General features: G+C 52.0%; 180 protein-coding genes, 1 tRNA gene, 1 other RNA gene, 3 pseudogenes and 1 riboswitch (1 of these 186 only partly in view). Of the genes and pseudogenes, 91 read left to right on the top strand and 94 right to left on the bottom strand.

The features are described from left to right. The 14 genes from OGX91_RS06230 to OGX91_RS06165 form a co-directional block, all read right to left on the bottom strand. Positions 1–833 (bottom strand): T6SS effector BTH_I2691 family protein (locus OGX91_RS06230; RefSeq protein ID WP_286625728.1); only part of this gene is annotated, 833 nt, incomplete at its 3' end. 353 nt (positions 834–1,186) lie between these two features. Continuing rightward, positions 1,187–1,864 carry a DUF4123 domain-containing protein gene (locus OGX91_RS06225; RefSeq protein ID WP_286625727.1) on the bottom strand — a complete coding sequence of 226 codons (678 nt, stop codon included), beginning with the start codon at positions 1,862–1,864 and terminating at the stop codon, positions 1,187–1,189. A gap of 13 nt (positions 1,865–1,877) precedes the next feature. After that, the gene (locus OGX91_RS06220) at positions 1,878–4,271 is read right to left on the bottom strand and encodes a type VI secretion system Vgr family protein (protein WP_286625726.1); all 2,394 of its coding nucleotides are present in this window, start codon (positions 4,269–4,271) and stop codon (positions 1,878–1,880) included. A 54-nt stretch (positions 4,272–4,325) separates the two neighbouring features. Continuing rightward, positions 4,326–4,727, bottom strand: coding sequence for a hypothetical protein (locus OGX91_RS06215; protein ID WP_052463797.1), 402 nt, complete (start codon positions 4,725–4,727; stop codon positions 4,326–4,328). A gap of 6 nt (positions 4,728–4,733) precedes the next feature. Beyond that, positions 4,734–5,426 (bottom strand): hypothetical protein, encoded by a 693-nt coding sequence (locus OGX91_RS06210; RefSeq protein ID WP_286625739.1) that lies wholly within the window; start codon positions 5,424–5,426, stop codon positions 4,734–4,736. After that, positions 5,419–8,043, bottom strand: a complete 2,625-nt coding sequence (gene tssH, locus OGX91_RS06205) for a type VI secretion system ATPase TssH (protein WP_286625724.1) — start codon at positions 8,041–8,043, stop codon at positions 5,419–5,421. Before tssH ends, OGX91_RS06210 begins: the two co-directional genes overlap by 8 nt. Before the next feature lie 162 nt (positions 8,044–8,205). After that, a complete protein-coding gene (tssD, locus tag OGX91_RS06200; protein ID WP_040233996.1) occupies positions 8,206–8,697 on the bottom strand; it encodes a type VI secretion system tube protein TssD in 492 nt (163 codons plus the stop codon). A gap of 16 nt (positions 8,698–8,713) precedes the next feature. After that, positions 8,714–10,387, bottom strand: coding sequence for an OmpA family protein (locus tag OGX91_RS06195; protein WP_286625721.1), 1,674 nt, complete (start codon positions 10,385–10,387; stop codon positions 8,714–8,716). A gap of 3 nt (positions 10,388–10,390) precedes the next feature. Beyond that, entirely contained in the window at positions 10,391–11,032 is a 642-nt protein-coding gene (gene tssL / locus OGX91_RS06190) for a type VI secretion system protein TssL, short form (protein WP_040233993.1), read from the bottom strand. A gap of 1 nt (position 11,033) precedes the next feature. Further along, the gene (gene tssK, locus OGX91_RS06185; protein ID WP_286625719.1) at positions 11,034–12,371 is read right to left on the bottom strand and encodes a type VI secretion system baseplate subunit TssK; all 1,338 of its coding nucleotides are present in this window, start codon (positions 12,369–12,371) and stop codon (positions 11,034–11,036) included. Between the two features lie 23 nt (positions 12,372–12,394). Beyond that, positions 12,395–13,924, bottom strand: coding sequence for a type VI secretion system contractile sheath large subunit (gene tssC, locus OGX91_RS06180; protein ID WP_286625718.1), 1,530 nt, complete (start codon positions 13,922–13,924; stop codon positions 12,395–12,397). A gap of 65 nt (positions 13,925–13,989) precedes the next feature. Then, complete coding sequence (tssB, locus tag OGX91_RS06175) at positions 13,990–14,487, bottom strand: type VI secretion system contractile sheath small subunit (RefSeq protein ID WP_005123156.1); 498 nt, start codon at positions 14,485–14,487, stop codon at positions 13,990–13,992. Between the two features lie 466 nt (positions 14,488–14,953). Next, entirely contained in the window at positions 14,954–16,816 is a 1,863-nt protein-coding gene (gss, locus tag OGX91_RS06170; protein WP_005123155.1) for a bifunctional glutathionylspermidine amidase/synthase, read from the bottom strand. A gap of 153 nt (positions 16,817–16,969) precedes the next feature. Continuing rightward, positions 16,970–19,258 carry an FdhF/YdeP family oxidoreductase gene (locus OGX91_RS06165; protein WP_005123153.1) on the bottom strand — a complete coding sequence of 763 codons (2,289 nt, stop codon included), beginning with the start codon at positions 19,256–19,258 and terminating at the stop codon, positions 16,970–16,972. A 217-nt stretch (positions 19,259–19,475) separates the two neighbouring features. On the opposite strand from OGX91_RS06165, the gene yghU reads away from it, so the two are divergent. Further along, a complete protein-coding gene (gene yghU / locus OGX91_RS06160) occupies positions 19,476–20,342 on the top strand; it encodes a glutathione-dependent disulfide-bond oxidoreductase (protein ID WP_204583280.1) in 867 nt (288 codons plus the stop codon). A 95-nt stretch (positions 20,343–20,437) separates the two neighbouring features. On the opposite strand, the gene hybG is transcribed toward yghU, so the two are convergent. The 11 genes from hybG to yghX form a co-directional block, all read right to left on the bottom strand. Further along, on the bottom strand, positions 20,438–20,686 hold the full coding sequence (gene hybG / locus OGX91_RS06155) for a hydrogenase maturation factor HybG (RefSeq protein ID WP_005123149.1): 249 nt from the start codon (positions 20,684–20,686) through the stop codon (positions 20,438–20,440). A gap of 30 nt (positions 20,687–20,716) precedes the next feature. Beyond that, positions 20,717–21,058, bottom strand: coding sequence for a hydrogenase maturation nickel metallochaperone HypA (gene hypA / locus OGX91_RS06150; protein WP_003024462.1), 342 nt, complete (start codon positions 21,056–21,058; stop codon positions 20,717–20,719). After that, positions 21,051–21,539 carry a hydrogenase-2 assembly chaperone gene (gene hybE / locus OGX91_RS06145; protein WP_286625714.1) on the bottom strand — a complete coding sequence of 163 codons (489 nt, stop codon included), beginning with the start codon at positions 21,537–21,539 and terminating at the stop codon, positions 21,051–21,053. The genes hypA and hybE overlap by 8 nt, the downstream gene beginning before the upstream one ends. Beyond that, on the bottom strand, positions 21,532–22,026 hold the full coding sequence (locus OGX91_RS06140; RefSeq protein ID WP_286625712.1) for a HyaD/HybD family hydrogenase maturation endopeptidase: 495 nt from the start codon (positions 22,024–22,026) through the stop codon (positions 21,532–21,534). The genes hybE and OGX91_RS06140 overlap by 8 nt, the downstream gene beginning before the upstream one ends. Further along, positions 22,026–23,729 (bottom strand): hydrogenase 2 large subunit, encoded by a 1,704-nt coding sequence (hybC, locus tag OGX91_RS06135; protein WP_003024476.1) that lies wholly within the window; start codon positions 23,727–23,729, stop codon positions 22,026–22,028. Before hybC ends, OGX91_RS06140 begins: the two co-directional genes overlap by 1 nt. Further along, a complete protein-coding gene (gene hybB / locus OGX91_RS06130) occupies positions 23,726–24,904 on the bottom strand; it encodes a Ni/Fe-hydrogenase cytochrome b subunit (protein WP_005123144.1) in 1,179 nt (392 codons plus the stop codon). The genes hybC and hybB overlap by 4 nt, the downstream gene beginning before the upstream one ends. Further along, entirely contained in the window at positions 24,894–25,880 is a 987-nt protein-coding gene (gene hybA, locus OGX91_RS06125; RefSeq protein WP_005123143.1) for a hydrogenase 2 operon protein HybA, read from the bottom strand. Before hybA ends, hybB begins: the two co-directional genes overlap by 11 nt. A 2-nt stretch (positions 25,881–25,882) precedes the next feature. After that, on the bottom strand, positions 25,883–27,001 hold the full coding sequence (gene hybO / locus OGX91_RS06120; RefSeq protein WP_040233985.1) for a hydrogenase 2 small subunit: 1,119 nt from the start codon (positions 26,999–27,001) through the stop codon (positions 25,883–25,885). A gap of 188 nt (positions 27,002–27,189) precedes the next feature. Then, positions 27,190–27,477, bottom strand: a complete 288-nt coding sequence (locus OGX91_RS06115; protein ID WP_003024490.1) for a DUF2623 family protein — start codon at positions 27,475–27,477, stop codon at positions 27,190–27,192. Positions 27,478–27,562: 85 nt separating this feature from the next. Next, the gene (locus OGX91_RS06110; protein ID WP_005123140.1) at positions 27,563–29,203 is read right to left on the bottom strand and encodes a methyl-accepting chemotaxis protein; all 1,641 of its coding nucleotides are present in this window, start codon (positions 29,201–29,203) and stop codon (positions 27,563–27,565) included. A gap of 215 nt (positions 29,204–29,418) precedes the next feature. Beyond that, positions 29,419–30,306: a YghX family hydrolase gene (gene yghX, locus OGX91_RS06105; RefSeq protein WP_005123139.1), complete on the bottom strand. Its 888-nt coding sequence runs from the start codon at positions 30,304–30,306 to the stop codon at positions 29,419–29,421. Positions 30,307–30,461: 155 nt separating this feature from the next. Between yghX and OGX91_RS06100 the strand changes: the two genes are divergently transcribed. Further along, positions 30,462–31,502 (top strand): aldo/keto reductase, encoded by a 1,041-nt coding sequence (locus OGX91_RS06100; protein ID WP_005123138.1) that lies wholly within the window; start codon positions 30,462–30,464, stop codon positions 31,500–31,502. A gap of 77 nt (positions 31,503–31,579) precedes the next feature. On the opposite strand, the gene OGX91_RS06095 is transcribed toward OGX91_RS06100, so the two are convergent. Then, entirely contained in the window at positions 31,580–32,083 is a 504-nt protein-coding gene (locus OGX91_RS06095) for an ESA_00282 family adhesion-associated protein (RefSeq protein WP_005123136.1), read from the bottom strand. 103 nt (positions 32,084–32,186) lie between these two features. Between OGX91_RS06095 and OGX91_RS06090 the strand changes: the two genes are divergently transcribed. Both OGX91_RS06090 and OGX91_RS06085 read left to right on the top strand, forming a co-directional pair. Further along, positions 32,187–32,591 carry a hypothetical protein gene (locus OGX91_RS06090; RefSeq protein WP_040233982.1) on the top strand — a complete coding sequence of 135 codons (405 nt, stop codon included), beginning with the start codon at positions 32,187–32,189 and terminating at the stop codon, positions 32,589–32,591. Between the two features lies 1 nt (position 32,592). Beyond that, positions 32,593–33,000 (top strand): hypothetical protein, encoded by a 408-nt coding sequence (locus OGX91_RS06085; RefSeq protein WP_005123132.1) that lies wholly within the window; start codon positions 32,593–32,595, stop codon positions 32,998–33,000. Positions 33,001–33,075: 75 nt separating this feature from the next. On the opposite strand, the gene exbD is transcribed toward OGX91_RS06085, so the two are convergent. Both exbD and exbB read right to left on the bottom strand, forming a co-directional pair. Further along, positions 33,076–33,501 carry a TonB system transport protein ExbD gene (exbD, locus tag OGX91_RS06080; RefSeq protein WP_005123131.1) on the bottom strand — a complete coding sequence of 142 codons (426 nt, stop codon included), beginning with the start codon at positions 33,499–33,501 and terminating at the stop codon, positions 33,076–33,078. A 6-nt stretch (positions 33,502–33,507) separates the two neighbouring features. Next, positions 33,508–34,242, bottom strand: a complete 735-nt coding sequence (gene exbB, locus OGX91_RS06075) for a tol-pal system-associated acyl-CoA thioesterase (protein WP_149691766.1) — start codon at positions 34,240–34,242, stop codon at positions 33,508–33,510. Between the two features lie 251 nt (positions 34,243–34,493). Here exbB and metC point away from each other — a divergent pair, with 251 nt between their 5' ends. Then, positions 34,494–35,681, top strand: a complete 1,188-nt coding sequence (metC, locus tag OGX91_RS06070) for a cystathionine beta-lyase (RefSeq protein ID WP_005123128.1) — start codon at positions 34,494–34,496, stop codon at positions 35,679–35,681. Positions 35,682–35,812: 131 nt separating this feature from the next. Continuing rightward, positions 35,813–36,472, top strand: a complete 660-nt coding sequence (gene yghB / locus OGX91_RS06065; RefSeq protein ID WP_003024510.1) for a DedA family general envelope maintenance protein YghB — start codon at positions 35,813–35,815, stop codon at positions 36,470–36,472. 90 nt (positions 36,473–36,562) lie between these two features. Here the strand turns inward: yghB and OGX91_RS06060 are convergent, their stop codons facing one another. Next, positions 36,563–37,462: an AraC family transcriptional regulator gene (locus OGX91_RS06060; RefSeq protein WP_005123124.1), complete on the bottom strand. Its 900-nt coding sequence runs from the start codon at positions 37,460–37,462 to the stop codon at positions 36,563–36,565. Positions 37,463–37,655: 193 nt separating this feature from the next. Between OGX91_RS06060 and yqhD the strand changes: the two genes are divergently transcribed. The 4 genes from yqhD (at position 37,656) to OGX91_RS06040 (ending at position 42,014) form a co-directional block, all read left to right on the top strand. Beyond that, the gene (gene yqhD / locus OGX91_RS06055) at positions 37,656–38,819 is read left to right on the top strand and encodes an alcohol dehydrogenase (RefSeq protein WP_199947147.1); all 1,164 of its coding nucleotides are present in this window, start codon (positions 37,656–37,658) and stop codon (positions 38,817–38,819) included. A gap of 224 nt (positions 38,820–39,043) precedes the next feature. Next, entirely contained in the window at positions 39,044–39,871 is an 828-nt protein-coding gene (gene dkgA / locus OGX91_RS06050; RefSeq protein ID WP_199947148.1) for a 2,5-didehydrogluconate reductase DkgA, read from the top strand. Positions 39,872–40,059: 188 nt separating this feature from the next. Further along, entirely contained in the window at positions 40,060–41,514 is a 1,455-nt protein-coding gene (locus OGX91_RS06045; protein ID WP_199947149.1) for a DASS family sodium-coupled anion symporter, read from the top strand. A 44-nt stretch (positions 41,515–41,558) separates the two neighbouring features. After that, a complete protein-coding gene (locus OGX91_RS06040) occupies positions 41,559–42,014 on the top strand; it encodes an HIT family protein (protein WP_005123115.1) in 456 nt (151 codons plus the stop codon). Between the two features lie 94 nt (positions 42,015–42,108). On the opposite strand, the gene OGX91_RS06035 is transcribed toward OGX91_RS06040, so the two are convergent. The 5 genes from OGX91_RS06035 to OGX91_RS06015 all read right to left on the bottom strand — a co-directional run bounded on the left by OGX91_RS06035 (position 42,109) and on the right by OGX91_RS06015 (position 49,660). Next, positions 42,109–44,280 (bottom strand): YgiQ family radical SAM protein, encoded by a 2,172-nt coding sequence (locus OGX91_RS06035; RefSeq protein ID WP_040233974.1) that lies wholly within the window; start codon positions 44,278–44,280, stop codon positions 42,109–42,111. Positions 44,281–44,469: 189 nt separating this feature from the next. After that, on the bottom strand, positions 44,470–45,882 hold the full coding sequence (gene ftsP / locus OGX91_RS06030; protein WP_005123112.1) for a cell division protein FtsP: 1,413 nt from the start codon (positions 45,880–45,882) through the stop codon (positions 44,470–44,472). Positions 45,883–45,953: 71 nt separating this feature from the next. Beyond that, positions 45,954–46,691 (bottom strand): 1-acylglycerol-3-phosphate O-acyltransferase, encoded by a 738-nt coding sequence (plsC, locus tag OGX91_RS06025; RefSeq protein ID WP_040233973.1) that lies wholly within the window; start codon positions 46,689–46,691, stop codon positions 45,954–45,956. Positions 46,692–46,887: 196 nt separating this feature from the next. Further along, positions 46,888–49,146, bottom strand: a complete 2,259-nt coding sequence (parC, locus tag OGX91_RS06020; protein ID WP_199947151.1) for a DNA topoisomerase IV subunit A — start codon at positions 49,144–49,146, stop codon at positions 46,888–46,890. 118 nt (positions 49,147–49,264) lie between these two features. Beyond that, entirely contained in the window at positions 49,265–49,660 is a 396-nt protein-coding gene (locus OGX91_RS06015; RefSeq protein ID WP_005123105.1) for a YgiW/YdeI family stress tolerance OB fold protein, read from the bottom strand. A gap of 152 nt (positions 49,661–49,812) precedes the next feature. Here OGX91_RS06015 and qseB point away from each other — a divergent pair, with 152 nt between their 5' ends. The 4 genes from qseB to OGX91_RS05995 all read left to right on the top strand — a co-directional run bounded on the left by qseB (position 49,813) and on the right by OGX91_RS05995 (position 52,854). Beyond that, the gene (qseB, locus tag OGX91_RS06010) at positions 49,813–50,472 is read left to right on the top strand and encodes a quorum sensing response regulator transcription factor QseB (protein WP_005123103.1); all 660 of its coding nucleotides are present in this window, start codon (positions 49,813–49,815) and stop codon (positions 50,470–50,472) included. Then, positions 50,469–51,818 (top strand): quorum sensing histidine kinase QseC, encoded by a 1,350-nt coding sequence (gene qseC / locus OGX91_RS06005; RefSeq protein WP_005123101.1) that lies wholly within the window; start codon positions 50,469–50,471, stop codon positions 51,816–51,818. The genes qseB and qseC overlap by 4 nt, the downstream gene beginning before the upstream one ends. Positions 51,819–51,927: 109 nt before the next feature. After that, positions 51,928–52,509, top strand: coding sequence for an NAD(P)H-dependent oxidoreductase (locus OGX91_RS06000; protein WP_040233968.1), 582 nt, complete (start codon positions 51,928–51,930; stop codon positions 52,507–52,509). 30 nt (positions 52,510–52,539) lie between these two features. Continuing rightward, the gene (locus tag OGX91_RS05995; RefSeq protein WP_003024557.1) at positions 52,540–52,854 is read left to right on the top strand and encodes a putative quinol monooxygenase; all 315 of its coding nucleotides are present in this window, start codon (positions 52,540–52,542) and stop codon (positions 52,852–52,854) included. Positions 52,855–52,960: 106 nt separating this feature from the next. Here the strand turns inward: OGX91_RS05995 and parE are convergent, their stop codons facing one another. The 5 genes from parE to nudF are packed head-to-tail and all read right to left on the bottom strand — an operon-like array spanning position 52,961 to position 57,366. Then, entirely contained in the window at positions 52,961–54,853 is a 1,893-nt protein-coding gene (gene parE / locus OGX91_RS05990; protein ID WP_040233967.1) for a DNA topoisomerase IV subunit B, read from the bottom strand. Positions 54,854–54,881: 28 nt separating this feature from the next. Next, positions 54,882–55,463 carry an esterase YqiA gene (gene yqiA, locus OGX91_RS05985; protein WP_079934121.1) on the bottom strand — a complete coding sequence of 194 codons (582 nt, stop codon included), beginning with the start codon at positions 55,461–55,463 and terminating at the stop codon, positions 54,882–54,884. Next, entirely contained in the window at positions 55,463–56,290 is an 828-nt protein-coding gene (gene cpdA, locus OGX91_RS05980; protein ID WP_003838143.1) for a 3',5'-cyclic-AMP phosphodiesterase, read from the bottom strand. The genes yqiA and cpdA overlap by 1 nt, the downstream gene beginning before the upstream one ends. A 24-nt stretch (positions 56,291–56,314) precedes the next feature. Further along, positions 56,315–56,737 (bottom strand): DUF1249 family protein, encoded by a 423-nt coding sequence (locus tag OGX91_RS05975; RefSeq protein WP_005123087.1) that lies wholly within the window; start codon positions 56,735–56,737, stop codon positions 56,315–56,317. Next, positions 56,734–57,366: an ADP-ribose diphosphatase gene (nudF, locus tag OGX91_RS05970; RefSeq protein WP_040233966.1), complete on the bottom strand. Its 633-nt coding sequence runs from the start codon at positions 57,364–57,366 to the stop codon at positions 56,734–56,736. Before nudF ends, OGX91_RS05975 begins: the two co-directional genes overlap by 4 nt. A gap of 199 nt (positions 57,367–57,565) precedes the next feature. Between nudF and tolC the strand changes: the two genes are divergently transcribed. From tolC to OGX91_RS05955, 3 genes are all read left to right on the top strand, one after another. Further along, on the top strand, positions 57,566–59,047 hold the full coding sequence (gene tolC / locus OGX91_RS05965) for an outer membrane channel protein TolC (protein ID WP_155021825.1): 1,482 nt from the start codon (positions 57,566–57,568) through the stop codon (positions 59,045–59,047). A gap of 157 nt (positions 59,048–59,204) precedes the next feature. Further along, the gene (locus OGX91_RS05960; protein ID WP_016154521.1) at positions 59,205–59,882 is read left to right on the top strand and encodes a DUF1190 family protein; all 678 of its coding nucleotides are present in this window, start codon (positions 59,205–59,207) and stop codon (positions 59,880–59,882) included. A gap of 5 nt (positions 59,883–59,887) precedes the next feature. Beyond that, complete coding sequence (locus OGX91_RS05955; protein ID WP_286625702.1) at positions 59,888–61,048, top strand: glutathionylspermidine synthase family protein; 1,161 nt, start codon at positions 59,888–59,890, stop codon at positions 61,046–61,048. Between the two features lie 85 nt (positions 61,049–61,133). Here the strand turns inward: OGX91_RS05955 and ygiD are convergent, their stop codons facing one another. Further along, positions 61,134–61,922: a 4,5-DOPA-extradiol-dioxygenase gene (gene ygiD / locus OGX91_RS05950; protein ID WP_188231893.1), complete on the bottom strand. Its 789-nt coding sequence runs from the start codon at positions 61,920–61,922 to the stop codon at positions 61,134–61,136. Positions 61,923–62,069: 147 nt separating this feature from the next. On the opposite strand from ygiD, the gene zupT reads away from it, so the two are divergent. From zupT to dsbI, 4 genes are all read left to right on the top strand, one after another. Continuing rightward, positions 62,070–62,843: a zinc transporter ZupT gene (gene zupT, locus OGX91_RS05945; RefSeq protein WP_003024600.1), complete on the top strand. Its 774-nt coding sequence runs from the start codon at positions 62,070–62,072 to the stop codon at positions 62,841–62,843. 639 nt (positions 62,844–63,482) lie between these two features. Further along, positions 63,483–65,279, top strand: a complete 1,797-nt coding sequence (gene assT / locus OGX91_RS05935) for an arylsulfate sulfotransferase AssT (protein WP_286625699.1) — start codon at positions 63,483–63,485, stop codon at positions 65,277–65,279. A 23-nt stretch (positions 65,280–65,302) separates the two neighbouring features. After that, positions 65,303–65,971 carry a thiol:disulfide interchange protein DsbA/DsbL gene (locus tag OGX91_RS05930; RefSeq protein ID WP_286625697.1) on the top strand — a complete coding sequence of 223 codons (669 nt, stop codon included), beginning with the start codon at positions 65,303–65,305 and terminating at the stop codon, positions 65,969–65,971. 14 nt (positions 65,972–65,985) lie between these two features. Next, positions 65,986–66,663: a protein-disulfide oxidoreductase DsbI gene (gene dsbI / locus OGX91_RS05925; RefSeq protein ID WP_286625695.1), complete on the top strand. Its 678-nt coding sequence runs from the start codon at positions 65,986–65,988 to the stop codon at positions 66,661–66,663. Positions 66,664–66,747: 84 nt separating this feature from the next. On the opposite strand, the gene ribB is transcribed toward dsbI, so the two are convergent. Next, positions 66,748–67,401, bottom strand: a complete 654-nt coding sequence (ribB, locus tag OGX91_RS05920) for a 3,4-dihydroxy-2-butanone-4-phosphate synthase (protein WP_040233959.1) — start codon at positions 67,399–67,401, stop codon at positions 66,748–66,750. A gap of 106 nt (positions 67,402–67,507) precedes the next feature. Beyond that, a riboswitch (FMN riboswitch) is annotated at positions 67,508–67,657 on the bottom strand. A gap of 132 nt (positions 67,658–67,789) precedes the next feature. On the opposite strand from ribB, the gene ubiK reads away from it, so the two are divergent. Next, positions 67,790–68,086 carry a ubiquinone biosynthesis accessory factor UbiK gene (gene ubiK, locus OGX91_RS05915; protein WP_005120914.1) on the top strand — a complete coding sequence of 99 codons (297 nt, stop codon included), beginning with the start codon at positions 67,790–67,792 and terminating at the stop codon, positions 68,084–68,086. A gap of 33 nt (positions 68,087–68,119) precedes the next feature. On the opposite strand, the gene glgS is transcribed toward ubiK, so the two are convergent. Continuing rightward, complete coding sequence (gene glgS, locus OGX91_RS05910; RefSeq protein ID WP_137378484.1) at positions 68,120–68,326, bottom strand: cell surface composition regulator GlgS; 207 nt, start codon at positions 68,324–68,326, stop codon at positions 68,120–68,122. Between the two features lie 133 nt (positions 68,327–68,459). Here glgS and OGX91_RS24175 point away from each other — a divergent pair. Continuing rightward, positions 68,460–68,820: pseudogene (locus OGX91_RS24175) on the top strand (flotillin domain-containing protein). Positions 68,821–69,029: 209 nt separating this feature from the next. Then, entirely contained in the window at positions 69,030–69,089 is a 60-nt protein-coding gene (locus tag OGX91_RS05900; RefSeq protein WP_199947192.1) for a type I toxin-antitoxin system Ibs family toxin, read from the top strand. A 124-nt stretch (positions 69,090–69,213) separates the two neighbouring features. On the opposite strand, the gene hldE is transcribed toward OGX91_RS05900, so the two are convergent. The 3 genes from hldE to OGX91_RS05885 all read right to left on the bottom strand — a co-directional run bounded on the left by hldE (position 69,214) and on the right by OGX91_RS05885 (position 74,941). Further along, entirely contained in the window at positions 69,214–70,647 is a 1,434-nt protein-coding gene (hldE, locus tag OGX91_RS05895; RefSeq protein ID WP_149691754.1) for a bifunctional D-glycero-beta-D-manno-heptose-7-phosphate kinase/D-glycero-beta-D-manno-heptose 1-phosphate adenylyltransferase HldE, read from the bottom strand. 59 nt (positions 70,648–70,706) lie between these two features. Then, positions 70,707–73,547 carry a bifunctional [glutamate--ammonia ligase]-adenylyl-L-tyrosine phosphorylase/[glutamate--ammonia-ligase] adenylyltransferase gene (gene glnE / locus OGX91_RS05890; RefSeq protein WP_040233955.1) on the bottom strand — a complete coding sequence of 947 codons (2,841 nt, stop codon included), beginning with the start codon at positions 73,545–73,547 and terminating at the stop codon, positions 70,707–70,709. A gap of 92 nt (positions 73,548–73,639) precedes the next feature. After that, positions 73,640–74,941: a CYTH domain-containing protein gene (locus OGX91_RS05885; protein WP_286625692.1), complete on the bottom strand. Its 1,302-nt coding sequence runs from the start codon at positions 74,939–74,941 to the stop codon at positions 73,640–73,642. A gap of 241 nt (positions 74,942–75,182) precedes the next feature. Between OGX91_RS05885 and OGX91_RS05880 the strand changes: the two genes are divergently transcribed. Together OGX91_RS05880 and OGX91_RS05875 are read left to right on the top strand one after the other, a co-directional pair. Then, positions 75,183–75,803 (top strand): TIGR04211 family SH3 domain-containing protein, encoded by a 621-nt coding sequence (locus OGX91_RS05880; protein WP_005120905.1) that lies wholly within the window; start codon positions 75,183–75,185, stop codon positions 75,801–75,803. 62 nt (positions 75,804–75,865) lie between these two features. Beyond that, complete coding sequence (locus OGX91_RS05875) at positions 75,866–77,107, top strand: multifunctional CCA addition/repair protein (RefSeq protein ID WP_005120904.1); 1,242 nt, start codon at positions 75,866–75,868, stop codon at positions 77,105–77,107. A 96-nt stretch (positions 77,108–77,203) separates the two neighbouring features. Here OGX91_RS05875 and bacA read toward each other — a convergent pair whose 3' ends face one another. Together bacA and folB are read right to left on the bottom strand one after the other, a co-directional pair. After that, positions 77,204–78,022 (bottom strand): undecaprenyl-diphosphate phosphatase, encoded by an 819-nt coding sequence (gene bacA, locus OGX91_RS05870; RefSeq protein ID WP_286625690.1) that lies wholly within the window; start codon positions 78,020–78,022, stop codon positions 77,204–77,206. Positions 78,023–78,108: 86 nt separating this feature from the next. Continuing rightward, entirely contained in the window at positions 78,109–78,477 is a 369-nt protein-coding gene (gene folB / locus OGX91_RS05865) for a bifunctional dihydroneopterin aldolase/7,8-dihydroneopterin epimerase (RefSeq protein WP_005120902.1), read from the bottom strand. A 106-nt stretch (positions 78,478–78,583) separates the two neighbouring features. Here folB and plsY point away from each other — a divergent pair, with 106 nt between their 5' ends. Continuing rightward, positions 78,584–79,201 carry a glycerol-3-phosphate 1-O-acyltransferase PlsY gene (gene plsY, locus OGX91_RS05860; RefSeq protein ID WP_003828443.1) on the top strand — a complete coding sequence of 206 codons (618 nt, stop codon included), beginning with the start codon at positions 78,584–78,586 and terminating at the stop codon, positions 79,199–79,201. A 31-nt stretch (positions 79,202–79,232) separates the two neighbouring features. Here plsY and ttdR read toward each other — a convergent pair whose 3' ends face one another. Further along, positions 79,233–80,174: an L-tartrate utilization transcriptional activator TtdR gene (gene ttdR / locus OGX91_RS05855; protein WP_155021828.1), complete on the bottom strand. Its 942-nt coding sequence runs from the start codon at positions 80,172–80,174 to the stop codon at positions 79,233–79,235. A gap of 212 nt (positions 80,175–80,386) precedes the next feature. Here ttdR and ttdA point away from each other — a divergent pair, with 212 nt between their 5' ends. From ttdA to ureG, 10 genes are all read left to right on the top strand, one after another. Next, a complete protein-coding gene (gene ttdA / locus OGX91_RS05850) occupies positions 80,387–81,295 on the top strand; it encodes a L(+)-tartrate dehydratase subunit alpha (RefSeq protein WP_040233949.1) in 909 nt (302 codons plus the stop codon). Next, a complete protein-coding gene (gene ttdB, locus OGX91_RS05845) occupies positions 81,292–81,897 on the top strand; it encodes a L(+)-tartrate dehydratase subunit beta (protein ID WP_005120898.1) in 606 nt (201 codons plus the stop codon). Before ttdA ends, ttdB begins: the two co-directional genes overlap by 4 nt. 48 nt (positions 81,898–81,945) lie before the next feature. After that, the gene (locus OGX91_RS05840) at positions 81,946–83,409 is read left to right on the top strand and encodes an anion permease (protein ID WP_005120897.1); all 1,464 of its coding nucleotides are present in this window, start codon (positions 81,946–81,948) and stop codon (positions 83,407–83,409) included. Positions 83,410–83,531: 122 nt separating this feature from the next. Further along, on the top strand, positions 83,532–84,356 hold the full coding sequence (locus OGX91_RS05835; RefSeq protein WP_199947193.1) for an urease accessory protein UreD: 825 nt from the start codon (positions 83,532–83,534) through the stop codon (positions 84,354–84,356). Between the two features lie 10 nt (positions 84,357–84,366). After that, complete coding sequence (locus OGX91_RS05830) at positions 84,367–84,669, top strand: urease subunit gamma (RefSeq protein ID WP_003024678.1); 303 nt, start codon at positions 84,367–84,369, stop codon at positions 84,667–84,669. 9 nt (positions 84,670–84,678) lie between these two features. Further along, positions 84,679–84,999: an urease subunit beta gene (locus tag OGX91_RS05825; protein ID WP_188231884.1), complete on the top strand. Its 321-nt coding sequence runs from the start codon at positions 84,679–84,681 to the stop codon at positions 84,997–84,999. Beyond that, positions 84,992–86,695 (top strand): urease subunit alpha, encoded by a 1,704-nt coding sequence (ureC, locus tag OGX91_RS05820; protein ID WP_199947155.1) that lies wholly within the window; start codon positions 84,992–84,994, stop codon positions 86,693–86,695. The genes OGX91_RS05825 and ureC overlap by 8 nt, the downstream gene beginning before the upstream one ends. 9 nt (positions 86,696–86,704) lie before the next feature. Next, entirely contained in the window at positions 86,705–87,163 is a 459-nt protein-coding gene (gene ureE, locus OGX91_RS05815) for an urease accessory protein UreE (protein WP_199947156.1), read from the top strand. After that, positions 87,163–87,834 carry an urease accessory protein UreF gene (locus OGX91_RS05810; RefSeq protein ID WP_199947157.1) on the top strand — a complete coding sequence of 224 codons (672 nt, stop codon included), beginning with the start codon at positions 87,163–87,165 and terminating at the stop codon, positions 87,832–87,834. Before ureE ends, OGX91_RS05810 begins: the two co-directional genes overlap by 1 nt. Before the next feature lie 9 nt (positions 87,835–87,843). Further along, a complete protein-coding gene (gene ureG, locus OGX91_RS05805) occupies positions 87,844–88,461 on the top strand; it encodes an urease accessory protein UreG (protein ID WP_003838095.1) in 618 nt (205 codons plus the stop codon). A 37-nt stretch (positions 88,462–88,498) separates the two neighbouring features. Here ureG and tsaD read toward each other — a convergent pair whose 3' ends face one another. After that, positions 88,499–89,512: a tRNA (adenosine(37)-N6)-threonylcarbamoyltransferase complex transferase subunit TsaD gene (gene tsaD, locus OGX91_RS05800; protein WP_199947158.1), complete on the bottom strand. Its 1,014-nt coding sequence runs from the start codon at positions 89,510–89,512 to the stop codon at positions 88,499–88,501. 236 nt (positions 89,513–89,748) lie between these two features. Between tsaD and rpsU the strand changes: the two genes are divergently transcribed. The 5 genes from rpsU (at position 89,749) to OGX91_RS05775 (ending at position 97,366) form a co-directional block, all read left to right on the top strand. Further along, the gene (gene rpsU, locus OGX91_RS05795; protein ID WP_001144069.1) at positions 89,749–89,964 is read left to right on the top strand and encodes a 30S ribosomal protein S21; all 216 of its coding nucleotides are present in this window, start codon (positions 89,749–89,751) and stop codon (positions 89,962–89,964) included. A 234-nt stretch (positions 89,965–90,198) separates the two neighbouring features. Further along, a complete protein-coding gene (gene dnaG, locus OGX91_RS05790) occupies positions 90,199–91,944 on the top strand; it encodes a DNA primase (protein ID WP_199947159.1) in 1,746 nt (581 codons plus the stop codon). 359 nt (positions 91,945–92,303) lie between these two features. Beyond that, on the top strand, positions 92,304–94,148 hold the full coding sequence (gene rpoD / locus OGX91_RS05785; RefSeq protein ID WP_005131403.1) for an RNA polymerase sigma factor RpoD: 1,845 nt from the start codon (positions 92,304–92,306) through the stop codon (positions 94,146–94,148). Positions 94,149–94,308: 160 nt separating this feature from the next. Beyond that, complete coding sequence (gene yncE / locus OGX91_RS05780; RefSeq protein ID WP_199947160.1) at positions 94,309–95,358, top strand: 7-bladed beta-propeller protein YncE; 1,050 nt, start codon at positions 94,309–94,311, stop codon at positions 95,356–95,358. A gap of 10 nt (positions 95,359–95,368) precedes the next feature. Beyond that, positions 95,369–97,366 (top strand): TonB-dependent receptor domain-containing protein, encoded by a 1,998-nt coding sequence (locus OGX91_RS05775; protein WP_199947161.1) that lies wholly within the window; start codon positions 95,369–95,371, stop codon positions 97,364–97,366. Between the two features lie 30 nt (positions 97,367–97,396). Here OGX91_RS05775 and mug read toward each other — a convergent pair whose 3' ends face one another. Next, positions 97,397–97,903 (bottom strand): G/U mismatch-specific DNA glycosylase, encoded by a 507-nt coding sequence (gene mug / locus OGX91_RS05770; RefSeq protein WP_123267880.1) that lies wholly within the window; start codon positions 97,901–97,903, stop codon positions 97,397–97,399. Between the two features lie 124 nt (positions 97,904–98,027). Between mug and OGX91_RS05765 the strand changes: the two genes are divergently transcribed. Further along, positions 98,028–98,103: transfer RNA gene (locus OGX91_RS05765), tRNA-Ile, on the top strand. 228 nt (positions 98,104–98,331) lie between these two features. Here the strand turns inward: OGX91_RS05765 and OGX91_RS05760 are convergent. The 5 genes from OGX91_RS05760 to OGX91_RS05740 form a co-directional block, all read right to left on the bottom strand. Next, a complete protein-coding gene (locus OGX91_RS05760) occupies positions 98,332–98,655 on the bottom strand; it encodes a DUF1889 family protein (RefSeq protein ID WP_071887391.1) in 324 nt (107 codons plus the stop codon). Between the two features lie 113 nt (positions 98,656–98,768). Further along, on the bottom strand, positions 98,769–100,580 hold the full coding sequence (locus tag OGX91_RS05755) for a diol dehydratase reactivase subunit alpha (RefSeq protein WP_005131408.1): 1,812 nt from the start codon (positions 100,578–100,580) through the stop codon (positions 98,769–98,771). Positions 100,581–100,590: 10 nt separating this feature from the next. After that, entirely contained in the window at positions 100,591–101,019 is a 429-nt protein-coding gene (locus OGX91_RS05750) for a glycerol dehydratase small subunit DhaB3 (protein ID WP_005131409.1), read from the bottom strand. Between the two features lie 2 nt (positions 101,020–101,021). Beyond that, positions 101,022–101,606 carry a propanediol/glycerol family dehydratase medium subunit gene (locus OGX91_RS05745; RefSeq protein ID WP_005131410.1) on the bottom strand — a complete coding sequence of 195 codons (585 nt, stop codon included), beginning with the start codon at positions 101,604–101,606 and terminating at the stop codon, positions 101,022–101,024. Between the two features lie 11 nt (positions 101,607–101,617). Beyond that, positions 101,618–103,285 (bottom strand): propanediol/glycerol family dehydratase large subunit, encoded by a 1,668-nt coding sequence (locus OGX91_RS05740; RefSeq protein WP_199947162.1) that lies wholly within the window; start codon positions 103,283–103,285, stop codon positions 101,618–101,620. Between the two features lie 391 nt (positions 103,286–103,676). Between OGX91_RS05740 and OGX91_RS05735 the strand changes: the two genes are divergently transcribed. Genes OGX91_RS05735 through OGX91_RS05720 form a run of 4 tightly spaced genes read left to right on the top strand, consistent with a single transcriptional unit; the run spans position 103,677 to position 106,191 of the window. Next, on the top strand, positions 103,677–104,105 hold the full coding sequence (locus tag OGX91_RS05735; RefSeq protein WP_005131412.1) for a GlcG/HbpS family heme-binding protein: 429 nt from the start codon (positions 103,677–103,679) through the stop codon (positions 104,103–104,105). Between the two features lie 22 nt (positions 104,106–104,127). Then, the gene (gene dhaT / locus OGX91_RS05730; protein WP_005131413.1) at positions 104,128–105,291 is read left to right on the top strand and encodes a 1,3-propanediol dehydrogenase; all 1,164 of its coding nucleotides are present in this window, start codon (positions 104,128–104,130) and stop codon (positions 105,289–105,291) included. 15 nt (positions 105,292–105,306) lie between these two features. Next, entirely contained in the window at positions 105,307–105,660 is a 354-nt protein-coding gene (locus tag OGX91_RS05725) for a glycerol dehydratase reactivase beta/small subunit family protein (protein WP_005131414.1), read from the top strand. Next, positions 105,661–106,191 (top strand): cob(I)yrinic acid a,c-diamide adenosyltransferase, encoded by a 531-nt coding sequence (locus tag OGX91_RS05720; protein ID WP_286625680.1) that lies wholly within the window; start codon positions 105,661–105,663, stop codon positions 106,189–106,191. On the opposite strand, the gene dhaR is transcribed toward OGX91_RS05720, so the two are convergent. Continuing rightward, on the bottom strand, positions 106,169–108,094 hold the full coding sequence (dhaR, locus tag OGX91_RS05715) for a dihydroxyacetone kinase operon transcriptional regulator DhaR (RefSeq protein WP_286625679.1): 1,926 nt from the start codon (positions 108,092–108,094) through the stop codon (positions 106,169–106,171). The genes OGX91_RS05720 and dhaR overlap by 23 nt on opposite strands. A gap of 92 nt (positions 108,095–108,186) precedes the next feature. After that, complete coding sequence (locus tag OGX91_RS05710) at positions 108,187–109,284, bottom strand: glycerol dehydrogenase (protein WP_005131422.1); 1,098 nt, start codon at positions 109,282–109,284, stop codon at positions 108,187–108,189. A gap of 562 nt (positions 109,285–109,846) precedes the next feature. Between OGX91_RS05710 and OGX91_RS05705 the strand changes: the two genes are divergently transcribed. Beyond that, positions 109,847–111,505 (top strand): glycerone kinase, encoded by a 1,659-nt coding sequence (locus tag OGX91_RS05705; RefSeq protein ID WP_188231876.1) that lies wholly within the window; start codon positions 109,847–109,849, stop codon positions 111,503–111,505. Between the two features lie 179 nt (positions 111,506–111,684). On the opposite strand, the gene cfa is transcribed toward OGX91_RS05705, so the two are convergent. Beyond that, the gene (cfa, locus tag OGX91_RS05700) at positions 111,685–112,839 is read right to left on the bottom strand and encodes a cyclopropane fatty acyl phospholipid synthase (RefSeq protein ID WP_286625676.1); all 1,155 of its coding nucleotides are present in this window, start codon (positions 112,837–112,839) and stop codon (positions 111,685–111,687) included. Between the two features lie 67 nt (positions 112,840–112,906). On the opposite strand from cfa, the gene OGX91_RS05695 reads away from it, so the two are divergent. Then, positions 112,907–113,755 (top strand): helix-turn-helix domain-containing protein, encoded by an 849-nt coding sequence (locus tag OGX91_RS05695; RefSeq protein ID WP_040230561.1) that lies wholly within the window; start codon positions 112,907–112,909, stop codon positions 113,753–113,755. Here OGX91_RS05695 and OGX91_RS05690 read toward each other — a convergent pair. Next, positions 113,752–114,534 carry a siderophore-interacting protein gene (locus OGX91_RS05690; RefSeq protein WP_286625674.1) on the bottom strand — a complete coding sequence of 261 codons (783 nt, stop codon included), beginning with the start codon at positions 114,532–114,534 and terminating at the stop codon, positions 113,752–113,754. The genes OGX91_RS05695 and OGX91_RS05690 overlap by 4 nt on opposite strands. 239 nt (positions 114,535–114,773) lie before the next feature. On the opposite strand from OGX91_RS05690, the gene OGX91_RS05685 reads away from it, so the two are divergent. Further along, positions 114,774–115,451, top strand: coding sequence for a PadR family transcriptional regulator (locus OGX91_RS05685; RefSeq protein WP_005131432.1), 678 nt, complete (start codon positions 114,774–114,776; stop codon positions 115,449–115,451). Here the strand turns inward: OGX91_RS05685 and OGX91_RS05680 are convergent. After that, a complete protein-coding gene (locus tag OGX91_RS05680; protein WP_040230550.1) occupies positions 115,448–117,013 on the bottom strand; it encodes a methyl-accepting chemotaxis protein in 1,566 nt (521 codons plus the stop codon). The two genes, OGX91_RS05685 and OGX91_RS05680, sit on opposite strands and share 4 nt — an antisense overlap. 318 nt (positions 117,014–117,331) lie before the next feature. Then, a complete protein-coding gene (locus OGX91_RS05675) occupies positions 117,332–118,852 on the bottom strand; it encodes a methyl-accepting chemotaxis protein (protein WP_048213331.1) in 1,521 nt (506 codons plus the stop codon). A 430-nt stretch (positions 118,853–119,282) separates the two neighbouring features. On the opposite strand from OGX91_RS05675, the gene ygjG reads away from it, so the two are divergent. The 3 genes and pseudogenes from ygjG (at position 119,283) to OGX91_RS05660 (ending at position 123,270) form a co-directional block, all read left to right on the top strand. Next, entirely contained in the window at positions 119,283–120,662 is a 1,380-nt protein-coding gene (ygjG, locus tag OGX91_RS05670) for a putrescine aminotransferase (protein WP_167335587.1), read from the top strand. A gap of 58 nt (positions 120,663–120,720) precedes the next feature. Beyond that, positions 120,721–121,106: pseudogene (locus OGX91_RS05665) on the top strand (MGH1-like glycoside hydrolase domain-containing protein); the annotation flags it as partial. Between the two features lie 145 nt (positions 121,107–121,251). After that, positions 121,252–123,270 (top strand): NADPH-dependent 2,4-dienoyl-CoA reductase, encoded by a 2,019-nt coding sequence (locus OGX91_RS05660; RefSeq protein ID WP_286625672.1) that lies wholly within the window; start codon positions 121,252–121,254, stop codon positions 123,268–123,270. A 128-nt stretch (positions 123,271–123,398) separates the two neighbouring features. Here OGX91_RS05660 and rlmG read toward each other — a convergent pair whose 3' ends face one another. Then, positions 123,399–124,535, bottom strand: a complete 1,137-nt coding sequence (gene rlmG / locus OGX91_RS05655) for a 23S rRNA (guanine(1835)-N(2))-methyltransferase RlmG (RefSeq protein ID WP_005131439.1) — start codon at positions 124,533–124,535, stop codon at positions 123,399–123,401. Positions 124,536–124,619: 84 nt separating this feature from the next. Here rlmG and OGX91_RS05650 point away from each other — a divergent pair, with 84 nt between their 5' ends. The 4 genes and pseudogenes from OGX91_RS05650 to sstT all read left to right on the top strand — a co-directional run. Next, a complete protein-coding gene (locus OGX91_RS05650) occupies positions 124,620–125,120 on the top strand; it encodes a M48 metallopeptidase family protein (RefSeq protein ID WP_155021876.1) in 501 nt (166 codons plus the stop codon). A 72-nt stretch (positions 125,121–125,192) separates the two neighbouring features. Then, entirely contained in the window at positions 125,193–126,191 is a 999-nt protein-coding gene (locus OGX91_RS05645) for a Gfo/Idh/MocA family protein (protein WP_286625671.1), read from the top strand. A gap of 270 nt (positions 126,192–126,461) precedes the next feature. Continuing rightward, complete coding sequence (locus OGX91_RS05640) at positions 126,462–127,430, top strand: TerC family protein (RefSeq protein WP_005131442.1); 969 nt, start codon at positions 126,462–126,464, stop codon at positions 127,428–127,430. A 147-nt stretch (positions 127,431–127,577) separates the two neighbouring features. Continuing rightward, positions 127,578–128,167 (top strand): annotated as a pseudogene (gene sstT / locus OGX91_RS05635) (serine/threonine transporter SstT); the annotation flags it as partial. Between the two features lie 16 nt (positions 128,168–128,183). Here the strand turns inward: sstT and OGX91_RS05630 are convergent. The 3 genes from OGX91_RS05630 to uxaC form a co-directional block, all read right to left on the bottom strand. Next, positions 128,184–128,738 (bottom strand): YgjV family protein, encoded by a 555-nt coding sequence (locus tag OGX91_RS05630; protein WP_005131445.1) that lies wholly within the window; start codon positions 128,736–128,738, stop codon positions 128,184–128,186. 134 nt (positions 128,739–128,872) lie between these two features. Beyond that, entirely contained in the window at positions 128,873–130,360 is a 1,488-nt protein-coding gene (locus OGX91_RS05625) for a UxaA family hydrolase (RefSeq protein WP_005131449.1), read from the bottom strand. A 15-nt stretch (positions 130,361–130,375) separates the two neighbouring features. Continuing rightward, positions 130,376–131,788 (bottom strand): glucuronate isomerase, encoded by a 1,413-nt coding sequence (gene uxaC / locus OGX91_RS05620; RefSeq protein WP_005131452.1) that lies wholly within the window; start codon positions 131,786–131,788, stop codon positions 130,376–130,378. A 474-nt stretch (positions 131,789–132,262) separates the two neighbouring features. Here uxaC and exuT point away from each other — a divergent pair, with 474 nt between their 5' ends. From exuT to OGX91_RS05565, 11 genes are all read left to right on the top strand, one after another. Continuing rightward, positions 132,263–133,564, top strand: coding sequence for a hexuronate transporter ExuT (exuT, locus tag OGX91_RS05615; RefSeq protein WP_005131457.1), 1,302 nt, complete (start codon positions 132,263–132,265; stop codon positions 133,562–133,564). Between the two features lie 134 nt (positions 133,565–133,698). Then, positions 133,699–134,475, top strand: coding sequence for a transcriptional regulator ExuR (gene exuR / locus OGX91_RS05610; RefSeq protein WP_005131459.1), 777 nt, complete (start codon positions 133,699–133,701; stop codon positions 134,473–134,475). 349 nt (positions 134,476–134,824) lie between these two features. Further along, complete coding sequence (yqjA, locus tag OGX91_RS05605) at positions 134,825–135,487, top strand: DedA family general envelope maintenance protein YqjA (RefSeq protein ID WP_005131462.1); 663 nt, start codon at positions 134,825–134,827, stop codon at positions 135,485–135,487. Between the two features lie 3 nt (positions 135,488–135,490). Further along, positions 135,491–135,874 (top strand): EnvZ/OmpR regulon moderator MzrA, encoded by a 384-nt coding sequence (mzrA, locus tag OGX91_RS05600; protein ID WP_005131464.1) that lies wholly within the window; start codon positions 135,491–135,493, stop codon positions 135,872–135,874. Between the two features lie 148 nt (positions 135,875–136,022). After that, on the top strand, positions 136,023–136,391 hold the full coding sequence (locus OGX91_RS05595; RefSeq protein ID WP_040230539.1) for a DUF1090 domain-containing protein: 369 nt from the start codon (positions 136,023–136,025) through the stop codon (positions 136,389–136,391). 33 nt (positions 136,392–136,424) lie between these two features. Continuing rightward, on the top strand, positions 136,425–136,730 hold the full coding sequence (locus tag OGX91_RS05590; protein WP_003024832.1) for an ElaB/YgaM/YqjD family protein: 306 nt from the start codon (positions 136,425–136,427) through the stop codon (positions 136,728–136,730). 2 nt (positions 136,731–136,732) lie between these two features. Continuing rightward, positions 136,733–137,128, top strand: a complete 396-nt coding sequence (locus OGX91_RS05585; RefSeq protein ID WP_005131468.1) for a phage holin family protein — start codon at positions 136,733–136,735, stop codon at positions 137,126–137,128. Next, positions 137,128–137,427 carry a YqjK-like family protein gene (locus tag OGX91_RS05580; RefSeq protein WP_005131470.1) on the top strand — a complete coding sequence of 100 codons (300 nt, stop codon included), beginning with the start codon at positions 137,128–137,130 and terminating at the stop codon, positions 137,425–137,427. The genes OGX91_RS05585 and OGX91_RS05580 overlap by 1 nt, the downstream gene beginning before the upstream one ends. Before the next feature lie 174 nt (positions 137,428–137,601). Next, on the top strand, positions 137,602–137,994 hold the full coding sequence (locus OGX91_RS05575) for a DoxX family protein (protein WP_005131473.1): 393 nt from the start codon (positions 137,602–137,604) through the stop codon (positions 137,992–137,994). 72 nt (positions 137,995–138,066) lie between these two features. Then, positions 138,067–139,053, top strand: a complete 987-nt coding sequence (yqjG, locus tag OGX91_RS05570; protein ID WP_005131479.1) for a glutathionyl-hydroquinone reductase YqjG — start codon at positions 138,067–138,069, stop codon at positions 139,051–139,053. 124 nt (positions 139,054–139,177) lie between these two features. Then, positions 139,178–139,543 (top strand): DUF805 domain-containing protein, encoded by a 366-nt coding sequence (locus OGX91_RS05565; protein ID WP_005131480.1) that lies wholly within the window; start codon positions 139,178–139,180, stop codon positions 139,541–139,543. A 37-nt stretch (positions 139,544–139,580) separates the two neighbouring features. Here OGX91_RS05565 and yhaJ read toward each other — a convergent pair whose 3' ends face one another. Continuing rightward, a complete protein-coding gene (gene yhaJ, locus OGX91_RS05560) occupies positions 139,581–140,477 on the bottom strand; it encodes a DNA-binding transcriptional regulator YhaJ (RefSeq protein ID WP_003024855.1) in 897 nt (298 codons plus the stop codon). 104 nt (positions 140,478–140,581) lie between these two features. Here yhaJ and OGX91_RS05555 point away from each other — a divergent pair, with 104 nt between their 5' ends. Continuing rightward, entirely contained in the window at positions 140,582–141,283 is a 702-nt protein-coding gene (locus OGX91_RS05555) for a pirin family protein (protein WP_005131482.1), read from the top strand. Positions 141,284–141,309: 26 nt separating this feature from the next. Continuing rightward, on the top strand, positions 141,310–141,459 hold the full coding sequence (locus tag OGX91_RS05550) for a protein YhaL (RefSeq protein WP_005131483.1): 150 nt from the start codon (positions 141,310–141,312) through the stop codon (positions 141,457–141,459). Positions 141,460–141,578: 119 nt separating this feature from the next. Here OGX91_RS05550 and OGX91_RS05545 read toward each other — a convergent pair whose 3' ends face one another. From OGX91_RS05545 to garP, 19 genes are all read right to left on the bottom strand, one after another. Next, positions 141,579–142,889: an L-cysteine desulfidase family protein gene (locus tag OGX91_RS05545; RefSeq protein ID WP_005131484.1), complete on the bottom strand. Its 1,311-nt coding sequence runs from the start codon at positions 142,887–142,889 to the stop codon at positions 141,579–141,581. 24 nt (positions 142,890–142,913) lie between these two features. Then, entirely contained in the window at positions 142,914–144,245 is a 1,332-nt protein-coding gene (locus tag OGX91_RS05540; RefSeq protein ID WP_040230536.1) for an SLC5/6 family protein, read from the bottom strand. Between the two features lie 353 nt (positions 144,246–144,598). Next, positions 144,599–145,963, bottom strand: a complete 1,365-nt coding sequence (gene tdcG / locus OGX91_RS05535; RefSeq protein WP_199947168.1) for an L-serine ammonia-lyase — start codon at positions 145,961–145,963, stop codon at positions 144,599–144,601. Positions 145,964–146,051: 88 nt separating this feature from the next. Further along, positions 146,052–146,447, bottom strand: coding sequence for an enamine/imine deaminase (locus tag OGX91_RS05530; protein WP_040230535.1), 396 nt, complete (start codon positions 146,445–146,447; stop codon positions 146,052–146,054). Positions 146,448–146,460: 13 nt separating this feature from the next. Then, on the bottom strand, positions 146,461–148,755 hold the full coding sequence (gene pflB, locus OGX91_RS05525; protein ID WP_040230534.1) for a formate C-acetyltransferase: 2,295 nt from the start codon (positions 148,753–148,755) through the stop codon (positions 146,461–146,463). 28 nt (positions 148,756–148,783) lie between these two features. Beyond that, positions 148,784–149,992: a propionate kinase gene (gene tdcD / locus OGX91_RS05520; protein ID WP_005131695.1), complete on the bottom strand. Its 1,209-nt coding sequence runs from the start codon at positions 149,990–149,992 to the stop codon at positions 148,784–148,786. Between the two features lie 31 nt (positions 149,993–150,023). Next, positions 150,024–151,355, bottom strand: coding sequence for a threonine/serine transporter TdcC (gene tdcC, locus OGX91_RS05515; protein WP_005131699.1), 1,332 nt, complete (start codon positions 151,353–151,355; stop codon positions 150,024–150,026). Positions 151,356–151,377: 22 nt separating this feature from the next. Further along, entirely contained in the window at positions 151,378–152,367 is a 990-nt protein-coding gene (gene tdcB, locus OGX91_RS05510; protein WP_005131704.1) for a bifunctional threonine ammonia-lyase/L-serine ammonia-lyase TdcB, read from the bottom strand. 98 nt (positions 152,368–152,465) lie between these two features. Then, a complete protein-coding gene (gene tdcA, locus OGX91_RS05505; RefSeq protein WP_040230533.1) occupies positions 152,466–153,404 on the bottom strand; it encodes a transcriptional regulator TdcA in 939 nt (312 codons plus the stop codon). A gap of 674 nt (positions 153,405–154,078) precedes the next feature. Further along, the gene (locus OGX91_RS05500; RefSeq protein ID WP_286625661.1) at positions 154,079–156,064 is read right to left on the bottom strand and encodes an ATP phosphoribosyltransferase regulatory subunit; all 1,986 of its coding nucleotides are present in this window, start codon (positions 156,062–156,064) and stop codon (positions 154,079–154,081) included. Beyond that, the gene (hisS, locus tag OGX91_RS05495) at positions 156,065–157,333 is read right to left on the bottom strand and encodes a histidine--tRNA ligase (RefSeq protein ID WP_005131715.1); all 1,269 of its coding nucleotides are present in this window, start codon (positions 157,331–157,333) and stop codon (positions 156,065–156,067) included. After that, on the bottom strand, positions 157,330–158,712 hold the full coding sequence (locus OGX91_RS05490; RefSeq protein WP_286625660.1) for an amino acid permease: 1,383 nt from the start codon (positions 158,710–158,712) through the stop codon (positions 157,330–157,332). Before OGX91_RS05490 ends, hisS begins: the two co-directional genes overlap by 4 nt. Positions 158,713–158,924: 212 nt before the next feature. Then, entirely contained in the window at positions 158,925–160,061 is a 1,137-nt protein-coding gene (locus OGX91_RS05485) for a histidine decarboxylase (RefSeq protein ID WP_005131724.1), read from the bottom strand. Between the two features lie 40 nt (positions 160,062–160,101). Beyond that, positions 160,102–161,454: a histidine-histamine antiporter gene (gene hdcC / locus OGX91_RS05480; RefSeq protein WP_005131726.1), complete on the bottom strand. Its 1,353-nt coding sequence runs from the start codon at positions 161,452–161,454 to the stop codon at positions 160,102–160,104. Positions 161,455–161,932: 478 nt separating this feature from the next. Then, positions 161,933–162,309, bottom strand: an RNA gene (gene rnpB, locus OGX91_RS05475) — RNase P RNA component class A. Between the two features lie 32 nt (positions 162,310–162,341). After that, complete coding sequence (garK, locus tag OGX91_RS05470) at positions 162,342–163,487, bottom strand: glycerate 2-kinase (protein WP_149692152.1); 1,146 nt, start codon at positions 163,485–163,487, stop codon at positions 162,342–162,344. 65 nt (positions 163,488–163,552) lie between these two features. Continuing rightward, positions 163,553–164,443: a 2-hydroxy-3-oxopropionate reductase gene (garR, locus tag OGX91_RS05465; protein WP_040234084.1), complete on the bottom strand. Its 891-nt coding sequence runs from the start codon at positions 164,441–164,443 to the stop codon at positions 163,553–163,555. A gap of 30 nt (positions 164,444–164,473) precedes the next feature. After that, positions 164,474–165,244 carry a 2-dehydro-3-deoxyglucarate aldolase gene (gene garL, locus OGX91_RS05460; protein WP_005131731.1) on the bottom strand — a complete coding sequence of 257 codons (771 nt, stop codon included), beginning with the start codon at positions 165,242–165,244 and terminating at the stop codon, positions 164,474–164,476. Between the two features lie 15 nt (positions 165,245–165,259). Beyond that, positions 165,260–166,594, bottom strand: a complete 1,335-nt coding sequence (garP, locus tag OGX91_RS05455) for a galactarate/glucarate/glycerate transporter GarP (RefSeq protein ID WP_040234085.1) — start codon at positions 166,592–166,594, stop codon at positions 165,260–165,262. A 403-nt stretch (positions 166,595–166,997) separates the two neighbouring features. On the opposite strand from garP, the gene garD reads away from it, so the two are divergent. Next, a complete protein-coding gene (garD, locus tag OGX91_RS05450; RefSeq protein WP_149692150.1) occupies positions 166,998–168,569 on the top strand; it encodes a galactarate dehydratase in 1,572 nt (523 codons plus the stop codon). Positions 168,570–168,630: 61 nt separating this feature from the next. Here the strand turns inward: garD and OGX91_RS05445 are convergent, their stop codons facing one another. Beyond that, entirely contained in the window at positions 168,631–169,440 is an 810-nt protein-coding gene (locus OGX91_RS05445; RefSeq protein WP_005131736.1) for a DeoR family transcriptional regulator, read from the bottom strand. Positions 169,441–169,659: 219 nt separating this feature from the next. On the opposite strand from OGX91_RS05445, the gene kbaZ reads away from it, so the two are divergent. The 12 genes from kbaZ to OGX91_RS05385 all read left to right on the top strand — a co-directional run bounded on the left by kbaZ (position 169,660) and on the right by OGX91_RS05385 (position 180,143). Next, complete coding sequence (kbaZ, locus tag OGX91_RS05440) at positions 169,660–170,979, top strand: tagatose-bisphosphate aldolase subunit KbaZ (protein ID WP_199947169.1); 1,320 nt, start codon at positions 169,660–169,662, stop codon at positions 170,977–170,979. Between the two features lie 28 nt (positions 170,980–171,007). Further along, a complete protein-coding gene (gene agaV, locus OGX91_RS05435; protein WP_003024925.1) occupies positions 171,008–171,481 on the top strand; it encodes a PTS N-acetylgalactosamine transporter subunit IIB in 474 nt (157 codons plus the stop codon). A gap of 10 nt (positions 171,482–171,491) precedes the next feature. Then, positions 171,492–172,271 carry a PTS N-acetylgalactosamine transporter subunit IIC gene (agaW, locus tag OGX91_RS05430; RefSeq protein WP_199947170.1) on the top strand — a complete coding sequence of 260 codons (780 nt, stop codon included), beginning with the start codon at positions 171,492–171,494 and terminating at the stop codon, positions 172,269–172,271. Beyond that, a complete protein-coding gene (agaE, locus tag OGX91_RS05425; RefSeq protein WP_149692148.1) occupies positions 172,261–173,139 on the top strand; it encodes a PTS N-acetylgalactosamine transporter subunit IID in 879 nt (292 codons plus the stop codon). The genes agaW and agaE overlap by 11 nt, the downstream gene beginning before the upstream one ends. A gap of 16 nt (positions 173,140–173,155) precedes the next feature. After that, positions 173,156–173,590, top strand: coding sequence for a PTS galactosamine/N-acetylgalactosamine transporter subunit IIA (agaF, locus tag OGX91_RS05420; RefSeq protein ID WP_005131748.1), 435 nt, complete (start codon positions 173,156–173,158; stop codon positions 173,588–173,590). Then, positions 173,587–174,720: an N-acetylglucosamine-6-phosphate deacetylase gene (gene nagA / locus OGX91_RS05415; RefSeq protein ID WP_199947171.1), complete on the top strand. Its 1,134-nt coding sequence runs from the start codon at positions 173,587–173,589 to the stop codon at positions 174,718–174,720. The genes agaF and nagA overlap by 4 nt, the downstream gene beginning before the upstream one ends. 302 nt (positions 174,721–175,022) lie before the next feature. Beyond that, positions 175,023–176,177, top strand: a complete 1,155-nt coding sequence (locus OGX91_RS05410; RefSeq protein WP_199947172.1) for an AgaS family sugar isomerase — start codon at positions 175,023–175,025, stop codon at positions 176,175–176,177. A gap of 12 nt (positions 176,178–176,189) precedes the next feature. Then, positions 176,190–177,065: a tagatose-bisphosphate aldolase subunit KbaY gene (kbaY, locus tag OGX91_RS05405; protein WP_005131756.1), complete on the top strand. Its 876-nt coding sequence runs from the start codon at positions 176,190–176,192 to the stop codon at positions 177,063–177,065. A 186-nt stretch (positions 177,066–177,251) separates the two neighbouring features. After that, positions 177,252–177,728, top strand: coding sequence for a PTS galactosamine transporter subunit IIB (gene agaB, locus OGX91_RS05400; protein ID WP_286625654.1), 477 nt, complete (start codon positions 177,252–177,254; stop codon positions 177,726–177,728). Positions 177,729–177,782: 54 nt separating this feature from the next. Continuing rightward, positions 177,783–178,589, top strand: a complete 807-nt coding sequence (gene agaC, locus OGX91_RS05395; RefSeq protein WP_005131760.1) for a PTS galactosamine transporter subunit IIC — start codon at positions 177,783–177,785, stop codon at positions 178,587–178,589. Then, entirely contained in the window at positions 178,579–179,370 is a 792-nt protein-coding gene (gene agaD, locus OGX91_RS05390; protein ID WP_005131762.1) for a PTS galactosamine transporter subunit IID, read from the top strand. Before agaC ends, agaD begins: the two co-directional genes overlap by 11 nt. A gap of 53 nt (positions 179,371–179,423) precedes the next feature. Then, a complete protein-coding gene (locus OGX91_RS05385; RefSeq protein ID WP_286625653.1) occupies positions 179,424–180,143 on the top strand; it encodes a galactosamine-6-phosphate isomerase in 720 nt (239 codons plus the stop codon). Positions 180,144–180,146: 3 nt separating this feature from the next. Here the strand turns inward: OGX91_RS05385 and OGX91_RS05380 are convergent, their stop codons facing one another. Together OGX91_RS05380 and rsmI are read right to left on the bottom strand one after the other, a co-directional pair. Then, on the bottom strand, positions 180,147–181,172 hold the full coding sequence (locus OGX91_RS05380) for a Fic family protein (RefSeq protein ID WP_188231864.1): 1,026 nt from the start codon (positions 181,170–181,172) through the stop codon (positions 180,147–180,149). Positions 181,173–181,174: 2 nt separating this feature from the next. Continuing rightward, positions 181,175–182,038: a 16S rRNA (cytidine(1402)-2'-O)-methyltransferase gene (gene rsmI / locus OGX91_RS05375; protein WP_003024942.1), complete on the bottom strand. Its 864-nt coding sequence runs from the start codon at positions 182,036–182,038 to the stop codon at positions 181,175–181,177. A 63-nt stretch (positions 182,039–182,101) separates the two neighbouring features. On the opposite strand from rsmI, the gene OGX91_RS05370 reads away from it, so the two are divergent. Genes OGX91_RS05370 through dolP form a run of 4 tightly spaced genes read left to right on the top strand, consistent with a single transcriptional unit; the run spans position 182,102 to position 185,698 of the window. Continuing rightward, positions 182,102–184,135, top strand: coding sequence for a penicillin-binding protein activator (locus OGX91_RS05370; RefSeq protein ID WP_286625650.1), 2,034 nt, complete (start codon positions 182,102–182,104; stop codon positions 184,133–184,135). Then, positions 184,093–184,488, top strand: coding sequence for a YraN family protein (locus OGX91_RS05365; protein ID WP_040234114.1), 396 nt, complete (start codon positions 184,093–184,095; stop codon positions 184,486–184,488). The genes OGX91_RS05370 and OGX91_RS05365 overlap by 43 nt, the downstream gene beginning before the upstream one ends. 34 nt (positions 184,489–184,522) lie before the next feature. After that, the gene (gene diaA / locus OGX91_RS05360) at positions 184,523–185,113 is read left to right on the top strand and encodes a DnaA initiator-associating protein DiaA (protein ID WP_003024948.1); all 591 of its coding nucleotides are present in this window, start codon (positions 184,523–184,525) and stop codon (positions 185,111–185,113) included. A gap of 9 nt (positions 185,114–185,122) precedes the next feature. Continuing rightward, entirely contained in the window at positions 185,123–185,698 is a 576-nt protein-coding gene (gene dolP, locus OGX91_RS05355) for a division/outer membrane stress-associated lipid-binding lipoprotein (RefSeq protein WP_005131783.1), read from the top strand. A gap of 93 nt (positions 185,699–185,791) precedes the next feature. Here the strand turns inward: dolP and OGX91_RS05350 are convergent, their stop codons facing one another. Continuing rightward, positions 185,792–186,427, bottom strand: coding sequence for an NAD(P)H-binding protein (locus tag OGX91_RS05350; protein WP_286625644.1), 636 nt, complete (start codon positions 186,425–186,427; stop codon positions 185,792–185,794). A 37-nt stretch (positions 186,428–186,464) separates the two neighbouring features. Beyond that, entirely contained in the window at positions 186,465–186,893 is a 429-nt protein-coding gene (locus tag OGX91_RS05345) for a YhbP family protein (protein WP_005131790.1), read from the bottom strand. A gap of 52 nt (positions 186,894–186,945) precedes the next feature. Between OGX91_RS05345 and OGX91_RS05340 the strand changes: the two genes are divergently transcribed. Next, positions 186,946–187,245 (top strand): GIY-YIG nuclease family protein, encoded by a 300-nt coding sequence (locus tag OGX91_RS05340; protein ID WP_286625736.1) that lies wholly within the window; start codon positions 186,946–186,948, stop codon positions 187,243–187,245. Here OGX91_RS05340 and OGX91_RS05335 read toward each other — a convergent pair. Together OGX91_RS05335 and ubiT are read right to left on the bottom strand one after the other, a co-directional pair. Then, a complete protein-coding gene (locus OGX91_RS05335; RefSeq protein WP_003844854.1) occupies positions 187,232–187,735 on the bottom strand; it encodes a GNAT family N-acetyltransferase in 504 nt (167 codons plus the stop codon). The genes OGX91_RS05340 and OGX91_RS05335 overlap by 14 nt on opposite strands. Then, a complete protein-coding gene (gene ubiT / locus OGX91_RS05330; RefSeq protein WP_155021889.1) occupies positions 187,729–188,253 on the bottom strand; it encodes a ubiquinone anaerobic biosynthesis accessory factor UbiT in 525 nt (174 codons plus the stop codon). The genes OGX91_RS05335 and ubiT overlap by 7 nt, the downstream gene beginning before the upstream one ends. A gap of 220 nt (positions 188,254–188,473) precedes the next feature. On the opposite strand from ubiT, the gene ubiU reads away from it, so the two are divergent. The 3 genes from ubiU (at position 188,474) to OGX91_RS05315 (ending at position 191,540) form a co-directional block, all read left to right on the top strand. After that, a complete protein-coding gene (ubiU, locus tag OGX91_RS05325) occupies positions 188,474–189,469 on the top strand; it encodes a ubiquinone anaerobic biosynthesis protein UbiU (protein WP_286625640.1) in 996 nt (331 codons plus the stop codon). Positions 189,470–189,477: 8 nt separating this feature from the next. After that, complete coding sequence (locus OGX91_RS05320; protein WP_005131800.1) at positions 189,478–190,356, top strand: U32 family peptidase; 879 nt, start codon at positions 189,478–189,480, stop codon at positions 190,354–190,356. A gap of 176 nt (positions 190,357–190,532) precedes the next feature. Then, positions 190,533–191,540, top strand: coding sequence for a luciferase-like monooxygenase (locus OGX91_RS05315; RefSeq protein WP_286625637.1), 1,008 nt, complete (start codon positions 190,533–190,535; stop codon positions 191,538–191,540). 87 nt (positions 191,541–191,627) lie between these two features. Here the strand turns inward: OGX91_RS05315 and mtr are convergent, their stop codons facing one another. Both mtr and deaD read right to left on the bottom strand, forming a co-directional pair. Then, complete coding sequence (gene mtr / locus OGX91_RS05310; protein ID WP_115601403.1) at positions 191,628–192,872, bottom strand: tryptophan permease; 1,245 nt, start codon at positions 192,870–192,872, stop codon at positions 191,628–191,630. A gap of 137 nt (positions 192,873–193,009) precedes the next feature. Further along, positions 193,010–193,873 carry the end of an ATP-dependent RNA helicase DeaD gene (gene deaD / locus OGX91_RS05305; protein WP_005131809.1) on the bottom strand. 1,059 nt of this gene lie beyond the right edge of the window, so 864 of the gene's 1,923 nt are visible here — the last part of the coding sequence; its start codon lies beyond the right edge, outside the window; the stop codon is at positions 193,010–193,012.

The following is a 193,873-nucleotide window of genomic DNA, read 5'->3' as shown; positions in this document are numbered from 1 at the left end:
TCACCAAATATCTTCGCCATCGCCAGGACATCATTCGTCCATCCCGTCAGCTCATGCGTTATCCCTGCTGCATCATGCAACGCCATCAGCAACGGTGTCACGGGGGAACCGTCTGGCCTCACACCCCGTTCCTTCATCTGCCGGATTGTATTTCCGGCCACTCCGTTCTTCCACGGATACAATGTCTCCTGCGGCCCCGGCTCTTTGACTATGGCATAGCGTTCACTCACACACTGGCTGACGCGGATTTTAGTATGGGTGCCATACGGTAACAGCATTGCCGGACTCAGCTGGCTGCCCTGCGCCGGGATGTAATCCAGAACCCTGGCGAGATTTGCTGTGGTTGCCTCTGTTATTTGCTGTGAAGCCTGGGGCGCCGTCCAGTTCGGAGAACTCAGGCGCTGCATTCTGCGCTGCCGTTGACCGTCATCGCCCGCGTAACGCTCCATCGTTTTTTCCGTCCAGGGACACTGCGTGAATGCTATCCAGATATCATTATCCAGGACTTCATAAGGCAGCGTCAGAAAATCCTTTCCGCCATCACTGTACGTTCCCTGCCGACAGTCTGGCTCTGATTTCTCCAGAACATTTTTCGCCGACAGCTGTTTCCACAAACTGCCGTCATCACACACCGACCACGCTTCCCAGTCCGTCAGGTACGGATAGTAGATATAGATATAGCCCCTGCGCATCGCGCGTAGCGCATAGTGGTAGTTTTCGTTTTCCGCCGGGTAAGCTGATACTCCAGGTTTTGCCCACGCCGGCAATGGCTCTTTAATATATTCAGGAACCACCGCATAGCGTACAGGTAGTAATGCCGGTCCCTGTGACATACAGTCACATTTATGATTTATCATCCCTGTTCTCCCACATATTCGAACTGTAAATTGCTTAATTAATGTTTGCTCGAATTTCATTCCATTGTTGTTCTGTGATATGAGATATGATTTGAGTAAATTTCCCCCTCTCACTTAAGCTATTTATTTCAAGCAAGTTTTTAATAAATCCATGGTTATAAAACTCCGGAGCAACATTAATTGAACACTGGCCCCACTTGATAAGATCTTCTTGATCAGAAAAAGTATATAATACAGCTCTTTTAAGTGACTGCTGCAATAGCTTAAATACCGCGGGCTCTGAAAACCGTTCACGACTCAAATTAGCCAGACGATAATTACAGATAACTCTATTTTTTTATCCCTGCAAAATTTATATCACGCCAATTGTCAGCGCTCAGCGATAACGTATATGAAAGTCGCAGTTGATTCTCAGACTGATTTATTTTATTGATAAACTGACCATCGCCATCAATAAAACTCCACACTTCAATTGGCCCTAACAAACGTCGTTGTTGCCAGTCATCCAGAATAGATAAAAGAGAGATCATAATTGCCGGGTCATAATACCGAAGCAAAACATCTTTTCCATCATGCTGCTGGATTGCCACCTTTCCCAGATAATCTGCGAGATTTACAATGTTTTCTTCGCAAGAAAGCCAACCACATACCATCCTGCCCTTACCCAGCAGTATTTCATTAGGTTCGATCTCTTGCAGAGCTTTCATAATGCTTTCTTGTAGTAACTTACAATCCTCAGGCAAAGATAAATCCAGTGAAACCAAACAAGGCTCAAATTCAGATGATAGATAACGAGTAGCAACAGGTACCCTTACAACATATCTATTTGTTATTTCATTATAGAATGATGATTCTTTATTTCTCAACCTTATAATTGCAGTATCAATCATTAATATGCAATTTCTATTTAACGATCTAAAATGATTAAATATTTTCTCACCAATATAATCCCCCTGATTTTGCATTGCCTGTAAGGAGTAATCATAAGTTATTAATGATTCCTTCATTATTGGTCCTCCATCAACCCAGCGTCACTGTAGGGCTTTGCGTACCACCAGCAGCATCAATAGCTGTGGCGCAAGGATCCGGTAACTCGATACTGGCATTCAATGTCGCAGGAGCCATTTTCTGAATCCCAATGCTCTTTACGCGTACATTACCAGGCGCCCCTACTTCTATTTCACCATCTTTAAGCCTGATATACGCGCCACCACAACTGAGTACTAACTCTGTCGCTGCGGTAATGATCACCTGCTCATCCTTACTGGCTATACTCAACGTTTTCTTTGCCAGCAGATCCATTGCATCTCCCTGCGCCTGAATTTCCACTTTTCCTTTGCTGGCGAAAATTTTAATTCCCATCCACTGAGCGAAAAGACTTATTGTTTCTTTCACACCAAGGCGGAATTTTTTAGCGACACTCACATCCGTGTCCGCTCCGGAAGTTACAATGACATTCTCACCTGATGAGAGTTGGATGCTGGCAGGAGTCACCTGCGCAATGCCAGCAGGAGCAGAAAAAAGTAAAGTCTGTTTCTTGAGGTCTGTCACAGACTCCATTAACAATGCTTTTTGCCTCTCGATATCAGCCAGTTCTGCTTTCGCTTTTTCTGCTGCAGAGCGAATACCTTTCGCATCCTGAAGCGCAGCTTGTAAGTTAGCTACTGCTTCATGCATATCTAACTGCAAACCTCCAGCTAATTCCTGGCGATCGGCACTGATAAAGATCCCTTTCCCAGCCCGAATAGCTCCCCACTGGTCTGTACGCAGTTCAAATCCCTCGCCCCGCAGCGCACGCTGTGCATCCACGTTATGCCCCAGGTTCAGCTGCGTCTTGCCGCCGTACTCGGTGCTGAGCTTGACGTGCTCCTCGCCCCGTTTGTCTTCCATCCGCAGTTTGTTGTTGGCCGGAGTTCGAATGACGTTGCGGGTGTGGTTTGCCTGTGTCACGTGGTCCGGATGCCGGGAGTCGTGCAGCGCATGGGCGATATAGGGCCGGTCCGGGTCACCTTCATGGAACGCCACCGCCACTTCTGTACCCTGTATCAGCGGGAAGTGAATACCGTAGGTGTCGCCGCCGTAGGGTTTGGCCAGGCGTACTGGCATGCTCTCGTAACCCTGCTGTTTATCATCGCGATCCGCATCAAACTTAACCCAATAAAGCCCGCTCTGATTTAAATGAGCATATTCATCATTCTTTTTCGGGCTTGAAACACGCGCCATTAGCGTGCCGCTAATCACTGGCCGAGGTTTTAGCGGTGGTCTCCAGCAGCGGGTTTCACTGTAAACGGTCGCCATCAACACCACCTGTAGCGCTTCCTTTCGGCTTGCGCTGAATGAAACCGCCGTAACCAGCAAGTTGTTACGCACACTGGCAGGAAGCGTTGGGACAGGTGTGGATTCCGTAATATTCAGGACCTGAGCCGGGCTGAGGCTAACATCGGTCGATAATCCCGTGATTGTCGCTTGTGAGGAGAGGTAACGTTCATGTTCCAGACGCGCCCAAAAATTCCCTGTTTCAGGCGATGGTGAAATCTTATCACCCGTTTCAAGATGGCGTGGGCGATAGTGGTAAACATCCCCGTAAGTCACCCCGTCACCTTCACCGTAAGTCATATCGGCTTGTGCAGAAAATAATATTTTCTGAGCCTGGCGATGGTTATAATCCCCGGCAGTAACCGATGCCTGCACCGCAGACTGTTGGAACTGAATATCCCAGACTGAGTCGATGCCATTGTCATTCATTCCGGAAGGGCTATTCAGCGGTAATGTTTTGCCAAACTCCCATGCGCTTTGCTTGTCAGCAAAATAGATGACCTCAGTGCCAGCATCAGGCTGAAGCCTGAAGAAGAAGAAAATTCCAACTTCAGAAAGCAGACGTTCAATAAAAACCAGATCGCTCTCCTGATACTGATTAATTTGCTCTCTTTTGGGATATTCCATTACCAAATCAAAATTATACTCCCAGTCTTTTAAACCATGTTCCTGTAAAATCTTAGTAACAACTTCAGGAACTGACATATTAATAAAGAAGCGGTGTGTGCGAAATTGGTTTTTCAACAACGCGACAAAAGGTTCAATGATTATCTGATAGATTGCCTGGTCTTTTGAACCACTGATACGATGGAAAGATGTCACAATACCATGTACCATTTTGCGGGCAGTTAACTCACTTAACTTCCCCATTCCCATGGTCAATATCGTTGATTTTCCAAGTATCGATTCGGCCGCAATGTCTTTATCCTGGCTGGAAAAATGTACTACATATCGATACAGCGAACTCATTTCCTCTGTACCATTAAAGTTAATAACATCCAGCACTGACTTGCATGAAGGGATATACAATTGATAACGATTCAACGTATTTTCAGATATAAATGACATCCCACCGCCAAGTGATTCATCCATTCCCATATATTTAACCCCTGTAATTTTATAAAGAGTCACTTCCAGAACGAAAACTTACCCTCAACGCATTATCTTTATTAAACTGACTAAATCTTTTTTCTTGTTAGTGACAATGGAAAAAGTAAATCGACGATTATCATTTGATATCCAAAGTTCTTCTCTTCCATTATCACTATAATCATAAAGATGAAAGCCAAGACCTGTTAGATAATCACGAATAACTCCCACATCACCACCGTGAAAAACAATAAGATTTGTTTCCCGTGTACTGCCATCAGGAGAAATATATTCAAAGAGATAATTATTTGATATCCTTGGAGCCTGTTTGATATCAACATCAGTGTAGAAATAGTAGTTAAAAAGATCGCTTTCCCGATATTCTAATTTATCAGGCCAGGGTATTAACAGCGGTGACAAGAAAATCAAAAAAATCGTCACCAGTATTATTTTACAGTAGTTCATTACCATTCACCTCGACAAGAATGAATAATAACCGCCATCCCCGGTCATAATTTCTACCCGACCAGAAGTGAAATCACTCCACGGTTGCACCCATGTCATAAATGAAGGCAGGCTTCCTTTATAGGGTTTATGGACAGCACAGTTATCCAGGGGATCTGGAAACAGTAATGGTAAAAATCCTTTATTCTTATAATTACCTATCGGCCCATAAAAATCCCATCTACTCAGTGCCCGCTCTTTACTGACTAAGCTCAGTCTTGACGGGTAGTTTGAGGGAAGGATTGCCCGGTAGAAGCCTAAAAGATCGGATGTAAGATCCTCACCGCTAAAACCACTGTCGGTATACCAACTAAAACACAAATTAGATTGCAAACTTTCAAACAAGCGCGCCGTCATCATCATCATAGCTAACGCAACGCTACTTTTCTCACATGCAGATAAACCTTGTTTGATACGCCACTTAACAAATTTTCCTGTACCAAACTGGCGATGATATACAAACATCTTTTGGCTATAGGTGACTTCATAATAACCATCACGACTTGATTCACCTCGTTTTATATCTAACAGTAGGTTTTCAATATCGCTTCCCTGCGCATGGCCTATATCTATCCATCCCAATATTTCGCTATAAACGAGCCCCGTTTTACGATCCGACGTCCACTCGTAAGGTTCAATAATATCGTTACGTTTACTCATCATTAAATTCCAGCATCATTCCCTCTTCATCACGCCAACTTAAAGTAAGTTGCTGAGGTTTTTGCTGCCGGGAAAGATACGTTAACAACTGCTGACTAAGCACTGGCAAGATTTGTTGGTTCAGCAGACTATCAATATTCCTCGCCCCCGTATCCGGTAGCAGACAAGCGGCTGTCAGGGCATCAAAAAGGTTATCGGATATCGTCGTGGTGATGCCGTAGTGGCGCTGTAATCGCTGGCTAACCTGATCCAGTTTCATTTGTACAATCGTACGTAACGCTGTTTCACCGAGCGGGTGGTAGATAATCGTCTGGAAGCGGGCCAGTAGCGCTGGCTGAAAATGGTCGCGCAAAAGGGGGCGCAGCAGTTCGTGCAGATCGGGCTCTGTCGCTTCCGGCTGTTCTGCCAGCAGCTGCATCACGGAATCGCCGCCAAGATTGGAAGTCATCAAAATAACGGTATTGCGAAAATCAATTTCACGGCCTTCGCCGTCACGCATGAAGCCACGGTCAAATACCTGGTAAAACAGGTTCATGACGTCACGATGCGCTTTTTCTACTTCATCCAGCAGCACCACGCTATAGGGGCGTTTTCGCACGGCTTCGGTCAGGATCCCTCCCTGACCATAACCCACGTATCCCGGAGGCGAGCCCTTGAGCTGGCTCACGGTGTGCGGCTCCTGATACTCAGACAGATTAATGGTGATCAGCGATTTTTCACCGCCAAACAGAATGTCGGCCAGCGCCAGCGCCGTCTGCGTTTTGCCAGTTCCGCTTGGCCCGGTAAGCAGAAACACACCCTGCGGGCCGTTTTCCGGCGTAAGACCCGTTTTTGATGCCCGCAGTCGTTGCGCGATGGCATTAAGCGCATAATCCTGCCCGACAACGCGTTTTCCCATCTGGGTTTCAAGCGTCAGCAAGTCTGCCTGGGAGTCCTTCATCAATGAAGATAAGGGTACACCAGTCCAGTCGGCGATCACCGTAGCAACGGTGCGCGCGTCTACATCCGGAAACAGTAAAGGATGCCCCTGCTGAAGCACACTAAGCTGCTGCTGCAATTCAACCGTTTCCGCCTGACGAGAAATATCAAGACGACTGGCCAGCAGTTGCTCAGTGAGCGCTAATTCCTGACCGTACTGGGTTTCGCGTTCATCCAGCTCGACAAGCAGACGATTTTCATGCTGTTCAATGCTGGCCAGCCTTTCACCATGCTGACCATTTCCTAGCGCGAGGTCTGCAAGCAACGCCTGCTTTTCAATTTCAAGCGCGGTGATCTCCGACTTCAAACGCGTCAGTGGTTCCGGAACGGTATCAAGGCTCATCCGCACTCTTGCACCTGCGGTGTCCAGCAGATCGACGGCTTTGTCGGGTAATTGCCGCCCGGTAAGATAGCGGCGAGAGAGCGTAACAGCAGTTTTAACCGCGTCGTCGGTGATGTGAACGCCATGGTGTTCTGCATAGCGTGATTTCAGACCACGCAGCATTAAACAGGCTGTGTCATCATCGGGTTCGTCCACTTTCACCATCTGAAAACGCCGCTCCAGCGCAGCATCACGCTCAAAATACTGTTTATATTCGCTCCATGTGGTCGCCGCGATGGTTCGCAATTCACCTCGGGCCAGAGCGGGTTTTAGCAGGTTGGCTGCGTCAGCGCCCCCCGCCTGATTACCGGCCCCAATGATGGTGTGTGCTTCATCGATAAAAAGCAGAATCGGTATTGGCGATTGTTGAACGGCATCAATGATATTTTTCAACCGCTGCTCAAACTCACCTTTCACTCCAGCGCCGGCTTGAAGCAGCCCAAGATCCAGCGTGCGTAACGTCACCGCTTTCAGGCTATCCGGCACGTTACCTTCCGCAATACGCAGCGCCAGCCCCTCCACCAGAGCGGTCTTGCCGACGCCGGGTTCCCCGACCAGAATAGGATTATTTTTTCGCCGACGGGACAGCACATCCACCATTTGCCGGATTTCATTATCGCGACCAAATATCGGGTCGATATCGCCAGCACGCGCTTTCGCGGTCACGTCCAGCGTAAATTTATCGAGCACGCCTTGTAATGCTGGCGACAACGTCGATTGAGCCAGGCCAGGACGCACTTCGTCATCTGGAGAAATCTGCGCCAGAGCGGCTTCTTGCTGCCTTTCCGGACACTCATCCGACTGGACATTTAATAGCGGCAGAAGCCGTTCCAGTTGAGTATGTCCGGCGCTCAAAAGAGGCCACAGGCCGTCACACTTCAATAGTGAAGGCTTTCCTACCAGCGCCATCAGCAGATGTACACCACGTATCTGCGAATGTTCATCCGTTGCGGCACACAGCCACGCTTGTTGCATTAAAGAAAGGAGCGCATCAGACAACTGCGGGCGGCTTTTCACGGAATGAGGCTGAACATCCAGATGCGTCAGCAGCGACTGCCAGAGATTGTCAATATCCCATTCATAACGACGAGCAATGACAGTAATATCACCCTCCCCCTGCTCCAGCAGCTTGAGTAACCAATGTTCGGGCGTAATTTCTGCATGCGCACGCGTCTGGCATAACGATGCCGCCGCTTCAAGCGCCTGAGCACAATAGGGGTTGAGACGTCGTAATAACACTGCTGACTGGTGTTCCATTTGGTTCCTGACTCCCTGTATTCAGGCACGCTACCGCCCGTGGCCGTAATCCAATGCCCATAAGGTAATAAGTGACGTTGATACTCTCTGCTTAACCCCCACTCCGGACGCTCAGCAGAGGGCATAAAAAAACGGATGAGGAAATCCTCATCCGTTAGTGCATTACGCGGTGGTACGCTCGTTCCAGGCGTCAGAATGGATAATGTTGCCATCCTTATACGTCCAGACGATCTTCTCGTAGCGCAGTTCAATCCGTTCCAGGTGGTTATGCTTCTCTTTAGATTGTTCTTTGATGTCGTACATCACAGGGTTTACTTTCACCACTTTCACGTTGTGCAGAGTGGTATTGAAGTATTCCACTTCCTGACCAGCATCATTGATGCGGTACCATTTGAACTCTGCCTGGCGCAGGGTCTGACCGGTGGTTACAGCCTTGTACAGATACGGGCTGGAAGCATCGATTTCCTTCGTGAAAAGGAACGGGGTATGGATGCGCGTTCCGGTCAACTTACCGGTGTTGTTATCGGTAGGGATGTACAGGTTATGTTCCTGAGCCACTACTTCGATACTGCCCACACGGTCTTTCACATCAACAGAACCTTTAATATCCGCGCCGCCGTCGTCTTTCAGCCAAAGGTAGACTGGAATTGCCATAACTCTTTCTCCATTTTTACTTCGCTAATGCGTCACCGCCTTCCGGTGACGGTTCCTTCATGCCCGGCACCCGACAGGCATCAGCCTGCGGTACCAAACTGATCTCCACACGACGGTTGGCAGCCCGCCCCTCCGGCGTATCGTTGGTTTTGTAGGGACGTAATTCGCCATAGCCCTGAACGGCAAAACAGCTCTCCGCAACATCACCGGTATCGCGCATCCAGTCGCGAACAGATTCCGCACGTTTGAGAGAGAGCTGTTGATTAGATTTATCGTCACCCACATCATCGGTATGTCCGGTGATGACTATCAGCCAACCGGGCTTAGCTTTGATATTGACCAAAGCCGCAATGAGTACTTTTGTTGAGCCCGCTTTTAACGCCCATTTGCCCGTATCAAACAGCGACATACTGTCCAGACGTACGGTTTGCGGGGAGGTCACTTTCAGTTTTTCAGATGGTAGCCAGTCACTGAGGGCGACCAGCAGAGGCGGGATCAATCTCATCCCCTGATACAATCCCATTGAAAGGGAAAGGGGTTCACCACGCTGATACCAGCGATCTAGCCGCTGCGCATCCCGACGAAGTTGATCCTGAGCCTGAATCTTTGGCTCGACAGGATTACCGCTAAGATGACGGTATACCGTCAAATGATCGTTGGTGATCCTGATGAGGTGTTGGTTATTGATAAAACTGCACGTCATCGCCATTCCAACAAAAATGCCGCATAGCAGACCACTTATGCCCACCGTTCGTTGAAATGCTGTCAGCGCCCGACGGCGAGATAAAAAAGGCAGCGCTAAATCAGGAAAAGGCAGCAGCCCGGACACTGCTGACGCCGCAGAGGAAAGGGTTGTTTGCGCCGTGGCATACCGTTGCCACAGATTATTTTCGCAGACCGCTAATGAGGTGAAACACACTACCCGTAAAGCAGAGAAAACAGGCGGAGCATGGCGCTCGGTGTCGCCTTGTAACTTCTGCAGCCATTCCAGTAAATTATCTAACCACACTGCATGTGTAAGATGAGAATGGCGAGCCGGGCGCTCTTGCGAAGAGTAAGGCGCAAAGTCGTCTAATCCCGTAGCCGACTGCACTTCCGCATCCTGAGGCGTACGGATAAACCAACGTACAGTCTCATTGCATTGAGGAGAATTCAGCCAACAGCACAGCCAAAATGGCGGTATACCTGATAACCAACGCCGACTCTGGGCCACCACACGCCGCCAACTGAGCAGCATGTGCTTGAGCGCGTCTTCATCATTATGCCGTTCCGGGATCAATGCCAGCATCACGGAAACGCGCATAAGAAGTCCTGGACGTTGCACTGCTATCTGACGAACCAGAGCAATATAATGCTCCGGGGACTGGACAGATAAATACCAGCCCTGCGAACTTTCGCAAGAATCGCCGCGTCCGGCAAACAAGGGGGCATTATCGCCACACACCAGCACAACAGGCCCACTGAAACTCTCCGGAGGGAGCGGAACGTCATGAGCAGAATGAGCAGAATGAGCAGACTTCAACCGACCATATTGACGCCAGCCATAAACGATCCCTGGAATGGAAAACAGTAAAATAATGACGGTAAGGCCGCCCCGGACACCCGCACTTAACGGACTGAATCCCCAGACCAGCAACAAAGCCAGCACGGTTGCCAGCACATAGTTAACGATCCCTCGCAACTGTGCCATGTCTTAACCCTGCCCAATAAGCTGAGCGATCTGCCCTTGTAAGACATGAGAAAATGTTAACCACAAAGCACCCAACGCCACCGCGCCGACAATCCATGCCAGCCACCAGCGGCGCTTACCGCCAGAAAAGCCGGAAGCCTGCATGATGACTGGCGCATCGTGCATTAACTTAAAAGGCATCGCCTGAATCGCCAGCGCTTCAAGAACATCTTCACGACGCTCGTCACCTTGCTCACGATAGCGCCCAACAAAACCGAGCGTGATTGCACGATAAAAGCAGGTTAATACGGCGGTATCAGGAACGGGCTCGCGCAGAACGGTACGAATGCGTTCCCAGAGATCTTCCCCGGCATTGGTAGTGTTGAAAAAGCGGGCCTGTAAAGGTGTCGCAAGCCAGGTAATGTAACCGCTATCCTGCCGGTTGCGGTTCAACACGCTTTCGTCCAGTAACGCACATTGCGTATAGAGCATGTGTTCAACGCTGTGTTCGCTGTACCCCATGTCACGCAATGTCTCACGCGCAGAATCAACCCATTGGCAGGCCCGGCGATAGAAAGCTGCCCCATCTTCAACTTCCGCCCCGCCACGTAACTGGCTGACAGCAAGCCAGGTTGGCCAGAATACCTGATCAATATCCTTATTCATTTCAATCCCTTAATACTGCGAATAACTCAAGTTGAATCTCTCCAAGCGTTCCCGGCACATAGAAAGCGCAATTACCAGCGTCCAGCATGGCCTGGGCTGCTGGATGATTAATCTCCAGAGCAAAATATTGATTTTCCAGGCGTAGCGGGATGGCTGCGGGTACATGCGTCAGCGGTTTTAATGGGATGCCGCTAAGTGCCACATTGACGACATCTGACACATCTGCCCGACTCCCTGCTTTACAGAGCTGTGGAAATTGCGTCAGGAGAACATGCGCAGGGAGATCCGAACGAACGGACAGGTAAAAATCAGCGCCTTCACGCAGGCGGGCATCCGACAGAGCGCCATACCAGAACTGTCGCTCCTGCATCAGTTCAATAGCGACAACGCGAGATGGCAGGCTGGCTTCCAGCAGTTCCACCAGCAGCGCAAACAGGGGTGGGAATACCTGCTGCGGATTTGCATGCTGGTATGGAGGCACAACGCTGACATCGTTTTCTAATGAAAAGGTCAGCAGGCTGCCCGCTAACCGCGCCAGCTCACGCCACAAAAGTTCGGGGTGACGGCCTGGGTTTTGCAGCATTTCTTTCAGAACGGGCTCCGAGCTATTAAGCGCATTCAGCAGCCAAAACAACGAAACATCTGCTACCGCAAAATCTGCCATTCGTTCGTTACTTTCTCGGCGCAAGGCCATCAGGCGGCGACAACGAGCCTGGATACGATGCACCAAATCACTGAGCGAATTAATTAATAAGGGGCTGGCTGAGAGTGAAAGCGATGGCGGTAAAAAATCGCGTCCCAGCTCCCATTGCCCCTGAACATTACGAATAAGGCAAGCTACCGGACAAGTCAGGTAAGCGCTGTTATCGTCATGGGCATAGCGGAGGGTGATAGCATGCCGCAGCACCGCCATATCAGTCCGTTCCTGGCCTGCGAGATCCTGCACTGGCAGCCATTCCTGCTGCCAGCGACACGGACGGCTAATGCCGTTGCCTGATGAAAGATTGCCGCCATTAGCTGAAAGCAGCGGCAACGCCAGCACGATATCAACGCTGCTGTAACCAGTAAGATGCGATAAATCACACGCCGGAGGCAGGTTATCTGAAATACCTGTATCCACTAACGTACCGTCAGGAAAGCGCACAACCAGATTAACGGGATTCAAACGGGAAACCGTTAGCGCACTTTCATCAAACTCCGCGCTGATGACGCCCCACGGCGATGAAAGCGACATGTGAGCAACAACGTCAGCTACATAGGCATCCCAACGTGTCTGTTGCTGAAACTGCTGGGGAGCCAGAAAGGCCCCCTCGCTCCATAACGGACGATAGATCTTCATCGCACCTCCTGTGCGCTGCGTCGTTAAGATTTCGACTTAGGCATTTGTGAAACTAACGACAGACTGACGTCCATACCTTCAACCTGGAAATGCGGAATGGCGTACAGGCGCACGCGGAAGAAACCGGGGTTATCCTCAATGTCCTCCACCACGACACGCCCATCACGCAGCGGGTGTGATGCCTGCAAGTCATCGCCAGGATCGGTCATTTCGGTTACCAGACTGCGCAACCAGTTATTAAGTTCAAGCTCAAGCAAGCGGCGATCTTTGGTCGTACCAATATTTTCTCGCTGCAGGATTTTCAGGTAGTGAGCAATACGAGAAAGCAGGAAGATATACGGCAGACGTGAGTTAATCCGGCTGTTAGCCGTCGCTTCCGGAGTATCAAACTGCGCAGGTTTCTGAGCCGAGTTAGCAGAGAAGAAGCAGGCGTAATCACGATTCTTATAATAAGAAAGCGGAATAAAGCCAAGGTTGGCGAATTCAAACTCCCGGGTTTCCGGAATCATCACCTCAGACGGGATCTTCACCTGATTACCGGTACCCAGATCGTACAAATGGATAGGCAAATCTTTCACCGCGCCGCCCGCCTGCGGCCCACGGATCTGGACGCACCAGCCATTCTTGATAAAGCTTTTCACCATATTCACAGCGAAAGAGAAAGATGCGCTGGTCCACAGATATTTTTCGTGATCCGGCCCCTTAACTTCTTCAACATAGTTAAAACTGCGTACCGGCACGGTATCAGGACCATACGGCAGACGACCCAGCACACGCGGCATAGTCAGCCCGATATAGCGTGAATCGTCGCTATCACGAAATGCTTTCCACTTGATGTATTCAGCACGTTCAAAATAATCATTGATATCTTTTATGGCCGCGACTTCTTCCATATTTTCTTTCAGGAAAAATGTCGGCCCAACGGAACCAATGAACGGCATATGACAGGCTGCCGACACGCCAGAAATATTGCGCAGCAGTGAAATATCCTGCGGGCTGTTATCAAATTCGTACGCTGAAATCATTGCCGCAATGGGTTCACCGCCTGGCTGATCATATTCTTCAATATAACCATGGCGGTATAACCCGCTCTGGATAAGCTCCGGCGCGTCGTCAAAATCATCACGTAACGCATCCTTGCTGATATCCATCATTTCTACCCGGACATTTCGACGAAAATCGATGCCAGTGATCATCGAATGTAAACCGCGCCAGAGCGATTCTTGCTTCTGAAACTCCGCATGATGCATGACTTCATTTACCTGATCGCTAATCTGCTTATCAAGGCGAGCAATTTGTTCATCAAGCAGCGTTTTATCCAGGCGCTCTACTGGCTGTGCGGCGTCCGCCAGACATGAAACCAGAACCTGAATAGCGGCGGTCACGCGTTCAGCCGGAGCGGCATCAGATAGCGCTTCATCGCTCTGCCACGCATCGACATTTTTTAATATCGAAACCGGGGCAAGATTAATTTTATCAAAGAGGGATTGATAAACGCTACGTTCACTGGTCGTGGTGGTCGCGGCTGAAGAGGTATGTTCCTGAACAGACATCAACATATTCCTTTTATGATCCTTTACTATTCCTGCCGATTAAGCGGAGGAAACCCTGTATAGCTTTAAATCTCTTCCGGCATCATAGTTGCCAGCTCATCACGCAGTTCCTGACTCAGGGCTGGATCCTTAAGGATGGTTTCCAGCTCGCGACGAAAAGCCGCGTTATCGAGTAAGTTAGATTTCAGGTCACGAAGTAAGTTACGCATAGCCAACAGAACGCGTAATTGTGGGATATTCCTGGCTACCTGCTCGGGCTCAAAATCGCGGATATTTTTAAAGGTAAGATTAATATCGTCTTTTCTACCATCACCAGCTAACGTATTTTTAACATTCAGATTAACTACTGGCGAGAACTTAGCTAACACATCATTGAAGTTATTTTTATTAATATCAACCTTTTCGCGTTCCGATAGTGGTCGTTGTTCTCTACCATTACTGAAATCACCCACGGTCAAAAGTTTTAACGGCAATTCAACCTTTTTCTGAACGCCTCCGGTATGTAAATCTAACTTGATATTAACACGTGCCGTCGGCACTTCATTCTGAAAACTGTCACCCATACATCCCTCTCAGACCGGCGATTCCTGCCGATATTTTGCATTTCCTAACGGAGCATTTTCCAATCGCTCAACGAGTTTCATACAACGTCATTTCTGTGGGCAGTCAACAACGACTGTTAATGACAATTAATGATTATAATTAGTGTGGCGATGCAATCCGATATATTCTCTAATATAAAACATGATCAATATCATCGATTAACCAAATAATACATCAGTATTATTTATTTAAAAGAGAGATCAAGAAGCTCTTTGTCTAATACAAATAACAGGAATTAATTAATGTTAAATACATTCACTAAATAAATATATTTTTATTATGAAATATCACCAAGGGGAATATCCATCATTATACATATAGACCACGTCATTTATTAAAACATAATCGAAATCAATTTAACTATAAATAAAAAAGCCGAAGATATACTTCGGCTTTTCGCACCTCATTCCTGAGCACGCAGAAAGATTACGCTTCCTTCACCACAATCAACGGCTCAATATCGCTCTCTTTTTTAATCACCAGCGATTCGTCACCGCGCAGGCAAGTCCCGCCGTAGTTACCACCTACGGTGAACGTACAAACCTGAATATATTTACCGGCAACCTTCGGCAGACACCAAAGCTGCTGATAAATGTTCTTCTGCTCGGCAAACTTACCACTGGTTTTATCCAGCAGCTCTTCCTGATGACTCACCAGATCGATGTTGTTGCCACAACGTCCTGCAATAGGTTTCACCGCATAACCGGTTTGCGCCAGCTCTTCATTAACAGTGAAATCGGTATCAAGCAGATAGCGGTGGTGCGGGAAAAGCTGCCAGAGGATCGGCAAAATCGCTTTGTTGCCTGGGATCACCGTCCACAGAGGTTCGAACACCAGCACTTCCGGGCGCAGCAACACATCGATTAATCGCACTTCCTGCTGGGTATGCCCGGTACGAATCGGCACCGCGGCATATTCAGTTTCACTCACCTCACGCACCTGCTCAATCGCAGTTTCCCACGCCCAGGTTTTCCAGACGCAGTTCACCAGGCGACCGTCACCGTCAATCAGTTGACCGGCATCATCCCAACGTAGCTCATCGAGGCCACGCAGAATTTTGCTGTCAAACCCGGCCTGACGCAGCGCCTGCTGCATAAACTGCGCGTGATAGTTTTCTTCGATATCCTTATCCTGCATGATGTGGACAAACGGACGTGCGCGGCTGTGCTTCCAGGCACCCGCCAGTTCGTTGATCAACCCTTCAGCCGGGTTGTGTCCCTGCCCTGCGTAGCCCCGCTCAGCCCATCTTTCGAGGATCAAACCGGCTTCGGTATGGCACGATGCGGAATCGGCGTTGTACTCATACACCTTCAGTCCGCGTTCATCCATACAGAAATCCATACGACCCGTAATCATATGATGCCGACGCCGCTGCCAGGAAAGGCGCAGACGCGGCCAGAGGATTTTCGGGATATCGAACAGCGCCAGCAGATTATCGTCTTTCAGCACCTTGTCGGTCGCGTGCAGATACATCAGGTGCAGCTCGTTGGTCGCTTTAATCAGCTCCTGCTCGGCACTTTCGGTAATCGTGAAGTACTGATGCGGATCCTGATTAATGACGTGGCCGTTCGCCAGCACGTAGGCTTTTTGCAGCGGATCCTGCTCATCGAGCCACTTACCGTCAAACTGTCCGTTATCTTCCAGTCGCGCGCTGCCAATTTTCAGCGAGTCATTGGCGATCTCCGGCTGCGGCAGGCTGTAACGGGTATCCTCGGTCTGGATCATCCAGCCAAGGATGGTGGTGTCGTCAAAGGTATCCCGCAGGGTGTAGCAACCGTTTTCAACCACCATCTCCAGCTCGCGGGTCCACTGCTGCCCTGGCGGCAGCGGCGTATGGAGCACGTTCTGTTCGGCAATACGGATTTTGTTTTCCAGCAACTGGGTGACGACCGCCACATGACCGGTGTCTTTAAATTCGCCGCCTTTCTGCCAGATAAGCAGAGCACCTGCAACCGGCGCACGGGGCGAACCATTCGGAAATGCCTGTAACGGCAGGATATTGTCATTCACCACTTCACGCAGGAAGCGCAAGGAGAAGATCTCCCATGCCATGCCCACATCGGTGAAGACCATGCCATAGTTTAGGAAGAGAAAGCGGCGTGCAAATTCTACGCACTGCCATTTGTGGCCCATGTATTCGTCGTCGATATAGCTACGAAAAGCAGCATCATCGTCGTAGTCCCGTGGGTCGAGGGAGCTGTAATCTGAAGAGTAGATTGCTACGCCGCCTGGGGCGTAGCCCAATAATGTCCCGAATGGGGCATCCTGACTGGTCGTTCCTTTGCTCATGCACCTTACCTCAAAACAATACAGCCTGAGCAGGTTGGCGTGAATTTTTCGCTCTGATTGCCTGCTCTGCGACACTAACCGGACAGAGGTTGACATCATCATACACCTCAACGCAGCGGCTGGCGCTCAGAGGCGAAAAATTCACAGCAGGAACTACGCCTGGGTAAGGATGACCGGCACGCTTTTATACGCCGGAGTTAAGCTTTGTGTGTCCACCGCATCCAGCGACAGCAGGACATTCGCTTCCGGCAGATACGCCCCAATTGAACCCGCCGCCATGTTGTAAATCACCACCGTTAACCCGTACATCACGCGATCGGCACAGGGAAGCCCGTTATCGTCCAGCGCCTGAACGTTGACCACATCCCCCTGACTCAGCCCGCGAGCCGCTGCTTCCTGGGCACTCAAAAACACCACGTCGCGCCGACCGGTAATGCCACGATAGCGGTCGTTCATGCCATAGATAGTCGTATTATATTGATCGTGACTGCGCAACGTAGCCAGAACCAGCGCATCCGCAGGTTGGTTTTCCCGCACCACGGCCCGTTGGCGGCTGACGATAAAGTTGGCTTTGCCATTCTCCGTTCGCCATTCACGCCGCGAAGCAGGCGTATCCATACGAAATCCGCCTGGCTCGGCAATACGCGTGTTGTAGTTGTGGAATGCCGGAATCACAGCTTCAATGGCATCGCGGATCAGCGCGTAGTTCCCGGCTAACGTCTCCCAGTTGACCGGCGAGTGAGGCAGAGTGGCGCGTGCCATTGCCGCCACAATTGCCGGTTCAGACTTTAACCACCGCGAAGCGGGTTTCAGCCCACCACAGGAAGCGTGAACCATCGACATCGAATCTTCGACGGTGACTGACTGAATCCCCGTCGCCTGCATGTCGCGCTCGGTTCTGCCCAACGCGGGGAGCAGGTAGTTATGTTTTGCCAGCAGCAGGTGTGATCTGTTCAGTTTGGTCGCAACGTGAACCTGCAGATCCAGCTTTTTCATCGCCGCAAAGGTACGCTGCGGCTGCGGCATCGCCACCGCAAGGTTTCCCCCCATGCAGATAAGCGCTTTTGCCTCTCCCCGCTCGATGGCCCGAATACTCTCCACACTGGAACGGCCATGTTTGCGCGGAACACGGATAGAAAAATACGTCTCAAGGCGTTGCAGGAAATCTTCGGATGCCGCTTCGTTGATCCCTACCGAACGATCTCCCTGCACGTTAGAATGACCGCGCAACGGGCAAATCCCCGCCCCCAGCTTACCTATATTGCCTTTCAGCAGCAGCAGGTTTACCAGCTGCTGGACGTTCTCAGTGCCGTTTTTATGCTGGGTGATGCCCAGACCATAGCAAACAATCGTGGCGCGGGATTTACTGTAGCTGTGCGCCAGATCTTCCATCTGACTACGCATCAGTCCCGAGTCCTGTTCCAGCTCCGCCCAACTACGCTGGCGTAAGTCATCATACAGCGCGGCATATCCGGCGGTGTGCTCATCGATAAACGCATGATCGAGCGTCGGCTGCTGATCCAATAAGATCCGCGCTTCATCCATCTCGATCAGCGCCTTCATGATGCCTTTGAGCAGCGAGGCGTCACCGCCCATTTTGACCTGGTAGTAGTCGCTGCTCAGTTCCGTCGCCTGACCGGTAAACATCTCTTTCGGACTTTGCGGGAAGCTAAAGCGCTCAAGCCCCCTTTCGTTCAGCGGATTAATGGAGATAATTTTAGCCCCGCGTCTGGCAACGTCGCGTAAGGTAGTCAGCATGCGCGGATGGTTGGTGCCAGGGTTATGCCCGATACAAATCACCAGATCGCAGTGGTCAAAATCCTCAAGTTCAACGGTTCCTTTTCCAAGGCCAATGGCCGGCGTTAGCCCTGCACTGGTCGGCCCGTGGCACATGTTTGAGCAATCAGGGAAGTTGCTGCTGCCATATTCGCGGGCAAACAGCTGATACAAAAACGCAGCCTCATTTGACGTTCTGCCGGAGGTGTAAAACTCAACCTGCCGGGCTGAATCATAACTGCGCAGACGCTCACCGATCTCATGGAAGGCGGTATCCCAATCCACCGCCTGCCAGGTATCTGACGCTGCATCGTATTTCATCGGATGCGTTAAACGACCGATATTTTCCAGCTCATAATCGCTGTAGTGCCAGAGTGTGGAAACCGGGTGACGGCTGAAAAATTCCGGTGACGCTTTCTTGCGGGTTGTCTCCCAGGAGACCGCCTTAACGCCGTTTTCGCACAGCTCCATTGGCGCGCGATGACCCGGGTCCGGCCACGCACAGCCCGGACAATCGAACCCTTTCACCTGGTTCATTTTGAACATCGCGATAATGTCGCGTACAACAGCCTTTTGCGAAAACACCGAAGCAGTGACGGCTTTTACCGCGCCCCACCCACCCGCCGGGCCCTGATAACCGCTTACTCCTGGAACACCCTTTTTCATTATTACTGCTTATTCACCGCCAATTTTTGATGGTGAATACGGTAGCAATTTCCGTCCAACATTGATTTCCTCTTCATGGAGTACGGGCCAGGTACAATGAACGGGTTAGATTTATCTTCCCCTTTCAGCACAAAACGGCATAAAGTCCCAATCTGTTAAATTGAGTTCTACCTGGCTGCTACACTGCATCAAACAACCACTCAGAAGGCAGGTCACTATGTCAGACAATACCTATCAGCCCGCGAAAGTCTGGACGTGGGAAAAATCGAACGGCGGCGCATTCGCCAATATCAACCGCCCGGTTTCCGGCGCTACACACGAGAAAACGCTGCCGGTTGGCAAGCATCCGCTGCAGCTCTATTCTCTGGGTACGCCAAACGGGCAGAAAGTGACGATTATGCTGGAGGAGCTGCTGGCGCAGGGCGTGAAGGGCGCGGAATACGATGCCTGGATCATCCGTATTGGCGACGGCGATCAGTTTTCCAGCGGCTTTGTGGAGGTGAATCCGAACTCGAAGATCCCGGCGCTACGCGATCACTCGCAAAACCCACCGGTTCGCGTATTCGAATCTGGCGCAATCCTGCTCTATCTGGCAGAAAAATATGGTTATTTCCTGCCGCAGGATTTGGCTAAACGCACCGAAACGCTGAACTGGTTATTCTGGCTACAAGGCGCAGCCCCATTCCTCGGCGGTGGCTTTGGCCACTTCTACAACTATGCGCCAGTGAAGATTGAATACGCGATTAATCGCTTCACCATGGAAGCCAAGCGCTTACTCGACGTGTTGGATAAACAGTTAGCGCAGCATCAGTTTGTCGCCGGAGATGAATACACCATTGCCGATATGGCGGTCTGGCCGTGGTTTGGCAATGTGGTATTGGGCAACGTGTACGACGCGGCAGAGTTCCTTGACGCCGGAAGTTACAAGCACGTGCAGCGCTGGGCAAAAGAGATTGCGGCACGTCCGGCAGTTAAGCGGGGCCGTATTGTAAATCGCACTAACGGACCGCTGAACGAGCAGCTTCATGAACGCCATGACGCCAGCGACTTCGATACCCATACCGAAGATAAGCGCCAGGCTTAAAATGCCTGATGGCGACGCCGGGGTGTCTTATCAGGCCTACAAAGACGCCCTGGCGTAGGCCGGATAAGGCGTTTGCGCCGCCATCCGGCATAAAATCATGCGCTGGTGACGTCATACTCCATGCGGCGAAGTGCATCCAATGTGAATTTAGCTTCATCTTCATCAATGATGCTCATGGCGAACCCTACGTGCACCAGCACCCATTGCCCGACCAGTTCGGCAGGCTCGCCTTCACATATCAGGGCAATATTGACATCACGCTTGATGCCGCACACTTCAACCTGCGCAAGCTGGTGAATATCTTCACCAACGGCCAGAATCTGACCAGGGACTCCAATACACATATCTGACTCCGCCCCATAGCAACCTATGGGCTATTCGACTTCAATACTTTTCACTTTCAGTGAATCGCCCGCATCAACTCGCAGACGATCCCCCTGACAATGTGGACACTGCGCATCATGCTGGGTGATTTCCACAACCTGACTGCAATCCCAGCACCACGCCTGGGCAGGTTTGTAATCAATATGCAGCTCACATCCTTGCGCCAGCGTCCCCTGACAGACGATGTCGAAACTGAAACGGACGGCACTCTCCTCAACGCAGGAGAGCGCGCCAATTTCCAGCCAAACGCCGGTTACACGTTTGACACCGTGCTGCTCTGCCTGCTGTTGAACAATCTCAACCGCGCTCTGACACAGGGACAGCTCATGCATTTTCGCAGTTCCGCCGGCCCAGCAGCAGCGCGCGGCGGTTGAGCTGCGGCGTATTTGGATCGCTCACCGGCAGCGATAACAGCATTCGCGCACAATCGTCAGTCAGGCGCACACCTTCTTGCGCAGACATGCTGTGCGAAAGCGGCGACATCAGCGAGCAGGAGAGGTATTGCGATACACCCTCCAGTTCACCCACGGTAAAGGTCATTTCGCCATAAGGCAGACGCAACCCGATTTTTTCGCTGACTTTACGCACCGGCCAGACCTGATCCGGCCCAGGGAAAATCAGCGCGCTGAGCATCCAGGGTGTGATAACACACCCCGTCCACTGTCCTTCAAACAGCGTAAAATCAGAGACATACACCGGCATATTCGGATGCAGAAAAGAAAGATCGTGCATCGAACGCCGGGCAACCTCTTCAAACGCGGCCTGAATTTGCTGCTTCGGGGCTGTCTGAAAGCCTAAGAACTCCTCAGACATGTGCCTTCTCCCGTGGAATCGCTTCAACGCCAGACTCGCGCAGCACAGCAAGAACCTGCTCAAGCGCAGGTTCAATCATCGCTTCAACCGTTGGCGTTAGCCCGATATGCGGCTCCAGCGATTCCGGAATAACGCCGACTAAAGTCAGCTTTGTCGGGAACTCGCCGGTGAAACGCAGGGCCGACAAAACGTCGGCCAGGCCAAGCTGGTGCGGTGAGATTTTGTTGGTAAACAGCGCCGGGATCTCTTCATCCCGCAGGACCATCATCGTTCCTGGCGTGTTTTTCTTCGACACAATGGCGTCAGCAATGATCAGATGATCTCTGTTCGCCATATCGCCAAGAAGCTCCATCCCAGCCGTACCACCGTCCAGAACATCAACAAAGTCTGGCAGGATGTACCGTTGTTCTAATGCCTCAACGATACGTACCCCGATGGCTTCGTCGGTCAGCAAAATATTGCCGACCCCTAAGACTAATATCCGCATTACAGAACCTTAACTGAGACCACTTCGTTCCCGTCAACGTCCACCACATGCACCGCACATGACATACAAGGGTCGAAGGAGTGAATGGTACGAACCACTTCCAGCGGTTTGTTTGGATCGGCAATCGGCGTACCTACCAGCGAGCGCTCATACGGTCCCACTTCATCATTAAAGTTACGTGGGCCAGAGTTCCAGGTTGACGGTACAACCGCCTGGTAGTTGCTGATAATGCCATCTTTAATCACCATCCAGTGAGACAGCATACCGCGCGGTGCTTCGAGGAAACCAACACCTTTGAATTCGCCTGTTGCCGGAATATCCGGTTTCACGAAGGTGGTGTGGTCGCCTTTACCGATGTTCACGATCAGCGCGTTGTACTGATCCTGCAGAACGTTCTGCAGTTCACAGCAGTGAACGGTACGACCAATGATACGGCCCAGCGTAGAGTGCAGCTGCGACACTTCGATAGTTTTACCGGTCAGCTTGGTGTAAATCGCGATGATTTCATTCAGCTTGGCATGGGTAGACTCGCGTTTGGCCGCCAGTTTACACAGCATGTTAGCCAGCGGACCCACTTCAACCGTTTTACCGTAGAAGGTCGGCGCTTTAACCCAGGAGTACTTGCCGTCATCTGACCAACCGGTGTAATCAGGAACCGTTGTGCCTTCCCACGGAGCCTGCGGCGCTTCGTCTTTGTACCACGCGTGTTTCGCACTCTCCTGAATCCCTTTGATCAGGTACTCATCGGAGTGAGAAGTGATCGGACGATAGGTCGACAGATCTTCATTAGTGATGTAACCGCCCGGGAACAGGAAGCTGCCGTTTTTACCGTCAGTCGGGAATTCCGGCGCGCTCAGATAGTTAACCGCGCCCTGACCACGTTCCAGCCACTCCGGATAGAACGCAGCAATGACCGCGGTATCAACCTTGTAAACCTGCTCAACGAAGTCGCTCAGCTTATCAATGAAAGACTTGATGTACATCAGGCGTTCAAGGTTCAGCACACCAAGACCGTCGAGGTTAATCGGGTTAGCAACCCCACCTACCGCCAGGTTCTGGATGTGCGGCGTTTTACCGCCCAACAGCGCCACAACGCGGTTGGCATCACGCTGGCATTCCAGCGCCTGCAGATAGTGAGCGACCGCAATCAGGTTCACTTCCGGCGGCAGCTGCATTGCCGGGTGACCCCAGCAACCGTTAGCAAAAATGCCTAACTGACCGCTGGCAACAAGATCTTTGATCTTGTTCTGAACCTTGGTGAACTCTTCTGCGCTGTTCAGGTGCCAGGAGGACACGCCGTTCAGCATGGCAGACGCTTTCGCTGGGTCAGCTTTCAGGGCAGAGGTGATATCCACCCAGTCCAGCGCAGACAGCTGATAGAAGTGAACAATGTGGTCATGCGTGGTGTGCGCGGCCAGAATGATGTTACGGATGTACTGTGCGTTTACCGGAACATCAATATTCAGCGCGCTTTCAGCTGCACGAACAGAAGAGATAGCGTGAGTTGTGGTGCAAACACCACAAATACGCTGCACAATCATCCAGGCATCGCGCGGATCGCGATTTTTCACGATCTCTTCCATGCCGCGCCACATGGTACCGGAAGCCCATGCTTTAGATACCACGCCATTTTCGATTTCGCAGTCGATGCGTAAATGACCCTCAATACGGGTTACCGGATCAATAGTAATTCTCTGGCTCATGCTTTGCTCGCCTCATGACGATTTTGATCGTTTTGTTTTAAAGGAGGAAGTATCGGCAGTAGACGAATGAGTACGATGTATGCACAAATCTCAATAGCCACAAAACCAATAGAAATCAACAGTTCTTCCCAGGTCGGGAAGTAGTGGTAGCCACCACCAGGATTGAATGCCACCAGCGAATAGGACAGACGCCATGTTGCACAACCCAGCAATGCGCTCAACGCGGACAGATACAGCATACGCGAGTCATTGCGCAGCTTGGTGACACGCAGCACCACCAGCGGGAAGACCATCAGCACGACTTCAATCCAGAACATCACGGAGTAAAGATCGCCTGCAAACGCATACGACAGCTTGTCGCGGTAGATCAACTCGCCAAAGCGCAGAACCACGAAAATCGCCAGCAGCACGCTGATGGTGTTCGTCAGCTTGATGAACAAACTTTTCTCGTCCGGACCGTTACCTTTCAGACCCGCTTGTACCAGTGAGCCTTCAAAAATGACGATAGAGAAGCCCATAATAAAGGCGGTTAATACCGAGAAAAGTGGCAACATTTCATAAGCTTGCCATAGCGGATGTACTTTATAGCCCGCAGAAATCATCAATGAACCCATTGAAGACTGGTGCATGGTCGGCAGCAGCGCGCCGAGAGCGATAATAAAGAACATCACTTTATTCAAACGTTTGAGCGATACTTTCCAGCCCAGACGTTCAAACAAGGCCGGAGCAAATTCCAGCGCCATGATACCGATATAGATGGTCATACAGACCGCCGTTTCAAACAGTACCGAGTTCACGTTGAAGTGACCCGGAATGTAGAAATACGGCAGGTTCCAGTAACGACCGACGTCAATGGTGATCGACAAACCACCCAGCGAGTAACCAAACAGGCTGGCCAGCAGCGCCGGACGTACCAGTGGATGGTATTGTCCTCTGTTGAAAACATACACCGCCCACGCCAGCGCCCAACCACCACACGCGAAACCGGTACCGATCAACAGGTCAAACGCGATCCATACGCCCCACGGGAAACCGCCGTTCAGATCGGAGACTGAACCCAGTCCGAAGACCAGACGTTTTACGATCAGGAGCATACACAGGACGATTAACGGCCCAAAAATAATGACCGGTTTGCTGATTATTCTTCCGCCCAGCGGTTTAGGATCATGACTCATGATCGTCTCCTCCATCGTGATGGTCGTTTTTCGTATTACGACGAACCAGCACGGTTAAGCCCGCCAGCGCTGCCAGGGGTAAAATCATGCCCTTATACAGGGAATGTTGAACATGTTCGGAACGCGCACCGGTTGACAGGTCATCCAGTTTTGGCAGATCCAAATCCTCGTAAGGAACACCCGTCAGCACCATAACCTGCGTACCACCGCCTTCCTTTTCACCGTACAGGTGCGGGTAGTACTTCGGTACCGTATGCAGATAGGTATCACCAGCGTTCACTGTCTGACGCGGATAGTGGTATTCGCTGCCAGGCTTCAGTGCGAGACGTTTTTTCGCCTCAGCCATCAGCTCTTCACGCGTACCAAAAATCACTGCACCGGCAGGACACACTTCAACACACCCCGGTAAACCACCTTTGTCCAGACGTTCAACGCCTTTCTGGTTACACAGTTCACATTTATGCAGCGCACCAAACGGGTTGTTGTAGTCGTATTTAGGGACGTTGTACGGGCAGGCAACCATGCAATAACGGCAGCCGGTACAGACATCTTTGTCATAGTGGACGATGCCGGTTTTCGGGTCTTTCTTCAGCGCGGAAACCGGGCAAACGGAGACGCAGTTCGGATCGACACAGTGCATGCACTGTTTCTTAATGTATGCGTAGCCATTTTCTTCCTGGTCTTTGTTAACGCCAGTTCCGCTACGCCATACCTGGATGATGTTATTGGTATACGGAGACAACTTGTCGTTGTTCGACCAGGTCTGCTCGCCTTCCGGATTACGCGCCGGGAAGTTGATATCCTGACACTTGGTGACGCAGGCCTGGCAGCCTACGCACAGCGTCGAATCATAGAGCATCCCAAGAGAACCCGGGATCGGCGGACGGTTTTCTGCAGCCGCATGGCTGATGGACGGCGCGGCGCCCAACAGCAATGCCCCGCTGGAGGCTGCTTTAATAAAGTTACGTCTGTTCACGGTTATTCTCCCCGTGAGTCAGCGTTATCTTTCTTCTGCTGACGCCCCAGTTCACGAACCGCCATCACGCTGACACCGGCAACCAGTCCTACTACGCCACCAAGCAGCCCAATCGCTCCGGCAGAAACATTGCCGCCTTCTTTCATATTGACATCTGGCTTCTCGGAACGCGGCGTTTGGTTTTCCACATGAGCAAGCTGGTGAATACCTTTATGGAAACCGACGCCTTCTTCGTTACAGCCGTAGCAAGGGTGACCAATAGCCACCGGCCATACGCCGCCAACGTCGCAGAATTGCAGCGTTGAACAGTTGCCGTAGGTTTCGGGTCCTTTACAGCCCAGATGGTAGAGGCACCAACCTTCACGGTGGCCTTCATCGCCGAACTCTTTCGCAAAACGACCGGCATCAAAGTGCGGGCGACGTTCGCAGTGTTCATGAATCAAACGGCCATAGGCGAATGTCGGACGGTTTTTGGTATCCAGCTTCGGCGGCTTACCGTAAGTGATGATATGCGCGACAGTCGCGAGGAAGTTATGCGGGTTAGGCGGACAGCCTGGGATGTTGATGATGGTTTTGCCTGGCAGAACTTCTTGCAAGCCGACTGCCCCCGTTGGGTTCACGCCAGCGGCAGCTACACCACCCCATGCGGCACAAGAGCCGATAGCGATGATAGCTGCTGCACCTTCGGCCGCTCTGCGGATGTGATCCACAATTGGCTCACCGGCAACCATGCAGTAAATACCATTATCTTTTAGTGGTATAGAACCATCTACCACCAGAACATATTGCCCTTTGTACTTCTCCAGAGCGTTATGTTTGTTCTCTTCGACCTGGTGGCCAAAGGCGGCAGAGAGCACCTCATGATATTCAAGAGAGATCGTCTCCAGAACGAGGTTTTCCACTGTAGGGTGTGTCGCACGAAGCAGCGATTCAGTACAACCCGTACACTCCTGAGCACCAATCCAGATAACCGGTGGGCGCTGAGGACGAGAAACTGATTCGGCCATTTCTGCGGCGGCTTTGCTACTGAGCCCCATGGTAGCGGCCAGTGCTGCACAAAGCTTCATGAAATCACGGCGATTGATGCCGTTCGAATTGATGAGAGAATTATCTCCAGTCATTTTATTGTTATTCCGTTGCGAAGACCTGGCTTTTATTTTGCACCATTCGCATGTTGCTTATTGCGATCGGCGCGCCATTACCACACTTTTTATATGGTTATGTGCATTATAATACTTCGGCGGAGCAACAAAACGAAGGCGTAGGTCAATAGTGTAATTAATTAAAGCAAGATAATACCCCTTTTGGATCAAGCTTCGAGCCGATAGCCGGCCATGAAAAAACGAATTGTTGTACTCGACTGGTTCTCTTTGAAGAAATCCATCACCATCTCTTTATCCAGCCCGTAACGACGCGTCAGGATCCCCGCTTCCCACGCGCTGAGCTGTCGGTCACCCGTTTTTTCAAACATTCGATGTGAAAAACCCAGAACAAAACCGCGCTTATAATCTGCACAAAAATTCGCCACTGAACGAGCACTGTCCGCACTTGAGGCGTTCAATCCGGCCATCAGGCCCTTACCAAAATGGTTGTCCATGCATAACCTCCAATCGCTATATAATAAATTATATAGCGATTTTTTAAGCAAAGGCCAGAGGTATCACGCACTTTTTTGTGCCAGATTAAAAGGACACCCACTCGTCCGTTTTAGGCGCTGCAGCGGTTCTGTCTTCAGCGGAAGGGGAAGCAGTATTGGCAGCGGCGTATTGCACATCGTTGGCTGAAAGCCGGAATTGTTGTACAGAGCGTTGCAGCTCTTCCGTTTGCCGTTCCAGCGCCACTGCAGCAGCGGATACTTGTTCTACCAACGCGGCATTCTGTTGCGTCACGCTGTCCATCTGAGTGATCGCAACACTGACCTGCGAGATACCTTTATTTTGCTCTTCAGAAGCAGAGGCAATTTGTTTCATGATAACGGTCACTTCGGTCGCGCCGCGCAGAATTGCCTCCATCGTTAACCCGGTCTCTTTAACCAGACGAGCGCCCTGATCGACACGACGCGACGATTCACCAATCAGCGTCTCAATCTCTTTTGCCGCACCGGCGCTACGGCTGGCAAGGTTACGTACTTCACCAGCAACGACGGCAAAACCACGTCCCTGTTCACCAGCCCTGGCCGCTTCAACGGCGGCGTTGAGCGCCAGAATGTTGGTCTGGAAAGCAATGCTATTAATGACGGAGGTAATTTCTGCGATCTGTTTAGAACTGGCAGCAATACCGTCCATGGTGTCAACCACTTCAGAAACCAGGGTGCTGCCTTTACCCGCCGTCTCTGTCGCCGTATCGGCAAGCTGGCTGGCCTCACGCGCATTTTCGGCGTTAAGTTTTACCGTGGCGGTCAGTTGCTCCATGCTGGCAGCGGTCTCTTCCAGCGCCGCGGCCTGCTCCTCAGTACGGGAAGAGAGATCGTTATTACCGCTGGAAATCTCCGTTGCGCCTCGCCAGATATTGTCACTGCCTGAACGAATCGTACTTACGGCTTCACGCAGGCTGTCCTGCATTGCGCACAATAAAGGGACCAGTTGGCCCACGCAGTTACGCCCAAAATCTTCAATCGGATGGCTGAGATCGCCCTGGGCAATCTGGCGGAACTGCTGGCGAATGCGATCGAGAGGTTTCACCATCATGGTAACGAGGTAACGATCGGTGAAGAACAGGAGGGCGATCCCGAGGATAACGGCAGTAATAATCAGTGTCCGAATGATCGACGTTTTACCGTCTACCATAATACGCGTCGCATCAAGTCTCTTTCCGGCGGTGGCATCAAACCGTTCAGCGCTGGCACCAAATTCACGGCTCAGTGCGGGCGTAATCGTGCTGGCATGTTCCGAAAACGCCGTAAGCGAGCCCTGCTGCGCCAGTTGCATTTGCGGTATCACACCTTTATCCAGCAAAGCTTGCCACCTGGCCAGCACTGCTGCTGAAATTTCCGGGTCCATGGGGCCTGGAGACAATGTTTTCATCTCCTGGAGCTTTTGGCTCAGATTATCCAGCGATTGCTGGGCAGGTGTAAAATCAGGCGTTCCACCGCCAATTTTGACATCCACAGCACGGCTCAGGCGTGTCACAAAGCGAAAGTACTGATCGTTCCCCTGACTCAGCACCGTCATCTGTTTGACGAGATGGCGGTCAATATCATTCCCTTCTGATATTTTTGATAAAGCATGCAGACTGAATAAACCCACGCCCGACCAGAGCAGGCAAAAAAGTCCCAGTATTGCCAGCATGACAATACGAATAGTGAAGTTTTTCAGCAAATACATAATAATTTCCTTGCCATTGATGAGGAATTCGCCATCAGGCGATACTTCCCCTTGTTATCGGCAGGCAATGAAGAAGATATAATACGTTCTTTATTTTTTTACTTTTTTAAGTCTATCTATTATTCCTGCTGGTCATATCAATATGAATGTTAATGAAATTAGGTAGCATTATTATTCAGATAATTAACCTAAAGCTGTAAATAATGCGTTGTTTTTCATAACAAATATTTATCAAACCAGGCAAGAGTGCGTTCCCAGGCTAAATCAGCAGCTGCTTTATCATAACGGGGGGTCGAATCGTTATGAAAACCATGATTAACACCGGGATAGATATATGCTTGATAGATTTTCTTATTCGCTTTGAGTGCGGCTTCATAAGCGGGCCAGCCTTCATTAATTCGTGTGTCTAGTTCTGCATAGTGTAATAATAAAGGCGCATTAATTTTAGGGACATCAGAAGCAGGAACCTGACGACCATAAAAGGGCACCGCACATGCCAGTTCAGGGAAAGCAACAGCCGCTGCATTCGCCACACCACCACCGTAGCAAAATCCGGTGATCCCCACCTTTCCTGTCGCCATCGAATAACGCTGCATAAACTCAATAGCGGCAAAAAAATCATTCATCAGCTTAACGGGATCAACCTGCTGCTGTAATTCCCGGCCTTTATCATCATTGCCGGGATAACCGCCCAGTGAACTTAATCCATCGGGTGCCAGCGCAATATAACCCGCCTTCGCCACCCGCCGTGCTACATCCTCAATATACGGATTCAGCCCACGATTCTCATGTACCACTACCACCGCCGGAACCTTCCCCGTCACCTTCGCGGGTTTCACCAGATAACCTCGCACATCACCATGCCCATCAGGCGATGGATAGGTAATGTATTCTGCCAGAATATCGGGATCGGTAAATTCTACCTGCGTTGCCAGGGCATAGTTCGGTTTCAGCAAATTGAATAGCGCCAGTGCCGTCATGCCACCTACCGCATATTTCGCCGCCAGATTCAGAAACTCGCGTTTCGTAATTTTGCCATGGGCGTAATAGTCATAGTAAGCGAGTAACTCCTGCGGAAAGTCTTTAGCAGTCAGACGCGGCATGGTCGCACTCCTGAGTGATGTTTTTTTAAGCAAAGCACAGTGATCTGTTTTTGCCCAGTTTTTCATCCCAGTGTGACCTGGTGAACGGGATATTCAGTGGGAACTCGCTAGAATAGAAACGTTGTTTCGAAATTCACCTGCACTAAGGAGATCTCATGGCCTGGTTTGCCAATCCTGAACGTTATGAGCAAATGCTCTATCGCTACTGTGGGCGCAGCGGCTTGCGCTTGCCCGCGCTGTCGCTGGGCTTATGGCACAGTTTTGGACACGTTCACGCTCTGGATTCACAACGAGCACTGCTGCGAAAAGCATTTGATTTAGGGATAACACATTTTGATTTAGCCAATAACTACGGGCCGCCTCCGGGCAGTGCTGAAGAGAATTTTGGTCGATTGTTGCGCGAGGATTTTGCACAATATCGTGATGAATTGATCATCTCAACCAAAGCGGGTTACGACATGTGGCCGGGGCCGTACGGTTCTGGCGGCTCACGCAAGTATCTGCTGGCCAGCCTCGACCAGAGCCTCAAGCGCATGGGTCTCGACTACGTCGATATCTTCTATTCGCACCGCGTTGACGAAAATACACCGATGGAAGAGACTGCTTCCGCGCTGGCCCATGCCGTGCAAAGTGGCAAAGCACTGTATGTCGGCATCTCATCTTATTCGCCAGAGCGCACGCAGAAGATGGCCGAACTGCTGCGGGAATGGAAAATTCCGCTGCTTATCCACCAGCCATCCTACAACCTGCTTAACCGCTGGGTAGACAGCAGCGGCTTGCTGGATACGCTGGAATCCAACGGGATGGGCTGTATTGCCTTCACCCCGTTGGCGCAGGGGCTCCTGACAGGGAAATACCTCAACGGTATTCCTGATGGTTCCCGTATGCAGCGTGAAGGGAAAAAAGTCCGTGGACTGACGGAAAATATGCTAACGGAAGCAAATCTTAACAGTCTGCGTTTGCTCAATGAGATGGCCCAACAACGTGGGCAGTCGATGGCGCAAATGGCGTTAAGCTGGCTACTAAAAGATAACCGGGTCACATCGGTATTAATTGGCGCCAGCCGACCTGAGCAGTTGGAAGAGAACGTTCAGGCACTGGCAAACCTGACTTTCAGTGCCGAAGAACTGGCACAGATCGATAAACATGTCGCGGACGGTAAGCTCAATCTGTGGCAAGCCTCATCAGACAAGTAACGATCTGACCATTACGCCGGGTGTAGTCCTACCCGGCGTAATGGCCTGCTGATGAGAGTGGGCAAGTAAATCTCGCCTCACACCTCGTCCTCTTTAATCAACGGACGCTGGTATTCCGGCCATACCAGGGCGACAAGTGCAGGATAGGCTTCAAGGCTGAACTCCCTGAAGCACTGCCGCAAGTTAAGCACATCCAGATCGGCGTGCGGGACTTTCTCCCCGCTGAGGCAGCGCTTTTTAATATTGTCATAATACTTATAAACCGCAGAGTTAAGATCGCTACAGCGCCGCTGCGCGTCAAAGAGCCCCGGCGTTTCATTCAGCTCCACCATTGTCATCCGCTTGACTGTGGAGTGGATAAAATCAATATATTCGTGATTGACTCGCCAATACCATACCGGAGTAATCGAATTCATCAGGGCAGAAAAATGATCTTCTCCCTCTTCTTTACTTAGCATTTCTGGCTGGTACTGTGCGTTAACATCTTCTGTATAACGGTTTTTATTTGCACTACGCATTAGCAAAAGTACCCCGCAGGTCAGCAATAGCAGGGTAATAACAGAATAAAATATACTGTTCATAGCGGGCTCCATTTTTTTTGATTTTAAAATTACCCCATGCTATTGTCAACGCGGCCTACCTTATTAAAAACATCATATTATTGGCAGCAAAGGATATTTCAACATGCTTCCCGAGCATCTTGTTCCCTCTCGTTTTCATTTATCCGCAACCCCGAACAATACAAACACCACAGAAAATAGTGAAAATTTGACTCAGGGGAAGATAACGCTAAGTGATTACGAATCAGAAATTTTGATTAGTTCCGCAGCTACCGGACAGTCCCGGAATATGTTATTTGAAGAGTGCGATCGTCATTTAAAAGAGCGTCTTTTCCGCGCCGCAAAAATTGAGTCATTTACTCGTCTGCTCAATTCATTACAGGCGGAAGGCGACATTAACGCCCAGGAATTAAGTAAAATTTTGGCCAAAAAAACAGCCATGATAAATGAACAAGGCAACAAAATTTGGCTTAATTTAATTACTCGCGAAACCAACGATCCTATTTTTTATTCTCTGGAAGAGAAATAAAATGAAAGATGTTGAAGATAATAATGTTTATTTGGCTTTAGATAACCACAAAAGCGATGAGTTTGTCTTAAAACAAAATCTGTCTGTGTTGATAGCCAATAAAAACGCGACGCTGGAAAGCCTTGCTCAAGAGATGGTTTCTATACCCGCCGCGCTGGTGCGGATGAAATGGCAAAATCGTCATGAAATCTACGCACTGCAAGCCAAAGAAGAGATTTACGGTGCCACTATCGAGGCCATCATCGCTCAGCAACCAGAATTGCGGGACAAAATCATGGCCCGTCTGGAAAGCACATACCAGCATCTGCTTGCACGTGAAACTGCCACACTGCGCCTGACCCGTAAGCTATCCGAAGGGAATTACGAACCCACAAAAATCACTACGGTAGCGCTGGACGAGAACAGATAAGGCAAAAGACTTGCAGGGAAATGATATCAGGAGAAGCTTGCCGGGTAAGGTCAAACCTGTACCCGGCAACAAGGATTATTTGGCTTTCACGGTCTCTTCACCGACCAAACCAATCTTCAGGTAGCCCGCCTGATGCAGCGTATCCATAACCTTCATCATGGTTTCGTAGTCAACGGTTTTATCTGCCCGGAAGAAGACAGTGGTGTCTTTCTTGCCTTCAGTTAGCGCGTTTAGCTCGTTAATCATCGTCTCATCGGTGACCTGATCGTTACCAATAAACATGGTGTTATCGGCTTTTACTGACAGGTAAACCGGTTTTTCCGGACGCGGTTGCGGCGTACTGGTGGATGCAGGAAGATTGACCTTCACATCCACGGTTGCCAGTGGCGCTGCCACCATAAAGATGATCAATAATACCAACATGACGTCGATAAACGGTGTCACGTTGATATCATGCATTTCACCGTTATCGTCCAGGTTTTCATTAAAGCTCATTGCCATGGAACATTATCCTACACGTAATTTCTGCGCAGCACGTACCGGGTGTGCAGACGCGCTTGCACTCAGGTCCAGGTCACGACTTTGCAGCAACAGCACCTGCGCAGCGACATCGCCCAGCATCGCTTTATAGCTGCCAATCTGACGAGCAAAAATGTTGTAGATAACCACAGCAGGGATTGCCGCGACCAGACCGATCGCCGTCGCTAACAGAGCTTCTGCAATACCCGGCGCAACAACAGCCAGGTTGGTGGTTTGGGTTTGCGCGATACCGATGAAGCTATTCATGATGCCCCATACTGTACCAAACAACCCGACAAATGGAGAGATAGCCCCGATGGTTGCCAGGTATCCATTACCCCGCCCCATCTGACGTCCAACGGCGGCAACGCGACGTTCCAGACGGAAACCGGTACGCTCTTTGATCCCTTCGTTGTCATCACTGCCTGCTGACAGTTCCAGTTCATTCTGCGCTTCATTAATCAGCAGAGAACCCAGGCTTTTGGCATCGAATCCAGCGGCAATCTCACTTGCCTGATCTAAAGAGCGGGCATCAGCCAGCATGTGCTGTTCACGCTTAAGACGGCGCTTCTGCGTAAAGAACTCAAGGCTCTTACTAAAGAAGATAGCCCAGGTGACCACTGACGCCAAAATCAGCCCAATCATCACGCACTTAACCACGATATCGGCGTGCTGATACATACCCCAGACGGAAAGGTCCGTCTGCATCAAATTATTACCCACTCTGTATCTCCAGAACGCAAATCACAAAATCTGAGCGTAATCATATCAAAACGACGTCGAATTGATAGTCGTTCTCATTACTATTTACATAGTGCCGCACCTTTGGTTTCTTTTCCTTGCGCTCACGCAGTAAAAAAGTTACCAGAAATCGATTTGAGAATATTTTGTACTTTATGGCTATTCTGCAGGACGCGGCAGATGCGATTCATGCTAGTTTAGACATCCAGACGTATAAAAACAGGTCGAACAACATGGCAGATAAACAACTTGAAACCAAACTCGTGCACGCAGGACGCAGTAAAAAGTACACGCTGGGTTCGGTAAATAGCGTGATCCAGCGCGCTTCTTCGCTGGTTTTTGACTCCGTAGAGGCCAAAAAACAAGCCACCCATAACCGTGCTAACGGCGCGCTTTTCTACGGACGTCGCGGCACGCTGACGCATTTCTCCCTGCAGGAGGCGATGTGCGAACTGGAAGGCGGCGCGGGCTGCGCCCTGTTCCCCTGCGGTGCAGCAGCCGTTGCCAACACCATCCTTGCCTTTGTTGAACAAGGCGATCATGTGCTGATGACAAACACCGCCTATGAACCCAGCCAGGATTTCTGCACTAAGGTGCTGGGCAAGCTTGGCGTGACAACCGGCTGGTTCGATCCGCTGGTCGGCGCGGATATTGTGAAGCATATACAACCGAATACTAAAGTCGTTTTTCTTGAGTCTCCAGGTTCTGTCACCATGGAAGTTCATGATGTTCCAGCCATTGTTGCCGCAGTCAGAAGCGTAGTGCCTGACGCGATCATCATGATTGATAACACCTGGGCTGCCGGGGTGCTGTTCAAGGCGCTGGATTTTGGCATCGATATTTCTATTCAGGCAGGCACCAAATATCTGATTGGTCATTCTGACGGCATGGTTGGGACAGCGGTATCCAATGCCCGTTGCTGGGATCAACTGCGTGAAAACGCCTATCTGATGGGACAAATGCTGGATGCCGATACCGCCTATATGACCAGCCGCGGATTGCGGACGTTAAGCGTTCGCCTGCGCCAACACCATGAAAGCAGTTTAAAAGTCGCCGAGTGGTTGGCTGACCATCCGCAGGTTTCCCGCGTGAATCACCCGGCACTTCCCGGCAGCAAGGGACACGAGTTCTGGAAACGCGACTTTACCGGTAGCAGCGGTCTGTTCTCATTTGTTTTGAATAAGAAGCTAGATAGTGCAGAACTGTCTGCTTATCTGGATCACTTCAGCCTGTTCAGCATGGCCTATTCCTGGGGCGGTTTTGAATCACTGATTCTGGCTAACCAACCGGAACATATCGCGGCAATCCGTCCGCAAGGCAAAGTGGACTTCAGCGGAACGCTCATCCGTTTACACATCGGTTTAGAAAATGTTGACGATCTGATTGCTGATTTAGCCGCAGGATTTGCCCGCATCGAGTAAAATTGCCATAGATGGACATATATGCAGACACTTCTGGTGGAAAAGTCTGCAATTGTTGCGTCCGGGATCAAGGCATCCCGGACAATTCAGGAGTACAATCCACCCATAAACGCTGTTCCACAGGAAAGTCCATGGTAGTCATTCAAGATATTGTCTCCGCGCTCTGGCAACACGATTTTGCCGCGCTGGCGGATCCGCATGTTGTGAGCGTAGTGTACTTCGTTATGTTCGCCACACTGTTTTTAGAAAATGGCCTGCTGCCCGCCTCCTTCTTACCCGGAGACAGCCTGTTATTGCTGGCAGGGGCGCTGATCGCTCAGGACGTGATGAGTTTTTTACCTACCATAGCTATTCTGACTGCCGCCGCCAGTCTCGGTTGCTGGCTGAGCTACATTCAGGGACGCTGGCTGGGCAACACACGGACGGTAAAAGGCTGGCTGGCGCAATTACCTGAAAAGTATCATCAGCGCGCCACCTGTATGTTTGACCAACACGGGCTGATGGCGCTGCTGGCCGGACGTTTCCTGGCATTCGTTCGTACCTTGCTGCCAACCATGGCGGGGATTTCGGGGCTGCCTAACCGTCGCTTCCAGTTTTTTAACTGGCTGAGCGGTCTGCTGTGGGTCACTGTGGTCACCAGTTTCGGCTATGCGCTCAGTATGATCCCGTTTGTTAAACGCCACGAAGATCAGGTAATGACCTTTTTAATGATCCTGCCAATCGCCCTGTTAACCGCAGGTCTGTTGGGAACGCTGTTTGTGGTGATCAAAAAAAAATACTGTAGCGCCTGAACCGCATCCGTAGGCCGGATACTCTCCGGCATTTCTCCATATGGCGCGCAGCGTTTAGGCCTACGGGATACCTGTCAGGCCGACAAGAAATCAACTCCCCTGCATCATCCGAATTCTGGCTGCATCCTCTCCAGGCGTTACGCCAAAGTAACGTTTGAACTCCCGACTAAACTGCGATGCACTCTCATAACCCACGCGCATTGCCGCCGCACTGGCTTTCATCCCGTCATGAATCATCATCATCCGCGCTTTATGCAATCGATAGCTCTTCAGATACTGCAACGGTGAAGTACTGGTCACCGATTTAAAATTATGATGGAACGCCGACACGCTCATATTGGCTTCTGCCGCCAGCTGTTCTACATTGAGATTTTCGGTGTATTTGGTTTCAATCCGCTTCAGCACACGGCTTATCAAACTGAAATGTGTCTGGCGACTGACCAGCGCCAATAACGCCCCTCCACGCGGCCCGGTCAGCACATGGTAGAGGATCTCACGAATAATCTGTTTTCCCAGAATACGTGCATCCAATGGCCGTTCCATCACATCCAGCAGGCGTTCCGCTGCACAGAGAATTTCATCGGATAGCGTCGCGGAGTTGATCCCGCTTGCCGCCATTGCGGGCTGGAACAGTTCATCCTCCCCAATATCCATCAGCAATTCCTGCAATTGCAGGATATCGACGTTCAGGCGGATACCAGCCAACGGAACGTCCGGTGTCGCATAAGTTTCACATTCAAAGGGTAAAGGTACTGTGAGCAGTAAGTATTCGTTGGCATCATAGCGAAAGACACGCTCGTTGATATAACCAATTTTATATCCTGAAAAGAGAAATATAATGCCAGGCTGATACATCACTGGTGTGCGCCCCCCAGGTTCAGAGCCATACAGTAAGCGAATATCAGGCAGCAGATCATTTAATTTATTTTCATTATTTTTCAGCTGGTTAATTTTATCTGTCAGCAGGAGACAGATCTCATCACGGTTCATAGGGCACCATTTCATCATTGATTTGCAACCCTGATATAGTGCGCACTTTTATCCATTTTCTCCAGTAGTCTGTAGAAATGGGCAAGACATCGGCAGAAATGAGCATTGAGAGGAACGCTTCTGACGACCACAATGTTCACCATCAGGCAGGCACTCGCCTACCCTCTTTTTTACCCACACAAGGTAACGAGCAATGAACAACTTTAATCTCCATACCCCAACCCGCATTCTGTTTGGTAAAGGCGCGATTGCAGAACTGCGCGACCAAATCCCACAGAATGCTCGCGTACTGATTACCTACGGCGGTGGTAGCGTGAAAAAAACCGGCGTTCTGGCACAGGTTCAGGATGCACTGAAAGGCCTGGACGTGCTGGAATTTGGCGGTATTGAGCCGAACCCGTCTTATGAAACGCTGATGAACGCGGTAAAAATTGTCCATGATGAGAAGGTGACATTCCTGCTGGCGGTAGGCGGCGGTTCTGTTCTTGATGGCACAAAATTCATCGCCGCAGCGGCACATTATGCTGACGGTGTTGACCCGTGGCGCATTCTGGAAACCCACGGTAACGACGTACAAAGCGCCATCCCAATGGGCTCGGTACTGACCCTGCCGGCAACCGGCTCTGAATCTAACTCCGGCGCGGTAATTTCGCGCAAAACGACTGGCGACAAACTGGCCTTCATGACCCCGTTTGTCCAGCCCGTATTTGCTGTACTCGATCCGGTTTACACCTATACCCTGCCGCCGCGTCAGGTTGCCAACGGCGTGGTAGATGCTTTTGTTCATACTGTAGAACAATATGTGACTTATCCGGTAGACGGGAAAATTCAGGATCGCTTTGCCGAAGGCATTCTGCTGACGCTGATAGAAGACGGTCCAAAAGCGTTGCAGGAGCCGGAAAATTACAACGTACGTGCAAACGTCATGTGGGCGGCAACCCAGGCGCTGAACGGCCTGATCGGCGCAGGCGTACCGCAGGACTGGGCAACCCATATGCTGGGTCACGAGCTGACGGCGATGCACGGACTTGACCACGCTCAGACGCTGGCAATCGTCCTGCCTGCATTGTGGAATGAAAAACGCGATACCAAGCGTGCCAAACTGCTGCAATACGCAGAGCGCATCTGGAATATCACCGAAGGAAGCGATGACCAGCGCATCGACGCCGCCATTGCCGCAACCCGCGCTTTCTTCGAACAAATGGGTGTACCGACTCGCCTGTCTGACTACGGTCTGGATGGCAGCTCCATCCCGGCACTGCTGGAAAAACTGCAAGCGCATGGCGGCACGAAACTGGGTGAACATCAGGACATTACTCTGGACGTCAGCCGCCGGATTTACGAAGCTGCCCGCTAAGGTTTTTTAACCTCCGACTTTCGTTTTTGGCTATTTATACCAGGCTTAAGTCACACCTAACTCACCGGGGGCTGCTCCGGTGAACTCAATTTACACCCAATCATTCATGATGCATCGAGGCGGCAATTGAGTGAATCCCCGGGAGCGTACATAAGTACGTGACTGGGGTAAACGCAAGCAGCCAACAAAGAGGCAGCCTGAAGGATTAAGTGTAGGGGGGAATTATGACCGGTCCAACCATTATCAAGCTACAGGATGGTAACGTCATGCCGCAACTGGGCCTGGGGGTCTGGAAGGCAAGCAACGAAGAAGTCATCACCGCCATTCATAAAGCGCTGGAAGTAGGGTATCGCTCAATTGATACCGCTGCGGCGTACAAAAACGAAGAAGGTGTCGGCAAAGCAATACGCGATGCGGGCGTGCCACGCGAAGAGTTATTCATTACCACCAAGCTGTGGAATGATGACCAGAAACGCCCACGGGAAGCGTTGCTCGAAAGCATGGAGAAACTCCAGCTCGATTACCTCGATCTCTACCTGATGCACTGGCCTGTCCCGGCGATCGATCACTACGTTGAAGCGTGGGAAAACATGATCAACTTGCAAAAAGAGGGGCTGATTAAGAGCATCGGCGTGTGCAACTTTCAGATCAACCATCTCCAGCGGCTGATAGATGAAACAGGCGTCCCGCCGGTGATTAACCAGATAGAACTGCATCCACTGATGCAGCAACGCCAGCTGCACGCCTGGAACGCCACACATAAAATCCAGACCGAATCCTGGAGCCCGCTGGCGCAAGGCGGTAAAGATGTATTCGATCAAAAGATCATTCGCGACCTCGCTGAAAAATATGGTAAATCACCGGCGCAGATTGTCATCCGCTGGCATCTGGATAGCGGCCTGGTGGTGATCCCGAAATCCGTCACCCCTGCCCGTATTGCCGAGAACTTCAATGTCTGGGACTTCCGCCTGGACAAAGATGAACTCGGTGAAATCGCAAAACTCGATCAAGGGAAACGCCTGGGCCCTGACCCGGATCAGTTCGGCGGTTAATCTCTCCTCTCCAGCCCGGCATTCCCGTCGGGCTTTTCCCTTGCCGAAATATTAAGAAACAATAAACGCACAACTATAGATGTATTTATGGCACATCCACGTGCAGCATTACGCAATATAACTTACTAATTATTCAGTAATAATATTGTTTTCATGAATACATCACAAATGTCTATAGGTGCGTGACCATGGTGGAAAAAACACAGCAAGGCGTCAAATGGCTCCCATTGATTCTTATACTATTTATTTGTGCCGGGCTCTGGCAGCTTACCCCACCCAGTGGGTTAAGTGCGCCAGCCTGGCATTCAGCCATTATCTTCGTTGCTACCATTGCTTCTATCGTGGCAAAAGTTCTGCCTATTGGCGCAGTCGGCATTATCGGTATTACCGTTTTTGCCCTCGCTTATGCTGCCGGGGATAAAACCGCCAGCGGCGCTATTACCACCGCACTGAGCGAACTGAACAGTTCGCTGATCTGGCTGATTGTCGTCGCCTTTATGATTGCCCGCGGGTTTATCAAAACGGGACTCGGACGACGTATTGCGCTGCAGATGATTCGCCTGCTCGGCAAGCGCACGCTGGGACTCGCCTACGGGCTGGCGTTTGCGGACCTGATACTGTCCCCCGCAATGCCAAGCAATACGGCACGCTGCGGCGGCGTCATCTATCCAATTGCCGACTCCCTGGCGCGCAGTTTCCATTCGAACCCGGAAGATGAGTCCCGCAGTAAAATCGGTACCTTTCTTATCACCTGTATTGGCAACGTCAACGACGTCACCGCCGCGCTCTTTATGACTGGCTATACCGGCAACCTGTTGGCAGTGAAACTGGCGGCCAATGCGGGGGTCACACTCACCTGGGGCAGTTGGTTTATGGCGGCGCTGCTGCCTTGCCTGGTTTCCTTACTGCTGGTTCCATTACTGGTCTACTGGATTGTGCGTCCGGAAATTAAACACACGCCGGATGCCCCTAATCTGGCGCGTAAAGAACTGGCGGAAATGGGCCGTATGTCACGCGGTGAATGGCTGATGCTGGCTACCGTCGGCGTCCTGCTGGTGCTGTGGATTTTTGGTGATACCCTGGGCGTCGACGCCACCACCGCCTCATTTGTTGGTTTATCCATCTTGCTGCTCAGCGGCGTTCTAAGCTGGGAAGATGTCAAAAGCGAGAAAGGTGCGTGGGATACACTGATCTGGTTTGCCGCACTATTGATGATGGCAAATCAGTTGAAAAAACTGGGCTTTACCACCTGGTTTGGCAACCTGATTGGCGATAGCCTGAGCAGTACCATGCATGGGACCAGTTGGGTGGTTGTCCTGCTGCTGCTCAACGCCGCCTACTTTTATACCCACTACTTTTTTGCCAGCGGTAATGCGCAGATTGCGGCGCTGTACGCCGTTTTCCTTGGCGTCGGCCTGCATTTGAATATTCCTGCAGCCCCTACGGCGTTGATGCTGGCCTTCACCAGCAGTCTGTACTGTTCCCTCACTCAGTACACTCACGCTCGCGGGCCGATTCTGTTTGGTGCCGGGTACGTACCGATGGGAGTCTGGTGGCGAACAGGATTCATCATCAGCCTGTTTAATCAAGCCGTCTTTATCACTGTAGGGCTGATGTGGTGGAAGATACTGGGTCTGTACTAAACTCACTGCGTCCTGACGAAACGTCTTATCTACGGAGAAAAGGAATGACCTGTATTTTCTGTCAAATTGTTGAAGGTAAAGCGCCCTGCCATAAAGTCTGGGAAGACGAGCATCACCTGGCCTTTCTGTCGATTTTCCCGAACACCGAGGGGTTTACCGTGGTGATCCCGAAAAAGCACTACCCAAGCTATGCATTTGATATGCCGCCACAGGCGCTGGCAGACCTGATGCTGGCGACCCAAAAGGTGGCGAAAAAACTGGATAATGCTTTCCCGGATGTCAGTCGTACGGGGATGTTTTTCGAAGGGTTTGGCGTGGATCATGTGCACAGTAAGCTCAGCCCTATGCATGGCACAGGTGATTTGACGCGCTGGAAACCGATCGAGTCCCGGCAGACTAAATTTTTCGAGCAGTATGAAGGGTATCTGTCGTCACATGACCACGAACGGGCTGACGATGAAAAACTGGCCGCATTAGCGGCCAGAATTCGCGAAGCATAAATACTGAGCACGTCTGCCGGATAGCGGTGCAAGCACCTTATCCGGCCTACGGTCTGTCAGGCCCGGTAAGCATTCCACTCCCGGATCTGACAGATTAGCGCCCCGCGACTTTCCCGCGTTTTTTATTCGCCGCAGGCGTCTGACGCTGGTGCGCGACTGGCGTATGCTTGGTCAGTGCCGGACGGGTATGGCGGTTCTGACGACGTGCTTCACGCATCTCTTCCAGCGTCGGGGCCGGAACCAGACATTCGCGGCGACCGCCAATCAGATGCTTTTTCCCCATATCTTCCAGCGCCTGACGGATTAACGGCCAGTTAGCAGGATCATGGTAACGCAGCAGTGCTTTATGCAGACGGCGCTGTTTATCACCTCTTGGCACTACCACATCTTCACTCTTATAACCAATTTTGCCCAACGGGTTTTTCCCGGTGTAATACATGGTTGTAGAGTTTGCCAGCGGTGATGGGTAGAAGTTCTGCACTTGATCCAAACGGAAACGACGCTGTTTCAGCCACAGCGCCAGATTCACCATATCCTCATCACGCGTACCCGGGTGCGCGGAGATGAAGTACGGGATCAGGTACTGCTCTTTACCGGCCTGTTTAGAGTAGGTATCAAACAGCTCCTTAAAGCGGTCGTAGCTGCCCATACCCGGCTTCATCATCTTCGACAATGGGCCTTCTTCGGTATGCTCCGGCGCAATCTTCAGGTAGCCACCCACATGGTGAGTTGCCAACTCTTTAATATAGCGCGGGTCCTCAACGGCGATGTCATAACGCACCCCGGATGCGATAAGGATCTTTTTAATGCCTTTCAGATCACGCGCGCGGCGATAGAGATTAATCGTCGGTTCGTGGTTAGTATCCATATGCGGGCAGATATCCGGGTAAACGCAGGACAGACGACGACAGGTCTGTTCTGCACGCGGAGACTTACAGCGCAGCATATACATGTTTGCCGTTGGACCGCCGAGATCGGAAATCACGCCGGTAAAGCCCGGAACGGTATCGCGAATGGCTTCGATCTCATTGATGATCGAATCTTCAGAACGGCTCTGGATAATGCGCCCTTCGTGCTCGGTGATCGAACAGAACGAGCACCCACCAAAACAGCCTCGCATGATATTGATCGAGAAACGGATCATCTCATAGGCGGGAATACGGCTGTTACCGTACGCCGGATGTGGTACGCGCTTGTACGGCAGTGCAAAGACGCTGTCCATTTCTTCAGTCGACAACGGGATCGCTGGCGGGTTAACCCAAATATAGCGATCGCCATGCTTTTGCATCAGCGCACGCGCGCATCCTGGGTTGGTTTCGTGATGCAGAATACGTGACGCATGGGCGTACAGAACTTTGTCGCTCTTCACTTTCTCGAAAGACGGCAACAGTACGTAGGTTTTTTCCCACGGCTTCGGACGCGGCGGCTGTACGGTTACCGCTTTCGCTTCTTGTTTTTTCGGCGCCACGGGTTTGTTGTCAGCACACGGCAAATCTTCGCCGTACGGATGCGGAATAGGGTCAATTTTCCCAGGCATGTCCAGACGCGTGGAATCCACCCCGCTCCAGCCCGGCAGCGCTTCTTTGACCATAATCGCGGTATTACGCACGTCGCGGATCTGATCAATGGTTTCGCCCATCGCCAGACGGTGTGCGACTTCCACCAATGGGCGTTCGCCGTTGCCAAACATCAGCATGTCAGCTTTTGAATCCACCAGCACGGAACGACGCACGGTATCTGACCAGTAATCATAATGCGCAGTACGGCGCAGGCTGGCTTCAATACCGCCGAGAATAACCGGCACATCTTTCCAGGCTTCTTTACAGCGCTGGGTATAAACCAGCGTCGCGCGGTCCGGGCGTTTACCCGCCACGTTGTCCGGCGTATAGGCATCGTCATGGCGCAGTCGGCGATCGGCGGTATAACGGTTGATCATCGAGTCCATGTTGCCGGCGGTTACGCCGAAGAACAGGTTCGGTTTACCCAGACGCATAAAGTCATCTTTGCTGTTCCACTCCGGTTGGGCGATGATCCCCACGCGAAAGCCCTGTGCTTCCAGCATACGGCCGCAAATAGCCATGCCGAAGCTCGGGTGATCGACGTACGCATCGCCGGTAACCAGAATGATGTCGCAGCTATCCCAGCCAAGTTGATCCATTTCGTCGCGTGACATCGGCAAAAATGGTGCCGGCCCAAAGCAGGCGGCCCAGTACTGCGGCCAGGAGAAAAGGTCTCTGTCCGGTTGGATCAGGGATATTGCGCTCATAATGCTTCCAAAAAAATGGTAAAAAAATAATCAAAGGCCGGGGATTATACGCTGGATCAACAGGGGAAATGAAGGAGTATTGTAAGGATGTTAAATTTCATCTCTGCTGGTGCTACGCTGACCGTTCCTGTGCTTTCGCACGGCCCAGGCCGGGTTAGGCGAAGCCGCCACCCGGCACAGGAATATCCATTACGGTGCCGGGTTCACCAGCATCTGGCCAATAGAACCACGGTCTGCCATTTCCAGCGTCTGGCTGTTGAAGTAGAACGGAAAATGCGCCCAGGAAGGCTGCCCATAATAGACCAGCAACTCCACTTGCCCATCAACCCATACGGTATCTTTCCAGCCACGGTCTTCCGGGAACGGCATCGCGCCATTCACATTACGGATCAGGAAAGAGACGCCTTCAATATGGAACGACTGCGGCATATCGGCGCGCACCGTCCAGCGCTCCCAGGAGCCCTGCTGCGCCGTGATATCCATGCGATTAACATCCCACAGTTGGCCATTGATTCCAGGATCGTCATCAAGGCTAATATCACGGCTGCGAATCGGCGAGCCGCTCAAAATTTCGGTGGGTAACAGACGCATTGGCAGGCTATCCGTTACCAGCGGCAGAAGGCCGGTTGGACGCAGAGTCAGTACCAGCGTGGAGATCAGGATACTGGAAGGTTCAAAGAAACCACGGATCCTGTCAACAATACTGGCCGCCTCGCCGCAGGTAATCGAAACTTCATCACCGTTGGTCATATCGACCAGAATCTCACGACGCTCGCCTGGCGCCAGCGATAGCTGCTTCACCGAAACCGGCGCGGGTAAAAACCCCTGATCGCCAGAGATAACATGCAGCGCGCGACCATCGCTCATTTTCAGCAGATATCGACGCGAATTTGAGGCATTCAGCAAACGCAAACGCACCCAGCCGCGGGACACTTCGACATACGGACTTTGCGCCCCGTTGACCAGAAGAGTATCCCCCACAAAACCCCCACTGCCCGGTTCGCTATATTCTGGCGTACCGAAATTATCCAGCCGCTTATCCTGAATAATGACTGGAAAATCATCCACGCCATAGTGGTTAGGGATCGGCAGTGATTTACTCACTTCATCTTCAACCAGCCACATCCCGGCAAGGCCGTTATAGACCTGCTGGGCAGTGCGATTTGGCGTGTTGGCGTGATACCACAAGGTTGCAGCACTCTGGCGAATCGGCAGCACGGGCGCCCAGTCCGCATTAGGCGACATCATACGCGCCGGCCCCCCCATAAGAGGACCCGGGACCTGTAATCCGGCAACGGTCATTGAGACATTTTCTGTCAGACGGTTGCTGTAGATAAGCTTGACGTCATCACCTTTCCAGACGCGGATTGTCGGCCCCAGGTAGCGCCCGTTAACACCCCATACGGGTGCGCGCGTGCCCGGCGTAAACGACCAGTGCGCACGTTGCAGCGTCATAAATAGCGGCTGTCCCCGACGGGACTCCAGCAGGGGGGGAACAGGTAGCGGTTGTTGCTGACCGGCAGCATTAGCCTTCAGCGGAACAGCACCTGCACACAATGCGATCCCCGATGCCTGAATGAACTGACGCCGACTGAATGACATATAAGCTCCATGAAAAACTGGCGATTAACACGCAGGAAATCATTTCCTGTAACAAACCCGAAATGAGCGAATCAAACCTTACCGGCAGCTTCCCGCTCAGCAACTTCTTTATCGAGTTCTGCGATTTTTTGTTCCATCAGCGTGCGGCAATGCGCTGCCAGTTCACGAACCTGATCTTTACCAAAATGACTGATATCCACTGGCGGCAGCATCTCTACAATCGCCAGCCCATTATTGAGTCGGTTCAATTTGATCTTATTAGAGGTTGTTGAAACGCAAACAGGGATAACCGGGACACCCGCAGCAATTGCCGCATGGAACGCACCTGTTTTAAACGGCAGCAGACCACGGCCACGGCTACGCGTTCCTTCAGGGAACATCCAGATAGAGATACGACGCTTTTTAAAGTGGTTCACAACCGCCGCAATGGTGCTGTGCGCTTTGGCGCGGTTATTTCTGTCGATCAACAGATTACCGGTGAGCCAGTACAGTTGTCCGAAGAAAGGGATCCACAACAGGCTTTTTTTACCTACTGTAACCGTCGGTGGCTGAACGATATTCGCTGCGGTAACCATGTCATAGTTATTCTGATGGTTACAAATATAGATAGCATTACCATAGTTCTTCGCGTCAGGCGGCATGCGACACTCAACCTTCAGGCCATACAGGGGAGCCAGGCGACCAAACATATGGCCGAACGTCGCAACGTGTTTTGGATTTCGTGGGCTGAACAGACAGTATATGCAACCGAAAATACAGACCAAAATGCAGTAAATAACAGTAATAATTAAACGAAAAATATATAGCATAACAACCTCTAAAGGCCTAAGAGCCTGGCATTCTACGTCACCTGATTCCGAACACTGCATCAGGTTAGGGCATTGTTAAGAGTGGCTCTCTGGAAAAGCGTATTGTTAATCGCAACGCACGAATAAACAACGGTTTCACGGGAATTTTTAAAACAAGCTCTCCCTGTGCGAAAACAGGGAGAGCCAGACGCTGGCGTTATTCTTCGCTGTCGCCGTGACTGGCGCGTCGAGGCGAGTCAATATCAATACGATCGATACGCTGCAGGCCACGCATTAGCGTACCGCGACGACCACGCTCGCCGGTTACTTTCTGCAACTCTTCAGGACGCAGTTTAATTTTGCGCTTGCCGACGTGAATAGTCAGCGTGCTTTGTGGCGGCAGCACGTAGAGCAGCGCCAGGCCATCTTCACCTTTCGCTGCTTCCGCTGAAGGGATGTTGATAATCTTGTTCCCTTTACCTTTCGACAACTGCGGCAAATCGCTCACCGGGAACATCAACATGCGGCCCGCATGGGTAATCGCCAGCAGCATATCGGTTTCATCTTCAATCACCACCGGCGGCATAACATGTGCGTTTTCCGGCAGCGTAATCAATGCCTTGCCCGCACGGTTACGCGCAACGAGGTCATTGAAAGTGCAGACAAAACCGTAACCAGCATCAGATGCCATAAGCAGTTTCTGATCGTCGCCTTCCATCAGCATATGCTCAACCGTCGCGCCCGGTGGCAGCGTGAGCTTACCGGTCAACGGTTCCCCCTGACCCCGTGCAGACGGCAGCGTAATTGGGTCGATAGCATAGCTACGCCCGGTTGAGTCAACGAATACAACCGGTTGGTTACTCTTACCCTTCACAGCCGACTTAAAGCTGTCGCCCGCTTTATAGCTTAAGCCAGGCGCATCAATGTCGTGGCCTTTCGCACTTCGCACCCAACCACTCTGGGACAGCACAATGGTCACCGGCTCAGACGGCAACATGTCGTGCTCGCTCATCGCCTTCGCTTCTTCACGCTCCCGCAATGGAGAACGGCGATCGTCACCATAAGCATCCGCATCAGCCTGCAGTTCTTTCTTCAGCAGGTTACTCATTTTGCGCTCAGAGGCCAGAATGCCCTGCAGTTGATCGCGCTCTTTCGCCAGTTCGTCCTGCTCACCACGGATTTTCATCTCTTCCAGTTTGGCAAGGTGACGTAATTTCAGCTCAAGAATGGCTTCCGCCTGAGTTTCTGAAATACCAAACCGCGACATCAGCTCAGGCTTTGGTTCATCTTCATGACGAATAATTTCGATCACTTCATCAATGTTGAGGAACGCTATCAGCAAACCTTCAAGAATGTGCAGGCGTTTGAGTACTTTCTCCAGGCGATAGTTCAGGCGACGGCGCACGGTATCGCGACGGAACGTCAGCCATTCGGTGAGGATCTCCAGCAGGTTTTTCACCGCCGGACGACCGTCGAGGCCAATCATGTTCAGGTTAATGCGATAGCTTTTTTCCAGATCGGTAGTGGCAAACAGATGGTTCATCACCTGTTCCATATCCACGCGATTCGACCGCGGGACAATTACCAGACGAGTCGGGTTTTCGTGATCCGATTCATCGCGCAGGTCGTCTACCATTGGCAACTTTTTATTGCGCATTTGAGCCGCAATCTGCTCCAGTACTTTTGCGCCGGAGACCTGGTGCGGCAGCGCGGAAATCACCACCGCGCCATCTTCTTTCGTCCATACCGCACGCATGCGAACGGAGCCGCGACCGTTTTCGTAAATCTTACGAATCTCCGCACGCGAGGTAATGATCTCTGCTTCGGTCGGATAATCCGGCCCCTGTACAATATCCAGCAGTTGATCCAGCGTCGTTTTCGGCTGTTCAATCAGCGTAATTGCCGCTTTGGCCACTTCACGCAGGTTGTGCGGCGGAATGTCCGTCGCCATACCCACGGCAATCCCGGTCGTGCCGTTTAGCAGGATATTCGGCAGACGCGCAGGCAGCATTTTTGGCTCCTGCATGGTACCGTCGAAGTTTGGCACCCAATCCGACGTTCCCTGACCGAGTTCACCCAGCAGGACTTCCGCATATTTCGACAGGCGGGATTCCGTGTAACGCATCGCGGCGAAGGATTTCGGATCGTCTGGTGCCCCCCAGTTCCCCTGCCCGTCAACCAGCGGATAACGGTAAGAGAAGGGCTGGGCCATCAGCACCATCGCTTCATAGCAGGCGCTGTCGCCGTGCGGATGGTATTTACCCAATACGTCACCGACGGTACGGGCGGATTTTTTAAATTTGGCGCTGGCATTCAGCCCCAGTTCGGACATCGCATAAACGATGCGACGCTGAACAGGTTTCAGACCATCACCAATAAACGGTAACGCCCTGTCCATGATGACGTACATGGAGTAGTTCAGATAGGCGTTTTCCGTGAATTCATGCAGCGCCAGGCGCTCTGCCATATCGCTCATTAATCGTGGTTCCTCAACTTTGTACCCCTCTATTGAAGGGCAATATTGCCGCAGATACTACCCTATCTGGCGTGTTGAGTCACAAAGAAAAGGGCCGCGAATACGGCCCTGATGGGGATTATTTGGCAACTTTGGTAATCTGTTTCACGTCGATTTCAACGGAGTTCCAGTCTTTATCCACTTCACCCTGGATTTCAACCACATCCTGCGGCGTGACGGTTACGCCGTTCCAGCGCTTGTGGTCAATATCTACATTCACTGTGCCGGTCGCATCTTTAAACACATACAGGTCGTCGGAAATACGCTCAACGATGTTCCCGCGCAGGGTAACCCAGGTGTCATCACGCAGCGATTTGGCGCTTTCTACCGTCGTGCTGCTACCGTTTGGGCCAACAAAGCCGCCGTTTTGGCTTTGCGTTGTCGTCGTCGGTCCAGAGAAGCCGCCCTGCTGCGCTGCCAGAACAGGTGCGGAACACAGTGCCATTACAGCAACCATTGCAGCTAATTTTTTCATCGTCATGTCTCCCTTTCATGTTGGTTTACGACTATTAAATAAGGTAATCCTTAACAAGTTCTTAAGGCAAAAAAAGATACTTTTTTTACTGTACAGAGGCTGTAGCCACAGGTTTACTTGACGGTAATGAGAGCGACCGCAGGGAAGAACATATGCGTATTTTACTGGTAGAAGATGACACGCTGATTGGCGATGGCCTTAAAACAGGTCTGAGTAAAATGGGTTTCAGCATCGACTGGTTTACCGAGGGTCGCCAGGGGAAAGAAGCGCTTTACAGCGCCCCTTATGATGCGGTGATCCTTGACCTGACGCTGCCAGGCATAGACGGGCGCGATATCCTGCGCGAATGGCGAGCCAACGGGAAGCAGGAACCGGTGCTTATTCTTACCGCCCGTGACGCGCTGGCGGAACGCGTGGAAGGTCTGCGCCTCGGCGCGGATGACTATCTGTGTAAACCCTTTGCACTCATCGAAGTTGCCGCCCGACTTGAAGCGTTGGTACGCCGCGCCAGCGGCCAGGCCACCAGTGAACTGCGCCACGGTCAGGTGACGCTTAATCCCGGCGCGCTGGTCGCCACGTTCGCGGGAGAGCCGTTATCGCTCAAGCCAAAAGAGTTCGCGCTGCTGGAACTGCTGATGCGCAACAAAGGACGCGTCCTGCCCCGCAAGCTGATTGAAGAAAAACTGTATAACTGGGATGAAAACGTCTCCAGTAATGCAGTTGAGGTGCACGTCCATCACTTACGCCGTAAGCTCGGCAGTGATTTTATCCGTACCGTGCATGGCATTGGTTACACCCTGGGTGACGCATGAAACTCACACAACGCCTCAGCCTGCGCGTCAGACTAACGCTTATATTTATCATTTTGGTTTTGGTAACCTGGTTGATTTCCAGTTTTGTTGCATGGAAACAAACCACCGATAACGTTGACGAGATGTTTGACACGCAACTGATGCTGTTTGCCAAACGGCTGGTCACGCTGGATCTTGATGAACTAAAAGCTTCTGAGCGCATCGCGCAGACACCGAAAAAGTTCAAACATGGCCATATTGACGACGATGTACTGACCTTTGCGGTCTACACGCCGGATGGGAAAATGGTTCTTCATGATGGTGACAATGGTCAGTACATTCCCTATAGCTATCGTCGGGAAGGGTTTGACGATGGTTATCTGAACGGTGATAACGATAAATGGCGCTTTATCTGGCTAACTTCAGCGGATAAAAAGTACCGGATCGTGGTCGGTCAGGAGTGGGAATATCGCGAAGATATGGCCCTGGCGATCGTGACAGCCCAATTGGTGCCGTGGCTGGTCGCCCTGCCGCTGATGCTGCTGATCCTGATTGTCCTGTTAAGCCTTGAACTTAAGCCGCTAAAAAAGCTGGCGCAGGCCTTACGTGTGCGGGATCCGGAATCTGAAGAACCACTGAGCCTAAAAGGTATTCCTGGCGAGGTTCGCCCGCTGGTTGAGTCGCTCAATCAACTGTTTATCCGCACACACTCGATGATGGTTCGCGAACGGCGCTTTACCTCTGATGCCGCCCACGAACTGCGCAGTCCGTTGACGGCACTGAAGGTACAGACCGAAGTCGCGCAGTTGTCCGACGATGATCCGCAGGCACGACAAAAAGCGTTAATGCAGATGCAGACGGGAATTGACCGCGCTACCCGACTGGTTGATCAGCTCCTGACGCTTTCGCGCCTCGACTCCCTCGACAACCTTCAGGACGTGGCTGATATCTCGCTGGAAGAACTATTGCAATCCGCTGTAATGGATATCTATCACCCAGCGCAACAGGCACACATTGATGTGCGTTTGCAGATTAACGCCCACGATATCAAGCGCATGGGACAACCCTTGTTACTCAGCCTGATGGTGCGGAATCTACTGGATAATGCGATTCGCTATAGCCCACAGGGTAGCATTGTAGAGGTGACGCTTAACTCCCGCTATTTTAGCGTCAAAGATAACGGTCCGGGCGTTGCGCCGGAAGTCCTGACGCACATCGGTGAACGCTTTTATCGTCCGCCGGGACAAAGTGTTACCGGCAGCGGTCTCGGCCTGTCGATTGTCCGCCGTATCGCGACGTTGCATGGAATGTCAGCCTCGTTTGGCAATGTGCCGGAAGGTGGCTTTGAAGCGAAAGTCAGTTGGTAACTGGGTTATTATTGCTCAAATAGCAAAAGACTTTGCACATTTTGCTAATTTCACCGCACCGCTGGTGGGAGTAAAATCGTCCTCAAACGTATTTCCTTGAGGACACAACATGAGCAACATTCTGATTATCAATGGGGCGAAAAAATTCGCTCACTCTAACGGTCAGTTAAACGACACCCTGACCGAGGTCGCGGATGGTATCCTGCGCGACCTCGGGCATGATGTTAAAATCGTGCGTGCAGATAGCGATTACGACATTGAAACGGAAGTGCAGAACTTTGTCTGGGCTGATGTGGTTATCTGGCAAATGCCGGGCTGGTGGATGGGTGCACCGTGGACGGTGAAAAAATACATCGATGATGTGTTTACCGAAGGTCACGGTACGCTGTATGCCAGCGATGGTCGTACACGTTCAGATGCCTCTAAAAAATACGGCTCAGGCGGGCTGATTCAGGGCAAAAAATACATGCTGTCCCTGACCTGGAACGCGCCAATGGAAGCCTTCACTGAAAAAGACCAATTCTTCCATGGTGTTGGCGTTGATGGTGTGTATCTGCCGTTCCATAAAGCAAATCAGTTCCTGGGAATGGAAGCGCTGCCGACGTTTATCACCAATGACGTGATTAAAATGCCAGATGTTCCGCGTTATATCGCAGAATATCGCAAGCATCTGACCGAGATTTTTGGTTAACTAGTCACCTGGAATTAGAAGGAGTTAACCATGCTTACTGTTATTGCAGAAATCCGTACACGTCCAGGTCAACATCACCGCCAGGCGGTACTGGATCAGTTTGCTAAAATCGTTCCGACCGTACTGAAGGAAGAAGGCTGCCACGGCTATGCGCCGATGGTGGATCATGCTGCGGGTGTGAGTTTTCAGACCACAGCACCAGACTCAATCGTGATGGTTGAACAGTGGGAAAGCATCGCGCATCTTGAAGCGCATTTGCAGACCCCGCATATGAAGGCCTACAGCGAAGCCGTGAAAGGCGACGTGCTGGACATGAATATCCGTATTCTGGAATCGGGTATTTAAGTTATCGTCATGGCCGCCGGGCCAGATAAGCGCAGCGCCATCGGGCATAATGACCTTGCCGGATGGCGGTATTAACCGCCTTATCCGGCCTACATACCCATATCCCTTAGCCTTCGAGATCCGCCAGGTCACCTTTCTCCTGCAACCAGTTGCGACGATCCTCTGAACGTTTCTTGGCCAGCAGCATATCCATCACCGCATTCGTACGCTGATCGTCCTCATCATCAATGATGAGCTGCACCAGACGACGCGTATTGGGATCCAGCGTCGTTTCACGTAACTGCATCGGGTTCATTTCACCCAGACCTTTAAAGCGTTGTACGTTCGGTTTCCCTTTCTTGCGCTTTAACTGCTCCAGCACGCCCGCTTTTTCTTCTTCTGTCAGCGCGTAATACACCTCTTTACCAAGGTCGATACGGTATAACGGCGGCAGCGCCACGTAGACGTGACCGTGTTTCACCAGCGTACGGAAGTGTTTCACAAACAGCGCGCACAGCAGCGTGGCGATGTGCAAACCATCGGAGTCCGCATCCGCCAGAATACAGATCTTGCCATAGCGCAACTGGCTCAGATCGTCGCTGTCCGGATCGATGCCGATCGCCACCGAAATATCATGCACTTCCTGCGAGGCCAGCACTTCATCAGAAGAGACTTCCCAGGTATTGAGGATCTTACCTTTCAGCGGCATGATCGCCTGGAATTCACGATCGCGCGCCTGTTTGGCGGAACCGCCTGCGGAGTCACCTTCGACGAGAAACAGTTCGGTGCGGTTAAGATCCTGTGCAGTGCAGTCCGCCAGTTTGCCCGGCAGCGCCGGACCGCTGGTCAGCTTTTTACGTACGACTTTTTTCGCCGCACGCAGGCGACGCTGGGCACTGGAAATCGCCATCTCAGCCAACAGTTCGGCTGACTGTACGTTCTGATTCAGCCACAGGCTGAAGGCATCTTTCACCACGCCAGAAACAAACGCCGCACACTGACGCGAAGAGAGGCGTTCTTTGGTTTGACCGGCAAACTGCGGATCCTGCATTTTTACCGACAGCACATAGGCGCAGCGATCCCAGATATCTTCAGCAGACAACTTCACGCCGCGCGGCAGAATATTACGATACTCGCAGAATTCGCGCATTGCATCCAGCAGACCCTGACGCAGACCGTTGACGTGCGTCCCACCCTGCATGGTTGGGATCAGGTTCACATAGCTTTCGGTCAGCAGCTCGCCGCCTTCCGGTAGCCAGAGCAGCGCCCAGTCTACGGTTTCTGTTTCACCGCTGAAATTACCGATAAACGGTTTTTCCGGCAGCGTCGGCAGGCCATTTACCGCTTCGCTCAGGTAGTCATTCAGACCGTCCTGGTAGCACCAGCGCTGCTCGCTGTTGTTAACTTCATCTTTAAAGGTGATCTCTACGCCCGGGCACAGCACCGCTTTGGCTTTCAGTACGTGCGTTAAGCGAGAAACAGAGAAACGCGGGCTGTCAAAGAAGGTTTCATCCGGCCAGAAGTGTACGCTGGTACCGGTATTGCGTTTACCGCAAGTACCGACCACCTGCAGATCCTGCACTTTGTCACCGTTTTCAAACGCGATATTGTACACCTGACCATCGCGACGCACGTTCACTTCTACACGTTTTGAAAGCGCGTTGACCACGGAGATACCTACCCCGTGTAAACCGCCTGAAAACTGGTAGTTCTTATTAGAAAATTTACCGCCTGCATGCAGGCGACAGAGGATCAGCTCGACCGCCGGAACGCCTTCTTCTGGGTGAATATCCACCGGCATGCCGCGTCCGTCGTCAATGACTTCCAGCGATTGATCGGCATGTAAGATCACATCCACGCGTTTCGCGTGGCCAGCCAGTGCTTCATCCACACTGTTATCAATCACTTCCTGTCCAAGATGGTTAGGACGGGTCGTGTCAGTGTACATCCCAGGGCGACGGCGTACCGGCTCAAGCCCAGTGAGTACCTCAATGGCATCAGCGTTATAAGTTTGCGTCATGGTTTAAATTAGCAATTCGAATTGATCGTCAGAAACTGTGCAGTCCAAGGAAATCGACAATCGGGTTGAAATAATCTTCGAAGCCCGTGAATGCGTGGTTTCCGCCCTCAATAACTGTCTGACGGCAGGAGGCGTAATACGCCACCGCCTGGCGGTAGTCCAACACTTCATCGCCCGTTTGTTGAAGCAGCCAAATCAAATCCGGCGCTTCCAGCGGGTCAATCTGCATGACTTTAAGATCGTAAATATGGCGTGACTCTAGCACATATTGCTGCCCCGTGTAGGGGTTCTCGTTTTGACCGAGATAGTCGACCAGCAGTTCATAAGGCCGTACAGCCGGGTTCACCACCACCGCTGGCAGCATAAAACATTGCGACAGCCAGGTGGCGTAATAGCCTCCTAATGAGGAGCCGACAATCCCCAGCGACTCGCCGCCATGCTCAAGGATAATTGACTCCAGCATCTCTGCCGCCTGGGCTGGATACGGAGGTAACTGCGGTACAATTATCTCAACGTGCGGATGGTGCTCCGCCAGCCAGTTTTTTAGCAGACACGCCTTCGCCGAACGAGGAGAACTATTGAATCCATGAAGATAGAGAAGCGTAGACATCAGTAGCCTTCTGAAGCGGTATCAGGGTGGAAACGATTACCCTGCAGACGGCGAACCTGAGTCTGCAACGTCCCGTCAGCAAAAAGCTCCAGCGTCCGCCAGCCGGGGCTGATGGTATCTAACGTGAAGTTGGAACAATGCGGCTTAAACTGCACGCAGGTCGATGGCGTCGCCAGTAGCCGGCGACCGTTCCAGTCCAGATCCAGCTCCTGATGAATATGCCCGCACAGCAGATACTTCACGCGCGGATAATTCACCAGCACGTTGTCGAGCTCCGCCGCATTGCGCAGGCTGTGCTGATCGAGCCAGCTGCAGCCCGCAGGCAAAGGATGATGATGCAGAAGCAGCAAGGTATTGCGCTCAGGCGCATCGGCAAGTTTACGCTCCAGCCATTCGAGCTGAAATTCACTTAATTCACCGTGGGGAACGCCGAACACCTGGCTGTCGAGCAACAATATTTGCCACTGTTCGCCGATGAAAACGCGCTTGGCAGGGGAAATTCCCGCATCCTGTAGCGCGCTGTACATTGCCGGCTGAAAATCGTGATTGCCCGGTAGCCAAACGCAGGGCGCACGAAAGCTTGCGATGCCCTCAGCAAAATGCTGATAGGCAGCAGCGGATTGATCCTGCGCCAAATCCCCCGTCGCGACGATCAGATCGTACTCTGGCGACTCTGCATGTATGGCATCCAGTACGGATTGATAACTGTCCCAGGTGTTCACACCCAGCAGCGTTTCATGCTTTTCGGCAAACAGGTGAGTGTCTGTAATTTGTAAGATCCTGACTCTGGCCTCACCAGCCAAAGGAAGGGTTAACAGGCTTTCCAAATGGTGTCCTTAGGTTTCACGACGCTAATAAACCGGAATCGCCATCGCTCCATGTGCTAAACAGTACCGTAACCAGTCGGCCAAAAACTGATTAATTTGATGCTTTTCGTCGCGTTGATGCAACTTTTTATTTGGATAATCATACCGCGCTTTGAAGCGAAAGATCTGCTGACTTGAACACACTTCAGCCACCCTCGCATCATGATACAGGCGCACAGTCAGCGACGGCAGGCTCCAGTAGGTAACCGCTGGTGCCGTCTGTTCGATCGCGACAAGCGTAGTGTATCGGGTCGATTCCACGATCGTTAATCGATATTGTGCGTTTGCAACCTGATAGCTCACTGTTTCACCGGCTGCATCATTGCGTGGCAACAGGCGGCGCAACTGCGAAAAATTGGTTTCGCACAGGCGCATCATTTCAGGGAAGTCAGGTGTGTAACGCTTCATTTTTTCCACTCAGTTTTTAACTCTTGATAGTGCAGCTGTAACCATTGCAAAGCGATGACAGAAGCCGCGTTGTCGATTATCCCCTCTTCTACCCATTGATAAGCCTGTTCCCGACTCACCACATGAACACGAATATCTTCGTTTTCATCCGCCAGACCGTGGATACCATTTGCGGTCGAAGCGTCCACTTCACCTACCAAAATAGACAGGCGCTCACTGGTGCCGCCAGGGCTTGCCAGATAACTCAGCACGGGTTTCGTACGTTTAACGTCCAGTCCGGCTTCTTCCATTGCTTCACGACGGGCCACATCTTCAACGGTTTCGCCTTCTTCAATCATTCCGGCTACCATTTCCAGTAGATACGGCGTTTCGCTGGTGTCATAGGCCGCAATGCGGATCTGTTCAACCAACACAACTTCATCCCGCTCAGGGTCAAAGGGTAGCAAGACTGCCGCGTGTCCGCGCTCAAAAATTTCACGCTTCACTTCACCGCTCATACCACCGTTAAACAGGCGATGACGGAAGCGATAAAGATCTAATGAAAAAAAACCGCGGTATAGTGTTTCTCGTGCAATAATTTCTACATCATTTTTAGTGAATGTCATTGGCAAGTTGTCTGGTTTACGCATTGTGCTGTCCTGGTACCAATAGTGATTAAAATGTGAATTTCAAGGTCGTTTGACTGCTGTTTGAGCGCCCTTGTGTTAAATTGATGCAAATTAACGCCGTATGGCACGTAACGCCAACTTTTTGAAGTGGCGGATTCTGCTAGAATCAGCAATTATTTTTACAATTTGATCAGCGCTAAATACTGCTTCACAACAAGGAATGCAAATGAAGAAATTGCTCCCCATCCTTATCGGCCTGAGCCTGTCGGGGTTCAGTACTCTGAGCCAGGCAGAAAACCTGATGCAGGTTTATCAGCAAGCACGCCTGAGCAACCCGGAATTGCGTAAATCCGCCGCCGATCGCGATGCTGCATTCGAAAAAATTAACGAAGCGCGTAGTCCTTTACTGCCGCAACTGGGCTTAGGTGCCGATTACACCTACAGCAATGGCTACCGTGATTCAAATGGTATCAACTCCAACGCCACCAGCGCGTCATTACAATTGACTCAGACGCTGTTTGATATGTCAAAATGGCGTGCCTTGACGCTGCAAGAAAAATCAGCGGGCATCCAGGACGTGACCTATCAGACCGATCAGCAAACGCTGATCCTGAATACCGCCACGGCCTATTTTAACGTATTGAACGCGATTGACGTGCTCTCTTATACCCAGGCACAAAAAGACGCCGTTTATCGTCAGTTAGATCAGACGACCCAGCGTTTTAACGTTGGCCTGGTTGCTATCACTGACGTACAGAACGCCCGTTCACAGTACGATACTGTGTTGGCGAATGAAGTTACCGCGCGTAACAACCTGGACAACGCCGTTGAACAGCTGCGTCAGGTCACCGGCAATTACTATCCGGAACTGGCTTCGCTGAATGTTGATGGCTTTAAAACCAACAAACCGCAGGCGGTGAATTCACTGCTGAAAGAAGCAGAAAACCGCAACCTGACGTTATTGCAGGCACGTTTAAGCCAGGATCTGGCGCGTGAGCAAATTCGTCTGGCACAGGACGGTCATCTGCCGACGCTGGGTTTAACCGCCTCTACTGGTGTTTCTGATACCTCTTACAGTGGTTCTAAAACTAACACCTCTCAGTATGACGACAGTAACCAGGGCCAGAATAAAATTGGTCTGAACTTCTCGCTGCCGCTGTACCAGGGCGGGATGGTTAACTCGCAGGTTAAACAAGCACAGTACAACTTTGTTGGCGCCAGCGAGCAACTGGAAAGCGCCCACCGCAGCGTAGTACAGACCGTTCGTTCGTCATTCAACAACATTAATGCGTCTATCAGTAGCATTAATGCGTACAAACAAGCCGTTGTCTCTGCGCAAAGTTCCCTTGACGCGATGGAAGCGGGTTATTCTGTCGGTACACGTACCATCGTGGACGTGTTGGATGCCACTACCACGCTGTACAACGCTAAGCAGCAGTTGGCAAATGCGCGTTATACCTATCTGATCAACCAGTTAAACATCAAGTCTGCGCTCGGTACGCTTAACGAGCAGGATCTGGTGGCGTTGAACAATACGCTGGGCAAACCTATTTCCACCGCACCTGACTCCGTTGCGCCGGAAAACACCCAGCAAGACGCCACAGCAGATGGTTATACCGCCAACAGTGCGGCGCCGGCGGTCAAACCGGCAGCAGCACATACATCCAGCAGCAGTAACGGCAACAACCCGTTCCGTAATTGATGTTGATGACGGGGCTTCGGCCCCGTCTGAACGTAAGACAACGTAAAGATCCGCCCCTTCCTGCGCATTCTCGCCTCTTCCCGCTTCAATTTCGACCAGTCATCCTCTATCCTGAGCATTATTTACTGTGTTTACCACTGGGTCCTGGAAGACAAAAATGAAACGGACAAAATCGATACATCATGCTTCGTTCCGCAAAAGCTGGAGCGCGCGCCATCTGACTCCTGTCGCCCTGGCAGTTACCGCTGTGTTTATGCTCGCGGGCTGTGAAAAGAGTGACGAAACGGTTTCGCTTTATCAGAATGCGGACGACTGCTCTGCGGCGAATCCAGGTAAAAGCGCTGAATGTACGACCGCATTCAACAACGCGCTGAAAGAAGCTGAACGCACGGCGCCAAAATACGCCACGCGCGAAGACTGTATTGCCGAGTTCGGTGAAGGTCAGTGCCAACAGGCACCTGCCCAGGCAGGTATGGCACCGACCGGTGAAGGCCAGGCTCAGGCGCAGAATCAAAGCAGCGGCAGCTTCTGGATGCCGCTGATGGCTGGCTACATGATGGGCCGCATGATGGGCGGCGGAATGGGCGCTCAGCAGCCGCTGTTCAGCTCGAAAAACCCGGCCAGCCCTGCATACGGCAAATACACTGACGCCGGCGGCAAAAACTACGGCGCAGCAACGCCGGGCCGCACCATGACCGTACCAAAAACCGCCATGGCACCGAAACCAGCCACCACGTCTACCGTAACCCGCGGCGGATTTGGTGAGTCAGTCGCCAAACAGAGCACCATGCAGCGTAGCGCAAGCGGCACCACCACACGTTCAATGGGTGGCTGATCGTCATGGAAAGAGTCAGTATTGTTGAGCGCCCGGACTGGCGCGATAAGGCCACCGAATACGGTTTCAACTTTCACACCATGTACGGCGAGCCGTACTGGTGTGAAGACGCATACTATAAGCTGACGCTCGCTCAGGTCGAAAAGCTGGAAGAGGTCACCGCAGAGCTGCACCAGATGTGCCTCAAGGTGGTTGAGAAGGTCATTGCCAGCGACGAGCTGATGACCAAGTTTCGTATTCCGAAGCATACCTGGGGCTTTGTCCGCCAGTCCTGGCTGACACAGCAACCGTCGCTCTATTCCCGCCTCGATCTGGCGTGGGATGGTACCGGTGAACCCAAGCTTTTAGAAAACAACGCCGATACGCCAACCTCATTGTATGAAGCTGCTTTTTTCCAGTGGATCTGGCTGGAAGATCAGCTTAATGCGGGCAACCTGCCGGAAGGCAGCGATCAGTTCAACAGCCTGCAGGAAAAACTGATCGAACGTTTCACTGAGCTGCGCGAGCAGTACGGTTTTCAGTTGCTGCACCTGACCTGCTGTCGCGATACGGTCGAAGATCGTGGAACGATCCAGTATTTGCAGGATTGCACGGCTGAGGCTGAAATTGCCACTGAATTTCTCTATGTCGAAGATATCGGTCTTGGCGAAAAAGGTCAGTTCACGGACATGCAGGACCAGGTGATCGCCAACCTGTTCAAGCTATATCCGTGGGAGTTTATGCTGCGTGAAATGTTCTCCACCAAGCTGGAAGATGCCGGCGTTCGCTGGCTGGAACCAGCATGGAAAAGCATTATCTCCAACAAAGCACTGTTGCCGCTGCTGTGGGAAATGTTCCCGGATCATCCGAATCTGCTACCGGCATATTTCGCCGAAGACGACTATCCGCAGATGGATAAGTTTGTCGTGAAACCGATCTTCTCGCGTGAAGGCGCTAACGTTTCCATCATTGAGAACGGTAAAACGATCGAAGCCGTGGAAGGCCCATACGGTGAAGAAGGCATGATCGTGCAGCAGTTCCATCAGTTACCGAAGTTTGGCGACAGCTATATGCTGATCGGCAGTTGGCTGATTAACGACCAACCGGCCGGGATCGGCATTCGCGAAGACCGCGCGTTGATCACGCAGGATCTCTCCCGTTTCTATCCGCATATTTTTGTCGAATGATTGAGAGTGCCGGGTGGCGGCTTCGCCTTACCCGGCCTACGGCACGAACTTAATGCCCGATAAGCGTAGCGCCATCGGGCATTCATCACCCAACCTGCACCGACAACATACTTAAACTTCCCATCTCGATACCATCTACAGGGATCGTAACAGACTCTTTACCATCCCATGCCCCGAGAACATACAGCAGCGGCAGATAATGATCTGGCGTCGGGTTCGACAGCGATCCGCCTTCATGATCCATATAGTTAACCAGCGGGTGCTGTTCAACCGGTCCCTGCCATGTGAGGTTTGCTTTAACATAATCGTTAAATGAGGTCGCCCACGGATACGGCGTATTTTCGCCGTGCCAGCGCGCAGTACGCAGGTTATGCACCACGTTACCGCTGGCTACCAGCATAATGCCCTCATCACGCAGCGCCGCCAGCTTACGACCCATTTCGAAATGCCAGGCCGCAGGTTTGGTGCTATCGACACTCAACTGCACCATCGGGATATCTGCGTTCGGGTACATCTTGATCAGCACACCCCATGAGCCGTGGTCAAATCCCCACGCCTCTTTATCTAACGTGACTGGCACTGGAGAAAGCAGATCCACCAGATGCTGAGCCAGTTCAGGAGACCCCGGGGCCGGATAATGCGTGTCATACAGCGCCTGCGGAAAACCACCAAAGTCATGAATCGTTTTCGGTGCTTCCATCGCGGTTACGCCAGTGCCGCGCGTAAACCAGTGCGCTGAGACCACCACGATGGCTTTCGGACGTGGCAACGTTTCCCCCAGCTGCTGCCAGGCACGGGTATAAACGTTATCTTCCAGAACATTCATCGGGCTGCCGTGGCCCAAAAACAATGCTGGCATACGAGTTGAAGACATGATGATATCCTTACTGAGGGAGTCATTTTGATATCACCACAATACGCTTTTTCGGTTGATGAAGAACTCAGATAACCATGATGAAGATCATCAGTTATTTTGACGAACCGCCCCGAATAGCAGATTGATAAGGAGCTTTATTTGTCGATGTCAGTACCTTTACTTCTGACCTTACTGGCAGGCGCCGCCACATTTATCGGTGCATTTCTTGGCGTGCTGGGACAAAAACCCTCTAACCGCGTTCTCGCATTTTCTCTGGGTTTTGCCGCAGGTATCATGTTGCTAATCTCCCTGATGGAGATGTTGCCAGCCGCACTGGCAGCAGAGGGAATGTCTCCGGTGCTGGGTTACGGGATGTTTATCGTTGGTTTGCTGGGCTACTTTGGCCTGGATCGTTTGCTGCCGCACGCTCACCCTCAGGATTTAGTCCAAAAAACCACACAGCCGTTACCCGGTTCCATTAAGCGTACTGCGATTTTATTAACTCTGGGTATCAGCCTGCATAACTTCCCAGAAGGGATTGCGACTTTTGTTACCGCCAGCAGCAACCTCGAACTGGGCTTTGGTATTGCGCTTGCCGTCGCATTACACAATATTCCTGAAGGATTAGCCGTTGCAGGTCCGGTCTATGCAGCCACGGGTTCAAAACGTACCGCTATATTCTGGGCAGGGATCTCGGGAATGGCGGAAATATTAGGTGGGGTACTGGCATGGTTAATTCTGGGCAGTTTGATTTCACCCGTGGTGATGGCGGCAATTATGGCCGCGGTCGCCGGAATTATGGTGGCGCTGTCAGTCGATGAATTGATGCCACTGGCAAAAGAGATCGACCCGAATAATAATCCCAGCTATGGGGTGCTTTGTGGCATGTCGGTGATGGGGTTAAGCCTCGTCATCCTCCAGTCCATGGGAATCGGCTAATCCTGAGGGCGGATGCCACCCTGCTATTTTACAGCATCCGCTCATCCATAGCAGAACGTGAAGGACTATTCCTGTTCCTTAATCACGCTGTTATCTTCACCAGAACGACGGAAGAGTTTGTTTCGCGCCTCGAGCAATGCGTCTCTGTCTTGTCGGAATGCCCGACAATAACGCTTCATATGGCAATAATAACCCAATGCAACGAGTGCAATTAATACGATCCAATACCAGGCAATAAACATTCTTTTACCCTTAACATTTAACATCATTAAACATTTAACGTTAAAATTTTACATAAGCTTATTCTGACATACCCCTATAGTGGCATATTCCAGAAACAAATATATGATTTCGATCATATAAACCAGCAGCTATGCCAATAGCTAAAACACTTATAAAAAATAAAACTGTGTCGACGAGATCACACTAAGCAATAATAAATATTGTCCTTAAAATACCTCACTCATACTATCCAGCAAATAACAAAAATTAGATCTTGCAGAATAATACACTTCATAAATATTTATATACCCACAATAAAAATGACATCAGTAGTACTATTTTCATTTTTAGCCATATCGTAAAAACATAATATATTCATTGAGATTATATTTAAAATTAATATAAGGAGATATATCCATGTTTAGACAATATCGAAAAACGCTACTCGCAGGCACTCTGGCACTGACGTTTGGATTAACGGTCGGAAATTCTTTTGCTGCGGGCTTTCAACCCGCCCAACCCGCAGGAAAACTGGGCGCAATAGTCGTTGATCCTTATGGAAACGCCCCACTTACCGCGCTGGTTGAATTAGACAGTCACATTATTTCAGATGTTAAAGTCACCGTTCATGGCAAAGGCGAGAAAGGCGTTCCTGTTACTTATACTGTTGGCAAAGGGTCGTTAGCAACCTATGACGGCGTGCCTATTTTTGGTCTTTATCAAAAGTTTGCTAATAAGGTCACCATTGAATATAAAGAAAATGGAAAAGCCATGAAGGATGATTATGTGGTGCAAACGTCCGCCATCGTTAATCACTACATGGATAACCGTTCAATTTCCGATTTACAGCAAACGAAAGTTATTAAGGTAGCGCCAGGTTTTGAAGACCGTCTGTATCTGGTGAATACCCATACCTTCACTGCACAAGGGGCGGAATTCCACTGGCATGGTGAAAAAGATAAAAATGCCGGCATCCTGGATGCGGGTCCGGCGGGCGGGGCATTACCCTTTGACATTGCCCCCTTCACCTTTATCGTCGATACGGAAGGTGAATATCGTTGGTGGCTGGATCAAGATACCTTCTATGATGGCCATGACATGGATATCAATAAGCGCGGTTACTTGATGGGGATTCGAGAAACGCCGCGCGGCACCTTCACTGCCGTGCAGGGCCAGCATTGGTACGAATTCGATATGATGGGGCAGATTCTGGCCGATCATAAGCTACCGCGCGGCTTCCTCGACGCGTCGCATGAATCGATCGAAACAATCAACGACACCGTGTTGCTTCGCGTGGGCAAACGCGATTATCGCAAAGAAGATGGCATCCATGTGCAAACTATCCGCGATCAGATAATTGAAGTAGACAAGTCCGGTCGAGTGGTTGACGTGTGGGATCTGACAAAAATACTCGATCCGATGCGTGATGCGCTGCTGGGTGCGCTGGACGCAGGTGCGGTATGCGTCAACGTTGACCTCGCTCATGCCGGTCAACAGGCGAAACTGGAGCCAGATACACCTTACGGTGACGCCCTCGGCGTGGGTGCGGGTCGTAACTGGGCGCACGTTAACTCCATTGCCTATGATGCCAAAGATGACTCCATTATTATCTCTTCCCGCCACCAGGGCGTCGTCAAAATCGGTCGCGATAAACAGGTGAAATGGATCCTCGCTCCGTCGAAAGGCTGGAATAAGACGCTGGCAAGTAAGCTGTTAAAACCGGTTGATAGCAAAGGCAACGCGTTAAAATGTGACGAAAACGGCAAGTGCGAGAATACCGATTTCGATTTTACCTATACACAGCACACCGCATGGCTCTCGAGCAAAGGGACATTAACCATCTTTGATAACGGCGATGGTCGTGGGCTCGAACAACCGGCATTGCCGACGATGAAATACTCCCGTTACGTCGAATATAAAATTGACGAGATAAAAGGTACCGTTCAGCAAATCTGGGAATACGGCAAAGAACGCGGTTACGATTTCTATAGTCCCATCACCTCGGTTATCGAATATCAGAAAGACCGTGACACCATGTTTGGCTTTGGTGGTTCAATTAATTTATTTGAAGTTGGACAACCAACCATTGGCAAAATCAATGAAATTGACTACAAGACCAAAGAAGTCAAAGTTGAGATAGATGTCCTTTCAGATAAACCAAACCAAACTCACTACCGTGCATTACTGGTCCGCCCACAACACATGTTTAAATAATCGCGTTAGCTTAAGGATTAATTATGTCATCTAAATGGATTACTTCATTATTTAAAAGCGTGATATTAACCGCAGCGCTTACCTCGTCGTTTGCCGCCTCCGCTTTTACAGAAGGCACTGATTATATGGTTTTAGAGAAACCGATTCCTAATGCTGATAAGACGTTAATAAAAGTATTCAGCTACGCCTGTCCGTTCTGTTATAAATATGATAAAGCCGTGACTGGCCCGGTTTCTGAAAAAGTGGCTGATCTCGTCACCTTCACACCATTTCATCTGGAAACCAAGGGTGAATATGGTAAACAGGCCAGTGAAGTTTTTACGGTAATGATTGCTAAAGACCAGGCCGCAGGGATTTCATTGTTTGATGCCAAATCACAGTTCAAAAAAGCGAAATTCGCTTATTACGCTGCTTACCACGACAAGAAAGAGCGCTGGTCAGATGGTAATGATCCGGCCGCATTCATTAAAACAGGCCTGGATGCTGCAGGTATGAGCCAGGCAGATTTTGACGCCGCGCTGCAAGATCCCGCCGTTCAGCAAACGCTGGAGAAATGGAAAGCGGCATATGACGTCGCCAAAATTCAGGGGGTTCCGGCTTACGTCGTTAACGGTAAATACCTGATCTACACAAAAAGTATCAAATCCATTGACTCCATGGCAGAGCTTGTCAGAGAACTGGCGACAAAATAAACAGGGACCAGGCTATGGCTTTCATAAAAGGATTGTGGCGGGACTTACGTACCACGCCGGTTGATACGCTGGTGAGATGGCAGGAACGGCGCTTTCTGTGGCTACTGATGGCCTGCGCGATGGGCGGGTTAATAATACTGGCGCACTCATTCTTTCAAATCTACCTCTATATGGCCCCCTGCGAGCAGTGTGTCTACATTCGCTTTGCCATGTTTGTAATGGTTTTCGGTGGATTGATCGCGGCAATAAACCCTAAAAATGTTGTTCTGAAGCTTATTGGTTGCATCGCGGCATTTTATGGCAGCATCATGGGCATTACGTTCTCCATCAAACTTAACGGTATTCATTATGCTGTACATAACCCGGACCCGGATTCGTTGTTTGGTGTCCAGGGATGTTCCACAGATCCGATATTCCCTTTCAATTTGCCGCTGGCAAACTGGGCTCCGGAGTGGTTTAAGCCCACAGGGGATTGCGGCTATGACGCCCCCGTGGTTCCCGATGGCGTAGCGCTCAGCAGTACGCAAAAGTGGTTTATCGATCTATACCAACAGTCTGAAGGCTGGTATCTGCTCCCGCCGTGGCATTTTATGAACATGGCACAGGCCTGTTTGCTGGCCTTTGGTTTATGTTTATTGCTGTTGGTGACAATGAGCGGTGCCTGGGCTTTAAAACTGGCCAGAACCAGGTAATTGGGAGCAAAAAACAAAAAAACCGAAGCCTGGAATATGGCTTCGGTTTTTTATGCTTACCAAAACTAACGTGGTAATAGTCTATTAGCTGGCTTTGCGCTCGTGCGCCTGGCGGTAAGCCACCAGGTCTTCAATAGTGACCACCGCCATATTGTGCTTGCCGGCAAACTCAATGCACTGTGGCGCACGCGCCATGGTGCCATCGTCATTGGTCAGCTCACACAACACGCCTGCCGGTTTAAACCCTGCCAGCGTCATCAGATCGATGGTGGCTTCGGTGTGGCCACCACGAGTTAACACACCACCAGCCTGAGCACGCAGCGGGAACACGTGCCCCGGACGGTTCAGATCGGAAGGTTTTGCGCCATCCTTAACTGCCGCGCGTACCGTAGTAACACGGTCCGCTGCGGAAACACCGGTGGTCACACCTTCTGCAGCTTCAATGGTCACGGTAAAACCGGTACCGTAAGCACTGGTGTTATTTTCCACCATCATTGGCAGATCGAGCTGTTTGCGGCGGTCTTCGGTGATGCACAGGCAAACAATACCGCTGCCGTGACGGATGGTCAGCGCCATCTGTTCAACGGTCATGGTCTCGGCCGGGAAAACCATATCGCCTTCGTTTTCACGATCTTCGTCGTCAAGCACCATCACACCGCGTCCTTCACGCAGCGCAGACAGCGCATGTTCAACACGTTCGAAAGGCGTACCAAAAGAGGAAAGTAGCGTCTGATTCATGGTAAAAAAACCTCACTAAAATTATGGTTACCAGAATCAGGGCAGTCTTAGGAGTACCGTCTAAGCGGCAAAAAAATAACGTGAGCGGGTCCATGCCCGACTGGATCGTTACTCTCTCCCATCCGGACTCTAACCGTCGGCCCCGGAATTACACCGGATCTGCTGACCTTTGAGTTTGCACCCAAAGCGCTCGCGGGCTTTCAACCTGAGTTGATTTACCGCCGGTGGGGAATTTCGCCCCGCCCTGAGAATAAGCGAGTTAACTATAACGCTATTGATTACCTTCATCAACGCCTTTGCTCATCTTAGCTTCACACAATTCTGGTTTATGCCTGGGACAGTTCGCACTACAATAGGCAGCAACACGTACCAGTTCAGGGAAACCATAATGATTGACCCGAAAAAAATTGAGCAGATTGCTCGTCAGGTTCACGAGTCGATGCCGAAAGGGATCCGCGAGTTTGGCGAAGACGTCGAGAAGAAAATTCGCCAAACGCTGCAATCACAGCTGACCCGTCTGGATCTGGTAAGCCGCGAAGAGTTTGACGTACAAACCCAGGTTTTACTGCGTACCCGTGAAAAACTGGCGCTGCTTGAGCAACGTCTGACGGAGCTTGAAGCGCGCGAGAAAGCGGCGGAAGTCAAGTCTGCGCCCGCAATCCCGCCAGTCGATCCACTGGTATAAAAACGACAACGGGCCGCAAGGCCCGTTAATATGTTAGTGTTCCAGTTCTAATTTTTTCGCCTCTGTTGCCTGCTGGCAGTAAAGTGCATAGCGTTTGCAAAACCAGCTGCGATGTTCTTCATCCATATTTCCAGTTACAGCCTGGATATCAACGGGTCGGCCCTCAGCCTGCATTCTGGCAAAACTCCGCGCCAGGAAATCGAAATTATTCAATGAATACATACTATTGTTCATGAGCATACCCTCCAGTTATTGAATATCTGTTAAGGCCATATGCTTTTTCTGATTTCAGTATTTCCCTGGATGCGAAGATATTCTGCACATATTGTGCGCAAAAAAATCACCAGCTTCACAGTTTCCTACAAAATCTAAGATGGATGATGTTTTTGGTATGTTACCTTACCGCCGTTGTGGCGGTGGTCGTCTTATTAATTATCGGGATTATCTTTGCCCGTCTGTATCGTCGCGCGTCTGCTGAACAGGCGTTTGTACGTACCGGACCTGGCGGGCAAAAAGTGATGATGAGCGGCGGCGCAGTCGGTGAAGTGAGCGCAGGTAACGTAAGCGGTGGAAATTTGGCTGAGCAGGCATTATCCGCCGTCCTTGCCTATCGCACACAAGCGCCGCTGATTGATTCGCTGTTAAATGAAATTGGCTTATCCGGCGGTTCGCTAAATGCGCTGACTACGACGACTGTCGACGTTAACCCGCAGACAACGGTAAAAGAAGAATAAACACTTCTGCATCATTCCCCCATCCCTGGCCCGTAAAGCCGGGGATTTTTTATTCTGCAGCAGCGTTTTGCGTGGACGATCCAGCAATAAGAAATCGGAGGGAGAAAGCCCTTGCCCCTGTCAGGAGGCTCACTAACAATCGCCTTGTCAGCAAGGGGCTGCAACGAGAAAGCCCCTCTCGAAGAAGGGGCTTTAATAAGGAAAGGGTTATGATGAAGTTCGTCATCATACTGGTTGTGCTGTTATTGATAAGTTTCCAGACCTATTAACAGTCAATCAGAGGGGGGAGAAATCCCCTCTCACCCTTATTCCTGTACTTTAGGTCGAAAAAACAGCAGCGTCAACAGCGGGAAACGCACCAAAACGAAAATTTCGACGCGTTTCCAGCATTTGCTATTTATCGCTGTCTTTCTGGATCTTCCTGATGATATTGGTCGTTGAGCAGCCATCTTCGAAGTTCAGCACCAGCACTTCACCGCCGTTCGCCCATACCTCTTTGCTGCCCGCAATATCTTCTGGCTTATAGTCGCCGCCTTTGACCAGCAGATCCGGCAGGATGCCGGCTATCAGACGCTGCGGTGTATCTTCTTCAAACGAGACCACCCAGTCGACGGATTCCAGCGCGCCCAGCACGATCATGCGCTGTTCCAGCGGGTTGACCGGACGCGTTTCGCCTTTCAGACGTTTGGTCGACGCATCGCTGTTTACCGCCACGATCAGGCGATCGCCCAGCTTGCGTGCATTCGCCAGATAGGAGACGTGGCCCGCATGCAGGATGTCGAACACGCCGTTGGTCATCACCACTTTCTCACCGCGCTTGCGGGCGCTGGCAACGGCCTGTTTCAGCTCTGCTTCTGTCATCACGCCAAAACCGGTATCCGCGCGACCGCGCACGGCGTTTTCCAGCTCAATAGGCGACACGGTGGAAGTTCCCAGTTTACCGACCACAACACCGGCAGCAGCATTAGCAAAATAGCACGCCTCTTCCAGTGAGTTACCCGCCGCCAGCGTCGCCGCCAGCACGCCGATTACCGTATCGCCCGCACCGGTCACGTCATACACTTCCTGCGCCTGCGTCGGCATATGCAGTGGCGATTTGCCCGGTTGCAGCAACGTCATACCCTGTTCTGAACGGGTAATCAGCAGTGCGGAAAGGTCGAAATCAGCAATCACTTTCATGCCGCGCTCAACCAATTCATCTTCGCTTTTGCATTTACCGGCTACCGCTTCAAACTCAGACAGGTTCGGCGTTAGCAGCGTTGCGCCGCGGTAACGTTCAAAATCGGTCCCTTTCGGATCGATAAGCACCGGCACTCCAGCCTTACGCGCCAGAGCAATCATCTGCTGCACGCTTGCCAACGCGCCTTTAGCGTAGTCGGAGAGCACCAGAGCGCCGATAGAACCCAGTGCCTGGTTAATACGCTCGTGCAGCGGCTGCGGATCCACGCCTTCAAAACCTTCTTCGAAATCCAGGCGAATCAACTGTTGGTTACGGGAAAGCACGCGCAGTTTGGTGATTGTCGGATGCGTCGGCACGGAAACGAAGTCGCATTTTACGTTCACATCCGCCAGCGTTTTACTCAGCGCCCGCGCCGCGTCGTCAATACCGGTCAAACCCACCAGACGGGAATTTGCGCCCAGAGAGGCAATGTTCATCGCCACGTTTGCTGCGCCACCGGGACGTTCTTCAATGGTATCGACCTTCACCACCGGAACCGGCGCTTCAGGTGAAATACGGCTGGTAGGGCCGTACCAGTAGCGATCCAGCATCACATCACCGACAACCATGACTCCTGCACGTTCAAACTCTGGCAGCGTTACTTTCATTCCTGTCTCCTGAGAGATTCTCTGAGGGTCTTAAAATTTGCGCGCGATAATAGCACACTTCACTCGGCAACCAGCCACTTCTGCCAGCTGTCACGCACCAGCGTACGTTCAGCGCTGAAGAGCTCCGGCGCGACATGACCCGGAAGTTCCTGCAACGCAAGATGGTGAAGTTCGTCGCGCAGCGTTGTATAAGCGCGGGTAAGCGCCAGCGCTTCCTGCTCATCCATAATGTCGTTTTGCGCCAGCAATTCCAGAATGCGCACGTTATCCGACCAGCGCGTCAGCTTCGGTTTTTCATGCGCATAGCGCAGCACCAGATATTGCGTAATAAACTCAATGTCGGTAATGCCACCCTCATCCGCTTTAATATCAAAGCGATCGCGATGCTTATTGCCTAAATGGGCGCGCATTTTCTCACGCATTTCACGCACGTCGGTCTGCAAGGTTTTCCCATCACGGACGAGGATCATGATATCGCGACGAATCACATCAAACTGAGAGGTCAACTGCGGGTCGCCATATACCACACGAGCACGTACCAGCGCCTGATGCTCCCATGTCCAGGCTTCGTTGCGCTGGTAATCGGCGAAAGCCTCGGTTGATGTCACCAGCATTCCCGCCGCGCCGGATGGACGCAGCCGCGCATCCACTTCGTACAAAATACCGGACGAGGTGCGGGTGCTGAAAAGGTGCATAATGCGCTGCGACAGACGCAGATAGAACTGTCGCCCGTCAATCTCACGCTCACCATCCGTCATCACGTCCATCGGACAATCATGCAGGAAGATCAAATCAAGATCCGAACTGTAGCCCAGTTCCCAGCCGCCCAGTTTGCCATAGCCGACGACGGCAAAACCGCGCCCCTCACGTTCGCCAAGATGGGTGGGTTGCCCGTAGCGAGCAACCATCTGCGTCCACGCCTGCTGGACTACCGCATCAATAATCGCTTCTGCCAGCCAGGTTAAGTGATCGCTCACCTTCATCACCGGCAGCGTACCGGCAATATCGGCTGCCGCGATACGCAACAGTTGCGTTTGCTTAAACTGGCGCAGCGCTTCCAGTTGCTGTTCTTCGTCATCTTCCGGTACGCGCAGCAAATACTGGCGCAGCTCATCACGGTAGGCATCCGTCGCGGTGGGTTGATACAGGGTGTTCGGATCCAACAGTTCATCGAGCAACAGCGGATAGCGCGCCAGCTGGCTGGCGACCATCGGCGAAGCCGCGCAGAGCGAAATCAGGTGCTTAAGCGCGCCGGGGAATTCGCTCAGCAGCTCCAGGTAGGTCGTGCGGGTCACGATGCCCACCAGCAGCGGTGTGATACGCGACAGCGGTATTGAGGCGTCGTCACGCGTACAGACATCGCTCAGCAGGTGCGGCATTAAATGATCCAGCACCTGACGTCCGCGTGGGCCAATGGTGCGTTTATCCAGCTCTTTGCGGAAATCAGCAATCAGAGACAGCACGCGCCGGCGATCGTCATCCGCCAGATGCGTCAACACCGGCGTGGTATCATCTTCCTGTAATGCGTCCTGCCACAGTTCGCGCCACTGCTCAGAGAGCGACTCTTCCTGGGTTTCAGCTTCGTCATCGCCAATCAGCTCGTTGAATACCCGGCGCACATTGTCCATATGATTGGCCAGCACATCGGTTAACTGCTGCCAGTCATCAACGTTCATCCCCCACGCCAGTCGCGCGCGATTCAGTTCATCGCCCGGCAACGTCTGGGTCTGCTCATCATTGATACTTTGCAGCAGGTTTTCCAGGCGGCGTAAATAGAGATAGGCTGCGCGCAGTTGTTCCGCGTCGGTATCAGACAGCAGGTGCAATTCATTGATGGCACTGAGCGTGGGTAACAGCGAGCGGGATTGCAGCGACGGCTCGCGCCCACCGCGAATAAGCTGGAATACCTGCACGATAAATTCGATTTCACGAATACCGCCCGCCCCCAGCTTGATGTTGTCTTTCAGGCCACGGCGGCGCACTTCACGGGCAATCATCCCTTTCATGTTTCGCAGAGACTGGATCACGCTGAAATCAATATAGCGGCGGAAGACAAATGGCCGCAGCATCGCGCGAAGTTCACTGACGTAAGTGCCGTCGGAATCGCCCATAATGCGGGCTTTGACCATCGCATAGCGTTCCCAGTCGCGCCCTTGTTCCTGGTAATAATCCTCCAGCGCAGAGAAGCTCAGCACCAGCGGGCCGCTATCGCCAAACGGGCGTAAACGCATGTCCACCCGGTAGACAAACCCATCCATTGTGGGCTGATCCAGCACCTTGATAAGCCGCTGGCCCATGCGAGTAAAGAACTGCGCGTTATCCAGCTCGCGACGCCCGCCCTGCGTGCTGCCGTGCTCCGGCCAGGCAAAAATCAGGTCAATATCCGAGGAGAAATTCAACTCTCCGCCGCCGAGTTTTCCCATGCCTAAAATCAGCAGCGGCTGCGCAACACCGTCAGAATTACAGGGCGTTCCCCACTCACGACAGCAGGCGTCATACAACCAGTCGCGTGCGGCAATAATCAGCGTTTCAGCCAGATGGCTTAACTGCTGCAAAATACTCTCTTCCGTCACCCGCGACAGCGTCTGCGCCCAGGCGATACGCACCATGATGCGGCGGCGAAACAGGCGCAGCTCGCGCATCAGCGTGTTTTCATCGCCGACGTCAACCAATGCTTGCTGCAACCACTCGGCATAGTGTTGCCATTCATCCGCCTGAGGTGGCGTACTTTCCAGCTCAGCCAGCCATTCGGGATGGGCAATAATGCTGTCGCGGACAAAATCACTGAATGTAAGCACTGACTTCGCCTGCACGCTAAGCGAGGACTCAGAGATTGCTGCTGGCAGCCGCTCAACAACGGCCGGCCAGTACTGCTGTAACGGTGAAGAGAGCTGCTTCATGTATGGGACATCCTTTGCGTATTGAGGCTCATGGTATGGCCTCGTAGGCCTGATAAGCACTGCGCCATCAGGCATCCCGGCCTCAACCCTGATTATCGTTTTCCGCTGTGCAGCCAGAACGGTTCCAGCGCGATCGCCTCGTTGCGGAAATGTTCAATTTCAATATATTGGTTGGCCACAATGGCGCGACGTAAGCCCTGCCAGTTGGCGATCCATTCCGATGCAACATTTTCGTCGTAGTATCCCGACAGCATCAGCATGCTATCAATGTTGCGCGTCAGGCGCGGCAGCTGATCGACGTACTTATCGCCCAACGGCTGAGCAAAAGTGGTTTTCAGTTCAGCGGCATGGCGTGAGAGATGCGTATCCGAGAAACGCTTAAAGGAATCGGCAATTTTGCCCTGCGCCTTCGCATCAAGGAACGGCTGCCACCCTTTGGTCACCAGCCATTCGGTCAGCGCCAGTTTGGCCATTGCCGTTTCTGTGCTGTAAACCGCCGAAACGGCAGAGGCATCAGACGCGATGATCGCTTCCGACCGGGTCAGCAAATCACGTAAGTGAGCGCTCGCTTTTCGTGGCACATTACCGCCAAACAACATCAGAATGTGACGCACCAGCCCCATTGCCGCCAGCACCTCGGCTTTCGCCCCTTTGACGCCGCGTACCCACAGCTCTTCGTGGTACTGCCACTGTGATAATGCCAGCTCCAGCGCCGCTTCCAGCCCCTGCTCAATGCTCGCCTTCGCCGGAACCTGTAAAATGCGCGTCGGTTTGAGTTCACGCGGCGCATTCCCCTGAGCCAGATGATAGCCGCGCGCGGCTTTGCTCAAACTGCCCTGGCGTAAACCGGTTTGCGAAACCAGCTGGTTTGCCAGCTTCAGTACCGCACGGGTATCGCCGCTTAGCAGCTCAAGTTCAAGCTCACAGAGAGGTTCAGCACATTCGCCCGCTTTTACTTCCCCGAGATCGAGGGCGATTTCGATACGGCTGCCGTCAACATCAAGGCGCCATTTCTCACGGTAAAAATCGGTACTGAACAGCGGCTGCACCTGAGAGTCAAGCTCAGCGGGCAGTTCGCCATCAGGCCAGACTTCCGTTGGGAACAAGGCAAGATCCAGCTCAGGCGCGTCCAGCGCAACGTTAAATTCCGGTCGCTGATGCAGGCCGCCCGTCACGCGTCCGGCAATTTTCATGGTCATTTCGTAATGACCGTTTTCACCGCGAATACGCAGCCCCATATCGTGACCACGCAACCACGCATCCGGCGTTTCGTAGTAAATATTCAGCAACTGGCTGGGGGCATGATGCTCTCCCCCCAGCGTATTCAGACGTGCACGCAGCGCATCTACAGCGTCACTATTGACGATAAATTTTAATTCGATTTCCTGGGCCATGGTCTTGTACTTATGGGTTATGTCACAGTTGAGAAAACTGACTGCGAACTAAGTTCGTTCTTTATGGTCAGTAGATAGTATTTTGCGCCAAATTGCCATGCAACGAGCAATTTGACGGGCGTAAAAGTTTCGGGTGGTGGCAAAAAGGACACAGATGATTCCGATTGATGTCGAATGCTTTGCGTAGAGACACTGATGCCACTACTATCGTTCCACTTTCTATGACAATAACGACAGCCTGATGCCAAAATTACGCCTGATTGGATTAACTTTACTCGCACTTAGCGCCACTGCAGTCTCTCATGCCGAAGAAAAGCGCTATGTCTCTGACGAACTGAACACCTGGGTCCGCAGCGGTCCGGGAGATAATTATCGCCTCGTGGGTACGGTTAACGCCGGCGAGGAAGTCACGCTATTACAGACCGATGCCAACACCAACTACGCTCAGGTGAAAGACAGCACCGGACGTACCGCCTGGATCCCACTGAAAGAGCTGAACAGTACGCCGAGCCTGCGTACCCGCGTTCCCGACCTGGAAAACCAGGTTAAGACACTGACCGATAAGCTCAATAATATCGATACCACCTGGAATCAACGCACCGCCGATATGCAGCAAAAAGTATCGCAAAGCGACAGCGTGATCGACGCGTTGAAGGAAGAAAACCAGAAGCTGAAGAACGAGCTTATCGTGGCGCAAAAGAAAGTCAGCGCCGCTAACCTGCAGCTTGATGACAAGCAACGTACTATCATCATGCAATGGTTTATGTATGGCGGCGGCGTGCTGGGACTCGGCCTGCTGCTCGGTCTGGTTCTGCCGCACATGATCCCGAGCCGGAAGCGCAAAGATCGCTGGATGAACTGAATCGCCTTCTCCGTCACACTGACATATGATTAAGGAATACTGTTTTTCAAAAGGAATGTGGCGTGAAGATTTATCTGGTCGGTGGTGCTGTTCGGGATGCGTTATTAGGGCTACCGATTAAAGATAAAGATTGGGTCGTTGTCGGCGCCACGCCGCAGGAGATGCTTGACGCGGGCTATCAGCAGGTAGGTCGCGATTTCCCCGTGTTTCTCCACCCACACACCCGGGAAGAGTATGCGCTGGCGCGCACTGAACGTAAATCAGGTTCGGGATATACCGGATTCACCTGCTACGCCGCGCCAGATGTGACGCTGGAGGCCGATCTTCAACGCCGCGACCTGACTATCAACGCAATGGCCCGCGATGACAACGGGGAGATTATCGACCCGTATAACGGACGCGACGATCTGGAAAACCGCCTGCTGCGTCATGTATCCCCTGCTTTTAGTGAAGATCCGCTGCGCGTTCTGCGCGTGGCGCGCTTTGCTGCCCGCTATGCACACCTTGGCTTTCGTGTTGCTGATGAAACCATGATGCTGATGCGCAACATGGCCGCCGCAGGAGAGCTGGAACACCTGACGCCAGAACGCGTGTGGAAAGAGACAGAAAGCGCCTTAACCACCCGTAATCCACAGGTATTTTTCCAGGTCCTGCGCGATTGCGATGCACTGCGCGTGCTGTTCCCGGAAGTAGATGCTCTGTTCGGCGTCCCCGCGCCCGCGCAGTGGCACCCGGAAATCGATACCGGCATTCACACGCTGATGACGTTGTCGATGGCGGCCGTGTTAAGCCCGGAGGTCGACGTGCGTTTCGCCACGCTGTGCCACGATCTTGGCAAAGCATTAACGCCTAAAGCACTATGGCCGCGCCATCACGGCCACGGTCCGGCAGGCGTTAAGCTGGTTGAGCAACTGTGCCAACGCATGCGCGTACCCAATGACATCCGCGACTTAGCCAAACTGGTGGCCGAGTTCCACGACCTGATTCATACCTTCCCGATCCTGCAACCGAAAACCATCGTTAAGCTGTTTGATTCCATCGATGCATGGCGCAAACCGCAGCGCGTGGAGCAAATCGCCCTGACCAGCGAGGCCGACGTGCGTGGGCGAACCGGTTTTGAAGCGGCGGATTACCCGCAAGGCCGACTGTTACGCGAAGCCTGGCTGGTTGCACAGGCGGTTCCCACGAAAGATGTTGTGGAAGCGGGATTCAAAGGTCAGGCAATTCGTGAAGAACTGACCCGACGCCGCATCGCAGCAGTGGCCAGTTGGAAAGAACAGCGTTGTCCGAAACCAGCCCATTAAACTGACGTTGCCGGATGGCGGCATAAATGCCTTATCCGGCCTACATATTGCGCCCGTAGGCCGGATAAGCGCAGCGCCATCCGGCATTTAAGGCGATCAGAAAAAAACCACATAGACGGCGGCAGCAACAATAAAGCGGTAAATCGCAAACGGAATGAACGAAATACGCTTAATCAGTTGCAGGAAGGTTTTGATCGCCACCAGCGCCACAACAAATGCCGTCACGAAGCCGACAGCAAACATCGGAATATCTGCTGCAGTCAGAAACGACCAGCTTTTGTAGAGATCCAGCGCCGTGGCGCCCATCATCATCGGCACCGCCAGCAGGAATGAAAACTCAGAAGCCGCGTAACGGCTCACGCCCATCAGCATACCGCCAGAAATCGTCGCCCCGGAGCGAGAAAAACCCGGCCATAGCGCCAGACACTGAAAACAGCCAATCATAAACGCCTGGCGATACGTCATATCATCCAGACCCGGCGCACGCGGCTCTTTCGGCTTCAGGCATTCTGCGGCAATCAGCAGCACGCCCCCTACCACCAGCGCATACATCACGTTGTTCGGGTTAAACAGCGATTTGATGGTGTCGTGGAATATCAGCCCCAGTACCACGGCTGGAATCATCCCCAACAGGATATGCCCCAGCGTCAGCCGACCTTTACCAGTACCTTCATGCGGGGTCTTGCCAAAGTGAATGCCAATTAAACCAAACAGACGTCGCCAGAACATCACCACTACCGCCAGAATGGAACCCAGTTGGATCACGACTTCAAACGTTTTTGCGGTATCGCCCTCAAAACCTAACAAGTGGCCAACAATTATCATATGGCCGGTACTGGAAACGGGTAGGAACTCCGTCAGCCCTTCGACCACACCCAAAATTGCCGCCACCAGCAGCGAGTGCATATCACTCATTAATAAACCCCTAGATAGAGAAAGCACGGCAAAAAAGAGCCGACGAAAGGACTCTTTTATACCTGTTTGATTTAGAAATTATTAAGTTAATTATTTTCTTTCAGATTATTGCCACGCTCAATGATGACCCCGACGTTTGCCGCACGGGCCACCGCACCAGGTTTGCTGAGTTTGATGCGCACCCATGGAGACTTAAAGCGGCTAAGCAGCAGATCCGCCACCTCTTCCGCCACACGTTCTACCAGCGCAAAACGCCCACCTTCCACATGATTAACAACTGTTTGAGCAATATCAGCATAGCTCAGACAATCAGCGACATCATCACTTTTGGCAGATTGACGGTTATCCCATGCCATTTCGATATCGAACACCAGTTTTTGTTCGATAGTTTGTTCCCAGTCATAAACACCGATAGTGGTGATTACTGAAAGTTGCTCTATAAATACAATATCCATCACGACCTGCCTGCTTTTTGGCTAACCCGGATACCACTTCCGGCGAAATATGCGTATTATCCACAGAAGTAGCGTTTTACACGACATTTTCAAAACGGAACAGCTTATGAGTGCAATCGCGCCTGGAATGATCATCTTCGCGTACCTCTGCGGCTCAATTTCCAGTGCTATTCTGGTATGCCGCCTTGCTGGATTGCCGGACCCGCGTGACAGCGGCTCCGGCAATCCGGGCGCGACGAACGTATTGCGAATCGGTGGCAAGGGAGCCGCCGTCGCGGTGCTGATTTTCGATGTCCTGAAAGGTATGTTACCCGTCTGGGGCGCCTATGCGCTAGGCGTCAGCCCCTTCTGGCTGGGATTGATCGCAATCGCCGCCTGTCTCGGACACATTTGGCCGGTATTCTTCGGCTTTAAAGGGGGGAAAGGCGTTGCCACCGCCTTTGGCGCAATTGCGCCGATTGGCTGGGACTTAACCGGCGTGATGGCCGGAACCTGGCTGCTAACCGTCCTGTTAAGCGGCTATTCGTCGTTAGGCGCTATCGTCAGCGCGCTGATCGCCCCTTTTTACGTCTGGTGGTTCAATCCCCAGTTCACTTTCCCGGTGTCCATGTTGTCGTGCTTAATCCTACTGCGTCACCATGACAACATTCAGCGTCTGTGGCGTCGTCAGGAGCCGAAAATCTGGACCAAGCTAAAGAAAAAACGCGAAAGAGACCCCGAGTGATTTTATTGTCGGATAGCGACGCATCGGCGTCTTATCCGGCCTCGGGGATGTGATACCCTTCCACCGGCTTGCCTAATCGACGCTGACACCACCCCGCCAGAAACTCCACGCACACGCGAAGCTTCACGCTGCGATACAGCGGCTCCTGATAAACCGCCCAGATATTGGCGCTTTGCGCATAATCCGGCAGCACACGCACCAGTTCACCGCTAACCAGAAACGGCTGCAGATCCCATTCGGAACGCAGCATAATCCCTTTTCCCTGCAGCGCCCACTGCAACACAATCTCACCGCTGTTGGAGGAAAGATGTCCCGCCACCTTAACCGACTTTTTCTCCTGACCGTTATCCAGTTCCCACACCCCGTGAGTCATATCCCGTTCTTTGGTGACCAGGCAATCATGCCGACTTAATTCCTGTAGCGTCGTCGGCTCACCGTATTTTTGTAAATACGTCGGCGCTGCGCATAATATCCTTTTATTTTTCGTTAACAAATGCGCAATATAATAATCAGGAATCTCATCATTGATACGAATATCCAAATCGATATTATCCTGCGCCAAATCAATTTGCCGATCGTAAAGTTCAAAATGTACCTGTAATTCAGGATAGCTGTGCATCAATTCTGTAATTGCCGGGGCAATATAACTGCGCCCAAAGCCAAAGCTACAGCCGATACGAATCATCCCTGCCGGACGCGTTTTGATTTGTGTGACGTCATCCACCAGATGCTGATAACGGGCAAGGATCTCCAGCGCATGTTCATAGCAACGTTGACCACTCTCCGTTAGCGCCACGCCGCGCGCCGAGCGGCTTAGCAACGTAGCCCCAAGCGTGGACTCAAGGATCTGAATGCGCTTCGTCACAAACGCTGGCGTCTGGCCCAGCGTCGCGGCGGCGGCGCTAAAGCTGCCGCTATGAACAATTTCAACCAGCACCTGCAGGTCTTTCGCCAGGGGATACGTGTTCAGCATGATCGGTAATCCGTAATGTTGTTAACCGCAGTGTAATTCTCCCATACGTATTAAACCCTGCCCTGGCGCAATTTTTATTGCCTTATCTGGACATCATTCACGAACTGTTAATTAGATATTCACAGTGCCAAATAATATAAAACCACATTTTTAGTGGTAGTTTGTGGCGGAGAATTTATTTCCAGATAAATAAAAGAACTGGAGTTAATAAGATGAGCAATCAAAATAACCAAAATGCGATAACTACGCTGACGAACATTGTCGCCGACTTTACCGCCATGATTTCTACCCGCATGCCTGACGATGTTGTGGATAAATTAAAGCAACTGCGTGAAGGCGAGACCTCACCGATGGGTAAAATCATCTACCACACCATGTTTGACAACATGCAGAAGGCGATCGACCTGAATCGTCCGGCCTGTCAGGACACCGGTGAAATCATGTTTTTTGTGAAGGTTGGTTCCCGTTTTCCGCTACTTGGCGAACTGCAAAGCATTCTGAAACAGGCCGTTGAAGACGCCACGGTAAAAGCGCCGCTGCGCCATAACGCAGTTGAGATTTTTGACGAAGTGAATACCGGAAAAAATACCGGCACCGGTGTGCCGTGGGTCACCTGGGATATCATCCCTGACGGCGACGATGCAGAAATCGAAGTCTACATGGCGGGCGGCGGGTGTACGCTGCCGGGGCGCTCGAAAGTGTTAATGCCTTCTGAAGGCTACGAAGGCGTGGTGAAATTTGTCTTCGAAAATATCTCCACGCTGGCAGTCAACGCCTGCCCGCCGGTGCTGGTGGGCGTGGGTATTGCCACCTCCGTAGAAACCGCTGCCGTGCTTTCTCGTAAAGCGGTGCTGCGCCCTATCGGATCACGCCATCCAAACCCAAAAGCGGCAGAACTGGAACTGCGCCTGGAAGAAGGACTTAACCGTCTGGGCATTGGGCCGCAAGGGTTGACCGGGAATAGCTCGGTGATGGGCGTACATATCGAATCCGCCGCACGCCATCCGTCGACTATCGGCGTTGCCGTCTCTACCGGCTGCTGGGCGCATCGTCGCGGCACGCTGTTGGTTCATGCCGACCTCTCCTTCGAAAACCTGTCTCACACCCGGAGCGCGTTATGAAAAAGATCCTCACCACCCCGATCAAAGCCGAAGATCTGGCAGACATTCGCGTTGGCGATGTCATTTACCTGAGCGGCACGCTGGTGACCTGCCGTGACGTTTGTCACCGCCGCCTGATCGAACTAAAGCGCCCGATTCCTTATGACCTGAACGGCAAAGCCATTTTCCATGCGGGCCCGATCGTTCGTAAGAACGGTGAAAAATGGGAGATGGTCTCCGTCGGCCCAACCACCAGCATGCGTATGGAAGCCTTTGAGAAAGAGTTCATTGAGCAAACAGGTGTGAAACTGGTAGTCGGTAAGGGCGGTATGGGGCCGTTGACGGAAGAAGGCTGCAAGCAGTTCAAAGCGCTGCACGTCATTTTCCCGGCTGGCTGTGCGGTCGTCGCGGCAACCCAGGTTGAAGAGATCGAAGAAGTGCACTGGACGGAGTTGGGCATGCCGGAATCTCTGTGGGTATGCCGGGTAAAAGAGTTCGGCCCGCTGATCGTTTCCATCGATACTCACGGTAATAACCTGATTGCCGAAAACAAAAAGCTGTTCGCTGAACGTCGCGATCCTATCGTCGAAGAAATCTGCGAGCACGTGCACTACATCAAATAACCCTCCCGGAGAGGCGTAATGCCTCTCCCTCTTCGCAGGGATACAACAATGGCACCTTTAGCTGGTTGGTGGCGATACCTGGCTCCGCTGGTAGTCATCGCCATTATTGCTGTTCTGCCCGTCCCCACCGGTCTTGAGAGTCATACCTGGCTCTATTTTGCCGTCTTTACCGGTGTGATTGTCGGGCTTATTCTGGAGCCTGTACCGGGCGCGGTGGTGGCGATGATTGGCATTTCGATCATCGCCGTCCTTTCACCATGGCTACTGTTCAGCCCGGAGCAGCTCGCGCAGGACGGTTTTAAATTTACCGCCAAATCGCTGTCGTGGGCGGTATCGGGCTTTTCAAACTCGGTCATCTGGCTGATCTTCGCAGCCTTTATGTTTGGTACCGGCTATGAAAAAACCGGGCTCGGTCGGCGTATCGCGCTGATGCTGGTGAAAAAGATGGGGCACCGGACGCTGTTTCTCGGCTATGCGGTGATGTTCTCTGAGCTGATCCTCGCCCCCGTCACGCCTTCCAACTCCGCGCGCGGAGCCGGAATAATCTACCCGATTATCCGCAACCTGCCGCCGCTGTATAATTCACAGCCCAATAGCGCCAGTTCACGCTCCATTGGCTCGTACATTATGTGGATGGGCATTGTCGCTGACTGCGTCACCAGCGCCATTTTCTTAACGGCGATGGCGCCGAACCTGCTGCTGATCGGCCTGATGAAAGGCGCATCCCACACGGCGCTGAGCTGGGGCGACTGGTTCTTAGGCATGCTGCCGCTGAGCATTTTGCTGGTGCTGATCGTGCCGTGGCTGGCGTATGTGTTGTATCCACCGGTACTGAAATCCGGCGATCAGGTTCCACGCTGGGCGGATACAGAGCTAAAAGCGATGGGACCGCTGTGCGCTCGCGAGAAAAAGATGCTGGTGCTGATGGTCGGCGCACTGGTGCTGTGGATTTTCGGCGGCGATTTTATTGACGCCGCGATGGTCGGATACAGCGTGGTGGCGTTGATGCTGGTATTGCGCATCATCAACTGGGATGACATCGTCAGTAATAAAGCCGCGTGGAACGTCTTTTTCTGGCTGGCCTCGCTGATAACGCTCGCCACCGGACTGAACAACACCGGCTTTATCTCCTGGTTTGGCAAACTGCTGGCGGGAGGACTGAGCGGCTATTCGCCGATGATGGTGATGGTGGCGCTGATCGTGGTGTTCTACCTGCTGCGCTACTTCTTTGCCAGCGCCACGGCGTATACCTCTGCCCTCGCGCCGATGATGATTGCCGCCGCGCTGGCGATGCCGGAAATCCCATTACCGGTCTTCTGCCTGATGGTCGGTGCCGCCATTGGTCTGGGCAGCATTCTGACCCCGTACGCCACCGGTCCTAGCCCTATCTACTACGGCAGCGGCTATTTGCCGACGGTGGATTACTGGCGGCTTGGCGCTATTTTTGGCCTGATTTTCCTCGTGCTACTGGTGATCACCGGTCTGGTCTGGATGCCCCTCGTTTTACTGTAAACCCCATTGGGGCGGCGTATTGTCGCCCCTTTTTCCATAAGCTTCTCATATGACCCTTTTCCCGATGCGCTGAGGCATACTTTTTTGTATGCAAACACCCTCATGCTGATAAGGGAAACACTCTGGACACGGTTGCGCACGAGACACTCACACGGGGCTGGCAGGCCGAACTGGATCTGCACTTTACCCGCACCGGGCACAAAACGGTGCTGGCCTCGGCGCGTCATCATGGTCCATTGACGGTCCAGCGCCCGTTTTACCCGGAAGAGGACGTCTGTCATCTCTATTTGCTGCATCCACCTGCGGGAATCGTTGGAGGGGATGAGCTCCATATTGCCGTCACGCTCGACGAAAACAGCCATGCGTTAATCACCCAGCCCGGCGCGGGTAAGTTTTATCGCAGCCGTGGGCCACAAGCGTTGCTGCGCCAGCATTTCACGCTAGCTTCGCATGCCACGCTGGAGTGGCTGCCGCAGGATACGATCCTCTTTCCCGGCGCCAACGCTGTTATTCAATCCGTCTTTCATCTGACATCCGCAAGCCGCCTGCTGGCCTGGGATCTGTTGTGTCTTGGGCGACCGGTTATGCAGGAAACTTTCAGCCACGGCGTGCTGCAAAATCGCCTGGAAGTGTGGCGAGATGGGCAGCCGCTGCTGATAGAACGCTTGCAGTTGCAGGAGGGGAATCTGAGCGGCGTCGCGCATCACCCCTGGGTCGGCACGTTGCTGTGTTATCCGTCCAGCGAACACATGCTGGAGGGCACGCGCGAGCGGCTTACACCGCTTGGCGATTACGCCGGAGCAACGCTTAACGACTCGCTGCTGACAATCCGTTTTCTTGCTAACGACAACCTGGTTGTTCAGTGCGTGATGCGTGACATCTGGCAATTCCTGCGCCCGCTGCTTACGCAGAAATCTCCCGTACTCCCGCGAATCTGGCAAACCTAAGAGAACCCTTATGGAACTGACTCCCAGAGAAAAAGACAAGTTGTTGCTGTTTACCGCCGCGCTGGTGGCGGAACGTCGCCTGGCCCGCGGGCTGAAGCTGAACTACCCGGAATCGGTGGCGCTGATTAGCGCTTTCATCATGGAAGGCGCGCGCGACGGGCAAACCGTAGCCGCCCTGATGGAAGACGGGCGTCACGTGCTGCGTCGCGATCAGGTGATGGAAGGCGTACCGGAAATGATCCCGGATATTCAGGTTGAAGCCACGTTTCCGGACGGATCGAAGCTGGTCACCGTCCACAACCCGATCGTCTAAGGAGCGGTAATGATCCCAGGTGAATATCAGATCGCAAAAGGCAATATCACGCTTAATCAGGGGCGGGAGATCTGCACGATCGTGGTGGAAAATCATGGCGACAGGCCCATCCAGGTGGGATCGCACTATCACTTTTACGAAGTGAACCCGGCGCTGCGCTTTGACAGGCTGGCCGCACGCGGCTTTCGTCTGAACATTGCTGCGGGCACAGCGGTGCGTTTTGAGCCGGGACAAAAACGCGAAGTCGAACTGGTGCGCGTCGCTGGCGCACAAAGGATCGTGGGTTTTCGCAGTGAAGTGATGGGCGCGCTGGAGGCAGATAATGAGTGAAATTTCCCGGCAGGCGTACGCCGATATGTTTGGCCCAACCACCGGCGATAAGGTACGCCTGGCAGATACTGACCTGTGGATCGAAGTAGAAAAAGATTTCACCACCTACGGCGAAGAGGTCAAATTCGGCGGCGGAAAAGTGATCCGCGACGGCATGGGCCAGGGGCAAATGCGCGCGCAAGCGTGTGTGGATCTGGTAATAACCAACGCGCTGATCGTCGATCACTGGGGGATCGTGAAAGCGGATATCGGCATCAAAGCCGGCAGGATCTTCGCCATCGGCAAAGCGGGCAACCCCGATATTCAGCCCAACGTTACGATCCCGATAGGCGTGGGAACTGAAGTCATCGCCGGGGAGGGCAAGATCGTCACCGCGGGCGGCGTGGATACGCATATTCACTGGATCTGCCCACAGCAGGCGCAGGAGGCGCTGGTTTCCGGCGTAACGACGATGATCGGCGGCGGCACCGGTCCGGCCGCGGGAACTCACGCCACCACCTGTACGCCGGGTCCGTGGCACATCGCGCGCATGCTGCAGGCGGCAGACGCATTGCCGGTTAACATCGGTTTACTGGGCAAAGGTAACGGCTCAAATCCTGACGCCTTGCGCGAGCAAATCACCGCGGGCGCAATTGGCCTGAAAATCCATGAAGACTGGGGTGCCACGCCCGCCGCTATCGACTGCGCGCTGACCGTGGCCGACGAAATGGACATCCAGGTCGCGTTGCACAGCGACACGTTGAATGAGTCTGGATTCGTCGAAGATACGCTGGCGGCGATTGGCGATCGCACTATTCATACCTTCCACACCGAAGGGGCGGGTGGCGGCCATGCGCCGGATATCATCACCGCCTGCGCACATCCGAATATCCTGCCCTCCTCTACGAACCCGACGCTGCCCTATACCCTCAACACCATCGACGAGCATCTCGACATGCTGATGGTTTGCCACCATCTCGATCCGGATATCGCCGAAGATGTGGCCTTTGCCGAATCACGCATTCGCCGGGAAACGATCGCTGCCGAAGATGTGCTGCATGACATTGGCGCCTTTTCCCTGACCTCGTCCGATTCACAGGCAATGGGGCGCGTGGGCGAAGTGATTCTGCGCACCTGGCAGGTAGCACACCGTATGAAGGCGCAGCGTGGCCCCCTGGCAGAAGAGACCGGCGACAACGACAACCTGCGCGTTAAACGCTACGTCGCCAAATACACCATCAACCCGGCGCTAACCCACGGTATCGCTCATGAAGTCGGCTCCGTTGAGCCTGGCAAACTGGCCGATCTGGTGCTGTGGTCACCGGCATTCTTTGGCGTAAAACCGGCAACGATCGTTAAGGGCGGGATGATTGCCTGCGCGCCGATGGGCGACATCAACGCCTCGATCCCGACTCCGCAGCCGGTGCATTACCGCATGATGTTCGGCGCACTTGGCGCGGCGCGGCATCACACCCGGTTGACCTTTATTTCGCAGGCCGCTGACGCGCAAAACATCGCGCAGCAACTCAACCTGCAAAGCGCCATCGCCATCGTCAAAGGCTGCCGAACGGTGAAAAAGGCCGACATGATCCACAACGGCTTGCAACCCAATATCACCGTTGATGCTCAGACCTACGAGGTGCGTATTGATGGCGAACTGATTACCAGCGAACCGGCCAACGTTTTGCCAATGGCGCAACGCTATTTTCTGTTTTGAGGAGTGACGATGATCTACCTGACCCAACGCCTGGACCATACCCACCGCGTCACCGCAAGCGTCACGCTACCCATTGATATGCGGGTAAAAAGTCGTGCCAGAGTGGCGCTGAACGACGGTCGCGAAGCCGGGCTGATGCTACCGCGCGGTTTGCTGTTACGCGGTGGCGACCTGCTGACAACCGAAGATGGCAGCGAGGTGATCGAAGTGATCGCCGCGCCGGAGTCGGTTTCCGTGGTGCGCTGCGCCGATCCTTTCCTGCTCGCCAAAGCCTGTTATCACCTCGGCAATCGCCACGTTCCGCTGCAAATCCTGCCGGATGAGCTGCGCTACCACCACGATCATGTGCTGGACGCCATGCTGCGCCAGTTCAACCTTGAGGTGACGTTCGCTCAACTACCGTTTGAACCGGAAGCAGGCGCTTATGCCAGTGAATCACACGGGCATCATCACGGCCATGCGCACTGATGCATAACACCCAACAGCTGCGTCTGATGCAGCTCGCCAGCAGCGCACTCCCGGTGGGGTCGTTTACCTGGTCCCAGGGTCTGGAGTGGGCGGTGGAGATTGGCTGGGTGAAAAGCATCGATGACTTCTCTGCCTGGCAAATTCAGCAGATGGAGCAGAACTTTTTTACCGTCGACCTACCGCTGCTGGCGAGACTGTATCGCGCCTGCGAGCAGGACGATCTCGACGCCGCACGCCGCTGGAGCGCTTACCTGTTGGCCTGCCGGGAAACCCGCGAACTGCGGGATGAAGAACGCAGTCGGGGCGCGGCGTTTACGCGGCTGGTCACCGACTGGGAAGCGGATTGCTCGCGGGAGTGGCGCACTCTCTTCGCCGACAGCCAGCTTTGCGGCATGGCCTGGCTGGCCGTGCGCTGGAAAATCCCCCTGACCGGGCTGGCGTTAAGCCTCGGCTACAGCTGGATTGAGAGCGCAGTGATGGCTGGCGTCAAACTGGTTCCCTTTGGGCAACAGGCGGCCCAGCGTTTGATTATTGCGCTATGCGATCGCTATGCGCAGGGTCTGGCACAGGCGCTGGCGTGTCCTGACGCCAGTCTCGGCTCCGCAACGCCGTTGGCCGCCATCGCCTCTGCCCGGCATGAAACGCAATATTCCCGATTATTCCGCTCCTGAGGAGAAAAAATGAGTAACTACAAGCATCCCCTGCGTGTGGGCGTTGGCGGCCCGGTCGGTTCCGGCAAAACGGCGCTGCTGGAAGCGTTATGCAAAGCCATGCGCAGTAGCTATCAACTGGCGGTGGTGACCAACGATATCTACACCAAAGAAGATCAGCGCATTCTCACCGAAGCGGGCGCACTGGAGCCAGACAGGATCGTCGGTGTGGAAACCGGCGGCTGCCCGCATACCGCCATCCGCGAAGATGCCTCGATGAATCTGGCTGCCGTAGAGGCGTTAAGCGAGAAATTCGGCAATCTGGATCTGATTTTTGTGGAAAGCGGCGGCGATAACCTGAGTGCCACCTTTAGCCCAGAATTAGCGGATCTGACGATCTATGTGATCGACGTTGCTGAAGGCGAGAAGATCCCGCGTAAGGGAGGCCCGGGGATCACTAAATCCGATTTTCTGGTGATCAATAAAACCGATTTAGCGCCTTACGTCGGCGCCTCGCTGGAGGTGATGGAACGCGATACCCTGCGCATGCGCGGCGAGCGTCCGTGGACGTTCAGTAATTTAAAATCCGGAGAGGGTCTGGAAAAAATTATCGCGTTTCTGGAAGAGAAAGGAATGCTGCGGATGTAGCGTCTTGCCCGGTAACATTGCGCCACCGGGCAAAAAATCACGCCGCCGGTAATTCCGCCAGCGGCCAGCGTGGGCGCACGGTTACGCCAAGATCCGCCGTTGCGCCCGCTTTAAAACGCACCATGCCCGCGTAGGCGATCATCGCCCCGTTGTCGGTACAAAATTCCGGACGCGCGTAAAATACTTCGCCACGACGTTTTTGCATCATTTCAGCCAATTTTGCGCGCAGCGTACGGTTCGCGCTCACGCCCCCCGCCATCACCAGACGTTTAAAACCGGTTTGATCCAGTGCGCGTTTGCACTTGATCATCAGCGTATCCACTACCGCATCTTCAAACGCACGGGCGATATCTGCGCGCGTCTGATCGTCATTTTCGTTATTACGAATGGTATTCGCGGCAAAGGTTTTCAGCCCGGAGAAGCTGAAATCCAGCCCCGGACGGTCGGTCATCGGGCGCGGGAAGACAAAACGTTTTTCAACGCCTTGCGATGCCAGTTTTGACAACATTGGGCCGCCAGGGTAATCCAGCCCCAGCAGCTTGGCCGTTTTATCAAACGCTTCGCCAGCGGCATCATCAATCGATTCGCCCAGCAATTCATACTGACCGATACCGGTGACGCTAATCAGCTGCGTGTGACCGCCGGAAACCAGCAGCGCGACGAACGGAAAAGCAGGAGGATTATCTTCCAGCATCGGCGCCAGCAGATGCCCTTCCATATGGTGTACAGGAATTGCCGGCACGTTCCAGGCGAACGCCAGCGAACGTCCTACGGTGGCGCCGACCAACAGCGCGCCAACCAGACCAGGACCTGCGGTATACGCCACCGCATCAATCTCTTTTGCCGTCAGTCCCGCCTCTTTCAGCGCGGCCTGGATCAGCGGTACGGTTTTACGTACGTGATCGCGCGAGGCCAGTTCTGGCACTACGCCGCCGTAGTCAGCGTGTAATTTCACCTGACTATACAATTGGTTGGCTAAAAGACCTTTTTCATCGTCGTAAATGGCGATGCCGGTTTCATCGCAGGATGTTTCAATACCCAGTACACGCATGACTTGTTTTACCTCGCTCTATTACCGCGCAGTGTAGGACCAATGCGGGTTGATGTAAAACTTTGTTCGCCCCAGGAGTTCCGCTCGTGTATACTCCTTGTCCTTATAAAAGTCCCTTTCAAAATCGCGTCGGTGCTTTACAAAGCAGCAGCAATTGCAGTAAAATTCCGCACCATTTTGAAATAAGCTGGCGTTGATGCCAGCGGCAAACCGAATTTATTAAAGGTGAGAGTTACATGCCGGTAATTAAAGTACGTGAAAACGAGCCGTTCGACGTAGCACTGCGTCGCTTCAAGCGTTCATGCGAAAAAGCAGGTGTTCTGGCGGAAGTTCGTCGTCGTGAGTTCTATGAAAAACCGACTACCGAACGTAAGCGCGCTAAAGCTTCTGCTGTGAAACGTCACGCGAAGAAACTGGCTCGCGAAAACGCACGCCGCACTCGTCTGTACTAATCTATTGAGAGCCAACGCTCTCAATTCAGACTGAGTTGTAGTTGTAAGGCCGTGCTTCCGGAAGGAATGCGCGGCTTATTTTCGTTTATGCATTGGCATATACACAAAATCATTCAGTATGCATCAAGGCGGCAAGTGAGTGAAGCCCCGGAGCTTACATAAGTAAGTGACAGGGGTGAGCGAGCGCAGCCAACACAGAGGCAGGCTGAAGGATGAAGTGTATAAAAGGGGCATATGGCTGGACGAATTCCACGCGTATTTATCAATGACCTGCTGGCAAGAACCGACATCGTCGATCTCATCGACGCGCGGGTAAAGCTGAAAAAGCAGGGCAAAAATTATCACGCGTGCTGTCCGTTCCATAACGAAAAAACCCCCTCTTTCACCGTAAACGGTGAAAAACAGTTTTATCACTGCTTTGGGTGTGGCGCGCATGGCAACGCCGTCGACTTTCTCATGAACTACGACAAGCTTGAGTTCGTGGAAACCGTCGAAGAACTGGCCGCAATGCACAACTTAGAAGTGCCCTATGAAGCAGGCAGTGGCTCCAGTCAGATAGAGCGCCATCAACGTCAAAGCCTTTATCAATTGATGGACGGCCTGAACACTTTTTATCAACAGTCTTTGATGCAGCCCGCCGCTACCCCTGCGCGCCAGTACCTGGAAAAGCGAGGATTAAGTAGCGACGTAATCACCCGTTTTGCTATTGGTTTTGCGCCCCCCGGTTGGGACAACGTCCTGAAACGGTTTGGCGGCAATGCTGAGAATCGCAAATCGCTGGTTGATGCGGGGATGTTGGTCACCAACGATCAGGGACGCAGTTACGATCGCTTCCGCGAACGGGTGATGTTCCCCATCCGCGACAAACGTGGTCGGGTCATTGGTTTTGGTGGACGCGTGCTGGGCGATGCCCTGCCAAAGTACCTCAACTCCCCGGAAACCGATATTTTCCATAAAGGTCGCCAGCTGTATGGCCTTTATGAAGCCCAGCAGGATAACGCCGATCCACAGCGCCTGTTAGTGGTAGAAGGCTATATGGATGTGGTGGCGCTGGCGCAATACGGAATTAACTACGCCGTGGCATCCCTTGGGACGTCAACCACCGCCGATCACATCCAACTGTTGTTCCGCGCGACGAACAACGTAATTTGCTGTTACGACGGCGACCGTGCCGGACGCGACGCAGCATGGCGCGCGCTGGAAACCGCACTGCCTTATATGACAGACGGCCGCCAGCTACGTTTTATGTTTTTACCTGACGGCGAAGACCCCGATACGCTGGTGCGTAAAGAAGGGAAAGAGGCCTTTGAAGCCCGGATGGAGCAGGCGCTGCCGCTCTCCGCGTTTTTATTTAACAGCCTGTTGCCGCAGGTCGATTTGAGTACCCCAGACGGGCGCGCACAGCTCAGTACGCTGGCGCTACCGCTGATCACTCAGGTACCAGGTGAAACGTTACGCATTTATCTGCGACAGGAGTTGGGAAACAAGCTCGGCATTCTGGATGACAGCCAGCTTGAACGTTTAATGCCAAAACTGGCAGAAAATGGGGCTTCCCGCCCTGTTCCACAGCTAAAACGTACGACCATGCGTATACTGATAGGGTTACTGGTGCAAAACCCGGATTTGGCTCCGCTGGTTCCGCCGTTAGGCGCTCTGGATCGAAATAAGCTGCCTGGACTTGGCTTATTCAGAGAACTGGTCAACACTTGTCTGGCTCAGCCAGGTCTGACCACTGGGCAACTTTTAGAACACTATCGTGGCACAAATGATGCTGCGACCCTTGAAAAACTGTCGATGTGGGACGATATAGCAGATAAAGATATCGCAGAAAAAACCTTCACCGACTCACTCAACCATATGTTTGATTCGATGCTTGAACTGCGCCAGGAAGAGTTGATAGCTCGTGAGCGCACACACGGTTTAAGCAGCGAAGAACGCCGGGAACTCTGGACGCTGAACCAGGAACTGGCCAGGAAATAAGAGAAAGACAAAACAAAGACAAAATCATTCGCGTTGTATCAAGGCAGCAAGTGAACGAACGCCAGGGAGTGTACATAAGTACATGACCAGGATGACAAATCCGCCGGGAGCGGATTTGAACGCTGCTTGCGGCGGCCCCGTAAGGGGCGAGGCTCAGGATGAGCCGAGTAACGAACGCAGCTAACGCAGAGACAACGTGAAAGATGAAGTATTTAACGGCTTAACTGCCGAATATCGATCGGGAAGCCCCCGACAGCCGCACGGAGAGGCAGCGGCAAAATATAAGTATGCCCTCGTTTTGCCGTTGGCGGTTTTACCGCCCAACACCAATCAAACGAATTAAGTGTGGATACCGTCTTATGGAGCAAAACCCGCAGTCACAGCTGAAGCTTCTTGTCCAACGTGGTAAGGAGCAAGGCTATCTGACCTATGCCGAGGTCAATGACCATCTGCCGGAAGATATCGTCGATTCAGATCAAATCGAAGACATCATCCAAATGATCAATGACATGGGTATTCAGGTGATGGAAGAAGCACCGGATGCCGATGATCTGCTGCTTGCTGAAACCTCCAACAGCACCGATGAAGACGCGGAAGAAGCGGCTGCCCAGGTTCTGTCCAGCGTTGAGTCCGAAATCGGCCGTACAACTGACCCGGTTCGCATGTACATGCGTGAAATGGGTACCGTTGAACTGTTAACCCGTGAAGGCGAAATCGACATCGCTAAACGCATCGAAGACGGGATTAACCAGGTTCAATGCTCCGTTGCCGAATACCCGGAAGCCATCACCTACCTGCTTGAGCAATACGATCGCGTAGAAGCTGAAGAAGCACGTCTTTCCGATCTGATCACCGGCTTTGTCGATCCGAACGCAGAAGAAGACATGGCGCCAACCGCGACCCACGTCGGCTCTGAACTTTCTCAGGAAGAGATGGATGATGACGAAGACGAAGATGAAGAAGACGACGACGACAGCAGCGACGACGATAACAGCATCGACCCTGAATTAGCGCGCGAGAAATTCGGTGAACTGCGTACTCAGTACGAAATCACTCGCGACACCATCAAAGCGAAAGGCCGCAGCCATGCTGCCGCGCAGGAAGAAATTCAGAAGCTGTCCGAAGTGTTCAAACAGTTCCGCCTGGTGCCGAAGCAGTTCGACTACCTGGTAAACAGCATGCGCGTCATGATGGACCGCGTGCGTACTCAGGAACGTCTGATCATGAAGCTCTGCGTTGAGCAGTGCAAAATGCCGAAGAAAAACTTCATCACCCTGTTCACTGGCAACGAAACCAGCGAAACCTGGTTCAACGCGGCAATCGCGATGAACAAACCGTGGTCTGAAAAACTGCACGATGTGGCAGATGACGTTCACCGCGGCCTGCAGAAACTGCAGCAGATTGAAGAAGAAACCGGCCTGACCATCGAGCAGGTTAAAGACATCAACCGTCGTATGTCCATTGGTGAAGCGAAAGCCCGCCGTGCGAAAAAAGAGATGGTTGAAGCAAACTTACGTCTGGTTATCTCCATCGCTAAGAAATACACCAACCGTGGTCTGCAGTTCCTGGATCTGATTCAGGAAGGCAACATCGGTCTGATGAAAGCGGTTGATAAGTTTGAATACCGTCGTGGTTACAAGTTCTCCACCTATGCAACCTGGTGGATCCGTCAGGCGATCACCCGTTCGATCGCGGATCAGGCGCGTACCATCCGTATCCCGGTACATATGATTGAGACCATCAACAAGCTCAACCGTATCTCCCGCCAGATGCTGCAAGAGATGGGGCGCGAACCGACACCGGAAGAACTTGCTGAACGTATGCTGATGCCAGAAGACAAGATCCGTAAAGTGCTGAAGATCGCTAAAGAGCCTATCTCCATGGAAACGCCGATCGGCGACGATGAAGATTCGCATCTGGGTGATTTCATCGAGGATACCACCCTCGAGCTGCCGCTGGACTCTGCGACCACCGAGAGCCTGCGTGCCGCAACGCACGACGTTCTGGCTGGGCTTACCGCCCGTGAAGCAAAAGTTCTGCGTATGCGTTTCGGTATCGATATGAACACCGACCACACGCTGGAAGAAGTCGGTAAACAGTTCGACGTTACCCGCGAACGTATCCGTCAGATCGAAGCGAAGGCATTGCGTAAACTGCGTCACCCGAGCCGTTCTGAAGTACTGCGTAGCTTCCTCGACGATTAATCGTTTCTGTTATTAAGAAGCTCCCTCCGGGGAGCTTTTTTTTTGGGATTTTCCGCAGTGTACAAAAATTGGTAGGGGCATTGTCTATACATGCAATTGTAAATGATATTTATTTTCATTATCATTTTTCTTTTCGTAAACAACTGTAAAGAAAAATGACATGAATTTCAAAACATTAAAAAATAAGTCCCTCTGCGCGCTTGCGATTTCACTGGCACTTTATGCCGGTTCAGCCCTGGCAAAAGGCTTTACTGAGGATCAGTTCGCCTCTCAGACGCTTGGTCATGGCGTTTACGAACTGGCTTATGACGCCGGACAACAGGCTATCTATGCAGCCTCTGCCCCCTCTTTCGACAAAGATAAAACCGCCGGTGAAGTGTTCCTGTTTTCAACTGAATCATTAAAAGTCGATGAGCGGATCGCCACCGAACGCCGTCCTTTTGCGGTCTCACTGGATGAACCTAACCACATTCTCTGGCTAGGTAATGCGCTGGATGGCTCACTGACCCTGCTGGATACCCGCACCCATAAAGAAGTGAAAATGCTTCAGCTTGCAGACGAAGAAAATAAAGCCCACGTTCGTGAAGTGGTGCTCGACAAGAAGCACCACCGTCTGTATGTCTCCGGTATTGGCAGTGAAAATAAAGGTGTGCTGTGGGTTGTCGACACACATAACCAGAAACTATTACACGCTCTCAAAGGGATGGATCCGGTCGGTTTCGCCGTTGATGAAGCTGGCAATAAAGTTTACGCCGTCACCGGCAAAGGCGAACTGGTTACCCTGGATGGCAAAACGTCGCAGGTTCTGTCGCGTGTGAAGGTTGACCCCTCCGAGCCGAAGCATTACTTCCTGAACATCGCGTTGAACACGGCCAAAGGCGTCGGATTTATCGCCGATACCAACACCGCCGACGTGCTGGTAGTTCAACTGGACAACGGTAAAATTGTTCACCGTGTTCCCACGCCAAACTCTATCGCTGCGGTCTATAACCCTGCCCGCAACGAAGTGTATGTTACCCATCGCAATGCCCGTCAGATTAGCGTTATCGATGCCAACACTTACAGCCTGAAGCACACCATCAAAACGGCAGCAATGCCAAACAGCATGGTGCTTTCTCCTGACAGCAAAACGCTCTTCGTTAGCGTGAAGCAGGATGAAAAAGCCAACAAGGCTGACTATGTACTCAAGCTCGATTTAACCCAGTTCTGAGGAATGCGTTGTGATTAACCAGACTCGTACCGCGCTGGCGATTTCGCTCGCCCTTGCCAGCCTCCCGGCGACCGTTTTCGCCGAAGAAACCACACCAGATAATGAAGATCAACTGGTGGTCACCGCCACCGGTTTCGCACAGGAACGCCGTGAGGCACCGGCGACCATCTCCGTCATCGGCGAGAAAGAACTGAACACCCGCTCTAACCAGAACGTCACCGAAGCCCTTCGCGAGATGCCCGGCGTATTGGTGGGTAATGGCAACGGTAGCCTTGCCACAGGCGATGTGCAGATGCGCGGCATGGACTCGACCTATACCTCCTACATGGTCAACGGCATCAAACAAGGCACCCGCGAATCGCGTCCTTACGGACACCATATCGGGACAGAGGCTGCCTTTTTACCGCCGCTTGCTGCTATCGAGCGAATCGAGGTGATTCGCGGACCGATGTCCTCACTGTATGGCTCTGACTCCATCGGGGGCGTGGTCAACGTCATCACCAAAAAAGGCTACAACCTCGATAAATGGACGGGTGTGCTGGAAGATAACTACTTCCTGCAAGAGAAGAGCGAGTACGGTAACACCAACCAGACCAATGTCTTCCTGATGGGGCCAATTATCCCCAGCAAGCTCGGGGTGAGCGTAGCGGCGGATTATCTTGATCGCCGTGATGACGACAGCATCTCCGATGAGCGCTTTGTGAAGCACCAGGCTGGCAATCTGGATGCCACCATCAACATGTCGCCGACCGACACCCAACTGTGGGATTTGAACGTCGTCAAAGGGCATCAGGTAAAATCACACAATGATAAAGCCTGGCAATGGGACTTTGACCGCGATGCCGCTTCACTTGCGCAGCATGCCTGGTACGGCGACGATCTGCTGGAAGTGAAGAACTTCATCAGCTACGAGAACGCTAAAACCGAGTATCGTGTGCCGGGCATGAGTTCGCAGTTCATTAAGCAGAAAAACTATGAAGCCAACAGCGCGAACACCTTTACACTGGGCGACCACAAGCTGACGCTGGGGATCAACTTCACCCGTAATGAGCTGGACGACACTTTCGGCATCGAAAACAAAGAAGTGCCGGGCATAACGCCGGTCAGCAAGATCACCCGTGACGGCTGGGCCATCTTCGCGGAAGATGCCTGGATGATGGTTCCGGACTTCACCCTCACCACCTCGGCGCGTCTCGATCACGACAGCTACTTTGGCTACCACGTCACGCCAAAACTCTACGGTAACTGGACGATTGACGAAAGCTGGGCGCTGAAGGGCGGCGTATCGGCGGGCTATAAAAAACCGGACCTGCGTGAGAACAATGAAGGTTTCACCAGCGTCTACGGTTCGTATCCGTATTCCTTCATTGGGATCGGTAACGATGACCTGAAACCTGAGCAGAGCGTCAACACCGAGCTGGGCGTTTACTGGCAACAGGACGCACTGGCGCTGGATGCAACCGTGTTCTTCACCAAATTCAAAAACAAGATCAGCGACTACACCATCTGTACCGCAACGGCCACGCAGAAGTGTATTTACAACGGGTATGAAGCGGAAGAAGTCTCGCAGTATTTCAACGTCAGCGACGCGGAAATCTATGGCCTGGAGCTGAACGGCGACTGGCAGGTCACTGCCGCGCTGAAAGCGAACGCGAACTACACCTATACCCACAGCGAGCAAAAGAGCGGTCAGTACAAGGGCGAGGCGCTGAACGAGTTCCCGACGAGCATGGCCAACCTGTCTCTGACATGGAATGCACTTAACGATCTGGAGCTGTGGAGTAAAGCCAGCTGGCGCAGCAATACGCCTGACATCGGCAAATCAACGTCAACCGACGCCTATGCGCTGGTCGATTTAGGCGCACGCTACCATCTCAACAAGAGCATCACATTGATGGCGGGGGTTTATAACCTGTTCGACGTGAACCCAATCTACAAAACGTCCTACAATCAGTCTTCCATCCTGGAAGGACGCCGCTACAACATGGGCGCACGCTTCGAGTTCTGACAGTGACGCCGGAGCCTAAGGCTCCGGCAGTTACAGGCCGCGCGCCTTCAACGCCACATTCACTTCCCGATACGCCTCTACCAGTTTATCCAGCGTGATCCGGCTTAACCCGCTGGGATTCGGCAATACCCATATTTGCGTCGCGCCAATGGTCAGCGTCTGTTTTCCCCACTGCGCCCCACGCTGGCTAAGCCCCTGCTCAAATGCCTGCTTCCCGAGGATAGCGAGCGCGGCGGGCTGATACTCTTCTATTTTCTCAATGAGCAGACGACCGCCGTTACGCATCTCCTGGAGCTTCACTTCATTGGCTTGCACCGTTGGTCTGTCGACAAATTTCGTCACGCCGCAGCGGAAGTCCAGCAGGTGTTGCGCCTCTTCGGGTTTAAGCTGACGATCGGTAAATCCCGCCTGATGGATGACCTTCCAGAAGCGATTAGCGGGGTGTGCAAAGGGGAATCCTGTCCCTGCGGAAGACAGCCCCGGATTGATGCCGCAAAACACCACCCGCAGCCCCGGCGCCAGTATGTCCTTAACCATAATTACTCCGAACAATACATCAAGGAACAAGTATAACGAACTGAAAATACATTGTTTATAAAAACAGCATCCGTACGCTTATGTCTGGATTGCAACGCGGAGTTACTTTATAATCCACCGCCACGGCCCCTTAGCTCAGTGGTTAGAGCAGGCGACTCATAATCGCTTGGTCGCTGGTTCAAGTCCAGCAGGGGCCACCAAATATCAAGGGCTTGCGAGAAATCGCAGGTCCTTTTTGTTATGGGAAATATATTCAATTGTTGGCAAACCAACAATTGAGTAGTTCAGGATGTGTAATGGTCTCTGGGAACACGCCATGCGGGGAATAAGGTATATCATGCGATACGCCAGCCCATATTGCTGGCATGCCATTAGGACGCTGCCATCAGGGATGGAAACGTCCGTTAGCGTTTTATTCGATAGTCAGCTCACACGAGTTCTTTGAGCTGCTCCTGCATATAGGTTGAAAAATACTCTGGGTTCTTGATAAGGATGCGGTTACCGGAGGCGACTTTTTCTGCCCATCCGGCTACTTTTTTCGTGAACTCAGGATTCCATCCCTCCTGCTCACCCCGTGCCATTACAACTTCCGGACTCGCTGGCACACCTAAGTCATGCAAATACTTTAGGATTCCCTTAGCGGTACTTTCATCCATTGAATGGGGTACTGACACTGAGGTGTTCATACCACCAATAAAATCCAATGCTTTCTCAATTGCTGTTGGCATGCTCTTATCCTTAAAATTAACCACGTGAGAGTCACATTTATACTATGTACCCAACTCAGCCGGGATATCAAAGAGAACGTTGCCTTTATTTGATTTACCCCGCAGCTAAACGCTTGCGGCGGCTGTTTTCTGCACGATTAATTCGCCATTCCGGCCAAAACCAGCCCGGTCGCCACCGCATTACGCGGCCCTTCGGTACCACGAATGTTGCCCTGTCCGGCGACAACCCCGTAATGTGCCAGCGCGTCGGTAATCATCTGTGGGATTTCGAAATCCAGCGATGAGCCCCCCACCAGCACCACAAAAGTGATATCGCGAATGGAGCCGCCGGGTGACACCTGGCGCAATGCACGCAGACAGTTCGTCACAAAGACCTTCTCCTTAGCCTGACGTCGCACCAGACGAATTTTTTCCAGCGAAGTCTGGTTATCCACGGGGATCAGCTCGCCGTCTTTCAGATACACCACTTTGGCAAACACCGACGGGCTGAGTGGTTCGCGGAAAAACTCCACCACACCGTTCTCATGGCGAATACTGAACAGGCTCTCTACTTTCGCCAGTGGGTATTTTTTTATTTCCTCGGCCAGAAACGGATCGCTCAGACCCAGCTCCGTCTGAATCAACAGGCTGACCATATTCCCCGCGCCGGCCAGATGTACCGCCTTGACTGCACCTTCGCTATTGATGATGGCTGCATCAGTGGAACCTGCGCCTAAATCGAGGATCGCCAGCGGCGCAGCACATCCAGGCGTCGTTAACGCGCCAGTCACGGCCATATTGGCCTCTACACCACCCACTTCAACAGCGGTGTTTAATCGCGCGCTCAACTCGCTGGCAATAGCCTGCATTTGTAAACGATCGGATTTCACCATCGCCGCAATGCCGACAGCATTTTCCATCGAACACTCTCCGGCGATGCCGCCCTGCACCTTGCGCGGAATAAACGTATCAACCGCCAGCAGATCCTGAATATGCACCGCGTTCATATCATGCCCGGACAGCGATGCCATCACCTTACGCACGCGTTCCAACATACCGCCTGCGTGCGTTCCCGCTTCACCGCGAATGTCACACACTGGTGCACAGGCGCTCATCGCCTGCATGATAGCCTGCGCCCCTTGCGCCACGTCAGCCTCGTCGCCGCGCCTTTCTCCGCGGATAAAGATCTTACCCGCCGGGATCACCCTTGAGCGCACATCACCCTGCGGCGTTTTCAGCACCACGGCGGAGCGGTTACCAATCAGCGCCCTGGCAATAGGGACGATGGCTTGCGTTTCCTCCGGCGTCAGGGCAAAGAACGTGGCGATGCCGTAGGGGTTAGACAGCGCACGAACAACCTGGCCCGCGGCTGCGACTTCGACCGCCGCCAACACCCCCTCCGGCACTTTTTCCAGCAGCGTGACTTCATCAACCACCGGCATAGTTCGCCGCAGACGATTGTTCACCAGCACGCCATCATCTTTTTTCAGGATTGCCGCCACCACGTTGATTCCGCGATCCAGTGCCTCATTGATAAGCCAAACGGCTTCGAGGAAATCCATCTCCTCGCCGACCAACGGGATCCAGCCTTGGGCAAACCGATCTTCGCTCAACGCCGCCAACTTCTCCACCGCGATGGTGGTTCCCATGCCCACGCCAACGCCGCCGGGCGTTTGCGGGTTATGCCCAATCATCGTTGATTCGGTAATAATGGTTTCCGTGATCGTTTCCATCGCCACATCACCAATCACCGGCGCGGCCTCATTGATACAGATTTTCGCCACATCGTTAAGCGACCATGGCGTTTTTTCCAGCGCCTGCTGCAGGGAAGCGACCACCCCGGCAATATTGTCCCGCGTTCCTTTCATGCCCGTGGTCGCGACAATCCCGCTGGCGATAAACCGGCCATGCTGCGCCAACGCCACTTCCGTGGTGGCGTTGCCGATATCAATCCCTGCGATTAACGGCATATTCCCTCCGTCACTGGCTGCCTTTACGCAGCTTGTTTCTCTGCTGATACACCTCTGCCGACTCACGCACAAATCCGGCGTTCACCGTCGCGTGCCAGGTATGTTCCAGCTCATCAGCGATCGCCTGTAACTCCGCGAATGAAGAGCGGAACGGACGTAGTGCGTTGTAGATTTCCAGAATGCGGGTATCCGGGATGGCAATCAGTTCGGCCGCGCGGCGGAAGTTGCGCGCCACGGCGTGACGTTGCATCTGTTCGGCAATCTGCGCCTGATACTCCAGCGTTTGCTGAGAAATACGCACATCCTGCGGCCCCACATGTCCCGCCAGCACATTCTCAAGGGTGATATCGGTTAGCGGTTTCCCGGTGGGGGTCAGAATTTTCTCCGGGCAGCGGGTAGCTAAAGGATAATCCTGCGCGGTCATGATGTTGTCGTTCATTGTCATTCCCTTACTAATGCAATATGCAGCGTGACAGGCGCAGCATCCTGCACCACATGCTTGGTTTCTTTAATGTGAAACAGCGCGGCTTTGGCCATAAATTTAGGGCGCACCATCTGGTCATTGACCACCGGAACCGGCGAGGGCGACTCTTTGCGTGCATAGCGCGCAGCGTTCTTTCCAATCTGGCGATAGGTTTCCAACGTCAGCAGCGGGGCCTGAGAGAAGAGTTCAAGGTTACTCAGGGGCAACAAATCACGCTGATGAATAACTGTGGTTCCCTTTGACTGAATACCAATCCCGATGCCGGAGCCACTGAGGTTCGCCGCATCCCACGCCATAAAAGAGACATCCGAGGTGCGCAGAATTCTCACCACCCGCACATGCAGTCCCTCTTCTTCAATCCCTGCCACCAGCTCTTTCAGAATCGCGTTGTGCGGCATATCAATCAGGGTCTTATGCTGGTGCTTGCCAAAGGCCGGCCCGACACCAATCACCACTTCGTCAGCGCGATCGTCTGCTTTTGCCGCCTCGCCTTCACTGACCTGCAAGGTAAAAACGGGCTTACGTTCAGTTGTGCATTCCACGGTGTACCGCCTTATTCAATCGAGCTGGGCTGAACCACGCCCGCAATATTTTTAATTTCTGCCCAGCGTTCGGCACTGATGCGATAGCCGGTGCCGGGTCCCTGATAATCATTGATATCGTTCACGGCGCTGACCACGTCGAACTGACGATCCAGAATGGCCGATGTTTGCAGGTAATCACCGGTCACGCGCTGTCTCAACATATTGAGAATATTGCTGGCGATATCTTCAAATCCGCTACCGCTTAGCGCCCCGACGATATCCAGCCCGGTAATGTTGCGCTTCATCATCTCTTCCACTGCCGCCAGATCTTCCACCACATTTCGCGCAGGCATGTCTTTGCTGCCGTGAGCGTAGGTGGCAGCCTCCACTTCCTCATCACTGATTGTCGGCAGACTCAGTTCGCGGAATACCGCCTGAATAGCCCGCGCCGCCTTGTTACGGATGGCGATGGTTTCTTCTTCGGTTACCGGGCGCAGGCCGCCGTCAACCATCAGATCACGTTGCAGTATGTTGTAATCATCGAAGTCTTCAGCATCGAAGTTAGAACCAGCAAACATGTTGTCGTAGTTGGGGACGGCGCTATAACCAGAGAAGATAAAGTCGGTGCCGGGCAGCATCTGCATCAGGGTGCGGGCGGTACGGCGAATATCAGAGTGTGAGAAGGTCTGGTCATTGGCCGAGGCCACTTCAAGGTCGAGCATCGACGCAATCAGGTTTTCTGCCAGCACGGCGCGAATACCCGACGGCACTGCGCCGGTCATGCCGATACAGCTGACCGCGCCGTTTTGCAGCCCCTGCACGCCCGCACCCTTAGTAATGAAAATGCAGCGGGATTCCAGGTACAACATCGATTTACTCTCGGAATAGCCCATCAAGGCTTCCGAACCGGTACCGGAGGTATAGCGCATCTTCAGGCCGCGGGACGCATAGGCCGAGGCGAGAAACGCTTTTGACCACGGCGTATCGTCGCCGTCAGTGAAGACCGATTCCGTTCCGTAGACCGACACCGTTTCGGCGTAGCTGGTTAACCCACGCATTCCCAGCTCCAGCTCAGTAGCCTCTTCAACAGAACATTGTGTCAGTACGCCAGGGCGACCACACTGAGAACCGACCAACAGCGCAAGGGCGTTAAACGGCGCATAGCGGGCAATCCCGACCGTCGTTTCCTGCTCGGAAAAACCACGAATCCCCGCTTCAGCGGCATCAGCGGCAATCTGCACCGGATTATCTTTCAGGTTGGTCACGTGGCACTGGTTAGAAGGGGTGCGTCGGGCGCGCATTTTTTGCAGCGCCATCATCATCTCTACCACGTTCATTTTCGCCATCACCTCCACCGCTTTCGCCGGGGTAATAGCAGTGGTAACGGCAATGATCTCTTCGCGACTGACGTGGATATCCACCAGCATTCTGGCGATCTCCAGTGCGTCGAGCTGCATGGCGCGCTCGGTTTCAGCCACGTTTATCGCGTAGTCGGCAATAAAGCGGTCAATCATGTCGAACTCGGCGCGGCGCTTGCCGTCCAGTTCAACAATACGACCCTTTTCCACCTTCACAGAAGAGGCCGGATCGTAGGGACTTTCCATGGCGATCAGACCTTCTTCCGGCCATTCGCCAATAAGCCCATCCTGATTTACAGGGCGCTTCGCAAGGACTTCGAATCGTTTTGATCTTCTCATAGTTTATGGACTCAAAAGATAAAGAATAGGGACGCCAGGCTGTATCGCTGGTGCTCTACCCCCCAGCAATCGCCTTTATCAGCAATAGCCGAACTTTAAATGAGCAGGCCGATAAAAAAATAAAATTAATTACGTTCCAATTTGGTACCTAATAAAAACGCATCGTTTCATATTGAAACGCAATTCAGGAATATCCATCGTGAATTGTGACGAGGTTAAATGATCATTATCAATAAACGCAAAACCGGGAAGGTGAATTTAATATCTTTGAAATTTTCGCCCTATTGACTTAATAACGCACGGCGAGAAAATAAGGTAAAGCCAATGATAAAAATAGCTGTTGCGCGATATGTTTCGTGACCTCAGCCCTACAACCTTGTCAGGAGAAACTGTGAATAAGAGCCAACAAATTGCCACCATTACGCTGGCGGCTGCAAAAAAAATGGCGCAGGCCGTTGAGGCTAAAGCGCTTGAGATCAGCGTTCCGGTGGTCTTTTCCGTGGTGGATCGCGGTGGGAATACGCTGCTAATGCAACGCATGGACGAGGCGTTTGTCACCAGCTGTGATATCTCTCTTAATAAAGCGTATACCGCCTGCTGCCTGCGCCAGGGTACCCATGAAATTACCGATGCAGTACAACCAGGTGCTTCTCTATATGGTTTACAGCTTACCAACCAACAGCGCATTGTTATTTTCGGCGGCGGTTTACCCGTCATATTAAACGGTAAATTAATTGGTGCCGTTGGCGTTAGTGGCGGCACCGTGGAACAAGATAGATTATTAGCAGAAACCGCACTGAATTGTTTCTCTGAATTATAATTTAAATCTAAGAAGGTATATTATGAGCTATCGTATGTTTGATTACCTGGTGCCAAATGTGAACTTCTTTGGCCCCAATGCTATTTCCGTTGTCGGCGAACGCTGCAAACTGTTAGGCGGTAAAAAAGCGCTGCTGGTCACCGATAAAGGTCTGCGGGCGATAAAAGACGGTGCGGTAGATAAAACGCTGGCACATCTGCGTGAAGCCGGGATTGAGGTGGTCGTATTTGACGGCGTAGAGCCGAACCCTAAAGACACCAACGTGCGCGACGGTCTGGAGGTCTTTCGTAAAGAGCAGTGCGATATCATCGTTACCGTCGGCGGCGGTAGCCCGCATGACTGCGGTAAAGGCATTGGTATCGCGGCGACTCACGAAGGCGATCTCTACAACTATGCCGGGATTGAAACCCTGACCAACCCACTGCCGCCGATTGTCGCGGTGAATACCACTGCCGGTACGGCCAGCGAGGTCACCCGCCACTGCGTGCTGACCAATACCAAAACCAAAGTGAAATTCGTGATCGTCAGCTGGCGTAACCTGCCGTCGGTTTCCATTAATGACCCGCTGCTGATGCTCGGTAAACCTGCCCCACTTACCGCCGCAACCGGGATGGACGCTCTGACTCATGCCGTGGAAGCTTACATTTCCAAAGACGCCAACCCGGTCACCGATGCCGCCGCTATCCAGGCGATCCGTCTGATCGCCCGTAATTTACGTCAGGCTGTCGCGCTGGGCAGCAACCTGAAAGCCCGTGAAAACATGGCCTACGCTTCGCTGCTGGCCGGTATGGCTTTCAACAACGCCAATCTCGGCTACGTTCACGCCATGGCGCATCAGCTTGGCGGTCTGTACGACATGCCGCACGGCGTGGCAAATGCCGTACTGCTGCCGCACGTGGCGCGCTATAACCTGATCGCCAACCCGGAAAAATTTGCCGACATCGCAGAGTTTATGGGCGAAAACACGGACGGACTCTCCACCATGGATGCTGCCGAACTGGCCATTCACGCCATCGCCCGTCTTTCCGCCGATATTGGCATCCCACAGCATTTGCAGGAGCTGGGCGTCAAAGAAGCCGATTTCCCTTACATGGCGGAAATGGCGCTGAAAGACGGCAACGCGTTCTCGAACCCGCGTAAAGGGAACGAGAAAGAGATCGCTGAGATCTTCCGTCAGGCTTTCTAATCCAAAGGGGGCGCGATGTCACTTTCATCACCGAGCGTACATCTGTTCTATCACCCACGCTGGCAGGATACCCGCGCGCTTGATGAGCTGTGCTGGGGACTGGAAGAACAAGGCGTCCCATGCCGGACGGTCTGTTGCGACGGGAATGACTGTGCGCTGGCCTTGAGCAAACTTGCGGCCAAAAGCTCAACGCTGCGTGTCGGTCTTGGTCTTAACGCCACGGGTGATATTGCTTTAACCCACGCCCAGTTGCCCGAGGATCGGGCGCTGGTCGGTGGTCATATTACCGCCGGAATGGCGCAGATCCGCACGCTTGGCGCCAATGCCGGTCAACTGGTCAAAGTGCTTCCTTTCAGCGAGATAACATAAATGTACCGTATCTATACCCGCACTGGTGATAAGGGCAAGACCGCGCTGTTTGGCAGCAGCCGTATCGACAAAGACGATATCCGCGTGAATGCCTATGGCACCGTGGACGAACTGATTTCCCAGCTTGGCGTATGCTACGCCAGCACGCACCTGACAGAGCTTCGCCAGGATTTACATACCATCCAGAAGATGCTGTTTGTTCTCGGCGCGGAACTTGCCAGCGATGAGAAGGGTCTTGCTCGCTTAACGCAGACGATTAGCCCCGAGGATATTCAGGCGTTGGAGCTGCTTATTGATCGCAATATGACGCAAAGCGGCCCGCTAAAAGAGTTTGTTATTCCGGGGAAAAATCTCGCATCGGCACAGTTGCATGTTGCGCGCACGCTGGCGCGTCGGCTGGAGCGACTCCTCATCGCCATGGACAGAACGTTGGCGCTGCGTGATGAGCTTAAGCGTTACATCAATCGTCTGTCAGATGCGCTGTTTTCGATGGCCAGAATCGAAGAAACTACTCCAGATGTTTGCGCTTAAACTGGCTGGCATCGATGTCGTACTGCTTCATCTTGCGCCACAAAGTTGTGCGGCCAATATTCAACAGTTGCGACATTTCCTGCACACGTCCGCTGGTGACGCGGGCGGCATGGATAATCGCCTCTTTTTCGATGGCGGTAAACGTCAGACTGGCTGGCAGCAGTGAAGACGCCGTCTCCAGACCCGGACGTTCGGCAAACAGATAATCCGGCAAATTACTCAGGCGAATATGGCCATTGTCGCTACTAATGGCGATATTTTCGATAATGCTGTTGAGCTCAAAATCATTGCCCGGCCACGAGTAGGCCACCAGTTGCGCCAGCGCGTCGTCATCAATTTTCAGGCTGGTTGAAAAGCGTTTTTTCAGGCTATTCAGCCGCGTATAAATCAGCGAGGGAATACTGTTACGCCGCACCCGCAGTGGTGGGATCACTATCTCAAAAGAGTGCAGCGCATAATACAGCTGACGGCTAAAGCGGTTTTGTTCTACCAGGTTGGCGAGATCAACCGTGGTGGTGGCGATCACCTTAACATCTACCGGGATCAGGCGGCGGGCATCAAGGCGTGTCAATACGCCCTGCTTGATAACCTGCAACAACGCGGATTGCAACTCTGGTGCCAGGTACTCAATTTTTTCCAGAAACAGCGTACCGCCGTTCGCCAGTTCAAGACGGCTCAGCCGACCGTTTTCATCATCGGTTGGCGCACTGCCCATAAAATCCTGCCCCAGCACGCTGTTAGCATACAGCTGGCAGTTCACGGCGATATACGGCCCGCTGGCACGTTCACTTTCATTGTGAATAGCCTGGCTCAATAGCTCTTTACCCACCCCCTCTTCACCACACAACAGAATGGGGAAACTCCCTCTCGCCGCCTGGCGACCAAAATGGATCAGCCGACGGGTTTCCGGATCATCCGTCGACATCTGTTCAAAGGTGTGGCTGACTTTCCCGAGCTGGCTGGTCATCAACTGACGCATTTGTTCGACCGGGTGCAGCAGCAGAATAAAGCTGTTGCCCTGCTCTTCAACAATCGGCTTCAGGGTAATGACGGCATCAACAAACTGGTGCTGGCTTTCGAAAGTCACTTCGACGTGATTCAGGCCACGGGCATGTTTGATCGCCCGGCGCAGCAGCATGGGCAGATTGAGCAAGTCGTTAATGTTTTTTCCCTGGCTGGCCTGCGCGTCGAGATGCAAAAGCAGCGCCGCGCGCGCATTGAGGAACTGCAACACGCCCTGTTCGTTCCACGCCATCACGCCATCATCCATGCTCTCCAACAGCCCATACATCTGATTCAGATGGCGGTTAGATTCGGCCAACAGACTGTCGGTCAGTAAAGAGTTGCCGACTTCTCTGGCAATCGCCAGCGTCAGGGAGAGATCAGAAACGGACTCATGCTCCACCAGGCAGCACAGGGAAATAGAGCCAAACAGCCGCCCATGGTTATCGAAGACCGGGGTAGAGCAGAACGACCACGGATGCAGCGCCTGCTTAAAATGCTGATCGCCAGAGGTTTTTGTCGGCTGCCCTGGCATCGTTGCCAGCGATAGCGCACAACTACCGATAATGCTTTCCGCACAGTAGCTGCCGTCACGAAACCCAAGCTCCGCCAGCTGTTCCACCGTCTGCGGATCGCCGCATCGGCTGAGAATACAAGCCGATTCATCCAGAATCAGCAGCGCGCACGGACGTCCATCCATAAACTCCCAGGCATCTTCCAGCGCGGCCTGCCCAATCGTCAGCAACGCAGTCTTACGGCGACAAATCGACGCAAAAGTCAGTCCCTGCGCCTGATGCGGTGCCTGCCAGGTTTCCCGCTGCATAAACTTGCTGCAACGATGCCATGACTGAGCAATGACCGAAGAGACTTCCTTCCCGATGCCATGAATGTGCGCCGTCATATCCATTTCCGCTGTTTTACCATAGACAACCCCTCCGGCAGAGACTGCCAGAGGGGGAGAAGATGCCGAATAAAAGGCTTACCGACGTCTGATTAACGCGCCAGCCACTGCTGTCCCAGCAGGTCTGCCGTCAGAATAGCGGCATGGACGCTTTCAGGCGTCACCGGGAACGGCATATTGTGAATGGTTTCACCTTCCGCGCAGGTGGCTTTCGCAACGGCCATAATCTTAGCGTCGATGCCGTCTTTCACACCCATTTGCGCCAGCGTTACCGGCAGATCCACTTTCTGGCAGAAGTTCAGCACCGTTTCGATCTCTTCCATCGGGCTGTTCTGCAGCACCAGTTGCGCCAGCGTACCAAACGCCACTTTTTCACCGTGGTACAAATGGTGACACTCTTCCAGAATGGTGAAGCCATTGTGGATGGCGTGTGCGCCCGCAAGACCACTGCTTTCAAAGCCAATGCCGCTGAGATAGGTGTTCGCTTCGACGATACGTTCCAGCGCGTCGGTCACCACGCCAGCCTGCGCCGCCAGACGAGCCTTTTCACCTTCTGCCAGCAGCGTATCATAGCACAAGCGCGCCAGGCTCAGGGCCGCCGCCGTGGACTGCCCCCCCGCCATGCTGGTCGCTCTGGCATCAAAACACGCTTTTGCTTCAAACCAGGTCGAGAGCGCATCGCCCATCCCGGCCACCAGCAGACGTACCGGCGCTTTGGCGATAATTGCCGTATCCATGACAACCATATCCGGATTTTTCGGGTAGATCAGATACTCTTCGAACTCACCGGCTTCGGTATAGATAACAGACAGCGCACTGGTTGGCGCATCAGTTGAGGCGATAGTTGGAATCACCACCACCGGCAGTTTCTGGTAGTAGCCAATCGCTTTGGCTGTATCCAGCGTTTTCCCACCGCCAATCCCAACCACACCACGGCAACCGTGCTGCTTCAGAATGGCAATCAGGCGATTAATTTCGACATGGCTACATTCACCATTGAAGCGTTCCGCGTGACAACTAATACCGTGGCTGTGCAGGCCATTGAGTACTTTGTCTCCCGCCAGTTTCATGACGAAGTCATCTGCAATCACGAAAAAGCTGTCTGCCAGATTTTTAGCGTATTGACCAAATAAGGTAGAAGCGTCAGGACCCTGGAGATATTTGGCTGGAGATTGAATAACTTTTAGCATTCCTTTCATCCTCAAATAAGTACATGTTTTTACATGGTGAGCCCTGGCGTTAACCTGTTTAGCCTGTTGCGAACGGCGAAAACGGGAGGTACCGGAGCGATGCAATAACTGTATGGCGAGGCGGGAACAAAAAAATCATTCATCTTTTTGTTCTGATATGAAACAGATAAAAATGACATGCGTTCCATATTGAAACGGTTAACCCTGAAAATATTAAGGTTTGCGATCCCGATCCGTTCATTTATCGACAAATCCTTGCAGAACGCGAAAATCAAATTCCCTTTTCCCCTCTCTGACACCGTTAAAAGCAGTAACAAAACGTTTACTGTGCGCTGTGGCCAGCACTGAAAAGGCGATAAAAAAGTCGAGCGGGCTCGCATTGTGATCGTTCTCCTCAAAAATACGTTCCATTACGGAACAAAAAATAACAATTACGTTCCGTAATGAAACTCATTTTGCCGCTGTTTTTTTCCACGCTGACTCCGCCAGAATCTCCCCATCGCCTCCGCACCATGACAATGCATTCGGGGGTTTGTCTTACACTCAACCTCGAGGAGCCGTTATGTCTCAATTCTTTTTTAATCAGCGTACCCAACTCGTTAACGACGTCATCGACGGTACGATTATCACCAGTCCGTGGAACAATCTGGCGCGTCTGGAAAGCGATCCGGCTATTCGCATCGTGGTACGTCGCGATCTCAACAAAGATAACGTGGCGGTGATCTCTGGTGGTGGCTCAGGACACGAACCCGCCCACGTTGGCTTTATCGGCAAAGGGATGTTGACCGCGGCAGTTTGTGGCGACGTGTTTGCGTCCCCGAGCGTAGATGCAGTGCTTACCGCAATCCAGGCGGTAACTGGCGAGGCTGGCTGTTTGTTGATCGTTAAAAATTACACCGGCGATCGTCTTAACTTCGGCCTCGCCGCCGAAAAAGCACGCCGCCTTGGCTATAACGTCGAAATGCTTATTGTCGGCGACGATATCTCCCTGCCGGATAACAAGCATCCTCGCGGGATTGCGGGCACTATCCTGGTACATAAAGTGGCAGGCTATTTCGCTGAACGCGGCTACAACCTCGCTACCGTCCTGCGTGAAGCGCAGTATGCAGCAAGTAACACCTTCAGCCTGGGCGTCGCCATTTCCAGTTGCCATCTGCCGCAGGAAACTGACGCCGCCCCGCGCCACCATGCGGGCCATGCCGAACTGGGCATGGGCATTCACGGCGAACCGGGTGCTTCGGTTATCAACACGCAAAACAGTGCGCAGGTGGTGGCTCTGATGGTCGATAAACTGCTGGCGACACTGCCTGAAACCGGCCGTCTGGCGGTGATGATTAATAATCTGGGCGGCGTGTCCGTTGCTGAAATGGCGATTATCACTCGTGAACTGGCAAACAGCCCACTGCATCCGCGTATCGACTGGCTGATTGGCCCGGGCTCGCTGGTCACCGCCCTGGATATGAAAGGTTTCTCGCTGACCGCCATCGTACTGGAAGAGAGCATCGAAAAAGCACTGTTAACCGAAGTAGAAACCAGCAGCTGGCCGACGCCTGTCCCACCACGCGAAATCAACTGTGTGCCGTCATCGCAGCGCAGCGCGCGTGTCGAATTCCAGCCCTCAGCCAACACGCTGGTCGCCGGGATTATTGAGCAGGTCACCGGAACACTTTCCGATCTGGAAACACACCTCAACGCGCTGGATGCCAAAGTAGGCGATGGTGATACGGGTTCAACTTTTGCCGCTGGTGCGCGTGAAATCGCTGACCTGCTGCATCGTCAGCAGCTTCCACTGGATAACCTCGCCACGCTGTTCGCCCTGATCGGCGAACGCCTGACCGTGGTGATGGGCGGGTCCAGCGGCGTACTGATGTCCATCTTCTTTACCGCCGCCGGTCAAAAGCTGGAGCAAGGGACTGATGTTGCCGAAGCCCTGAACACAGGGCTGGCGCAGATGAAGTTCTACGGTGGTGCAGACGAAGGTGACCGTACGATGATTGATGCGCTGCAACCCGCACTGACATCTCTGCTGGCACAACCGCAAAACCTGCAAGCCGCTTTTGACGCCGCACAAGCAGGCGCAGAACGTACCTGTCTGTCGAGCAAAGCCAACGCGGGTCGCGCATCATATCTCAGCGGCGAAAGCCTGCTGGGCAATATGGACCCCGGCGCGCACGCCGTCGCAATGGTATTTAAAGCGCTGGCAGAGAGTGAACTGGGATAAGCCATAAGTGCCTGATGCGCTGCGCTTATCAGGCCTACGAGTGCAAAGCTTTGTAGGCCGGATAAGGCGCTTGCGCCGCCATCCGGCGAAGATGCGCCTGATGCGCTGCGCTTATCAAGCCTACGAGTGCAAAGCTTTGTAGGCCGGATAAGGCGCTTGCGCCGCCATCCAGCTGAATATTAACGATAAACGCGAATACCGCCTTCTACGCCCCGGCTAAACAGTACTTGCCACAGCTCAATATCTCTGGCGCGGAACGCACCAGCACAAGCGCACAGGTAATAATTGAACATCCTTCTGAAGGTGGCGGAATAACGTGATGACAGCTCCGGCCATGCCTGATTAAAGCGCTCGTGCCATGCCATCAGCGTTTTATCGTAATCGCTGCCAAAGTTATGCCAGTCTTCCATCACAAACCGTGATTCGCTGGCCTCGGCAATATGGGAGATCGCCGGTAAGCAGCCGTTCGGGAAAATGTATTTATTGATCCATGGATCGACGCTCATCCCTTTTTTATTGCTACCAATGGTATGTAACAGGAACAGCCCATCCGGTTTTAAACAACGGTCGGCGATGCTGAAATAGGTGTCGTAGTTTTTCGGCCCTACGTGTTCAAACATCCCCACGGAGACAATACGATCGTAGTGTTTATCGAGGTCGCGATAATCCTGCAGCAGAATATTAACGTCCAGCCCTTCACAGCGCTGCTGCGCCATTTTCTGCTGCTCTTTGGAGATAGTGACCCCTTCTACCGCCACGCCGTAATGACGCGCCGCATATTCGGCCAGCCCGCCCCAGCCACAACCAATATCGAGTAAACGCATACCCGGTTTAAGTTGCAACTTCTCGCAGATCATTTTTAATTTGGCATTTTGCGCGTCTTCTAAGGTGGTTGCCTCTTTCCAGTAGCCACAGGAATATTGCATGTGGGGATCCAGCATGAGCGCAAAGAGATCGTTGCCAATATCGTAGTGTTCTTTACCGACAATCCACGCACGACTGCGAGACTGCAAATTAAACAGGCGGGCGCTGGCAATACGCAATATATCCTTCAGATTTCCCGGCATTTGCTGGTCGAGTCTTGCTTTCAGGATTTTGCAGAACAGAACATCGAGCCGTTCGCAATCCCACCAGCCTTCCATATAGCTTTCGCCAAGCCCTAAGGAGCCTTGTTGCAGCACCCGTTTAAAGAAACCGGCATGATGAAGCTGAATGTCCCAGGGGCGGGAACCATTGATCTGAATATCTGCTTGCTGGAGCAGCTCTTTTCCCATTCGGGTCCAGTTATCATTTGTTTCATTGACGATGACAGCATCTGAACAAAGCGTGTTCATGGTATTTACCAAAAGTGGGCTATTAATTATTACGCAAGATTATTATGGAAAAAAGAATGTATGTATTATGATTTGCGGACAAGATCTATCGAACAGCGGCCACACCACCGGGAGCATTGACGATTTATTTATGGAAACTCTCGCGCAAAAACATTGGAATTCCTTCCCGGACGATTCCATGGCAGAGCTGCCGCAGGACGTTTACTTTCGCTCTTATGTCCTTGAAGCCAACCACCATGTTCCGCAGCACTCGCACGCTTTTATGCAGTTTCATTTTGCCCGCAAAGGCAGTATGCGCATTGATGTCGCCGGCAAGTGCTGGATAATCCCCGCGCATTACGGCATCTGGATCCCCAATAATACTGAGCATGCAGTTTGGGCGCTGGATGATGTGCATTTAGAGAATCTGGATATTAAACCGGGTTTTCTCGAAGAAAGTATCCATGAGTGTAAAGTCGTGGCGATCAGTGATTTCGCCAGAGAGTTTATTCATTACGCCACAAATTCAATTTCAGGCCATTATGATAGCCAGTCAAAAGAAGGCAAACTGGTCAGTGTGCTGGTGGACATTATTCTGCAATTACCAGAGGTCGCCTTTGTATTACCCTGGCCACAGGATCGTGAATTAACCCATGTGTGCCGAACAATACAAGCGTCTCCGGCGCTGGAACATTCTGTAGAGTATTGGGCACAACATTTGGGTATGTCTGCCCGTACCTTTTCGCGTCATTTCAAAAAAGAAACCGGATTACCCTTCAGCGTCTGGAAGCAAAAAATGCGAATTCTGGAGTCTGTACTCATGCTGAAGAAAAATAAAAGCGTAACCGCCGTGGCGCTCGATGTGGGATATTCAAGCACCGCAGCGTTTAGCTATGCATTCCGCCAGGCGTTTGGCGTTTCACCGTCACATTATTAATTAACGTTCCGACGTTGATGCCAGTAAGCCGCAGCACGCACCAACTGCTGATCGAAAGCCTCAGTAGCAAAGCGGGCGCTCAGTTTTTTCACCACTTTTCCTTCGCCAGTTATCCAAATGAAATAATCCTGTGCAGGTACGATCAGCTGTGAAAGCTGATCATTCACTGCCTGTTCGTCATGGCCGACAAACCACTGAATCGTAAAACCGTCGAGATGAGCGAAATAATCCTGATACGCTGCATCGTGTACGCTGACCAGCGCCGTCACGTTTGGACGTACCGCTAAACGGCCGATCGCCTCCAGCCGACGACGTAGCGCAGGCATTCCAGATTCATCACACACGTAAACCTGGTACGCATAGTCTTCTGGTACCACCAGCGAGCCACGCGGTCCGCCAATCGTCAATTTGTCACCTTCACGCGCATTCATCGCCCACGTACTCGCCACGCCGCCATCGTGGATATAAAAATCCAGCGCCAGTTCATGGCGTGCCGGGTCATACAACGGCGTGTAATCACGGGATACCGGGCGTACACCCTCTGGCCAGACAATCCCCTCATCCGTCACCACGGGTGGCACAAAGTGACTGCCCGGCTCAGGGAAAAAGACCTTGGTGTGGTCGTCAAAACCCTGTGAGCTAAAACCATCCAGAGCGTCACCGCCCAGTACAATGCGCTGGAAACCTGCGCTGATACGTTCAACCCGCAGGACGGTCAGTTCACGGAAGCGCAGCTCATTGCGAACGCGCTGTGGATAGCGTGAAGTGTTATTTGTCATTTTTTCGCCTTCGTGACAGAGATTAGATATATCTAAATAGATTTTAAATGATAATGATTGCTAATTGAGAAGATTGCAAGAACTTTTTTGATAGAGTACGGATAGCGCGTCACAAGCGTCACAATGAATAATAAGTATATATAAATCAATAAATTAAGTTAATACTTCTGCGTAGGCTTGCAAATGGGAAAAGTTTAGATATAAATTAGATATATCGAAATAACATCGGGAGATGAATGATGCAAGATCATCATGAAGGGTGCTGCAAACATGCAGAACACCAGCACGAAGGCTGCTGTAAGGGTGAAGGACATCGCCACGAAGGTCATCACAGTGAACACCACGAAGGTTGCTGTAAAGGTGAAGAGCGTCATCACGAAGGCTGTAACAAAGAACACCACCATGAGCATGGCTGCGGACACCGCCACGGTCGCGGCGGTGGTGGCGGTCGACGTCAGCGTTTCTTCGGCCACGGCGAATTACGGCTGGTGATTCTGGATATTTTGACCCGCGATGCCAGTCACGGTTATGAACTAATCAAAGCCATTGAAACATTGACTCAGGGTAATTACACCCCAAGCCCGGGCGTGATTTACCCGACACTGGATTTCTTGCAGGATCAGTCGCTTATCGCCATCCGTGACGAGGAAGGCGGACGTAAGCAAATCACAATCACGGAGCAAGGCCTGCAATGGCTGGAAGAGAACCAGGAACATCTGGAACATATCCACGAACGTATTAAAGCACGCTGTGTCGGCTTTGAATTACGCAAGAATCCACAGATGAAACGAGCACTGGAGAATTTTAAAGCCGTGCTGGATCTGCGGGTCAATCACGGTGACACCAGCGAAGCGCAAATCAAGAAGATCATCGGTATTATCGATCGCGCATCGCTGGACATCACCCAGCTTGATTAAGCAGGCTGCGCGTCCTCTTTACGCACGCGGAACACTTTAATCATCTCTTTTAAGTGTAATGCCTGTTCGTTTAATGACGCCGCTGCCGCAACGGACTCCTCTACCAGACAGGAGTTCTGTTGCGTGGTGGTGTCGATCAGGCCAATCGCACTGTTAATCTGCGAAATACCGTCCGTCTGCTCGCGGCTGGCCTGACCGATTTCCCGTAATATCACATCCATTTCTTCAACGTTAGTGACCATTCCATTGATCAACACGTTGGCTTTTTCAACCAGCACCAGTCCTTCCCGGGTCTGACTGGTGGAATCTTCAATCAGATTGCGGATCTCACTGGCAGACGATGCGCTTTTTTGCGCCAGTTGACGCACTTCTCCGGCAACTACCGCGAAACCACGCCCATGCTCACCGGCGCGTGCCGCTTCGACAGCCGCATTCAGCGCCAGGATATTGGTTTGAAAAGCAATCGAATCTATCAGGTTGATAATCTCTGACATACGGTTAGAGGTTTCATTAATCACGCGTATTTTCTGCGTCACCTGATTCATCATCTCACCGTTGTTTTTCACCACCGCCGCCGCTCCCGTAGACAGCTTCGTCGCTTCATGGGTATGGTCTGCCGTCGTTTTTACCGTCGCGGTAATTTGTTCCATCGACGCCGCCGTCTGTTCTACCGAGCTTGCCTGTTCTTCGGTACGCGCAGCCAAATCCTGATTACCCGCGACAATCTGCGCCGCCGCCGCAGAGATATTCTCGGAGCCGTTTTGCACTTCCTCGACAATCTCTAACAGTCGGGTTTTCATTGCCATCAGCGCTTGCAGCAGCACACCGGTCTCATCCTTCTGTTCCATACTGATATTGCGAGTAAGGTCGCCCTGCGCAATCGCCTCGGCAAACTGCACGGCTTCATTAAGGGGTCGGGTAATTGAGCGCACAATATACCAACCCATCACACAACCGGCGGCAATGCTAATCAGCGCCAGAGTAATCAACAGCGCACGATTGGTGTGGAAATCATATTCCACCTGAGCGCCCGCCTTCTGCATCTGGGCATCTTCAATGGCGATCAATTCCTGCACTTTTGCTTTATACGCCTGCTGCACATTCACCGTGCGGGTCATCATCTCGTGCATCGCACCGGAGCGATCGTGATTCTGCAGCGCCTGCAGAATACGGAATCGGGAAGCCAGATACTGCTCACGCACATCGCGGATATCCGCAACAATTTTTTTGGATGCATCATTGAGAGGCGCAGCACTCAGCGCATCCAGCAGAGCAGAAATTTGCTGGCTGATGGTATCGAGCTTTTTCTGGGACGCCTGGGTCCATTTGCCTTCCTCATCCAATAACATCAATTGTTGAGTACTGACAAACTCCTGAAAATTATCAATGAGCAGATTGGCTTTTACCGTAATCGGATAGTCATTGGTAATGATGTTCTGCATCCCACTGTTACTACGATCCAGACTCAACAGCGAAAGACCCGAACTCACCATCATCAGTACAATAAACAAACCAAACGCGATAAATAATTTCGAGCGAATCTTTACGTTATGCAAGAACATATTTTCTCCCTGGAGACAGTTTTCTTCAGACAGATAACCTTATCGGTCAATACCAACCTAACTTTATGATATTGATCGTTTTTTAATTTACACCAATGTTACGAAATAGTTTTTGACGATGAATCAAGCAAGACCGATCGTTATATAAGCGATATTTAACAATATTTAAAAATAGGACGCTCACGGTTAGAACGGAATAAGGAAAATAGAATCGTAATACCAAAGTGGTATTATTTAATATATGTTTAACAAAAATATTACAAAAAACGCCTACCGGGGACGATAAGCGTTTGGCGGGAAAATGGAATGGGGTGAGAATTAATGCAGCACGGTCACCGCATCTTCCAGACGACCGGCACGATGTTTTACCATTGCTGAAATCTGCGCGCTCTCTTCAACCAGTTCAGCATTTTTCTGCGTAATATTGCTCAACTCATTTACGGCACGGGTCAGGCTGGAAAGCCCATCTGACTGCTCCAGCGTTGAATGGCTGATTTGAGCAATCAACTGTGTCACATTCTGGACCTGCGCCACAATATCATCCATTGTCCGCCCTGCGGCATGAACCTGATCGGAGCCGGACTGCACCTTGTCGGCGCTGGCATCAATCAGTTTACGGATATCATTTGCTGCGCTTGCACTACGACTGGCAAGATGACGCACTTCTCCCGCCACCACGGCGAATCCTTTCCCCTGCTCACCTGCCCGTGCGGCTTCAACGGCGGCGTTCAGAGCCAGAATATTTGTCTGGAAGGCGATATCGTTAATCAGGGTCGTGATAGTGCCGATCCGTTGGGTGCTGTTGGCAATATCGTCCATTGTTTTAATGACCGTATCCATCGCCTCACCGCCCTGTGTCGCCGCGCTGCTGGCGGCAATAGACAGCTTATCAGCGGCCGCAGCTGTCGCAGAGTTTTGCTTCACCGATGCCGCCATCTGATTCATGGTGGTGACCGTTTCCTGCACATTCTCTACCGTCTGCTGTGTATGCTTGTTTAAATCATCACTGCCTTTCGCCAGCGTTTCACTGTCGTTACGCACACAACTGACCTGACTCGACACGTCATGAATAAGCCAGCGGCACATTAACCCTAACTGCCCCACCGCCCGTAGCATCAGACCCAGTTCATCGCTACGGTTAAGATGGGTCACGCTGTTGCGCTCGCCAGTCGCGACTTTCAGTGCCTGCTGGGCAACATTCTCGATTGGGCGCACAATCTGCCATTCGAAAATAACCGTCGCCAGCATCATCACCAGTGCGCTCACCAACAGTTGCGGCCATTCAGCGCCCATCTGCTGTAGCGCAGTCGCCAGGATAACAAACATGAAAGCCATGACACTGCGTACCCGCCAGCGAACCGGCAGCGACGGGAGTTTACCCAACCAGCCTTTACGTACCACCAACCCCTTATGGACGCGCCGATGACAACGGCCTTCATTGAGTGCTTTATATAAAGGTTCGACCGCCGCAATTTCCGCTTCCGTCGCCCGGGTACGGATCGACATATACCCGGTTACGCGCCCTTCCCGCACCATCGGCACCGCATTGGCCCTCACCCAGTAGTGATCGCCATTCTTCCGCCGGTTTTTCACAATACCACTCCACGGTTCCCCCTGTTTCAGGGTGTACCACATATCCGCAAACGCCGCTTTCGGCATGTCCGGATGACGAACCAGGTTGTGCGGCTGAGCAAGCAATTCATTCAGCTGATAGCCGCTGACCTGGACAAAGGTATCGTTCGCATGGGTGATATAGCTTTGTAAATCGGTGGTCGACATGAGGGTGATATCATCATCCAGCGGTGTATTTTGCTGGCTAACGTAGGGATGAGAAGACATGGTTGCGTCCTGTGCAGGTTATCTGGTTGTTAACTCTTTCGGCTTATGTTATTTCGGCGCTAATCTTTTTAACTTTAGTTGTTAAATTTGATTTAGATCGCAATTTGCGATTAAACCTCAAAATTTGTACGTTTTCTAATTCATTGATTTAAATTACTTTCATTACGTAACTATTCAACACACCTTCACTCTGCGCACCGCAATAGTGCAATTTTCGCCCACTTTTAGCGCAATAACGCGTTTTTCCCGTCGGTTTTACGTGCGTAAACCTGGGTAAAATATCAGCAAATGTTAATGTTTGAGATTAAATGTTGCACAAGCAAGATCTTCCCTGGTGTTTATCCCGATTTTCGTTAAGCGCGTCGGGATGGCGCAATCCCTGCAATACTTAATTCAGTATCATGTGATACGCGAGCTCCGGGAGCATATTTTGAACAGGTTACCTTCCAGCGCATCGGCTCTGGCCTGCAGCGCACACGCACTGAATCTCATCGAGAAGCGAACGCTTGATCATGAGGAAATGAAAGCACTAAACCGAGAGGTGATTGATTACTTCAAAGAACATGTCAATCCTGGGTTCTTAGAGTATAGAAAATCTGTAACTGCCGGCGGGGATTACGGAGCCGTAGAGTGGCAAGCGGGAAGCCTGAATACGCTTGTCGACACCCAGGGACAGGAGTTTGTCGATTGCCTGGGAGGTTTTGGAATTTTCAACGTGGGGCACCGTAATCCAGTAGTGGTCTCCGCCGTACAGAATCAACTCGCGAAACAACCTCTGCACAGCCAGGAATTACTTGACCCATTGCGGGCCATGCTGGCAAAAACGCTTGCTGCACTGGCACCCGGAAAGCTGAAATACAGTTTCTTCAGTAACAGCGGAACCGAGTCGGTTGAAGCGGCGCTAAAACTGGCGAAAGCGTATCAATCGCCGCGCGGTAAATTTACATTTATTGCCACCAGCGGAGCCTTCCACGGTAAATCGCTGGGGTCGCTATCCGCCACCGCTAAATCAACCTTCCGCAAACCGTTTATGCCGCTGCTGCCGGGCTTCCGCCATGTTCCTTTTGGCGATATTGATGCCATGCGCACCGTCCTGAGCGAATGCAAAAAGACCGGCGACGATGTTGCCGCTGTGATTCTGGAGCCGATCCAGGGGGAAGGAGGCGTGATCCTACCGCCGCAAGGGTATTTAACCGCGGTACGTAAACTTTGCGATGAGTTTGGCGCGCTGATGATCCTCGACGAAGTGCAAACCGGCATGGGGCGCACTGGCAAGATGTTCGCCTGCGAACATGAAAACGTGCAGCCTGACATTCTGTGTCTGGCCAAGGCGCTTGGGGGTGGCGTGATGCCAATTGGCGCGACCATTGCCACCGAAGAAGTGTTCTCCGTTCTGTTCGACAATCCTTTCCTGCATACCACCACGTTCGGTGGCAACCCGCTCTCATGCGCGGCGGCGCTGGCGACCATTAACGTCCTGCTGGAGCAAAATTTACCCGCTCAGGCAGAGCAGAAAGGCGATATGTTGTTGGATGGCTTCCGTCATCTGGCGCGTGAATATCCGGATCTGGTACACGACGTTCGCGGTAAAGGCATGCTGATGGCGATTGAGTTTGTCGATAATGAGATTGGCTACAGCTTTGCCAGTGAAATGTTCCGTCAGCGAGTGCTGGTCGCCGGAACACTGAATAACGCGAAGACGATCCGTATCGAACCGCCGTTAACGTTAACGATCGAGCAATGCGAACTGGTATTGCGATCAACCCGCAAAGCCCTGGCCGCATTACGGGTGAGCGTGGAGCAGGTATAACCACTGCCGGATGTATCTTATCCGGTCTACTAAAGGACCTCCTTTGTAGGCCGGTTAAGGACCGGAAGGCTGGTCACCGTTGTTTAACGGTGCGGCCACACAATCCCATGCGGATGCGGTAATTAGCGTGATGCTCGATCCGAAAGAGTTCAACACATATGTCCCACCTGGCACCGCTGCACTGACCCATCCGACCTTCGGCGCGGACGCGTCTGGGTGGATCAGTTCTGGTTCGGGCTTAAAGGGATGGTGCATTATGGCTATCGCGATGAAGCATTAAAACTGGCCGATACTTTCTTCCAGCATGCCAAAGGGCTGACGGCAGAAGGCCCAATTCAGGAAAACGACAACCCGTTGACCGGCGCGCAGCAGGGCGCACCTAACTTCTGCTGGAGCGCCGCGCATCTCTACATGCTGTATAACAATTTTCTTAAACAGCAGTAACGTCGATTGGCTCTCCTGAAAAGGAGAGCCTCTTTTTTGAATCTCATCACAATCACGGCATTCCCCTTTTCCCTTTTACGCGGCGACGGCTAAATTAGTAACTCATCCGACCACATAACAATAATTTTACATACTGGACACCTTTATGAGCTATCCGTCGCTGTTCGCCCCGCTCGATTTGGGATTCACCACGCTTAAAAACCGCGTGCTGATGGGTTCAATGCATACCGGTCTGGAAGAGTATCCCGATGGTGCAGAACGGCTGGCTGCGTTCTATGCTGAACGCGCTCGTCACGGCGTAGCCCTGATTGTGACCGGAGGAATTGCGCCCGCGTTATCGGGCGTGGGTATGGAAGGCGGCGCGATGCTGAACGACACCAGCCAGCTGACGCACCACCGTATCATTACCGATGCGGTTCACGATGAAGGCGGGAAAATTGCCCTGCAAATCCTGCACACTGGTCGCTACAGCTATCAACCGCATCTGGTTGCGCCTTCAGCCATCCAGGCCCCTATTAACCGCTTTACGCCGCATGAACTGACGCACGATGAAGTGCTGCAACTGATTGAAGATTTCGCCCATTGTGCACAGCTGGCGCGGGAGGCAGGCTACGATGGCGTCGAAGTGATGGGCTCGGAAGGTTATCTGATCAACGAATTCCTGACCCTGCGCACCAACCAGCGCGATGATGAATGGGGCGGTGACTATGCCAACCGCATGCGTTTTGCCGTGGAAGTCGTGCGGGCGGTGCGCCAGCGTGCCGGCAGTGACTTTATTATTATCTTCCGCCTGTCGATGCTCGACCTGGTGGAGCAAGGCGGAACCTTTGACGAAACCGTCCAGTTAGCTCAGGCTATAGAAGCCGCAGGTGCCACAATGATTAACACCGGCATTGGCTGGCATGAAGCGCGTATTCCCACTATCGCCACACCGGTACCCCGGGGTGCGTTTAGCTGGGTAACGCGCAAGCTGAAAGGGCACGTGACGATCCCACTGGTCACCACTAACCGCATCAACGATCCGACCGTTGCGGATGACATTCTGGCACGCGGCGATGCCGATATGGTATCGATGGCCCGGCCATTCCTTGCCGATGCTGAGCTGCTGTCAAAAGCACAAACCGGGCGAGCGGATGAGATCAATACCTGTATCGGCTGTAACCAGGCCTGCCTGGATCAGATCTTCGTCGGCAAAGTCACCTCTTGCCTGGTGAATCCGCGCGCCTGTCATGAAACCAAAATGCCGATCGTTGCGGCCACTCAGCCGAAAAATCTGGCGGTGGTCGGCGCGGGCCCTGCGGGTCTCGCTTTTGCTATTAACGCCGCCGCGCGTGGACATCATGTAACGCTGTTTGACGCGCATGGCGAGATAGGCGGGCAGTTTAATATCGCCAAACAGATCCCCGGCAAAGAAGAATTCTATGAAACCCTGCGTTACTACCGCCGGATGATCGACGTAACGGGTGTCACGCTGAAACTCAATCAGTTTGTTAGCGCCCACGAACTGCAAGCCTTTGATGAAGTGATCCTCGCCAGCGGGATCGAACCGCGCATGCCGCCGATCGAGGGGATCGATCACCCTAAAGTACTAAGTTACCTCGACGTCCTGCGCGATAAAACGCCGGTAGGGAAACGCGTGGCGATCGTTGGCTGCGGAGGGATCGGTTTTGATACCGCCATGTATCTGAGCCAGCCCGGCGATCCCACCAGCCAGAATATTGCCGAATTCTGCGTGGAATGGGGAATCGACACCAGCCTGCAACAGCCCGGCGGTTTACGTCCGGAAGGCCCACATCTACCCCGCAGTCCACGCCAGATAGTGATGTTGCAGCGTAAAGCCAGTAAACCCGGGCAAGGTTCAGGTAAAACAACGGGATGGATCCACCGCGCTACCCTGCTTTCACGCGGCGTAAAAATGATCCCGGCAGTCAGTTATCAGAAAATTGATGATGATGGCTTACACGTTGTGCTGAACGGCGAACCGGTGATCTTTAACGTGGATCACGTGGTGATTTGCGCCGGACAAGAGCCACGCCGTGAACTGGTCGATCCGCTGCACGCGGCAGGTAAAACGGTGCATCTGATCGGGGGGTGTGACGTGGCGATGGAGCTGGATGCCCGACGCGCTATTGCGCAGGGGACCCGCTTAGCGCTGGAGATTTAACACGTTGTATCCCGTAGGTCGGATAAGGCAACTGCTCACATCTTTGCCTGATGGCGCTACGCTTATCAGGCCTACGAGGCAGCTCGTGTAGGCCGGATAAGGCGTTAGCCGCCATCCGGCACACGCGATTAGCGGCGGCGACCCGTTTTGATCGCTTTCAGCACCACAAACTTATTGTTGGTGGCGATGGTCACGCAGTTGCCAAAAATCTTCTTCAGCTTGTGGAAGTAATCGAGGTGGCGGTTGGCCACGATGTACAATTCACCATTGATTTTCAGGCAGCGACGCGCGTGGTGGAACATCTCCCAGGCGATGTTATCGGTCAGCGCATGTTTCTGATGGAACGGCGGGTTACACAACACGGCGTTAAAGCGGAAAGGCTCCACGCCAGACAACGCGTTGTTGATCATAAACTCGCAGCGATCCAACGCTTCCGGCATGTTGCTTTCGACGTTCAGACGGCTTGATGCCACCGCCATCGGTGATTCATCCACAAACACCACGCTGGCTTGCGGGTTCTTCTCCAGCAAAGTCAGGCCAATCACACCGTTGCCACAACCGAGATCGACAATCTCCCCTTCCAGATTTTCCGGCAGATGCTCAATAAAAAAGCGCGCGCCGATATCCAGCCCGGTACGGGAGAAGACGTTGGCGTGGTTATGGATAGTCCAGTCGGTACCTTCCAGTTTCCAGCTCAGCGTCTGCAAGGCATCAGCCAGTTCTGGATTACTGAAAGTGCAGTTAATCAGACGGGCTTTTTTCCACGCCAGCGTGGTGGTGGTTGGACCTAGCACCTTTTCAAACAACTCCAGCGTCGAGGTATGCACATCGCGCGCCTTCGCCCCGGCGATGATGCGCGTTTGTGGCGTTACCACTTCGCGCAGAGCACGCAGTTGCTGCTCCAGCAGCGCCATGGTTTTTGGCAGCTTAATCAGCACCACGCCCGGCGCCTGCGGATATTCAGCGGTGCTGTCGAGGAATTTGACGCTCGACTCGGCAATATCGTTGTGACGCAGGTTCTCACGTGTGGCAAGCTCGCTGAGATAGGAGTCGCCAATGCTGTACGGCGTATGTTCCGCCAGCGCACAGCCCAGCGCACCGAAGGTATCATTCAGGAGAAGCACCGGGCCGCTAATCTCGGTATCGTCCAGCTGTTGCAGCAGATATTCATCTGCAGCTTCCCACGCCAGCAGCGGGTTAACGTCATCCGTTTCCGGGAAACGTTTAAGTGACAGCGAACGGAAACCGTTGTCTATGTGGCTCATCGGCCCTCCTGAATGGTAAAATTTCGGCGTATCCCTGAAAAGGGTGCGTGAGTATACACTTTTTATACTTTATATGGGGCACTAATGAGTCAGTTGACCTATCTGCAAGGCTACCCGGAAAATTTACTTTCCCAGGTTCGTACGCTGATTGCTGAACAGCGTCTGGGGGCGGTGCTGGAAAAACGTTATCCCGGTACGCATGACTTCGCGACCGACAAAGCGCTCTGGCAATATACCCAGGATCTGAAAAATCAGTTTCTGCGTAACGCCCCGCCGCTGAATAAAGTCATGTATGACAGCAAGATCCACGTTCTGAAGAATGCGTTGGGGCTGCATACCGCCGTCTCTCGCGTGCAGGGTGGCAAGCTCAAAGCCAAAGCGGAGATCCGCGTCGCTACCGTGTTCCGTTCTGCGCCTGAACCTTTTTTACGCATGATCGTCGTACATGAACTGGCGCATCTGAAAGAAAAAGAGCACGACAAAGCGTTTTATCAGTTGTGCTGCCATATGGAACCGCAATACCACCAGTTGGAGTTTGATACCCGCCTGTGGCTCACGCAACAATCGTTAAAGCAAACTGCGTAGTCGCGCACTGGCTTTGTCTTCAGGGCATGCTAAATTGACGCAAGGATCCCTTTTCGCAGCCTGAAGGCCTTTATGATACGTTTCGCAGTAATTGGCACAAACTGGATCACCCGCCAGTTTGTCGATGCCGCCCATGAAACCGGCAAATATAAGTTAACCGCAGTGTATTCCCGTAGCCTTGAACAGGCACAGACCTTCGCCAATGATTATCCCGTCGAGCATCTCTTTACCTCGCTGGAGGCAATGGCGCAAAGCAACGCGATTGATGCCGTTTACATTGCCAGCCCGAACTCTCTGCACTTCCCGCAGACAACGCTGTTTCTACAGCACAAAAAGCATGTCATTTGCGAGAAACCGCTGGCCTCAAACCTGACGCAAGCCGAAGCCGCTATCGCCTGCGCGCGCGAAAATCAGGTGGTGCTGTTTGAAGCGTTTAAGACCGCCAGCCTGCCTAATTTCCTGCTATTACAGCAATCACTCCCCAAAATTGGGCGAGTCAGGAAAGCGCTGATCAATTACTGTCAGTATTCTTCACGTTATCAGCGTTATCTGGACGGTGAAAATCCCAATACGTTTAATCCCGCGTTTTCTAACGGTTCAATTATGGATATCGGCTTTTACTGTCTGGCCGCTGCGGTTGCGCTCTGGGGTGAACCACTGAGCGTTCAGGCAAGTGCCAGCCTGCTGGAAAGCGGCGTCGATGCCCACGGCGTGGTGGTACTGAATTACGGCGATTTTAGCGTCACGTTACAGCACTCGAAAGTCAGTGATTCCGTGCTGGCCAGCGAAATTCAGGGCGAATCAGGGTCGCTGGTTGTCGAGAAGATTTCCGAGTGTCAGAAAGTGTGCTTTATTCCGCGCGGTGGCAAAACGCAGGATCTTACGGTGCCTCAGCACATCAATACTATGCTTTATGAGGCAGAGGCTTTTGCTCATCTGGTTGAATCCGGCGAAGTGGATCATCCGGCACTGAACGTCAGTCGTATTACCGCCAAACTACAAACGGAAATTCGCCGCCAGACCGGCGTGGTTTTCCCGGCAGACGAAGCGGTAACCTCGCTGACTGCGTAAATGTGTGTAAAACGAATGTTGCAGGCCATTGACTGAATGCATGGCCTGTAATATTTTGTAACCCGCAAAGGGGAGTAACTTCGTTGTCGGTTGATCGTCATTACGATGTGTGAAAAACCACATCCGGTCACCGGGCGATAACAAAGGAATACGCCATCGTATTCCTTTGTTGTTGTAAGTGAGACCTTGCCGAATGGCAAGGTCTATGCATAAAAAGCAGCGGCTAACGTCATTCGGCGTTGGCCGTTTTTTTATGCATGGGGAAATAAAATGAATACTGTCGGCACACCGTTGTTATGGGGTGGCTTCGCTGTTGTGGTGGTCATTATGCTGGCCATCGACCTGCTGCTACAGGGTCGTCGTGGCGCACATACGATGTCGATGAAACAGGCCGCGGCCTGGTCAATCGTCTGGGTAACGTTGTCGTTGCTGTTTAACGCGGCATTCTGGTGGTACCTGGCTGAGACTCAGGGCCGTGCCGTTGCCGACCCGCAGGCGCTGGCGTTCCTTACCGGCTATTTAATTGAAAAATCGCTGGCGGTAGATAACGTCTTTGTCTGGCTGATGCTGTTCAGCTACTTCTCCGTACCGCCTGCATTGCAGCGTCGGGTACTGGTGTATGGCGTGCTGGGAGCGATTGTTCTGCGTACGATCATGATCTTCGCTGGCACCTGGCTTATCACCCAGTTTGAGTGGCTGCTGTACGTGTTCGGCGCGTTCCTGCTGTTTACCGGCGTGAAAATGGCGCTGGCAAAAGAGGATGAATCAGGCATTGGCGACAAACCGCTGGTACGCTGGCTGCGTAGCCATTTACGTATGACCGATACTATCGAAAACGAGCACTTCTTCGTGCGTAAGAACGGCCTGCTGTTTGTCACGCCGCTGATGCTGGTGTTGATTCTGGTTGAGCTGAGCGACGTGATTTTCGCCGTCGACAGTATTCCGGCAATCTTTGCCGTCACCACCGACCCGTTCATCGTACTGACCTCGAACCTGTTCGCTATTTTGGGTCTGCGTGCGATGTACTTCCTGTTGGCAGGTGTGGCGGAGCGTTTCTCCATGCTGAAATATGGTTTGTCGATCATCCTGGTGTTTATCGGTATCAAGATGCTGATCGTCGATTTCTACCATATCCCGATCGCTATCTCGTTAGGTGTGGTCTTCGGTATTCTGTTTGTGACGCTGGTTGTGAACGCGTGGGTCAACCACCAGCACGATAAAAAGCAGCAAATACAGTAACTTTTACTTAGCGAGTTGATAAAGCCCGACCGCACATTGCGTGCGTCGGGCTTTTTGCTGGGTATGTCAAAACAATGTTAGTATAAAGTTATAAAATATAATCTGAGCGCGGAAATCAGGATTTTTATCTCCCCGAAACGGCATCTTTCCTTGCTGTGGGGCTACGCGCAACTGCTGGCCGTACTGGTTGGCTGTATGCTGCTGGTGGCGCTGGTGGTCAACCCGCTGCTGGTATTCTGGAAAATTCGCCGTAACCCGTATCCGCTGGTGCTGGCCTGTCTGCGCGAAAGCGGCGTGTACGCTTTCTTTACCCGCAGCTCTGCCGCCAACATTCCGGTGAATATGGCGCTGTGTTAGAAGCTGAATCTGGACCATGATACCTACTCGGTATCTATCCCGCTGGGCGCCACCATCAATATGGCGGGCGCGGCGATCACCATTACCGTACTGACGCTGGCGGCCGTGAATACGCTGGGCATTCCGGTCGATTTACCGACGGCGCAGTTACTGAGCGTGGTGGCGTCGCGGGGGGCTCTCTGCTGTTAATTCCGCTGGCGTGCAATATGTTTGGTATCCCGAATGACATCGCCATGCAAGTGGTGGCCGTTGGCTTTATCATCGGCGTATTGCAGGATTCCTGTGAAACGGCGCTGAACTCTTCTACTGACGTGCTGTTTACCGCGGCGGCCTGCCAGGCTGAAGATGAACGTCTGGCAAATAACGCCTTGCGCGGCTAATCGTTTCTCCCCTCCGTCAGCGGGCGGAGGGGTTCTCTTGCTGTACGCTTTTTTCAATTTTGAACGGATCAATTCCGCGTTTTTGCATGCGCCTGAAGCGGATAATGTTCAGGCCGTTCATCACCAAAAAGCTGCCTTCGATCATCGTCCCGCCAATCGATCCTAACCAGAAATTATGAACAACCCAGCAGGCGGTTGCGCACCACATTACGCAGCGCACGGTTAACCCCTGGCAGCGAAACAGTGCCCAGGTGCTGGCCAGCGTGCCGATTATCGGCAACAGCTCCATCGCATGCTGCAATTTTGCCAGCCCAAGAACCAGCGTGAGGACAATAAAAACGGTCATGACCCACAGCTTGCGGGTATGCATTGAGACGAGTGTGCGGATGGTGTTGAGCTCAGCGCTCATTCCCGCGGGCCAGGCGCCCATCAGAAAAAAATGCACGCCGATAGTGGCGCTGTAAACGGCGAGTTGCAGCCGAAACCGGCGCTCATCACGATTGAAAAAGGTGGTAATGCCGATCAGAAAGGCGATGACACCTACGCCCTGGGCCAGCCAATACGCGGTCATGCAAGCAACCCCAACTCCATTTTGTAGGCCGGATAAGGCGTGTTCGCCGCCATCCGGCAACGGTTTGTGCCTGATGGCGCTACGCTTATCAGGTCTACGATTTGCGCAGACCTGCAGGCACCATCAGGCATTTATTACAGCGTCACTCCCGACTTAAACAGCGCCAGTTCGCGGAAATCGTTGCGCTCGTTGCAGGTTTGCTTACCGTTGGCGAACTCAACGATGGTATCGACAAACTCGTTCAGCAGTTGCGGCATCGCTTTACCGTGGATTAGCTGCCCGGCATCAAAATCGATCCAATGCTTTTTCTTCGCGGCCAGCTCGCTGTTGGTCGCGATTTTCACCGTCGGTACAAAACCGCCGTACGGTGTACCGCGTCCGGTACTGAACAACACCATATGACAGCCGGCCCCCGCCAGCGCACTGGTCGCTACGGCATCATTACCCGGAGCACTTAACAGATTCAGACCTGGCGTTTTCAGGCGTTCGCCGTAGCGCAGTACATCAACAACTTTGCTGGAACCCGCTTTCTGTGTACATCCCAGCGATTTATCTTCCAGCGTGGTGATGCCACCCGCTTTGTTCCCCGGCGATGGATTCTCGTAGATCGGCTGGTCGTGGGCAATAAAGTACTGCTTAAAGTCATTGACCATGGTAACCAATTTGCCAAAGGTTTCTTCATCGCGGCAGTGATCCATCAGCAACTGCTCGGCGCCGAACATTTCCGGCACTTCGGTCAGCACGGTAGTTCCGCCGTTCGCAATCACGTAGTCAGAGAAACGCCCCAGCATCGGATTAGCGGTGATCCCAGACAAGCCGTCAGATCCGCCGCATTCCAGACCAAACTTCAGCTCACCCAGCTTACCCGGCTCACGCTTATCGTTACGCATCACGTTGTACAACTGATGGAGATGTTCGATCCCCGCTTCCACTTCATCTTCCTGGTGCTGGCAGACCATAAAGTGAACGCGATCAGGATCATACTCCCCTAACGTTTCGCGGAAGGCATCAACCTGGTTGTTTTCACAACCGAGGCCAACCACCAGCACCGCCCCCGCATTCGGGTGACGCACCATGTTTTGCAGCATGGTGCGGGTGTTAATGTGGTCGTCACCCAATTGCGAGCAGCCGTAGGTGTGACTGAAGAGATGTACGCCGTCGATACCTTCAGCGTCGTGGGTCTCTTTCAAAAAGCGGTTCTGCATCTGACGCGCCATGGCATTCACGCAGCCGACGGTCGGCAGGATCCACAGTTCGTTACGCACCCCAACGTCACCGTTCGCGCGGCGATAAATCTGCACATCGCGATCGGCAGGCTGCGCGACTTCCGCCTGGAAATCAGGTTGGTAGCGATACGTGTCCAGGTCGCTCAGATTCGTGCGCGTGTTGTGAGCATGAATGTGCTCACCCGCAGCGACATCAACCAGCGTATGACCGATTGGCAAACCGTATTTAATGACGTTTTCACCTTTCGCGATACCGCGTAAAGCGAATTTATGGCCACGAGTCACCGCCTGGCGCAGAGTGACCACCTGCCCGTCAACGGTGACGTCGGTTCCTTCTGCCAAATCAGCAAGCGCAACTGCGACGTTATCCAGCGCATGGATCTTGATGTATTGCATACCTTCACCCGGGCCTTAGTTCAGTTCAATGGCGAAGTAATCACGCGCATTGTTGAAGCAAATATTTCTCACCATTTCACCCAGCAGCTGGATGTCGGCAGGCGCTTCACCTGCGGCAACCCAGCGACCAATCATCTGACACAGGATGCGACGGAAGTATTCATGGCGGGTGTAGGACAGGAAGCTACGGCTATCAGTCAGCATGCCGACGAAACGGCTCAGCAGCCCGAGCTGCGCCAGCTGCGTCATCTGACGTTCCATCCCGTCTTTCTGATCGTTGAACCACCAGCCGGAACCGAACTGCATTTTGCCCGGCATACCTTCGCCCTGGAAGTTACCGATCATAGTCCCCAGCACTTCGTTATCGCGCGGGTTCAGGCAGTACAGGATGGTTTTCGGCAGCAGGTTTTGTTCATTCTGCTTGCTCAACAGTTTGGACAGCTCTTCCGCCATCGGACGGTCGTTGATGGAGTCAAAGCCGACGTCCGCACCCAGCAGCTTGAACTGACGCAGGTTGTTATTACGCAGCGCGCCGATGTGGTACTGCTGTACCCATTCGCGACGCGCGTATTCTGCGCCGAGGAACACCAGCACGGCAGTTTTGAACTGGGCGACTTCGTGCTCGCTCAGGGTTTCACCGGCCAGGCGACGAGCCAGGATGTTATCCAGTTCAGCTTCGTTAGACTCGGCAAACAACACCACATCCAGCGCATGGTCAGAGACTTTACAACCGTGCGCAGCAAAGTGATCCAGACGCTTGGTCAGCGCGGTTTGCAGGTCGGTAAAGCGGCGGATCTCGGTGTCAGAAACTTCACCCAGCTTCGCCATGTAATCGTTAAAGGTCGCCAGTTCAATGTTGAAAGCTTTATCCGGACGCCAGCTTGGCAGCACTTTGATAGCAAAGGTGCCGTCTTTCGCGACCGCAGCGTGATGCTCCAGAGAATCGATCGGGTCATCGGTGGTACCGACCATTTTCACATTCATCTGCTGCATGATTCCACGTGCGGAAAACCGATCCTGCGCCAGCAATTCGTTGCACTGATTCCAGATTTCATCGGCAGTTGCAGGTGACAACAGCTTACCTGTAATACCAAATGGGCGACGCAGTTCAAGATGCGTCCAGTGGTAGAGCGGGTTACCGATGGTGTGTGGGACCGTCGCGGCCCATGCTTCAAACTTCTCGCGATCGGACGCATCACCGGTACACAAGCGTTCAGCGACGCCGTTAGTACGCATGGCGCGCCATTTGTAGTGATCGCCTTTCAGCCAGATGTCATACAGGTTGTTAAAACGGTAGTTATCTGCGATTTGTTGCGGCGGCAAATGGCAGTGGTAGTCGAAGATTGGCTGGTCTTTGGCGTAATCATGATACAGACGGCGGGCAAATTCGGTGTCCAGCAGGAAATCTTCAGTCATAAACGGGGTCATTATCGTCTTCCTCTCAGCGAGTGCGTCAGATTGCTTATGTTTTGATGTTGTCAAAGTTATCACACCAATTTCCATACACCGAAGATATTTTCGTGAGTTAGATCAACAAATGATAACAAAAAAATTACTCTCAAAGAGGTAAAACTCACGGCAAGCCGCGCCAGTACTGGCTTTGCTGAATCGAATTAATGACCACACGAAGATTCACACTTTTGTGATGGCACTCACCTTTTAAAGCTGTATGACAAGTTATCTTTTTGCCGTCGCGATACATAGGCCGACGGAATGCAAATTACCGATGGTCCACCATCGGATTGACCGGTATGGAAACCGAATTAGCACAATCATTGACATGGCAAAGTTCGGGGCAGTGCCGGTTTTTTTTCGGTCACGCCCTTCGTAAAAGAACATCCTCCGCCCTGGACTGGACGATGACCGCTCGTTAGCGGACATAACAAAACGATGAGGTTTTACATGCGTAAAATTAAAGGGTTACGTTGGTACATGATCGCACTGGTGACGCTTGGCACCGTGCTGGGTTACCTGACACGTAACACTGTGGCGGCAGCTGCGCCAACTCTGATGGAAGAGTTACACATCTCCACTCAACAGTATTCCTATATCATCGCAGCGTATTCTGCTGCTTACACCGTAATGCAACCCGTTGCTGGCTACGTGCTGGATGTGCTCGGCACCAAAGTAGGCTACGCGATGTTCGCCGTTCTGTGGGCCGTCTTCTGTGGTGCCACGGCGCTGGCTGGTAGCTGGGGTGGACTGGCACTGGCACGAGGCGCAGTCGGTGCCGCAGAAGCCGCGATGATCCCTGCGGGTCTGAAAGCCAGTTCAGAATGGTTCCCGGCAAAAGAGCGTTCTATTGCCGTAGGTTACTTTAACGTCGGCTCTTCTATTGGCGCGATGATCGCTCCGCCGCTGGTCGTGTGGGCTATCGTCATGCACAGCTGGCAGATGGCGTTTATTATTTCTGGTGCCCTGAGCTTCATCTGGGCGATGTCCTGGCTTGTCTTCTATAAACACCCGCGCGACCAGAAAAAACTGTCTGACGAAGAGCGTGATTACATCCTTAACGGTCAGGAATCGCAGCATAAAAACAGCACAGCGAAGAAAATGTCGCTTGGCCAGATCCTGCGTAACCGCCAGTTCTGGGGTATCGCACTGCCACGTTTTCTGGCAGAACCAGCCTGGGGGACATTCAACGCCTGGATCCCGCTGTTCATGTTTAAAGTCTACGGCTTTAACCTGAAAGAGATTGCGATGTTCGCGTGGATGCCAATGCTGTTTGCTGACATGGGCTGTATCATCGGGGGTTACTTACCGCCGCTGTTCCAGCGCTGGTTCGGCGTAAACCTGATCGTGTCCCGTAAAATGGTCGTCACCATGGGTGCACTGCTGATGATTGGCCCAGGGATGATTGGTCTGTTCACCAGCCCGTATATTGCTATTGCCCTGCTGTGCGTCGGTGGTTTTGCTCACCAGGCACTGTCTGGCGCGCTGATTACGCTCTCTTCTGACGTATTTGGCCGCAATGAGGTCGCGACCGCTAACGGCCTGACGGGGATGTCAGCCTGGCTGGCGAGTACTCTGTTTGCCCTGGTCGTTGGCGCCCTGGCTGATACCATCGGTTTCAGCCCGCTGTTCGCCGTACTGGCAATATTCGACCTGCTCGGTGCGTTAGTCATCTGGACGGTACTGCAGAACAAATCGGCCAGCGAGATTGATTCAGGTCCGCAAACCGGCTCTCCCGCCACGCAAAATTAACCTGACGCTAGTCGTCATGGGTATATAATGCAGAGCCGCCAGTTAACTGGCGGCTTTTTTGTCGGTGCGAGTAGAGCCGCCATCGCAAAAGTGGTATAACAAATATAGTCTGCTGTATCATGCCTGGAGTGCATATGGAAATCACTGAACCACGACGTTTGTACCAACAACTTGCTGCCGATCTAAAAGAACGCATCGAGCAAGGCGTCTATCTGGTGGGCGATAAACTTCCCGCCGAGCGCTTTATTGCCGATGAAAAGAATGTCAGCCGTACCGTGGTTCGTGAAGCGATTATCATGCTCGAGGTTGAAGGCTACGTTGAGGTGCGTAAAGGATCAGGTATCCACGTCATCTCTAACCAACCCAAACATTATGTTGCTCCCGACGAAGGTCTGGAATTCGCCAGCTACGGTCCTTTTGAATTGCTGCAAGCGCGTCAGCTCATTGAGAGCAACATCGCCGAGTTTGCCGCCACCCAGGTGACCAAGCAGGACATCATGAAACTGATGGAAATCCAGGAGAAGTCGCGCAACGAAAAAAGCTTTCGTGACTCCGAATGGGACCTGCAGTTCCATGTTCAGGTCGCGCTAGCGACGCAAAACTCAGCTCTGGCCGCCATTGTTGAAAAAATGTGGACTCAGCGCGTTCACAACCCCTACTGGAAGAAATTGCACGATCACATTGATCTGCGCACGGTAGACAACTGGTGTGATGACCATGACCAGATCCTGCGAGCATTAATTCGCAAAGATCCACATGCAGCCAAACTGGCGATGTGGCAGCACCTTGAGAACACGAAACAGATGCTGTTTAACGAAACCAGCGATGATTTCGAGTTCAACGCGGATCGTTACCTTTTCACGGAAAATCCGGTCGTTCATCTGGATACTGCTGCAAACAGCACAAAATAAACGTTCAGACTTTCACAGGCGCGATAACAGCGCCTGTTTCTGACACACGGTAAGCATTAGGTATAAAGTGTCAGCCTGTGTAAATCCTCTCGCCTCACTCCCTTGCGATCAGCAAAATCAGAGTTCAACCACCGTAATTTCTATAACGGACAACGTTGACCTTTGTTACAATTAGATGCTATTTGAATTTTTGTGTTTGAGAGCTTGCTTACTTCACAACTTTACAGGGAATAGTTCAGGCCGTGAATTTGTGTCAGACCGCGATCCATGTAAAAAACACCAATAAAATTGCGGCGTTACAAACTCCAGAAAACCGGCATGACGACAACCGATTCTCCAGGAATATTGAATGGAACTACTGACTCAATTATTGAATGCTTTATGGGCTCAGGATTTTGAAACTCTGGCCAATCCTTCCATGATTGGTATGCTGTATTTTGTACTGTTTACAATTTTGTTCCTGGAAAATGGGTTACTACCCGCGGCCTTTTTACCTGGTGACAGTTTACTGGTACTGGTCGGCGTTCTTATTGCCAAAGGCGCAATGGGTTTTCCGCAAACCGTACTGCTGCTCACCACCGCAGCCAGCCTCGGTTGTTGGCTCAGCTATATTCAGGGCCGATGGTTGGGTAATACCCGCACCGTGCAAAACTGGCTTTCACATCTTCCTGCTCATTATCACCAACGCGCGCATCATCTTTTCCACAAGCATGGCTTATCCGCACTGTTGGTCGGTCGCTTTATTGCGTTCGTCAGAACATTACTACCGACCATTGCCGGACTGTCAGGGCTGAATAATGCGCGTTTTCAGTTCTTCAACTGGATGAGCGGGCTATTGTGGGTACTGATTCTGACCACGCTGGGCTATCTACTGGGCAAAACACCTGTTTTTCTCAAGTATGAAGATCAGCTCATGTCCTGCCTGATGCTGCTTCCTGTCGTATTACTGGTGGTTGGCCTGGCCGGTTCACTGGTTGTACTCTGGAAAAAGAAATACGGGAACCGAGGGTAAATTATGCTGAAATCACGCATAACGCTCCGACGACTGGCCTGGACCACCTCCTTTATGCTGTTTTTGAGCGCGTTAATCCTGACATGGTCGGTCATTCGCCAGCAGGAATCGACGCTTGCCATTCGCGCCATAAACCAGGGAGCCAGCATGCCTGATGGCTTCTCTATCTGGCATCACCTGGACGCCAACGGCATTCGTTTTAAAAGTATTACTCCGCAAAATGACGCGCTGCTGATCACCTTTGATTCCAGCGCGCAGAGCGCAGCCGCAAAGGTCGTGCTGGACCGAACGTTACCGCACGGCTTCGTTATTGCTCAACAGGATGATGACAATCAGGCAGTGCAGTGGTTATCTCGTTTACGGGATACACCGCACCGCTTTGGTTAATCTCCAGGAATCTGAATTAGATCACTCACTTTGGTGATTTCACCGTTTAGTGCCTATGATTAATAAACTGAAGTTATGACCTACAGCTTTATTATTCTGGAGCATCGACCACAACACATCGGGTCGCATCACAATGGAAGGTTCAAGAATGAAATACCGCATCGCTTTGGCAATGAGTCTTTTCGCTCTCAGTGCCGGCAGCTACGCTAACTCCCTCTGTCAGGAAAAAGAACAAGACATTCAGCGGGAAATTAGTTATGCCGAAAAACACAACAATCAGAGCCGCATCAATGGGTTAAACAAAGCACTTAGTGAAGTTCGGGCAAACTGTACTGACAGCAAACTGCGCGCGAATCACCAGAAAAAAATCGCGGAGCAGAAAAATGAGATAGCCGAACGTCAGCGTGATTTAGCCGAAGCGAAGCAAAAAGGCGATGCGGATAAAGTCGCAAAACGCGAACGTAAGCTTGCAGAGGCTCAGAAAGAGCTGAAGGAACTTGAGACCCGCGATTACTAAGTACGGTAACTACCCACTCACCTGGAGAAAACGATGTCAAAAGATAACGCTACGGAAAATCTGCGCGCTGAGCTGAAATCCCTTGCGGATACGCTCGAAGAAGTACTGAGCTCCTCTGGCGATAAGTCGAAGGAAGAGATGAGTAAAATTCGCAGCAAAGCCGAACATGCGCTGCGCGAGAGCCGCCATCGTCTGAGCGAGACCAGCGATGTGATTGCTAAGCAAACCCGTGAAGCGGCCGCCAAAGCCGATAACTATGTGCGCGAAAACCCATGGACAGGCGTTGGTATTGGCGCTGCGGTCGGTGTGGTGCTTGGTGTACTGCTGTCGCGCCGCTAACAATGGCTGACTCTCAACACGCACAAGGTCCAGGCAAAAGCATCCTGGGGACTGGACAACGGGTTCTCACGATTCTCGTTGAGATCGTAGAGACCCGATTACGGCTGGCCGTCGTTGAGCTGGAAGAGGAAAAAGCCAATCTCATCCAGATCCTGCTGATGCTTGGGCTGACCATGCTGTTCGCGGCGTTTGGCCTGATGAGCCTGATGGTGCTTATCATCTGGGCCATCGACCCTCAATATCGCCTGAACGCCATGATTGCCACAACCGTTGTGCTGTTGCTTTTGGCGCTCGTTGGCGGGATATGGACATTACGTAAAGCCCGTAAATCGACGCTGTTACGCCATACACGCCACGAACTCGCTAACGACAGGCAGGCCCTGGAGGATGATTTCTAATGAGCAGTAAAGTCGAGCGCCAAAAACGTAAGGCACAACTGCTTGGACAGATCCAGCAGCAACGGCTGGATCTGTCTGCCACTCGTCGCGACTGGCTGGAGGCCACCGAAGTCTACGATCGTGGTTGGAAGACGCTGTTGAACCTGCGCGGCTGGGTGCTGGTCGGCAGCAGTATTATGGCGGTTCGCACCATCCGTAATCCGAACCTACTGGTACGCTGGGCCAAACGTGGCTTTAGCGCCTGGAGCATCTGGCGTCTGGTAAAATCGACCATCAGACAACAGCAGCTGCGCGGCTGATCCCCTCTCCGTCCACCTAACCTCAAATTTTTTGAAAATTTCTGACAGTTTTCCTTGCTAACAATTGTCATTCTGTACGTCTATGATTCTCTCCATCGACAGCAACGACGCGTTCTGCAGCGTTGATGCACAAAAAACAAAACAATCCGCCTGAGTGGTTTCCTAGAGAGTATGATGAAAAAATTAGAAGATGTTGGTGTACTGGTAGCGCGCATTCTGATGCCAATCCTGTTTATTACTGCAGGTTGGGGAAAGATCACCGGATATGCGGGTACCCAACAGTACATGGAAGCCATGGGCGTCCCTGGTTTTATGTTGCCGCTGGTTATTCTGCTTGAGTTCGGCGGCGGTCTGGCAATCCTGTTTGGTTTCCTGACCCGTACTACCGCGCTGTTCACCGCAGGCTTCACGCTGCTGACAGCGTTCCTCTTCCACAGCAACTTTGCGGAAGGGATGAACTCTCTGATGTTCATGAAAAACCTGACCATCGCAGGCGGTTTCCTGCTGCTGGCTATCACCGGTCCGGGCGCATTCAGTATTGACCGTGTACTGAATAAAAAGTGGTAAGCGAGCTATACTAAACGCATTAAAAAGCGAGGAGACATCTCCTCGTTTTTGCTATCTGAGGAGGCGAAAATTATGGGACAACTCATTGACGGCGTCTGGCATGACACCTGGTACGACACCAAATCAACCGGGGGGAAATTTCAACGCTCGGCATCGGCATTCCGTAACTGGCTCACCGCGGATGGCGCACCGGGTCCTACGGGTGAAGGTGGCTTCGCCGCCGAAAAAGACCGCTATCATCTCTACGTTTCTCTGGCTTGTCCGTGGGCGCATCGCACGCTGATTTTGCGTAAACTCAAAGGGCTGGAACCGTTTATTTCCGTTTCCGTAGTGAATCCGCTGATGCTGGAAAACGGCTGGACGTTTGATAACAACTTCCCGGCAGCCACCGGTGATACGCTTTATCAGCACGAGTTTCTCTATCAACTGTATTTACACGCCGATCCGCACTACAGCGGCCGGGTGACCGTTCCGGTGCTGTGGGATAAAAAAAATCACACCATCGTCAGCAACGAATCGGCTGAAATCATCCGCATGTTTAACACCGCGTTTGATGCGCTGGGCGCAAAAGCCGGGGATTACTATCCACCTGTTCTGCAAAGTAAAATCGACGAACTGAACGGCTGGATTTATGACAACGTCAATAACGGCGTATATAAAGCCGGATTTGCTACCAGCCAGGAAGCTTACGACGACGCCGTAGAAAAAGTCTTTCAATCGTTGGCGCGGCTGGAGCAGATCCTGGGTCAACATCGCTACCTGACCGGTGACCAGCTAACCGAGGCCGATATTCGCCTGTGGACCACGTTGGTACGTTTTGATCCTGTGTATGTCACCCACTTCAAATGCGACAAACACCGCATCAGTGACTACCTGAATTTGTACGGTTTTCTGCGCGATATCTACCAGATGCCAGGCATTGCGGAGACCGTCAATTTCGATCACATCCGCAATCACTACTTCCGTAGCCACAAAACGATCAACCCGACCGGTATTATTTCAATCGGCCCGTGGCAGGACCTCAGCGAACCTCATGGACGTGACAGCCGTTTTGCCTGATTTACACAGGCCTCCGTTTGGGGCCAAATAATTAATACTACAAACATTTACCAGCATTATATTCGCAGCTATTCTTATTTTGATTGCTTTAAAAACAAGTAATTGAATGCAGAACGAGGCAAAAATGGATTGGTATTTAAACGTATTAAAGAACTACTTTGGGTTTGGTGGCCGCGCGCGTCGTAAAGAATACTGGATGTTTGTGCTGGTCAACATCATCTTCACGTTCGTGCTGGGCATTCTGGACAGAATGCTTGGCTGGGAACGCGCCGGAGGAGAAGGCATATTAACGACGATTTATGGGGTTCTGGTCTTTATTCCATGGTGGGCGGTACAGTTCCGGCGTTTACATGACACCGACCGTTCAGCCTGGTGGCTACTGGTGTTGCTGATCCCGATCGTCGGCTGGTTGGTCATCATTATTTTCAACTGTCAAAACGGCACGACGGGGAGCAACCGCTTCGGCGCTGACCCCAAACAGTTATCCTGAATTTAAATACGCCCCTTCCGTTGAAGGGGCGTATTTCTTATTTACCCGCAAACAGCTTGGGGATTTCCCGCAGACACCAGGATTTCGCCTCACCCATGCTGTCCCGACGCCAGGCCATAATAATATCAATTTCGCTTGTCGATTCCGGGCTTACTACCCGCAGCCGACCAGCGGCAATATCCTCTTCCACCAGTGGATACGGCATCGTCGCCACGCCCAGGCCAGCCAACAGCGCCTGGCGTTTATCTTCAATCGTACTCACCGTCAGACGCGGCTGTTTATCCAGCAGTTGAACCGTGAGTACCGGGCGTTCACGGGCGGTGTCCGCCACTGCGATCCCGCGGTATTTCACGCGGGTGACTTCCGATAACGGTTCCGGCTCCTGATGAATGGGATGATCCGGAGCCGCCACATACACGTTCATCAGTGAGTACAGCTTACGCGAGTTGATTTCTGAGGATGAGCGAAAATGCATATCCGGCGCAATCACGATATCCGCCCGCCCCTGCTCAAGACGCTCCCATGCCCCGGCCAGAACTTCGGTAATAACGGAAAGCTGGGTATTGGCCTTCCCGGCAAGTCGGTCGATCAGTGGGAAAAACGCCGCCGTCGGTACCAGCGCTTCGGTAACGATGGTCAGATGCGTTTCCCAACCGCGAGCCAGCGCTTCGGCATCGGTGGTCAGTTTATCCGCAGCTTCCAGCAGTACACGTCCACGTTCAAGCAGCATACGCCCGACGTTAGTAAATTTTGTGCGGTGACCTGAGCGGTCAAACAGCACCACGTCCAGCTCTTCTTCCAGTTTCTGCATGGTATAGCTGAGCGCGGAAGGTACGCGTCCCAGTTCATCTGCCGCAGCGGCAAAGCTGCCGCGCCTGTCTATTGCGTCCATGACGCGTAACGCTTCAAGCGTTAAAGCCCGTTCTTTGGCCATCTCGTTCTCATTCAGGAAATTTGAACATACCGGGCAGAATATCTGGCTAACAATGCAGCGTCTAGCCATTTAACATAAAAGGAAGTAAAGAGAGGTCAAGAACTATGATTACTACCCGTACAGCCAAACAATGCGGGCAAGCAGACTACGGCTGGCTGCAGGCCCGTTATACCTTCTCCTTTGGACACTATTTTGATCCTAAACTGCTGGGTTATGCCTCGCTGCGTGTTCTGAACCAGGAAGTTCTGGCACCGGGGGCCTCTTTCCAGCCACGTACCTATCCAAAGGTGGATATCGTCAATCTGATCCTCGAAGGGGAAGCAGAGTATCGCGACAGCGAAGGTAACCATATTCAGGCCAAAGCCGGAGAGGTGTTACTGCTCGCTACGCAACCAGGGATCAGCTACAGCGAGCACAATATCAGCAAAGATAAGCCCCTGACCAGAATGCAGCTCTGGCTGGACGCCTGCCCGCAGCGCGAAAACGCCTGCGTACAGAAAGCGACGCTGAGCGCAGGTAAGCATCAGCTGCTGGCCTCACCGGACGGTGAACAAGGCAGCCTGCATCTGCGCCAACAGGTATGGGTGCACCACGTTGAACTGCAGCAAGGTGAATCGCTGAGTTTTCAGTTACATGGGCCACGCGCTTATTTACAGTCGATTCACGGCAGATTCCATGCGGTGACGGCTGGCGCCGAAAAAGAAGCGCTCACCTGCGGCGATGGGGCATTTATTCGTGACGAAACTAACATAACGTTAGTCGCCGATACCCCGCTGCGCGCTTTGCTGATAGATTTGCCCGTATAGTCAGAGAAAACAACGGAGTACGACTGTTGAGTAAGAAGTTATCAAAAAAACGCCAGCCGCAGGCTGTGCCGGAAAAACGGGAGACAGTTCCCTTCGGCTATGAAGAAATGCTGACAGAGCTGGAAGCAATTGTGGCCGATGCTGAGCTACGACTGGAAGATGAAGAAGCCGCCTGAAAAGGCGGCTTTGACTTATGCCGGGTGACGGCTGCGCCTTACCCGGCCTACAAGACAGAGTATGTTGTAGGCCTGATAAGCACAGCGCCATCAGGCACCGGGTTTACCATCGTTCCTGCTTAATGTGTCTTACTGGCCATGATCTCAATGATCTGCTTGTCGGTTTCCTGCATCGAACGACACGCCAGCGCACACAGGTTAGTGATAGATTGCTCCACGTTGTGCGCCACAATCCCCTCATTGCCGGTTACAGCGGTATCGTCCAGCGCCATCAGCACCGCTTTCCAGGCTGCTGACGCACTGGTAGAGACTTTCATTGCGCAACTGTTCGAGGCGCCATCGCAAATCATTCCGCTCACGTCGCCAATCATGCTGCTGATCGCCATCGCGATAGTGTTATAACGACCATCCACGATCCATGCCATCCCCGCCGCCGCGCCCATTGCTGCCGTGGTTGCCGCGCACAGCGCAGACAAACGCGGAAGCTGATGATGGATGTAAATAGCACTCAGGTGAGACAGCATTAGCGCACGGGCCAGTTTCTCTTCATCAGCCCCAAAGTGCTCAGCCACCACCATCACCGGGACGGTGGCGGTAATCCCCTGATTGCCGGAGCCGGAGTTGCTCATGGCTGGCAACGTCGCCCCGCCCATTCGCGCATCCGATGCCGCGCTGGTACGAATAAGAATGGCGGTTGAGAGATCGTTAGCCAGCAGACCACGTGCGCACTGCTTCTCCAGCGTAGTTCCGATGTGCAAGCCCCAGTTGCCGCGCAGTCCTTCCTGAGACAGCGCACCGTTCAGTTTGGCCGCATCGAGAATAAAGCGGATTGACTCAAACGGCACAGCATTCACAAATGCCACAATCTCTTCCAGCGAGGTGTGAGACAGTACCGCCAGCGGCGACTCCAGCTCCTCTTCCTGAGCATTCTGTTCTGTGGTGAACACTACACCCTTATTGGTCTCGATGTGGACTATGTTGGTATGACCGCCCACAATCGTCACGCACGCCCATCCTTCAGCGCTGTAAACCTTCGCGCGGGAAAAGAGGATATCCTCGCAAGGCTCCTGCAGCATCACCGCCACCTTCCCGGCGGTCAGCATCGCTTTGGCATCCGCAATCGCTTGTGGTGACGCGTCTTTCAGTACCTCTAAACCGGCGTGGGCATTTCCCCCCAGCGCACCCAGCGCCGCCGCGACAGGCAACCCGACCATTCCGGTACCCGGCACGGTAACGCCCATGCCGTTTTTCATCAGGTTCGGTGAGACCCACGCATCAATACGTTCTACCGCGCCGTCCAGCTCGGAGGATGCGACCGCTGCCGCCAGAGCCAGAGAGATAGGTTCCGTACAACCCAGCGCAGGCTTAACTTCTTCCTGCACCGCGCGGATAAAACTATCCCATAATGGATTCAATGTAGTCTCAAACATAACAACAACCCTTGCTCAGATAACTCAGGAAAATGCCAGGAACGGAGAAACGCACAACAACAGGCCGGTGACGATAATCAGGTACAGAGAGGCGCCTTTGTATTTGTGCAGTGCAGGAACTTTGTAGACCAGCCAGGCCGGGATCAAGCAGCCCACCATGCCGAAGATTGGGCTACAAATAGAGGTGAAGCTCAGTACCGGCGCATTGAGCACAATTGCACTCCAGGCCAGTAAGATAGCGAAGACCATAATGCCGCGTTGAACCAGAGTTTCGTTGATTTTCTCGGCTGGCATTTTGCGGCGCAGCACGTTCATTACGATCCCCTGAGTGGCTTCACGAAAGCCTAAGTAAACACCGAAGAAGGCGGTCATCACGGCGAAAATGTTCAGAATAACGCTGACGATTTTCACCCAACCTGCACCATCACCACTGATAAACTGCGCGGCGATCGCCAGAGCGGAAATGTTCTGCTCATAGGCTTTAACCGCTTCGTCATGCCCCATCGCCAGCGTGAAGGAAACGGCGTAGAAAAAGACGGTGACAAACAGAATACCGAACGCGATGTTCATAGCACGCAGAGCTTTATGGCGTGCCACCTCAATCGATTTCTCACGAGAGCGGTACGAAATAACCATCGGGCTTAGCGTCTGAATAAACAGAATTGAAGTCAGGGTAAACGGCAGCGTGATAATTGCGTTTTTGATCAGCAGCGCCATCGGCGGCAGTGAGCCCGCGTTATACAAATGCCACATTCCCACCATCGATACACCAAGCGCTGCCACCACCAGCAGCTTGGTCAGTACCATGCCGGTGGAGATCTTAAACAGCAGTTTTTCCCCGCGTGACGAGATAGCCACCAGGATGCAAATCAGCACCAGGCCGTAGAACGGGCTGTCGGATAGTAAGCCTTCAGTAACGCCAAATGTGTGCAGATAAGAGGCGCTGTCGTTGGTGATGGCGGTGGAATAGACGAACATCCAGATAACCAGCATCACAAAATATAATGCGCCTAACAGGATGCCCCAGTTTTTACCCAAATAGCCGCTGATTACGCTTGGGTAATCTTTACATTCCGGGGATTCCGCCAGCGTGTTGATAAACAGGCGCTGGAATAAATACATCGCAGGATAGCCGATAATGGAGGAGAGCAAGAAAACCCACAGCCCCATCAGACCCACCTGGACGGGAAGGAAAACAATCCCCGCACCAATCGCCATCCCAATACTCATAATGACCCAGCCGGTGTCCGTGCTGTCGAACTTAATAGCTTCCCGCCATTCGCTTTCGGTCATTCCCGCCCGACGCGCAGGCGCTGATGCGTCGAGTATTACGCTACTATTCGTTGCCGTTTCCATAATTTCCCGCTTAATGTGTAGGTAGAGGTTTTTTTTATTTTATCGCACTGCTTCAAGGCGATACGCAGTACATGAGATGCAGGCAAGCTATTAGAATGGAGAAATCATACGCGCAGGGTTAGAGAAAAACTTCACAAACAAACCCCTGTAATTGCTGATAGTTAAGAAATATTTTCTCTTAAACCTTGATAAGATGTTATTCCTTTCTATTTTTGAAGCAGATCACAACAAAAAAGGCGTACTAAAGTACGCCTTTTGGGTTCTGTCGGATTGAGTCACTCTTTGCCGGATAGCGGCGCTTGCGCCTTATCCGGCCTACAAAAGCGTGCAAACTGTAATCACGACCATTAACCTCAGGTACAAACCACTTTAATTGCCAGGCCTCCACGTGAGGTTTCACGGTATTTGTCGTTCATGTCTTTGCCCGTCTCGTACATGGTCTCGATCACTTTATCGAGTGACACGCGTGGCTCGGACGTCCGTCGTAACGCCATGCGCGCGGCGTTGACGGCTTTTACCGCGTTGATCGCATTGCGCTCAATACACGGTATTTGTACCTGCCCGGCGACCGGATCGCAGGTCAGTCCCAGGTTATGCTCCATGGCGATTTCCGCCGCAATACACACCTGAGACGGGCTACCGCCAAGCAACTCGGTCAGCCCGGCAGCAGCCATTGAACAGGCTACGCCAATTTCCCCTTGGCAGCCCACTTCTGCCCCCGAAATCGAGGCGTTCATCTTATACAGTGCGCCTATCGCCCCGGCGGCCAGCAAATAACGGGCGATGGAGTTGGCATTCACCGGACGGCGGAACTTGTCGTAATAGGCCAGGACAGCAGGGATAATCCCACATGCTCCGTTGGTCGGTGCCGTCACAACCCGGCATCCGGCGGCGTTTTCTTCGCTCACGGCCAGCGCGAACATGTTGATCCAGTCGATCACGTTCATTGGGTCGCTGGACAGGTTGTCGCTGGAGACCAGCAGTCGACGCAATGCCACGGCGCGACGCGGCACATTAAGCGGGCCCGGCAGGACGCCTTCGGTGTTCATGCCGCGCTCAATCCCGGCATGCATGACGTCCCAAATGGCAGCAAAGCCAGCATCGATTTCTTCTTTGCTGCGCATCGCCAGCTCGTTTTGCATCATCAGACCGGAAACAGACAGCCCGTTGCGCTCACACAGTTTCAGCAGTTCGCTGGCGGAATGAAAATTGTAGGGCACGTGTGCTTCAACATCATGCGCCTGACCAAATTGCTCCTCTTCAACGATAAAACCACCGCCGACGGAGTAATAGGTTTTTCTTAACAGCGTCTCGGTGCCGTTCCACGCGGTGATGCGCATACCATTTTCATGGCGCGGCAGCGTTTCGGTATGGAAGAGAATATTTTCATCTGGAGAGAAATCGACAACATGTGTGCCCTCTGCCACCGGTAAACGTCCGGTACGGGCCACTTCCTGCGTAAAACCAGCGATTGAATCTATATTAACGTTTTGTGGGCTGTTACCAGCCAGCCCCATCATGATAGCGACATCTGTCGCATGACCTTTTCCGGTCAGGGAGAGCGATCCATAAAGATCGACCACAATATGTGTAGCCCTGGGGAGTTCCCCGCTGCTGACCAACAGATCGATAAAGCTTTTACCTGCATTCATGGGCCCCACGGTATGGGAGCTGGAAGGTCCAATGCCAATCTTAAAAATATCGAATGCGCTAATCATATCCACACCCTCGGATTGCCGTTCAGTGAAGACCAGGTTTCACACTCATTAAAGGATCGGGGCGATCCGCAGATCGCCCCGCAGGGGATTACACCGTGTCGCCACGTACAGCGATGGCTTCAATTTCCAGCTTTACATCCTTCGGTAAGCGGGCGACCTGCACGCAACTGCGCGTGGGGTAGATAGCCTTGTGCTCATCAAAGAACTGCTGGTACACCTGGTTAATGGTGGCGAAGTCATTCAGATCGGCAACGAAAACGGTGGTTTTCACGATGTCGCTCACTTTCAAACCGGCGGACTCGACAATCGCTTTCACGTTTTCCAGGCTTTGACGCGCCTGATCGATCACGTTTTCTGCCACTTCACCGGTCTGTGGGCACACCGGTATTTGGCCCGATGTGAACACTATGCTGCCCAGATCCACACCCTGTACGTAAGGGCCAATGGCCCCTGGCGCACATTCAGTTGCAATAACTTTTCTCATAGCCCCTCCGGCGTTAAAGCGCCTGGGTGAAAGTACGGGAAATTACATCCTGCTGCTGTTCACGGGTCAGCGCGTTGAAGCGCACCGCATAACCAGACACGCGGATCGTCAGGTTTGGATAGTTTTCCGGGTGCTCAATGGCATCCATCAACATTTCACGGTTCATGACGTTAACGTTCAGATGCTGCCCACCTTCCACATGCGCTTCATGATGGAAGTAACCGTCCAGCAGACCGACCAGGTTGGTTTTACGCACCCCGTCCTCTTTGCCCAGCGCAGCCGGCACAATGGAGAAGGTGTACGAGATACCATCTTTGGCATAGGTGAACGGCAGTTTGGCCACCGAGGTTAACGACGCAACCGCACCTTTGCGATCGCGACCATGCATCGGGTTAGCCCCTGGCGCGAATGGCGTGCCTGCGCGGCGTCCGTCCGGCGTGTTACCGGTTTTCTGTCCATACACCACGTTGGAGGTGATGGTCAGAATGGACTGCGTCGGCACCGCGTTACGGTAGGTTGGCAACACCTTAATTTTCTTCATAAAGCGTTCGACCAGGTCGCAGGCAATGCTGTCCACGCGCTCGTCGTTGTTGCCGTATTGCGGATAGTCGCCTTCGATTTCGAAATCAATTGCCAGGCCGTTTTCATCGCGAATCGGTTTCACGCGGGCGTATTTGATAGCCGACAGAGAATCCGCCGCTACGGACAGACCCGCCATACCGCAGGCCATCGTGCGATAAACATCACGATCGTGCAGCGCCATCAGCGATGCTTCGTAGCTATACTTGTCGTGCATGTAGTGGATGATGTTCAGTGCGCTGATGTACTGCACAGCCAGCCAGTCCATAAAGTGGTCCAGGCTCTCCATCACCGTGTCGTAATCCAGCACATCATCCATCAACGGTGTAGTTTTCGGTCCGACCTGGATTTTCAGTTTCTCATCCACGCCGCCGTTGATTGCATACAGCAACGTTTTGGCGAGGTTGGCGCGCGCCCCGAAGAACTGCATTTGCTTGCCGATAACCATCGGGCTGACGCAACAGGCAATGGCATAGTCATCGCTGTCAAAGTCTGCACGCATCAGGTCGTCGTTTTCATACTGTAAAGATGACGTGACGATAGATACCTGGGCGGCATATTTTTTGAAAGCAATCGGTAGCTGCTCAGACCACAACACCGTCAGGTTCGGTTCAGGTGCCGGGCCCATGGTGTGCAGCGTATGCAGATAGCGGAACGAGTTTTTCGTCACCAGCGTGCGGCCATCCAGCCCCATACCGCCGATAACTTCGGTCGCCCAAATAGGGTCTCCTGAGAACAGAGTGTCGAATTCCGGGGTACGCAGGAAGCGCACCATGCGGATCTTCATAATGAAGTGGTCGATCAGCTCCTGCGCCTGCTGCTCGTCTAAAATTCCCGCTTTGAAATCGCGCTCAATGTAGATGTCGAGGAACGATGCGGTACGACCCAGCGACATCGCGCCGCCGTTCTGAGATTTCACCGCAGCCAGATAAGCAAAGTACACCCACTGCACCGCTTCCTGCGCATTACGTGCCGGGCGGGAGATATCGCAGCCATACTTCGCCGCCATTTCCTGCATTTGCAGCAAGGCGCGACGATGTTCAGACAGCTCTTCACGCAGGCGAATCGTGGCTTCAAGATTCTGCCCCCACTCCAGGTTCGACTGAAGATCGGCAAACTGCAGTTCACGCTCGCGCACCAGGTAGCGGATACCGTACAGCGCCACGCGGCGATAGTCACCGATGATACGGCCACGGCCATAGCCGTCCGGCAGACCAGTCAGCACGCCGGATTTACGGCAGCGCAGCATATCCGGAGAGTAGGCGTCGAATACACCCTGGTTATGGGTTTTACGCAGCTCAGTAAACTGGTATTCAAAATCAGCATCCATCTCACGACCATAAGCATCAAAAGAGCTTTTGATCATGTTGATGCCGCCAAACGGATGTAGCGCACGCTTGAGCGGCTTATCCGTTTGCAGACCGACGATTTTTTCCAGTTCTTGTTCAATATAACCCGCATCATGTGCGGTAATTGTGGTAGCAATATTGGTATCAAAATCAACCGGCGCATGCGTCGAGTTTTCGATACGGATGCCCGCCATGACTTTTTCCCACAATGCCGTGGTCGCAGGCGTTGCTTCGGCGAGGAAAGATTCATCCCCTTCATAAGGCGTATAGTTGTGCTGAATAAAATCACGGACATTAATTTCTTCTTTCCAGTCCGTACCTTTAAAGCCATTCCAGGCTTCGGCATACAGCATATCGCTGGTATCGATATTTACCTTCATGAAAAATAATCTCTCTGCTGAAAATTAATTATGCAAATTCTACTGGTGTATTAATTTTGCCTAACGCAATGGCATCACTCGCAATCATTTTCTCTTCATTTGTGGGAATAACCGCACAAATAACACGAGCATCTTTATTTGAGATAATTCTTTCGCCATGGGAATTTGGCAGACTATTCATTTCGCTGTCTATATTCACACCTAAAACAGCAAGGTGCTCAATAACCAGACGACGAATTAATACCGAGTTCTCACCTATTCCACCAGTGAAAATAATCCCATCAAGACGATGCAGCGATGCGGCATGTCCGGCGATATGACGCGCGATACGATGCACAAACGTTTTAATTGCCAGTTGTGCGCGTTCGTGTCCCTCGTGCCAGGCTTTTTCCAGCGTACGTAAGTCGGACGACAAACCGGAAATACCCAGCAGGCCAGATTCCTTATTCACTACACGTTCAAGGTCGCTTAGCGTCTGGTTGGTTTCACTGGCGATCCACGCCATCGCACCGAAGTCCACATCACCGCTGCGAGTCCCCATCATCAGGCCTTCCAGCGGCGTCATCCCCATCGAGGTATCCACGCTCAGTCCATTACGCACCGCACAGATAGACGCCCCATTCCCGAGGTGAGCCACAACAAGGCCAGAATCATCATGCGGTAGCTCAAGCAGCTCATGCGCACGTTGAGAAACATAGCGGTGCGACGTGCCGTGGAAGCCATAACGACGAACACCCAGTTCCTCAAAATATTTCCACGGTAAACCGTACATATACGCTTCAGGCGCCATTGTCTGGTGGAAGCTGGTATCAAATACCGCGACCTGCTGCCGACCTGGGAAAAGATGCTGTGCAGATTCAATCCCACTCAGGTTCGCATAATTGTGTAACGGTGCTAAAGGAGAGACCCGGCGAATATTCTCGATAACTTCATCTGTAATAATGGCTGATTCGGTAAAGATATTTCCGCCGTGGGCAATGCGGTGGCCAATTAAGGCCACGCTGTCCATTAAATTACGTTTCTCCAGTTCAACGGCAATAGCCTTTAATGCGTCTTCGTAGCTGTGGTGAGCCAGCTTAGCTGGCTCTCCTCCATTAATTGCTATGAACGCATTTTCAGAGTTAATACCGTCTGCAATTCCCGCCAGTAAAACTTCACAGTTTGCTGCATCCAGCACTGAAAATTTAATGGAGGATGAACCACAGTTAATAACCAGTACTACCGGAAACTCATTCATTTCACTACTCCGCTCATCCTGAGCTTATGGATTAAAACAGTTTGTAGACAATGTTCAGGATGGTCAGCAGACCAATCGCGGTAACAAACACGTTATCCAGACGGCCACGGTATTTCGCCAGTGACGGCGCTTTACGGATGGCATACATCGGCAGCAGGCAGAGCAGAGAGGCAATAATCGGCGCGCCCATTGCTTCAATCAGGTCCAGGATATTCGGGTTGGCGTAAGCCACAACCCAGGTGGAGCCCATGATGAAGATCATGCTGATAGTGTTCAGTTTGCCGACGGAAACTTTCGTTTTATCGCCTTTGTAACCAAACTTCAGCACCAGACCGTTCAGACCTTCCAGCGTACCCAGATAGTGGCCGAAGAAAGATTTGAAGATAGCGACCAGGGCGATGATAGAAGCACCGTACTCCAGAACGGTCGCGAAGGTGGACTTCGTACCGGACAGTGAAGCGAAGTGGTTCGCCAGGTAAGACAGTACCGGAATGTTTTGCGCTTTCGCATCCGCCATATTTGCCGGAGACAGCGTAAACAGGCAGCTAAAGGCGAAGAACATAACTACGGCAACCATCAGCATACTGGCGCGGGAGATGATTTTGGAACATTTCTGCTCGGTGAATTCACGACCGAAATCTTTCTCATACTCTTCACGTTTAGACACTACGAAGGAAGAAACGATCGGTGAGAAGTTAAAAGAGAACACCATGATGGAAATACCCAGCCATACGGTAACCAGGATGCCGTCATGCCCGGTCAGTGCGATATTGCTGAGGTCAACCTGATCGATAACCGCTGAGTTCCAGTAAGGAATCAGTGACAGAGAGATAAGCACCAGGCTGGCGATAAATGGCCATACCAGGTAGCTCATCACTTTAACCATCAGATCCTTACCAAACCAGATGACGAATGCCATCAACAGCAGCAGGAACAGTGCCACGAAGCCACGGTTTAACGCTGGCATCTGCAGTTGGTTTTCCCAGAAGGTCATAAAGGTGTTGGTAATGGTGACGCCATAAATCCACAACAGCGGACAAATCGCAAAGAAGTAGAGGAACGTGATAACCACGCCGCCTGTTTTACCAAAGTGCTCTTCAACCGTTTCTGTGATGTTACCGGAAGGATTAGAACCGGAAAGACACAGGCGTGCCAGCGCACGGTGGCAATAGAAGGCGATGGGGTATGCTAACACCAGCATGATCAGAATGGGGATCAGTCCGCCAAAACCTGCGCGGATAGGGAAGAACAACACCCCGGCGCCGATGGCTGTACCAAATAAACCCAGTGTCCAGGTGGTGTCCGATTTGCGCCAGGACGACTGTTTTGTCTGGCTGGATACAATGCTATCAGTAGTACTCATATCCTATCCTCAACGAAGTATATTAAGCGTCAACTAAACCAGTAATTTGAGATACACGAGAAAGGTCGATATTACCGCCAGAAATAATGCTGACTGTTTTTCTGTTCTGGATATAGCTATCTAATTTCCCGCTTAATAATGCTGCGCATGCCAGCGCGCCGGCACCTTCAGTCACAACTTTATTTCGCTGAATTAATGCCACCATGCTGTTGCGAATTTCATCTTCGCTGACCAGGACAATGTCATCCACCAACTCACGAACAATTTCATACGTTAAAGTACCCGGGCGAGAGACGTCACAACCATCCGCCAGGGTGCCGGTCGTTCGGTGCGTGGTTATTTCTCCAGCGTGGAAAGATGCCGCCATGCCGTGAACGTTTTCAGACTGCACACCAATAATTCTAATTGTTGGGTTGATAGATTTAATTGCTACGGCAACACCCGCAATCAGTCCACCACCGCCAATTGGTACAATCACGTTATCGACATCGTACAGATCTTCTAAAATTTCCAGGCCAATCGTTCCCTGGCCAGCAATCACTTTTGGATCATCGTATGGCGGAATAAAGATACGGCCTTCCGTTTCCACAATCTCGCTAACCTTCGCGATGGTGTCGTTGAAGTTGTCGCCGTGCAGCACAACTTCTGCGGAATAATCGCAGGTTGCCGCCACTTTTGACTTCGGCGCGCCTTTTGGCATCACCACTTTGCCATCGATACCGAGCATAGCGCAGGAGAGAGAAACCCCTTGCGCATGGTTACCCGCAGAGCAAGCCACCACGCCCTTCATTCTTTCTGCTTCAGTTAATGAACTGAGCTTGTTAAAAGCGCCACGGATTTTAAATGAACCGGTACGCTGCATGTTTTCAAACTTGAGGAAAATTTCCCCTTTGCAACGTTCACTAAAATAGTTAGAGCGAGGCATTCCCGTTTTATAAATTTTCCCCGCCAGTCTTTTTTTCGCTTCGAGGATATCTTCAATTGCAACTGGGAGATCGTATGTAATGTGCATTAGAACCTCTTACCTGGGTATTAAAGTAAATAGATAGCCGTGACCAACGTCTGATATAGATCGATGGCGTTAATTTTGCATTAAAACAAGTTCAACCTTTAATCAATTTCAATTAATTGCTTTCGCCTACAAGAATTATATGATGAATATTCTTTGGCTAATTCAACCAAAATAGATGCTGCTTTTTTTATTCGATAATTTTTAGACCAAACGGCGGCATAACGTGCAACCGGTAAGGCTTCTTCTACCGGGATAGTAATAAACTGGTCTGAACCAAATGGAGCGGTCATATCACAGGGAATTACTGTTAAGAAATCAGCATTGAGAACAAGATTATAAATCGTGACAACGGAGTCTGTTTTAACGATGTTTTCACTGCTGATGCCATTATTTTGTAACGTGGTGAGAAGTTCGCTGTAGTAACCCATATTCGTTTGTGGCAACACCCACTGTTCGTTTTTCAACGCGCTCAGTGTGGTGATGCCGGTGCATGTTCGGGACTTACTGGCCACCAGAATAAACTCTGACTCAAAAAGCGGCTCAACATGGAGATCCTGCAGTTTCATCTCATCACTTAGCGTACCAATGGCGAAATCCAGACGCCCATCGCGTACCGCAGGTAAGAAAGAGGAGAGCTGAGCCTCATACATGGAAACCTGCGCTTTCGGGAACACCTCTTTGAATTTTTTTATCATGCCGGACATGATGGTAAAGGCGATCAGTGAAGGGAAGCCAAACGACACATCAACGATCGCGTTGCTGGTCATGCTGTTCATCTCATCAACCATGTTTTTCATTTCGCGGGTAATGGATTCAGACCATGAAAGCATCACCTGACCTGCCTGGGTCAATGTCACACCGGTATTTTTACGTACGACTAACTCAATGCCAAAATAAGCCTCAACATCGTTAATGATTTTGCTGACAGCGGGTTGAGTTAAACCTAATTCTTTTGCAGCCGAGCCGATAGAACCACTTCTAATGACTTCCTGAAAGACCACTAAATGCTGTGTTTTAGGGAGAGTAATAGTATTCATATCGACCTGCGTTAATTACTTTGTTGACGGCAGGAAGTGTACCAAATTAAGCAATCGAGGATATGTGCGACCACTCACAAATCCCCTTCACTTACATTTTGCAAGAGTATTATTAAACAATAAAATTCTTTATAATCAATAAATTATAAAAACACGATCTCACTTTAACCTGACTTTAATCAAAAAAAGATGGGGGGATAACAGAATTTTATGGCAATAACACACCTGCTTTTTCCGCTATTTCCAAAAATCGTGAAAGGCTATATTTCAATCAATTACAGAACAATTATACGGCAAAATGATGCTTAAATTTAATAAGCAACTTATCAAATTTAATTATATTTTAATTGTAACCGTGAATAAATAACGCCATGCATCACATTTTTTCGCCTTATTTGTTTGTAAAGAAACATTGCATTCATTAATATTTAAATCAAATAATACATAAAATCATCATATGCAACATTACATTAACACTGATTTTGTACGATTTACCAGCGAGTAATTTTGTGATGGCGATCGATTACGTTCATTTATTCTCGATAAAAACGTATCGCACAGCGTTTTGTGTTGGCCGTCACAAAACAGGAAATATCCACCAGTACCTGTTGCCAGATAAAGAAGGTTATCTCCTTCAATAAAGGGAAGGCCACTTCTCATTGCGAGCCACCAGGTTACATCATTAATGCCATACTTAAATGCGCTGTCACTTCATGAAGGGGGATTTGCACCCAGCAATGGTTTTCTTCATCACAAAAAGTGACCTCATTGTCGCTACCGTCTATAAGCAAAATAAAACGTGCTCCCTGGCGTTGCGCGTTCTTCTGCCGGGTCGATAAGCGTAGCGTGGAGCAGTCATTGACAATGCTTAAATGCGGGAAATTACGCCTGAGCCGGCGGCCAAGCAGTATTGCCTGATCCCGTGCCCGTTCCTGGCTGGGTATGATGACAACATCGACATGCTTAGCGTAATCGCTGTTTTTTTTCGTCACGGTGAGCAACTGCATAATCGGTTCCAGCATGAAAGCGAAGCCACATGCAGAGACAGGATGCCCAATTAGCCGACTGGCGCTGTTGTCGTAACGCCCGCCCCGACACAGTAATTTATTGTGATGCAAAGAATCCGCATACCATTCGAAAAGCTGGTCGTTATAGTCATTTACGGGGAAGAGATTTTTATCGTGGGTAAAAGGGATATTCAGTGCAGTCAATGAGTCGCAAAGATGCGTAAAACGCTGACGGGATTGTAATGACAGGCATGCTTCAAGTTGCGGCGCTTTTTCTGCCAGCCGCAGCATCAAATTATCTTTATCACTCAGTAAACGCTCAGGATGTTGCTCCAGGCAAGCTAACTGCCTGGCATTAAGCAGTGATGCCAGCGGCTGATAGTATTGCTGCAAGTGACGGCGAAATTGAGTGAACTCCTCGGCATTGCCTAATGTATTGACTTTGAGTTCGACAAACGGCAACAGTTGTAGCGATTTGAAAAAATCGTACTGTAAGGAAATAAGTTCAATCTCAATGCCAATATCTGGATAGCCAAACGCTTCCACGCCCAATTGATGAAATTGGCTGATGTTCTGTTGGTTCTGACGGCGGAACATTGCCCCCTGATACCATAATCGTGTGCCAATTTGTAAATTCTGATATTGCGATAAAAGCCGTAGACATCCCATCGTTCCATCACCACGAAATAACGCCTGATGATTAAGCATTAGCTCATCACTTTCACCGGAAAAAGACCTCGTAGCGTTTTCTTCCAGCCTTTCAAGAAGCGGCATGCGGATCTCCTTGTAGCAATACTGCTGCAATAAATACTCCGCTTTTTTTTCCAGCCACTCCCAGTCCGCGGCGGGGTTCTGGTAATGCTTACGTGGACGACCACTTTTTCGTGGCCGCAGATTCCGCTGATATTTTTCTTCCAGCGACTGAGAGTAAGGTGTCGTTGCCAGTAGGCAGTTTTGCACCAGTGATGACTCAATACGCGTAATGACTGCTGGAACAATCATACCCAGGCAAAAGCGCTGGTAGGCACCTGAACGCTGCGCCGCATTTTCTCCGAGGCGCAGATACTCTTCATGGGGAGTGATCCGCACTTCAGGGGAATCAGCAAAACTATGATGAGGTGTTTCATCCACGCAATGGCATTCAACGTATTTTTTTGTCAGTAAGAAATAGGCGTTGGGTTCGACGGGGCAGCAATTGTATCGACTATCCCAAAGCGTACCATGGCGTTGGTGACGGTGGTTGAAGTAGTGGGTGTAACCTTTGGCGATATATTGCATAAAACGCCCGAGGCATTCTTTATCAGGAGCGGACAGAAATAAAAATATTTTCTTTGATGAAAGTGAATACGCATGTAATCTTATCGCATAGATACTCATTGCAGCATCGATGCATTGATAAAAATACTGGTAATCTTCTTCACCTTTAAAAATAGTTTCATCATTATGCCCGCACAATTGCACGAGGTGAGGAATTCCATCGATAAATAATCGGTTTTTTCGTGGCATAGGAATAATGTTTGAATAATATTTAAGTTGGCTAAATAGTGTTTTTATTAGTACATAAGCCACGTCTGTTAATATATTAAGATTTCTAAAGAATCTTACAGGAGCTACCAAAAGACAACAAGATGCCCTTTTGATAGCCCAGTTCACTTATTTCTGGTTAAGCTCATCAAGTCGTAATGCAATATCTTGAATCGCTAGTAAATTTTGCTGGTTATTTTGTAAATCCCAAAGACGAATTTGTTGATCAGCATTAATGGTCAGAATAAAACGACAACCACTCTTAAGGGCATTTTGATGCTGTCGTTTAAGTTTGGTACCGCTACAATCAGTGAGGACACGTAAACCAGGCAAGTCTCGACGAAGCACGCAAGCCAGCACTTGCACCTGTACGCCCCCATCTTCCAGCTCGCTGGTAATCACAACGTCAGGATGGAATTGCCACTGAGGATTCAGGCCGTCATAAACAGTCTGCAGCAGAAGCAACAATCGTTCGATACCTATGGCAAACCCACAGGCGGGCAATTTCTTACCATTAAATAACTCAGCCAGGCCATCATAACGACCACCACCGCAGACTGTCCCCTGAGAACCTAAGTCATCGGTAATCCATTCAAAAACAGTGCGTGAATAGTAATCCAGCCCGCGCACCAAGCGTGGGTTAATGTGATAGGTTATATCGGCATTGTCCAGCAGAGTCCGCAACGTATTGAAATGCCGCTGTGAATCATCCGCCAAAAAATCCAGTAAACGAGGTGCGTTCTCTATCATTTCTTGCATTTCAGGGTTTTTACTATCGAGGATACGCAGAGGGTTTACGTCCAGACGCTTGATGCTGTCTTCGTCCAACAAGTCTCTATGTTGAGTGAACCAACTCACCAGTTCCCTGCGATGTGCCTGGCGTTCTTCCGGTGTCCCTAATGAGTTAATTTCCAGCCTGACGTTCTGTGATATGCCTAAATCTTCAAATAGATCGCGCACCATAAAGATCAGTTCAGCATCAACATCGGCACCGGACATTCCGAAGGCTTCGACGCCAAACTGCGTGAACTGGCGTAACCGCCCTTTTTGCGGACGCTCGTAACGAAACATCGGTCCCTGATACCACAAACGCTGTGACTTGTTGTAACACATGTTATTTTCCAGGACCGCACGCATACATCCGCTGGTTCCTTCCGGACGCAAGGTAATATGCTCACCGCTTTTATCGGTAAAGTCGTACATTTCTTTTGAGACGATATCAGTCGCTTCACCCACCGCACGTTCAAAGAGCGCAACGGGTTCCAGGAGCGGCAGACGCATTTCCTGGTATCCATAACGAAACGCCATTTGATGAAATTTACGCTCCAGCCACTGCCACATTGGTGTTTCGTCAGGCAGCACATCGCGCATACCTCGTATGGCCTGAATTTTGCTCATGACAACTCCTTGCTTAATAAAGAAAAATATTGTTCAGTCAAATTGTGCTGCGGGACACCCTTGTTCAGGCGATGGCGTCGGGCAACATAAAGAAGGTAAAGAGGGATGGTGATCATCTGTAAAATAATTCCCCATACCATGGTAGAGGCACTCTCTGTCATTAACGCCAGCGCAATAAAGCTCAACGCAACCAGACTGAGGCAGCAATAACTCCAGAAACTGGCATCTCCTCCCCGGCGATGAACAACCATCATGACCGGCAGTGATACTGCAGCAAATGCATAGGGGAGTAAGCTGGCAGAGATGGCCAATGTAATCACGCTCTGGAACTGGTTCTGCAGATTTGGCGACAATGTGAATAGCAGAAGTGCAGTCATCAGCGCTGCAGTAAAAACCAACCCACACCAGGGAACACCATGGCGGTTAGTACGGGCAAAAAAAGCAGGGAGTAAATTATCTTCCGCCGCAGCCCTGGGCACTTCCGTTTGCAGGATTTGCCAACCAGGCATCGCACCGAGGCAAGCGATAACAACCATGGCTGAAATAATCGCTCCAACCGTACTTCCCCACATTGCTTTTGCGCTGTCGGCAAAAGGAGAGGAGGAGTTCATCAGCACATCATGGGGGAGTAGCCCCATCATGACATTGGTTGAACTGGCATAACATAACCCAGCGAGCCCCAACCCTAACAAGGTGGCCAGCGGTATTGTGCGGCGTGGGTTTTTCACTTGGCTAAACGAGACAGATGCAGATTCAATACCCAGAAAACCCCATAATGAGATGGTTGCCGCGTTAATAATTGCCTGATGATCACTGACGCCACTAAGATTCCAGGCAGCCTGATAACGAGCAACGTCAAAATGCCCCCAGCCCATGACGCCGATGCTGAGGATCACCAGCACCATGCAGCTGCCCGTGAACATTTGCATATAGCCAACCCGTTTCGCTCCACGTAATCCCCAAAGAACAGAGCACCAAAGCAGCACAATGCATGCTGTCGTACCATAAAGTGGGTTGTGTAATACCGGGAAGAAGAAAGAGAGATATCCCACGCCGGCTAACAGCAGCGCGCAGTTGCCAATCCACGTTGACAACCAATAGAACAATGTCATTTGTAGGCCGATAAAGGGGCCAAAGCTGGCAGTAATACTGGCTATGATGCCGCCATTGCGCGGAAATAACTCACTCATTTTGCAGAAAATGAGTGCCAGGGCAGCAATCGCTAAAAACGCAAGTCCCCACCCCCAGACAGAGATTGAACCTATTCTCGCAAGCGTGGCAGGCAGCATAAACACACCGCTACCCATCATATTTGATGCTGTCATCATGGTCAGCGCAAGCAGGCCCATTTGGTTTGTTTTCGCGCAACATTTATCCATGCCAGTCCTCATTTAATAGATCATGGTGAGATGAACGGGACTTCCCCCGCGCATGTCCTGGGCCAAAGTTTGTCGTTACAACCCATCGGTAAAGCGGTAATCTCGTTGAAGGCTCTGTAAGAACAGAGCCTGATAGACGCAACCGATAATGATTGGTCTCGGCATCGGTTGCGCCGCCCCTGAGGGCAGTGATGATTATCACTGCCCTTTCTTCATGCGGCCTGCTGGTTCAGGTCAGCAATCACATCGTCAATCAGCTCATCAATCTTGCTGGAGTCAAGGTGGTGCGCAGTGGTAATCAGGTGAGCGATGTCACCGGAGGTGGCCAGACAGTGCTTCTTCCAGACGGCTTCTGACGGACAAGGGAAAACCACGGTAATTGAGTTTTTATTGCGCCAGGCATCAATACCAGCAGCCTGTAAGCGATCGACTGCGTACTGCGCCATATTCAGGCTATGTTCAATGCGGCGTTGCCAGTCGCTCCAGGAATGGCTGCGAATAGCTTCCCACATCATTAGCGGTGTATGGCCGTTACGAGAACCAGAAATGGTTTTATCGTGTGCAGAGATGTAATCAATTTCGACAGAAATCCGGTCAACGTTTTTCCTTTTCGCTACCACGATGCCGCAGGGAATAGGCGAACCAATCATTTTGTGGCCGGAAACGCCAATAGAATCAATACCATCAGCGAAGTTAAAAGGTTGCGGATCGTTGACAAATGGCAAAATCATACCGCTCAACGCAGCATCAGCGTGTAGATAATAATCGTCACGTTTGATACCCAGTTGACCAATCCGTTGTTGGATCTCAGCAATATTATCAATAGCGCCACGAACGGTTGTGCCGATATTTGCAAAAATAATCGGATGTTCTTCGTTATCGCGTTGAATTTTACGAATCAAATCATCATAGTCCATCTCACCATTCGGCTGTGATTCCACCAGACTTGATTTAATGCGCAACAACTTAACAATTTTTGCAACGGAATAATGAGTATCTTTCGAGTAATAAAGCGTACCTTCTGGAAACAGTTCACGCCCCAGATAGCAGCCAAACATATTACCTTCAGTTCCCCCATTGGTAACGTAGCCCCAACTTTCTTCAAATGGGATTTTGAAAATTCTGGCGAAATACTCCATTACTTCTTTTTCAAAATCAAACGAGTTCAGCAAATAATTACAATACTCTCCCCAATCACCACAATTATTTATGGAGAAACGCATAAACCGTTCCAGTATAGTGTAATCGAAGTCGGCTGACTCCGGATAGCCTATATTAAAATACTGATTTTTTACGCAATATGACCAAAAAGCATCGAGCTTATTCTGATCGACAATAGATAATGTCATTTTAAACTCCCGTGGATAAAACCAATACAGTTGGATACGTTTAGATACGTTTATCTAAATAAAGAATATCCTGACCTTTCTTACTACGCCCGGCAGCAACAAAAGAGAACAATGGAATGGTTACCATCATCATCAAGATGCCCCAGAATATGGAGTCGCTGCCAGAACCAAGCAAAGCAAAAATGCAGTAAATCATGCCAATAACAACCAACGTGCAGTAAAACATAAACGATCTTCCACGATTGGCTTTCTTTGAAACAAGAATAATTGGAAGCGAAATCAGGGCGTACATATATGGCAGAAGTGAAGCAAATACCGACATTAAAATTACAGCCTGGAATTGTTTCGCCAGATTCGGAGATGCCGTCAGAAGCAAGACAATACTCATTAATACACCGGTGAAAATGAGGCTTTTCATCGGGACATCTTGCTTGTTGGTTTCTTCAAAGAATTTCGGGAAAAGTCCTTGTTGAGCACCTGCGCGCGGGCCTTCTGACTGAAGTATCAGCCAACCTGAAATTGAGCCAAAGCAGGCAATGATGCTCAGTGCGGAAGCAATGTTCCCTGCCGTATTACCGAACATATAGCGTGCGGCATCAGCAAAAGGTGCGGCTGAATCTACCAGAACATTATGTGGTACCAACCCCATAATAACGGTGCAGCTACCAACATAGCATACGGAAGCGATTAATAACCCCATAACGGTAGCCCGAGGAACCGTGCGTTCAGGATCTTCGACCTGACCGGTAGAAACGACTGCAGATTCAATACCAAGGAAGCCCCATAGCGCAATCGACGCAGCAGAAATAATTGCCGAGGAATCACTATGACCCGTTCCATTATAAACTTCAGTATAGAGCGACGGGTTAAACCAGAACCACCCAATAAATCCTACACCTAATATTACGATTAACCCGCAAGTTGCGGTAAAGGATTGTGCCCGCCCCGCAACTTTGGCACCAAAACTAGCAAGGAAAACAAATGCCCACAGAATAATAATTGCGGCAATACAACCGTAAGTTGGATTTTTAAGCTCTGGGAAAAAGAAACTGAGATAGCCGACACCTGCGACCAATAATGCAACGTTACCTACCCATGCGCTGATCCAATAGCACATTGTTGTCTGAAACCCAATGAATGGGCCAAAGGCATCACTGGCATAAGCAACGATACCGCCGGTACGAGGTGTAATTAAACTGGTTTTAGCAAAAACTAATGCCAGTGCAATAACGCCGATGATGGTAAATACCCATCCCCATATTGAGATGGAGCCTATGCCTGCGAGATTAGTTGGCAACATAAATACGCCAGACCCCATCATATTTGATGCGGTCACTAACGTTAGGGCAATGACTCCCATTTTATGAGCAGAGCCTGAGCTTACTGTTCCCATAATGGTTTCCTATTAATTTAAAATTTTGCAATAAGTGGAAATTCGTACTGAATTCGTGGGTCATTGTTATGAATAGAAATGTCCATTATTGTGACAACAATCAAAAATAATAATGAATCAATTTTTTTTGAGCTGTTTTTTCGCTCACTTTTTAACCATTTTATTAGTAATTGACTCTGTCCCCTTTTATTCGACCTGAATAAATAAAAGGCGACACTAAAATAATCAGGGAAAAATCACGACGACCATTTATTAATAATGTAATTTTTTGTTGATGGCTTTGTTTTAATGTTAATAATTATGAGTAATTTAAAGATATCCTGTTTATTACGCCAAAAACGGGCATTTCTGATATGGATAAAGTAGAAGGGTGTGATTCAAAAGAGGGAACATAATTTATGTTACAACGGACAGAACGATGACTTCCTGTGAGCTACGCCTCACAAAGCAAAACCCCGCCGAAGCGGGGTTCTATAAAGAGTGAAGCTGACCGATAAGCCGGGTTCTGTCGTAGACAGTCATTCATCTAGGCCAGCAATCGCTCACTGGCTCAAGCAGCCTACCCGGGTTCAGTACGGGCCGTACCTTGTGAACCCCTATTTGGCCTTGCTCCGGGTGGAGTTTACCGTGCCACGGACTGTTACCAGCCGCGCGGTGCGCTCTTACCGCACCCTTTCACCCTTACCTGATCCCACTTGCGTGGGCCATCGGCGGTTTGCTCTCTGTTGCACTGGTCGTGGGTTTCCCCCCCAGGCGTTACCTGGCACCCTGCCCTATGGAGCCCGGACTTTCCTCCCCTCCGCCCGTCTCCCCCGAAGAGGACGACGACGAAGCGGCGACTGTCTGGTCAGCTTCGGCGCGCAGTATAGAGGGTTTGCGGGGTAATGTCACCCCGCACTGCGCATTCCTATCGCTAACGTGGCGGCGATGTTTCTTGAAGCACGGTAAATATTATCAAATGCCCCACGAAAGGCCTCTTCCAGCGTGCTAATGCTGGTCAAGACGCTAAACACTGCATCGATGCCATATTGATGCACCACCTCCACATCACGCGTCAGGCTACCGCCAATACCAATTACCGGTTTGTGGTATTTCTTCGCGACGCTTGCCACGCCCACCGGCACTTTGCCGTGCACACTCTGGCTGTCGATGCGTCCCTCACCGGTGACCACCAGCGTACAATCGTGAATATGTTCTTCCAGATTGAGCGCCTGCGTCACAATCTCGATACCACTGCGCAGATCCGCGCCTAAAAAAGCCATTAACGCGGCCCCCATACCACCAGCCGCTCCTGCGCCAGGCACGTCTTTCACATCCACCCTGAGCGATTTTTTAATGATATCGGCATAGTGAGAGAGATTACGGTCCAGTTCGAGAATGCGTTCTTCCGTCGCCCCTTTCTGCGGGCCGAAGATGCGGGATGCGCCAGTATCGCCCGTCAGAGGATTCGTCACATCACAGGCAACACGAATTGAACAGGTTTTTAAGCGCGGATCCAGCCCCGAAACATCGATGGTATTGAGGCAAATCAGGCTACCGCCACCGTAACCGATTTCAGTACCGTTGGCATCACAGAGTTTTGCCCCCAGAGCCTGCACCATACCCGCGCCGCCATCGTTGGTTGCACTACCGCCAATGCCGATAATAATGCTCTGCGCCCCGCTATCCAGCGCCTGCAAAATCAATTCCCCGGTACCGCGTGACGTGGTGACTAGCGGGTTACGCTTTTCAGGAGGTACTAACGCCAGACCGCTGGCTGCCGCCATTTCGATAAACGCAGTTTTACCATCTCCGGACATGCCCCAGCAGGCATTCACTTTTTCGCCCAGCGGCCCCGTCACCCACGCGGAATATTCACTCCCTTGCGTGGCGGCAATCATGGCTTCGACCGTTCCTTCGCCGCCGTCGGCCACCGGAACTGAAACATATTGCGCATCGGGAAATATTTCCCGAAATCCTTTTTCTATTGCCTGAGCGACCTCAGTGGCAGATAGACTTTCTTTATAAGAGTCTGGGGCAATTACGATTTTCATAGTTATGTAGCCTGACTGTGCCGCGCAAGGCAAGAAATACAGGGCGCACATCCGCGCCCTTCTTGTTAGCGTGTGACTTCCACTTTCGCCAGTTTTTCGTAGTAGCATGCGAGCGCGCTATGATCGGCGGTGCCCAGCCCATCTGCGCGGAGCGCCTGCATCATTTCCATGACTGCAGCAGTCAACGGCAACTGCGCGCCGACCCCATGCGAGGTATCCAGCGCATTCGCCAGATCTTTGATATGCAGATCAATACGGAAACCCGGCTTAAAGTTGCGGTCCATGACCATCGGCGCTTTCGCATCCAGTACGGTGCTTCCCGCCAGTCCGCCTCGGATCGCCTGATACACCAGATCCGGGTTCACACCCGCCTTGGTCGCCAGCGTCAGCGCTTCAGACATTGCCGCAATGTTCAGCGCCACAATCACCTGGTTCGCCAACTTAGTAACGTTACCCGCGCCAATGTCACCGGTATGTACCACCGAACCAGCCATCGCTTTCAGCAGATCGTAATACTTGTCAAAAATCGCTTTATCACCACCAACCATCACCGACAACGTGCCATCAATCGCTTTTGGTTCGCCGCCGCTTACCGGCGCATCCAGCATATCCACGCCTTTCGCTTTCAGCGCGTCGCTGATTTCGCGACTGGCTAACGGCGCGATGGAACTCATGTCGATAAGCACTGTGCCCGGCTTCGCCCCTTCAATAATACCGTCTTCCCCCAGCGCCACCTCTTTCACGTGCGGAGAGTTCGGCAGCATGGTGATGATCACGTCGCACTGCTCAGCAATGGCTTTCGCCGTGGCAGCGGTTTCTGCACCTGCGGCAATGACTTGTGCAATGGATTCCGGGTTACGGTCAGCAACCACCAGCGAGTAACCTGCCTTGAGGAGGTTTTTACTCATTGGTTTACCCATGATACCGAGGCCAATAAAACCAACTTTCATTGTCATGTCTTTATCTCTCTCTACTGTCGATGGTGGTTATTTCTTAAAAGAATCAGCCAGTTTCTGTGTGGCTGAACGGAACACGCCAAGGTCGCTGCCAACGGCAACAAAGGTCGCGCCCCACTCCAGATAACGACGCGCATCCGCCTCTACCGGGGCCAGAATACCGCTTGGTTTGCCATGTGCTTTCGCGCGGGCAAAAATGTGCTGGATAGCTTTCTGCACATCAGGATGTGACGCATTGCCGAGATGGCCTAACGCCGCGGCCAGATCGCTTGGGCCGACGAAGACACCGTCTACGCCTTCGGTCGCCGCGATGGCGTCAACGTTATCAACGCCCTGCTGACTTTCGATCTGCACGATGATGGTGATGTTCTTATTCGACTGCGCAAAGTAGTCCGGTACGGTGCCAAACATATTGGCGCGATGGGAGACGGACACACCGCGAATACCTTCCGGCGGATAGCGGGTCGACGCCACGGCGTTCACCGCTTCTTCTTCGGTCTCAACAAACGGGATCAGGAAGTTATAAAACCCGATATCCAGCAGACGCTTGATAATCACCGGCTCGTTGGTCGGTACACGCACGACCGGCGCGCTGGCGCTGCCTTTCAGCGCCATCAATTGCGGGATAAACGTCGAGATATCGTTCGGCGCGTGTTCGCCATCCAGCACCAGCCAGTCAAAACCTGCCAGGCCTAAAACCTCGGTACTGATTGGGCTGGCTAATGCAGACCAGCAGCCAATCTGAATCTGTTGCGCCGCGAGAGCCGCTTTAAACTTATTCGGGAAAATCGTGTTATTCATCGCCTATACCTTTGTTTATTTCTGCAATTCCATACGTTTAATGTCACCGACAATAAACAGGTAGCAAACCATTGCCATCAGCGCCGAACACCCTACAAACATCAGCGCAGCATTAAATGAGTGCAGCTCGCTCACCAGATAACCAATCACCAGCGGGGTGACGATGGAAGCGACGTTGCCAAATACGTTAAAAACACCACCACACAGACCGACAATTTCTTTCGGTGCGGTATCGGAGATCACCGGCCAACCCAGCGCGCCGAAGCCTTTGCCGAAGAACGCCAGCGCCATCAGCGCGACAACCAGGGTGGTGTTATCGGTGTAGTTACACAGAATAATGGTCGACGCGAGCAACATTCCGAGCACAATTGGCAGCTTACGCGCCAGAGTAATACTGGAGCCGCGTTTAATCAGATAATCGGAGAACACCCCGCCGAGCACGCCACCGGCAAATCCACACAGCGCAGGAATAGACGCCACCAGGCCTACCTTCAGGATCGACATACCTTTTTCTTGCACCAGGTAGATCGGGAACCAGGTCAGAAAGAACCAGGTGATGGTATTGATAAAATACTGTCCGAAGAACACCCCAAGCATCATGCGATTAGTCAGCAACTGCTTGATATAATGCAGCTTAGGACCGCCAGATGCTGCATCGCCCGGCTTCTTGTGATCCATATCCACAACCGCGCCGTTGTCAGAGATAAACTTCAGTTCTTCTTGCGACATACGCGGATGCTCGGTCGGGTTATGGATCAGTTTCACCCACAGCCCGGTGAGCACAAAACCGATAACGCCCATCACGGTAAAGACGTGCTCCCAGCCCCAGGCGAAGGTCAGCCAGCCCAGCAGCGGCGAAAACAGTGCCAGGGAGAAATATTGTGCGGAATTAAAAATCGCGGATGCCGTGCCGCGCTCTTTTGTCGGGAACCAGGCGGCCACAATACGGGCGTTCGCCGGGAAAGACGGCGCTTCCGAGAAGCCCAGCATGAAACGCATGATGAACATTGAAATACCTGCCCAGGCCAGCGGAAACATATCCACGAATCCCTGCAGGAAGGTAAACAGCGACCAGAAAAACAGGCTGTAAGTGTAGACTTTCTTCGAGCCGAACTTGTCGAGCAGCCATCCGCCGGGAATTTGCATCAGCAAATAAGCCCAGCCAAAAGCCGAAAAAATGTAACCCATTGATATGGCGCTAAGCTGTAGCTCTTTCGCCACTTCCGTACCGGCAATAGACAACGTCGCACGGTCCGCATAGTTAACGGCTGTAACAATAAAGATTATCAGCAATATTAAATAACGAGTGTGCGTACCTTTCTTTTTCTCGACAACTGTATCCAGTATCATTCTAATTACCTCGGGTACATAAAAGTTTTTATTATTATTTGGCAGATATCCCTGGTGATAAATTACCGATAATAAAAACGTATAATAATTTATCAGACGCTATGAAACCGTGATTTAGTATAATCAGCAGCGCAACGTTAATCATTGTGCAAGCGCTCATTAAACATGCGTTATGAAAATAATGTTTTGGGCATATGCACACATACATGGGCGCTAATCCACACATTTACGTATTGCTACCCCTGCTGGTGCGGTCTTGCTGAGTTTAAGTGATCATTGTCACATTTTTCACGATAAACTCCTGACATTCTTATTTCACGATACCGAATCTTTATTACTGATAATGAGATTCGAAATATAAATATCCACACTATTATCACCACTTGTTGGAGAATACTGGACAATGGCCGACATCGAAATTAGACAAGAATCGCCAACGGCGTTTTATATTAAAGTTCACGACACAGATAATGTGGCGATTATTGTCAATGACAATGGTCTGAAAGCCGGGACGCGTTTTCCGGATGGACTGGAGCTAATTGAACATATTCCCCAGGGACATAAAGTGGCGCTCGTGGATATTCCTGTTCACGGTGAAATCGTACGTTATGGCGAAGTGATAGGCTATGCCGTTCGCGATATCCCACGCGGCAGCTGGATCGATGAATCGATGGTTGAACTGCCAAAAGCCCCGCCGCTGGAAACATTACCGCTGGCAACCAAAGTCCCGGAACCGCTGCCGCCGCTGGAGGGGTATACCTTCGAAGGGTACCGCAATGCTGACGGCAGCGTCGGCACCAAGAATCTGCTCGGCATCTCCACCAGCGTGCACTGCGTGGCGGGAGTGGTGGACTATGTAGTGAAAATCATTGAGCGCGACCTGCTGCCCAAATATCCGAATGTCGACGGCGTAGTCGGGCTCAATCATCTGTACGGCTGCGGCGTAGCGATTAACGCGCCAGCCGCCATCGTGCCGATTCGTACAATCCACAATATTGCGCTGAACCCGAACTTCGGCGGTGAAGTAATGGTCATCGGCCTCGGCTGCGAAAAACTCCAGCCTGAGCGTCTGCTGGAGGGTACTCACGATGTAAAAAGTATTCCGGTCGACAGCGCCAGCATCGTCAGCCTGCAGGATGAAAAACACGTTGGTTTTAAATCCATGGTAGAAGACATTTTGCAGGTCGCTGAGCGCCACCTGGCAAAGCTCAATCAGCGCCAGCGTGAAACCTGCCCGGCATCTGAACTGGTGGTCGGCATGCAATGCGGCGGCAGCGATGCGTTTTCTGGCGTAACGGCCAACCCGGCGGTAGGTTATGCCTCCGACCTGTTAGTTCGCTGCGGTGCGACCGTAATGTTCTCGGAAGTGACCGAAGTCCGCGATGCGATCCATCTTCTGACCCCGCGGGCAATTAACGAAGAGGTGGGCAAGCGCCTGCTCGAAGAGATGGCCTGGTACGACAACTATCTCGATATGGGGAAAACTGACCGCAGCGCTAACCCCTCTCCGGGTAACAAGAAAGGCGGTCTGGCAAACGTGGTGGAAAAAGCGCTGGGTTCTATTGCAAAGTCGGGCAAGAGCGCGATTGTCGAAGTCTTGTCGCCGGGTCAGCGTCCAACCAGGCGCGGCCTGATTTACGCAGCCACCCCGGCAAGCGATTTTGTCTGCGGCACGCAACAGGTTGCTTCCGGGATCACCGTACAAGTCTTTACCACTGGTCGCGGTACGCCGTACGGTCTGATGGCCGTGCCGGTGATAAAAATGGCGACGCGTACCGAGTTGGCCAATCGTTGGTTTGACCTGATGGATATCAACGCAGGCACCATCGCTACCGGAGAAGAAACCATTGAAGAAGTGGGGCTGAAACTGTTCGAGTTTATCCTCGACGTCGCCAGCGGACGTAAGAAAACCTTCTCAGATCAGTGGGGACTGCATAACCAGCTGGCGGTATTTAACCCGGCACCGGTAACCTGATTCCTGAAAGTTAAATTCGATTACAGGTCGGGGAAGTTCGCAAACTTCCCCGACTTTTTTATCAGATACTCACCAGAACAACCTCAATGCCATGCTTACGTAATCCTTCCAGACTCTCCTCTGGAATACCTTCATCGACAATAATCATATCAATCCGCTGTGTATCAATGATCTTATGCAGACTGGAGCGGTCAAACTTCGTCGAGTCGGTGACGACGATAATACGCTCAGCCACTTCACACATTCGGCGGTTAAGACGCGCTTCATCTTCGTTGTGCGTGCTAACACCACGCTCCAAATCAATCGCATCAACGCCAAGAAACAGCATGTCGAAGTGATAATTTTGTAGCGATTGCTCAGCCTGATCGCCATAAAAAGATTGCGACTGACGACGCAAATGGCCGCCGGTCATCAGCAGTTCAACCCCCTCGGCTTCCAGTAACGCATTGGCGACATTCATACCGTTGGTCATGGCAATGACATTGGTATGCTGGCGCATCAGACGGGCGATTTCATAGGTCGTGGTGCCGGAGTCAAGGATCACGCGGTGCCCCGGTTTTATCAACTCTGCGGCGGCCCTAGCAATACTACGTTTTACCGCCGTGTTAAGTGAGCTCTTATCTTCTACGGAAGGCTCCACAACAGGCGCATTGCCTTCGCAAATCAGTGCTCCACCATAGGCGCGTACCGCAATCCCTTGCTTTTCCAGAAAAGCGAGGTCGTTACGAATAGTGACCGTGGAGACGCCAAAAAATAAGGAAAGATCGTTAACCTGAACGCTTCCCTGCTGCCGTAACCGCTGGATGATCTGCTCACGTCTTTCGCTGGTGCCTATAACGCGCTTGTCTGCAGAAGACTCGGTGTTACTCATAAGAAATCCTTTAGTTGAATCTTTCGTTTTATTTCGTTTTTCCTATTAACGCCTTTCCTTTACGCGAATGCAAGCCCCACAAACGGGTAAGAACCGAACGAACTTACGCTGAAACCTTTCATTATGTTTCTTTTGTGAAACAGATCGGAAAACCATTATCTTTCGTTTTATTTTTATAACACCATGATGCAGTATTAAATGAAACAAAACGAAAGATTGATGTCGCAGTTATCTGACCTGGAGAGGAAAGTGAAACATCTAACTAAAATGGTCGAGCAGCATAAACGGGGGAAGGCAAACGGGATTTATGCCGTTTGTTCCGCGCATCCAATCGTACTGGAAGCCGCAATACGCTACGCCCATGCAAACCATACACCGCTGTTGATCGAAGCAACCTCTAATCAGGTTGACCAGTTTGGCGGCTATACGGGTATGACACCAGCCGATTTTCGCAGCTTTGTCTGCCGTTTAGCCGACTCGCTTAATTTTTCTCAGGATATGCTGGTTCTCGGCGGAGACCATCTCGGGCCCAACCGTTGGCAAAATCTGCCTGCAGAACAGGCAATGGCCAACGCTGACGATCTGATCAAAAGCTATGTCAGTGCAGGTTTTAAAAAAATCCACCTCGATTGCAGTATGTCGTGTGCTAACGACCCGGTTCCACTGACAGATGACATCGTCGCGGAACGCGCCGCGCGTCTGGCAAAAGTAGCCGAAGAAACCTGTATGGCACATTTTGGCGAGTCGGATCTGGTCTATGTAATTGGCACAGAAGTGCCGGTTCCAGGTGGCGCCCACGAAACGTTAACCGACCTGGCGGTAACAACGCCCGATGCCGCACGCGCAACGCTGCAGGCTCACTATCACGCCTTTGAAAAGTGCGGTCTGGAAGGTATCTGGCCGCGTATTATCGCCCTGGTGGTGCAACCTGGCGTTGAATTCGACCACACACACATCATTGATTATCAACCACAGAAAGCTGTGGCACTCAGCAAAATGGTTGAAGACTACGACACACTGGTGTTTGAAGCGCATTCTACCGATTACCAAACGCCACAGTCCTTGCGCCAACTGGTGATAGATCACTTCGCTATCCTGAAAGTGGGACCCGCGTTGACCTTCGCTCTGCGCGAAGCGCTGTTTTCACTGGCCGCGATTGAAGAAGAATTACTGCCTACAAAAGCCTGTTCAGGCCTGCGACATGTGCTGGAAAGCGTAATGCTTGATCGACCAGAGTACTGGCAGAGCCACTATCACGGCGATGGTAATGCACGCCGTTTGGCTCGCGGATATAGCTACTCCGATCGGGTTCGTTACTACTGGCCGGACAGCCAGATTGATGAAGCATTCGAACGGCTGGTGCGCAACCTGGCTGATGACCCCATTCCCCTGCCGCTGATTAGCCAGTATTTACCCTTGCAGTACGTAAAAGTGCGCGAGGGAGATCTCAGCGCCACACCGCGAGAACTCATCATTAACCATATTCAGGACATACTGCAGCAATATCACTGCGCCTGCCAGGCGTGCTTGAGATCGTAACGCATAACAAAAAAGAGAAAAAAATACCATGCCAAACATTGTATTAAGTCGCATTGATGAACGTCTGATTCACGGTCAGGTTGGTGTGCAATGGGTTGGGTTTGCGGGGGCAAACCTGGTGCTGGTCGCGAATGATGAAGTGGCTGAAGACCCCGTGCAGCAAAACCTGATGGAAATGGTACTGGCAGAAGGGATCGCCGTACGCTTCTGGTCGCTACAAAAAGTGATCGACAATATTCACCGTGCCGCCGATCGCCAGAAAATTCTGCTGGTCTGCAAATCGCCTGCGGATTTCTTCCGTCTGGTCGAAGGCGGTGTTCCTGTTAACCGCATCAACGTTGGCAATATGCACTACGCCAACGGCAAGCAACAAATCGCCAAAACGGTTTCTGTAGACGCTGCCGATATTACGGCATTCAACGGGCTAAAAGCCGCTGGGGTGGAATGCTTCGTTCAGGGCGTTCCAACAGAACCCGCCCAGGACCTCTATAAACTGCTCTGAGGGATTCACAATGGAAATCAGTCTGTTGCAGGCTTTTGCGTTGGGTATTCTCGCCTTTATTGCTGGGCTGGATATGTTCAACGGGTTAACGCACATGCACCGCCCGGTTGTTCTCGGGCCACTGGTCGGCCTGATTCTGGGCGATCTGCATACCGGTATTTTGACAGGGGGTACGCTGGAACTGGTGTGGATGGGTCTGGCCCCGCTGGCTGGAGCTCAGCCGCCAAACGTGATTATCGGTACTATCGTAGGAACCACGTTTGCCATAACGACCGGGGTGAAACCCGAAGTTGCCGTAGGTGTGGCGGTACCGTTCGCCGTAGCGGTACAAATGGGGATCACCTTCCTGTTCTCTGTGATGTCAGGGGTGATGGCTCGGTGTGATCGCATGGCAGCGAATGCCGATACCGCAGGGATTGAGCGGGTCAACTATCTGGCGTTGCTCGTACTGGGGATCTTCTACTTCTTATGCGCGTTCCTGCCGATTTACTTTGGTGCGGAACATGCCAAAACCGCTATAGATGTTCTGCCAGCTCGTCTGATTGATGGCCTCGGTGTGGCAGGCGGCATTATGCCCGCTATCGGCTTCGCCGTACTGCTGAAAATCATGATGAAAAACGTCTATATCCCTTACTTCATTCTGGGTTTTGTGGCCGCAGCCTGGCTCAAACTCCCGGTGCTAGCGATTGCTGCAGCTGCACTGGCCATGGCGTTGATCGATTTTCTGCGTAAATCACCTGAACCTACAGCTCCTGCAGCACAAAAAGAGGAATTCGAAGATGGCATCTAATCAAACGACTCTGCCAAACGTTTCCGAAACCGAAGAAACGCTGCTGTCCGGCACAAATGAAAACGTCTACGAAGACCAGAATATCGGTGCCGAGCTGACAAAAAAAGATATCAACCGTGTCGCCTGGCGTTCAATGCTGTTACAGGCTTCTTTTAACTACGAACGTATGCAGGCGTCAGGATGGTTGTACGGCTTGTTACCTGCACTGAAAAAGATCCATACCAACAAACGCGACCTTGCGCGTTCGATGACAGGTCATATGGGCTTCTTCAACACGCACCCTTTTCTGGTCACGTTTGTTATCGGGATTATCCTGGCGATGGAACGCTCCAAGCAGGATGTGAACAGTATTCAAAGCACCAAGATTGCTGTCGGCGCGCCGCTTGGCGGCATCGGTGATGCCATGTTCTGGTTAACGTTATTGCCTATTTGCGGCGGTATCGGAGCCAGCCTGGCGCTGCAAGGTTCTATTCTTGGCGCAGTTGTCTTTATTGTTATGTTTAACGTGGTTCATCTTGGTCTGCGCTTTGGACTGGCACACTATGCTTATCGAATGGGCGTTGCTGCCATCCCGCTGATTAAAGCTAATACCAAAAAGGTTGGACATGCGGCATCCATCGTAGGGATGACGGTGATCGGCGCGTTGGTAGCAACCTATGTTCGCCTGAGCACTACCCTGGAAATCACGGCTGGTGATGCGGTTGTAAAACTGCAAACGGATGTTATAGACAAGCTGATGCCTGCTTTTTTGCCGCTGGTCTACACATTAACTATGTTCTGGCTGGTTCGTCGTGGCTGGAGTCCTTTGCGCCTTATCGCCATTACCGTGGTGCTCGGCGTCGTGGGCAAGTTCTGTCATTTCCTGTAAATACGAGGGGTTGTAGATGTTAGGTATTATTTTGACCGGCCATGGCGGGTTTGCCAGCGGAATGGAAAAAGCGATGAAACAGATTCTGGGTGAACAATCACAGTTCATCGCCATCGACTTTCCGGAAACCTCAACCACCGCCTTACTCACCTCGCAGCTTGAACTAGCGGTGAGTGAACTGGATGCGCAGCAAGACATCGTGTTTCTGACAGACCTGTTAGGCGGGACGCCGTTTCGCGTCGCTTCCACGCTGGCGATGCAAAGGCAAGGCACTGAGGTGATCACCGGCACCAATCTGCAACTACTGCTGGAAATGGTGCTCGAGCGCGATGGCCTGAGCAGCGAAGCATTTCGCTTGCAGGCGCTGGAGTGCGGGCATCGTGGCTTAACTAGCCTGGTAGACGAACTGGGACGCTGTCGTGAGGAAAAGCCCGTTGAGGAAGGGATATGACACAGCTACTGCGCGCCAGACGCCTGCTGACAGAACGGGGCTGGCTGGACGATCATCAATTACATATTGAAGATGGCTTCATTGCAGAAATAGAGCCCATCCCCTCCGGCGTTATGATCCGCGACGCAGAGCTGCTTTGTCCGGCTTACATTGATATCCACGTACACGGCGGCGCGGGCGTCGATGTGATGGATGAGGCACCGGATACGCTCGATAAACTGGCGATGCACAAAGCACGTGAAGGGGTAGCCAACTGGCTACCCACCACCGTCACCGCTCCACTACCGGATATTCACAAGGCGCTGGAGCGTATTGCCCATCGCTACCATTCCGGTGGACCTGGCGCGCAGGTGCTGGGCAGTTATCTTGAAGGCCCGTACTTTACGCCGCAGAACAAAGGGGCGCATCCGCCTGAGCTTTTCAGGGAACTGGAGCTCAGTGAACTGGATGAACTGATTGCAATTTCCAGGCAAACATTACGCGTCGTTGCACTGGCACCAGAAAAACCAGATGCATTACAAGCAATTGCGCATCTTAAGCAACACAACGTAAGGGTTATGCTGGGTCATAGCGCAGCCACCTGGGAACAAACCCGCGCGGCCTTCGATGCCGGTGCAGACGGGTTAGTGCACTGCTACAACGGGATGACCGGCTTACATCACCGGGAGCCAGGAATGGTTGGCGCTGGGTTAACAGATCCACGCGCCTGGCTGGAGCTTATCGCTGACGGGCACCATGTCCACCCGGCAGCCATGAAGCTATGCTGCTGTTGCGCAAAAAACAGACTGGTGCTGATCACCGATGCCATGCAGGCTGCTGGAATGCCAGATGGTCGCTATACGCTCTGTGGCGAGGAAGTGGAAATGTGTAGTGGTATTGTACGAACCGCCTCTGGAGGCCTGGCGGGTAGTACGCTTTCGGTTGATGCGGCCGTACGTAATATGGTCGAACTCACCGGGATAACGGCAGAAGCGGCAATTCATATGGCCTCACTCCACCCTGCGCGTCTGTTGGGTATTGATCGTCTGATGGGATCATTAGCGGTGGGCAAACGTGCCGACACGATCGCGCTTAATAGCAGGCTGCATTTACAACAGATCTGGATTCAGGGTCAGGTTCCCCCCCTTTAGACCTTTCATTTTATCTCCTGTTGGCCTGCGGTCTTCGATCGCAAGGCCTTTCTTTTCCTTTCGTTTGTGGAAATACCGATCCATATTGCAATCAATCTCTTCATTATAGATCAATAAGATAACTGCAACCTTCGTTCTAACGATCACAAATTTCGTTTTATTTCATTTTGGATTATTGATCTTTCGATTTCTTTTCTATAGATTTTAATCAATCGACAAGATGAACAAGTGAAACGAAACGAAAGATAGCGACATTTTCGCCAGCGTCTTATGTGGAATTTACGAGACTAAGGACTTAAGTTATGCCAGAAACCTATACCCCTGTTACTGCGGTAACAGGCACCTGGACCGAAGAAGAGATCCGTCAACAGCCAGCCAGTTGGATCCACTCCCTCACCAATATCGACAACATTCGATCTGCCATTGACAACTTTCTCGCGCCATTGCTGCGCAAAAACGATCTGCGGATCGTACTGACCGGGGCCGGAACCTCAGCATTCATTGGCGACATCATTGCCCCCTGGCTGGCAAGCTATACCGGAAAAAACATCAGCGCTGTGCCGACCACCGACCTGGTCACCAATCCGATGGATTATCTGAATCCCTCACATCCGCTGTTGCTGGTTTCTTTCGCTCGCTCAGGTAACAGCCCGGAAAGCGTTGCGGCAGTGGAGCTGGCTAATCAGTTTGTACCTGAGTGCTATCACCTGCCAATTACCTGCAACGAAGCAGGTAGCCTGTATCAAAACGCAGTCACAAGCGACAACGCTTTTGCTCTGTTAATGCCCGCTGAAACACATGACCGCGGTTTTGCCATGACCAGCAGCGTTACCACCATGATGGCCAGCTGTCTGGCAGTATTCGCCCCGGAGAAAATCAGCAGTCAGACCTTCCGCGATGTGGCCGATCGGTGCCAGGCGATCCTGACTTCACTTGGCGATTTCAGCGACGGTGTGTTTGGCAATGAGCCCTGGAAACGGATCGTCTACCTCGGTAGCGGTGGATTACAGGGAGCTGCGCGAGAATCGGCACTGAAAGTCCTGGAGCTGACAGCGGGCAAACTGGCTGCATTCTATGACTCCCCGACCGGTTTTCGTCACGGTCCAAAGTCGCTGGTTGATAACGAAACGCTGGTCGTGGTCTTTGTTTCCAGTCATCCCTATACACGTCAATACGATCTCGATTTGCTGGCAGAATTACGCCGCGATCGGCAGGCGCTGCGGGTGGTCGCGATTGCCGCACAAACCCATGAGGTGATTGAAGCGGGTCCACATATTTTGCTGCCGCCAGCACGCTCTTTCATCGATATGGAATTGGCGTTCTGCTTCCTGATCTACGCCCAGGTCTTTGCTTTGACGCAATCCATCAATATCGGTAATACGCCGGATACACCTTCCGCCAGTGGCACAGTGAACCGTGTTGTACAGGGCGTTGTTATTCACCCCTGGAACGCCTAAGAGGATCGTTTTATGAGCATCATTTCCACAAAATACCTTCTGCTGGATGCGCAAAAAAAGGGCTACGCCGTACCCGCCTTCAACATCCACAACGCCGAGACGATCCAGGCAATCCTTGAGGTGTGCCATGAAATGCGATCGCCAGTGATCCTCGCCGGAACGCCTGGCACCTTTAAGCATATTGCACTGGAAGAGATCTATGCGCTGTGCAGCGCGTATTCCACCAGCTACGACATGCCGCTGGCGTTACATCTCGATCATCATGAGTCGCTGGACGATATCCGCCGCAAAGTGAATGCTGGCGTTCGTAGCGCAATGATCGACGGTAGCCACTTCCCGTTTGAAGAAAACGTAAAGCTGGTGAAATCTGTCGTCGATTTTTGCCATGCCAAAGATTGCAGCGTGGAAGCAGAGTTAGGTCGCCTCGGTGGTGTTGAAGATGACATGAGCGTGGATGCTGAAAGCGCCTTCCTCACCGACCCACTAGAAGCCAAACGGTTTGTTGAGCGTACCGGCGTAGATAGCCTTGCCGTTGCCATCGGCACTGCGCACGGCCTGTACACCAAAACGCCTAAAATCGATTTCCAGCGCCTGGGTGAAATTCGTGAAGTGGTGGATATTCCACTGGTGCTGCATGGCGCAAGCGATGTCCCTGACGAATACGTTCGCCGCACGATCGAGCTTGGTGTGTGCAAAGTTAACGTCGCCACGGAGCTGAAAATTGCCTTTGCCGACGCGGTCAAAGCATGGTTTGCAGAAAATCCGCAGGGCAACGATCCTCGCTACTACATGCGGGTCGGTATGGATGCAATGAAAGAAGTGGTGCGCAGCAAAATCAATGTATGTGGCTCGGCAAATAAATTGATGGCTACCTGCGAATTATCGTGACCGTCGTTAGATTTCAATTTTTATTCACGAGTGCTATCTGCGTAATGTCAGGTAGTGCTCATTGTTCAAATAAAATAGAGGTATGATTTTTAAATCATGCTGAATAAATTTATGAATTCAATGCTGCAAAAATAATATATTTCAATCATCTATGTCATTCAATCTTTTTATGGTGAGGATTTAAGTATGAGCAGTCCAAATATTCTATTAACCCGCATTGATGACAGATTAGTCCATGGACAGGTTGGCGTGACATGGACATCAACAATTGGAGCTAACCTGTTAGTCGTTGTTGATGATGACGTTGCTCAGGATGAGATCCAGCAGAAATTAATGGGCATCACCGCTGAAACCTATGGCTTTGGCATCCGTTTCTTTTCTATAGAAAAAACCATCAACGTTATTGGTAAGGCCGCACCACACCAGAAAATATTCCTGATTTGCCGAACACCACAAACGGTCAGAAAACTGCTTGAAGGAGGCATTACGCTGAAGGATGTCAATGTAGGCAATATGCATTTTTCAGAAGGTAAAAAGCAGATCAGTAGCAAAGTTTATGTTAACGATCAGGATCTTGAAAATCTTCAATTTATTAAGAAACAAGGCGTTAATATTTTTATTCAGGATGTCCCTGGCGATCAAAAAGAACAGATCCCTGAGTAAGGGATAAATCAGATTTTTCATAATAAAAGGATTTATTTATTTGAGGTATCCGACATGCATGAAATAACACTACTTCAGGGCATATCCCTGGCTGCATTAGTCTTCTTCCTTGGAATAGATTTTTGGCTGGAAGCCTTGTTTTTATTCCGGCCAATCATTGTATGTACTCTAACCGGCGCTATTCTCGGCGATATTCATATTGGCCTGATAACGGGTGGTCTGACAGAACTGGCCTTTGCCGGTTTGACACCCGCAGGTGGTGTACAGCCGCCGAACCCCATCATGGCCGGTTTAATGACCACGGTGATCGCATGGTCTACCGGTGTGGATGCTAAAACAGCTATCGGTCTTGGCTTACCTTTCAGCCTCTTGATGCAGTACGTCATATTGTTCTTTTACTCAGCATTCTCTTTATTCATGGCGAAAGCAGATAGCTGTGCGAAAGAAGCAAACACAGGCGCATTTACACGTTTGAACTGGCTGACAACGCTGATAGTGGCTTCTTCTTACGCCATCATCGCCTTCCTGTGTACGTATCTGGCACAAGGCGCTATGCAGTCTCTGGTAAAAGCCATGCCTGCCTGGTTAACACATGGATTTGAAGTGGCCGGTGGCATTTTGCCCGCAGTCGGTTTTGGTTTGTTGCTCCGCGTGATGTTTAAAGCACAGTACATTCCATACCTGATTGCTGGCTTCCTTTTCGTTTGCTACATCCAGGTTAATAACCTTTTGCCCGTCGCCGTATTAGGCGCAGGCTTCGCCGTATATGAGTTTTTCAATGCGAAAGCCAAACAGCAGGCTCAACCTCAGCCTGTCGCCAATAAGAACAATGAAGAAGAGGACTACAGCAATGGGATCTGAAATCAGTAAAAAAGACATTACTCGCCTGGGGTTTCGATCGTCCCTTCTTCAGGCCAGCTTTAACTATGAAAGGATGCAGGCAGGTGGTTTTACCTGGGCGATGCTCCCGATCCTGAGAAAAATCTATAAAGATGATAAAGCCGGTCTGAGCGCGGCGATGAAAGATCATTTGGAATTTATCAATACCCACCCGAACCTGGTAGGCTTCCTGATGGGACTGCTAATCTCAATGGAGGAGAAGGGAGAAAATCGCGACACGATTAAAGGCTTGAAAGTAGCATTGTTTGGACCCATCGCCGGGATCGGCGATGCCATTTTCTGGTTCACCTTGCTGCCCATTATGGCGGGGATCTGCTCCTCTTTCGCCAGTCAGGGGAACATCCTGGGGCCAATTCTGTTTTTCGCCGTTTATTTGATGATCTTTTTCCTACGTGTCGGTTGGACGCACGTTGGTTACTCGGTCGGGGTTAAAGCTATCGATAAAGTACGGGAAAACTCGCAGATGATTGCCCGCTCAGCGACGATCCTCGGGATAACCGTTATCGGTGGGCTCATCGCCTCCTATGTGCATATCAATGTTGTAACTTCCTTCGCGATCGACAGTACCCACAGCGTGGCCTTACAGCAGGATTTTTTCGATAAAGTATTCCCGAATATTTTACCTATGGGCTACACGCTGCTGATGTACTACCTGTTGCGGGTGAAAAAAGCACATCCAGTACTGTTAATCGGCGTAACGTTTGTACTGTCAATTATCTCGTCAGCACTTGGCATTCTTTAAACGAAAAGAGGATGAAGCGGCCTGCAACATCCTCCTTCAAAAGGACTCGATAAATGCAATATACCCGGTACTGCGACAATTATGACGTATTGAGCGAACGCGCCAGCGAGCAGTTAATTACGCTGATACAGAAGAAACCTGATGCCACCATCTGTCTGGCAACCGGAGGCTCGCCGCTTCTCACCTATCGCTACTTTGTCGAGAAAATTAACCAGCGTCAGATCGATATTGAGCGGGTAGTTTTCGTGAAACTGGACGAGTGGGTTGGCATTCCCCTGAACTCTCCAGCAACGTGCGAATCTTTCCTGCAACAACACATCGTTCAACCATTGGGTTTACGAGCAGAACAGCTGGTCGGTTTTCAATCCGAAAACATTGATGAGCAAGAGTGCGAGCGCATCACAGATATTATTGCCAGCCGGGGCGGCCTCGATTTATGTCTGCTCGGAATCGGCAAAAATGGCCATTTGGGGTTGAATGAACCTGCCGAGTCACTGGAACCGTTTTGCCATATCAGCGTACTTGATGAGAAAACGCGCCATCATGACATGTTAAAAACGGCCGCTAATCCTGTAACTCGCGGCATTACGCTCGGGTTGAAGGACATTCTGAATGCAAAAGAGATCTTGTTGTTGATAGCAGGTGAAGGGAAGCATGATGCGGTAGAAAAATACCTGGCCGCCACCGTTACAACAGCTATTCCTGCTTCATTTTTATGGCTGCACAGCAATGTGGGTTGCCTGATTGACGGCTCACAATACTCTGATAAATAAAATTTACAGCACCCGCCACATCCCTCCTTTCGTCGCGCCAACGCGTTGCAGTTTACCTTTTAGCTGCAACGCTTTCAGATAGCGTTCAACTGTTCGGGGTGAGATTTCACACTCATCAGCGATACTTTTGGCAGATCTACCAGGCTGATGCGACAAGATTCGTAGAATGCGTTTTTCTATATCCAGTAAATCAGACGCCATTTCTTCCGACATTTCTTCCGACATTTCTTCCGACATTTCTTCCGACATTTCTTCCGACAGGGTTGCTGATTTTCCTAATCCCTCTTGCAAAGCAGAGATAATATTTTCCAGAATAAATTCTATAAATGGCGTGCAGTTGCTTTGCCGATCGCACACTCCTAGTACCTGATAATAGCGATCCTGCTGGTAGTGGATCAGCGTTTCCACCGGCAACCAGGCTAATTCTGAACGCCACTCACGCAGGATTAATGTCTGCCACAATCGCCCCATCCGTCCATTGCCGTCGGCAAAAGGATGAATAAATTCGAACTCATAATGGAATACAGCACCCGCGATAAGCGGGTGAAGTTCTGTCGTCTTTAACCAGTCCAGTAAGTCATTCATCAAACGAAGAACTTGTGAAGCCGGTGGGGCCATATGAATAAGCTGCTTTTCCCTGTAAACACCGACATTGCCGGCTCGCAATTGGCCCGGGTTATCGACAAGCCCCATCATCAGGATTTGATGTGCCTGTAAAAGATCGGAGAGTTTTTCACTTTTCCACTCCGACATTTTTTCATAGGCCAGAATCGCATTTCTGACTTCCTGTATATCTTTAGCCGGAGCCAAAATACGCTTACCGTCCATCAGGGCTGTAACCTGATCCGTCGTCAACGAATTATGCTCAATCGCTAAAGAAGCCTGGATAGTACGAATACGGTTCTCTTTACGCAACAGAGGAGATGTCCTGCCCGCCATCGCCGCCCAATGCCCCATCAGCTCACCAATCTCAATGACTTGATTGAGGATCAATGGCGTAACGGTAAAAGGCGGTTGGTAGGTGCTCACGTTTACTCTCCCTGCTGTTCCAGCGCGTGTTTGTACAACGCATTCTTCTTCACGCCATGGATTTCAGCGGCCAGCGCGGCGGCCTTTTTCAGCGGCAGTTCGGCTTGCAGCAGCGCCAGGGTCCGCAGCGCATCGGCAGGCAGATCGTCTTCTTGCGCTTTATGCCCTTCAACAATCAGCACCATTTCGCCTTTGCGACGGTTTTCATCTTCCTTGACCCACGCCAGCAATTCGCCGACCGGCGCGCCGTGAATGGTTTCCCAGGTTTTCGTCAACTCACGCGCCAGCACCACGTAGCGGGATTCGCCCCAGACGGCGACCATATCTTCCAGGCTATCCAGTAAACGGTGGGTTGATTCATAAAAAATAAGCGTACGTGGTTCAGCCTCAATGGCTTTCATCGCATCACGTCGGCCCTTAGATTTAGCGGGCAGAAAACCTTCATAGCAAAAGCGGTCTGAAGGCAGACCGGCAGCGCTCAGCGCGGCAATGGCGGCGCACGGGCCCGGCAGAGGAACAACGCGGATCCCCGCTTCGCGACAGGTGCGCACCAGATGGTAGCCAGGATCGTTAATCAGCGGCGTTCCGGCATCGGAAACCAGCGCAATGTTTTGCCCTTCTTTGAGTTTCGCCACCAGCGTTTCCGCTTTTTGTTGCTCATTGTGATCGTGTAACGCAAACAAACGGGCGTTAATCGCGAAGTGTTGTAACAATAATCCTGTATGACGGGTGTCTTCAGCGGCAATCAAATCAACGGCTTGTAAAACTTCGAGCGCTCGTTGGGTAATATCAGCCAAATTTCCTATAGGAGTAGGTACAATAAAGAGTTGGCCTTGAGAATTATCCGCCGATTCGTGTTGTTTCATTGTGTCGTCCGTATTGCCGATTTAATATTGAGCATTGAGTAAAAAAATATCACTGGATACAGTATGGTACCCTCAACATTTTCTCGTTTGAAAGCCGCGCGCGCGCTACCAGTCATTCTGGCAGCACTGATTTTCGCAGGCTGTGGCACCCAGGCGCCAGACCAGAGTGCAGCCCATATGCAGGGCACTGCGCAGGCTGATTCCGGCTTTTATCTGCAACAAATGCAGCAAAGCTCAGATGATAGCAAGACCAACTGGCAATTACTCGCCATTCGTGCACTGCTGAAAGAAGGCAAGAGCCAGCAGGCTACCGAGCTGTTCAACCAGCTACCGCAGAAACTCAGCGATACTCAGCGTCGTGAGCAGTCTCTGCTGGCCGTCGAGATCAAGCTCGCGCAGAAAGATATCGCTGGCGCTCAGGCCCTGCTGGATAAACTCACTCCTGCCGATTTCGATCAAAACCAGCAGGCCAGATACTGGCAGGCGCAAATCGACGTCAACCAGGGTCGCCCATCACTGACGCTACTGCGCGCCCTGATCGCTCAGGAACCGCTGCTAGTCGCGAATGCTAAGCAGAAAAACATCGATGCCACCTGGCAGGCGCTGTCATCCATGACCCAGGAGCAAGCGCAGGCGCTGGTCATCAATGCAGATGAAAACGTGCTGCAAGGCTGGCTGGATCTCCAGCGCGTCTGGTTCGATAACCGTAACGATCCGGACATGATGAAAGCCGGTATTGCTGACTGGCAGAAACGTTATCCGCAAAATCCTGGCGCAAAAATGCTGCCAACGCAGTTGGTTAACGTGCAGAGCTTTAAGCCCGCCTCCACCAGCAAAATTGCGCTGCTACTGCCGCTGAACGGTCAGGCCGCTGTATTTGGCCGTACTATTCAGCAAGGCTTTGAAGCGGCGAAAAACATGGGTACTCAACCCGTAGCGGCCCCTGCTGTAGCTGCGCCTGCTGTGGATACAACAGCTGCAACGACCATGGAACAGCCGCAAACGACTGACGGTGTTGCCAGCCCTTCTCAGGCGTCAGTCAACGATCTGACCAACGAGACGCCAGCACAGCCGGAAGCTGCGCCTGTACAGCCAACGACCGCCAGCGCGCCGGCGAATCCGTCCGCAGAGCTGAAAATCTACGACACGTCATCACAACCGCTGAACCAGATCCTGACTCAGGTCCAGCAGGATGGCGCCAGCATCGTGGTTGGTCCGCTGTTGAAAAACAATGTTGAAGAGCTGATGAAAAGCAACACTCCATTAAACGTGCTGGCGCTTAATCAGCCGGAGTCGGTGAAAAACCTGCCGAACGTCTGCTACTTCGCTTTGTCGCCAGAAGATGAAGCACGCGATGCCGCGCGTCACATCCACGACCAGGGCAAACAAACGCCACTGCTGCTGATCCCGCGCAGTTCGTTAGGCGATCGCGTGGCCAATGCCTTTGCTCAGGAATGGCAAAAACTGGGCGGCGGCGTAGTGTTGCAGCAGAAGTTCGGCTCCACCGCCGAGCTGAAAATGGGCGTCAACGGCGGCTCGGGGATTTCCCTGACGGGCAGCCCGATGGCGTCCTCTGTACCTGCGCAACCTGGCGTGACGATTGGCGGCCTGACGATACCGGCTGCGCCAACCGATGCCCAAATCACTGGCGGCAGCGGTCGTGTTGATGCCGTGTATATTCTGGCAACGCCGGAAGAAATTGCGTTTATTAAACCGATGATCGCCATGCGTAACGGCAGCCAGAGCGGTGCGACGCTGTACGCCAGCTCCCGCAGCGCGCAGGGTACCGCTGGTCCTGATTTCCGTCTGGAGATGGAAGGCCTGCAGTACAGCGAAATACCGATGCTGGCAGGCGCTAACGCTCCTCTCATGCAGCAAGCGCTTGGCGCGGTTCGTAACGACTACTCGCTGGCGCGTATGTACGCGATGGGCGTCGATGCCTGGTCGCTTGCCAACCACTTCTCGCAGATGCGTCAGGTGCAGGGTTTCGAAATTAACGGCAACACCGGGGCCTTAACCGCAACGCCGGATTGTGTGATTAACAGGAAGTTATCATGGCTCAAATACCAGCAAGGACAAGTCGTCCCCGCCAGTTAACAAGTAAACAGACCGGTGACGCGTGGGAATCCACCGCGCGTGACTGGCTGCAGAGCAAGGGATTGCATTTTATCGCCGCCAACGTGCGTGAGCGTGGCGGCGAAATCGACCTGATAATGTGTGAAGGCAACACCACCGTATTTGTTGAAGTCCGCTTTCGACGCTCGACCCAGTTTGGCGGTGCAGCGGCAAGTGTGACCCGGAGCAAACAACACAAATTATTACAGACCGCCCGCTTGTGGCTTGCGCGCCACAATGGGAGTTTTGATACTGTGGATTGCCGGTTCGATGTGTTAGCCTTCACCGGAAATGATGTTGAGTGGTTTAAGGACGCGTTCAACGACCGCTCATAGTTGAAGATTCAGAGCCTGGTTCTTAAGGATTAGCGTGTTAGATAGAATTAAAGTCTGCTTTACTGAAAGCATTCAAACGCAGATAGCTGCGGCTGAAGCACTTCCGGATGCGATCTCCCGTGCAGCCATGACGCTGGTTCAGTCCTTGCTCAATGGCAACAAAATTCTCTGTTGTGGTAATGGGACGTCCGCTGCCAACGCACAGCATTTTGCTGCCAGCATGATCAATCGTTTTGAAACAGAACGCCCAAGTTTACCTGCGATTGCACTAAATACTGATAATGTGGTCTTAACTGCGATTGCCAACGATCGCCTGCACGATGAAGTTTATGCAAAACAAGTCCGTGCGCTGGGACATGCAGGTGATGTTCTACTGGCAATCTCTACGCGTGGTAATAGCCGTGATATCGTAAAAGCCGTTGAAGCCGCCGTGACACGCGACATGACAATCGTCGCGCTGACCGGGTATGACGGAGGAGAGCTGGCCGGATTACTGGGGCCGCAGGATGTTGAAATCCGTATCCCCTCGCACCATAGCGCCCGCGTTCAGGAAATGCATATGCTAACGGTCAACTGCCTTTGCGATCTCATCGACAACACGCTTTTCCCTCACCAGGATGATTAAGGAGTACACATGAAGGCATTTTCGCCGCTTGCTGTGATTATCGCTGCACTGCTGCTGCAAGGCTGTGTCGCTGCTGCCGTTGTCGGAACTGCTGCTGTCGGCACCAAAGCCGCGACGGACCCTCGCAGTGTCGGCACCCAGGTAGATGATGGAACCCTGGAGTTACGTGTCAATACGGCGTTGTCGAAAGATGCCCAGATCAAGAAAGAAACGCGAATCAACGTCAGCGCGTATCAGGGTAAAGTGCTGCTGGTCGGTCAGTCGCCAAATAGCGAACTGTCTGCGCGGGCAAAACAAATTGCGATGGGCGTAGAAGGTACGACTGAGGTCTTTAATGAGATCCGTCAGGGCCAGCCAATCGGCCTGGGCGAAGCATCCAACGATACCTGGATCACCACCAAAGTACGTTCCCAGTTGCTGACCAGCGATCAGGTGAAATCCTCTAACGTGAAAGTCACGACCGAGAATGGAGAAGTCTTCCTGCTGGGTCTGGTGACCGAGCGCGAAGCGAAGGCGGCGGCGGACATCGCCAGCCGGGTAAGCGGCGTGAAACGCGTCACGACGGCCTTTACGTTTATTAAATAATAGTGATGCCGGATGGCGATGCATGGGTGTCTTATCCGGCCTACAGGACGTAATCGTTTGTAGGCCGGATAAGCGTCAACGCCATCCGGCATGTTATTTAGCCCTTTCGCGCAGCTCGGAAGAAGTCAGTATCGTAACGCCCTCCGGTCCAGGCGCCAGCGCCTCCGCCAGCATAGCCCGCGCCACATCGCGCGCTTCAATCGACTTCCAGTTACCCGGCAGCAACCGAAATAATGGCGCTAAAAACATTTCATTCGCCCGCTGTTTATCCCGATCACCCAGAAGCATAGAAGGCCGGGCAATCGTCAGCCGAGGCCAATTCTGCGCGATCAGCGCCTGCTCCATTTCACCTTTCACCCGGTTATAAAAAAACGGCGAATTGGCATTAGCGCCCATCGAACTCACCACCAGCATATGCTGTGCCCCCAGCCGACGCCCCGTCAGGGCCGTATCCACTACCAGCGTATAGTCAGCGTGGATAAATGCCTCTTTGCTGCCCGCTTCACGCCGGGTCGTTCCCAGACAGCAAAAGACAATATCAACCGGATCGGTAACCTGCGCCAGAGCATCGGTTAGCTGCGGATCGTGGGGATTATAGATGCCAACCGTATCAGCCAGCGGTCGACGCGTCGGCGCCGTAATGGCATTGATCCGGGGTTCATTCAGTAGCATCCGCAATAAATGTCCACCCACCAGACCCGTTGCACCGGTTATTAACACCTGGCTCATCGTTTATTTTCCCCTGACGCTTCAATCACTCTTTTAACTATAGATCACGTAGCCAGTGCATCTTTTTACCGAAACCCAGCGTATTGTCCGTGAATTTGACTTCATCCAGTCGAATCTCCCACACGGGCGCTGGCAACATTCTGGCGACGGGGAAACGGCGGTTGTAAGCGTTACGCGCGGCTTCACTCTCCTGCCCTTCAAGGCGGCGAATCTCCCCCTTAAACTGCACGCCACGAATCAGGGCGACCGTTTTGGGCTGACCATTTACCGTGCCGGCAATCGGCGCGCGCGGCCCCGACATCTGCGCATGGCGCGTTTTATCTTCAGTCAGCACATAGAATGCCATCTTCTGCGCATCAAACAGGTAAAACGCATTGGCGCACCACAATTCACCTTCATGATGAACGCACCAGGTCACGACGTGCTGCTTTGCCAGCCAGCGAGTCACCGCAGTCAGTGTTTCCATGTCTGTTCTCTTTTATACTGTAGGCCTGAAAATTATCACGTCGATGGTGACAATGACACCCTGGTATCTGTACCTGATCCGTACCGCGGACAACGCCTTATACACCGGTATAACCACCGATGTGCAGCGCCGCTATAAGCAGCATCAAAGTGGGAAAGGTGCGAAGGCACTACGCGGAAAGGGGGAACTCACGTTGGCATTTGCGGCGCAGATCGGCGATCGTTCGCTGGCTCTGCGCATAGAGTATCGCGTCAAACAGCTCACCAAGCGGCAGAAAGAGCGCCTTGTAGAAGGCGAAGGGTTTGAGGCGCTACTGAGCAGCCTGCAAACCCCGGAGCTTAAAAACGATTGAAGTGATCGTGGTATTCCACAAGACCCGTCACGCCTTCCAGCGCGTCATCCGCCAGGCGATGGACCTGGAACGCGCTTTCGGTGCCTGGCCAGCGGCAATGCAGATCGTGATGCGCAGCCAGCTCAAAGCCAAAACGGCTGTATAGAGCCGGATCGCCCAGCGTCACCACCGCGGCGTAGCCAAACTCGTTCAGGGAATCGAGCCCTTCATAGACCAGTTGACGCGCCAGACCCTGCCCACGGTAGTTTTCATCTACCGCCAGCGGCGCCATGCCGACCCATTGCAGATCTTCGCCCTGGACATCGACAGGACTGAACGCGACATAACCCACGACCTGACCTTCGTCATCGGTAGCAACCAGACCCAGCGTTAAGAACCCGTCTTCACGCAGGTCGTGTACTAGTTTAGCTTCCGCATCGCTCTCAAACGAACGGCGCAGCAGTGCATCAATACCAGGGGCATCAATGGGAATTTCAACTCGAATCAGCATGGCTCACCTACCGAAGTCTGTTTAGTTTCTGGCGACGTTTTCATTCCCGCCTCAACAAAATCCGCCAACTGCATCAGCATGATGCGCAGCGCCTTAGGCATCTGCTCCAGTTCGATGGCGTCCATCAGATTTTTTACATACAGCCCTAATTCTGTATCACCTTCAATCACCAGGCGACGCTGGAAAAAAAGCGTATCCGGATCCTGCTTACGCGCCGCGATCATCAGAAGATCGCTGGCATCGGCGCTAAAACTGACATCCGCATCTGCATTCTGGCTGACGATCAGTTTATCGTTTTCAACAGAGGTATACCATTTAAGGCCAATGTCACGTACATGAATGCTCAGCCAGCGACCGTCGAGAAACTCCAGCTCCCCATCGGCCAGCGCCTGACTAAACTGCCAGCTCAGGACCTGTTCCAGAACCTGGCGCTTCAGCGCAAAGGGCGTCAGTTTAACCGGTACACTCATCAGAGAAGGACCAAAATGTACTAAGCGTGAACGCAGTTTATCCAACACGAGCTTTACTCCCTGTTTCAATAGTCCTGCTATTTTGCCATATCAAATAAACGACATAGCGGCATAAATCAACAATTCGCTACGAAATTGTTACCTCTTTATTGGTGTCATCAATACGACTTTAACTGCCTCAAATCAAAAATTGTCTCAGCAAGGTTAACTAAAATCCCTCTTCGTTAACATTTCTGCGCCCTACATGGCGCAACGTTCAGGATAAATTATGGAGCTGCTCTGCCCTGCCGGAAACCTCCCGGCGCTTAAGGCGGCCATCGAGAACGGCGCTGATGCTGTCTACATCGGGCTGAAAGATGATACCAACGCCCGTCATTTCGCCGGCCTTAATTTTACCGAGAAAAAATTGCAGGAAGCGGTGAATTTTGTCCATCAGCACCGCCGTAAGCTGCACATCGCAATTAACACCTTTGCGCATCCGGATGGTTACGCGCGCTGGCAACGTGCCGTAGATATGGCGGCGCAACTGGATGCGGATGCGCTGATCCTCGCCGACCTCGCCATGCTTGAGTATGCCGCAGAGCGCTACCCGCATATTGAGCGCCATGTCTCTGTTCAGGCATCTGCAACCAATGAAGAGGCGATTAATTTCTACCATCGCAACTTTGACGTTGCCCGCGTGGTGTTGCCGCGCGTGCTGTCTATTCATCAGGTGAAGCAGCTTGCTCGCGTCACGCCAGTTCCCCTGGAAGTGTTCGCCTTTGGCAGCCTGTGCATTATGGCGGAAGGCCGTTGCTATCTTTCGTCCTATCTGACGGGCGAGTCTCCTAACACGGTGGGTGCCTGCTCCCCTGCTCGCTTTGTGCGCTGGCAACAAACCCCGCAGGGACTGGAGTCACGGTTAAACGAAGTCCTGATCGATCGCTATCAGGACGGAGAAAACGCCGGTTATCCGACGCTGTGTAAAGGCCGCTATCTGGTTGATGGCGAGCGCTACCATGCGCTGGAAGAACCCACCAGCCTGAATACGCTGGAGCTGCTACCAGAACTGCTGGCGGCCAATATTGCTTCGGTAAAAATCGAAGGGCGCCAGCGTAGCCCGGCCTATGTCAGCCAGGTAGCGAAAGTGTGGCGCCAGGCAATCGACCGCTGTATGGCCGACCCGCAAAACTACACCCCGCAGGACGCGTGGATGGAAACGCTCGGTTCAATGTCCGAAGGCACGCAAACCACGCTTGGCGCGTATCACCGTAAATGGCAGTGAGAGAAGCAATGAAATATTCCTTAGGGCCGGTGCTGTGGTACTGGCCGAAAGAAACGCTGGAAGATTTTTATCAGCAGGCCGCCGTAAGCCAGGCCGACGTTATCTATCTTGGCGAGGCGGTATGCAGTAAACGCCGCGCCACCAAAGTGGGTGACTGGCTGGATATGGCGAAATCACTCGCTGGCAGCGGTAAACAGGTGGTGCTGTCGACGCTGGCGCTGGTGCAAGCCTCCTCTGAGCTGGGAGAACTGAAGCGCTATGTTGAAAACGGCGACTTCCTGCTGGAAGCCAGCGATCTCGGCGTGGTAAACATGTGCGCCGAGCGTAAGCTGCCGTTTGTCGCCGGACATGCGCTCAACTGCTACAACGCGGTAACCCTGCGTTTGCTGCTCAAGCATGGCATGACGCGCTGGTGTATGCCGGTAGAGCTGTCCCGCGACTGGCTGGTAAACCTGCTCAATCAGTGTGATGAGTTGGGTATTCGCAATCAGTTTGAAGTCGAGGTGCTGAGCTACGGGCATCTGCCGCTGGCATACTCCGCCCGCTGCTTTACCGCACGCTCTGAAGATCGACCAAAAGACGAATGTGAAACCTGCTGTATCAAATACCCGAACGGGCGCGATGTGCTGTCGCAGGAGAATCAGCAGGTCTTTGTGCTCAACGGGATCCAGACCATGAGCGGCTATGTCTACAACCTCGGTAACGAGCTGACATCCATGCAGGGGCTGGTTGATATTGTGCGCCTTTCCCCGCTGGGGACAGAGACATTCGCCATGCTTGACGCCTTCCGTGCCAACGAGAATGGCAGTGCTCCATTACCGCTTGCCGCCCACAGTGACTGCAACGGCTACTGGAAGCGACTGGCTGGTCTGGAGCTGCAGGCCTAGCCGGATGGCGGCAAATTGCCTTATCCGGCCTACAAATAGCGATCCCGTAGGCCCGATAAGCGCAGCGCCATCGGGCATTGTTTTTGCCGTCAGTCTCATAAAGCTCACTTTGTTAACAACGGTAATCAAATTTTAATGCAGTATTAAAAGATTAACCGGTAACAAAGTGAGCCGTTATGACTGACAAAACTATTCCGTTCTCGGTGCTGGATCTGGCGCCGATCCCTGAAGGTTCTTCGGCAAAAGAGGCCTTCACGCACTCGCTTGATCTCGCCCGACTGGCCGAAAAGCGCGGCTACCACCGCTACTGGCTGGCAGAACATCACAACATGGTCGGTATCGCCAGCGCCGCAACTTCAGTGCTGATTGGCTATCTGGCTGCCAATACCACCACGCTGCATCTCGGTTCCGGTGGCGTTATGCTGCCCAACCATTCGCCGCTGGTAATCGCCGAGCAGTTCGGTACCCTGAATACGCTGTATCCGGGACGCATCGATCTTGGGCTTGGCCGCGCGCCGGGGAGCGATCAGCCAACGATGCGTGCGCTGCGCCGCCACATGAGCGGTGATATCGATAACTTCCCGCGCGACGTCGCTGAACTGGTGGACTGGTTCGACGCCCGCGATCCTAACCCTCATGTGCGCCCGGTTCCCGGCTACGGCGAACAGATCCCGGTCTGGTTATTAGGCTCCAGCCTGTACAGCGCACAGCTGGCAGCCCAGCTTGGCCTGCCGTTTGCCTTCGCCTCACACTTTGCTCCGGATATGCTGCATCAGGCGCTGCACCTGTATCGCACCCAGTTCAAACCCTCAGCGCGGCTGGCAAAACCGTACGCGATGGTGTGCATCAACATCATTGCCGCCGACAGCAATCGCGATGCCGAATTTCTTTTCACCTCGATACAGCAGGCGTTTGTGAAACTGCGTCGTGGCGAAACCGGCCAGCTACCACCGCCGGTAGAGAATATGCATCAGCTGTGGTCCGCTTCTGAGCAATACGGCGTACAACAGGCGCTGAGCATGTCGCTCGTCGGCGATAAGACGAAAGTCCGTCACGGCCTCGACGCTATTTTGCGCGAAACCCAGGCTGATGAAATTATGGTTAACGGCCAGATTTTCGATCATCAGGCACGACTACATTCGTTTGATTTGGCGATGGATGTGAAGCAGGAATTATTAGGGTAGTGCGATTTGTGCCGGATGGCGGCTACGCCTTATCCGGCCTACACGGTACTGTAGGCCCGGTAAGCGCAGCGCCACCGGGCAACGGTTTTACTGATAAACCGGTAACAGATTAAAGCTCGACAGAATATGGATAATCGCGTTGCCGATACCAAATACCAGGATCAGCGCAATCATCGGCTTGCCACCCCAGACGCGGAATTTCGGGCTACCGAAGCGCTCGCGGGATTTACGTGCCAGCAGCGCCGGAACAATGGCAGCCCAGATGGTTGCTGCGAGTCCTGCATAGCCAATGGCGTACAGGAAACCGTTCGGCCATAGTAGGCCACCGATAATTGGCGGGACAAACGTCAGCAATGCCGTTTTGAAACGTCCCATTGCCGAGTCATCAAAGCCAAACAGATCCGCCAGATAGTCAAACAGACCGAGCGTAACGCCGAGGAATGAACTCGCCACCGCAAAGTTGGAGAACACCACTAACAGTAGATCCAGGCTGCGGCTGTTCAGTACGCCGCTCAGCGCCTGTACCAACACATCAATGTTGCCGCCCTGCTGCGCAATACCGATAAACTCCGGACGTGGAATGTTGCCCATCGTTCCCAGCAACCATACGGTATACAGCACCAGCGCCAGCAGCGTGCCATACACCAGACACTTAACAATGGTCTTCGGATCTTTGCCGTAGTACTTCATCAGGCTTGGGACATTACCGTGATAGCCGAATGAGGCCAGGCAAAACGGCAGCGTCATCAGCAGATACGGCGTATACGAAGCGTTGCTCTGCGCCACGTTAAACAGCGTCGTGGGCGTAACATGTCCCAGCAGACTGCCGAAGGTCAGGAAAAAGGTAATCACCTTCGCGCCCAGCACAATCGCCGTCATGCGGCTAACCGCTTTGGTGCTTAACCACACCACAAATGCCACCAGCAACGCAAAGCCAAGACCCGCCGCGCGCGCCGGAACATTCAGCGACATCTCGGAGAAGGTGTGATGCAGGATCGACCCGCTAGCTGAAATATACGCGTAGGTCAGAATATAGAGAACGAAGGCGATCGAGATACCGTTCACCACGTTCCAACCTTTGCCCAGCAGATCTTTCGTGATGGTGTCAAAGCTGGAACCAATGCGGTAATTGAGGTTAGCTTCGAGGATCATCAGCCCGGAATGCAGCATACAGAACCAGGTGAAGATCAGCGCCGCCATTGACCAGAAGAACCACGCCCCGGACATGACCACTGGCAGAGAAAACATCCCCGCGCCAATAATGGTGCCGCCGATAATCACCACACCGCCGAGCAGCGAAGGTGACGTTTGGGTGGTGGTTAGTGTTGCCATTTAGCCATCTCTCCAGTCATTTATATTGTGACTACATCTCAATGTGCTGCACTGTACCAGTACACGAGTACAAATGAAATAAAAAAAGCCCCGATTGTTGAGATCGGGGCTGTATATATTACTTTACGCAGTGAAACTTATGCGTCACCGCCGAAACGACGGCGACCAGCGGAGTCATCACGGCGCGGAGCAGAAGAATCGTCACGACGCGGACCACGGTTGCCTTCACGACGTTCGCCGCTGAAACGACGACCATCGCCACGACCGCCTTCACGACGCTCACCGCTGAAATTACGACCTTCGCCACGACCGCCTTCACGACGCTCGCCGCTGAAACGGCCACCGCCACGACGCTCACCACCGGTGTGCGGAACTGCATCGCCAACCAGCTGCATGTTCATCGGCTTGTTCAGGATGCGAGTACGGGTAAAGTGCTGCAGCACGTCGCCCGGCATACCTTTCGGCAGCTCGATGGTGGAGTGGGAAGCAAACAGCTTGATGTTACCGATGTAACGGCTGCTGATATCGCCTTCGTTAGCAATCGCGCCAACGATATGACGAACTTCAACACCGTCATCACGGCCCACTTCAATGCGGTACAGCTGCATATCGCCAACGTCACGACGTTCACGACGCGGACGGTCTTCACCACCACGGTCATTACGCGGGCCACGATCGTTGCGGTCACGCGGACCACGATCGTCACGGTCGCGGAATTCGCGTTTCGGACGCATCGGCGCATCTGGCGGCAGAATCAGCGGACGTTCGCCCTGAGCCATTTTCAGCAGTGCGGCTGCCAGAGTTTCGATATCCAGCTCTTCTTCCGGCTGCATTTTCGCCAGCAGAGCACGATACTGATCCAGATCGCTGCTTTCCAGCTGCTGCTGTACTTTCGCGGCGAATTTTTCCAGACGGCGTTTGCCCAGCAGGTCTGCGTTCGGCAGTTCTACTTCCGGAATCGTCAGTTTCATGGTGCGTTCGATGTTACGCAGCAGACGACG

It is taken from the genome of Citrobacter sp. Cpa228 (genome assembly GCF_030333085.1).
Lineage (GTDB): Bacteria > Pseudomonadota > Gammaproteobacteria > Enterobacterales > Enterobacteriaceae > Citrobacter > Citrobacter pasteurii.
Note: the sequence above shows the minus strand (reverse complement) of the source record. Positions and strands in the feature narration are given on the sequence as shown.

Excerpts from the sequence above, each read along its gene's own strand:
- OGX91_RS06225 (WP_286625727.1), bottom strand. The coding sequence starts at position 1,864 with ATGAAGGAATCATTAATAACTTATGATTACTCCTTACAGGCAATGCAA.
- OGX91_RS06220 (WP_286625726.1), bottom strand. The coding sequence starts at position 4,271 with ATGGGAATGGATGAATCACTTGGCGGTGGGATGTCATTTATATCTGAA.
- OGX91_RS06215 (WP_052463797.1), bottom strand. The coding sequence starts at position 4,727 with ATGAACTACTGTAAAATAATACTGGTGACGATTTTTTTGATTTTCTTG.
- OGX91_RS06210 (WP_286625739.1), bottom strand. The coding sequence starts at position 5,426 with ATGAGTAAACGTAACGATATTATTGAACCTTACGAGTGGACGTCGGAT.
- tssH (WP_286625724.1), bottom strand. The coding sequence starts at position 8,043 with ATGGAACACCAGTCAGCAGTGTTATTACGACGTCTCAACCCCTATTGT.
- tssD (WP_040233996.1), bottom strand. The coding sequence starts at position 8,697 with ATGGCAATTCCAGTCTACCTTTGGCTGAAAGACGACGGCGGCGCGGAT.
- OGX91_RS06195 (WP_286625721.1), bottom strand. The coding sequence starts at position 10,387 with ATGGCACAGTTGCGAGGGATCGTTAACTATGTGCTGGCAACCGTGCTG.
- tssL (WP_040233993.1), bottom strand. The coding sequence starts at position 11,032 with ATGAATAAGGATATTGATCAGGTATTCTGGCCAACCTGGCTTGCTGTC.
- tssK (WP_286625719.1), bottom strand. The coding sequence starts at position 12,371 with ATGAAGATCTATCGTCCGTTATGGAGCGAGGGGGCCTTTCTGGCTCCC.
- tssC (WP_286625718.1), bottom strand. The coding sequence starts at position 13,924 with ATGTCTGTTCAGGAACATACCTCTTCAGCCGCGACCACCACGACCAGT.
- tssB (WP_005123156.1), bottom strand. The coding sequence starts at position 14,487 with ATGGGTGACAGTTTTCAGAATGAAGTGCCGACGGCACGTGTTAATATC.
- gss (WP_005123155.1), bottom strand. The coding sequence starts at position 16,816 with ATGAGCAAAGGAACGACCAGTCAGGATGCCCCATTCGGGACATTATTG.
- OGX91_RS06165 (WP_005123153.1), bottom strand. The coding sequence starts at position 19,258 with ATGAAAAAGGGTGTTCCAGGAGTAAGCGGTTATCAGGGCCCGGCGGGT.
- yghU (WP_204583280.1), top strand. The coding sequence starts at position 19,476 with ATGTCAGACAATACCTATCAGCCCGCGAAAGTCTGGACGTGGGAAAAA.
- hybG (WP_005123149.1), bottom strand. The coding sequence starts at position 20,686 with ATGTGTATTGGAGTCCCTGGTCAGATTCTGGCCGTTGGTGAAGATATT.
- hypA (WP_003024462.1), bottom strand. The coding sequence starts at position 21,058 with ATGCATGAGCTGTCCCTGTGTCAGAGCGCGGTTGAGATTGTTCAACAG.
- hybE (WP_286625714.1), bottom strand. The coding sequence starts at position 21,539 with ATGTCTGAGGAGTTCTTAGGCTTTCAGACAGCCCCGAAGCAGCAAATT.
- OGX91_RS06140 (WP_286625712.1), bottom strand. The coding sequence starts at position 22,026 with ATGCGGATATTAGTCTTAGGGGTCGGCAATATTTTGCTGACCGACGAA.
- hybC (WP_003024476.1), bottom strand. The coding sequence starts at position 23,729 with ATGAGCCAGAGAATTACTATTGATCCGGTAACCCGTATTGAGGGTCAT.
- hybB (WP_005123144.1), bottom strand. The coding sequence starts at position 24,904 with ATGAGTCATGATCCTAAACCGCTGGGCGGAAGAATAATCAGCAAACCG.
- hybO (WP_040233985.1), bottom strand. The coding sequence starts at position 27,001 with ATGACTGGAGATAATTCTCTCATCAATTCGAACGGCATCAATCGCCGT.
- OGX91_RS06115 (WP_003024490.1), bottom strand. The coding sequence starts at position 27,477 with ATGGACAACCATTTTGGTAAGGGCCTGATGGCCGGATTGAACGCCTCA.
- OGX91_RS06110 (WP_005123140.1), bottom strand. The coding sequence starts at position 29,203 with ATGTATTTGCTGAAAAACTTCACTATTCGTATTGTCATGCTGGCAATA.
- yghX (WP_005123139.1), bottom strand. The coding sequence starts at position 30,306 with ATGCCGCGTCTGACTGCTAAAGACTTTCCGCAGGAGTTACTCGCTTAC.
- OGX91_RS06100 (WP_005123138.1), top strand. The coding sequence starts at position 30,462 with ATGGCCTGGTTTGCCAATCCTGAACGTTATGAGCAAATGCTCTATCGC.
- OGX91_RS06095 (WP_005123136.1), bottom strand. The coding sequence starts at position 32,083 with ATGAACAGTATATTTTATTCTGTTATTACCCTGCTATTGCTGACCTGC.
- OGX91_RS06090 (WP_040233982.1), top strand. The coding sequence starts at position 32,187 with ATGCTTCCCGAGCATCTTGTTCCCTCTCGTTTTCATTTATCCGCAACC.
- OGX91_RS06085 (WP_005123132.1), top strand. The coding sequence starts at position 32,593 with ATGAAAGATGTTGAAGATAATAATGTTTATTTGGCTTTAGATAACCAC.
- exbD (WP_005123131.1), bottom strand. The coding sequence starts at position 33,501 with ATGGCAATGAGCTTTAATGAAAACCTGGACGATAACGGTGAAATGCAT.
- metC (WP_005123128.1), top strand. The coding sequence starts at position 34,494 with ATGGCAGATAAACAACTTGAAACCAAACTCGTGCACGCAGGACGCAGT.
- yghB (WP_003024510.1), top strand. The coding sequence starts at position 35,813 with ATGGTAGTCATTCAAGATATTGTCTCCGCGCTCTGGCAACACGATTTT.
- OGX91_RS06060 (WP_005123124.1), bottom strand. The coding sequence starts at position 37,462 with ATGAACCGTGATGAGATCTGTCTCCTGCTGACAGATAAAATTAACCAG.
- yqhD (WP_199947147.1), top strand. The coding sequence starts at position 37,656 with ATGAACAACTTTAATCTCCATACCCCAACCCGCATTCTGTTTGGTAAA.
- dkgA (WP_199947148.1), top strand. The coding sequence starts at position 39,044 with ATGACCGGTCCAACCATTATCAAGCTACAGGATGGTAACGTCATGCCG.
- OGX91_RS06045 (WP_199947149.1), top strand. The coding sequence starts at position 40,060 with ATGGTGGAAAAAACACAGCAAGGCGTCAAATGGCTCCCATTGATTCTT.
- OGX91_RS06040 (WP_005123115.1), top strand. The coding sequence starts at position 41,559 with ATGACCTGTATTTTCTGTCAAATTGTTGAAGGTAAAGCGCCCTGCCAT.
- OGX91_RS06035 (WP_040233974.1), bottom strand. The coding sequence starts at position 44,280 with ATGAGCGCAATATCCCTGATCCAACCGGACAGAGACCTTTTCTCCTGG.
- ftsP (WP_005123112.1), bottom strand. The coding sequence starts at position 45,882 with ATGTCATTCAGTCGGCGTCAGTTCATTCAGGCATCGGGGATCGCATTG.
- plsC (WP_040233973.1), bottom strand. The coding sequence starts at position 46,691 with ATGCTATATATTTTTCGTTTAATTATTACTGTTATTTACTGCATTTTG.
- parC (WP_199947151.1), bottom strand. The coding sequence starts at position 49,146 with ATGAGCGATATGGCAGAGCGCCTGGCGCTGCATGAATTCACGGAAAAC.
- OGX91_RS06015 (WP_005123105.1), bottom strand. The coding sequence starts at position 49,660 with ATGAAAAAATTAGCTGCAATGGTTGCTGTAATGGCACTGTGTTCCGCA.
- qseB (WP_005123103.1), top strand. The coding sequence starts at position 49,813 with ATGCGTATTTTACTGGTAGAAGATGACACGCTGATTGGCGATGGCCTT.
- qseC (WP_005123101.1), top strand. The coding sequence starts at position 50,469 with ATGAAACTCACACAACGCCTCAGCCTGCGCGTCAGACTAACGCTTATA.
- OGX91_RS06000 (WP_040233968.1), top strand. The coding sequence starts at position 51,928 with ATGAGCAACATTCTGATTATCAATGGGGCGAAAAAATTCGCTCACTCT.
- OGX91_RS05995 (WP_003024557.1), top strand. The coding sequence starts at position 52,540 with ATGCTTACTGTTATTGCAGAAATCCGTACACGTCCAGGTCAACATCAC.
- parE (WP_040233967.1), bottom strand. The coding sequence starts at position 54,853 with ATGACGCAAACTTATAACGCTGATGCCATTGAGGTACTCACTGGGCTT.
- yqiA (WP_079934121.1), bottom strand. The coding sequence starts at position 55,463 with ATGTCTACGCTTCTCTATCTTCATGGATTCAATAGTTCTCCTCGTTCG.
- OGX91_RS05975 (WP_005123087.1), bottom strand. The coding sequence starts at position 56,737 with ATGAAGCGTTACACACCTGACTTCCCTGAAATGATGCGCCTGTGCGAA.
- nudF (WP_040233966.1), bottom strand. The coding sequence starts at position 57,366 with ATGCGTAAACCAGACAACTTGCCAATGACATTCACTAAAAATGATGTA.
- tolC (WP_155021825.1), top strand. The coding sequence starts at position 57,566 with ATGCAAATGAAGAAATTGCTCCCCATCCTTATCGGCCTGAGCCTGTCG.
- OGX91_RS05960 (WP_016154521.1), top strand. The coding sequence starts at position 59,205 with ATGAAACGGACAAAATCGATACATCATGCTTCGTTCCGCAAAAGCTGG.
- OGX91_RS05955 (WP_286625702.1), top strand. The coding sequence starts at position 59,888 with ATGGAAAGAGTCAGTATTGTTGAGCGCCCGGACTGGCGCGATAAGGCC.
- ygiD (WP_188231893.1), bottom strand. The coding sequence starts at position 61,922 with ATGTCTTCAACTCGTATGCCAGCATTGTTTTTGGGCCACGGCAGCCCG.
- zupT (WP_003024600.1), top strand. The coding sequence starts at position 62,070 with ATGTCAGTACCTTTACTTCTGACCTTACTGGCAGGCGCCGCCACATTT.
- assT (WP_286625699.1), top strand. The coding sequence starts at position 63,483 with ATGTTTAGACAATATCGAAAAACGCTACTCGCAGGCACTCTGGCACTG.
- OGX91_RS05930 (WP_286625697.1), top strand. The coding sequence starts at position 65,303 with ATGTCATCTAAATGGATTACTTCATTATTTAAAAGCGTGATATTAACC.
- dsbI (WP_286625695.1), top strand. The coding sequence starts at position 65,986 with ATGGCTTTCATAAAAGGATTGTGGCGGGACTTACGTACCACGCCGGTT.
- ribB (WP_040233959.1), bottom strand. The coding sequence starts at position 67,401 with ATGAATCAGACGCTACTTTCCTCTTTTGGTACGCCTTTCGAACGTGTT.
- ubiK (WP_005120914.1), top strand. The coding sequence starts at position 67,790 with ATGATTGACCCGAAAAAAATTGAGCAGATTGCTCGTCAGGTTCACGAG.
- glgS (WP_137378484.1), bottom strand. The coding sequence starts at position 68,326 with ATGCTCATGAACAATAGTATGTATTCATTGAATAATTTCGATTTCCTG.
- hldE (WP_149691754.1), bottom strand. The coding sequence starts at position 70,647 with ATGAAAGTAACGCTGCCAGAGTTTGAACGTGCAGGAGTCATGGTTGTC.
- glnE (WP_040233955.1), bottom strand. The coding sequence starts at position 73,547 with ATGAAGCAGCTCTCTTCACCGTTACAGCAGTACTGGCCGGCCGTTGTT.
- OGX91_RS05885 (WP_286625692.1), bottom strand. The coding sequence starts at position 74,941 with ATGGCCCAGGAAATCGAATTAAAATTTATCGTCAATAGTGACGCTGTA.
- OGX91_RS05880 (WP_005120905.1), top strand. The coding sequence starts at position 75,183 with ATGCCAAAATTACGCCTGATTGGATTAACTTTACTCGCACTTAGCGCC.
- bacA (WP_286625690.1), bottom strand. The coding sequence starts at position 78,022 with ATGAGTGATATGCACTCGCTGCTGGTGGCGGCAATTTTGGGTGTGGTC.
- folB (WP_005120902.1), bottom strand. The coding sequence starts at position 78,477 with ATGGATATTGTATTTATAGAGCAACTTTCAGTAATCACCACTATCGGT.
- plsY (WP_003828443.1), top strand. The coding sequence starts at position 78,584 with ATGAGTGCAATCGCGCCTGGAATGATCATCTTCGCGTACCTCTGCGGC.
- ttdR (WP_155021828.1), bottom strand. The coding sequence starts at position 80,174 with ATGCTGAACACGTATCCCCTGGCGAAAGACCTGCAGGTGCTGGTTGAA.
- ttdA (WP_040233949.1), top strand. The coding sequence starts at position 80,387 with ATGAGCAATCAAAATAACCAAAATGCGATAACTACGCTGACGAACATT.
- ttdB (WP_005120898.1), top strand. The coding sequence starts at position 81,292 with ATGAAAAAGATCCTCACCACCCCGATCAAAGCCGAAGATCTGGCAGAC.
- OGX91_RS05840 (WP_005120897.1), top strand. The coding sequence starts at position 81,946 with ATGGCACCTTTAGCTGGTTGGTGGCGATACCTGGCTCCGCTGGTAGTC.
- OGX91_RS05830 (WP_003024678.1), top strand. The coding sequence starts at position 84,367 with ATGGAACTGACTCCCAGAGAAAAAGACAAGTTGTTGCTGTTTACCGCC.
- OGX91_RS05825 (WP_188231884.1), top strand. The coding sequence starts at position 84,679 with ATGATCCCAGGTGAATATCAGATCGCAAAAGGCAATATCACGCTTAAT.
- ureC (WP_199947155.1), top strand. The coding sequence starts at position 84,992 with ATGAGTGAAATTTCCCGGCAGGCGTACGCCGATATGTTTGGCCCAACC.
- ureE (WP_199947156.1), top strand. The coding sequence starts at position 86,705 with ATGATCTACCTGACCCAACGCCTGGACCATACCCACCGCGTCACCGCA.
- OGX91_RS05810 (WP_199947157.1), top strand. The coding sequence starts at position 87,163 with ATGCATAACACCCAACAGCTGCGTCTGATGCAGCTCGCCAGCAGCGCA.
- ureG (WP_003838095.1), top strand. The coding sequence starts at position 87,844 with ATGAGTAACTACAAGCATCCCCTGCGTGTGGGCGTTGGCGGCCCGGTC.
- tsaD (WP_199947158.1), bottom strand. The coding sequence starts at position 89,512 with ATGCGTGTACTGGGTATTGAAACATCCTGCGATGAAACCGGCATCGCC.
- rpsU (WP_001144069.1), top strand. The coding sequence starts at position 89,749 with ATGCCGGTAATTAAAGTACGTGAAAACGAGCCGTTCGACGTAGCACTG.
- dnaG (WP_199947159.1), top strand. The coding sequence starts at position 90,199 with ATGGCTGGACGAATTCCACGCGTATTTATCAATGACCTGCTGGCAAGA.
- rpoD (WP_005131403.1), top strand. The coding sequence starts at position 92,304 with ATGGAGCAAAACCCGCAGTCACAGCTGAAGCTTCTTGTCCAACGTGGT.
- yncE (WP_199947160.1), top strand. The coding sequence starts at position 94,309 with ATGAATTTCAAAACATTAAAAAATAAGTCCCTCTGCGCGCTTGCGATT.
- mug (WP_123267880.1), bottom strand. The coding sequence starts at position 97,903 with ATGGTTAAGGACATACTGGCGCCGGGGCTGCGGGTGGTGTTTTGCGGC.
- OGX91_RS05755 (WP_005131408.1), bottom strand. The coding sequence starts at position 100,580 with ATGCCGTTAATCGCAGGGATTGATATCGGCAACGCCACCACGGAAGTG.
- OGX91_RS05750 (WP_005131409.1), bottom strand. The coding sequence starts at position 101,019 with ATGAACGACAACATCATGACCGCGCAGGATTATCCTTTAGCTACCCGC.
- OGX91_RS05740 (WP_199947162.1), bottom strand. The coding sequence starts at position 103,285 with ATGAGAAGATCAAAACGATTCGAAGTCCTTGCGAAGCGCCCTGTAAAT.
- dhaT (WP_005131413.1), top strand. The coding sequence starts at position 104,128 with ATGAGCTATCGTATGTTTGATTACCTGGTGCCAAATGTGAACTTCTTT.
- OGX91_RS05725 (WP_005131414.1), top strand. The coding sequence starts at position 105,307 with ATGTCACTTTCATCACCGAGCGTACATCTGTTCTATCACCCACGCTGG.
- OGX91_RS05720 (WP_286625680.1), top strand. The coding sequence starts at position 105,661 with ATGTACCGTATCTATACCCGCACTGGTGATAAGGGCAAGACCGCGCTG.
- dhaR (WP_286625679.1), bottom strand. The coding sequence starts at position 108,094 with ATGACGGCGCACATTCATGGCATCGGGAAGGAAGTCTCTTCGGTCATT.
- OGX91_RS05710 (WP_005131422.1), bottom strand. The coding sequence starts at position 109,284 with ATGCTAAAAGTTATTCAATCTCCAGCCAAATATCTCCAGGGTCCTGAC.
- OGX91_RS05705 (WP_188231876.1), top strand. The coding sequence starts at position 109,847 with ATGTCTCAATTCTTTTTTAATCAGCGTACCCAACTCGTTAACGACGTC.
- cfa (WP_286625676.1), bottom strand. The coding sequence starts at position 112,839 with ATGAACACGCTTTGTTCAGATGCTGTCATCGTCAATGAAACAAATGAT.
- OGX91_RS05695 (WP_040230561.1), top strand. The coding sequence starts at position 112,907 with ATGATTTGCGGACAAGATCTATCGAACAGCGGCCACACCACCGGGAGC.
- OGX91_RS05690 (WP_286625674.1), bottom strand. The coding sequence starts at position 114,534 with ATGACAAATAACACTTCACGCTATCCACAGCGCGTTCGCAATGAGCTG.
- OGX91_RS05685 (WP_005131432.1), top strand. The coding sequence starts at position 114,774 with ATGCAAGATCATCATGAAGGGTGCTGCAAACATGCAGAACACCAGCAC.
- OGX91_RS05680 (WP_040230550.1), bottom strand. The coding sequence starts at position 117,013 with ATGTTCTTGCATAACGTAAAGATTCGCTCGAAATTATTTATCGCGTTT.
- OGX91_RS05675 (WP_048213331.1), bottom strand. The coding sequence starts at position 118,852 with ATGTCTTCTCATCCCTACGTTAGCCAGCAAAATACACCGCTGGATGAT.
- OGX91_RS05660 (WP_286625672.1), top strand. The coding sequence starts at position 121,252 with ATGAGCTATCCGTCGCTGTTCGCCCCGCTCGATTTGGGATTCACCACG.
- rlmG (WP_005131439.1), bottom strand. The coding sequence starts at position 124,535 with ATGAGCCACATAGACAACGGTTTCCGTTCGCTGTCACTTAAACGTTTC.
- OGX91_RS05650 (WP_155021876.1), top strand. The coding sequence starts at position 124,620 with ATGAGTCAGTTGACCTATCTGCAAGGCTACCCGGAAAATTTACTTTCC.
- OGX91_RS05645 (WP_286625671.1), top strand. The coding sequence starts at position 125,193 with ATGATACGTTTCGCAGTAATTGGCACAAACTGGATCACCCGCCAGTTT.
- OGX91_RS05640 (WP_005131442.1), top strand. The coding sequence starts at position 126,462 with ATGAATACTGTCGGCACACCGTTGTTATGGGGTGGCTTCGCTGTTGTG.
- OGX91_RS05630 (WP_005131445.1), bottom strand. The coding sequence starts at position 128,738 with ATGACCGCGTATTGGCTGGCCCAGGGCGTAGGTGTCATCGCCTTTCTG.
- OGX91_RS05625 (WP_005131449.1), bottom strand. The coding sequence starts at position 130,360 with ATGCAATACATCAAGATCCATGCGCTGGATAACGTCGCAGTTGCGCTT.
- uxaC (WP_005131452.1), bottom strand. The coding sequence starts at position 131,788 with ATGACCCCGTTTATGACTGAAGATTTCCTGCTGGACACCGAATTTGCC.
- exuT (WP_005131457.1), top strand. The coding sequence starts at position 132,263 with ATGCGTAAAATTAAAGGGTTACGTTGGTACATGATCGCACTGGTGACG.
- exuR (WP_005131459.1), top strand. The coding sequence starts at position 133,699 with ATGGAAATCACTGAACCACGACGTTTGTACCAACAACTTGCTGCCGAT.
- yqjA (WP_005131462.1), top strand. The coding sequence starts at position 134,825 with ATGGAACTACTGACTCAATTATTGAATGCTTTATGGGCTCAGGATTTT.
- mzrA (WP_005131464.1), top strand. The coding sequence starts at position 135,491 with ATGCTGAAATCACGCATAACGCTCCGACGACTGGCCTGGACCACCTCC.
- OGX91_RS05595 (WP_040230539.1), top strand. The coding sequence starts at position 136,023 with ATGAAATACCGCATCGCTTTGGCAATGAGTCTTTTCGCTCTCAGTGCC.
- OGX91_RS05590 (WP_003024832.1), top strand. The coding sequence starts at position 136,425 with ATGTCAAAAGATAACGCTACGGAAAATCTGCGCGCTGAGCTGAAATCC.
- OGX91_RS05585 (WP_005131468.1), top strand. The coding sequence starts at position 136,733 with ATGGCTGACTCTCAACACGCACAAGGTCCAGGCAAAAGCATCCTGGGG.
- OGX91_RS05580 (WP_005131470.1), top strand. The coding sequence starts at position 137,128 with ATGAGCAGTAAAGTCGAGCGCCAAAAACGTAAGGCACAACTGCTTGGA.
- OGX91_RS05575 (WP_005131473.1), top strand. The coding sequence starts at position 137,602 with ATGAAAAAATTAGAAGATGTTGGTGTACTGGTAGCGCGCATTCTGATG.
- yqjG (WP_005131479.1), top strand. The coding sequence starts at position 138,067 with ATGGGACAACTCATTGACGGCGTCTGGCATGACACCTGGTACGACACC.
- OGX91_RS05565 (WP_005131480.1), top strand. The coding sequence starts at position 139,178 with ATGGATTGGTATTTAAACGTATTAAAGAACTACTTTGGGTTTGGTGGC.
- yhaJ (WP_003024855.1), bottom strand. The coding sequence starts at position 140,477 with ATGGCCAAAGAACGGGCTTTAACGCTTGAAGCGTTACGCGTCATGGAC.
- OGX91_RS05555 (WP_005131482.1), top strand. The coding sequence starts at position 140,582 with ATGATTACTACCCGTACAGCCAAACAATGCGGGCAAGCAGACTACGGC.
- OGX91_RS05545 (WP_005131484.1), bottom strand. The coding sequence starts at position 142,889 with ATGTTTGAGACTACATTGAATCCATTATGGGATAGTTTTATCCGCGCG.
- OGX91_RS05540 (WP_040230536.1), bottom strand. The coding sequence starts at position 144,245 with ATGGAAACGGCAACGAATAGTAGCGTAATACTCGACGCATCAGCGCCT.
- tdcG (WP_199947168.1), bottom strand. The coding sequence starts at position 145,963 with ATGATTAGCGCATTCGATATTTTTAAGATTGGCATTGGACCTTCCAGC.
- OGX91_RS05530 (WP_040230535.1), bottom strand. The coding sequence starts at position 146,447 with ATGAGAAAAGTTATTGCAACTGAATGTGCGCCAGGGGCCATTGGCCCT.
- pflB (WP_040230534.1), bottom strand. The coding sequence starts at position 148,755 with ATGAAGGTAAATATCGATACCAGCGATATGCTGTATGCCGAAGCCTGG.
- tdcD (WP_005131695.1), bottom strand. The coding sequence starts at position 149,992 with ATGAATGAGTTTCCGGTAGTACTGGTTATTAACTGTGGTTCATCCTCC.
- tdcC (WP_005131699.1), bottom strand. The coding sequence starts at position 151,355 with ATGAGTACTACTGATAGCATTGTATCCAGCCAGACAAAACAGTCGTCC.
- tdcB (WP_005131704.1), bottom strand. The coding sequence starts at position 152,367 with ATGCACATTACATACGATCTCCCAGTTGCAATTGAAGATATCCTCGAA.
- tdcA (WP_040230533.1), bottom strand. The coding sequence starts at position 153,404 with ATGAATACTATTACTCTCCCTAAAACACAGCATTTAGTGGTCTTTCAG.
- hisS (WP_005131715.1), bottom strand. The coding sequence starts at position 157,333 with ATGAGCAAAATTCAGGCCATACGAGGTATGCGCGATGTGCTGCCTGAC.
- OGX91_RS05490 (WP_286625660.1), bottom strand. The coding sequence starts at position 158,712 with ATGGATAAATGTTGCGCGAAAACAAACCAAATGGGCCTGCTTGCGCTG.
- OGX91_RS05485 (WP_005131724.1), bottom strand. The coding sequence starts at position 160,061 with ATGACATTATCTATTGTCGATCAGAATAAGCTCGATGCTTTTTGGTCA.
- hdcC (WP_005131726.1), bottom strand. The coding sequence starts at position 161,454 with ATGGGAACAGTAAGCTCAGGCTCTGCTCATAAAATGGGAGTCATTGCC.
- garK (WP_149692152.1), bottom strand. The coding sequence starts at position 163,487 with ATGAAAATCGTAATTGCCCCAGACTCTTATAAAGAAAGTCTATCTGCC.
- garR (WP_040234084.1), bottom strand. The coding sequence starts at position 164,443 with ATGACAATGAAAGTTGGTTTTATTGGCCTCGGTATCATGGGTAAACCA.
- garL (WP_005131731.1), bottom strand. The coding sequence starts at position 165,244 with ATGAATAACACGATTTTCCCGAATAAGTTTAAAGCGGCTCTCGCGGCG.
- garP (WP_040234085.1), bottom strand. The coding sequence starts at position 166,594 with ATGATACTGGATACAGTTGTCGAGAAAAAGAAAGGTACGCACACTCGT.
- garD (WP_149692150.1), top strand. The coding sequence starts at position 166,998 with ATGGCCGACATCGAAATTAGACAAGAATCGCCAACGGCGTTTTATATT.
- OGX91_RS05445 (WP_005131736.1), bottom strand. The coding sequence starts at position 169,440 with ATGAGTAACACCGAGTCTTCTGCAGACAAGCGCGTTATAGGCACCAGC.
- kbaZ (WP_199947169.1), top strand. The coding sequence starts at position 169,660 with ATGTCGCAGTTATCTGACCTGGAGAGGAAAGTGAAACATCTAACTAAA.
- agaV (WP_003024925.1), top strand. The coding sequence starts at position 171,008 with ATGCCAAACATTGTATTAAGTCGCATTGATGAACGTCTGATTCACGGT.
- agaW (WP_199947170.1), top strand. The coding sequence starts at position 171,492 with ATGGAAATCAGTCTGTTGCAGGCTTTTGCGTTGGGTATTCTCGCCTTT.
- agaE (WP_149692148.1), top strand. The coding sequence starts at position 172,261 with ATGGCATCTAATCAAACGACTCTGCCAAACGTTTCCGAAACCGAAGAA.
- agaF (WP_005131748.1), top strand. The coding sequence starts at position 173,156 with ATGTTAGGTATTATTTTGACCGGCCATGGCGGGTTTGCCAGCGGAATG.
- nagA (WP_199947171.1), top strand. The coding sequence starts at position 173,587 with ATGACACAGCTACTGCGCGCCAGACGCCTGCTGACAGAACGGGGCTGG.
- OGX91_RS05410 (WP_199947172.1), top strand. The coding sequence starts at position 175,023 with ATGCCAGAAACCTATACCCCTGTTACTGCGGTAACAGGCACCTGGACC.
- kbaY (WP_005131756.1), top strand. The coding sequence starts at position 176,190 with ATGAGCATCATTTCCACAAAATACCTTCTGCTGGATGCGCAAAAAAAG.
- agaB (WP_286625654.1), top strand. The coding sequence starts at position 177,252 with ATGAGCAGTCCAAATATTCTATTAACCCGCATTGATGACAGATTAGTC.
- agaC (WP_005131760.1), top strand. The coding sequence starts at position 177,783 with ATGCATGAAATAACACTACTTCAGGGCATATCCCTGGCTGCATTAGTC.
- agaD (WP_005131762.1), top strand. The coding sequence starts at position 178,579 with ATGGGATCTGAAATCAGTAAAAAAGACATTACTCGCCTGGGGTTTCGA.
- OGX91_RS05385 (WP_286625653.1), top strand. The coding sequence starts at position 179,424 with ATGCAATATACCCGGTACTGCGACAATTATGACGTATTGAGCGAACGC.
- rsmI (WP_003024942.1), bottom strand. The coding sequence starts at position 182,038 with ATGAAACAACACGAATCGGCGGATAATTCTCAAGGCCAACTCTTTATT.
- OGX91_RS05370 (WP_286625650.1), top strand. The coding sequence starts at position 182,102 with ATGGTACCCTCAACATTTTCTCGTTTGAAAGCCGCGCGCGCGCTACCA.
- OGX91_RS05365 (WP_040234114.1), top strand. The coding sequence starts at position 184,093 with ATGGCTCAAATACCAGCAAGGACAAGTCGTCCCCGCCAGTTAACAAGT.
- dolP (WP_005131783.1), top strand. The coding sequence starts at position 185,123 with ATGAAGGCATTTTCGCCGCTTGCTGTGATTATCGCTGCACTGCTGCTG.
- OGX91_RS05350 (WP_286625644.1), bottom strand. The coding sequence starts at position 186,427 with ATGAGCCAGGTGTTAATAACCGGTGCAACGGGTCTGGTGGGTGGACAT.
- OGX91_RS05345 (WP_005131790.1), bottom strand. The coding sequence starts at position 186,893 with ATGGAAACACTGACTGCGGTGACTCGCTGGCTGGCAAAGCAGCACGTC.
- OGX91_RS05340 (WP_286625736.1), top strand. The coding sequence starts at position 186,946 with ATGACACCCTGGTATCTGTACCTGATCCGTACCGCGGACAACGCCTTA.
- OGX91_RS05335 (WP_003844854.1), bottom strand. The coding sequence starts at position 187,735 with ATGCTGATTCGAGTTGAAATTCCCATTGATGCCCCTGGTATTGATGCA.
- ubiU (WP_286625640.1), top strand. The coding sequence starts at position 188,474 with ATGGAGCTGCTCTGCCCTGCCGGAAACCTCCCGGCGCTTAAGGCGGCC.
- OGX91_RS05320 (WP_005131800.1), top strand. The coding sequence starts at position 189,478 with ATGAAATATTCCTTAGGGCCGGTGCTGTGGTACTGGCCGAAAGAAACG.
- OGX91_RS05315 (WP_286625637.1), top strand. The coding sequence starts at position 190,533 with ATGACTGACAAAACTATTCCGTTCTCGGTGCTGGATCTGGCGCCGATC.
- mtr (WP_115601403.1), bottom strand. The coding sequence starts at position 192,872 with ATGGCAACACTAACCACCACCCAAACGTCACCTTCGCTGCTCGGCGGT.